Here is a 224,170-nt window from a genome sequence, read left to right on the forward strand (position 1 = left end):
TGACGTTGCCCCCTCGGCCTAATCCAGTTTGAGGTAGACTCTGGCCCAACCGAGAGGACCAGAGATGAAGCGTAGCAGGTTCACCGAAGATCAGATCATCGGCATTCTGAAGGAGCATGAGGCTGGGGTTTCGGTCGCCGATCTGTGCCGCAAGCACGGCGTCAGCGATGCGACCGTCTACAAGTGGAAGGCCAAGTATGGCGGGATGGATGTCAGTGAGGCGAAGCGGCTGAAGGGGCTCGAGGACGAGAACGCCCGTCTGAAGCGGTTGCTGGCCGATGCGATGCTCGACAACGCCGCGCTGAAGGATCTTCTGGGAAAAAAGTGGTGACGCCCGCCGCGAAGCGGCAAGCGGTCGCGCATCTGGTGGCGGGCCACGGGATGAGCGAGCGGCGGGCGTGCCGGGTGATCGGCTGTTGCCGGATGACCATGCGCTATGAGGCGATCCGGCAAGAGGACCCTGTGCTGCGCGAGCGGCTGAAGGAGCTGGCGCGTGTCCGTCGCCGGTTCGGCTACCGGCGGCTGCATGTCTTCCTGCGCCGCGAGGGGCTTGAGGTGAATCACAAGCGCCTGTTCCGGATCTATCGCGAGGAGCGGCTGCACGTGCGCCGTCGCGATGGACGCAAGCGGGCCATCGGCACGCGGGCCCCGATGGCGCTGCCGCTGATGCCGAACCAGCGCTGGTCATTGGACTTCGTGTCTGACCAGTTGACCGATGGCCGCCGCTTCCGGATCATGACCGTGGTCGACGACTGCACGCGGGAATGCCTCGCCCTCATCGCCGACACGTCCCTGTCCGGCGCACGGGTGGCGCGGGAACTGGCGGCCCTGTTCGAGGTCCGCGGCAAGCCAATGACGGTGGTCAGCGACAACGGGACCGAGTTCACCTCGAACGCTATCCTGACCTTTGCCGATGATCGCAAGATCGACTGGCACTACATCGCGCCCGGCAAGCCGACCCAGAACGCCTTCATCGAGAGCTTCAACGGTCGCCTGCGCGACGAGCTTCTGAACGAAACGCTGTTTGCGTCCCTGAACCACGCCCGCGCCACGCTCGCGGCCTGGCGCACAGACTACAACACCGAACGCCCGCACTCCCGCCTCGGCTGGCAGACACCCGCCGCCTTCGCCCAGACCTTCGCCCTGCAACGGGGCCTGACGCTGCGCAACCCGCAAAGCTCCGCGCCAGCCCCCGTTGCCCAAACCGCCCAAGCAGGCAAAACTCAAATCCAGAGTCTCGCTCACGCTGGATAAAAGTTGGGGGCAACGTCAAGCGCACAAGGAGGAAATCGATTCAGCCAAGTTGGCGATTGCGTTCGAGAGCGAGCACCCTTCCCGTTTTGAGAAGTTCACGGATGGGATCTATCTCAGCGATACAGAAGGACGCCCCACCTACAGCGTCACCTTCAAGTTCAACGCAAGGGCACATGTCTCGTCCCCGTTCACCGAACGCGCCGCGACGCAGGCTTCTCGCAGATATCTACTTGTGAGCGGACACGGGGAACTCCGTTCGGTCTGCCGTCTCTACGCGCAAATGGCGGAGAACGAAAACGAGCCCCTTAAGGCCTTCCTGTTTGGCTGGTCTGCAGTTGAGATCCTTGTGTCAAAAGTGTTTGTCGCATTCGAAAATGAGTTCATGTCACCCCTGCTTGACGGAGCACAGGCCCGACTTCGCCAGAGGTTTCTGAGCCGTGTTCAGGAGGTAATGAAGGATAAGTATCGTCTTGTCGAGAAATTCACCTGCGTGACCGTCGCGCTGTTTCCCCACTCAGCTGATACGGATGTCGATAGCTATCTCGAACAGTTTAAGAGACTTAAGGGGCTGCGGGACAAGTTATTGCACGGTCAAGACGTCCCTGAAGATACCCTGCCAGTCCATGAGCTTGCTGGCCTCCTGCGCCGCTATGTTCTGGCCTTTCTCGAGAGGACGGCACGATCGTCCGAAGCCTCAGACTAACCCCAGCCATGTCGACCAGTTTATGTGGGTGATAGAGGTAGCGTCTGGATGGGTGGTGCGGCCTGCGCTGGCTGTTGATGTTAACGGGAAGGGCCTGGACGAGATGCAGGCATCGCCAGAGCTCAGCGTTGAATTCGAAACATGGGGTAAGACGCCTAGTGGTGCCGGGTAGCTTCCAGGATGAAGCAGTGGGCAGTGCCATCCGTTCCGCCCGTTGGGGCATCCCGTGGGGCACTGTCGACGATGCCTCCAGAATTCGGATCCAGGGAAGGTTTATGCCACGAACGAAGAGAGAGTTTGGCTGGGGCGCTAGGATTCGAACCTAGGTATGTCGGTACCAAAAACCGATGCCTTACCACTTGGCGACGCCCCAACCGTGCCGGGGTGTTTAGCGAAGCGGGTGGGGGCGTGCAAGGGGCGAAAGCCGAAAATTTCGACTGCCGGACACGCCTTGCAGGGGTGGGCGCGGGCGGCTAGGACGGGGCATGATCTGGGACGCACTCATTCTTGGGGCCGGGGCCGCCGGCATGATGGCTGCGATCGAGGCGGGCCGCCGAGGTCGCAGGGTTCTGGTCATTGACCACGCCAAGGCGCCGGGCGAGAAGATCCGCATCTCGGGCGGCGGGCGCTGCAATTTCACTAATCTCGGCATTTCGCCTGAACGATTTCTGTCGCAAAATCCGCGCTTTGCGGTGTCGGCATTGAAGCGGTTCACCCAATGGGATTTCATCGCCCGTATGGATGCGGCAGGGATCGCCTGGCACGAAAAGACGCTTGGCCAGCTTTTCTGCGACGGATCGGCCACGCAGGTGGTCCAGATGCTGGTCCGGGACATGGAGCGGGCCGGGGTGACGCTGTGGCTGGATTGCGCCCTGGGTGACGTCCGGCGGGTGGGCGACAGGTTCGAGGTCGACACTGCGCAAGGGGCGCAGCGGGCGCGGTCCGTCGTGGTGGCGACGGGGGGGAAGTCGATCCCCAAGATGGGGGCGACGGGCTACGGCTACCGGGTGGCCGAAGCCTTTGGTCTGCCCCTGGTCGAGACCCGACCCGCGCTGGTTCCGTTGACCTTTGCCGATCACGAACTGGCCTGGATGCGGCCTCTGGCGGGGGTCGCGCTGCCGGCACGGGTCGCGTGCGGTCGCACCGGGTTTGACGAGGCGGTGCTATTCACCCACCGGGGGCTGTCCGGGCCGGCGGTGCTGCAGGTCTCTTCCTACTGGCGCGAGGGGGAAGCGATCCATGTCGATCTGCTTCCCGATCGGGAGGTGGCGGCCGAGCTGCGGGCGGCGCGGGGCAAGGTGGCGCTGCGGACCGTCCTGGGGCGATGGCTGCCCGAGCGGCTGGCGCGGCACCTGGAAGAGGCGGCGGGGGTGACCGGGACGATGGCGGAGCTGTCGGGCGCGGTGCTGGACCGGGTGGCGGCGGGCATCCGCAACTGGCGGTTGGTACCGGTCGGGTCCGAGGGCTACCGGACCGCCGAGGTGACGCTGGGGGGCGTCGATACGGCTGCGCTGGACGGCCGGACAATGGCCGCCAAGGCGGTGCCGGGGCTGTATTTCGTCGGCGAGGTCGTGGATGTGACGGGCTGGCTTGGGGGGTACAACTTCCAGTGGGCCTGGTCTTCGGGGTGGGCTGCCGGTCAGGACCTGTGATCGGGGGGTGGGCGGATCGCCCACCCTACGCCTGCGCGTCCACGCTGGACGGATTACTCGCGGCCAATGGAATCAAAGGTTTGGCTGTGGGCGTCAGGACTTTGTTGTCCTTGTTTTGACGGAGATCCGTCGGAGTCCTATCAGGCTGCGCGTCAACTGAGCCTGCCGGGCAGACGGCTCCGGTCATTCACACAGAACGTGGTGCTGCGGACGGAAGATCAGACCTGGCGCACTCAAAGGGGAGCAGCTGACAGACCGGCATGCCAAACAGCGCAGCGTAGACGGACGCTTGGGCAGGTCGGGTCGGACTGGCCGGACAGGTCATCGACGTCTCGGGCGGCTGAACCTGCTCGCGGCCCAGCACCACGGTAGCGAGCCGAGACCTGATACATCAGTTTCGACCTTCAGGGGCATCGGCGCGATTTGCGAGACCAAGTGTCTGGGTGCGTGCCACAGGGCGAACCCCGAAGTGTGGCCTCAGACCCGCAGGGGGTCGGCTTTGGCGAGCCGGTCGAAGGCCATCAGGCTTGCGACCAGCGCGGGCATCTGTGCCAGCGGGATCATGTTCGGCCCGTCCGAGGGCGCGCGGTCGGGGTCCTCGTGCGTCTCGATGAAGACCCCCGCAATTCCCAGGCTGACAGCGGCGCGGGCCATGACCGGTGCGAATTCGCGCTGGCCGCCCGAGGAATTCCCCTGACCGCCGGGCTGTTGAACCGAATGTGTGGCGTCCATGATCACCGGATAGCCGGTGCGCGCCATGATCGGCAGTGCGCGCATGTCGGCCACAAGGGTGTTGTAGCCGAAGCTGACCCCTCGCTCGGTCAAAAGGATGCGCTGGTTTCCGGTCGACGCAACCTTGGCGGCGACGTTTGCCATGTCCCAGGGGGCCAAGAACTGCCCCTTCTTCACATTGACCACGGCGCCGGTTTGCCCGGCGACCAGCAGAAGGTCGGTCTGGCGGCAGAGGAAGGCCGGGATCTGGATCACGTCCACAATCGTTGCGGCCTCGCGAGCCTGGCCCGCATCATGGACATCGGTGAGAACTGGCAGCCCCATCGCACGGACGGCCGCGAGGACCTTGAGGCCAGCCTCCATCCCGAGACCGCGCTTGCCCGTGAGCGAGGTGCGGTTGGCCTTGTCATAGCTGGCCTTGAATACGAACTGCGCGCCCGCAGCATCGCACGCTTCGGCCATCGCGCCTGCGATCATCTGAGCGTGATCCAGGCTTTCCAGCTGGCATGGCCCGGCGATGACCAGAAGTGGCTGGTCATTGCCGACGGTCAGCGCTCCGATTTTCACATCCGTCATTTACGCGTCCCTACGACGAGACCTGTTCCCGCAGGATCGCGGCGGTCATCGAGACCATGAGGTAAATTCCCAGCATGATCAACAACGTCACCATCGTGTTTTCGAAGGCGCGGGGGAAGGCAGGCTCATCCGGGGGGATCGGACTGACGGAAAGCGAAAGGTAGCGCACCTGCCGGTTGGCCTCGACGCGGGCGGTCTCCATCGATTGCAGCGCCTGGGCCAGCAGCATCTGGCGGGTCTGCAGATCGGCTTGGGCGACAAGCAGCTGACCCTGGATCTCGGCCAGGCTGGTCGAGCCAGCCGAAGTATCGGTCATCCGGGCGCGCAGGTCGGCGACCTCGCTTTCCAGCGTTGCGATGCGCCGTTTTATGGGGTCCATCCGTGCCTGGTTCGGCTCGGCGTTGGATTCCATCTGTGCCAAGGCCAGTCGTTCCTGGGTAAGCTGGTTCTCAAGCCCGGAAATCTGTCCGACGATCAGCCCGACCTCGGTTTCCGAGGACAGGATCTTGAACTTTTCCTGCAGCTCGATGAGCTTCTTCTGCGAGTTGGTCAGCGCGGCCTGCGCGGCCTCGTAGCCCGCCTGGGCATCGGTCATCTGGTCGGCGCGCAGCCGCTGGGTCAGATGGTCGACCTGTTCTTCGGCATAGGCGATCAGCTGTCTCGACCAGGCCGATGCAACCTGTGGGTCGGCGGCGATCACATCCATGCGGATCACGCCTTCCGTCGTATCGAACGAGATCTTCAGGAACTTCTTGTAGACCTTGTAGGCCGCTTCCAGGCCGGCATCGGGGGCCATCCGCTGCAACTGGTCGATCTGCGCGTCCTGGAAGTGGCTCCGAAAGCCCAGGTCTTCGTCCAGCCGCCCCATCGCCTCACGCGACTGCAGATAGCCCTGCACGGCAATCGAATCCTGCGATGTTGCGAAAGCAGTGCCGGAAAAGAGCCCGCCCATCGACCCGCCGCCACCGCTGGGGCCGGCCTGCTGGATCACGAACTCCGAGCGCACCGAATACATCGGTGTCGCCATCATGTAGAAATACCAGCCTGCCAGAATCGTGGGCAGAAGGACGAAGGCAAAAAGCCGCGCTCCCAGAAGGGCGAGGCGGCGACGGCGGCGGCGCGCGATGTCCTGCTGCATGCGCAGGATTTCGGCGGCCTGGTTCACTTCGGCGCGCTGCTCGGTCGAGGGCAGTGCTATGGGCTTGGCCTTCTTTGGCAGTTGCACAACGTCGCCGGGCAGGCGGGCGATCTCGCGCCCTGGCTCGCGCCCTGGCTCACGTCCCGGCTCGCGGGGTTCGGCCTGTGGGAAACCCGGCTGCGGCTGCGGATGCACGCCCGGCGTCACTACGTCGGGGGATGGGGTGACCACGCGCAGGATCGACGCGCGCGAAAAGGGATCGACCCCGGCTTCGCGCAGCAGGCGGACGGCATCAGCCTCTGACGTCGGGGAAAGGTGGCTGCGCTGCGCCACAAGCATGGCCCGGCGCAACTGTCGTTCGGTCAGGCCTTCGGTCAGGATCGCGGCATTGACGCGGGTGATCTCTTCGGGCGTGACAGCGCGGGCGACGGGTTCGGCCGAAGCGACGCCGGCGGGAGGCGCAGGCTCTGGTTCAGGGGTCTGGGTGCGGCTGGCGGCCTGATCCTCGGGCCGGCGGAAGTCCATGTTGCCAAAGCCGTCATCCTGGTTGTCGAACAGCTGGCCGCTGCTTCCTGCGTCCGGCGGGACGGCGGAACGGTCCACCGGGCGGGTGTTGTAGCGCGGAACCTTAGGCGTCGTAGTCATAAAGGCGTTTCGCTTCTTCCAGGGTCTCGAACTGATAGAGCTTGCCATTCCGCAACACGGCGGCCGTGCGGCAAAATTTCTCAAGCGTCTTCGGTGAGTGCGAGACGATGACGACGGTCGAGCGTTTCAGCCGCTCTTGCAGGATGTTGCCAGCCTTGCGGTTGAACTCGACATCAGCGGTAGCGGGCATGCCTTCGTCGATCAGGTAGATGTCAAATTCGATCGAAAGAAGCAGCGCAAAGGAGAACCGCCCGCGCATGCCCGAGGAATAGGTAGCGAGCGGCATTTCGAAATATTCGCCAAGTCCGCAGACCCAGCGGCAGAAGCTTTCGACATAGTCGGGGTCCAGGCCGTAGAGCCGGGCAATGTAGCGGCAGTTTTCCTTGGCCGAATGCTTGTTGTTGACGCCCCCCATGAACCCAAGGGGAAAGGACACGCGCGAGGTCTTGCGGATCGTGCCTTCGTCGGGCTTCTCCAGGCCTGCCATCATGTTGATGATCGTGGTCTTGCCGGTGCCGTTTCCGGCGAGGATGCCCAGCGAATTGCCCAACTCGACGCGAAACGAGGCGCGGTCAAGGATCACCTTGCGCTGCGTTCCCGTCCAGAAAGATTTCGATACGTCCCGGAACTCGATCATCATGGCCTCGGCGCCCGTAGATCGGGCGTCTTTCTCTTGCTACGGCCATATCGTTAACATTGGGTTTGTGGCCTTTAAAGGGCCGAGAACGGAAAGACGGCCATCTGTGCCGGTTGCGCCGGGTCAGAGGCGCCGGGTCAGAGGCGCCGGCTGGCCAGAAGAAGTGCGGCAGGACCGGCAAGAAGACTTAGGGCAAGGCCCAGACGCGCGGCCTCCTGCATCGCGCCGCCGGGAAGGGCGGTGGCCAGGCTTAGGACGGGAACAGTGAAGCCCATAGCCATGATCAGCGTGATCCGCAGGACATCGCGCAAGGTGACACCTGCCGGCAGGCGCAGGCCAAGTGCGGCGGCTAGGCCAAGGCCGATCAGGATCATCCCAAGCGGCCGACCCAGCCAAAGCGCGGCGAGCGTGGTCAGGGTGGTGGGCGCGAAGGCCGAAAGATCGACGCCGCCGCGCGTCAGGCCGAAAAGGAAAAGGACCCCCGTCAGCGGCCAGGCAAGCGCGTGGGCCAGCCGGTTGAGTGGGTCGTGCAGCAGTTCTTCCGCTTCGGCGAAAAGCCCGAAGCTGCGGTCGGCATGGGCGATGGCCGGGATCACCGGCAACAGCCCCAGCACTGGCGGCAGGCCAGAGGCCGCGACACCGATCCAGGACAGAAGGCATGCAATCACATAAGGCAAGAGCCGCCGACTGGACTGTCGCCGGGTCTCGGGCGCAGTGGGATCGGGCGTCCGGCCAAAGAGCGTCCAGGTCGCAAGTGCTGCGACAAGCGGCAAGAGAAGCCAGACCAGCCGCAGCGAAACCGCGGGCTGGGTGAGGCCGGAAATGAGAAGCGCCAGGATATCGGTGGCGATCGATAGCAAGAGCAGCAGATGCAGCGCCGGATGCCCCGGCCCGAAGACCGCGCGCCCGATCAGGAAGCACAAGACGACATCACTGCCCAGGGGAACCTGCCAGCCGGTCGCGAATCCGGCCTCCTCGGCCGTCTCGATCAGGCTGCCGACCAGGATCCACATCAGCGCCGCCCCGGCGATCCCGCCAAGGGTCAATCCGGCTGGAAGCAGCGCCTGGCGGCCCTTGAGCGCGCCATGTTCCAGCCTCAGCGCCTCCCACAGTTCCTTGCCGATGAAGAACAGGAATAGCGACATGGCGGCATCGGCCACCAGGTTCAACGGCGTCAGGCTGACGGGCAGGGGGACGATCCAGCCGGGAAGGGGCAGGTCAACAAGCCGCCATTCGATGCTGTCGTAATAGCTGGCCGGGGCAAGATTGACCCAGAGCGTTGCCAGCGCCGCGCCGCCGATAAGCGCCTTGGCGAAACGGGGCACGAAGGAAGAGACGCGATACATCAGGCGGACTCGGGACCAGGGCCAGGGCGCAGGGTTCCATTTGACCCGGATTTGCGCGCACCGCAATGGGCGGCCCTGCCTTGGAACGGGGAGCCGTCGCAGGGGGCATCGAGCCCCCCGCAACGGCGCTGCCGCAGACCGATTGGACCGGCCACCGCGCGGGTGGACGGTGGGAACGTCCGGCGGGAGTTTCCGGCGATCTTCCGGCGGAGATGGTCACGGATCGATCCGGCCCTCAGGTCCGTCAAGCCGACGCGGTCGCCAGTCGAAACGGTTGTGCGGACGGGGGATCGGGGTCAAGGCACGGGCGGACGCATTGCGCCATCATTGGGGCCATCATCGGGGATGGGGGGCTTTGGGTCTGCCTTCGGATCGTTTTCAGGATATGGGGCAGGACATGGGGGCGTTCGCACGCAAAGAAGCGCCGGGGCGCGCGGCGAATGACTTTGAGCATCGGGCGGCCGGATTTGCGACTGCGAAGCACAGACGCTGGCTTGGTCTGCATTGCCACCAGAGCCGCAAGATCGATCCGGGAAAGGCGGTCCTTTTGATAGGCTTTCGGGAAGGGAGGGGGGCCGCACGGCCTGCTGTCCGTGACTGGTGCGGCGTCCAGGCTTGGGCGGCGGGTCTGGTGTCAGAACTATCATGGCCAGGCTGCGGCAGAGGGGCGGGGCAGCGGCGTGGCCGGGGTTGCGGGTCGCGGCGGCTCAGGTCAGGCTTGGGACATGCAGTTGAGCGTGGAGATCCGCGCCTGTCGCCTCTGTGCCGCGCGCTTTGTGGCCACGGCGACGGCGCACGCGCCGCGGCCGGTGGTCTGGTTCCGGCCCGGGGCGCGGATAATGGTGGCAGGGCAGGCTCCCGGTCTGCGGGTGCATGACAGCGGGCGGCCCTTCACCGACCGCTCCGGTGACCGCTTGCGCGACTGGATGGGGCTGAGCGAGGCCGAGTTCTACGACCTCGACCGTGTGGCCGTGGTGCCAATGGCGTTCTGCTTTCCCGGCTATGACGCGACCGGCAGCGACCTGCCCCCGCCGCCCATCTGCGCGGCAATGTGGAGAGGGCGGGTGCTGGACGCTTTGGGTGACATGCCGCTGACCCTTCTGGTCGGCGGTGCCGCGATCCGCTGGCACACGGGCCTGCGCGACGTCACCAAAGCCGTGGCCGATTGGCGCGCCTTTGCCGCGCGGGGCGTCTTTCCCTTGCCGCATCCGTCGTGGCGGAATACGGGGTGGCTGAAACGCCATCCCTGGTTCGAGGCCGAGCTTCTTCCGGCCTTGCGCGCCCGGGTCCGGGAGGTTCTTTGATGTCAGAGCTAGTGACCCTGCTTGACGCGGCCCATGCCGCCGTTTCGGCCGACCCCGAGAACGAGGTCCTGCGCCTGCGTTTCTTCGAGCGGCTGGCCGACGGCGAAATGGTGCTGCTTCTGGAACGCGAGGCGGAGGGCCAAAGCCTGGAGCCGAAGGTGTTCGCGCTGGAGGACGGGCCTGTGGTCCTGGTCTTCGACCGCGAGGAACGGCTGGCCAGCTTTACTGGCGGGATCGCGCCCTATGCCGCGCTGCCGGGGCGGGTGATTGCGGGGCTTCTGAAGGGGCAGGGGATCGGGATGGGCGTGAACCTGGGCGTGGCACCCTCGTCCATGCTGCTGCCGCCCGAGGCGATGGACTGGCTGGCCGAGACGCTGGAGGAGGCGCCCGAGGAGGTCGAGGCGCGGCCCGAGGCGTTTGTCGCGCCGACCGTCCCCGAAGCGGTGATCGCGGCGCTGGACGGCAAGCTTGCCCGGGCCGGAGGGCTGGCGGCGGCGGCGGTGCTGGCGGGTGTGGTCTATGCGGGTGGGCGGCGCGGCCACCTCCTTGCGGTGCTGGATGCGGTGGACGGGGCGCAAGCGGCCCTGGCCCGCGCGATGAACGAGGCGCTGGTCTTTTCTGGCGTCGAGGCGGGCGAGCTGGACGTGGTCTTTCTGGCAAGTGGCGATCCGGCGGCAGCGGCGCTGGCCAAGGTCGGCTTGCGGTTCGACCTTCCAGCCCCAGAAAGGCCAGCGGCCGCCGCAGCCCCCGGCATGGACCCGTCGCGGCCGCCGAAGCTTCGGTGACGCCTCCGGCGGGGATATTTTGGCAAAGATGAAAGGCTTAAGTTGGGGTATCTTGATACCGTTGTTGTAAGTGTTTGTTTTTTATGTGATAAATATTGATCCACGCGCTTGACGCAGCGCGGACCTTCGGCGATAAGCCCGCATCCGAGTTTCCGGGGGCGCCTCAGGCCCCCTTCTTCTTTGGGAAAACCATGAAAACCTTCACCGCTACTCCGGCGGACATCGAGAAGAAGTGGATCCTGATCGACGCCGAGGGCGTCGTTCTGGGCCGCCTTGCCACGATCGTCGCCAATATCCTGCGCGGCAAGAACAAGCCGACCTTCACCCCCCACATGGACATGGGTGACAACGTCATCATCATCAACGCCGACAAGGTGCAGATGACTGGCAACAAGCGCAACGACAAGATCTACTACTGGCACACCGGCCACCCCGGCGGCATCAAGCAGCGCACCGCGCGGCAGGTGCTGGAAGGCAAGCACCCCGAGCGCGTGGTGGAAAAGGCCGTCGAGCGCATGATCACCCGCAACCGTCTGGGCCGTCAGCAGATGACGAACCTGCGCGTCTACGCCGGGGCCGAGCATCCGCATGAAGCACAGCAGCCCACCGTTCTGGACGTGAAAGTCCTGAACCCGAAGAACACCCGGAGCGCGTGATCATGGCCGATATCAAATCTCTTGATGACCTGAAGTCGGCTGTCGGTTCCGCCCCCGCTGCGGTGGAAGCCGCGCCGCGTGTGGCCGTCCGTGACAAGCTGGGCCGCTCGTATGCGACCGGCAAGCGCAAGGACGCGGTCGCCCGTGTCTGGGTCAAGCCCGGTTCCGGCAAGGTTGTGGTCAATGGCAAGGAAATGGCGGTCTACTTCGCCCGTCCCGTGCTGCAGATGATCCTGAAGCAGCCGTTCACCGTGGCCAACGTGGAAGGCCAGTTCGATGTCTACGCGACCGTCGCCGGCGGGGGCCTCTCGGGCCAGGCTGGCGCTGTGAAGCACGGCATCTCGAAGGCGCTGCAGCTGTACGAGCCCACGCTGCGCGGTGCCCTGAAGGCCGCCGGCTTCCTGACCCGCGACAGCCGCGTCGTCGAACGGAAGAAGTACGGCAAGCCGAAGGCCCGCCGCTCGTTCCAGTTCTCGAAGCGCTAATTGCCATCGTAGGATGCGCTACAGCGCACCTTGCCTTGCGAAGGCCCGCCCTTGTGGCGGGCCTTTTGCTTTGCGGTTGCCAAAAAAAGGGCCGGGAAAACCCGGCCCAGTCAGGGGTAAGAGCGTCAGGACGCCCGGGGACTCTGGCCTCAGGGTTGCCAGAAGGGTTTGGTGTATTCGCGGCGCACTTCCTGCGGATCAAGGCCGATGTCGCGCAGAAGATGCGCATCCAGGTGGGCCAGGCGCTGACGCTCGCGGCGGCGGGTCAAAGCGGTGAGAAATGCACTGCGGACGCGCGAGAAGGTCCCGGAACGGGTGCGCAGCGGCAAATTCGCGATATGGGTCTGGGGCATTTGAGCCTCCTTCGATTTTTGTATTGATACAATAAGCCTGCTTTGGTACACACAATGTAGTATCTCCGCCGAATGAGTCGCCAGAGGATTATTGTGACTGATACAAATTGGGCGCCCGACCTGACTCAATTCCCCGGGCCGAAGTATCTCGCCTTGTCGCGCGCCCTGCGGGATGCGATCCGTGCGGGGGATCTGCCGGCCAACTCCCAGCTGCCGACTGTGCGTGATCTGGCCTGGCGCCTGCATCTGACACCCGGAACCGTGGCCCGTGCCTACCAGCTTGCGACGCAAGAGGGGCTTCTGGCGGCCACCGTCGGACGCGGGACCTTTGTGGCGGCGCAATCGCCGCGCCTTGGCCCGACCCAGGCATTGTATACGGAGCGGGTGACCGGCGGCACGACCGGGCTGGTTGACCTCCGCCCGCCGCAGGTGCCGGAAGTCGGCCAGGCCGAGGCCTTCCGCGCCGCCCTTCTGGAGATGGCAGGGACGACGGGGCAGGGCTGGCTCGATTATACCAGCCAGATGGGCGAGGCCAGCTTGCGGGCCGAGATCGTGACCTGGATGGGCGACCGCATCCTTGGTCCCATCGGACCCGAGGATGTGGCGCTGACCCACGGCGGGCAGAACGCGATTTCCCTGATCTTCGATTGCTGCCTGCGTGGCGAACGCCCCGTGGTCCTGATCGAGGAACTTGCCTATCCCGGCTTTCGCTATGCCGCCCGCGCCGCGCGGGCCGAGGTTGTACCTGTCGAGATCGACGAACACGGCATCGTCCCCGGCGCGCTGGAGGCGGCCTGTCGCCGTCACGGCGCGCAGGTCCTGTGCCTGACGACCGAGGCGCAGAACCCCTCGACCGGCCGGATGCCGGTCAAGCGGCGTCAGGAGATCGCCGAGATCGCCCGCCGCTATGACCTGCAGATTCTCGAAGACGACTGCTATTCTGTCGCCGAAAGCGACATCCCGTCCTTGCGTGCGCTGGCGCCAGAGCGGGTCTGGCTGGTCGGATCGGTCTCGAAGACGATCTCGGCGGCGCTGCGGTTCGGCTATGTGATCTGCCCGGCGGGTATGGGCGAGGCGGGGCGGCTGACTGCGCAGCACGGATTCTTCGCGCTGTCGCGCCCGGTGGCCGACCTGATGCTGCACCTTTTCCGTTCCGGCGAAGCGCAGCGGATCAAGGTGGAGGTGCAGGCCGAATTCGCGACCCGGTTGCAGACCCTGGTCAACCGGCTGGGCGCCTATGATCTTGGCTGGCAGCCTGGTGTGCCCTTCGTCTGGCTGCGTCTGCCAATCGGCTGGCGGGCTTCGGCCTTCGTGCGTGCCGCCGAGGCCCGCGGGGTTCTGGTCCGGTCGGCCGACGAATATGCCCTGGTCCACGGCCGTGCGCCGAATGCGATCCGCCTGGCGATTGCTGGCAACCTGCCGCGCGATGCGTTCGAGGCCGCCGTGCAGACCCTTTCCGACCTTCTTGGCCGGCCGCCTTCGGACCTGTCCGTATAGGAAAAACCCGACCTGTTGCATTTGGGACTCGCTCACAGGGAATGGCCAATCCGTGAGTTGACCGAAGGGCAAGCTCTGCCTCACAGTCCGGGCACGAGCAGAACAAAAAAAGAGAGCCCGAAAAATGGGACTTCAACATGCATTCCACGCGCCGCACGGCGGCGCGGATTTTCTGGGTTGGCGCAAGACCCGTCAGGGTGCCACCGAGATCGTCTACGATGACGGCGTCGCCCGCCGCATGATCTGGCGCGTGGCCACCGACGACCCGTCCGAAGCCCGCATCGCCGAAGCGTTGCGCGTCGCCGTGGGCTCGATCCGCGTCGTCCCCACGCTTTATGACGAGCTGAAGAAACGGGCGATCGCCATCGAGCGCGTCGCGGGTTGACCGGGCCGGGGCCCCAGCGCCCCGGTTCGCGCCGCCACAGCTTGATTTCCCACCGTTTTGATGGCCCTCTTGCCTAAAGCCATGCGTTCGGTCTAATTTGATCAAATGACAAGGCTGCCGGAGTGCAGTCGGACAGGGGGAATGATGGCGCAAACGCCGGGATCCGAGGCCAGGACGGGCCTCAAGCTGATCTCTCCGACAGCAATCTACGTGATTCTCCTGCTCGCCGTGCCGTTGGCGACCGTGCTGATCTATTCCGTGATGACCGGGGGGCGGGGGATCGTGGCTTTCCCGCTGACCTTCGAGAACTACGCCCAACTCTGGTCGAAGTCGGTTTACGGCTACATCATGTTCAAGTCGCTGATGGTGGCGCTGGCCGTGACCTTCATCACCGTGATGCTCGCATATCCGGTCGCCTATTTTGTCAGCTTCCACGTCAAGCCCGAACGCAAAAGCCTGTGGCTGTTCCTGATTACCATCCCGTTCTGGACCAGCTACATCATCCGCGTCAGCCTGTGGTTCGTGATCCTCGGCTACGACGGGCTGCTGGATAAGGCGTTGATGGCGCTGGGAATCATGGACTCGCAGCTGAACTTTGCCAGCTATGGAATCCCGGCGATCATTTTCGTGCTGGCCCATGCCTACGCCCCCTTCGCCGTCCTGCCGATCTTTGTCAGTCTCGAGAAAGTCGATCGCTCGCTCCTTGAGGCCGGACAGGACCTCGGGGAAAGCCGCTGGGTTACGTTCCTGCGCGTGACCTTGCCATTGTCGATGCCCGGCGTGATAGCAGCTGCGTTGATCGTCTTCATCCCGACCGTCGGCGACTATGTCACTCCGAAACTAGTCGGCGACGGCAAGGAGCCGATGATTGCCAACTTCATCGAGACCCAGCTTCTGCGCCTGCAGAACATGCCGCAAGGCTCGGCCTTCGCGGTGGCCTCGATGCTTATGGTGGGGATCGTCAGCGTGATCTTCGTGCTCTTGAACCGACGCTTCCTTGGGGGATCGAAATGAAGAGGGCCCCCATCCTGCGCGGTTTCACACTGTTCTACCTGCTGTTCCTCTACAGCCCGATCCTGCTGCTGCCGATCTTCGCTTTCAACGAAAGCAAGGTCATGGCATTCCCGCTCCAGGGCTTCACCCTGACCTGGTTCGTCGAGATGGCCTCGGACCAGAACCTGCGCAATGCCGCGAAGAACAGCCTGATCATCGCGCTTTCGGTCGCAACCTTGTCTACCGTTCTTGGCATCTTTGCGGCTCGGGCGAGCGTGCGATATCGGTTTCCTGGCAAGGCCCCGCTGATGTCAATGATCATGCTGCCCCTTGTCCTGCCCGAAATGATCGTGGCGATGGCGCTTCTGGTCGTGCTGTTGTCGCTGAACATTCCGCTGTCGCTTTTCACCGTGATCCTGGGACAGGTGCTGATCTGCACGCCTTTCGCCGTGGCGATCCTGACCTCGGCCTTCCAGTCGCTTGACCGCTCACTGGAAGAGGCGGCGCTGGACCTTGGCGAAACCCCCTGGTCGACCTTCCGCCTGATCATCCTGCCATTGGTCATGCCGGGGATCATGGCCAGCTTCCTGATCTGCTTCACCATCTCGTTCGACGAATTCATCATCGCGAACTTCCTTGGCTCGGGCCAGCCGATCCTGTCGGTCTACATCTTTGGCCAGTTCCGCTTTCCCGCCAAGGTGCCCTCGATGCTGGCGCTGGGGACGGTATTGGTCTGTTTCTCGATCATCCTGCTTGGCTTTGCCGAGTACATGCGCCGCCGTGGCATCGCCAAGGCCGGCGGTAAAGATTCCGGAGGCTTCCTGTGACCTTTTCCGATGACCGTCCGACGATGATCGAGTTCAAGGACGTCCACAAGTATTACGGCGACTACCACGCGTTGCGGGGGATCAACGGCTCGATCAGGGCCGGTGAGTTCTTCTCCTTGCTGGGGCCATCCGGCTGCGGCAAGACCACGCTTCTGCGCACCATCGCCGGGTTCGAGGACATCTCCTCGGGCGTGATCATGATCGACGGCAAGGACATGGTCGGCGTGGCCGCCAACGTGCGTCCGACCAACATGGTGTTCCAAAGCTACGCGATCTTCCCGCACATGACCGTCGAGGAAAACGTCGGCTTCGGCCTGCGCAAGGACCCCCGGTCGAAGGAAGACAAGGCCAGGGCCGTCGCCGAGGCGCTGGAGATGGTCGGCCTCAAGGGCTTTGGCAAGCGGGCCGCCCATGCGCTGTCAGGCGGCCAGCGGCAACGCGTGGCGCTGGCCCGCGCGCTGATCCTGAAGCCCAAGGTGCTGCTCCTCGATGAACCGCTCAGCGCGCTCGACAAGAAGATGCGCGAACACATGCAGGTCGAACTCATCAAGCTCCAGCGTCAGGTCGGGATCACCTTCATCCTGGTCACCCATGACCAGGAAGAGGCGCTGGTCATGTCCGACCGAATCGCGGTGATGTTCGAGGGCGAGATCGCCCAGCTTGCCGACCCCGAGACGCTGTATCGCCGCCCGGCGACCCGGAAGGTCGCGGATTTCATCGGCACAATGAACTTCATCCCCGCCGAGATCCTGTCGGAATCCGGCGATGCTGTCGAAGTCGAGGCCAAGGGCCTTGGCCGCGTGGCCCTGGACATCGCCCAGGCCCCCGCCAAGACCGGCGAGACTCCGGTTGTCGGCCTCCGTCCCGAAACGCTCACGCTCCTCTACGACGACCAGAAGGCACCCGAGCGGGAGACCGACGGCGTGATCGACGAAGTCATCTACTTCGGCGACATGACCTATTACGACGTCTACCTCGGCGGCACCGATGTCGAAGTGCGGCTGTCGATGCGCAATGTTCCGGGTCGCCCGGTCCTTGATGTCGGCACCAAGGTCCGCGTCGCCTGGAGCCCCTCTGCTCTGGTCCTCTTCCGCTAGCCAAGCCCGCCCCGGCCTCCGAGCCGGGGCCTCCACCGATCAGAACCGCATGTCTTCTTGCTGCGACGGCGGCTCTGGCTGTGTCGCGGGGAAGACCTAGTGGGTCTCGTCTTCCTCGCAGGCCATGTAGTCGTCAAAGACCCAGCCGACGACATTGTCGCCAGCCCACTTTTCGACATAGATCCATTGCTTGCCCTGATGCGACCTTTGCGCGATGGCCCGCACCACCGTTCCGTTGCGCAGGGTGGCAAAGATCTCGCCGCCGGGGTCGGCGCGGGCGTTCAGGGGCGTGCCGGTCGGATCGGCAACCGTGCAGGCGACAGTGGTCGCCGTGCCGTTTGCAAAGGGCACCTCGGGCAGCGCCCGCGTCGTGCCTGCGCAATCAAGGTAGCTGCCAAAGACCCAGGCCCCGTCGAAGTCGGTCGCCAGCTCTCCGTCGTGAAAGCGTTCCACCAGCGCCCAAAGCTTGCCGTCGACCTCGCGATGCTCGACGAACATCAGTTTCGTCCCGTTCCTGGTCGAACCGACGACGGGGCCGTTTGGCGATAGCCGGATGTTCAGGGGCGTGCCGGTCGGATCGGCCACCGTGCAGACCGGTGCCCCGCCGCAGGCCAGCGCCACCCCTGCCGTCGCCAGCAGGAAAAGGGGGAAGCCAAGATACCGAAGGCGCATGTCCAGATCCTTTCAAGGGCGACGTCAGGTCCGCACTCTGCCTGTCCGCAGGGCGTCTGTCACCTCAGGACTCCCTGACCGGAGGTGTCAGCCGGTCGGGCCAAGCGAGTGTCTTGGGTGTCCGCTTCGACCGCTGGGGAAGGCGGCCGGAAATGGCGAGAAACCCGGCCAGAACACATCTTAACAATTCCTGAACGCCCGCGGCCAACCCATTGATTTCAGGGCGTTGATCGGCTTTGTCCACCGTGGACACCTGCCGTCACCGATCCGGCGACAGAAGGCCCAGACCCCGCAGGTAGATCCCGATCCCGGTCTCCAGCAAGTCCTCCGCCGGCCAGGGCTGCGGCCCGCCGTTCCCCCGAAGGAACAGTTCGACAACCCCGTGAGAGACCGCCCAGACATGGGCCGAGATCATGCTCGCCGGTGGCCGCCGCCCCTCTGGCAGCCCCTTCACCAGCGTCTCAGCCGCCCGGTCCATCGTCGCCCGCGCCTTGCCCGCGACCGAGGCAAGATCCGGGTGTTTCCCTGGTTGCAGCCCGCTTTCGAACATCGCCTGGTAGTGGCCCGGATATTTCCGGGCAAAGGCCAGATAGGCCCGTCCCGTCGCCTCGAAGGCTGCCAGCGGGGACGGCCGCCCCTCGTCGTAGGCATATTCAAGAAGGGCCGCGAAGATGTCGAACCCCTGCCGCGCGACCTCGGCCAGAAGCTCGTCCCGCCCCGCGAAGTGCCGGTAGACCGCCGCCGGGGTCACGTCGGCTGCCTTCGCCGCCTCGGACAGGGTAAAGCCCTGCGGCCCCTTCTCGGCGATCAGCGTCAAAGCCGCCTCGACCAGTGCCTGCCTCAGGTTGCCGTGATGATAGCCGCGCTTCATCAGCCCTTCCGAAGCTTCGGTCCGCCGCAGATATTGCCGTCGATCTTGCCGATGGCCGCCGCATCCTTCCCGGGATAGTCCACCGACCCCAGAATCGTCTGGATCGCGGCAATCCGCGCGCGCTTCTTGTCGTCGGACAGGATCACCGTCCAGGGAGCATGTCTGAAGTGGGTCTTTTCCATCGTCTCGTCGATAGCCGCGCAGTAGTCGTCCCACTTTGCCAGCCCGTCGACGTCGATCTGGGACAGTTTCCACTGCTTCAGAAGGTCTCCCTCGCGGTCGAGAAAGCGCTTCAACTGCTCGGCCCGACCGACCTCCAGCCAGATCTTCAGAAAGATGATCCCTTCATCGGCGATCATCTGCTCGAATTCGGGGAGTTGCTTGAAAAACTTCGCTCGCTCCTCGGGTTTGCAGAAGCCGAAAACGTGCTCGATCATCGCGCGGTTGTACCAGCTGCGGTCATAGAGGGCGACTTCGCCCTTGGCTGGGAACCAGTCGACGTAACGCTGGAAATACCATTGCTGGCTTTCCCGCTCGGTCGGCTTCGACAGGGCGACGACATAGGCCTGCCGGGGGTTCATGTTTTCCGTCACCGCCTTGATCGTCCCGCCCTTGCCGGCAGCATCGCGGCCCTCGAAGACGACGATCAGCCGTTTTCCGCTGGCTTTCAGACCCGCTTGCATCTTGGCAAGTTCGATCTGCAGCGCCTCCATCTGACGCTCGTACTCCTTGCCCTTCATCTCCTCCCGGTAGGGGTAGGAGGCGGTCATGATCTCGTCCTTGCCTGCGGTCTCGATCGCCTTGCGCACTTCGTTCGGTGCGCCTTCGCGGAAGTAGCGGCTGATCGCGCCGTCGAAGGGTAGGGTCATCTGAATCCTCCTTACATCGCGGCCAGTATGGCGATTGGCCAGGTCAGCGCAATGCAGCGCGAAGGGTCGCTGCGATGACCTCGTCGGCGTGAGCGTGATGCGGCATGTGGCCCGCGCCGGGGATCACGGTCAGTCTGGAGTTGGGGAGGAGCTTCGAGACCGGCTGCGAGTGGATGTGCAGGGGCACGATGGTGTCCTCGGTGCCGTGGATCATCTCGACCGGCAGGGTCAGCGTGGGATAGCGCGGCTCCATCGTCATCAGCTCGGCGCGCAGGGCGTTCACCTGCGCGACATTGGCGGCCAGGGTCTCGCGCCGCAGGGTGAGCGGGGTGCCGATGAAGTTGTCATAGCCGGGCGGGACCGGGTCCGGGGCAAAGACGGCGTCGATCGCCTTGCGGACGTAACTGTCAGGCACGAAGGCCGAGGCAAGCGGGATCGCCACCGCCCGACCGACCGCGTTGTCGGTGGCGCGGTACCAGATGTCCAGCTTGCCCGGCCAGGGCATCGAGGGGCTTGCGACCAGAACCAACGCCTTTGGCCCACCGTCCAGCGCCCAGGCAAGTGCGACGGCCCCGCCGTAGCTTTGGCCCAGCACAATGGGCTCCGTAACGCCCAGCTGTGCGACGCCCGACTTGATGAAACGGGCCTGGGCCAGAAGACTGGTTTCGTCCAGTGCATCAGAGTGGCCAAGGCCTGGGCGGTCCACCACGGTCACACGGAAGCGGTCGGCCAATCGGTCACGCAAGCCGAACGTCAGGTCGCGCAAGGACCCGCTGGCACCGTGGATCATAATCAGATCGGGGCCCTGGCCTGTCATCTCATAATGCAGGCGCTTGCCGTCCACGGTCACGAACGACCCCGAGGGAGGATGGGCCGCCTCAGCCGTTGCCTCGCGCGCGGCGGCCCGCCAGTGGGTGACACCGGCCAGGGCCGCGACGGCGATGAGGAAGCTAGCGGCCAATCTCTTCAATGTCATAGGGCGTGGACTGATAGATCTCGTTGATCCAGTTGCCATATAGCAGGTGGGCGTGGCTTCGCCAGCGATTGAGCGGCGGCATCGCGGGGTTGTCATCGGGGTAGTAGTTCAAGGGCACGTTGATCGGCGTGCCGTTGGCGACGTCGCGGTCGTACTCCTGCTTCAGCGTATCGCTGTCATATTCGAAGTGGTTGAAGATATAGAGCGCGCGGTGGGCCGTATCTTCGACCAGACAGGGGCCGACCTCATCGCTGCCAAGCAGGGTCTTCAGGCCGGGGGCGGCGTCGATTTCGGCCTGTTTCATCTCGGTCCAGCGGCTGACGGGGATCACGAAATCGTCCGAGAACCCGCGCAGGTAGGGCGAGGTCGGGCACAGGTTCTGGTGGCGGAAGCAGCCGAAGGCCTTGGCGGGCAGCATGTGCTTCTTCACGCCGTGGAAATGGTTGATCATCGCCATCCCGCCCCAGCAGACGCCGAAGGTGGACTGCACGTTGGTCTGGGTCCAGTCCATGACCTCGCACAGCTCGTCCCAGTAGGTGACGTCCTCGAAGTCCAGATGCTCGATGGGAGCGCCGGTGATGATCAGACCGTCGAACTTCTCGGCCTTCACCTCCTGGAACGGACGGTAGAAGGTCGCCATGTGTTCGGCTGCGGTGTTCTTTGTCGTGTGTTCGGACATGCGGATCAGCTGCAGGTCGATCTGCAGCGGCGTGGCCCCGATCAGCCGGGCGAACTGGTTTTCCGTCTGGATCTTCTTCGGCATCAGGTTGAGAAGCCCGATCCGCAGGGGCCGGATGTCCTGATGCGCGGCGCGGGTGGGCGACATGACCATGACGCCCTCGGACCGCAGCACGTCATAGGCGGGCAGGGTTTCGGGAAGCGTGATGGGCATGGTCAGGGTCCTTGGGGCCAGAGGGCCAAGAGCTAGGGGTTTCGTGTCAGGGTTGCAAGGTTACGCCCGGTCAATGGCGCGGGTCATGAGGGCGTCGAAATCATGCGCACTGGCGACCTCTGCAACCTCCTCGGCCGTTACGGTCACGCCCCAGCGCGCCATGGCGGCATATCGCGGCTGGCGGTGGGCAAGGGCGCGGGCATAGGTCCAGCGGACGAAGTGGTCGGGATCGCAGCTTTCTTCGGTCACGGAATGGGTTGCACGGTATTCTTCCCACGCCGCATGAAGAAAGTGCGGCTGGTAGTACATCGGCTTTGGCGCGCGGTCGAAGCGGCGGACAAGCTCGGCCGTGTGGGCGTCCGAGCCCTTGATCCAGACCAGCAGCAGGGTTTCCGATAGCTGCTTCATCACCGGATCGGCGGGGTCCTCGGCCTCTACCACCTCGCAAATCGACCCAGAAGTGTCGCAGACGAAATTCGGGTAGCCGTAGATTTCCTCCGCACGCTCCATGAAGCGGGCGGTGTCCAGCGTCGCGGCCACTTCGGCAGCGCGATGCTGGTCTTGCCGCTTCATGTATTCGGCGAACGGCACGCCACCCTTGGCCGGGTCGCCGGGCTTGCCAAGGTAGGTGGAGAGGGGGGCCAGATTGTCGAAGGTGATGTTCGACGCGATGTAGACGCTGTCGGTCATCAGCAGTTCGCGCAAGAGCGGGACCTTCATCGCCTCGCGCTTGAAGTTGTCGGCGATGTATTCGCCCATGTAGCGCGTGCCGATCCGGTAATCGACCGAGTAATGGAACCAGTCGCCGTGGTCGCGCAGCAGGTTCGACAGGTAGGTCTTGCCCAGGCCGGACATGCCGAACAGCATGACCCGCTTTCGGGGGGCCTTAAGATAGTCTGCACCGGACTGGTAGAGCATCGCGTCACCTCTCGCGGCCCGTGTTAGCCGCGCGTCAGAGGTTCCACAACGAAAAACCCCGCCACACTGGGCGGGGTTGAACGGGGCGATGTGGCTGGGATCAGAATGTGTAGCCGATCCGGATGCCGACGCCGACGCCGGAGTTACCGGTGAAGTTGCCGCTGATCACGTTGGTGGTCGCATCGCCGATGTCGACGTAGCGGATACCGCCGGTGACCTTCAGGTTGTCGCGGGTGTAGGTCGCGGCAAGGCCTATGCTGCGGAAGCCGTCGGTCGGGCCAAGGTTGCCGGTGATCTGGCCGTCGGACGGCTCGTATCCCAAGGTCACGGCCCCCGACCAGGTTTCGTTGAAGCGGCGACCAATTCCGAGGTTATAGGTGATCCGGTCCTCGGGGTAGCTGACCAGCGGGATCGGGAGGGGATAGTTTGGCGGGTCGATGACGAACGCGCTCCAATCGACCCAGCGGATTGAGCCAAACAGCAGCGTGTCCTTGGCGATGCCGGTCTGGAACTCAAGGTTCACCGACTGCGGGACCTCGGTTTCGAAACCTGCCGTGGGGGTGCCGTTCTCAACCGATTCAAGGCTGTGAGTGATGGCAGAGTTGTAGGTCAGTGCCACGCGCGCAGCGATCTCGGGTTTCTCCCAGGCCAAGCCTACTAGGTAACCCAGCTCGGAATCGTAGTTGGTGCTCATCACGTAGCCGGTGCCAAGTGCCACGTCGCCCTTGACCGTCTGGTAGCGCAGGCCACCGTAGATCGACACGTTGTTTTCGAACTTGTAGCGCAGCATGCCGGTCAGGGCCGAGGACCGAAGATCGGCGGTTGACCCGGCCAGAAGAGGATAGCCGGTACCGGAAGGATAGGCGATGTTCGCCCCGATCGGCTCATCCAGAACCATCGCGAAGTCGAGCTTGTCGCCGATGTCCATCTTGTAGCCAAGGCTCCAGCTGTTGAAGCTAGGCGACATGTCGCCCGACGACAGCGCCCCTCCACCAACGGTTCCACTGACGTCCGGCGAGAAGTGTCCGAAGCTGAGTTCGACGTAGCGGCCCTGTTCGAACAGGATCGCCACAGACTGCGCCGAGCGTTCAACACCACCTGCATATGCGCCGCTGGTGGCGGCAAGCATGGCTGCGGTGACCAATGCATAATGTTTCATGGTCCTCATCCCTGAATTGAATTCCCGACCCGGGAACTCCCCCTTAAATGCAGGCTAAGACCTGCGACATTTTGGGTCAATCAATGACGCCACGTCACGGTTTTGTGACGTGGGGTGCCTGTGGCCGGGATGCCCCACCTCGCAGCGTGATCCAGATTCCTGCGAAGATCAGCGCCGCCCCAAGGAACAGCGTCGCCTCCACCGTCTCGTTGTAGAAGACGGCGCCGACGACGGCGATGATCGGCAGGCGGGCGAAGTCTACGGGGACGACAGTGCTGGCCGGGGCAAGAGACAGCGCCGTCGTCAAGGAGAAATGCGCGGTGATTCCGGCGATGCCGATCAGGACCAGCCAGGGCAGGGTGGCCAGCGTCGGCAGGGTGACGGTGCCGAAGACGGTCATCGCCACGGTGCCGAAGACCGCCTGCATCAGCGTCAGCCAGAACAGGATCGACAGGATCGGCTCGCCCCGGGTCAGCAGCTTGGTCATCAGCGTTGTCGAGGCAAAGAAGAAGGCAGCGGCGGCGGCGGCAAGGACCCCGGGCTCGATCCGGCCGAAGTCCGGGCGCGCGACGATCAGGACGCCGGCAAAGCCCAGGGCGGCAGCGGCCAGCTTGCGGCGGGTCAGGCGTTCGCCAAGGAAGATCGGGGACAGCAGGATCACCCAGATCGGCGAGGTGAACTCCAGCGCGAAGACCTGGGCCAGCGGGATCATGGTGATCGCCCAGAACCACAGCGACTGGCCGGTGAAGTGGAAGACATTGCGGACCACATGGCTGGGCAGCCGGTCGGTGCGGACGTCCGAAAGCTTGCGGAACACAGCGGCCAGGGCCACGACCAGCACCCAGCCGATCATGGAGCGGTAGGCGAGGATCTCGAACGTGTCATGGACGCCGTTGATCTGCCGGGTCGCGATGGCCATCGCCGTGAAGGCGGCAATCGCTCCGATCATCCAGAGCGCGGCGGCAAGGGGGCGGTGCGTCATGGGCGAAACCCTTGCCGGGCCGGCCCGGAATGTCCAGACCAGTCAGCGCGGTTCGACCCTGGGTGCCTCTCGCCCCCGGCAGAGGGAAACTAGCCGGGGACAACCAGAACCTTGACCTCGCCTGGCGCGGCGGGGTTGGCGATGACCTCTGCGGCCTCGGCCAGCGGGATGATCCGCGAAATCAGCGGGGCGACCTGAACCTGACCCGCCATCAGCATCGCGGCGGCGCGGGTTTGGGTGAAGGGGTTGATGAAGCTGTGCAGCAACTGGATTTCCCGGAACAGAAGGTCGAAGGGCTCGATCCCGACCTTCTGACCTTGCGGCATGACGCCCAGGATCACCACCCGCCCTCCCGACCGGGTCAGGCGTGGGGCCATCTCGACCGTCTCGGCCACCCCGGCACATTCCAGGACCAGGTCTGCCCCTTGCGGCAGAAGCGCCCGCGCCTCGGCCTCGGTCGCGGCGGTGCGCGTCGCGCCGACAGTCAGCGCCAGCTGGCGTTTGGCCGGATGGCGGGTGACAAGAGTGACCTCGGCCCCGGCATTGCGGGCCAGTTGCACCGCAAGAAGGCCGATGACCCCGCCGCCAAGGACGATCACCCGCTCGCCGGGGACGGGCGCACCAAGGTCGACACCGTGCAGGGTGCACGCCAAGGGCTCGGCAAATGCCGCGTGAAGCGGGTCGAGATCGGGGACCGGGACGGCACGGTGTGCGGGGATCACCGCCATTTCGGCAAAGCCGCCGTCGCGGTGGATGCCGATGGCGACGTTGCGGATGCAAAGGTTTGTTCGGCCACGCAGGCATTGATCGCAGGCTCCGCAGGCGATGTTGGGGTCGCAGGTGATCCGGGTCCCGTGGGGCAGGGTGACACCCTCGCCGGTGCCAATGACCTCGCCCGAAAACTCATGGCCCAGGGTGACGGGCGGGGCGCAGGGAAACTCGCCTTTGTAGAGATGCCGGTCCGTTCCGCAGATCCCGGCGGCGAGGACGCGCACCAGCACCTCGCCGGGACCAAGAGAGGGGACGGGAACATCCACCGCCTCGATTCGACCTTGCGCCTGCAACCGCACTGCCCGCATCTTCACCCTCCCTTGGCCGTGCTGGATCATGGCATGGGCACTGACCTCTGTCTCCGGGGTTCTGTGCGCGGACAAACACAGGGTGGGCGGGCAGGGCGGTTGCCGGGGGCCTGGTGGCGACCTATCTCACTGGATCAGCAGAAGGATGACGCCATGAGCCTTGATCAACCCGCCGGTCGCCAGCCCGACCACCCGGTCGCCCCGCAATTCCCGGCCCGCTGGTCGCCTCGGTCCTTCACCGACCGCACGGTGACCGAGGTCGAGGTGATGTCGCTTCTGGAAGCAGTCCGCTGGGCTCCTTCGGCCTCGAACCACCAACCCTGGCGCCTGGTCTGGGCGCGGCGGGGGGAGGATGGCTTTGCCACGATCCATTCGGCGCTGGCTTCTGGCAACCAGGTCTGGGCCAGACAGGCCGCAGTGCTGTTTGCCGTTGCGTCGAAGGATACCGTGACCAACCGCGAGGGGGCAGAGGTGGCGAACCGCACGGCCGGGTTCGACACCGGAGCCGCCTGGATGAGCCTGGCGCTGCAGGCGCGGGCGATGGGCCTGGCCGCGCACGCAATGGGCGGGTTCGACAAGGACAAGCTGGCGGCAGCGGTGGGTCTGCCCGACGGCCACACGCTGCACTGTGTCGTGGCGGTGGGCGAACAGGGGTCGGCAGAGGCGCTGCCGGAGGATCTGCGTGCACGGGAAAAACCCAGCGGGCGCAAGCCAATGGCAGAGATCGCGGTGCACGGGCGGTTCTGACGCGACGCGACCACTTTATCCGCGTCTGATGGGCTTCAGCCGCCGCACCCCAAGTCCCAGGCGGACTGTCAGCCCGCCGCAGTGGCGATCAGACGGCAAAGCTCGTCCCGGACAACGCGATTGCCTGCGATCTGGCCCTGCTGGACCGTGAAGATCGCCTCGATGGTCGTCTTGCCGGACCGTCCCGAGACGATGAAGCGCAACTCTTGCGGTCGACCTGAGCCGGAGGTTTCCTGCCAGGCAGTCACGACTCCGCCGTTCCGTTTCACGCGAGAGTAGCCCTCGGATTTCAGCCGCGACGCAAGGCGTTTGGCGGCGATCGTCTGGTCAAGCCCTTTGTAGGTTTCCTGCGTCCGATACTCGATCTGGCTCAAGAGTGGCAGTCCGAGGGTTGTGAAGTTCTTCGTGCAGTTTGCCGAGGCTGACGACGCCGCGAGGGCAATGCAGAGAATGACGAGGGGAAGGCGCATCTGTTGGCTCCTGTAAGAATGAGCGCAACGGTAGGTCGGGCGCAGGGCGCGCCGCTAGTCAGCTATTCCTTCCCAGTCTGCGGAAGGGCCGGAGACTCTTCCACGCGGAAATCGCGCTTCAGATCTGCGGTGGCCTGAGACCAGAGACTGCTGCGGGTGCGTGTCTGGTGGGCGTCAAACGCCTTCCGATCCGCAAAGACCTCATCCAGCCGCCAGACAAGCGGATCGTCGGTTGGATCGACGTTGAACTTCTGGCAGCCCGGTTCGGCCCGGCTTAGACGGATATGCTCTGGCAGGCAGGTGCGGACGATGGCAGCCTCGTCCGGGGTAGAGCAGGTCAGGGTTCCGGTGACGGTGATCATTCCAGCTCGATCGTTCCCGGCGGCTTCGAGGTGCAGTCGTAGAACACGCGGTTGACGCCCTTGACCTCGTTGATGATCCGGGTGGCGGTTTCTCCAAGGAAATCATGGGTGAAGGGATAGTAGTCGGCGGTCATGCCATCGACCGAGGTCACCGCCCGCAGCGCCAAAGCGTAGTCGTATGTCCGCCCGTCGCCCATCACGCCGACGGTCTTCATCGGCAGGATCGCGGCGAAGGCCTGCCAGATCTCGTCGTAAAGCCCATGTTTGCGGATCTGATCGATGTAGACCGCATCGGCGCGACGCAGGATGTCCAGTTTCTCGGCCGTGATCTCGCCGGGGCAGCGGATCGCAAGGCCTGGGCCGGGGAAGGGGTGGCGGCCGATGAAGCTGGCGGGAAGCCCCAATTCGCGGCCCAGGGCGCGGACCTCGTCCTTGAACAGCTCGCGCAGGGGTTCGACCAGCTTCAACCCCATCTTTTCCGGCAAGCCGCCGACGTTGTGGTGGCTCTTGATGGTCACGGAAGGACCACCCGAGAAGGAGACGCTTTCGATCACGTCGGGGTAAAGGGTCCCTTGCGCCAGAAACTCGGCGCCCTCGATCTGGGCCGCGTATTTCTGGAAGACGTCGATGAACAGCTTGCCAATTGTCTTGCGCTTGACCTCTGGGTCCGAGACCCCCTCCAGCGCGCCGAGGAAAAGGTCTCGTTCATCGGCGTGGATCAGGTTGAGGTTGTAGTTCTCGCGGAACATCTGCACGACCTGCTCGGCTTCGCCCAGGCGCAGAAGGCCGTGGTCTACGAAAACGCAGGTCAGCTGGTCGCCGATAGCCTCGTGCAGCAGGATTCCGGTGACCGAACTGTCGACCCCGCCGGACAGCGCACAGATGACCTTCTTGTCGCCGACCTGAGCGCGGATCTTTTCGATCATCTCGGCGCGGTAGGCCCCCATCGTCCAGTCGCCCTTGAAGCCCGCCAGCTTGACGAAGTTCTCGTACAACTGCGCGCCCTTCGGGGTGTGGTGCACCTCGGGGTGGAACTGGACGGCGTAGAAGTGACGGGCGGCGTCGGCGGTGATCGCAAAGGGCGCGTTGGGCGATGTGCCGTAGACCTGGAAGCCCGGCGCGATCTTCGAGACGTGGTCGCCGTGCGACATCCAGACCTGTTCCTGCGCCAGCGGACCGGCCTCGGGCGGGAACCAGCCCGCCAGGAAGGGATGCGTCAGGTCGGTCGGGGTGACGAAGGCCTTGCCGAACTCGGCCGTGCCATGCCCGCCTTCGACGTGCCCGCCCAGACAATGCATCATAACCTGCTGTCCGTAGCAGATCCCCAGGATCGGCACGCCCATCTCGAACACGCCCGCCGGGGGCATCGGGGCATTTTCCCAGTAGACGCTGGCAGGCCCCCCCGAGAAGATCACCGCCTTCGGGGCGAAGGCCTTCAGGAAGGCATCGTCCACGCGGTTGTAGGGGTGGATTTCGCAATACACGTTCAGCTCACGCAGGCGGCGCGCGATCAGCTGCGTCACCTGGGAACCGAAGTCGATGATGAGAAGGCGATCATGCGTCTGGGTCATGCGCCCGATTAGGCTGGGACGGGGCGAAGCGCAAGATGGGCGATGTCGTTTGCGACTGGGTGCCATGTCGGTTTTGGCAGACATGCGGCGGTTTCGGGGGGCGATGCCGCAAGGTTTGGCGGCATAAGGGCGCAAACATCTCCCGGAGGCTGACATGAACGAAGTTGCAGGGCGCAGGTCGCGCAGTGGTGGGGGCGCCAGCCGTCGGGCAGAGCGGACCGCGGTCAGCTTCGAGACCGCGCGCTTCATCCAGCGCAACATCCCGAACTTCGAGATCCTGAACGAGGAAGCCCTTCAGATCATCGAGCACAACGCCGAGACGGTGCTGGAAGAGATCGGCGTCAACTTCGTCGAAAACCCCGCCGCTTTGGCCCGCTGGCGCAATGCCGGGGCCGACGTGCAGGGCGAGCGGGTGCATATTCCCCGGGGCCTTGCCCGCAAGCTGATCTCGACCGCGCCCAAGACCTTCACCCAGCACGCCCGCAACCCCGAGCGCAATGTCGACATCGGTGGGCGGAACCTGGTGCTGGCGCCGGTTTACGGCCCGCCCTTCGTGCGCGACATGGAAGGTGGGCGCCGCTATGCCACGCTGGAGGATTTCCAGAACTTCGTGAAACTGGGCTACATGTCCAAGTGGCTGCACCATTCGGGCGGCACGGTTTGCGAGCCGACCGACGTGCCGGTGAACAAGCGCCACCTCGACATGCTGCTTGCCCACATGACGCTGTCGGACAAGCCCTTCATGGGCTCGGTCACCGAACCCAGCCGCGCGCAGGATTCCGTGGACATGGCGAAGATCCTGTTCGGGGACGCTTTCGTCGACCAGAACACGGTGATGACCTCGCTCATCAACATCAACTCGCCGATGGTCTTCGACGGGATCATGATGGGCGCGCTGGAGGTTTATGCCGCGAACAACCAGGCAAGCATCGTCTCGCCCTTCATCGTCGGCGGCGCGATGGCCCCGGTGACGGTGGCTGGGACGCTGACCCAGGTTCTGGCGGAAATCCTGGCCGGGGTGTCCTACAGCCAGCTGATCCGTCCCGGCTCGCCCGTCATCGCCGGGGCCTTCGTGACCTCGATCGACATGAACTCCGGCGCGCCGACCTTCGGAACGCCGGAAGCGGCGCACATCACCTATGGCGCGGGCCAACTGGTGCGGCGTCTGGGGCTGCCCTACCGTTCCGGCGGGTCCTTCTGCGGGTCCAAGCTGCCGGACGCGCAGGCGGCTTATGAGACGGCGAACTCGCTGAACATGGCGCTGCTTGCGGGCGTGAACTTCATGCTTCACGCCTGCGGCTGGCTGGAAGGGGGCCTTGTCAGTTCCTATGAGAAGTTCGTCATGGACGCCGACCAGCTTGGCACCTTGCACCACCTGGCACAGGGCATCCAGGTCGACACCAACGGACAGGCGATGGACGCGATCCGCGAGGTTGGGCCCGGCGGCCACTACCTTGGTTGCAGCCACACTCAGGCCAACTTCAAGTCGGCCTTCTGGCGCTCGGACCTCTTTGACTACAAGCCCTTCGAGACCTGGGCCGAGGAAGGCGCGCGCGACACGCAAAGCCTTGCCAATGAAAAGGTCAAGAAGCAGCTGGCCGACTACGTGGCCCCCGACATGGACCCTGGCACCCGCGAGGCGCTGGAGGCTTTCGTCGCAACCCGCAAGGCCGCGATGCCGGACGCCTTCATCTGAACAGGGAAGGGGCGGGAGAGCCGCCCCTTTTCTTTGATTTCAGGCCATTCCGCCCCGGCGCAACAGCTGCGCCTCGGCCAGAAGCGCGATCAGCACCTCGATGTGCCGCGCCACGGAATAGCTTGCTTCCCCCGCCACGCGGGTCGCTTCCAGCTTTGCCTCGACCGAAATCAGCGACGTGACCGTGTCCTCGGGCGAGGCGGCGCTTGCCACATAGCGCCGCAGGTCGCGTTCGCGCCGGTATTCGCCCAGTCCGAAGCGGGCCGCCCGCATCAAAAGCCTGGGACGGCGCAGGGTGGCAAGCAGGGTGCGGCAGTCGGTCATGGGATCCTCCGTTACTGGATGGGAGCATCCTTAGCTGACACAACCTGGCGTTGCGCAACCCAAGGTTGCAGCGCGCGCTGGTTACCGAAGAGTTTAAGATTTCAGTCGAATTGTAAGGGCTGAGCGAAAGCTTAACCTACAGGTAACCAATTCGACCCAAGGTTGCAGATGTCCAAAGCTGGACGTATTGCAGCCCAGGGTGGACAAGGACAGGACGACTGAATTGCCCGAATTGATCGTTGCCAGCCTGCCAGACTGGCTTCCTGCAGCTGTGCGTCATTACCTCGACCATACCGAAGACGGCACATCGCTAAGGGAGCTGGCACGGCGCGAAGGGCTCCATGCCTCGACCATCCTGCGGCAGGTGCGGCGGTTCGAGAACCGTCGTGAAGACCCGCTGATGGACGAGGCGCTTTCAGCCCTGTCCCGCACTGCCTTGCGTCGTTCCGATGATCCAGCCCGAAAGGATGACCCGCCCATGTCGGTCCATACGCATCTACCTGCCCCGGGCGAACAGCCCGCGATCTGCGACGAGCAGGCCCTGGTTCGCGAGGGAATGCGCGTCCTGCGCCGCCTGGCAGAACCCAATGCTGTCATGGCCATCGCCCCTGACCTGGACAAGGCGGTGGTGATCCGCGACTTGCCCGACGGCAAAAGCCTGCGGACGGCGGTGCTGGAACGGTCCGTCGCCCACGCCTTCGCGCTGAAGGACTGGGTCACCTGCCGCAAGCCGGGCCGCGTCTCGACCTACGAGATCACCTCGGCCGGCCGCGCCGCGCTGAAGCGGATGGTGGACGAGGAAGACCGCCGCCGTCAGGGCCTTGCCGAGGCGGCGACGCCCTTCGGCGACCAGCACCGCAGCTGGGACGAGCGCGAGGTGATGGACGACGGCGGCCCGCGCCGGGTGCGCTATAACCTGGCGGAAAGCCCGGTGGCTCTGCTGGGTCGCCGCCGCGACCGCGACGGCAAGCCGTTCCTGGAACCCGAACTGGTCGCCGCCGCCGAACGCCTGCGCGAGGATTTCGAGCTGGCCCAGATGGGGCCGCGCGTGGCGCAGAATTGGGACCGCTTCCTGACCGGCGGCGACCGGGGGGCGTTTCAGGCGGACAGCGGGTTGGCGGAAGGCCCGTCCTCGGCGCGGTCCCGCGTCGCGGCTGCACTGCGCGACCTGGGGCCGGGTCTTGGCGACGTGGCGCTGCGCTGCTGCTGCTTCCTGGAAGGGCTGGAGGTCGCCGAAAAGCGCATGGGCTGGGCGGCCCGGTCGGGCAAGATCGTCCTGCGCATCGCACTCATGCGGCTGCGGCGGCACTACGAGGAAACCTATGGCAAGTCCGGCCCGCTGATCGGCTAGTGCTCAGGCGCCAATGCCCCGCGCGATCAGCATGACCGAGATCGCCGCCAGCCAGACCGAGGCCAGCCGCCGCAGCACGAAAAGCGCGCGCGGCTGGCCAACCCCGCGGCGGCGCAGCACTGCGCCGCCTGCGGCCCAGATCGCGGCGACCAGCACCACCAGCGCGGCGAAGAGCACAAGGTTCAGCCCCAGCCGGTCAGACGAGGGCAAGAGGACCAGCCCGAAGATCAGCGCCTTGGGGTTCAGTGCTGTGGTAACAAACAGGGTCCGCGCCCCGACCGACTTCACGCCCGCAACCGCCGCAAGCGGCTGCCACAGCTTCGCCGCAAGGACCGCCACCCACAGCGCCGCCGCCAAAGTCACCGACCGTTGCAGCCACGCGTGATCGACCAGCAGGGCCGCGCCCACCAGGCTTAGCGGCAGGACCGAAAGGAAATACCCCGCAAGCTCCGCCGGAACCAGCCGCATCGCCCCCGCCCAGCCGCGCTCGGCCGCAGCTACCAGCACCAGCGAATTCGTCGGCCCCGGAGTCAGAAGCAGAAGCAGGATCGCAAGGGAAAGCTCGGGCACGGTCATCATGGGCTCCTGTCTTAGTCTGCAGATGCCCGGTCGGGAAGGGGGATGCCTTGATCCGCATCAACCGCGCAATGCAACCGGGGCCGGCGGTCGCGCCCCGCGCTGCCCCCATCTCCGGGGCTTCCCCGCCCCCGGAAGCGCGCCGCGACAAGACCAGAGGCGCGCGTGTCCTGCATTTCGCACAAGGGCCTGCGGCGGCCCAAGCAGACCTCGCTGCGTTGCCTTGGACGCAAAACCGGCTTATCTGGAAGAAGACCAAGCCGTCAGGGGGAATTTCCGTGCGCGACCTCAAGCTTCCCGAAGAGCGTCACCCCGAAAAGGCGCATCGCCCGGACAATGCCCAGCCAAAGAAGCCCGCGTGGATCAGGGTCAAGGCCCCCACCTCCGAGGGCTACAAGAAGACCCGCGACATCCTGCGTGAAAAGAAGCTGGTGACAGTGTGTGAGGAAGCGGGCTGCCCCAACGTCGGCGAATGTTGGAGCCAGGGTCACGCCACCATGATGATCATGGGCGAGATCTGCACCCGCGGCTGCACCTTCTGCAACGTGGCGACGGGCAAGCCGCAGACCCTTGACGCCTTCGAACCGGGCCGCGTTGCGCACGCCGTCGCGGAACTCGGGCTGGCCCATGTCGTCGTAACCTCAGTCGACCGCGATGACCTCGACGACGGCGGGGCCGAACACTTCGCCCAGACCATCCGCGCGATCCGGCATCGGTCTCCTGCCACCACGATCGAGGTCCTGACCCCCGACTTCCTGAAGTGTCCGCCGTCGGCGCTGGAGAAGGTGGTCGAGGCGCGGCCCGATGTCTTCAACCACAACCTTGAAACCGTGCCCGGCCTTTACCACGAGGTCCGCCCCGGCGCGCGCTACTTCCACAGCTTGCGCCTTTTGCAGCGGGTGAAAGAGCTGGACCCGATGATGTTCACCAAGTCCGGCATCATGGTCGGCCTTGGCGAAACCCGGCAGGCAGTCCTTCAGGTGATGGACGACATGCGGTCGGCGGACGTCGATTTCCTGACCATTGGCCAGTATCTGCAACCGACCCCGAAGCATCACCGTGTCGACTGTTTTGTCACGCCTGACGAATTCAAGGCCTATGAGACGGCGGCCTGGGGCAAGGGTTTCCTGATGGTTTCGGCCACGCCGCTGACCCGGTCAAGCTATCACGCGGGTGACGATTTTGCCCGGATGCGGGACGCCCGGCAGGCCGGACGCGGCTGATCCTGAACACAAAAAGGGCCGCACGTCGGCGGCCCTTTCATGAGAGCTCAGGCCTTGGACTTCAGAACTTGTAGCCGACGCCTATGTCGAAAAGCTCGTCCGAGCCCGTAACCTTGGTGCCGCCGCCTTCGACGAACAGACCGTTGTCCAGGCTGTAGGTTGCCGAGATCGAGTAGATGTCGCTGGCGTCCTGCACCATCAGCATGTCGCCGCGCAGGGTCAGCGCCGTCATGACGTCAACGCTGCCATAAAGCCGCACCGTATGGCGGGTGTCCGCAGCATCGTATTGCGCCAGCGCGGCTCCGATGTCGAAGCGGTCGGCATCGTGGAACGCGCCGATCTGCATCAGGGAAAGATCAGGGCCGGGGGCTGTTGCGAACTCGCCGGTGATGAAGAACGTCGTTGCGCCCGCCGCATAATGCATGAAGCCTTCGGCGACGTCGGCGTTCCGGTCGTTCATGTGGTGATACCCGGCCCCGAAGCTTAGACTGCCCGCGTCCTGCTTCCAGGTGATGCCCGGTGTCATGCCACGATCGAAGGAACTGGCCAGGCTGGCGATCGAACCGCGCAGGAAACTCGACTCGAGGTCAAGCAGGCGCGAGGACGAAAAGCGCGGCATCACGCGCTCGGTCTCCGACAGCGGGCGCGGGGCACCCACAGCAAACTCGCCAGCGCCGGTCGACAGCACAAGTGCAGCCCAGATATTCGTGAAGTCCGACCCGTCGTCTAGTCGGGTCGTATCCAGCGCGGCATCAAAGCCCAGAAGACCGCCAGACCGCCAGCTCATGCCGATGTCGCCGTCCAGCGCCAGCACCTCGTCCGAGCCGCCGTCCAGATATTCCAGCTTGATCTCGCCGCCGAAGGACAGGCCCGTGTCCTGGGCGGTGGCGGGAAGCGCGAAAGCCGCGACAAGCGCGGGAAGAAGAAGCCTGCTCATTGGTTTTTTTCCGTTCTGCTCGGGTTATTTTTTTGCCAGTATGCCGCAAAACCCTGCGAAGGGAAAGTCCTCGTGATCAATATCTTGTGGCTTTGTCCACCGGTAGCGGTTCCGCCATAACGGATTTCGGTCAATCCGCGTTGGGCACGGCCAGCAGATACTCTGCCACCGCTTGCCGGTCGCTTTCGGGCAGCCACGCCATGTTCTCGACCACATGCGCCATGTGGCCGCCAACGCTGTCATAGTCCGGCGTGAAGCCTGTCGTCAGGTACTGAACGATGTCGGGCGCGCTCCAGCCCAGCTTTCCCGGCGTGATGTTCGGAATACGCCCCTCGCCAGACGGGTTCGGCGCGCCCCCCAGCCAACGCGCGGTATCCATGCCGCCCAGCATGTTGCGGGGCGTGTGACATTCGCCGCAATGCGCCATCGCTTCGGCGATGTAACGGCCGCGCGCGGCAGTGGGTGTCAGGTTCCCCGGCAGCGCCCAGTCGTCCGTCAGGAACATCAGCTTCCAGGCCCCGATCGTCTCTCGCCGCGAAAAGGGGAACCCCAGTTCGTGCGGCTGGCTGGGGGTCGCATCGGCCGGCAGCGTCTTCATGAAGGCGTAAAGGTCCGCCACATCCTGCATCTTCATTTTGGCATAAGACGCATAGGGCAGGGCAGGATAGTAATGCTCGCCTTCCGGGCTGACCCCTCGGGTGATGGCATTGGCCAGGTCCAGCAGCGTCCAGTCGCCGATCCCGTGCTGTATGTCCTGGCTGATGTTCGGCGCGATGAAGGTGCCGAAGTCCGACGTAAACCGCTGCCCGCCCGACAGGACCAGCTCGGCCTCGCCTTCGGCCTTGTCGGCGGCGTGGCACGAGGCGCAGCCGGTGGCCCAGAAAATCGACTCGCCCCGCGCGGCATCGCCGGTCAGGTCCGACACGGCGGCGGCGGCCAGCGGATTTGGCCGGGCCAACACGTAAAGCCCCCCCGCGCCGACCAGACCAAGGACGACCAGCCAGCGAATGATCCGCATCTTGTGTCCTCCGATACACCTGCGCGGCGACCCTAACCGACCCGCCGCGCGCGTCCAATCACGGTTTCGGGCGTAGGCTGTCCACCGTCATCCAGTCGGGCCAACCGATGAAATACTCGATCCCGACCAGAACCAGGCACAGCGCGACCACCCCGAACACCAGTTTCACCCGACCCTCGGAGGGCGGGTTCTGCGCCCAGCGTTTGGCGCGCAGCAGCCAGGTCAGGGCGTTCATGCTTCCTCGGTGAACCGCACCTTGCCGATGTAGGGCAGGTTGCGGTTGCGTTGCGCGAAGTCGATGCCGTAACCCACCACGAACTCGTCGGGGATCTCGAACCCGGTCCAGTCGGCCTTGACTGGCACTTCCCGGCGCGAGGGCTTGTCGAGAAGCGCGCAGACCCTAAGCCGCTTCGGCTCGCGCGCCTGCAAAAGGTGGATGACATGGTGCAGCGTAAAGCCGGTGTCGACGATATCCTCGACCAGCAGGACATCCCGGCCGGCGATCTCGCCCCGCAAGTCCTTCAGGATGCGCACTTCGCGGCTGGAGTGCATCGCGTCGCCATAGCTGGAGGCCTCCAGGAAATCGACCTCGACTGGCAGCTCGATCTCACGCACCAAGTCCGCGATGAAGACGAAGGACCCGCGCAAAAGGCCCACGACGACCAGCTTGTCGGTGCCGTGGAAGTGCTGGGTGATCTCGCGCGCCAAGGCCTCGACCCGGGCCGCGATGGATTTGGCGCTGATCATCTGGTCGATCACGTAGGGGCGGTCGGGCATCGTGTCATCCGGGTTGTTCGTCCCTTCCTAGCCGCCAAAGCCACAGTTGCCTAGGCCGTGACACGACGCCCGCTTGATCTTGGCCGCGCCTCGGGCCACATCTCTGGCCGAAAGAGACGCCGATGCCCACCCATTCCGAAACCAAACGCCTGCCCTATACCGCCCAGCAGATGTACGATCTGGTGGCCGATGTCGCATCATACCCGAAGTTCCTGCCCTGGAACTCGGCAGCCCGCATCCGCTCATGCACTCCCATCGCGGGCGGAGGCGAGGTGATGGAGGCGGACCTCGTGATCAGCTTCAAGGTCTTCCGTGAACGCTTCGGCAGCCGGGTCACCCTCTGGCCCGAGGCGATGAGGATCGACACCGAATACCTCGATGGCCCCTTCCGCCACATGCGGTCGAACTGGGCCTTCCGCGACATTTCAGGTGGCTGCGAGGTCGACTTTCATGTCGATTTCGAATTCAAGAACGCGATCCTGCAAGGGATCATCGGCGTCGTGTTCAACGACGCCATGCTGCGCGTGGTCCGCGCCTTCGAACGCCGTGCGGCGGAATTGTATGGGCCGGGGCCGATTTGACGCGACGGAAATTCCTCGTGGCGGCGTGACACCCGCATGACCTGACCGGAGGAATTCCATGCGAGTCATTGCCCTGCTGATTGCCATCTTCCTGTCCCAGCCGCTTGCCGCCGAGACCGTCCGGCTTGGCGACCGCTGGTACAGGATCGATCTGCCCGCCGATCCAAGGGGCGCGCCGCTGATCCTTGCGTTGCATGGCGGGGGCGGGGACCCCGGCCAGTTCGCCCGCGCTTCGGGTCTGGCCCGTGCCGCGACGCGGGCAGGCTTCGCCGTGGCCTTCCCCGCGGGGACGGGTCGGCGCGAGGATCGGCTACTGACCTGGAACGGTGGCTACTGCTGCGGCTGGGCCGCGCGTCGGGACGTCGATGACATCGGCTTTCTGAAACATGTGATCGCCGATGCCGCCCAGCGGTTCGGCGTGGACGGGCAGGGGGTCTATCTGACCGGCATGTCCAACGGCTCGATCCTGGCCGAGACCTTTGCGGCGAAACATCCCGATCTCGTGCGCGCTGTTGCGGGCGTGGCCGGCACGATGGACACCCGCCGCAACCGGGTTCAGGGCCAAGTGCCCGCACTGATCATTCACGGCACCGCCGACACGATGGTTCCTTTCGCGGGCGGTCTGGGCGATACCAGCCTGACGCGGACCAAGTTCGCCTCGGTTCCTTCCGTGGTGCAGGCCTTTCTGGCACCCTGGGGCGGCGGGCTGGTCCAGACCAGCCGCGCCATCGATACCCGCGATGATGGCACTTCGGTCACCGTCACCGACTACCGGACGCGCGGCCGTGTGGTCCTGCGGCTGATGACGGTCGAGGGCGGAGCGCACCACTGGCCGGGCGGGCGCAAGGCCCGGCTTACCGAGGGCAAGACAGAAGAGATCGACGCGACGACCGAGATACTGCGCTTCTTTGCGGCCAATCCATGAAGACCAAAATTCCTTAAGCAAGGAATTTGACAAATCCTTTACTTAAAGGATTTGGCCCTACTCCAGCGCCGCTGCCAGCAGTGTCAGCGCGTGCTCGGTCGCGGCCTTGCGCACCTTCACCCGACCAAGTGCCCCGAATTCCACTGTCTCGACCCGGGTTTCCCGCCCCCTTTGCGCCAGACCGAAGCAGACCCGGCCTTCGGGCTTGAACTCGGACCCGCCAGGCCCCGCGATGCCGGTGATCGACACCGCGAGGTCCGCCCCCGAATGGGCCACGGCCCCATCGGCCATCTCGCGCGCGACCGCCTCGGACACGGCGCCATAAGCGGCAAGCGTCGCCGCCGACACCCCCAGCATCTCGACCTTGGCCGCGTTGGAATAGGTGACGAAGCCGCGCTCGAACACGTCGGACGAGCCAGCCACATCGGTCAGCCCGGCCGCAACCAGGCCCCCGGTGCAGCTTTCCGCCGTGGCGATCCGAAATCCCCAGTAGCGCGCCCGCGCCAGGAGATCGGGAACACTTACCCCAGCCACGGCTGCACCAGCCCGTGATACACCCCCGCCAGCGCGACCGACGCGACCCCGGCGAAAAGCCCAGCCCAAAGGTCATCCAGCATCACGCCCTTCGCCCCCTCCATCCGGTCGGCCCGGCCCACCAGCCAGGGTTTCCAGATGTCGAATAGCCGGAACAAGAGGAACGGCGCGACCCAGCCCGGCCAGGCGCCGAACAAAAGGTCCGGGACATCGTGCCGCCACAGGGGAATCACCGTGAAGGACAGGGCAAGCAGCTGCCCCGCGACCTCGTCGATCACCACCTCCGAGGGGTCCTCGCCGCCGGTTGCGCGAAGGTATTGCGGCACGGCCCAGAACCCCAGCATCGTCGCCACCACGAACCCGACCGGCACCGCCAGCGCCCAGCCGGCCTGATAGGCCGCGACCGCCAGAGCCACCGTGACCGCCGACGCCCAGGTCCCCGGTGCCGGTTTCAGGAAACCAGCGCCAAGGAAGGTGGCGACCATGCGGCTCATGCCTGCACCAGCACGGCCGTCGCCAGCGCGGCGATGCCCTCTTCGCGCCCCGTGAAGCCCAGCCTTTCGGACGTGGTGGCCTTGACCGAGACGCGCCCCGCATCCACCCCCATGATCCGGGCCAATTCCGCTTGCATCGCAAGGGCATGCGGACCGATCTTCGGCCTTTCGCAGACCAACGTGACGTCACAGTTCCCAAGCTCGTAGCCGCGCGACCGGGCCAGCCCGATGGCATGGGCCAGGAAGATGTGGCTCGCGGCCCCCTTCCACTGCGGGTCGCTCGGCGGGAAGTGCCGTCCGATGTCCCCTTCGGCCAGCGCGCCATAGATCGCATCGGTCAGCGCGTGCATCCCGACGTCCGCGTCGGAATGGCCCAGCAGGCCTTTGCCGTGCGGCAGGCTGACGCCGCACAGCCAGACATGGTCGCCGTCGCAGAAAGCATGCACGTCGTAGCCATTGCCCAGCCGAATCTCTGGCCGCACATCCATGTCACGCCCCTTCAGGATCGCCTCGGCCCGGGCGAAATCGCCGGGGTAGGTCAGCTTCAGATTGGTTTCCTCGCCCTCGACGATGGCCACGTCAAGCCCAGCATCCCGGGCGACCTGAACATCGTCCAGCGCGCCCCCCGGATGGCTGCGATGTGCCGCAAGAATCGGCGCAAGGCGGAAGGCCTGCGGCGTCTGTGCGCGCCAAAGGCCCGTTCGGTCCACCGTGCCCGAGACGCGGCCCCCATCCCCACGCCACAGGGCATCCGTGACCGGCAACGCGGGGGCCGCGCCGTCATGCGTCGCCAGCGCGTCCAGCAGACGTCCGATCAGCGCGCGCGAAACCAATGGCCGCGCCCCGTCATGGATCAGCACGGCCTCGACGCCCGACCCCTCAAGTGCCCGAAGTCCCGCCAGGACCGAGGCACCCCGCGTCGCCCCGCCCTCTACCAACTGGACGCCCAGGTCCTCGGCGCGCGGCCGGTCGTCGGGATGGATCACCAGCACAACCCGCATCCCCGCAAAGGCCGCCAGCGTGTGCGACAGCGCGGGCCTGCCCGCCAGGATCTGCCACTGCTTCGGCACCTCGCCGCCCATGCGGCTGCCTCGACCGGCGGCGACGATGATGACGGCTGTCTGCATGGCACCTTCCTTTGTCTCCTGCCTAATCCAGCCGGACCTGCATGACAATCTGGCGCTTTGCACCCGCCAATGCACAAAATTTGTGCATCGCATGTTTTTCAGTCATAATGGCCGCTTGGCGCCTTGGTCCCGTCACCCTCCGGCGCTAGCACCATAAGCAACTGCACAAGGATAAGGCTTTGCCCCTGCCTCTTGGCCCACTGTCATTGACCCCCCCGGTTTTCCTGGCCCCGCTGGCCGGGATCACCGACCTGCCGTTCCGCCGCCTTGTCGCGCGCTTCGGGGCGGGGCTAGTGGTCAGCGAGATGGTCGCCAGCGCCGAAATCGTCCGCGCCCAACCCGAGGCCCGCGCCCGCGCCGAGCTTGGCCTGGGGGAGCAGGCGACCAGCGTCCAGCTTGCAGGGCGTGAGCCTTACTGGATGGCCGAAGGGGCCAAGCTCGTCGAAGGGCAGGGTGCCAAGGTCATCGACATCAACATGGGCTGCCCCTCGAAACGGGTGACCACGGGCCTCTGCGGCTCGGCCCTCCTGCGCGACCTCGACCTGGCGCTCACGCTGATCGACGCCGTGGTGAAGGCGGTGAAGGTTCCGGTGACCCTGAAAACCCGGCTTGGCTGGGACGATACCCTGCACAACGCGGCCGAACTTGCGAAGCGCGCGGAAGGCGCGGGGGTGCAGATGATCACCATCCACGGCCGCACCCGCTGCCAGTTCTACAAGGGCCAAGCCAACTGGGCCGCGATCCGCGCGGTCAAGGAGGCCGTCCGCATCCCCGTCATCGCCAATGGCGACATTACCGACACCGCCACCGCCCGCGAAGCCCTGCGTCTGTCCGGCGCGGATGGCGTGATGATCGGTCGCGGGGCGCAAGGTGCCCCCTGGAAACTGGCGCAGGTGGCCCACGACCTTTACGGCACGCCCGCCCCGAAGGTCCCCGAAGGCGCCGCGCGCGGTCGGATGATCCTGGACCATTATGAGGACATGCTCACCTTCTACGGCCGCGAGCTTGGTCTGCGCATGGCCCGCAAGCACCTGGGCTGGTATCTGGATGAGGCGGGCCTTCCCCATGCGCGCGAGGCGATCCTGACCTCGACCGACCCCGCCGAAGTCATCGTCCTTCTGGAACAGGCGTTCGCCGAACTGGAGCTAGCCGCATGACGCCCTACCGCGCGCCTTACCCGGTGCCTGGCGTCATCTGGGCCTCGCTGCCGCTGCCGACGCTGCTGATCGACCAGGGCGCGATGATCCTGGAGGCGAACCCTGCCGCCGAGACTTTCCTCAACACCTCGCAGAAAAGCCTGATCGGCCAGCCCGTCTTTGATCGTCTGTCGATCGAGGCCCCGATGGAAGAGGCCCTGATCCGCGTCCGCGCCAACCAGTCGCCGCTGAACATCAACGATGTCGACGTGACGACCGGCGAACGCCCCCCGGTCCAGTGCACGATCCACCTCGCGCCCATGCACGACAACCCCGGCATCGTGATGCTGATCCTGTCGCCGCGCGAACTGGCCGACCGTCTGGGTCGTTCGATGGGTGCCAAGACCGCCGCGCGGTCTGCCATCGGCATGGCCGAGATGCTGGCGCACGAGATCAAGAACCCGCTCGCTGGCATATCGGGGGCGGCGCAGCTTCTGTCGATGAACCTTGCCCCCGAAGACCAGGAGATGACCGACCTGATCGTCGAGGAAACCCGCCGCATCGTGAAGCTTCTGGAACAGGTGGAGCAATTCGGCAACCTGCGGCCCCCGGACCGCAAGCCGGTGAACCTGCACGACGCGCTGGACCGCGCCCGGAAATCGGCGCTGGTGGGTTTTGCCGCCCACATGACCATCACCGAGGATTACGACCCCTCGCTCCCGCCCACTTTCGCCGACAGCGACCAGCTGATGCAGGTCTTCCTGAACCTGATCAAGAACGCCGCCGAGGCCTGCCGCAATGGCGGCACGATCCGGCTGCACACCTTCTACGACCTGTCGCTGCGCCTGCGCCGCAAGGACGGCCCCTCCGCCGCTTTGCCGCTAAACATCGAAATCATCGACGACGGCCCCGGCATCAAGCCCGAAATCGCCGCAAGCATATTCGAGCCCTTCGTCTCGGGCCGCGAGAACGGCACAGGCCTGGGCCTGGCGCTTGTTTCCAAGATCATCACCGACCACGAGGGCTGGATCACCGTCGATTCCACCCCTGGCCGCACCGTATTCCGCGTCTCGCTGCCAATGGCGCCGCGCGAGAAGAAGAAGGAGTCCCGCTGAAATGGATGGCACCATTCTCGTCGCCGACGACGACCGCACGATCCGCACGGTCCTGACCCAGGCGCTGACGCGCGCTGGCTGCAAGGTCCACGCGACCTCCAGCCTCATGACGCTGATGCGCTGGGTCGAGGAAGGGAAGGGCGACCTGGTGATCAGCGACGTGATCATGCCTGACGGCAACGGGCTGGACGCGCTGCCCCGGATTTCCAAGATGCGCCCCGGCCTTCCGGTGATCGTGATCTCGGCCCAGAACACCATCATGACCGCGATCCAGGCCGCCGAGGCCGAAGCCTTCGACTACCTGCCGAAACCCTTCGACCTGCCCGACCTGATGAAGCGCTCTGCCAAGGCGCTGGACCAGAAGCGCCGCGCGCCCAAGGTCGTGGTGCCTGCGCGCGAGGCCGGGGATGACCTGCCTCTTGTCGGCCGAACCCCTGCGATGCAGGCGCTTTACCGCCTTGTCGCCCGGGTGATGAACACCGAACTTGCCGTCCTTGTCACCGGCGAATCGGGTACGGGGAAATCGCTCATCGCCCGCGCCATCCACGACTTCTCCGACCGCCGGACACTGCCTTTCGTCGTCGCACAAGCCGCCGACCTTGCGGGCATCGACGGACCGGCGACGCTTTTGTCCAAAGCCCGCGGCGGGTCGATCGTGTTCGACGAGGTCGCCGACTACGATGCCGACACCCAGGCCCGCGTCGTCCGCATGCTGGACATGCTGGGTGACAAGGCCCCCCGTGTCATGGCCACCAGCCAGACCGATCTGGCCGGTCGCATGGAAGCGGGCCTGTTCCGCCAGGACCTGTATTACCGCCTTGGCGGCGTCACCCTGCATGTCCCCAGTCTGCGCGAACGGGTCGAGGACATCCCGCTTCTGGCCGAACATTTCCTGACCAAGGGCGAGCGCGACCTCGGCACCGTGCGCCGCCTCTCGCAGGGGGCCAGCGACCTTGTGCGTGCCTATTCGTGGCCCGGCAACGTCCGTCAGCTGGAAAACACCATCCGCCGCCTTCTTGTTACCGCATCCGAGACCGAAATCGCCCGGACCGAGGTTGAACAGGTGCTTGGCCAGCAGCCCAGTCCCGAACCGATGGCGGGCGTGGGGGCGGGCGACAAGCTTTCCGCCTCGGTCGCGCGGCATCTGAAGCGCTACTTCGATCTGCATGGCGGGCAACTGCCGCCCGCGGGCGTCTACCAGCGCATCCTGCGCGAAGTCGAGCTTCCGTTGATCGAGATCGCACTGGATGCCACCGCCGGGAACCAGGCGAAATGCGCCGACCTTCTGGGCATCAACCGCAACACCCTGCGCAAGAAGATCACCGATCTCGACATCCGCGTGACCCGTCGCCGCAAGTTGATGTAGATCAGCCACATTGAATGTGTCTTTCCGGTTTCACCCGGCTTGGCATCAAGATATAGTGGTGGGGGGTGGTAGAACCCCCGGCTGACGTGCGGGACAGGGTGGATCGGGCAGTTCACAGGGATGTCTGGCTAAGGTTTTCCCGGCTGCGGCGGCAGCGCCGGGTGCAGACGGCCGTCACCCTTGGCCTGGTCTTCCTTGGTCCGGTCCTTGCTGTTGCAACGTTTCTGGCGCTTGGCCCCTTCAATCAGGACGCAGGCTCTCCGGCGCTGCGGCTGATCCTTCTGGCCGACCTGATCTACGTCCTGGTCATCGCCGCCCTTGTCCTGGCCCGTGTCGCCCGCTTGATCACCGACCGGCGCTCGAAGTCCGCAGGCTCGCGGCTGCATATGCGGCTGTCGGGCGTCTTCATGCTGATTGCGCTGATCCCCACGGTTCTCGTCGCCGTTTTCGCGGTTCTGTCGATCAACATCGGGCTTGAGGGCTGGTTTTCCGACCGCGTGCGGTCCGTCGTCGGATCGTCTCTCTCTGCCGCCCAGGCATATGAGGCCGTGCAGCGCGACGACCTTGCCGCTGATGTCGTCACACTGGCCGGCTACCTGAACGACGCCAAGCGCCGCACGCCCTTCCTGCGCGACGACCAGTTGCGCCCGCTTCTGTCCCAGGCTCAGCAGGTGATCCAGCGCGGGCTGAAAGAGGCCTACCTTGTCGATGGCACCGGCGCGCTGAAGACCCGCGGCGAACGGTCCTATCTCTTTGACTTCGAATCGCTGACCGAGGAACACCTGACCCTCGCGCGTGAGGGCAACACCGTCCTGATCCCGGACTGGTCGAACAACGAGTTCCGCGCCCTCATCTTCCTTGAAGCCTACACCGACCGCTACCTCTACGTCACCCGCACCGTGGACGGCTCGATCCTGACCCTGCTCGACGAGACGCAGGAAACCGTGCAGCTCTACAACCAGCTTGAATCCGAACGCGGGCGGCTGCTTTTCAACTTCGGCCTCATCTACCTCGGCTTTGCGTTGATCCTGATCCTGGCCGCGATCTGGCTGGGCCTGTGGTTCGCCGAACGCCTCTCGCGCCCCGTGGGTCGGTTGGCAGGGGCGGCGGAAAGGGTCGGCGGCGGCGATCTTGACGTGCAGGTCACGGAAGAGGACGGTGACGACGAAATCGCCTCCCTGGGCCGCCTCTTCAACCAGATGACCCGCCAGTTGAAAGGCCAGCGCGAAGCATTGGTCGAAAGCCACGCCCAAACCGAAACCCGGCGGCGGCTTTTCGATTCCGTGCTGTCGAACGTGACTGCCGGGGTGATCGGCCTTGATAGCGACGGCAACATCGACTTCGTAAACCGTGCTGCCGAAAAGCTTCTGGACTTCGCCGACCGACCCGACATGCCCCTTGCAGCCGCCGTCCCGGAATTCGCGCCGCTCTTTGACCGTCTTCGCGACGGCGCGGGCCTGGCGGTGCAGGAAGAGGTTCGCCTGACCCGGCGCGGCAAGCTGGAAAGCCTGCTTGTCCGCATGTCCACCCGGCGCAGCGAAGCGGGCGATCTGGAAGGCTATGTCGTCGCCTTCGACGACGTGACCGACCTTGTCAGCGCGCAGCGCATGGCCGCCTGGGGCGACGTCGCCCGCCGCATCGCGCACGAGATCAAGAATCCGCTCACCCCGATCCAGCTGTCCGCCGAACGCATCAAGCGCAAGTTCGCCACCCAGGTCCGCGACCATGAGGACCTGGAGCAATACACCGACGTGATCATCCGCCAGACAGGCGACCTGCGCCGGATCGTCGACGAGTTCTCCAAGTTCGCCCGGATGCCCGAACCCGACCGCCGCGATTGCGACCTGGCCGCTCTCCTGAAAGGTGCTGTGCTGCTGCAAGAGAACGGCCAGCCCGGTGTCCGCTTCGTCAAGGACATCCCTCCGGGTGAGCTGCACCTGGACCTCGACGCCACGATGATCGGACAGGCCTTCACGAACTTGATCAAGAACGCCGGGGAGGCGATTGAATCGCTTCAGGAAAAGTCCAAGCCCGCAAACTTCGCACCCGAAATCCGCGTCACGCTTTCCGCTGACGATACCGAGGCCGTGATCCGCATCATGGATAACGGCACCGGCCTTCCCCCCGACCGAGCCCGCCTGTTCGAACCCTACGTCACCACCCGCGAAAAGGGCACCGGCCTTGGCCTGCCCATCGTCAAGAAGATCATCGAGGAACACGGCGGCACCCTTACCCTCCTTGATGCGCCCGTCTTCGACGGCAATGACCATCCCGGCGCGATGGCCGAAATCCGCTTGCCCCGCGCCCTGCGCAAGCGGTCCCGCACACAGATTCCGTTGGGTGCCGCGCCCCCCGACAAGTCTCACGACACGCCTCACGACAAGGAAGCCCACGCATGAGTATTCTCATCGTCGACGACGAACAGGACATCCGCGAACTGATCGGCGACATCCTGCGGGACGAGGGCTACACCACACGCCTCGCCGCCAATTCCGACGACTGCATGGCTGAGATCAACGCCGATCCCCCCGCGCTGATGATCCTCGACATCTGGCTCAAGGACAGCCGGATGGACGGGATCGACATCCTCAAGACCGTAAAGCGCGACAATCCCGATATTCCGGTGGTGATTATCTCGGGTCACGGAAACATCGAGATTGCTGTCGCCGCGATCAAGCAGGGCGCCTACGACTTCATCGAGAAGCCCTTCAACATTGATCAGCTTATGGTCGTCGTCGCCCGGGCGATGGAAACCAGCCGCCTGCGCCGCGAAAATCAGGAACTGCGCCGCCGCGACGTCACCTCGGCCGAGATGGTCGGCTCGTCGCTTGCCTTCAAGACGCTGAAGGGCAACCTCGACAAGGTGACGAAGTCCAACGCCCGCGTCATGCTGACCGGCGAGCCCGGCACCGGCAAGGAAATGGCCGCGCGCTATATCCACATGCAGTCCAGCCGGGCGAGTGCGCCCTTCATCACCGTCTCCTCGGCCTCGATCGAGCCCGAGCGGATGGAAGAGGTTCTCTTCGGCCGCGAAACCCCGGAACGCGGCGTCGAACCCGGCCTTCTGGAACAGGCGCATGGCGGGATCGTCTATTTCGACGAGGTCGCTGACATGCCTCTTGGCACCCAGTCCAAGATCCTCCGGGTGCTGACCGAACAGCAGTTCACCCGCGCCGGTGGCACCGACAAGGTCCGCGTCGACCTTCGCGTCATCTCCTCCACCTGCCGGGACCTGAGAACGGAAATCGGCATCGGCCGGTTTCGACAGGAACTTTATGATCGCCTGAACGTCGTCCCCATCGCTGTCCCCTCGCTCTCAGCCAGACGCGAGGACGTGCCGGAACTCACCCGTCACTTCATCGACTGGTTCCACCGGACCCAGGGCCTGCCGAACCGCAGCCTGTCGGATGAGGCGACCACGGTCCTGCAGACTCTTCCCTGGCCCGGCAATATCCGGCAGCTCAGGAATGTGATCGAGCGTATCCTGATCCTCGGTGACGGTACGGGTCCGATCGAGGCGGCCGAGATCCCCGGCAACGAACCCAAGGCCGAAACGGAAAGCGCGCTTTCGCTCTCCGGTACCGTAGCGACACTGCCATTGCGCGAGGCACGCGAGCTTTTCGAACGGGAATACCTGCTGACCCAGATCAACAGGTTCGGCGGCAACATCAGCCGTACGGCAAGCTTCGTCGGCATGGAGCGCTCGGCGCTGCATCGGAAGCTCAAGTCGCTAGGGGTCGTTGGGTCCACGCGCGGGGGCAGGGGGTTCTCCGACTTCGAGGAGTAGTCGGACGGCTCCCCCTCACGCGCCCTCTGCCCCCGCGGGAAGAGGGGACCTGTAGCGCCTGTGCGTCGCCGCTTCCCGTCCTTTCTGCCGGGTCCGGCGCGGACACCGCCTTCAGGCTGCACTTGTCCGCACATCCGCCGGGTGAGAGGGTCAGGGTAAAGGGTTGCGCTTTCCCGCCCCTTACCAGATTGCGCGACGGTTCCCCCAGGCGTCCCCTCTCCCCGCGGGGGAGAGGGCCAGGGTGAGGAGCCATAGATGCAGCAGAGCGACCCGTCCAAGGCTCGTGCCAGACGCATGCCGAGGAACTGACCCCCGCCGATCGCGCCCTGTGGTGCGCAATTCGCAACCGCCGCTTCATGGGTCTCAAGCTCCGCCGCCAAGGTCCCATCGGCCCCGACATCGCCGACTTTTACTGCGCGGATCACCGCCTGGTCATCGAAGCCGACGGATCACGGCTTCTTCCGGGACGCAGCGCGGGACGCATGGCTGGCGCAAGGCGTCTGCGTCCTTCGCCTGTGGAACCACGAGGTCCTGACCAACCTTCCGGCTGCCTCGACACCATTGCTGCCAAAGTTCCGCAACATTGACCCTTCCGCTGTGATCTGACATGCAGTCCGAGACGACGGATCGCGGGGAATCTGATGAAGGTGATCATCTGCGGCGCGGGTCAGGTCGGCTGGCAGATCGCCCGCCACCTCTCCGGCGAAAAGAACGACGTCACCCTTGTCGACACGAATGCCGACCTCGTCCGCCGCGCAACGGATACGCTGGACGTCCAGGGCGTCGTTGGCTTTGCCAGCCACCCGGACACTCTGGCCAAGGCGGGCGCGCGTGACGCCGACATGCTGATCGCCGCCACCCATTCCGACGAAGTCAACATGGTCACCTGCCAGGTGGCCCATGTCGTGTTCAACGTCACCCGCAAGATCGCCCGCATCCGGGCGCAGAACTACCTTGATCCGCTTTACGGCACCCTGACGAACCAGGAAGGCCTGGCCATCGACGTGGTGATCTCCCCGGAACGCGAAGTGGCAGAGGCGGCCCTGCAACGTCTGGCCGCGCCCGCGACCTTCGACACCGAAAGCTTCATGAATGGCCGGGCGCAGCTTCTGGGCATCCAGCTGACCGAGGATTGCCCGGTCCTGAACACGCCCCTGCGTCAGCTGAACGAGCTCTTCTCGACCCTCCGCGCCATCGTCGTCGGCATCCGCCGCGAGGACCGGCTTTTCGCGCCCGACCCAGGCGACCAGCTATATGCCGAGGATCAGATCTACGTCTTCACCCATTTCGAGGACGTGAATCGGGCCCTGGAAATCTTCGGCAAGAAGACGAAAAAGCAGGAACGCGTGGTGATCGTCGGTGGGGGCAACGTGGGCCTTGCCGTGGCCCGTGCCCTGGAAGCCCGGACCGACCGCATCCGCGCCAAGATCATCGAAAAGGACCGAGCCACCGCCGAAGCCGCGGCCGACGCGCTGGAACGCACGATCGTGCTGAACGGCGACGGGATGGACATCGATCTGCTGATGGAGGCATCGATCGACCGGGCGGATGCGATCCTTGCCGTGACCGACGACGACAAGACCAACCTCCTCGTCGCCGTGCGTGCCAAGCAGGCGGGCTGCCAGATGACCATTGCGCTGGTCAACGATCCCACACTCGCCCCCCTGATGGCGCCTCTGGACATCGACGCCTACATCAACCCGCGGGCTACCACCGTCTCGTCGATCCTGCGCCACATCCGTCACGGTCGGGTCCGCGCGGTCTACTCCATCGGCGACGCCGAGGCCGAGATGATCGAGGCGCAGGTCCTGTCCACCTCGCCGCTGGCCGGTCGCCTCGTGCGCGACATCGAATTCCCCGAAGGTGTGCTGGTCGGCGCGGTGATGAAGGGCGACAAGGTCCTGAAGCCCACCGGCGACCTCAGGATCGAGGCCGGCGATGTGATTGCGCTCTTTGCAATGGCCAAGGACGTGCCCGAGGTCGAGCGCCTCCTGCAAGTCTCCATCGACTTCTTCTGATGCTGGCGCGGCTGGCAGAACTGCCGCTTCTGGTGGTGCTCCTCGGCCTTTCGGGGGCCATAGCGCTGGTACCGGCGATCTATGCCTTCGGTGTGAACGACAACGAACACGCCCGCGACTTTCTCTATTCCGCGCTGATCCTTCTGGTCATCACGGTGATGCTTGGCATCGCCACCGCTGCCTATCTGCCGCGCGATCCCGCGCGCAGCCACCTGGCGGCACTGGTGCTCGCCTATGCCTTTCTGCCCTTCGCCCTCGCGCTCCCCTTGCGTGAGGCCTTGCCCGACACCTCGATGGTCAACGCATGGTTCGAGATGGTCTCGGCCTTCACCACCACGGGCGCCACTGTCTACCCGCCGGACCGGCTGGCCGATGCGATCCACCTCTGGCGCGCGACCGTGGGGTGGTTCGGCGGCTTCCTCATCATCCTTGCCGCCTACGCGATCCTCGCTCCGCTGAACCTTGGCGGGACCGAGGTGTCGTCCGGCCGCGTCCCCGGTCGCGGGGCCGTGGGCACCGCCCAGGTCGCCCGCACCGCCGACCCCGCTTTCCGGCTGACCCGCTTTGCGCTGATGCTCTTTCCGGTCTACGGCTCGATCACCTTCCTGTTGTGGTGCGGTCTCCTGCTGCTGGGTGAAAGCGGGATTTCGGCGCTGATCCACGCGATGGGCACGCTTTCCACCTCGGGCATCACCGGCCGCACTGCCTTTCAGGAAGCCGGCGCCGGCGTGCTGGGAGAGCTTCTGATCTTTCTCTGTCTTGCCTTCGCAGTCACCCGCCGCGCGCTGCCCGGTGTCCGCCTGGCCGAGAACCGCCGCCCGCTTCTGCAGGACCCCGAACTGCGTCTTGCCGCACTTCTGGTCCTGACCGTGACGCTGATCCTCTTTCTGCGCCACTGGTTCGTCGCGACCGAAACCGATGGCGACGCCGCTGAAGTCCTGCCCTCGTTCTGGGGCATCCTCTTCACCGCCGCCTCTTTCCTGACAACCACCGGCTATGTCTCCTCCCACTGGCAGACCGCCGCCAACTGGTCCGGCATCGGCACCCCTGGCCTTGTCCTCCTCGGTCTTGCCATCATCGGTGGCGGTACCGCCACGGCAGCCGGTGGCGTCAAGCTTCTCCGGGTCTACGCACTCTTTCGCCACGGCGAGCGTGAACTGGAAAAGATCATCCATCCGAACTCCATCGGTCGCGGCGGCACCGAGGCCCGTCGCCTCCGGCGAGAGGGCGCACAATTCGCCTGGGTCTTCTTCATGCTCTTCGCCACCTCCGTCGCGGTGGTTTCCGCCCTTCTTCTGCTGAACGGGGTTGGTTTCGAGCAGACGATGGTCCTTGCCATCGCCGCCCTGACCACGACAGGCCAGCTGGCGCAACTGGGCGCGGCCCAGCCCATCGTCTATCAGGATCTCGGCGAGCCGGTTAAGATCATCCTCGGGGTGGCGATGGTCGTCGGACGGCTCGAGACGCTGGCCCTTCTCGCCCTGATCCTGCCCAGTCGCGGCCGCCGCTAGTCCCGCACGGCTAAGAGCCTGATTTTTTGCGCTGGAAACTCCTGCGCGCCCGCTTCATACTTGGCCTAGCCGTGACAAGCGGCACGAACAGGGCAACGAAGAACGACCACGACGCGACAGTGAAGCGCTAGAAAAACAAGGCACAAGAACGATGGCCGCTGACAAGCAAAACCTGCAAGACGCCTTTCTCAATCATGTCCGCAAAGCCAAGGTCCCGGTGACGATCTTCCTGATCAACGGCGTCAAGCTGCAGGGCGTGATCACCTGGTTTGACAATTTCTGCGTGCTTCTGCGCCGCGACGGTCAATCGCAACTGGTCTACAAGCATGCGATCTCCACCATCATGCCGGGCGCGCCGATCAGCCTCTATGAAGGGGAAGACTGATCTCCAGACCGCCCCAGGATGACGACGATCTGCTCGCCAAGCGCGAGGGTCAGCGCCTGCGCGACACTGCCGCGCAGCCGACGCGGACCTTCGTCCTGCATCCGGCGCTGAAGTCGTCCAACGCCCGCCGCCTGCCCGAACACGGACTGGCCGAGGCGGTCTCGCTTGCCGCGGCTCTGCCAGAGCTGGAAGTGCGCGGCGCTGAAGTCATCCGCCTCGCCCGTGTTGCCCCCGGCACGCTCCTTGGCTCTGGCAAGGTGGCCGAGCTGAAGGACCGCTTCCACGACGACCACATCGACCTTGTCATCGTCGATGGGACCGTCTCGCCGGTCCAGCAGCGCAACCTGGAAAAGGAATGGGGCGTCAAGCTGCTTGACCGGACCTCGCTGATCCTGGAAATCTTCGCCGACCGCGCCCGCACCCGCGAAGGCGTCCTGCAGGTCGAACTCGCCGCCCTCAGCTACCAGCGCACCCGCCTTGTCCGCGCCTGGACCCACCTCGAACGCCAGCGCGGCGGCTTCGGCTTTGTCGGCGGTCCGGGCGAAACCCAGATCGAATCCGACCGCCGCGCCATCGACGACCAGGTGATCCGGCTCAAGCGCCAGCTGGAACAGGTGGTGAAGACGCGTGAGTTGCACCGCGCCGCCCGCGCCAAGGTTCCGTTCCCGATCGTGGCCCTTGTCGGCTACACCAACGCCGGCAAGTCGACGCTCTTCAACCGGATCACCGGGGCCGAGGTTCTGGCCAAGGACATGCTCTTTGCGACCCTCGACCCCACGATGCGCGGCGTGACCCTGCCCACGGGGGCCAAGATCATCCTTTCCGACACCGTGGGCTTCATATCGGACCTGCCCACCCAGCTCGTCGCCGCCTTCCGCGCGACGCTGGAAGAGGTGCTTTCCGCCGATCTCATCCTCCACGTCCGCGACATCTCGCATCCCGAGACGGGGGAACAGGCCGCCGACGTGGCCGACATCCTCACCTCCCTCGGCGTCGGTGAGGATACGCCCCAGATCGAGGTCTGGAACAAGCTCGACCTCGTCGACGCCTCCCAACGCGAGGCGCTCAGCGCGCAGGCCGCCCTACGCCCCCGCGTCCTGCCCGTGTCGGCCCTGACCGGCGAGGGCGTCGAGAAACTCCTGACCCTGATCTCTGCGACTCTGGACGCCGACAGGACGGAGGCCGCACTCACCATCGCGTTCGACCAGGGCCGCAAACGGGCCTGGCTCCACGAGCAGAACATCGTCCAGCACGAAACCGAGGCCGAGGAGGGCTGGCATCTTACCGTACGCTGGACCGCCCGCCAGCAGAACCGCTTCCGCCGCCTGTGACCGGACCTGCCCCAGGACCCGGCGCCCCGGTCCGCCCCGGTCCGCCCCGGCCGCTTTCACGGTCCCCACTCCTGCCGCCCGATCCGCTTTTCAGACTGGCCGAAATACCCGCGCCGGAGGCTCCTCCCGCCAAACCCACCACGACCAGCGCCTTTCATCTTTGCCCAAGTATCCCCGCCGGAGGCATCCCCCGCAGCCATAGGAACCGTCCCAGGGCAGGGGGAGCGATGATCCTCCGTCTCGCCGCACTCTGGGCCACGGCGGCCGGGACGCTCTGGGTCCACGCCCTTCTCGGCATCCCCGGCGACTACCTCGGCCAGGGCTTCCCGCTTTATCCCGGCCTCAAGGTCACCCTCGGCGACCTCGCCCTGACCGCCGTCCTGGCAACCTTGCCGATCCCGCTGGCCGCCGCGCTCGCCCGCCGTCTCCGCCCCTCGTATTTCTTTGGCTCCTGGCCGCCGACTCGATGATTCAACCTTTCACCATCGACTTCGGCACCACTTGGGCGGGGACCGAACCGCTGCGCGCGCTTTTCCTCCACCCGCTCCATTCGCCCCTGGCCCTGACCCTCACCGCCGTCGCTGCGGCCTGGGCGCTCGCACAGCGCCGCGCGACCTAAGACCGCATTTCCTGTGCGGAAATATCTCCGCCGGAGGCAATCCCGAGCGCTTTTGCGTCCTTCACGCAAAAGCGCGAGACAAAAGACTTGCGGCGCAAGCCGCTCTGTTTGAAAGCCGCCGTTACCCGCGCGGTGCCTCAGGTCCGGGCGCGCGCCAGATAGATGCTGTCACACCATTCGTCGCGCCAAAGCAGGGTCCGCTCTGCCCGATGCGTCTCGCGGAAGCCCAACCGGCCCAGAAGCCGCAGCGAGGCCGCATTGCGCGGATCGACCTCGGCGGTCAGCGCGGGCAGGGCAGGGAACTCCGCCTCCAGCGCGGCGATGACCGCCACCATCGCCTCCTGCGCCAGACCTTGCCCCCAATGATCGGGATGCAGCAGGAACCCCACCTCCGGCAAGACCCAGGCCCCTGCCTTGCCGATCACCGCGCCGTCCTTCTCGATCAGCCAGTCCCGGCTGTCCGGTGCCTGGTCGACCAGAAAGCCCAGCCAGGCCCGCGTCTCCTCCAGCGTCTCATGCTCGGGCCGTGACCAGTAACGCATGATACGCGGGTCCGACATCAGCCGGTGCACCGCTTCCAGATCCTCCCAGACCGCCTGCCGCAAGATCAGCCGCGCGGTCCGCAAGGTCAGGACCCCGGTCATGGCCCCTCTGGTGTCAGCACCATGATGCCCGCCGCCGCCGCCCGCGCCAGTTCGGGGTCCAGCGACATCGGGATATACTCGCCCCGCCGCCAAAGTTCGCCCAGGTCGTCGTAGTGGCGCGAGAGGGGGTGCCCCGACTGCCCCGTGGCCGTGATGAAGACCGAGCTGTCGGGGTCGGCGAAATCATAGACCCCCCGATAGCCTGCCGAATGGACGTTCTGGTAAGGCTCGGACCCGTCGCCACGGGTGACCCCCCGCATCAGCGTGTCGTCCCCGCCGCTGGTCGATTGCCGGATGTTGACGAAATACTTGACGAACGCCACCTCACCCAGCACCGGGTGGTCATGCGTCGCCAGGTGCGCGTCGCCCCAGCGCCAGCTCTCCAGGTTGTTCCCGTAGCGCTCGGTCAACTGCAACAGCGCCTCGTCCAGTGCGATCCGGGAAATGTCGGTGCAGCTTTCCACTGCCGCCGACTGGATCACGTCGCACCACACGCTCGCCCCGCCCACGTTGCGATAGACCCGCTCGATGAAGACAGGGGAGATATGGGTAAAGCTGTCCGCCATCGCCCCCAGGTCGTCCTGGATCAGCCGCTTCATCAGTGCCCGCATCCAGGCCTCTGCGATCAGCGGTTCCGGCAGATGCTCGTTCATCTCGCCGTTCCATTCCGCCAAGAGGATCAGCGCCCGCTGCCGCAGACGTTCCGGCGTGCCCTCCGGTGCCGCTTCGCCAGTGAACCACAGGTCCGCCCCGATCAGCGGCAGCAGCGACCGCGCCGTCGGGTTCACCGTATCCAGCTGCGCCTCGATGAAGCTTTCCCGCGTGTGGACTTCGCGCGCCTTCATCAGCGTCAGCCACCGCTGGATGCGCTGCGTGTCGCCCCAGTCGAAGCTCACGTGATTGGGGAAGGGCCGGTCCACCGTCTTGTTGTTGGTGTTGCCCAGCAGGCCCGAAGCCGGACTTACCACCCGCGGGTTCTCCTCATAGCGCAGCACTCCCTTGAAGCCGACCCGCGCGTCCGACCCCAGCGCCGGCAGCCGCCCCTGCGACGGATGCCCCGCATCGCGCGCCGGCAGCGCCCCCATCACCTGCAGCGCAATCCCCGTCCCGTCCGCCAGCATCACATTCTGCGCCGGGGCCAGCACCAGCCGCCCCGCTTCCAGCGCCTCGGGGATGTCTTGCGCCTTCATCAGTGCCATCGCGCCGCTGATCGAAGTGTCGGCCCCGGACAGCGCCGTCCAGCTGACCGCTGCCACATGTCCGCCGGGGGTGATCGAGCCCAGATCATAGTGCCCGCCCGGCAGGATCGGCCCGTTCCGCGACCAGCGCAGCGTCACCGTCACCGGCTCGGCACCCTTGACCCGGATGATCGACTGCCGACCCTCGAAACCCGCCCAGCCTTCGGGCGTCTGGTATTCCTCCGGGTTCTCCGGGTTCAGCGCCTCGATCACCACGTCCTGATCATCGACGTAGGCCGTCGTCAGCCCCCAGCCCAAGGTCTCGGACCGCCCGACCAGCACCAGTGGCACCCCCGGGATCGTCCCGCCGATCACCGCTCCCGATCTCAGCTCCAGCCGCGCCAGATACCAGATCGTCGGCGCCGTCAGCCCCAGGTGCGGATCGTTGGCCAGAAGGCTTCCTCCCGCCGCGGATCGTTCCGGCATCGCCGCCCAGGAATTCGACGCCCCCGCCATCCCCGGTGCCGCCACTGGCGAGAACGGTCCTTCGGCGAAGTCCAGCGGCGCGACAAGGGGCGGCACCCCCGGCACCAGGCTGGCATAGTCCGGCAGCGCCATGACGCCCTGTCTGGGATCGTCCGGCAGAATGTCGGCCAGCCGCGCGTTCGGCAACAGAAGCGAGACGCGGGCCCGCAACACCTCGGTCTGCAAGGCGCTGGACAGCTGCAGCGCCATCAGCTTCAGGATCGCGATGGAATCCGCCGGGGCCCAGACCGAGATCTCCGGCTCAAAGAGGAAGAACTCCGGCGCGCCACGCCCGCGCGCGCCCTTGTTGACCTCGCCGATCCAGGCGTTCACCCCGGCCGCATAGGCCTTCAGCGCGCGGGTGGTGGCCTCGTCCTGCACCTCGGTCGATTGCAGCGCCAACCCGTAAAGGTCATAGCGCCGCATCAGCTCGTCGACCTTGACCGTCGCTGGCCCGAAGATTTCCGACAGCCGCCCCTGCGCCGTCCGCCGCAGCATGGTCATCTGCCACAGCCGGTCCTGCGCATGGGCAAATCCCAGCGCATAGAACACGTCTTCATCGGTCTGGCCGAAGATATGGGGCACGTTGTCGTTGTTGCGCACGATCTCGACCGGCGCGGTGATCCCCGAAACGGTGAAATCCTCGTCATAGTCGACCAGCGACCGCGACAGGATGTAATAGGCCAGAAACGCCACGACGAGGCCAAGAGCGATCAAGCCCGAGACGATCCTTATCAGCCAGCGAAAGGCGGTCAGCATTTGGCCCAGTCCATTCAGGCCTCTCCTTGACGGCGGGAACCGGATCGGTACCTAGTCGAAGCGCCGGTCAAGGGCAACAGCAGGGGGGCGCACATGGCGAAGGTTGCATTTCTGGGGCTCGGAGTCATGGGGTTCCCGATGGCCGGACATCTGGCCGCCAAGGGGCATGCGGTGACGGTCTACAACCGCACCCCTGCAAAGGCACAGGCCTGGACCGAAAGGCACCGGGGAACCGCCGCCGCCACCCCGCGCGAGGCGGCGACGGGGGCCGAGTTCGTCATGGCCTGCGTCGGCAACGACGATGACCTGGCCCAGGTCTGCACCGGGCCGGGCGGCGCGTTTTCGGGCATGTCGAAGGGCGCGGTCTTCGTGGACCACACGACGGTTTCGGCCCGGATCACCCGTGAACTCGCCACCAGGGCAGTGGATCTTGGCCTGCACTACGTCGACGCGCCTGTTTCGGGCGGGCAGGCGGGGGCTGAAAATGGCCAGCTTTCCATCATGTGCGGCGGCGCCCCTGCCGACTATGCGCGGGCCGAGCCGGTGATGGCGTCCTATGCCCGGATCTGCCGCCTGATCGGCGACAGCGGGGCCGGGCAGCTGGCCAAGATGATGAACCAGATCTGCATCGCCGGCCTGATGCAGGGCCTGTCCGAGGCGCTGGCCTTCGGGCAGAAGGCGGGCCTTGACGGCGAAAAGGTGGTCGAGGTGATCTCCCAGGGTGCTGCAGGGTCGTGGCAGATGGTCAACCGCCACAAGACGATGCTGGCCGACACATTCGACTTCGGTTTCGCTGTCGACTGGATGCGCAAGGACCTTGGCATCTGCCTCGACACCGCCGACCAGATCGGCGCGCGCCTTCCGGTGACCGCGCTGGTGGACCAGTTCTACAAGGACGTGCAACTGATGGGCGGAGGCCGGAACGACACCTCCAGCCTGATCCGGCGCCTGAAATAGGGCGCAAGCGTAGGGTGGGCGATATCGCCCACCCTACGACCCTCACAGCACCGGAAAGCTTGCCTGCGCCACGGCATAGAGGTTGTCCAGGTCCACCCAGCCCTTCAGCCGCGCCTTGTTGCCGAACTCGCCGGTGATCACCCCGTCCTCCTGGAACTGGCGTCTGACCATGCCCGACTGCCAGCCATTCCCCTGGCCGCCGTCGCCGGTGGTCCACTCGCTGCCCGTGGCATCCAGGATCACGCCGACATGCTGGAACTGCCCCGGTTTGTCGTATTGCGCCAAGAGATAGATGTCGCCCGGCAAGGGACGATTGCCGCCCGCGAAGGGCCCCCAGCATTTCTTCACCGGGCCGTATTGCGTGTCGACGGACTGTGCTAGCTGCTCCCACCAGGTCGTGGGCGAGGTCAGGTACAAGGTCCCGGCACCGGCCACCTGCACCTTGAAGGCGCCCGGCTGGCCTGGCGGGATCACCGGAAGCCGGTTGAAGACCCGCCCCGGAAACTCGCCGCATCCCGTGGCCCCCTTGGGACCGCTGCCGCCGACTGTCAGGCCGGTCGGCGGCACCAGGGACTTCGCCGTCTGCACATACCGCCGCCTGACCGGAGAGTTCGGACCAGCCTGCGTCGGTCCGGCAGGCAGCTGCGGGGCGGGGGCCGGCCCGGTCATCCCGCCCAGCAGCGCCGCAAGCTTGCCAAGCTGGTCCAGCAGCAGCAACAGCGTCCGTTCGGTCTTGCCCGCCACGTCGATCCGGCTGTCGGCCAGGCACTGGTTGGCTGACTGGAAGCGCCGGATCGCTCCGGCGGTCATCGGCCCGCAAAGCCCGTCGGTGGCCAGCGCCGGAAACGCACCGCCGCGCGCAGCCGGGACTGCGTTCAACAGAGTCTGGACAAGCTGCACGTCGGCACGCTGGTTCTGGCCGCCAAAGCCGACCGACCCCCTGAGCACGGATGACGGAATAGCCATCGCAAGGATCCTTTCTGAAAATGGGTTTGCTCCGCAAGAATACTCCCGCGTGCCACCCTGCGTCCAGCGCAGGATACCCAACCCGAAGGCCGCCGACGCTTCTGTCAGCGGTGGACCAGGCCGGTTAAGAAAGTGTGAACGTCCTCGGACAAGCTATTGAAAGTATTTACGCTTGTCCGATTGTCCACCGTGGACACTTCTCAAGGAATGATCCGCGTATACTTGATCCCGGCCAAAGAGGCCCCAGCAATCAGCCCCTGCTGCCCGAAGACCATCGCGATGACCTCGTCCAACTCGGTCGTCTGCTTGCCGATCGAGGCCCCTTCCTCGGGGCTCGCATAGCGGATGTCCGCCCCCGCCGCCCAGCCCGATGACCGCCGGAAGCTTTCCAGCGCCGCGGGGGTCATGAAGAACAGCGCGTGGGCATACTGCTGGGCCCCGATCTGCAATCCAAACGAGCCCTTCGCCGCCGAATAGTAGTCGACCGTCACCCCCTGGATCCGCAGCGCGCCGCGCCCGAAGGCCCCGCCGAAGCCGGCACCGACCTCGGTCATCAGGGGCATGTAGAGCACCCCGGCGGCCCGGCTGGCCAGGTCCCGCGTGCCGGGGAACTGGGCGAACAGGAACTCCTCGGTCGCGGCAACCCGCGCCTCGATCTGGCTCGCCCCGTTCGACCCGATCCCGTTGTTGCACCCTGCAAGCGCACCCGTCGCAACCACGGCCCCGGCACCCAGCAACAGCCCGCGCCGCGTCATCATCCTGTCGGTCATAATACCGCCCTTTCATGCCTCATGGGGTCTAGTCACCCTTTTCGGGCGCCCCTTGCCGCGCAAGTTATCTGCTTTCCCCGCACCTGTCATGCCCCGATGCCCCGACCGGCAACCAGACGCCTAAGCGGAAAGGGTCGCATATAGCCCAAAGTCCTCGGCCGCGACCTCCTGCAACCTGGCAGCGGTTTCCGCAGTGATCTCGGTGGCCCCGGGCGGAGAGACGTTCAGCCGGGGCAGGATGACCTCGCAATTCAGGCGCTCTTCCAGGAACTGGACGAAGCTGCCGATCTCTTCATAGCGGAACAGGCGGTCGACACCGACGCCCTGCCTTGGCCGTAGGAACTTCCCCTGGCTGCCGACATCGGCAAAATCTGGTCGCGGGTCCTGGCACCAGGCCCGCACGAAGTCGTCGAACGACATTCCCTTTGTCGACTTCCCGACATCGGTCTCGTCCCGCTGGCGGAAGCGGTACCATGACCCAAGCCAATCCGTCGGCTCGCGCATCAGGGCGACCAGGGTGAAATTGTCCTTCGACGCGGCCTCGAGAAACGGGCCGATGAAGCGCCGATAGCGATGGACCGTGGTGTGCTTCAAAAGGGGAGGCCGCTGGATCGACACCGCCGCCAGCGATTCGAGCGCAGCCGCAATTGCCGTCGACCCGGTCTTCGGCGTCGCGAGAAACGCAAGCCTCTGCTCCCAGAACACCAGCATCTTGGCCTCTTTTCCCCGAATAATCCTTGCAGTGCCCGGATGCACCTGACTTCCGTCAACACTCCCTTAACCAAAGCCGTGAAAAACTGCCACCACGAGATTTGAGTTGAATTGTTCCCTTTTTGTGCTCATAAGGTCAGGAACACTTGGGGAACACGGGCAAGGATTGCCGCCTGCGGGTGGCTGTGAAATAAGGAGCGTGACATGGCGACGGCAAACCTTCTCGACCTCGGGAGCAAGCGGGATATGGACAAGTCGAAGGCGCTGGAAAGCGCGCTCGCGCAGATCGAACGGCAGTTCGGCAAGGGCTCGATCATGCGTCTGGGCGCCGACAGCCCGGCGATGGACATCGAGGCGACTTCGACCGGCTCGCTGGGCCTCGACATCGCGCTCGGGATCGGCGGTCTGCCCAAGGGGCGGATCATCGAGATCTACGGGCCGGAATCATCGGGCAAGACGACCCTGACCCTGCATGCCGTTGCAGAAGAACAGAAAAAAGGCGGCGTCTGCGCCTTTGTCGACGCCGAACACGCACTTGACCCGCAATACGCCAAGAAACTCGGCGTCAACCTGGATGAGCTTCTGATCTCCCAGCCCGATACCGGCGAACAGGCGCTTGAGATCGTGGATACTCTGGTCCGCTCCGGTGCGGTCAGCATGGTTGTGGTCGACTCGGTCGCGGCTCTGGTGCCCAAGGCCGAGATCGAAGGTGACATGGGCGACATGCAGATGGGCAGCCAGGCCCGCCTGATGAGCCAGGCGATGCGCAAGCTGACCGCCTCGATCGGGCGCAGCAACTGCATGGTGATCTTCATCAACCAGATCCGCATGAAGATCGGCGTGATGTTCGGCTCGCCCGAAACCACCACGGGCGGCAACGCGCTGAAATTCTACGCCTCGGTCCGCCTCGACATCCGCCGCATCGGCGCGATCAAGGACCGGGAAGAGGTTGTGGGCAACACCACCCGCGTCAAGGTGGTGAAGAACAAGGTGGCCCCGCCCTTCAAGCAGGTCGAATTCGACATCATGTATGGCGAAGGCATCTCGAAGATGGGCGAACTGGTCGACATCGGCGTCAAGGCCGGCGTGGTCGAGAAGTCGGGCGCCTGGTATTCCTACGGGGACGAACGCATCGGCCAGGGCCGCGAGAACGCGAAGGCCTTCCTCAAGCAGAACCCCTCTGTCGCGCTGGCAATCGAAGACAAGATCCGCGCTGCCAACGGGCTCGACTTCACGATTTCCGGTGGAGAAGAGAGCGCGGACGTCCTTGACGAGTGAGCAACCACGTCACCAGCGATGAACTGATGGCCGCGCTGCCGGGGGTGCTTTGCGCACCCAAGACCGGCAGCGCGGTCGAGCTTTTGTGCCTCCGACCCGGCTACGGCGAGCGCCGTTTCGTCGATCAGCTGACCGTCACCAGGGCGCAAGGCATCCCCGGCGAACGCTGGGGCACCGCGCCCTGGCTCAAACTGCCCGACGGTTCGGGTCACCCCGGTATCCAGGTCTCGATCCTGCCGCGCCGGGTGCTCGACCTTGTCTGGCGGGACCGAGACGCCGTGGTCCATCCCGGCGATACCTTCGTCTGCGACCTGGACATGACCGAGGCAAACCTGCCAGCCGGTCAGCTTCTTGCGGTAGGGTCAGCGGTTCTTCGTGTCTCCGATGTCTGGAACGACGCCTGCGCCAAGTGGAAAGTACGCCACGGCGAGGCGGCCTTCGACTGGGTCCGCGCACACCCGGACCTTCGCCTGCGCGGGGTCCTTTGTTCGATCGAACAGGACGGGATGATCCGCAACGGCGACGCCGTCGAAGTGCTGCGCTAGCTGCCTTTTTCCCTTGCGCGCAAGGCCGACTGTGGACAGCCCCTTTGCAGGGGGCTACATGGGGTCCGAACCCACGAATTCGCCCCCGATCTGGCTAAGGACCGCCCCCACATGGCCTCGCTGAACGACATCCGCTCCACATATCTCGACTTCTTCCGTCGCAACGATCACCGGGTCGTCGACAGCTCGCCCCTGGTGCCGCGGAACGATCCGACGCTGATGTTCACCAACTCGGGCATGGTCCAGTTCAAGAACCTGTTCACCGGGGTCGAGACGCGGGACTACAAGCGCGCGACGACGGCGCAGAAATGCGTGCGGGCCGGGGGCAAGCACAACGATCTCGACAATGTGGGCTACACAGCGCGGCATCATACCTTCTTCGAAATGCTGGGGAATTTCAGCTTCGGCGACTATTTCAAGGACCAGGCCATCGCCTTCGCCTGGGAGCTCTTGACCAAGGACTTCGGTCTGGCCAAGGACAAGCTTCTCGTCACGATCTACCATACCGACGATGAGGCCGCGACGATCTGGAAGAAGGTCTCGGGCCTGACCGACGACCGGATCATCCGCATCGCCTCGGACGACAACTTCTGGCGGATGGGTCCCACCGGCCCCTGCGGCCCCTGCACGGAAATCTTCTACGACCACGGTGACCACATCTGGGGCGGCCCGCCGGGCAGCGCACAGGAAGACGGCGACCGCTTCATCGAGATCTGGAACAACGTCTTCATGCAGAACGAGCAGTTCGCCGACGGGCGACTGATCCCGCTGGAGATGCAGTCGATCGACACCGGCATGGGGCTGGAACGGATCGGGGCGCTTCTGCAGGGCAAGCACGACAACTACGACACCGACCTGATGCGCAGCCTGATCGAGGCCAGCGCGAACGTCACCTCGCAAGACCCTGATGGACCAGGAAAAATCCATCACCGCGTCATCGCCGATCACTTGCGATCCACCTCCTTCCTGATTGCCGACGGGGTGATGCCGTCGAACGAGGGGCGCGGCTATGTCCTCCGCCGGATCATGCGCCGCGCGATGCGTCACGCCCACATGCTTGGCGCGCAGGATCCGGTGATGCACCGTCTGGTGCCTGCGCTGGTCCGGCAGATGGGTGGGGCCTATCCCGAACTCAGCCGCGCCCAGTCGATGATCGAAGAGACGCTGCGCAGCGAAGAAACCAAATTTAAACAGACGCTTGACCGTGGTCTGCGGCTTCTGGACGACGAACTGTCCGGCCTCGCCGAAGGCGCGGCGTTGCCCGGCGCGGCGGCTTTCAAGCTGTACGACACCTACGGCTTTCCGCTTGACCTCACCCAAGATGCACTGCGGGAGAAGGGGCGTGAGGTGGACGTGCAGGGCTTCGATGCCGCGATGGCCGAGCAGAAGGCCAAGGCCCGCGCCGCATGGTCGGGCACGGGTGCCGCAGGCGACGCGAAGATCTGGTTCGAGATCGCCGAAGACCATGGCGTGACCGAATTCCTTGGCTACGACACCGAAACCGCCGAGGGCGTGATCACCGCGCTGTTGCGTGACGGTGCGCCCGTGGGGCAGGCCGCTGCGGGCGAAACGGTGCAGATCGTCGTCAACCAGACCCCGTTCTACGCCGAATCCGGTGGCCAGGTTGGGGATTCCGGCCTGATCCGCACCCAGACCGGCACCGCCGAAGTGACGGACGTGAAGAAGGCCGCCGGGGTCTTCATCCATATTGGCCGCGTCACGAAAGGCACTGTTATCAAAGGACAACCTGCCAAGCTGGAGGTGTCCCACACCCGCCGTTCGGCGATCCGCGCGAACCACTCTGCCACGCACCTTCTGCACGAGGCGTTGCGGCGCACCCTTGGCGACCATGTCGCTCAGCGCGGCAGCTTGAACGCCGCCGACCGGCTGCGTTTCGACTTCAGCCATTCCACCGCCATCGCGGCCCCGGATCTGGCCACCATCGAAGCCGAGGTCAACACCTACATCCGCCAGAATTCACCCGTGGAAACCCGGATCATGACCCCCGACGACGCCCGCGCCATCGGTGCCCAGGCGCTGTTTGGCGAAAAGTACGGCGAGGAGGTTCGCGTCGTCTCGATGGGCACCCTCGAAGGCTCGGGCAAGGGGAGCGATGGCAAGACCTATTCCCTGGAACTTTGCGGCGGCACCCATGTCCAGCGGACCGGCGATATCGGCGCGATGGTCCTCCTCTCTGAAAGCGCGTCCAGCGCTGGTGTTCGCCGGATCGAGGCGCTGACCGGACAGGCGGCGCTGGATCACCTGCGGCAGCAGGACGCGCGGCTGAACGACATCGCGGCGATCATCAAGGCCCCGGCTGGTGAACTTGCCGACCGGATCCGCGCGCTTTTCGACGAGCGCAAGGCGCTGGCGAACGAGGTCGCACAACTGCGCCGCGAAGTCGCGATGGGCGGCAAGGCGGCAGGCCCGGAAGCCAAGGAAATCAACGGGGTGAAGTTCATTGCTCAGGTTCTGTCCGGCGTCTCGGGCAAGGACCTTCCGGCCTTGATCGACGAGATGAAGGCCCGGCTTGGGTCGGGTGCGGTGCTGCTGATCGCCGACACCGGTGCCAAGCCCGCTGTCGCTGCGGGCGTGACCGCCGACCTTACGGCCAAGCTTTCCGCCGTGACCCTCGTCAAGGCCGCAGCCGAAGCCCTTGGCGGCAAGGGCGGCGGCGGACGTCCCGACCTGGCCCAGGCCGGGGGCGCCGACATCGCCCAGGCCGACGCAGCCATCAAGGCGGCCGAAGCCGCAATTGGAGGATAGGATGCCGACCGCACTCTGGATTGCCCACGTGCACGTCACCGACGCCGACGCCTACGGCCGCTACGCCAAGGAGGCCGGTCCCGCCATCGCGGCGCATGGCGGGGTGTTCCTCGCCCGGGGTGGCCGCTATGTGCAGCTTGAGGGCAACGACCGCGCCCGCAACGTGGTTGCCCGCTTCCCCAGCCTGGAAAAAGCGGTGGAGTGCTACAATTCGCCCGCCTACCAGGCCGCGCTGGCCCACGCCAAGGGGGCCAGCATCCGCGACTTGATGGTGGTCGAAGAGGTCGAGTAGGGTTTTCCCTCCACTTTGCCTTGAATTCACTGGAGGAGCTTCCCCGGCTAATCGGCTTTCTGCTAGACTTCAGCGGAAAAGAAGGGCCGGGCAGATGATCCTTTCCATACACGGGGAAAGCTGATGTGCCGCTAGGCCGCCTATACCGGCGCACCGATCATTTCGCGATGGTCGAGGATTTCCTGCATAGCTGCCTGACGGCTGCTGCTTGATCCTCAGCCCCGACCCAGGCGTCCGCTTTCGATTAGGTCGGCAAGTGTTCGGTCGATTTGATTGCAGGGTGCGTCGTAACTGCGAAAATACTCCATATCTCTAACGTGGTCCGTACGAGCAGAATTCGCGTCTCCGCGTGTCATCTTAACCTTCTGAAAGAATTCTAAGCTCTGAATCGGATAGTGGAAGAGGCTAAAACCCTCATTGTCAGACACGGTGCGAGCTGAATCAGCACCGACTATCTTGTGAATCTCCATATTCCGTCGCGAATTGAGTACGGATGTTCGGCATAAGTACTTTGTATTCTGGTGTGTTCCGAGCTGTGGGCTTCTATGGAGCAATGACAGGCGGATGCTGCTTGGATGAGAGTGCAGTCCACTGCTACCGAATATTGTCCAGTTAGCGTAGACGACATCTATACCAAGGTACTGAGGATCGGAAAGCTTGGCAGGAATTGATCTGCCATCAGGACAAAACCAGAATTCATCGAGGTCTGCGACTAACAGCCACTCGTAGTTCTGCAAGATATACAACTTCGCAGCTTCCCAGTAGTGGTCCACCTGTCGATGTTTTGCGGGTCGGGAGATCAGATCAACGTGACCATGCGCAACCCAGGATTGAGCCTTTTCAATCGTTGCGTCGCTGCTGCCATTATCAATCAGAACAATCCGATCAGCACCCACTTGCAGGTAATGAGACACTCACTCGTCAATGTTCATGGCCTCATTCTTCATGATGGCCAGTACTGCAAGCGAGCCGCGGAATTTCGCACGCTTTCGCTCGCGGTACTTTGTCAATCGATCCCGGTTCTTTCGCCGCAGGTACGCAACAAGACCTGACATACTTGCCATCGCCTATGGCCCCCCGATTCATTCCTTCCGCGACTGCCGCTTCCGCTCGTTCGGGTCCAGAAGGCGCTTCCTCAGCCGGATGATCTTGGGCGTGACCTCGACCAGTTCGTCATCGTCGATATAGGCGATGGCTTCTTCCAGCGACATCTTGATGTGCGGAGTCAGGCGGACGGCCTCATCCGTGCCCGAGGCGCGGACGTTGGTCAGCTTCTTGCCCTTCAGCGGGTTGACCTCAAGGTCGTTCTCCCGGCTGTGCTCGCCGATCAGCATGCCGACATAGACCTGCTCTTGCGGGCCGATGAACATGCGGCCGCGTTCTTCCAGGTTCCACAGGGCATAGGCGACCGAGACACCAGATTCGGTCGAAATCAGCACGCCCTGGCGACGGCCCTGGATTGGGCCCTTGTGCGGGGTCCAGCCGTGGAAGATGCGGTTCAGCACGCCGGTGCCGCGCGTGTCGGTCAGGAACTGGCCCTGATAGCCGATGAGGCCCCGCGACGGGACATGGGCGATGATCCGGGTCTTGCCCACACCTGCGGGCTTCATCTCGACCAGGTCGCCCTTCCGCTCGCCAGTCAGCTTGTCGATGACCGCGCCGGAGTATTCGTCATCGACGTCGATGGTGACTTCCTCGATGGGCTCGTTGCGGACGCCGTCGATGTCCTGGAAGATCACCCGGGGGCGCGAAATCGACAGCTCGAAGCCTTCGCGCCGCATGTTCTCGATCAGAACGCCCATCTGAAGTTCGCCGCGCCCCGAGACCTCGAACGCGTCGCCGCCGGGGGTGTCGGCGATCTTGATCGCGACGTTGACCTCGGCTTCCTTCATCAGGCGGTCGCGGATCACGCGGGACTGGACCTTGCTGCCATCACGCCCCGCCAAGGGCGAGTCGTTGATGCCGAAGGTCACGGTGATGGTCGGCGGGTCGATCGGCTGCGACGGCAGGGCGGTATCGACCTCGGGCGCGCAGAGGGTGTCGGCGACGGTGGCCTTGGTCATTCCGGCCAGGGTCACGATATCACCCGCGACGGCTTCATCGATGGCGGTCTGGTTCAGACCGCGGAAGGCGAGGATCTTGGTCACGCGGAATTGCTCCAGCCGGTCGCCGGTGCGCGACAGGGCCTTCAGCGTGGTGCCGGTGCCGATGCGGCCGGATTCAACGCGGCCGGTCAGGATGCGACCCAGGTAGGGGTCGGCGGAGAGGGTGGTCGCCAGCATCGAGAACGGCTCGTCGACGCGGGCCAGCACCTTCGGGGCCGGGACGTGACGGACGATCAGGTCGAACAGCGCCGACAGGTCCTTGCGCGGCCCGTCCAGCTCCATGTCGGCCCAGCCCGAACGGCCCGAGGCGTAGACATGCGGGAAGTCCAGCTGGTCGTCATCGGCGCCGAGGTTGGCGAAAAGATCAAAGACCTCATTCAGCGCGCGGTCGGGTTCGGCGTCAGGCTTGTCGACCTTGTTCAGGACGACGATCGGGCGCAGGCCCAGGGCCAGCGCCTTCGCGAGCACGAACTTGGTCTGCGGCATCGGGCCTTCGGCGGCGTCGACCAACAGGCACACGCCGTCCACCATCGACAGGATCCGCTCCACCTCGCCGCCAAAGTCGGCGTGGCCGGGGGTGTCGACGATGTTGATCCGGGTCTCGTGCCATTCAACGCTGGTACACTTGGCCAGGATCGTGATCCCGCGTTCGCGTTCGATGTCGTTGCTGTCCATCGCGCGTTCGGAAACGGACTCGTTGGCGCGGAACGCCCCCGACTGTTTCAGAAGCTCGTCCACCAGCGTGGTCTTGCCGTGGTCGACGTGGGCGATGATCGCGATGTTGCGCAGTTCCATTGGGTCCGGGTCCTATAGGGTTGGCGGGGCCTTACAGGGTTTTCTTCCACGCCGCCAGAGGGCGCAAAGTGTCCACGGTGGACAAACCCGCAGATGGAAGGAAAATCAATGGCTTGATCTTTTCTGTTCAGGAAATCTTAACTTCCGACCACTCTGCTCAGGCCGCAATATAGCGGTCGCGGCGGTGGTTGACGGCTAGAAACAGCGAGAACACCGCAGCGCCAAGGAAGCTGTAGCCCAGCGTTTCGACCGGCATGACCAGGGCGGCAAGGCCGAAGATCACCACGTCCGACAAGAGCTGCGCATGGCCTGCGGGAAAGCCGGTGCGGTCCTGCAGCTCGATCCACAGGACCGAAAGCCCGCCGAAACTGCCGCCGTGCCGGATGGCCGCAAGGGCCGCGATGCCGAAGAGGAGGCCGAACATGACGGCGGCCACGGCGGGTTCGATCCGGCCAAGCTCGATCCAGTGCGGCAGGACCGCGACCAGACCCGACAGTGCGGCGGTGGTCGCCAAAGTCTTGAGCGCGAATTTCGCGCCCATCCGCCGCCAGGCGAGGCCAAGGAAGGGCAGGGTGACGCCGAAGTAGACCGCCGGGAAGGGCAGGCCGGTCGCGTGGGCGATCAGCACGGCGATGCCGGTGGTCTGTCCCGTGACAAAGCCCATGTGGGTCAGGATATGCATCCCGAAGGCCGCCATGATGACGCCAAAGCCAATGCCCTGTGCGTCGTCTACTGCGCTGTGGCGCGGGCGGTCGCTGATCTGGTCGTGACGGTCGGGCATGGGTGGCTCCGCAGCTACTATAAAGGTCATACAGATTGACCTATATAAAGTCAATGCTTCTGTCCCAATCCCTTGCGGTGTTCCCGTAAGGTTCTTGACGCTTGCGGATGGCCGCGGTAGACCGCCGCCCTTTCGCAAGCGATCATTGGAGGACGACATGACCGGGCATCTTCCATCGGCCGAAGTGTTCATCGCAACGAGTATGGACGCCTACATCGCGCGCCTCGACGGGGATATCGACTGGCTCACCAGCCGCCCGGTGCCGGATGGCGAGGACTTCGGTTACGCCGCTTTCCTCGACGGGGTGGGCGCGATGGTGATGGGGCGCGAAAGCTTTGAGAAGGTGCTGACCTTCCCGGACTGGCCTTACAAGACCCCGGTGGTGGTGCTGAGCCGCACGCCCGGGCGGGTGGTGGTTCCCGAGGCGCTGCGGGACAGGGTCCGCGTCAGCGGCAAGGACCCGGCAGCGGTGCTGGCAGAGCTGGGGGCCGAGGGCGTGACCCGCGTCTACCTCGACGGCGGGCAGACCATCCGCAGCTTCCTTGCCGAGGGGCTGGTGCGCCGCATGATCGTCACTCTGATCCCTGTGCTTCTGGGGCAGGGCCGTCCACTCTGGGGCCACGGGGCAAGGGATGTCGACCTGACGCTGGTCGCGGCGCGGTCGTGGGACAACGGCTTTGTGCAGGTGGAATATCGCGCGTGAAACGGAAAAGGGCCGGAAGTCTTCCTCCGGCCCCTTGTCCCAAGAAAGGTGCGCTGTAGCGCACCCTACGCCGGTTACCCCTTCAGCGCCTTGTTCAGGTATTCGTCCACCTTCTCCAGATAACCCATCGTGGTCAGCCACTTCTGGTCCGGCCCCACCAGGAGTGCGAGGTCCTTGGTCATGTGGCCGTCTTCCACGGCGTCCACGGTGACCTTCTCCAGCGTGGTGGCAAAGCGCATCAGCGCGTCGTTCCCATCCAGCGTCGCGCGGTGCTTGAGGCCGCCGGTCCAGGCGTAGATCGACGCGATGGAGTTGGTCGAGGTCGCCTTACCCTTCTGATGCTCGCGGTAGTGGCGGGTGACGGTGCCGTGGGCGGCTTCCGCCTCGACGATCTTGCCATCGGGCGTCATCAGGACGCTGGTCATCAGGCCCAGCGAGCCGAAGCCCTGCGCCACGATGTCGGACTGCACGTCGCCGTCATAGTTCTTGCAGGCCCAGACATAGCCGCCCGACCATTTCAGCGCCGAGGCGACCATGTCGTCGATCAGGCGGTGTTCGTAAGTGATGCCCTTGGCCTTGAACTTGTCGGCGAATTCGGCGTCGAAGACCTGCTGGAAGATGTCCTTGAAGCGGCCGTCATAGGCTTTCAGGATGGTGTTCTTGGTCGAGAGATACACCGGCACCCCGCGCTGGAGGCCATAGTTCAGCGAAGCGCGGGCGAAGTCGGTGATGCTGTCGTCAAGGTTGTACATGCCCATGTAGACGCCGGCCGAGGGGGCGGAATAGACGTCACGCTCGATCACCGTGCCGTCGTCGCCGACGAACTTCATCGTCAGCTTGCCCGCGCCGGGGAAGCGGAAGTCGGTCGCGCGGTACTGGTCGCCAAAGGCGTGGCGGCCGACGACGATGGGCTTGGTCCAGTGCGGGACAAGGCGCGGGACGTTCTTGCAGATGATCGGCTCGCGGAAGATCACGCCGCCCAGGATGTTGCGGATCGTGCCGTTGGGCGATTTCCACATCTGCTTCAGGCCGAATTCCTCGACCCGCTGTTCATCCGGGGTGATCGTCGCGCATTTGACGCCGACGCCGTATTGCTTGATCGCATTGGCCGCGTCGATGGTGATCTGGTCGTCGGTGCGGTCCCGCTCCTCGATCCCGAGGTCGTAATATTTCAGGTCGATGTCGAGGTAGGGCAGGATCAGTTTCTGCTTGATGAAGTCCCAGATGATCCGGGTCATCTCGTCGCCGTCGAGCTCGACGACGGGGTTGGCTACCTTGATCTTCGACATCTGTCTCTCCGGCTAATGGGATTCGGTTGGCGGGGTCATACCGGAAAAGCGGCGGCTTGGGAAGTGCGGTATGCGATTGTATACCGAAAATGCCTTTGCGCCTGCAGGACCGCTCGTCGTGGACTTCGTCACTCCTCGCTGGGGTGGGTCTCCGACGAGAAGCCGAAGGCGCACGAGGAGGCTAGCCGAACCAGGGCCGGGCCTTGATCTTCACCCACTCCCACAGCCCGGGCGCGCCCTTGGCGATCTTGGACCCCACGCGGCTTTCCAACTGGTCGAAGGTGACATCGTAGGTCGCCCAGGTCCCGCCGCCCGACATCAGGTTCGCCATCACCGGCTGGACGCGGTCCAAGGACTTGGCAAAGCGGGCGTCGGGGGTTTCCGCGGCCTCGAACTCCTCCCAAAGCGTGCGCAGGCTTGTGGCAAGGTCGGGGGGCAGAAGGCCGAAAATCCGGTCGGCGGCTTTGGCTTCGGCAGCCTGTGTTGCGGCGCTGGCATGGGCCTGTCCATTCTGCGAATGGATCGGCACGTCGCCGACGTCGATCTCCACCAGGTCGTGAATCAGCAGCATGCGGATCACCCGGCTGATGTCCACGCCCGGTTCGGCCTGGTCGGCCAGAACCAGCGCGTAAAGCGCCAGGTGCCAGGAATGTTCGCCGGAGTTCTCGGGCCGCGAGCCATCGACCAGGGTCGTCGCCCGCATCACGTGTTTCAGCCGGTCCGCCTCGTTCAGGAAGGCAAACTGCGCTTCCAGCCGGTCCGTCAATGGCCGAAGCCTGCAAGGTCGATCGGGGTGTCATCCCCGGCCTCGGCCTCGGAGATCAACCCGCGCTTGGCGGCCAGCGCGCGCTCCAGGAACGCGCGGCCCCGGCGTTCGGCCAGGCGGACGCGGATCGAGGTGATGTAGGCCTCCTGGAAGGTGGGCGAGGCTGCCGCCAGCACCTGTGCGACCTTTTCGTAGAAGCGGTCGTCGCCCAGTTCGATTTCGGCAGCAAGCACATCGTCGGCCAGTTTGTCGGCCATATCCTGAATAACAGACATTACCGTGTCGCCTCCGTCATCCTCCGGCGGACATAGTCCGAGACCGTCTGGATCATCGGCTTCATATGCGCCTCTTCGTCCTTGAAGAAGTGGTCCGCACCCTCGATCTCGGTGTGGGTGATGGTGATCCCCTTCTGCTCGTGCAGCTTGCCGACCAGGGTCTTGGTGTCCTTCGGCGGGGCGACCTTGTCGGCGGTGCCGTTGATGATCAGGCCCGAAGACGGGCAGGGGGCGAGGAACGAGAAGTCATAGAGGTTCGCGGGCGGGGCGACCGAGACGAAGCCGGTGATCTCGGGCCGCCGCATCAGAAGCTGCATGCCGATCCAGGCGCCGAAGGAAAAGCCCGCGACCCAGCACTGCTTGGAGTTCTGGTTCATCGCCTGCAGGTAATCCAGCGCGCTGGCGGCATCCGAAAGTTCGCCGATGCCCTGGTCATATTCGCCCTGGCTGCGGCCCACGCCGCGGAAGTTGAAGCGCAGGACGGTGAAGCCCAGGTTGTAGAAGGCGTAGTGCAGGTTGTAGACGACCTTGTTGTTCATCGTCCCGCCGTAAGCGGGGTGTGGATGCAGCACGATGGCGATCGGCGCGTCGCGGTCCTTTTGCGGGTGATAGCGGCCCTCAAGGCGTCCGTCGGGGCCGGCAAAGATAACCTCGGGCATTGCACTCTTCTCATGCGGGAGCGATTTCTTGACGCTTTCGCTCGGATAAACTAGAACCGTTCTAAAGCGGGCCGGGCAAGGCCGGGACCGACTTTTCGGGGCTTGACTGAGGTAATGCCGCACAGGCGCGGCGTCAATGCGATTGCGATTCCCGGTGTGCCGGGACAGGGGGCGGAATGAAGCTTTCGACCAAGGGGCGATACGCGATGGTGGCGCTGGCTGACCTTGCGCTGGCTGAAGGGCAGAAGGGCGGCGACGATCTGGTGTCGCTGGCCGCAATCTCGAAGCGGCAGGACATCAGCCTGCCTTATCTCGAGCAGCTTTTCGTCAAGCTCCGCCGCGCGGGCCTGGTCGAAGCGGTGCGCGGTCCGGGCGGCGGCTACAAGCTGGCGCGCAGCCCGAACGAGATCCGCATTTCCGAGGTGATGGAAGCCGTCGAAGAGACGGTGGATGCCATGCACACAGGCGCTGGCGCTTCCGGCGGGTTGTCGGGCAGCCGCGCGCAATCTCTGACCAACCGGCTCTGGGAAAGCCTGTCGGCCAACGTCTATGTCTTTCTGCACCAGGTGCGGCTGTCGGATGTGGTGAAGAACGACCTGACCCCGTGCCCGGCGGTGCCGCATCTGTTCCGCGTGGTGGATGAGGAATGAACCGCAGCTACCTCGACTGGAACGCGACGGCCCCCCTGCGCCCCGAGGCGAAGGCGGCGATGGTCGCGGCGATGGAGGTGGTGGGTAACCCGTCCTCGGTCCATGCCGAGGGGCGGGCGGCGAAGTCGCTTCTGGAAAGATCGCGCGCCGGGATCGCTGCGGCGCTTGGGGCGGACGGGGCGGACATCATCTTCACCTCTGGCGCGACCGAGTCGGCGGCACTGGCCTGCGCCGGTCGGGGGCTGGTCTGCGCGCCTTTGGAGCATGACGCGGTCGCTGCCTGGTGTGAGGCGTCGTTGACGGTGGACGGACAGGGCAGGGTCGCGGTCGCTGATCCCGCCCGGACCGCCTTGCAACTGGCGAACTCCGAAACCGGCATCCTGCAGGACCTGCCGCAGAGCCTTGCTGTCAGCGACCTCACGCAGGCTTTCGGCAAGGTGCCGTTGGCTTTCAACTGGCTTGGTTGCGATATGGGACTGGTCTCGGCGCACAAGCTGGGTGGCCCGAAGGGCATTGGCGCTCTGGTCGTGCGCCAGGGCATCGAGGTCCCGCCGCAAATGAAGGGCGGGGGGCAAGAGATGGGTCGCCGCGCCGGGACCGAGAACCTGATCGGCATCGCCGGATTTGCCGCCGCCTGCGAGGCTGCCGCGCGGGATCTGGCCAACGGAGTCTGGGACGAGGTTGCCGAACTTAGAAATATTCTAGAATCGGAGTTGTCGGCTGCGGCAAAAGAAACTATTTCGGTCGGGAATGGTTTGCCACGGCTGCCGAACACGCTGTGCCTGATTGCTCCCGGCTGGAAAGGGGAGACGCAGGTGATGGCGATGGACCTTGCGGGGTTCGCGATCTCTGCGGGCTCGGCCTGTTCCTCGGGCAAGGTCCGGGCCAGCCGCGTGCTGGTCGCGATGGGCTTTGACGCGGCGCTTGCGGGCCAGGCAATCCGGGTCTCGCTTGGGCCCGGCGTGACAAAAGACGACGTGCTGCGGTTCGCCCAAGTCTGGACCGCCACCTATGCCAAGGCCCGCGCGCGGGCTGCCTGAAAGGAAACGCCGATGACCATGCTGGAAACTGTCGATGGAACCGAGGTGCGCGAAGGCGTGGACCGCGAGACAATCGAAACCGTGCAGGCGATGGCGGGCAAATACAAGTACGGCTGGGAAACCGACATCGAGATGGACTACGCCCCGAAGGGGCTGAACGAGGATATCGTTCGTCTTATCTCTCAGAAAAACGGCGAGCCGGAGTGGCTGCTGGACTGGCGGCTGGCGGCTTACCGGCGCTGGGTCAAGCTGGAAGAGCCGCGTTGGGCGATGCTGACCTATCCCGAGATCGACTATCAGGACCAGTTCTACTACGCGACGCCGAAAAGCATGGCGAAGAAGCCGAAGTCCTTGGATGAGGTCGATCCGAAGCTGCTGGCGACCTACGCCAAGCTTGGAATTCCGTTGAAGGAACAGATGCTTCTGGCCGGAGTTGAAGGTGAAGCGGAACCGCGCCAGGTGGCGGTCGATGCGGTTTTCGATTCGGTCTCGGTCGGCACGACCTTCAAGGCGGAACTGGCCAAGGCGGGGGTGATCTTCTGCTCCATCTCCGAGGCCGTGCGCGAACACCCCGAGCTGGTGAAGCAATACCTTGGGTCGGTCGTGCCGCCTTCGGACAACTTCTTCGCCACGCTGAATTCGGCCGTCTTTTCGGACGGCTCCTTCGTCTACATCCCCAAGGGCACCCGCTGCCCGATGGAGCTGTCGACCTATTTCCGCATCAATGCGGAAAACACCGGCCAGTTCGAACGCACCCTGATCATCTGCGACGAGGGTGCCTATGTCAGCTACCTGGAAGGCTGCACCGCGCCCAAGCGCGACACCAACCAGTTGCATGCGGCCGTGGTGGAAATCGTGATCCTGAAGGACGCCGAGGTGAAGTATTCAACCGTCCAGAACTGGTATCCCGGTGACGAGAACGGGGTCGGCGGCATCTACAACTTCGTCACCAAGCGCGCCGATTGCCGGGGCGACCGTGCGAAGGTGATGTGGACGCAGGTGGAAACCGGGTCGGCGATCACCTGGAAATACCCCTCCTGCATCCTGCGGGGGGATGATTCACAGGGCGAGTTCTATTCCATCGCCATCGCCAACAACGCCCAGCAGGCCGATACCGGGACCAAGATGATCCACCTTGGCAAGCGCACCAAGTCGCGGATCGTGTCCAAGGGCATCAGCGCGGGCCGGGCGCAGAACACCTACCGGGGGCTGGTGTCGATGCACCCGAAAGCCAAGGACAGCCGCAACTACACCCAGTGCGATAGTCTTCTGATTGGCGACAAATGCGGGGCGCACACCGTGCCTTACATCGAAGTGCGCAACAATTCCTCGCGCGTGGAACATGAGGCGACCACCTCAAAGGTGGACGACGACCAGCTGTTCTATTGCCGTTCGCGCGGGATGGACGAAGAGGAAGCTGTCGCGCTGGTGGTCAACGGCTTCTGCAAGGAGGTCCTGCAGGCCCTGCCGATGGAATTCGCGATGGAGGCGCAAAGCCTGGTCGCGATCAGCCTGGAAGGCTCGGTCGGCTGACCCTACGATGGCCCACGTGCGTGCATATGCGGAACCGGATGCGGAACGAACCACGGTCGTTCTGGTCTCGGCCATGCGCAACGAGGGGCCGTTCGTGCTGGAATGGCTGGCCTATCACCGGGTGATCGGGGTGGACCGGGTGGTTGTTGTTTCCAATGGCTCAACGGATGGATCGGATGATCTGCTGACGGCCCTCGCTCAATCGGGCGAGATCACCTTCCTGCGGACCACACCCGGCTATGGAGTCGCGCCGCAAGAGGCCGCGGTGCAGGCCTTTGAAGCTGAGGTCGGCTATCGGCCAGGCGCCTGGTATCTGTGGCTGGATGCAGATGAATTCCTGAATGTTCACGTCGGCGACCGGACGGTGCAGGCCCTCTTGGACCGGCTGGGCAGCGCCGGGGCGCTGATGCTGAACTGGCGGCTCTTCGGCTCGGGCGGGAATGACAGCTTTACCGGCCGCCATATCTCGGACGATTTCACTGGGGCCTCCAAGCTTGGGTTTGTTGCAAATCTGGAAACGAAGCCGATGTTCCGCGCAGATCATCGGTATGCCGGGTTCTCTGCCAATTCCGCCGGGCTGCCGCGCCTAGTGGATGGGGCGGCGGTCACGGCGGAGGACTGCCTTGGCGGCAATGGCAAACCCTTGGACCCGAAGAACCCCCGCACCGCACCCTGGCTGGCGCGGGAACCGTACACCGGGCGCACCAACCTGGCCTCGCGGCGGGAATTCGGCTGGGACTTGGCGCAGATCAACCACTATTCGGTGCGCACGCCCGACCATTTCCGCCTGAAAGCCGCGCGGGGGCGGGGCATGGTCTCGACCGGACCGCGCCGCCCGAATGTCCGCCACACGCCGGAATACTTCGACCGTTTCGACCGGAACGAGGCCGAAGACCGCAGCATCCTGCACTGGGAAGCCGCGGTTACAGCCGAGATTGCCCGCCTTGCGGCTTTGCCCGGCGTGGCCGAGGCGCAGGCCCGCGTCGATACGCTGGTGGCCGAGGCGCTTGCTGCGCTGGATCAGGCTCCCGACCGTCTGATCGACGACATCGCGACACCGAAAAGGAAGGTCATTCGCGGAATGGATGCAGAGATGGAGCAGGAGGCCGACGCCCCAAGCTTTGAGCTGACCTTTGCCCCAAGGGAACGCCGGTTCCTGGTCAGCAAATACGAGGCGGCGACCACGATCCTGGAGTATGGCAGCGGCGGGTCGACCGTACTTGCGGCCGAGCTGGGCAAGACCGTGTTCAGTGTCGAAAGTGATCAGGACTGGGCCGACCGAATGGCCTCGCATGTCGCCACGATTTCGGACCGGGCGCATGTCCACTGGGCCGATGTCGGCCCCACCGGCCCCTGGGGCGTGCCGATGAAACCCCGGGAGTTCCGCAAATTCCACGAATACGCGCTGTCGGTCTGGGACCGGCCCGATTTCGTGCAGCCTGACCTGGTGCTGATCGACGGCCGGTTCCGCGCGGCCTGCCTCGTCGCCGTGATGATGCGGACGGCAAGGCCGGTGACCGTGCTGTTCGACGATTACATCAGGCGGCGCTACTACCACGGTGTCGAAGGTCTGGCCCAGAAGGAAGAAATGGTCGGCCGCATGGCCCGCTTTACTGTCACCCCCGGCGCGATCCCGCCCGATATGGTCACCCAGGCCGTCGGCTGGTTCACCGATCCGCGCTGACGTCACAAGGAAAGAAAAATGCTGGAAATCAATAACCTGCACGTCAAACTTGAAGAAGAGGACAAGGTGATCCTCCGCGGCGTCGATCTGAAGATCGGACCGGGCGAGGTCCATGCAATCATGGGCCCCAACGGCTCGGGCAAGTCGACGCTGTCCTACGTCCTGTCGGGCCGCGACGGCTATGAGGTGACCGAGGGTTCGGCGACGCTGGACGGCCAGGAACTGCTGGAGATGGAGCCGGAAGAGCGCGCGGCGGCGGGCCTCTTCCTGGCCTTCCAGTACCCGGTCGAGATCCCCGGCGTCGGCAACATGACCTTCCTGCGGACGGCGGTAAACGCGCAGCGGAAAGCCCGCGGCGAGGATGAACTCAGCGCCGGCGACTTCCTGAAGATCGTGCGCGAAAAGGCCAAGACCCTGAAGATCGACGCCGAGATGCTGAAGCGCCCGGTCAACGTCGGCTTCTCGGGCGGCGAGAAAAAGCGCAACGAAATCTTGCAGATGGCCATGCTGGAACCCCGCATGTGCATCCTGGACGAGACCGACTCGGGCCTTGACGTCGATGCGATGAAGCTGGTCGCGGATGGGGTGAACGCCCTGCGCAGCGCCGGCCGGTCCTTCCTGGTCATCACGCACTACCAGCGGCTTCTGGACCACATCAAGCCGGACGTCGTTCACATCATGGCGGCGGGTCGCATCATCAAGACCGGCGGCCCGGAACTGGCCCTTGAGGTCGAGAGCAACGGCTATGCCGACATCCTGAACGAGGTGGGCTGATGGCACTGCCGAAGGCAAAGGAAGACGCGCTCGCCGCCCGGCTGGCGGCACTGACCCTTCCTGCGGGCAAGGGCTGGCTTGCGGCTTTGCGGAGCGAGGCTCTGGCCCGGCTGACCGCGATGGGCCTTCCCGCCCGGCGCGACGAATACTGGCGCTACACCGACCCGACCAGCCTGAATGTCCCGGAAGCCCCCGTGGCCGTCCGCTTCGAGCCGGGTGACGAGGCGGAACCCTTTGACGGCATGGACCGGCTGAAGATCGTCTTCGTGGACGGGGTCTTCGACGCCGCCGCTTCGGACGACCTGACCCTGTCCGGCGTGACGATCGAGCGGTTGTCGCAGACCGGGGGCAAGGACATCCATTGGGCGCAGGGCCTGTATGGCCAGTTGGAAACGCGCGGCCAGACGCCCGTCGCGCGGCCGCTGGCTGCGCTGAACTCGGCTTTTGCCACGGATGGGGTGCTGATCCATGTCACTGGCAGGGCGGCGAAACCGGTCTCTTTGATTTATGTCCATCAATCAGATACTTCGGACGCGATCCTCCACCATTGCGTGAAGCTGGAGGCGGGTGCCAGCCTGACACTTCTGGAAAACGGCCCCGCCGCTGCGCGCTTTTCCAATGTGCTTGAGGTCGACATCGCCGAGGGGGCGCAGTTCCATCACATCCGGCTGCAAGGCCGCGACCACCAGCGCCGCGCGGTGACGCATCTTTTCGCCCGCCTGGGGGCCAGATCCGAAATGCGGTCCTTCACGCTGACTGCGAACGGTCGGCTGACCCGCAACGAGGCGGTGGTCGAGTTGACCGGCGACGAAGGTCGGGCGCATCTGGCCGGGGCAACGGTGGGGGACGGCGACTTTCACCACGACGACACAGTCTTCGTCACCCATGCGGCTGTGGCCTGCGAAAGCCGTCAGGTGTTCAAGAAGGTCCTGATGAACGGCGCCGTGGGTGTCTTCCAGGGCAAGATCCTGGTGAAACCCGGCGCACAGAAGACCGACGGCTACCAGATCAGCCAGTCGCTGCTTCTGGACGAGGACAGCCAGTTTCTTGCGAAACCCGAGCTGGAGATCTACGCCGACGACGTCAAGTGCAGCCACGGCTCGACCTCTGGCGCCATCGACGAGACCGCGCTGTTCTACCTGCAATCGCGCGGCATACCTCGCCGAAGGGCGCAGGCGCTTCTGGTCCTGGCCTTCCTTGCCGAAGCCATCCAGGAGATCGCCGACGAAGACATCGCCGAGGACATCCGCGGCCGCCTGGAACGCTGGCTCGCCCGGCACGGCTCGAACGGGTAGGGCGGTAGGATGACGGTTTCGGCCGATATGGTGGCCACCTGGAGGCGGCCGCGACAGATCCTGCGGCAGCACCTTGCGCGCGGTCAGTCCGAACCTTTTGCCTTCTCGCTTCTGCTTGTCTTCCTGGCGCTGACCTTCATCGGTCAATGGCCCGTCGCGGCGCGTGAGGCCTTTCTGGCCGAGGAAGCGTCCCCCGTGCCGCGCATCCTGGCCCGCGCCTTTGCCGTGCTTGCGACGATCCCGCTCTGGTATCTTCTGGCCGCGCTCAGCCGACTGGTCGCCAGGGCGCTTGGCGGGCAGGGGAACTGGTACGGGGCGCGGATCGCGCTCTTTTGGGCGTTGGCCGCGGTGGGACCGCTCATGCTGCTGCAAGGCATGGTCGGCGGGATGATCGGTCCAGGCTCTGCGCTTTCGGCCGTGACGCTGGCGGTGGGCCTGGCCTTCCTGTGGCTTTGGGCCACACTTTTGCACGAGGCGGAACGCGGATGACCCTGGGTGCGCGACTTGCCTCTCTGGCGCGGCTGACGCTGCAGGATCCGCAACAGGCGGCGCGGGTGCTTCTGGCCGAAGGCGTGCCGCTGAAGGCGCGCAGTGCCGGTCTTCTTCTGGTGGCGATCCTGTCGGCGCTGCTTGCCAGCCTGCAGGTCGGCGGGCGGGAGGGTCTTGATCCGTTCAGCGCGCTCATGCTGGCCAGCCCGATCCGCGCGGCGGTGTTCCAGTGGCTGTTCCTGGCGGTGACCGTTGTCCTGGTCCACCGGGTCGGCCGGGCCTTCGGGGGTCACGGGCGCTTTGCCGACGCGCTGCTTGTCGTCGTCTGGTTGCAGCTGGTCATGCTGGGCTTCCAGGTCCTGCAGATGGTCATCCTGCCCTTGTCGCCGAACTTTGCCGGGTTGATTGGCCTTGTCATCTTCGGGCTCTATCTCTGGCTTCTGACCGTGTTCATCGCGGAACTGCACGGCTTCGCGTCGCGCGGGATTGTCTTCCTGGTCATGGTGCTGACCGCCATTGCCGCGGGGTTTCTCCTGGCGGTGGTGCTGATCCTCTTCCTCGGGCCGGAGGCCCTGATGCCGAATGTATGACGTCCGACAAGTCCGCGCCGACTTCCCGATCCTGTCCCGGCAGGTGAATGGCAAGCCATTGGTCTACCTTGACAACGGCGCGTCGGCGCAGAAGCCGCAGGTGGTGATCGACGCTGTGACGCGGGCCTATTCCGAGGAATACGCCAATGTTCACCGGGGGTTGCACTACCTGTCGAACCTTGCGACCGAAAAGTACGAATCCACCCGCGGGATCATCGCGCGCTTCCTGAACGCCGCCTCCGAGAGCGAGATCGTCTTCACCACCGGCACGACCGAGGCGATCAACCTTGTCTCCTACGCCTGGGCTGCGCCAAGGTTGCAAGCCGGCGACGAGATCGTGCTGTCGGTGATGGAGCATCACGCCAACATCGTCCCCTGGCACTTCCTGCGCGAACGGCAGGGCGTGGTGCTGAAATGGGTCGATGTGGACGCGAACGGCGACCTTGACCCGCAGGCGGTGATCGACGCGATCGGGCCGAAGACCCGGCTTGTGGCCGTGACGCATATGTCCAACGTCCTTGGCACCGTGGTCGATGTGGCCTCGATCTGCCGGGGCGCGCAGGAAAAGGGCGTGCCGGTGCTGGTCGACGGCAGCCAGGCCGCCGTCCATATGCCGGTCGACGTGCAGGCACTTGGTTGCGACTTCTACGCCATCACCGGACACAAGCTCTACGGACCTTCGGGGTCGGGCGGAATTTACATCCGCCGCGAGCGTCAGGCCGAGATGCGCCCGTTCCTTGGCGGCGGCGACATGATCCGCGAGGTCACGCGCGACACCGTCACCTGGAACGATCCGCCGATGAAGTTCGAGGCCGGGACCCCCGGCATCGTGCAGCAGATCGGCCTTGGCGTGGCGCTGGACTACATGATGTCGCTTGGTATGGCCAACGTGGCCGCCCACGAACGCACGCTTCGCGATTATGCCCGCGACAGGCTTGCGGGCCTTAACTGGCTGAACGTGCAAGGCACTTCGGCGGGGAAGGGGGCGATCTTCTCGTTCACGCTGGACGGGGCGGCCCATGCCCACGACATCTCGACCATCCTGGACAAGCGCGGCATCGCCGTCCGCGCCGGCACCCATTGCGCCATGCCGCTGATGGAACACCTTGGCATCACCGCCTCGTGCCGCGCTTCGTTCGGGCTTTACAACACGGTCGAAGAGGTCGACGCCCTGGTCAGCGCGCTGGACCTGGCGCACGAGCTTTTCGCCTGAGGCCGGGTGGGTTCAGAACCTGAAGGCAAAGGCCAGGGCGCCGCTGGTGTCCTGTTCACCTGTCCGGTTGCCGAAGTTCTCGGACTGGATCAGCGAAAGCTTGAACTCCAGCCCATCGCCAAGTTCTGCCTGATAGGTAAGATCCAGATCGATCTGCCGTTCGTCGGGGGCCAAGTCCAGCGCGACCCGGTCAAATGCCGAAGCCCCCTCACGAACCACCGGAAGATCCAGGACTGTCTGGCCCGAGGCAATCGCGACGGGCAGGCCGATCCCGAGCGAAATCCGGTCGCCCTTGGCAAGAAAGTCGCTGCGCCCGACGGTCAGCTTCACGGCGTCAAAGCGCGCCGAGCCGGTATCACCGAACGCAGTCGCTCCACCCAGATCGGTCACCCCAACTTCGCCGGACATCGCCACAAATGCGTTGTTCCCCAAGTGCTGTGTCACCCCAAGGGTGACCGAAGCCATCAGAGCTGCGTTGTCCCGGTCAAGACTGGTGAGCTGACCGTCGTCGCGCGCAACCTTGACGCCCAGATCCACGCGCACCGGCCCGTCGGTCAGGGCCTGGCTGACCGTCACGCCCGCGCTTCCTTTTGAACCTTCAGGAAAAAGCACGGCGGCCGCCGTACCTCGGTCATTCGCAGTCATTGCAAGGACTGGGCCGGTGAACGCCGCGAAGGGATCGGACAAGGCAGACGGAGTGGCCAGCCGTTCCGCCGACAGATTGCCGCGAAGACTTCTTGCCAGCAACTTGGCCGCCTGCGGACCAGGGAAAGCGCCCGCGGTAAGGGCATCTGCCGACATCGAGAACCCGGCCGAAAGCGCATCCTGGACCGCAACGTCGGTGCCCGAAAGGCCAGTCTCCAGGGCGTTTCCGAACGCCGACCCGGTGCGCAGAACCGGCGCATCCGTCGAGACGGTTCTGCCCTCCGACAACGCCATCACTGTGCCGCCGATGGGCCTTAGGGCAGCCTCGATGTCCAGGAACCCGTGGCCGTAGATGACCGAGTAGCCTTTGCTGAATCCGTCGGCGAGTTCGATCGTGTCATCCGCACTGAAGAAGTCATCCGCGGCCGAGGCCAAGAGCCGGACCCGCAGATCATGCGGTGAAAGCGTCGGGAAAGCCTGTGCAAGAAGCGCCAGTGCTCCCGAGACTTGTGGTGCGGCAAACGACGACCCTGTCGTCGGAGCGTAATCCGCCCCGCCGCCGGTGGCCGCGAACCAGGTGCCATCGGCCACCAGACACCAGCGCGCCGCCTGCCAGCACGAATTCGACAAGAGATGGACGTCGGTAATGCTTCCGCCCGTGAAGGTGGGGACTCCGTTGGCTGTAGCGATCCATCCGGCCTCAAGCGACGGCCGGAGATACGGCAGGGCGTCCATCAAGGTGGCATCCCGCAGATTGTCGTTCGACACCGAAAAGACAACAACGCCTTCCGAGGCATATTCGTCCAGCGAGGCAAGATAGGCCGCGCTTTGCGGCGCGCCGTTGTTGAACGCGGCATCAAAGCCGGCCTGGTCCGCCCCAAGTCCCAGGTAACCCCACGAGTTGTTCCAGGCCACTGCGCCGTTGGCTCGCGCATATAATCCCAGGTTTGCAAGGTCCTGATCGCCCCAGGTTCCAAACAGAATTGTTGCCTCGGGTGCGATGCCGACAAAGCTGGAAGAGTTTCCAGCGGCGACCGAGGCAACCGCCGTTCCGTGCTCGTTCGGGATGCCTTGCGAGTCCGACGGATCGCCGTTCGACAGCAGAAGGACGCGTCCGCTGATCGTTTCGTGCGACCCGGAAATATGCTCATCGGAAACCGCGATATACTGCCTCGCTCCCGAAAGTCCCGCCGCATGGGCAAAAGCTGCACCGGACGTCCGAATGGGGTCCTGGGTCGCCACGTCCGGTATGTCGGCATCAAAGTTCTGCTGCAGCCACGCGATCGTCACGTTGGTGTTGCGGTATCTCGTCGTCGCGAGAAGAACGGCCGTGTCCGCGATGATCGAGGCCGAGAAGTCCAGTCCCCGGGTCAGGACCGATATCGAGACCGGCGCAGGTGGCGCAAAGGGCGAGAGGTAATCGAAAGGATTGAACCCCGCCTCCTCGCCGCCACCGCAGGCTGCAAGCAGGGCAAAACTGGACAGGGACAGCAGAAGGGATGTCCGACGCACGGGAAGACTCTCTCGCGGAAGACGATTGATTACAACTTCAGCGATAGTCTGCGATTTGGGCTTTTTTTTGCCATCAGAGGTGCGGATTTCGGTTGCCCGCAGACAGAGTTGCCCTTGCGCCCGCAGCGCCATTTGCCATTGAATCCCCTTGCTCCTTCCGTTAAGGACACGCTTAGGCACCCATAGCTCAGCTGGATAGAGCGTTGCCCTCCGAAGGCAAAGGTCGCACGTTCGAATCGTGCTGGGTGCACCAAAAAATCCATCCTGCGTCCGCTTTGTGCCTTTCGCGGCGGCCTTTCTGGACGCCTTGTGAACGCATCGGATCGGCTGTGCCGACATTGGCCCGAATAGCTGCGGGATTGGCGCTTGGAACTGTCGGAGGCATGGTCTTCCATGCCCTTGCATTACCTTTGCCCTGGATGCTTGGCGCGCTTTTCGTCACCATGACCGCCTCGGTCGCGGGCCTGCCGGTTCAGGGACCCGCGCGGCTGCGGTCGGCGATTGTGGCGATCATCGGGGTGCTCCTTGGCTCGCGCTTCACGCCCGAGGTGATGGGGCAGGTGGGCGAGACGCTGGTGACGCTGGCAATCCTCTTGGTCTATCTTGTGGTCGTCGCCCTGGTCGTCGTGCCCTTTTACCGCTACGTCGGTCGGCAGGACTGGACCACGGCCTATTTCGCCGGCATGCCCGGCGGACTGTCCGAGATGATCGAGTTCGGCGAGGCGCGGGGCGCCAATGTTCCGGCGATCGTGCTGGCCCATTCGCTGCGCATCGTCGTCACCATCGCGCTGATGGCCTTTCTGTTCCGCGTTGTGCTGGGCCATGACGTAGGTGCCGCCGCGATGGCTCCGGGGCCTGCGTTGGGGCTTGTTGATGCCGCGATCCTGACCGCCTCGGCGGTGCTGGGGGCGTTTGCGGGCACCCGGCTGAAGTTACCCGCGCCGACCTTCCTTGGGCCCTTGATCCTGTCGGCGGCGGTGCATCTGGCGGGCTTCACCGAAAGCGCGCCGCCGACGCTGCTGGTCAATGCGGCCCAGGTGGTGCTGGGCACGATCCTGGGCTGCCGCTTCCTGGGCATCGCCCCGGTGATGCTGGCCCGCGCGGGGCTTCTCAGCCTTGGCTCGACGATCCTGACCTTGGCGCTTGCCGGGGTGGCGGGGCTGGCGATGGGCCGGGCAGTGGGCGTCGGGCTTGATCAGGCACTTCTTGCGCTGGCCCCCGGAGGTCTGACCGAGATGGGCCTCATCGCGCTGGCCATCCATGCCGACGTGGCCTTCGTGGCGCTGCACCACGTCGCCCGCATCCTTGTCGTCCTGGTCCTGGCTCCGCTTGCGGTGCGGCTCTTGCCCGGGGACGACTGAATTCCTGCGGCCCTGGGGCAGAGGGCCTTGTCTTCTTGCAAATGCTTCTCATTTACATTCTACTATGATCAAAGCTGATTGGAGCCTCCATGCCGCTTTCCTGCCGTTTCCTGCTTGCGATCCTGACCGCCGCGCTGCCCGTCACTGCCTGGGCGCAAGAGCCGCTCAAGGTCGTCACCACCTTCACCGTGATCGCCGACATGGCCCGTAACGTCGCGGGTGACGGGGTCGAGGTCGTCTCGATCACCAAGCCCGGGGCCGAAATCCACGGCTATGAACCCACCCCGCAGGATATCGTCGGGGCCGCGGATGCCGACCTGATCCTCTGGAACGGGCTGAACCTGGAACGCTGGTTCGAGCAGTTCCTGACCAACCTTGGCGACGTGCCCGCAGCCACTCTGAGCGACGGGATTCAGCCGATCTCGATTTCCGGCGGGGATTATGAGGGAAAGCCCAACCCCCACGCCTGGATGAGCATCGACAATGCGCTGATCTACGTCGACAACATCGCAGCGGCATTGTCCGAAGCCGATCCCGACAGCGCTGCGACCTACGCGGCCAATGCGGACGCCTACAAGGCCGAACTTCGTGCAGCCCTCGACCCGCTGAAGGCACAGATCGCCGCATTGCCCGAGGACCGTCGCTGGCTCGTCTCCTGCGAGGGCGCGTTCAGCTACCTTGCGCGTGACCTTGGGCTGCAAGAGCTTTACCTCTGGCCGATCAACGCCGATCAGCAGGGTACGCCCCGCCAGGTGAGGGCCGTGATCGACGGCGTGCGCGACCACCAGATCCCGGCGGTCTTCTGCGAAAGCACCGTTTCGTCCGACCCCGCAGAACAGGTCGCCCGCGAGACTGGCGCAGCCTTCGGTGGCGTGCTCTACGTCGACAGTCTCAGCGCTGGCGACGGGCCGGTGCCGACCTATCTCGACCTCTTGAAGGTCACCACCGAAACCATCGCCAAGGGCCTTGCGCCGACGAACTGAGGGTTGAATGAGCGTTACCGCTGGCAATCAGGGGGCAGGGGGCGAGGGCATCTTTGCGGAAGGCGTCACCGTCACCTACCGAAACGGGCTCACCGCCCTGACCGATGCCAGCTTCCAGATCCCCCAGGGCACGATCACCGCGCTCGTGGGGGTGAACGGGGCGGGCAAGTCGACGCTCTTCAAGGCGATCATGGGCTTTGTCCCCGTCGCCCGCGGCACGATCCGGCTTCTGGGCCTGCCGGTCCGCGACGCGCTGCGGCAGAACCTCGTGGCCTATGTCCCCCAGGCCGAGGAGGTGGACTGGTCCTTCCCGGTCCTGGTCGAGGATGTCGTCATGATGGGCCGCTACGGCCACATGGGTTTCCTCCGCCGCCCCTCGGCCACCGACCGCGCCAAGGTGGACGAGGCGCTGTCCCGCGTCGGCCTTCTCGACCTCCGCCACCGCCAGATCGGCGAGCTTTCCGGCGGCCAGAAGAAGCGTGTCTTCCTGGCGCGCGCCCTGGCGCAAGAGGGGCGGATCATCCTCCTCGACGAACCCTTCACCGGCGTCGACGTGAAGACCGAGGAGCAGATCATCGCCCTTCTCCGCACGCTGCGCGACGAAGGCCACGTGATGCTGGTCTCGACCCACAACCTCGGCTCGGTCCCCGATTTCTGCGACCGGACCGTGCTGGTCAAGGGCACCGTCCTCGCCTACGGCCCCACGGAAACCACCTTCACCCGCGACAACCTGGAACACGCCTTCGGCGGCGTCCTGCGCCGCTTCACCATTGGCGGCACCGACCTGCACGAGGATGACGACAGCCGCGAGATCAGCATCCTCACCGACGACGAACGCCCCTTCGTCCAGTACGGCCGCAAGGGCGACACATGACCCGCTCCGCCTCGCACAGCCCCGCCTTTCATCTTTGCCCAAATATCCCCACCGGAGGTGCGACAGGGTTTGCGCCAATGGTTCGAGCAAACCATGTCGCGGCCGAGCCGTTTTGCGTCCTTCACGCAAAACGGCGAGACAAAAGTCTCGCGCCGCAAGGCGCTCGATCTGAAAACCGCCCCAACCCGCGCGCCCGTCACCATGCTTGAGCCCTTCGCCTACAACTACATGACCAACGCGATGTGGGTCTCGGCCCTGGTCGGCGGCGTCTGCGGGTTCCTGTCGGCCTACCTGATGCTCAAGGGCTGGTCGCTGATCGGCGACGCGCTTTCGCACTCGGTCGTGCCGGGGGTGGCGGGGGCCTACATCCTTGGCCTTCCCTTCGCGCTCGGGGCCTTCCTGTCGGGCGGCCTTGCCGCCGCGGCCATGCTGTTTCTCACCAACCGCACCGGGCTCAAGACCGACACCATCATCGGCCTGATCTTCACCTCGTTCTTCGGCCTTGGCCTGTTCCTGATCTCGATCTACCCGACCTCCGTCTCGATCCAGACCATCACGATGGGCAACATCCTTGCCATCTCGCCCGAGGACACTCTGCAACTTGTCCTGATCGGAGGCATCTCGGCGGCCGTCCTGCTACTTCTCTGGAAAGACCTGATGGTCACCTTCTTCGACGAGGCCCATGCCCGCACCATCGGCCTCAAGCCCGACCTTCTCAAGATCGTCTTCTTCACTCTCCTCTCCGCCAGCACGGTGGCCGCGATGCAGACCGTCGGTGCCTTCCTTGTCGTCGCGATGGTCGTCACCCCCGGCGCCACCGCCTATCTCCTGACCGACCGCTTCCCGCGCCTTCTGACCCTTGCCGCGACAATCGGGGCCGCCACGGGCTTCACCGGCGCCTACCTCAGCTACTTCCTCGACGGGGCCACGGGGGGCGTGATCGTCCTTCTGCAAACCGCCTGCTTTGCGCTGACCTTCCTTTTCGCCCCGAAACACGGCCTGCTTGCCGCGAAGCGCAGGGCCAAAGCATGATCGAGAGCCTGTTCCAGCCCTTCCAGTTCCCCTTCATGCAGAACGCCTTCCTGATCGCGCTGATCGTGGCCCCACCCACGGCGCTTCTGTCCTGTTTTCTGGTCCTGAAAGGCTGGGCGCTGATGGGGGATGCCGTCAGCCACGCGGTCCTGCCCGGCATCGTGCTGGCCTACATGGCGGGCTGGCCGCTTCTCCTTGGAGCCTTCATCGCAGGTTTGGGCTCGTCGCTTCTGACCGGCTGGCTGGCCGACAACAGCCGCATCAAACGCGATACGGTGATGGGGGTCGTCTTCTCGGCCATGTTCGCGCTTGGCATCGTGCTGCACACCGCCTTCCCCTCGGACGTCCACCTTGACCACATCCTCTTTGGCAACATGCTGGGGGTCGGGAAGGGCGACCTTCTTACCGCCGCCCTCATCGCGGCACCTGTCACTCTTGTCCTCAGCCTGAAATGGCGCGATCTGATGCTGCACGCCTTCGACCCGGCTCAGGCCCAGGTCTCTGGCCTGCCGGTCAGGCTCCTGCATTACGGTCTCCTCGCCATCCTTGCGCTCACCATCGTCGCCACGCTGTCCTCGGTCGGCCTCATCCTTGCCATCGGCCTTCTGATCGCCCCTGGTGCCATTGCCTTCCTCGTCACCCGCAGCTTTGGTGCCATGCTGATCGCCGCGACCCTGGTCTGCCTTTTCGCCATGACCGCCGGGGTCTACGCCAGCTTCCACCTTGATGCGGCCCCGGCCCCCACGGTCATCCTGATCCTGACCGCTCTCTTCCTTCTGGCCTTCCTGCGCCGCGTGATCCTGACCCGCACAGCCTGACCCGCACAGCCTGACCGGCACAGCCTGACCTGCACAGCCTGATCCCCCCAGCTGATCCCCCCAGCTGATCCCCTTGCGGGACCCAGGTCCAGCCTCTACCCATAGGGCGACAGTCTGGGAAAGCCCGCATGCCCGCCACCAATGCCGCCATCTGGTTCTCGTCGGACGGGTATGACCCGAAGACCAGAGGCATCAACGGCCGCCGTGTCGCGGGGGAAAGTTTCCTGCGCGGCTTTTTCGCCCATGCCGACGTGACCGAGTTCGTCTCCCTCGCCCATGCCCAGGCCGACCACGCCGCCTTCGCCCGGATCGCCGCCGACCAGGGCGTGACGCGGCCCCTGCGGGCGGTCCGCCTTGACGCGCCTGCCGCGCTTGCCCCGGTCGAGGTCGTCTCCTACCCCGCGCCGATCCCGTCGGTCGAATGTTGGCGTCGCGCCCCGCACGGAGCGGCCGCCTGGGCCTTGTGCGGCATAACCCACACGACGGCCACCCGCGCTGTGATGCAGACCGTCTTCGACCTCCGTTCGGCCCCCCAGATGCCCTGGGACGCCGTGATCTGCACGTCGCGCGCGGTCCAGTCCTCGGTCCGCCGACTGATGGAACTGGCCGAGGTCCACCTGACCCAGCGCTTCCCCGGCGCGCCGCTTCCCGCGCGCCCCCTGCTGCCGGTGATCCCCCTTGGCATCACCTGTGCCGATTTCCGGCCCGACCCGGCCCTTGGGCAGGGCCTGCGCGACCGGATCGGCGCAGGTCCGCGCGACGTCCTGGCCGTGACCATCGCCCGCCTGACCCCGGACGAGAAATTCGACCCGCTCCCGCTGTTTCTGGCGCTGGAGTCCGCCGCGGCCGAGATCGCGGGTCAGCTCGCAAGGGTGGGCGGCGGCAAGCTGCACCTCGTCCTTTGCGGCCAGTTCAAGGAACCGGGCTGGGAGGAGATCTTTGCCAGGGCCGCCGCTCGGCTGATGCCCTCCTGCGGCTATCACCTTCTGGACGGAGGCAACGCGGACGACCGCAAGGCAACCCTGTCCGGCGGCGACATCTTCGTTTTCCCGATCGACAATCTGCAAGAGACCTTCGGCCTCGCGCCGATCGAGGCGATGGCGGCGGGCCTGCCGGTGATCGTCTCGGACTGGGACGGGATGAAGGATACGGTGACGCCCGAAGTGGGCTTCCGCATCCCCAGCGAACTGCCGCGTCCGGGCCTGTCCACCTACATCAGCCAGCGCCACCTTGGCGGAACCGACAGCTACATCCAATACCTCAGCCAGGTCTCGGCGCTGACCTCGCTGGACCTTGGCGCGCTGACGCGGGCGCTGGTCGCACTCGCCCTTGATGCCGATCTGCGGACCCGGATGGGCGCAGCGGGCCAGGCGCGGGCGCGCGCGCTTTACGACTGGTCGGCAGTGATCCCGCAGATGCAGGCGCTCTGGGGCGAACAGGCGGCGATGCTGGCCCACGCCCGGACCCGGGGCGGTCCCGTCCTCGCGCCGGTTCCGGCCGGCCTCATCCCGGTCGGCCCCGCGGTGGATGAGATGTTTGCGGCCTATCCCACCGCCTTCGCCGCCCAAGACCGTCGCCTTGCCGCGACGCCCGGCCCCCATCCGACCCCGGACGAGATCTTCGCCCTGCGCAACTACGCGGCCCTGCGCCGCCTGATCGAGGACCCGGCCCGGATCCAGGCGATCCGCGCCGCCTACGCCAGCGCCGGCCCTGCGGGCGCGACCGAAGCCGACATCGCCACCGCCACCGGCGCGGCTCCCGCCGTCGTGGCGCGTGCATCGCTCTGGCTGCTCAAATACGGTTACCTGATGGAGGCCCAATGATCCGCTCGATTCTCATCACCGGCGCCGGCGCCGGCATCGGCCGCGCCACCGCGCGCCTGTTCCTGGCGGAAGGCTGGGAGGTCACGCTTCTTGGCCGCCGCCGCGAGACTTTGGAAGAAACCGCCCTGGGCCAGCCCGCCCGCATCCTGACTGCCGACGTCGGTGACCCAAGCGAGGTCGAGGCCGCCTTCGACCAGATCGCGCGCCTCGACGTCCTTTTCAACAATGCAGGCATCTCGGCCCCTGCAGCGCCTATCGACGAAATCCCGGTGGACAAGTGGCTTGAGGTCAGTCGAACCAACATCACCGGCATGTTCCTCTGCGCCCGCGCGGCCTTTGGCCTCATGCGCCGCCAAAGCCCCCGCGGCGGTCGCATCATCAACAACGGCTCGATCTCGGCGCATGTCCCGCGGCCCGGCAGCGCGCCCTACACCATGTCCAAACACGCCGTCACCGGACTGACGCGGACCCTCGGCCTGGACGGCCGCGCCTTCGACATCGCCTGCGCGCAAGTGGACATCGGCAACGCGCTGACCGACATGGCGGCAAAGTTCACCCAGGGCGTGCCCCAGGCGAACGGAGACATCCGTGTCGAGCCGGTAATGGACGTGGATCACGTCGCCCGGTTGGTCCTGCACATGGCCAGCCTGCCGTTGGAGGTCAACACGCCGTTCGTGACGATCATGGCCCGCGACATGCCCTATATCGGGCGCGGGTGACGATCAGGATCCTACGCCGCCCGGGCGAACAGCTCTGGCAAAAGCCGCAGCAGCGCCTGCACCCGGCCATCCTGGATCGCATAGTAGATCGCCTTGCCGTCGCGCCGGGTCGAGACCAGCCCCTCCAGCCGCAGCCGCGCGAGTTGCTGGCTGACGGCAGCCTGTCGCTGGCCCAGCAGAGCCTCCAGTTCGGTCACCGACTTCTCGCCACTGGAAAGGTGACACAGGATCATCAACCGACCCTCATGGCTCAGTGCCTTCAGAAGCGCCGCCGCTGCAGGGGCACTCCCGGCCATCCGCGCCGCAAGATCCCGCGGCCCGGCCTTTCCGACCTCGATTGCAGACCCGCCTGACGGGAACTGATCCAATGACATGCCAACCCTCACACAACCAGACATTGCAGAACGATAGCATGTACACCTGGCCGCCACGACTGTCCCTTGCTCAGTTTCTCAGGCCCGGGCAAGGTTCCGCCGACATCCCCCTGGAAGGACCATCATGCTTCGCCCCTCTGCCTTCACCGCCCCCGGCCGCTTCTGGCGCGGGAACCTGCACACCCATTGCACAAACTCCGACGGGGTGCTGTCGGCCGAGGAAGTCTGCCGCCGCTACAAGGCCGAGGGCTATGATTTCCTGGCAATCACCGACCACTTCATCGGCATCTACGGCTATCCGATGACCGACACGCGCCCCTTCCGCGACGCGGGCTTCACCACGCTGATCGGGGCGGAACTGCACTCCGGCGCACAATCGAACGGTGAGCTTTGGCACATTCTTGCCGTGGGCCTGCCCGATGACTTCGCGCCCCCCACCACGACCAGCTTCATCGCCGAACCGGGGCAGGAGACCGGGCCCGAGATCGCCGCCCGCGCCGTCGCTGCCGGGGCTTTCGTCGCCATCGCCCATCCGCAATGGTCAGGCCTGACCCTCGCCGACGCCCGCACGATCACGGCCGCCCACGCCGTCGAGATCTACAACCACGGCTGTGCCACTGGTTGCGACCGTCCCGACGGTGCCGGGATCGCCGACCTACTTCTGACGGAAGGCCGCCACCTGACCCTGATCGCGACCGACGACGCGCATTTTCACGAACCTGACCATTTCGGCGGCTGGGTCATGGTCAAGGCCACCGAAAACACGCCCGAGGCGCTGCTGGCCGCGCTGAAACGCGGGGATTTCTACGCCTCTCAAGGCCCGCAGATCCACGATGTCCGGGTCGAGGGTGACACGGCCTATGTCGAATGTTCTGCCGCTGTCTCGGTGGTGGCCCTGGGCTGGGGCACCGGCGCGCGCAGCGTACACGGCCATTCGATGACCCGCGCCGAGGTTCCGCTGGACCGCCTTCTTGGCAGCCCCTGGGTCCGCATCTCGGTCATCGACGCCGCCGGCAGACGCGCCTGGTCAAACCCGATCTGGCGCGAGGCCGGCAAGAACCCCCGCATCCTGTAAACCGGGGCCGAACGTTGACCCAAGGTGTCCCCTCTGCCCACCGGGGGAGAGGGCCAGGGTGAGGGGGGCTGCCACCCCCGCACCGCCTTGGGTCGCGGCACCCCTGGTCAGTTCAGGCTGGCCTTGCGCGCGAAGAACACCGGCACAGCCGTCACCGGACGCTCGGCCCCGCAGCCTTTCAGCATGCCGATCCGCCGCAGGGCAGGGTCCTCGCGGTGCATCGTCCGCAGCCACCAGCCCAGTATTGCTTTCGATCCGGTCATCGCGCTTCTCCCTTCTGCGGCTTCGTTAATCAATTACTCACCCGGAAGTTGTGTGTCCGATGGCCGATCCAAGGAGTTTTCCCGAGAAGATCGTGGCAGCACCGTGGAATGCGGCCTGCAACGCGACGATCATCGATATTCGCTCTGGTTGTTGAACCCACAGGGGCAAAACCTGTGGATGTTTCTTGCGGCCGGAAAGCCAGTCTTGCGCCGTTTTGCCGAAAGACCGACACTGACACCCCAGAGGTCCCGATGCCCGACCGTGCGATGATCACCGATCCTGACGCCTACTTCGCAGATGGCTGCGGCCGCTGCGACCGCTTCGCCACACCCGACTGCTCCACCCGGCTTTGGCTGCCGGGCCTCCTGACGCTCCGCCGCATTGCGCGTGAGGCTGGCCTGACCGAGACTGCCAAATGGGGCCACCCCTGTTACATGCACTCGGGCCGCAACATCTGCCTGATGGGGGCCTTCCGTGGCGATTTTCGCCTGACCTTCATGAATGCCGCCCTGCTGAAGGACCCCGAGGGCCTGCTGGAGCGGCAGGGCCAGAACACCCGCCACCCTGACTGCCTGCGCTTCACCGACACCACAACCCCCGCCCGTCTGGAGCCGGTGATCCGCGCCTATCTCGCGGAAGCGATGGCCTATGCCGACCAGGGCCTGCTGCCGCCGAAAGAGCCGACCGAGGTGACCCTCCCGGACGAGTTGGTCCAGGCGCTCGACGCCGACCCCGAACTGGCCGAGGCTTTCGCGGCCCTGACCCCTGGTCGGCAGAAAAGCTGGGCGCTGCATCTGAACTCTGCCAGGACCAGCGCGACCCGACTTTCCCGGATCGAGAAATCCCGTCCGAAGATCCTGGCGGGCAAGGGGGCCACCGAACGCTGACTTCCCTGACTGCCACCCAGCCGTCAGGTCGATCCGTATCCTGCAAGCAGCCGGATCACCGACGCGGCGCACCCGGTTTGCCGGCCCACCAAGCCTCGGCTTCCGTCATCAGCAACTCCGAGCAGCGCGCGGCAAGGTCTTCTGGTGGCTGGATAGCGCCGCGATAGGGCGTATCGCTCGGGCTGGCGTAGACGAACCAGTGGTCGCCCCCGGTTACTGCGCCAAGCCGGACCCAATCCCGGGTCTGGCTGACCCGCAGCTTTGCCGGTTCGGTCTTCGGCTTGAGGAAGAGGTTCGTCCAGCCTCGGGCGGAATAGCCCAGGTTCACGCAGAAGCTTCCCCCGGCCGAAGCGAACTGGAAGTTCACCAGTGCGACGAAGCCCCCCGTTTCCCGAAAGAAGTGGGGAAATGCACCGTGGAACCCGGCAGCCCGCAACTCCGGGACACAGACCTGTTTCAGCACCGCGACCATCGCCTTCCGGTCGGTCATCACCTGCCGCCCCTCGCACCACCCGGACCACAGTTAACACCACCTGAACGCCCACCGACAAGCCCTTGATGTTGCTCAGGGTCCCAAGCCCGCCCAGCGTGGACAGGTCAGTTCCCCAGGATGCCCGGCAGCCGCAACCCATGCTCCTTCGCGCAGGTAATCGCCGTCTCGTACCCCGCATCCGCGTGCCGCCAGACGCCCGAGGCAGGATCGTTCCACAGGACGCGCTCCAGCCGTTTCGCCGCCTCCGGCGTCCCGTCCGCGAGGATCACCACCCCGGCGTGCTGCGAGAACCCCATCCCCACACCGCCTCCGTGGTGCAGACTGACCCAGGTCGCCCCCGAGGCCGTGTTGACCAGCGCGTTCAGAAGCGGCCAGTCGGAAACTGCGTCCGAGCCGTCCCGCATCGCTTCCGTCTCGCGGTTCGGGGACGCCACCGAGCCCGAGTCCAGATGGTCCCGCCCGATCACGATGGGGGCCTTGAGTTCCCCGGACGCCACCATCTCGTTGAACATCAGCCCCGCCCGGTGCCGGTCGCCAAGGCCGATCCAGCAGATGCGCGCCGGCAGCCCCTGGAACGCGATCCGCTCTCCCGCCATGTCCAGCCAGCGGTGCAGGTGGGCGTTGTCGGGGAACAGCCGCTTCATCGCCGCGTCGGTCTTGGCGATATCTTCGGGGTCGCCCGACAGGGCCACCCAGCGGAACGGGCCGATCCCCTTGCAGAAGAGGGGCCGGATATAGGCGGGCACGAAACCGGGGAAGGCGAAGGCGTTCTCGAACCCTTCGTCCTTCGCGACCTGCCGGATGTTGTTGCCATAGTCCAGCGTCGGGACGCCCGCGTTCCAGAAGCCGACCATCGCCTCGACATGGGTCCGCATCGAGTGGCGCGCCGCCGCCTCGACCGCCGCCGGGTCCGTCTCCTGCTTTGCCCGCCACTCGGCCACGGTCCAGCCCACCGGGCAATAGCCGTGCAGCGGGTCATGGGCGCTGGTCTGGTCGGTGACGATGTCCGGCCGCACCCCGCCCGCCTTCATCCGGGCCAGCAGCTCGGGAAACACCTCTGCCGCGTTACCAAGCAGACCCACCGACTTCGCCTCACCCTTCGCGGTCCAGTCGGCGATCATCGCCAGCGCCTCGTCCAGCGTCCGGGCCTTGGCGTCGACATAGCGGGTGCGCAGGCGAAAATCGATGCGGGTCTCGTCCACCTCGACCGCAAGACAGCAGGCCCCGGCCATCACGGCGGCCAGCGGTTGCGCCCCGCCCATGCCGCCAAGCCCCCCGGTCAGGATCCACTTTCCGGTCAGATCGCCGTCGTAATGCTGCCGCCCCGCCTCGGCGAAAGTCTCGTAGGTTCCCTGCACAATGCCTTGAGTTCCAATGTAAATCCAGGACCCGGCGGTCATCTGGCCGTACATCATCAGGCCCTTGCGATCCAATTCATTGAAATGCGCCCAGGTCGCCCAGTGCGGGACGAGGTTTGAATTGGCGATCAGCACGCGCGGTGCATCGGTGTGGGTCCGCACGATGGCGATGGGCTTGCCGGACTGGACGACCAGCGTCTCGTCCGCCTCCAGGTCCTTCAGCCCCGCGACGATGCGGTCGAAATCCTCCCAGGTCCGCGCGGCGCGACCGATGCCGCCGTAGACGACCAGCTCATGCGGGTTTTCCGCGACATCGGGATGCAGGTTGTTCATCAGCATCCGCATCGCGGCCTCTCCGGCCCAGGTCTTTGCGGTCTTTTCCGGCCCGGTCGGCGGGTAGACGTCGCGGAGGTTGTGGCGAGGATTCGTCATGGTCAGGCTCCTGTGCGGGTGGAGACCCCGGGGGCGCTTCGCCCCCCGGACCCCCAGAGGATATTTCGGGACAGATGAAATCAGGTAAGGGAAGGCATGGGGATGGTGGTGGCTTTCGACATTGCACCCTCGGCGACCAGAGCAGCGGCTTTGGCGAGGTCAGGAGCGAGGTAGCGGTCTTCTTCCAGTGCATGGACGTGGCTGCGCAGAGCACGGACGGCAGCCTGCAGGGGGGCCGAAGTGCGCAGGGGGGCGCGGAATTCCACCCCTTGCACGGCGCACATCGCCTCGACGCCGAGGATGACGTTCAGGTTCTTCACCATCCGCCGCAGCCGGCGCGCGCCGTGGGCGGCCATGCTGACGTGGTCCTCCTGGTTGGCGGAGGTGGGGGTGCTGTCAATCACCGTCGGGTGGGCGAGGTGCTTGTTCTCGCTCATCAATGCGGCCGTCGTGACCTCGGCGATCATCAGGCCGGAGTTCAGGCCCGGCTTCGGCGTCAGGAAGGCGGGCAGGTCGAAGCTGAGGGTCGGGTCCACCATCAGCGCAACCCGGCGCTGTGCGATCGCGCCGATCTCGGCCAGGGCCATCGCGATCATGTCGGCCGCAAAGCCAACGGGTTCGGCGTGAAAGTTGCCGCCGCTGACGATCTGGCCGTTCGACAGGACAAGCGGGTTGTCGGTGGCCGCGTTGGCCTCGATCTCCAGCGTGCGCCCGGCCATGCGCAGGACATCCATCGCAGCACCCGTGACCTGCGGCTGGCAGCGGATGCAATAGGGGTCCTGCACGCGGGTGTCGCCCTCGCGGTGGCTTTCGCGAATCTCGGAGCCTTGCAGCAGGGCGCGCATCGTGGCGGCGGCCGCGATCTGCCCGGGTTGGCCGCGAAGCGCGTGGATTTCGGCCTCAAGCGGCGCGGTGGAGCCCATGATCGCGTCGGTGGAAAGCGCCGAGATCACCAGCGCCTCCTGCGCGGCGCGCCAGCCCTGAAACAGTCCGGCAAGGGCGTAAGCGGTCGAGAACTGGGTGCCGTTGATCAGCGCGAGACCTTCCTTCGCGCCAAGAGTGATCGGCGAAAGCCCTTTCATCGCAAGAGCTTCGGCGCCGGTTTTCACCTTGCCGTCCACCACCGCCTCGCCATGACCGATCATCACGGCGGTCATGTGGGCCAAGGGTGCAAGGTCGCCGGACGCACCGACCGAGCCCTGGTCGGGGATCACCGGGGTCACGTCTTGCGCGAGCATCCCTTCGATCAGGTCCACGACCTCCAGCCGCACGCCCGAGGCCCCGCGCCCCAGCGACAGAAGCTTCAGCACCATCATCAGCCGCGCCACATCCTCGGGCATCGGGGCACCCACGCCGCAGCAATGGCTGAGGATCAGGTTTTTCTGCAAGGTTTCCGTATCTTCCGGGGCGATCTTCACGCTGGCGAGTTTACCGAAGCCGGTGTTCACGCCATAGACCGCCGCCGAGCCCCGAGCCGCCGCCGCGATGTGGCTTGCGGCGCGCAGGATGCCAGGGCGGGCACTGTCGACAAGGCGCGCGGGTCGCCTGTCGCGGAAGATCCGCTCCAGTTGCGCAAGAGTGACCTCGCCGGGGATGAGGGTTTCAAGCGTCAAGACTGCCTCCGAAAATGCGGGAGTGAAGCGGGGTCGCGCCGATCCGGTAGGACAGTTCGGCTGGGTGGTCGGCGTCCCAGATCGCCAGATCGGCGCGCAAGGACGGCGCGATCCGGCCGCGGTCGGCCAGACCAAGCGCGCGGGCCGCATGGACAGTGGTGCCCAGCAGCGCCTCTTCCGGCGTCAGGCGAAAGAGCGTGCAGGCCATGTTCATCGCCAGCGTCAGCGAGGCCAGCGGCGAGGAGCCGGGGTTGAGGTCGGTCGCCACCGCCATCGCCACGCCCGCCTCGCGCAGCGCGGCGATGGGGGGCAGCTGGCTTTCGCGCAGGGTGTAGAAGGCACCGGGCAGGATCACCGCCACCGTCCCGGCGGCTGCCATCGCGGCGACGCCTTCGGGCGAGAGGTATTCCAGGTGGTCCGCCGACAGCGCACCGTGCCGCGCCGCGAAGGCGGCGCCGCCCTGGTCGGTCAGCTGTTCGGCATGGAGCTTGACCGGCAGGCCAAGGGCGCGCGCCTCGGCAAAAAGGGGGGCGAGGTCGTCGGTTGAAAAGGCGATGGTCTCGCAGAAGGCGTCGACGGCATCGACCAGCCCCTCGGCATGGGCGGCGCGCAAGGACGAGATGGCGACTTCGGCGATGTAAGCCGTTGCGCGGCCCTTGAATTCCGGCGGTATCGCATGGGCGGCCAGATGCGTGGTCCTCACCGTCACCGGGCGCGAACGGCCGATACGGCGCGCGGCGCGCAGCATCTTCAATTCGTCCTCGACGGTCAGCCCGTAGCCGGACTTCACCTCGATCGTGGTCGCACCGCTGGCGATCAGCTGGTCGACGCGCGGCAGGGCGCGGGCCAGCAGGTCATCCTCGGACGCCGCGCGTGTGGCGGTGACGGTCGACAGGATCCCGCCCCCGGCCCGGGCGATTTCCTCGTAGCTTGCCCCCTGCAGGCGCAGCTCGAACTCCACCGCCCGGTGGCCGGCGAAGACCGCGTGGGTGTGGCAGTCGATCAGGCCGGGGGTGACAAGACGGCCCGCGACATCATGCTCGGGAAGCGAGCGAAAGGCGGTGGGCAGCTCTGCCATCGGGCCAGCCCAGGCGATCCGGTCGCCTTCGATCACCACGGCGGCGTCGGGGATCAGGCCGTAGCCTTCGGTCCCCATCGGTCCGTTCATCGTCGCAAGGGTGGCATGGGTCAGGAGCATCGGCTTGCCTTATGGGTGATCTATTGGCTAATATGTCTAGACATAATGCAAGTCAAGTGAGTCGCCATGATCCTGCACGCCGCAACTGCGCTTCTGCCCGAGGGCTGGGCGACCGATGTCCGCCTTCGCATCGAGAACGGTCGGATCGCCGAGATCGCGACCGGGGTGAAAGGGGAGGGCCAAGGCGCGATCCTGCCGGCGCCGGTCAATCTCCACTCCCACACCTTCCAGCGCGCGATGGCCGGGCTGACCGAGGGTCGGACAGCGGGGCAGGACAGTTTCTGGACCTGGCGCGCGCTGATGTACCGCTTTCTTGACCGCCTTGGCCCCGAGGACGTGCAGGCGATCGCGGCGCAGGCGATGGTCGAGATGGCCGAGGCCGGGTTCGGGGGGCTGGCCGAATTCCATTACCTGCATCACCCTGTCGGCGGTGGCACCTATGCCAACCCGGCCGAGATGTCGGCGCGGATCGCCGAGGCCGCGCGGGAAACCGGGCTTGGTCTCACGCATCTGCCGGTGATTTATGAACAGGGCGGGGTGGACGGGCGCGCGCTGGCGGGCGGGCAGTTGCGGTTCGGCTCTGCGCCCGAGGTCTATGCGACCGTGCTGGACGGGGCCGGGCGCGCAGTTGCGGGGATGCCGGATGCCGTGCTGGGCGTCGCGCCCCATTCGCTGCGGGCGGTCAGCCGCGCGACGCTGGACCAGGTGGCGGGGATGACCTCTGGCCCGATCCATATCCACATCGCCGAACAGGTCGCCGAAGTGGCCGAGGTCCAGGCGGTCTGGGGTGCCCGCCCGGTGGAATGGGCGGTGGCGAACCTGGCACTTGATCGCCGCTGGTGCATGATCCATGCCACGCAGATGACAGCGGGCGAGACTGCAAACCTGGCGTTTACCGGCGCCGCCGCGGGGTTGTGCCCGATCACCGAGGCGAACCTTGGCGACGGCATCTTCGACGCGCCCGGCTGGCTGGCGGCAGGGGGGTCGTTCGGGGTGGGAACCGACAGCAATGTCCGCATTTCCCTGGCCGAGGAACTTCGGCTTCTGGAATATTCGCAACGCCTGAACGGCAAGGCACGCTCGGTGATGGCGGATCATCGTTCCACAGGACGGCTGTTGTGGGAGGGGGCTGCGGCGGGCGGCGCGCAGGCGGCGGGTCGTGGCCGCGGCGTGATCGCGGTCGGCGAATGGGCCGACCTTCTGGCGCTGGACACGGACGATCTGCGGCTCGACGGGCTTTCCGGCGACCATTTGCTTGATGCCTTTGTGTTTGCCGGGCGTGACGGGCTGGTCTCCGACCTCTGGTCCGCTGGGCGCCACATCGTCAAGGACGGCCGCCACATTTCCCGCGATACCATCGCCACCCGTTTCCGCGCCACGATGCGCCGCCTGCGGGACAGGCTGTGACCCTGGGTTGGGAGGATATCAGGGCCGAGGTCCTGCGCCGCATCCGGGCGCGGGACTGGCCGCCCGGCGCGCTGATCCCGGGCGAAGAGGCGCTGGCCGAGGAATTCGGCGTCGCCCGCGCCACGGTCAACCGGGCGCTGACCGCGCTGGCCGAAGCGGGGGTCGTCGAACGGAAGAAACGCGCCGGAACCCGGGTCGCCGAACTTCCGGTGCGGCGGGCCAGGCTTGAGATTCCGGTGATCCGGCTGGATGTGCTGGGGCGGGGGCTGGGGTACGACTTCAAGCTTCTGGCCGACCGGATGGCCCCGGCGCCGGTGCCGGTGACGGCGCGGCTTGGTCTGCCGGAGGGCCAGCCGATGCGCTATCTGGAGACGCTGCACCTTGCCGGGGGGCGGCCCTACGTGCTGGAGACGCGCTGGCTGAACGATGCGGTCCTTCCCTTGCCCGCGCCGGACTTCGCGGCGGTCAGCGCGAATGAATGGCTGGTGACCCACGTCAGCCTGGTCTCGGGCGACATCGCCTTCACCGCCGACCCGGCCTCGCTCCGTGAAGCGGAAGTGATGGGTGTCCCCCTCGGCACGGCACTTCTTGTGGCGGAACGCACGACCCACGGCACGGGCGGTCCGGTGACCTGGGTTCGCCTCGCCCACGCGCCGGGGCATCGGGTGCAGATGGTGTTCTGAACCGTAGGGTGGGCGGTATCGCCCACCCTACCTGCCGCTGCGAAAATGCCGCGCCACCAACTGCGTCAGCTTGCGGTGCAGGGGCAGGGTCCGGTGCCGGATGTGGATCGCGGCGAAGACGGGCTGGCGAAGGTCGGGGGCATCCTCGACCACCATGAAACGGCCGGACGCGATCAGGTCCTGCGCGGTCTTCTCCAACACGTAGCCCGACCCACCCATCGCGGTCAGGAGCGAGACCACCGACCCCGACTGGCCGACCGAGACCGGCGAGGCGGCAAGTTCGGGCGTCAGTTGCCGGTGCATCTCCTCGAAGGCGGGGGAGAAATGGGCGAAGACAAAGCGGTTCGCGCGGACCTCGGCCAGGTGTGGCGTGTCGGTCGAGATCATGCGGTATGTGACGTCACCCACGCTGTCGAAATGCAGGTCAGGGTGGGGTTTGGGGCTGAACATCACCGCGAAGTCCAGGATGCCGGTCAGTAGGTCCGCACACATCTGGTTGGAATAGTCGGGTTCGATGTAGAAGGCGGTCTCGGGGAAGGCGGCGCGGAACTCGGCCACCCAGTCGCCAAGATAGACCGCCGCAAGGTCGTTCTGGATGCCGAGGCGGAGGAGCTGCGCCGCCCCCTGCGGGATCTGGATGCGGCGCTTGGCCTCGTTCCATTCGTGGCGCAGCGCGCGGGCGTGCGGCTCGAACCGCTTGCCTTCCGGGGTCAGGTCGGTGCCCGCGCGGGATCGGTCGAACAGGCGCTGGCCAACGGCCTGCTCCAGCGCCGTGACGCGGGCCGAGACGGTGGACTGGGTGATGCGCAGCCGGTCCGCGGTGCGGTGAAAACTGCGGGTCTCGGCCAGGTCGAGGAAGGTGTCGAGAAGGTCGATCTGCATCGTGGTGCCTTGTGGCTGGAAGCCGGGGGTTTTCCACCCCCCGAGCCAGTGGTTTCTCGAACCGATGGCGGCTCCACTGGCTCACCCCGAGGATATTTGTGCAAAGATGAAAGGCGTGATCGGATTTGTCGATCAATACCGCGCATCCGGTCGAATTGAAAGCGGGCGCATTGCGGCGGATAGTGACGCGCGGAATGGGGAGGCGGCGATGGCGGAATTTGCATCGGCTCGGGTGGTGATCATTGGCGGCGGGGCGGTTGGAGCCTCGGCCTTGTATCACCTGGCGAAAGCGGGGTGGACGGATGCGCTTTTGCTGGAGAAGAACGAACTGACCGCCGGGTCGACCTGGCATGCGGCGGGGAACGTGCCGACCTTCTCCTCCAGCTGGTCGATCATGAACATGCAGCGTTATTCGGCCGGGCTTTACCGCGGACTGGGCGAGGCGGTCGGCTATCCGATGAACTACCATGTGACGGGGTCGGTCCGGCTGGGCCATTCGAAGGAACGGTTGCAGGAGTTCAAGCGCGTCGTCGGCATGGGGCGGTATCAGGGGATGGACCTGACGATCCTTTCGCCCGACGAGATCACCTCGCGCTATCCGTTCCTGGAGACACATGACCTGGAGGGCGCGCTTTACGACCCCTATGACGGCGACATCGATCCCGCACAGCTGACCCAGGCGCTTGCCACGGGCGCGCGGAAGCTGGGCGCGCGGATCGAGCGGTTCTGCCCGGTAACTGCGGCCGAGTGGACCGGCAGCGAGTGGATCCTGACCACGCCGAAGGGCACGGTGCGGGCGGAATATGTGGTGAACGCGGGCGGCTACTATGCGGCCCAGGTCGGCGCAATGTTCGGTCGCCGGGTGCCGATGATGGTGATGAGCCATCAGTACATGCTGTTCGACACCATTCCCGAGCTTGAGGCCTGGTCGAAGGAGGTTGGCCACAAGCTGCCCTTGCTGCGGGATGTCGACAGCTCCTACTACCTGCGGCAGGAAAAGATGGGCTTCAACCTTGGCCCCTACGAGAACCCCTGCCGCGCGCATTGGGCGACGCCGGACGATCCGATGCCCGAGGACTTCAGCTTCCAGCTTTTCCCCGACGATCTGGAGCGGCTGGAGTGGCACATCAACGACGCGATGGCCCGGGTGCCCCTGCTGGCTCAGGCGAACCTGACCAAGGTGATCAACGGCCCGATCCCCTATACCCCCGACGGCAACCCCTTGATCGGCCCGATGCCGGGGGTGCCGAACGCGTTCGAGGCTTGCGTCTTCACCTTCGGCATCTGCCAGGCGGGGGGCGCGGGCAAGGTGCTGGCGGAATGGGTCACCGAAGGCGCGACGGAATGGGACATGTGGTCCTGCGACCCGCGCCGCTTTACCGGCTGGGAGGATCACGACTACCTCGTCGAGAAGGGGAAAGAGGTCTACGGCCACGAATACGGGATGCATTTCCCGATGGCGCGCTGGCCTGCGGGGGCGGACCGCAAGCTGTCGCCGGTGCACGACCGGCTGAAGGCGCTGGGTGCGCAGTTCGCGCCCTACAACGGCTGGGAGCGGGCGGAATGGTATGCGCAAGCTGGAGACGATACGTCCTGGGAGGCGACCCAGACCTGGGGCAGGGCCGGCCCGTGGGAGGCCCGGATCAAAGCGGAAGCTGAGGCGGTACGGGATGGGGTCGGCGTTCTGGACCTGCCGGGCTTCACGCGGCTGCGACTGACGGGACCGGGCGCACGGGCGCATCTGGCCTCGCTCACCGCGTCAAAGCTGCCGCAACCGGGTCGGATGGGGCTGATCTATTTCGCCGACGACCGGGGCCGGATTGTCACCGAGATGACCTGCCTGCCCTACAATGACGACGATGTGGGCGTCATCACCGCCGCCGTCGCGCAAAGCCACGACGCCGACATCCTGCGCAAGGGGCTGCCGCAGGGCGTGGTGCTGGAGGATTGGACCGACAAGATCCATTGCTTCATCGTCACCGGCCCCAAGGCGCGCGACCTTCTGGCGGGGATTGCCGAAGCGGACCTGACACTGCCCTGGCTCTCGGTCCAGTTCACCCCAAAGGTGGCGGGCAAGGACGTGGCGCTGGTCCGGGTGTCCTTTGCCGGAGAGCTTGGCTGGGAAGTGCATTGCGACCGGGAGGATGCCCCGGCGATCTATGACGCGCTGCTGGCCGGGGGGGCAAAACCCTTTGGCATGAAGGCGCTGAACGCTTTGCGCATCGAAAAGGGCTATCGCGCCTGGAAGGGCGACCTTTCCACTGATTATTCGCTGCTGGAAGGGGGCCTCGAGCGGTTCATCGACTGGGGCCATGAGTTCCCCGGCAAGGCGGCCCTGGCGGCGGAAAAGCAGCGCGGGGTGAAGAAACGCTTCGTCTCGCTGAAGGTCGATGCGGGCGAGTGTGATGCGCCCTACATGTCGACGCTTTGGCACGGGGGCCAAGTGGTCGGAGAGACGACCTCGGGCGCCTGGGGCTACCGGGTGGGCCATTCGATGGCGCTGGGGATGCTGCGGGCAGACCTGGCGGTGGCCGGGACCGAGGTCGAGGTGGAAATCTTCGGCGACCGCGTGAAAGCGGTGGTGCTGGCCGACGGCCCGGCCTGGGACGCGAAGAACGAGCGCATCCGCGCGTGACATCTGGCGGACCGGGGGCCAGCCCCCGGACCCCCGGGATACTTGTGCAAAGATGAAAGACCTGAAGAATGGCTGGGATTCCGACGAAAGCGCGGGCGGTGGTGATCGGGGGCGGGGTGTCCGGCTGTTCGGTGGCCTATCACCTGGCCAAGGCAGGCTGGACCGATGTGGTGCTGCTTGAGCGGCGCAAGCTGACCTCGGGCACCACCTGGCATGCGGCGGGGCTGATCGGGCAGTTGCGCGGCAGCGCGAACATGACGCGGTTGGCGAAGTACTCGGCAGATTTGTACCGGGGGCTGGAAGCGGAAACCGGCGTCGCCACGGGGATGAAGCAGGTCGGCTCCATCTCGGTCGCGCTGACGGCGGAACGGCACGAGGAATTGCTGCGGCAGGCGACCGTCGCGCGGATCTTCGACGTCGAGGTGCACGAGATTTCGCCCGGCGAGGTGAAGGCCCGTTATCCGCATCTGAACATCGACGGCGTCGTCGGCGCGGTGGCCCTGCCGCTGGACGGCCAGTGCGACCCGGCAAACATCGCGATGGCGCTGGCCAAGGGCGCGCGGATGCGGGGGGCGAAGATCTTTGAAGGGGCGCTGGTGACGCGGGTCACCACATCGGGCGGCCGGGTGACCGGGGTGGACTACGAGACCGGCGAGGGGCAAGGCCATATCGAGGCCGATGTCATCGTCAACTGCGGCGGCATGTGGGGCCGCGATCTGGCGGCGCAGAGCGGGGTGACGCTGCCTCTGCATGCCTGCGAACATTTCTATCTTGTCACCGAACCCGTCGCCGGACTGGGCGACCTGCCGGTGCTGCGCGTCCCCGACGAATGTGCCTATTACAAGCAGGATGCCGGCAAGATGATGCTGGGTGCCTTCGAGCCGAAGGCGAAGCCCTGGGGGATGGACGGCATCCGCCCCGATTTCGAGTTCGACACGCTGCCCGAGGACTGGGAGCATTTCATGCCCATCCTGGAAATGGCGACCAACCGGATGCCACTGTTCGAAACGGCGGGCATCCACACCTTCTTCAACGGGCCGGAAAGCTTTACCCCCGACGACCGTTACTACCTGGGCGAGGCGCCCGAGGTGAAGGGCTATTGGATCGCCGCCGGATACAATTCCATCGGGATCGTCAGTTCGGGCGGGGCCGGGCAGGCGCTGGCGCATTGGATCACGGAAGGTGAGCCGCCCTTCGACCTTTGGGAGGTCGACATCCGCCGCGCGCAGCCCTTCCAGAAGAACCGCCGCTATCTGAAAGAGCGGGTGTCCGAGACGCTGGGCCTGCTTTACGCCGATCATTTCCCCTATCGGCAGATGGAAACCTCACGCGGGGTGCGCCGCAGCCCGATTCACGAGCATCTGAAGGCGCGCGGCGCCGTCTTTGGCGAGGTGGCGGGTTGGGAGCGCGCCAACTGGTTCGCCACCGAGGGGCAGGAGCGGGAGTATCGCTATAGCTGGAAGCGGCAGAACTGGTTCGACAACCAGCGCGCCGAGCACATGGCGGTGCGGCAGTCGGCGGGTCTGTTCGACATGACCAGCTTCGGCAAGATCCGTATCGAGGGGCGCGATGCCTGCGCCTTTCTGAACCGCATCTCGTCGGCGCAGATGGATGTGGCGCCGGGCCGGATCGTCTATACGATGTTCCTGAATGAAAACGGGGGGATCGAGGCCGATCTTACCGTGACGCGGCTGTCCGAGACGGCTTTCCTTGCCGTTGTTCCCGGCGCCACCCTGCAACGCAACCTCGCCTGGATGCGGGCGCATCTGGCCGACGACTTTGCCGTCATCACCGACGTCACCGCCGCCGAGTCTGTGTTGTGCCTGATGGGGCCGCAGTCGCGCGATGTGCTTGCCAAGGTCTCGCCAAACGACTTCAGCAATCACGCGCATCCCTTTGGCCAGGCGCAGGAAATCGAGATCGGCATGGGTCTCGCCCGCGCGCACCGGGTGACTTATGTGGGTGAGTTGGGGTGGGAGTTGTATATACCGACCGACCAGACCGCCCATGTCTTCGAGGCGCTTATGGAGGCTGCGCCCGAGGTGAAGCTGTGCGGGTTGCACACGCTGGACTCCTGCCGGATCGAAAAGGCCTATCGGCACTGGGGTCATGACATCACGGATGAGGATCATGTGTTGGAAGCGGGCCTTGGCTTTACCGTCAGCCGGAAGAAGCCAGCCTTCATCGGGCGCGAGGCGGTGTTGCGGAAGGAGGACGAGGGGCTGGATCGCAGGCTTCTGCAATTCCACCTGCAAGACCCCGAACCGCTTCTTTTCCACAACGAAGCCATTGTCCGCGATGGGAAAATCGTCGGTCCCGTCACCAGCGGCAACTACGGCCACCATCTCGGCGGGGCGATTGGTCTTGGCTATGTCCCGGCCCGCGGCCAGAGCGACGCCGAGATCCTTGGCTCGACCTACGAGATCGAGGTCGCGGGCCAACGCCATGCGGCCATCGCCTCACTTGCCCCGATGCACGACCCGAAGTCGGAAAGGATCAGGGCATGACACTCAGCCAGCGCCACCAGGCCTTTCACGACCTGCACCAGCGGGGCTGTTTCGTCATCCCGAACCCCTGGGACCTGGGGTCCGCCCGGATGATGGCCGCGCTTGGCGCGCAGGCGCTTGCCACCAGTTCCGCCGCCCATGCTTTCACGATGGGCCGCCCGGACATGGGCGGTGTGACGCGGGACGAGGCGCTTGGCCATGCGCAGGACCTGATTGCCGCCACCGACCTGCCCGTCTCGGGGGATTTCGAGAATGGCTTCGGTGACAGCCCGGACGCGGTTGCCGAAACCGTCCGGCTTTCGGGCGCGGCGGGCCTGTCGGGCATCAGCATCGAAGACACGCAGATGACGCCAGGCAATCCGGCCTATGCCTTTGATCTGGCTGTGGAACGCATCCGGGCCGGGGCCTCGGCCGCCCGCGCCTTGAACCGCCCCTTCATCTTCTGCGCCCGCGCCGACGGGGTGATGAACGGTGTCTATGATCTGGCTGAGGGTATCCGTCGCCTGCAAGCCTTCGAAACCGCGGGAGCCGACCTGCTGTATATTCCGGTTCCGCCGGGACCGAAGGAACTGAAGCAGATCCTTGCTTCGGTGGCAAAGCCTGTGAACGCCCTTGCCGCGGGGCCGCTCAAGCAGCTTACCGTTGCCGAACTTGCGACAATGGGCGTCCGCCGCATTTCCACCGGCAGCCAGATCGCCCGGCTGACCCATGCCGCGATCCGCGACGCGACTGTCGCCATGCTGGACCACGGCTCCTTCGCCCCGCTGGCCGGAACGGCCAGTGGCGACGACATCGACGCTCTTCTCCTCAAGGGATCACCCCAATGACCGACGACACCACGCTTCTGGGCGAGATTTGCGAACCCGCCCGCAACCGCCGCAGTGGAGGCCGCCAGGCCCGGGTGGCCATGCGCGCAGCACCTCTGGCCGATGACGTGAAGCCGGTCCGCCCCGGCCTGCCCGGCGGCCAGTACAAGCCGCTGACCGAAGCGGGCGTCCAGCAGATCCACGCCGCCGCACTGGATGCTCTGGAACAGATCGGCCTTTCCCAGGCCCCGCCGTCGGGCGTGAAACTTCTGACCGAGGCGGGCGCGATCCTGGGCGATGACGGCCGCATCCGCTTTCCCCGCGCGCTGGTCGAGGACATGCTGGCCATTGCCGCGCGCAACATCACGCTGCACGCCCGCGACCCGAAGTACGACCTGCATCTCAGTGGCAGCAACGTCCACTACGGCACCGCCGGGGCTGCGGTGCATATCGTCGACCCGATCACGCTTGAATATCGCGAATCCACCGCGCAGGATCTCTATGACGCGGCCCGGCTGGTCGACAATCTGGACAACATCCACTTCTATCAGCGGACGATGGTCTGCCGCGACGTCGTCGACAACAAGGAGATGGACCTCAACACCCTTTACGGCAGCCTGGCCGGGACGGTGAAGCACGTCGGCACGTCTTTCTCGGACCCCAGCCACGTGGCCGATTGCTTCGATCTGATCCACATGGTCGCGGGCGGCGAAGAAAAGTGGCTGGAGCGGCCTTTCGTCAGCAATTCCAACTGCTTCGTCGTCCCGCCGATGAAGTTCGCCGAAGAAAGCTGCATCACGATGGAGGATTGCATCCGCCGCGGGATGCCGATGCTTCTTCTCTCGGCCGGGCAGGCCGGGGCCACCGCGCCCGCACCGATCGCCCTGACGATCGTGCAGGCGGTCGCCGAATGTCTGGCGGGCGTGGTCTACGTCAACGCGATCAAGCCGGGCGCTCCGGCGATCTTCGGGACATGGCCCTTTGTTTCCGATCTGAGAACAGGAGCCATGTCGGGCGGCAGCGCGGAACAGGCGCTGTTGACGGCGGGTTGCGCCCAGATGCACCGGTTCTATGACCTGCCGGGCGGGGCGGCCTCGGGGATTTCCGACAGCAAGCTGCCCGACATGCAGGCGGGCTGGGAGCAGGGGATCACCAACGCGCTGGCGGGCCTGGCGGGGCTCAACATGTGCTATGAGGCCGTTGGGATGCATGCGTCGCTGCTTGGGTTCTGCCTGGAATCGCTCGTCCTGGGCGATGACCTTCTGGGCCAGACCATGCGCCTGGTGCGCGGCATCGACGTGACGCCGGATTCCACCAGCCTCGACGCGATGAAAGAGGTCTGCCTGGGCGGGCCGGGCCACTACCTCGGCTCGGACCAGACGCTGAAGCTGATGCAGACCGAATACATCTATCCGAACGTTGGCAACCGCATGTCGCCGAAGGAATGGAACGAGGCCGGCAAGCCCTTGCTGCTGGACACCGCCATTGCCCGCAAGAACGCCATCCTGGCCAAGGCTGGCTGTCGGGTTGACGCAGACATCGATGCGGCCATTCGCAAGCGGTACAACATCTACTTCAAGTAATCGCGCCAAGTCACGGGGAAGAGAGACAAATGCACTACGGATACATCGGGCTTGGCAATCTTGGCGCCGCCTGTGCGGGCTGTCTCCTGAAGGGCGGTTTCCAGGCCACCGTCTTTGACCTGAACGCGAAACTGGCCGAACCCTTGGTGGCGCAGGGGGCCGTGCTTGCCGCAACCGCCGAGGATCTGGCCGCCTCGGTCGATCACGTCATCACCTGCCTGCCGTCGCCCGCGGTGTCCGAACGCGTCCTGCGCAACATCCTGCCGCACATGCGCAAGGGGGCGTCCTGGGTCGAGATGTCCACCCTTGGCCGGGACGAGGTCCTGCGACTTGCCGCCGTGGCCGCAGAAAGCGGCGTCAGGATGATGGAACTTCCGGTCACCGGCGGCGTCCACCTGGCCTACCAGGGCAAGATCACCATGCTGGCCGGGGGCGACCGCGACCTTTACGACCTGCACCACGGCGCGATGCAGGCGATGGGCGACCGGATCTTCCACATGGGGCCGCTGGGGTCGTCCTCGATCATCAAGGTCATCACCAACATGCTGGCCTTCATCCATCTGAAAGCCACCTCCGAGGCGCTGATGCTGGCCAAGCGGGGCGGGCTGGACCTGGGGCAGGCGTGGCACGCGATTGCCGCCAGTTCTGGAAACAGTTTCGTGCACGAGACCGAGGGCGCGCTGATCCTGAACGGCAGCTACGACATCGCCTTCAACATCGACCTCGCGCTCAAGGACCTGGGATTTGCGCTGGGGTTCGGCAAGGAGTTCGGCGTGCCGCTGGACCTCGCATCCATGACCAACCAGACCTACATCGCCGCCAAGGCAGCCTATGGCGGCGAGGCGCAGTCGCCGATGATCGCCAAGCTTCTGGAGGACCTGCTGGGCACCGATCTGCGCGCCGAAGGCTTCCCCGCGCGGCTGGAATGACGGCTTGAGGGGCCTTCGGCAACCCGTTAAGTTTCGGTAAACGCCCGCTGCCAAGTTCTTGATTTTCCTGCGGGTCCCGTGATTGTCCACCGTGGACACCGAAGGAGCTGCCATGACCGCCGAGACCGAAGCCCGCGTCGCCCGCCTTCTCCACCATCGGAAGGCAGCCCTCTCCCTGGGCGAACCCGTCGTGCCCCCGATCTCGGTCGCCACCACCTTCCATCTGCCGCAGGCGCAGGGTGCAGACCACTATTACGGTCGATCCGGCCAGCCGACCTGGGACGCCGTCGAGGCGCAGCTGGCGATCCTTGAGGCCGCAGAGGTCGTCTCCTTTCCCTCCGGCATGGCCGCGATCACGGCGGCGCTCGTCTCTTGCCTGAAGGCAGGGGCAAAGGTGATGATCCCGTCCGACGGCTATTATGTAACCCGGCTCCTGGGCAGGGACCTCTTGCGGGTCTACGGTGTCGAGGTTGTCCAGGTCCCGACCCTGGAGATGGAGGCCGAGGACTTCAGCGGTTTTCAGGTGATCTACATCGAGACACCTTCCAACCCCGGCCTCGACGTGGTGGACATCGCAGCACTTGCCCGCAAGGCCCACGACGCCGGGGCCTTGTTGATCGCCGACAACACGACCATGACCCCGATACTGCAGCGCCCGCTGGATCTGGGGGCCGATCTGGTGGTCGCCGCCGACACCAAGGCTCCGGCGGGCCATTCCGACGCGCTGTTCGGCCATGTGGCGGGGCGGGATACCAATCTGATGGCCCGTATCCGCGAATGGCGGCGGCAGTCGGGTTCGGTGCCGGGACCGTTCGAGGCCTACCTCGTACACCGGGGGCTGGAGACGCTGGAGGTCCGCCTTTCCCGAATGTGCGTCTCGGCAGCGGTGATCGCCGAACGGCTCGCAGCGCATCCAAAGGTCCGGGGGCTGCGCTATCCGGGGCTGCCGGGTGATCCTTCGCGAAAGGCGGTGGGCAGACAGATGGAGAACGGGGGCTTCCTGATCGGCTTCGAACTGGCGGACGAGGCCGAGGCGGAGGGTTTTCTGGCGCGCTGCCCGCTGATCGAACAGGCGACCAGTTTCGGCGGCGTCCACACCGCCGCCGAACGTCGCGCGCGTTGGGGGGATGCCGTGGCGGATGGCTTCATCCGGCTCTCTGTCGGCGTGGAACCAGTGGAAGTACTCTGGTCGGCCATCGACACGGCGCTGGCGGGGTAGGGGCCAAATTTCTGTTCAGAGCATATCGAGAATTCGCGCCGCTTCTGTCTGAACATCGGCCAGTTTCGTCCGGTCCTCGCCAGGGAAGAACCGTGCACGGGTGGCGGTGGGCAGGCCCTGGGGTTCGGCGATGACCACGCGGGGGCCGTGCTTGGCGGACTCGGCTTGCCAACTGCGCGCAAGCGCCATCTGGGTGGCCTTGGTGGCTCCGTATGAGCCGAAGAACGGCTGACCCGCGCGAGGGTCGTCCAGGAACAGAGCGGTGCCCTGGTGCGCCTTCAAGAGAGGCTCGACCATCGGGATCAGCATCCCCGTGGCGCGGGCGTTGGTGGCGAGCGACTTCTCCCAATCCTTCTGGTCGATGTGCCCTGCGGGGGCAAGCGGGGCGGCATGGATCGCGGCATGGACCCAGAGACCAAGTCCGCCCCAACGGTCATGGATGCTGCGGCACAGGTGCCGCATGGCGTCGTCGTTCGTGACGTCCATCGGGGCGAGTGTCAGGCTTCCCGCACCCGGCAGGCCCGCGCTCTTGACCCGGTCGTCCAGCTCTTCCAGCCCGCCGACGGTGCGGGCGACGGCAACCACGTTCCAGCCACGCAGAGCAAGCTGTTCTGCAAGGGCGGCACCAAGGCCACGCGAGGCTCCGGTGACGAGGGCGATTTTGTCGGTCATGCGTCTGTCCTTGTGGTGGCGTCAGAGCCTCCGGCGGGGATATTTGTCCAAAGATGAAAGGGCAAGGGGGCGCGGGTGTCAGGGATTGCGACCATATCCCGCGGCGATCTCGGCCTGGCGGGTTTCGATGATCTGGCGGAGGAGCGGGTCGGGGAGGGGGTGATCCGGGGTGAAGAGGACGCCGGACTTCGACGTCTGGAACGGGGCGCAGTCGATCCGGGGGATCACACTGCCGGAATGGGGGTAGAGGCCGAGGTGGCGCGTGAAGGCCGCGTAGCCTGCGACCATCTTCCCCGTCGGCCCTGGCTGGCGGAAGCCGGGCATTGCGTAGGACATGACTTCCAGGTGGTCGGGGAGGAGGGCTTTCAGGCGGGCGCGGAGGGTGGTCAGGGCGTTCCGCTGGTCGGCGGGGAGGGCGGCGATATAGGTGTCGATTTCGGCAGACATTCAGGCCACACCGAGATGCGGGCGAAGATCGTGGGCGAAGCTCGCGTAGATGTCGACGCTGAATGCGTCCTGCTGGGCCACGCCGAGGGCTGAGGGATCGGCGACGGTGAATTGCGGGCGCTCCGCCGCGTCCAGGAACCTGCTGGTCGGTGTCAGTCCGGCGCTGCCGGGAAAGCCGGACAAGGTGTTTGCAAGGCGGGCAGGACGCGTGCCGAGTGCAGTCTCTGCCGGCGTTCCAACGACGGCGCGATTGGCGTGGGAGGGTTCGGTCGGGACTTCAGCCCAAGCGCCAAAAGCCAAGGCCGCATCGGTGCCGCGGATCGGCAAGCTCTGCAGCCCGCGCAGGTAGAACAGGTCCGCGACCGAGCAGAAGTCGGCGGTCAACTTGTCTTGTCCGACCGTGACGGTGCCGCCGTTCATCCGATGGGACAGATGCGGCCAGGTGTCGGAATGATCGTAGCCGAGGTCCAGGACGCCCTGCACCGGTTTGCCGCAGCAGGGGCACCGGCACTTCGTATCGGTGAACGGTTGCCAGCGCCGGTCAGGGGCCAGCGCCACGGCTCACTCCGCCGCCTTCATCTGAAAGCCTTCCTCGATCTTGTCCGAGGGGGCCACCGGGTAATCGCCCGAGAAGCACGCGTCGCAAAAGCGCGGGCTTTCCGGGTCGCGGCCTGCGGCCTCACCGGCGGCGCGGTAGAGGCCGTCGAGGGAGATGAACTTCAGGCTGTCGACGCCGATCCAGTCGCGCATCTCGTCTTCCGACATCGTCGCGGCAAGGAGTTTTGACCGTTCGGGGGTGTCGACGCCGTAAAAGCACGGCCAGGCGGTGGGGGGCGAGGCGATGCGGAAGTGGACCTCGGCGGCGCCGGCCTCGAGGATCATGTCCTTGATCTTGCGGCTGGTGGTGCCGCGCACGACCGAGTCGTCCACGAGGATCACCCGCTTGCCCTTGATGAGGGCGCGGTTGACGTTCAGCTTCAGACGAACGCCCATGTTGCGGATATGGTCCGTGGGTTCGATGAAGGTGCGGCCCATGTACTGGTTGCGGATGATTCCCATCGCGTAGGGGATGCCGGACTGCTGGCTGTAGCCGATGGCGGCGGGTGTGCCGCTGTCAGGAACGGGGCAGACGAGGTCAGCATCGACCGGCGCTTCGATGGCCAGTTCAACGCCGATCTGGCGACGGGTCTCATAGACCGACCGGCCGCCGATGATGCTGTCGGGGCGGGAGAAGTAGACATTTTCGAAAATGCAGAAGCGGGATTTGGCGGGGGTGAAGGGGCGGGTGGATTCGACCTTGTTACCTTCGATCACCACCATTTCGCCGGGCTCGATCTCGCGCACGAAATCCGCGCCGATGATGTCCAGCGCGCAGGTTTCCGACGATAGCGCCCAGCCGTGGTCGCCGATCCGGCCCAGGACCAGCGGGCGGACGCCCAAGGGATCACGGACGCCGATCAGCTTGGTGCGGGTCATGGCGACGACGGAGAAAGCGCCCTCGACCCGGCGAAGTGCATCCTTGATGCGTTCGGCCAGCGTCTTCTGGATCGATCGCGCCATCAGGTGAATGATACATTCGCTGTCCGACGAGGACTGGAAGATCGATCCGCGCTCGATCAGCTCGCGGCGCAGGGCAGAGGCGTTGGTCAGGTTGCCGTTGTGCGCGATGGCGCAACCGCCCATCGAGAATTCGCCGAAGAAGGGCTGCACGTCGCGGATCGCGGTGGCACCCTTGGACCCGGCGGTGGAATAGCGCACGTGGCCGATCGCCAGCGACCCCGGCAGGGTGTCCATCACGTCGGCTTTGGTGAAGTTGTCGCGGACATAGCCGAAGCGGCGGGCCGAGTTGAAGCCTTGTTCGGGGTCGTAGCAGACGATCCCGCCCGCCTCTTGCCCGCGGTGCTGGAGGGCGTGCAGTCCAAGCGCCACGAAGTTGGACGCATCGGCGACGCCGACCACGCCGAAAATCCCGCACTCCTCTTTCAGCTTGTCATCATCGAAGGGGTGCGAGCGGAAGGGAGCCATGCGTCCGAATCCTACCTTGAGCTTAGGCCCGCTGTTTAAGGCAGCGGGTCGGGGCTGTCACGCCCCGAAACGCCCTTGGGGATCACGGATTGGTGGCAGGTGCCGCTGGTGCAGGGGCCCCTGTCGAAGGCGCAATCGTCGGGGCACCGCCCGGGGCGCAGACGTTGGTCAGGTCGTTGTAGCGGTCGACGATCCAGCCCGGCGCGTCCGAGGGGATGTTCTGGTCGATCTGGGCCTGGAAGTTGGCGAAGACCAGAGCGGTGCGGGACTCGTCGATCATCGCGATCTGCTGGCCGGAAAGGACGCGGTCGTAGACGATGAAGGCGATGGCGATCAGCAGCACGCCGCGCGCCGCCCCGAACAGGAAGCCGAGCGCCTGGTCAATCCCGCCCAGGGCCGAGCGCTGGACAGCTCCGGCGAAGAGCGGCGTAAAGAGAGCGGCGACAATCAGCCCCACCACGAAGACGCCCGCAAAGGCCGCGACCACGGAAAGCTCGCAGCTGTCGGACAGGAACTCGCCCACGACCGGCAACTCCTTGACCAGTGGCTGCACGCCGGGGGCGAAGTAATAGGCAGCGATGGCGGCACCGATCCAGCCAAGGATCGCCATCAGCTCACGCACCAGCCCGCGCGAGAAGGCGAGAATGGCCGAAATGATGATGATAAGCGCCGCACCACCGTCGACTGCGGTCAGGTTTTCCATCGTTTACGTCCCCGTTCCCATTCTTTGCAAGGGCTTATCCCGCCCCGAACATTTCGCCTACAAACGTCGTCAGGTCGGGCATTTGCCGAACCATCAGGCCTGCGGCCCCCTCGATCTTCGAATGGGACGGCACAGTCGCTTGTGAGAAACCAAGTTTCGACGCTTCTTTCAACCTGTTTTCCGTTTGGCCCACCGGACGCAAGGCCCCGGAAAGGCTGATCTCTCCGAAAAGCACCATGTCGGGCGGTATTGCCACATCCTCGCGCGCCGACAGAAGCGCCCCTGCCACGGCAAGGTCGGCGGCGGGTTCGCTGACCCGAAAGCCGCCCGCGACGTTCAGGAACACGTCCAGGCCGGCGAAGGGGATGCCGCAGCGGGCCTCCAGAACGGCAAGGATGGTGGAGACCCGTCCGCTATCGAGGCCGACAACCGTTCGGCGCGGACTGGCAAGGGTGGAGGGCGCGACAAGGGCCTGGATTTCGGTCAGGACCGGACGCGTTCCCTCGATCCCGGAAAAGACGGCAGAGCCGGGGGCGGGCTGATCGCGGTTGGCCAGGAACAGGGCCGATGGGTTCGGCACCTCGGCCAGACCGCCACCGGTCATCTCGAAGACGCCAATCTCGTCGGCAGGGCCGAAGCGGTTCTTTACCGCGCGCAGGATGCGGAACTGGTGGCCACGCTCGCCCTCGAAGTAAAGCACTGTGTCGACCATATGCTCGACCACGCGGGGGCCGGCAATCTGGCCATCCTTGGTGACATGGCCGACAAGGATGATCGCCACCCCGCGCCGCTTGGCAAAAGTAACAAGTTCATGCGCCGAGGCACGGACCTGGGACACACTTCCCGGAGCCGCCTCGATACTGTCCAGCCACATGGTCTGGATCGAATCGATGACCGCCAGCGCGGGGCGTTCGGCATCCAGCGTCGTCAGGATGTCGCGCAGGTTGGTCTCTGCGCCAAGCTGGACGGCGGCATCGGTCAGGCCAAGGCGCTGCGCCCGCATCCGCACCTGGGCGCTGGCCTCCTCGCCCGAGATATAAAGGCATTTCAAGCCCTTGCGGGCGAAACTTGCAGCGGCTTGCAGCAGAAGCGTGGATTTCCCGATCCCCGGATCGCCGCCCACCAGTATGGCCGAGGCGGGAACGAGGCCTCCCCCCAGCACCCGATCCAACTCGTCAATGCCAGAGGATGCGCGGGGCGGAGCGGCTTCCTCGGTCGCCAGGTCCGATAGCGGGATCGGCCGGCCCTTGGCCCCCAGGGATTTTGGGCCGGTGGACAGAGGCGCCTCTTCCGCGATGGTGTTCCACCCGCCACAGGCATCGCATTTGCCGGCCCATTTCCGATAGGCGGCACCGCATACAGTGCAGGTGAATGAGGCGGTCTGTTTCATGATGCGGGACAGTGACCGGTGTTTTGGGCAGTATCAAGGCGATGAGGCAACACAGAAGCTTATGCGACAGGCTTCGATTTCCAGGAAATCAGGACCTGCGTCAGGATGCAGCCGGTGAAAAGGTAAAGGCCCCAGGCGGTCTCGATGGTGACGTGGCCTGCGCCCTTTGCGATGACGATGTACAACGCGATCAGGAAGACGTCGGCCATCGCCAGCTTGCCCAGGATTTCCAGGACTGGCAGCGTCTTCGGGCTGAGCAGGTTCCAGTGCAGTAGCGCCAGCCCGATTGTCTTGGAATAAGGCGCGAAGATCGCAAGGAAGGTGACCAGCAAAGCCAGGCCCGCATCCGTGTCCCACAGCGACTGAAGGCCGGTGATGACGCTGATCTCGTCCATTCCGAAGATCGGCAGAAGGGCGGCGCGCAGCAGGGGCGCGAACCAGGCGATCGGGAAGAGGATCAAGAGAGCGAGGTTGGCAATCCTCAATCCCAAAAGCGTTCTGTTCATCTCACGCTCTCGATCGGCCCCTCGGCCCTGCCGTGGATGAATTGTTGCACGTAAGGGTCTGGCGTGGCGTCCAATTCCGAAACCGGCCCGGTCCAGCGGATCACGCCGCCGTGCAGCATGGCGACGTTGTCCGCAATCGCGCGGACCGACGACATGTCGTGCGTGATGGTCATCGCCGTCGCCCCCATTTCGGTCACGATCTCGCGGATCAGGTCGTTGATGACGCCGGCCATGATCGGGTCAAGCCCGGTGGTGGGTTCGTCGAAGAAGATGATCTCGGGCTCGGCCGCGATGGCGCGCGCAAGGCCCACGCGTTTCTGCATGCCGCCTGACAGCTCGGCGGGGAAGAGGTCGGCGGTTGCAGGCTTCAACCCGACCCGGCGCAACTTCTCGATGGCGATCTCGCGGGCCTGGGCCTTCGGCAGCGCATTGGCGCCGCGGACCAGGCGAAACGCGACGTTTTCCCAGACGCGCAGGCTGTCGAAAAGCGCGCCGCCCTGGAACAGCATCCCGAACCGCGCCAGAAACGCATCGCGGTCGGCCTTGGTCACGTCCTGCCCGTCCAGCGTGATCGTGCCGCTATCGGGGTGCACAAGGCCAAGGATGCATTTCAGAAGCACCGATTTGCCTGTCCCCGACCCGCCGATGATCACCATCGACGTCCCCGAGCCGATGGTCAGGTTCACCCCTTGCAGCACCCGGTTCTCGCCGAACCGTTTTTGCACCTGGCTGAGTTCGATCATGACGAGAAGAACACTTCGGTCAGGATGTAGTTCGCCGCCAGGATCAGCACGCTCGCGGACACCACGGCGGCCTTGGTCGCGGCCCCCACGCCCTGCGCGCCGCGCGCCGAATTCATCCCGTGGTAGCAACCCATCAGCGCCACGATGAAGCCGAAGACCGCGCCCTTCACCAGGCCAGAACCGATGTCCCAGGCCTCCAGGAAATCAACGGTGTTCTTCAGGTAGGCGGCAGAGTTGAAGTCCAGTCGAGTGATCCCGACCAGCCAGCCGCCCATGATCCCGATGGCGTCGCCGACGGCCACGAGAACCGGCATCGAAAGAGTTGCAGCCAGGACTCGCGGCACGGCAAGGTATTTCAACGGGTTGGTCGACAAGGTGACCAAGGCATCGATCTGCTCGGTGACCTTCATCGTTCCGATCTCGGCGGCGATGGACGAGGCCACCCGAGCCGCAACCATCAGGCCCCCCAGCACGGGCCCAAGCTCGCGCGTCATGCCGATGGCAACGATCGAGGGCACGACCGATTCGGCATTGAAGCGCGACCCGCCGGCATAGATCTGCAAGGCCAGCGCGCCCCCGGTGAAGATCGCGGTCAGGCCGACCACGGGCAGCGAATACCAGCCGATCTGCAAAAGCGATGACCCAAGCTCGCGAAAATAGAAAGGCGGGCGCAGGATGTGGCTCAGGATTGCCGTCGCAAACAGCGCCACCCGCCCGACGGCCGCGATGGCCTGCAGGACCGGACGGCCCAGCGACCCAAGGGTCGCCTCGATCATGCGGACCGCTCCTGGTAGCGACGGGTGTAGCGGGAGCCAAGCGCCGTCAAAAGTTCGTAGCCGATGGTTCCGGCGATCTCGGCCAGGGCGTCGACGGGCTGGTTCGGACCCAGGATGTCCAGGCTGCGCGGCACTTCGGGCAGGTCGGTGATGTCCACCGTGATCATGTCCATCGAAACGCGGCCGACCAGAGGGCAGGGCGTGTCACGGTCCCAAAGCTGCGCCTTGTTGGACAGCGTCCGGGGCAAGCCGTCGGCATAGCCCGCCGCGACGGTGGCGATGACCGAAGGCCGGTCGGCGACCCAAGTGCAGCCGTAACCCACCGCCTCCCCGACTGCGACTTCACGGGTCTGGATCACGGGCAGCGTCAGGGTCAGGACGGAGAGCGCGGCCTGATAGGGCAAGCCGCCATAGAGGCCGACGCCCGGGCGGGTCAGGTCGAAATGGTAACGCGGACCCAGAAGGATGCCGCCAGTTGCTGCCAGGCTGCGCGGCAGGCCGGTGCCGTCGGTCATCTCAAGGAAGGTCCGAAGCTGGGCCTCGTTCAGCGGATCGTCGGGCTCATCGGCGCAGGCGAGATGGCTCATCAACAGTTCCGGCCCCGCATCGACCAGGATCGGTGCGACGGCCTGCCATTCCAGCATCTCGACGCCAAGGCGGTTCATGCCCGTATCAAGCTGCACGCCGAACGGGTGGCCCGGAAGAGATTCCAGGTGGCGGGTGATCTGCTCCAGGCTGTTCAGCATCGGCGTCAGATCCAGATCGTGGATCATCTCGGTATCGCCTGACATGTGCCCGGACAGGACCGCGATTTGCGGGCCCGGACCCAAAGCCTGACGGACCGCAGCGCCTTCCTCTGACTGGGCCACGAAGAAGCGCCGCGCCCCAGCAGCGGCGAGGCAGCGGGCAACCCGCGTCACGCCCAGCCCGTAGGCATCGGCTTTTACCACCGCTGCTGTTTGCACGCCTGCACCGGACATCCGGTCCAGCGCGCGCCAGTTTGCGGCGATCGCATCAAGGTCAATCGTCAGGGTTCCAGTCGCCATGCGGCTGTTTCGACCGGGGCGGGGTCGGGGTCAAGGGAAAACCTCGGACCGGGCAGGAGCTTGCCCTTTCCGGTGCGCTACGCGACGGTGGGCAGGATTAGGAGATCTCTGGTGTCCCAAGAACGCGCTGATCATGACGAGGATGCGGACCTCTATCTGACCATCCTGTGCTGGATCGGTCTTGGCATCGCGACGCTGGATGCCTTCCTGCAACCCTTGCCTGCGGGCCTGGTCTGGGGTGCGCTGGGGGTGTCCTTCCTGACCGGCGGCCTGCCGCCCCTGCGCACGGCGCTGGCCGAGCTTTGGCAGGATTACCGGCTGGACATCGATCTTCTGATGGTCGTGGCGGCCCTTGCGGCGGCGGCGGTGGGGGCAGCACTCGAGGGCGCGGTGCTGCTGGCACTGTTTTCGCTTTCGCAGACGCTGGAGCATCGGGCGATGGGCAAGGCCCGCCGCGCGGTCGAGGCGCTGATGCAGCTTCGCCCAGAGACCGCACTGCTGAAGGGGCCGGAAGGTGTGGTCGAGGTTCCGGTGGAAAACCTCGTTCCCGGTGACCGGGTGATCCTGCGCCCCGGCGCGCGGGTGCCGGTCGATGGGCGGGTTGCCGAAGGCTCGGGTCATCTGGACGAAAGCACGGTCACGGGGGAATCGGCCCCGGTGCGAAAGGCGGCTGGCGACCCGGTGCATGAGGCGACGGTGAACCTGGACGGCATCCTGACGGTCGAGGTGACCCGGGGGCTTGCCACCAGCACCGTCGCGCAGATGATCCGGCTGGTGACCGAGGCGCAGGCGATGAAGTCGCCGTCCGAGCGGTTTTCGGACTGGTTCGGCCAGCGCTATACCATCGCCGTGCTGGTGGGCTCGGTCCTGTCGTGGTTCGGTTTCCGCGCCGTGGGCTATGACGAGGGCGATGCGCTGTACAGATCGGCGACGCTACTTGTCGCGGCCAGCCCTTGCGCCGTGGTGATCTCGGTTCCCGCCGCGATCCTGTCAGCACTGTCGGCGGCAGCGCGGGGCGGGGTGCTGTTCAAGGGCGGGGCCGCGCTCGAGGGGCTGGCCGAGGTGAAGACCTTCGCCTTCGACAAGACCGGCACGCTGACCACTGGCCTTGCCTCGGTGACGAACGTCCTGACTCTGGAGGGTTCACAGGATGATTTTCTTGCCCTGACCGCCGGGCTTGAGGCCCAGTCTGAACACCCCATCGCCGGCGCCATCCGCCGCGAGGTGGCCGAGCGTGGGCTGATCCCGACCCCGGTCCAGGATGTCCGCTCCTATCCCAGCGAAGGGATCACCGGAACGGACGCGGAGGGTCTGCTCTGGGCCGGCAACGCGCGGATGCTGGCGCGGATGGGGGCGACGCTGCCGACCGAGATCGCGCAGCTGGCCGATGGGGCCGAGACGCTGATCCTGCTGGGTCGGGGGTCGCACATCCTTGGCGCTGTAACCGTGGCCGACGAACCCCGCACCACTGCGGCCGAGGCGCTGCGGGCCCTGAAGGCCGGAGGCAAGACGGACATCCTGATGATGACTGGCGACCGTGCGCCGGTTGCGACCCGGATCGGGGACCGGCTGGGCCTTGCCCCGGACGAAATCCACGCGGGTCTGCTGCCGGGCGACAAGGTCACGCTGGTCGATGCGGCAGCCAAGCGCGGCAAGGTCGCCTTTATCGGCGACGGGGTTAACGACGCCGCAGCTCTGGCCCGCGCCGATGTCGGCGTGGCGATGGGGGTCGCCGGCAGCGAGGTCGCGCTGCAGGCCGCCGATGTGGCGTTGATGGCCGATGACCTGCGCAAGCTTGCCGCCGCCCGTCGCCTGGCCCGCCGCACCATGCGGGTGATCCGGCAGAACCTGACCCTGGCCCTGGGCGCGATGGCCGTGCTGGTGACCGGGAGCCTGTTCTTCGAACTGCCACTGCCGCTGGCCGTTCTGGGCCACGAAGGCGGGACGCTTCTGGTCGTGCTGAACGGGCTCAGGCTCTTGGCCGACCCGATCCGCGCAAAAGGCTAAAAGCCTACATCCGGCCCGCCCGATCCCTGCCACGGCTTTGCAAGGTTGCCAAACCTGGTGAAGCGACCCTCGAACGACAGCTCCACCGAGCCGATCGGCCCGTGGCGCTGCTTGCCGATGATGACTTCGGCCTTGCCATGCACCGATTCCATGATCGCCTGCCATTGGGCCATCTTTTCCAGCTCGTGATCGCCGGGCTTTTCGCGTTCCTTGTAGTATTCGTCGCGGTAGACGAACATCACGACGTCGGCGTCCTGCTCGATCGACCCCGATTCCCGCAGGTCGGAAAGCTGCGGGCGCTTGTCTTCGCGGCTTTCCACGGCGCGGCTCAGCTGCGACAGGGCGATGACCGGGATGTTCAGCTCTTTCGCGATGGCCTTCAGGCCCTGGGTGATTTCGGAAACCTCCTGCACCCGGTTTTCCTTGGAGGAGCCCTTCAGAAGCTGCAGGTAGTCGATGATGAGGACATCCAGCCCATGCGTCCGTTTCAACCGCCGCGCCCGGGCCGCGACCTGGCTGATCGGCAGAGCCGGGGTGTCGTCAATGTAGAGGGGGCAAGCTTCAAGCGCCTTCGCGGCCTCGACGAAACGGCGGAACTCCTGCTCCGTCATGTCACCGCGGCGGATCTGTTCCGATGGCACCTCGGCCGCCTCGGACAGGATACGCGCCGCCAGCTGCTCGGCGCTCATTTCCAGAGAGAAAAACCCGACAACGCCCCCCTCGACCGAGCCTTCGCCGCCATCAGGCAGCCGACCGCGCTTGTGCGCCTTGGCGATGTTGAAGGCGATGTTGGTCGCCAGCGAGGTCTTGCCCATCGACGGACGCCCCGCAAGGATCAGCAAGTCCGAGGGGTGCAGCCCCCCCAGCTTCTTGTCCATGTCGATCAGGCCGGTGGAAATGCCCGCAAGGCCTCCGTCCCGCTGATAGGCCGCGTTCGCAACATTGACCGCGTCTGTTACCGCCTTGAGAAAGCTTTGAAATCCCCGCTCGGCGACGCCCTGCTCGCCCAGCTTGTAGAGCCGCTGTTCGGCTTCGATGATCTGGTCCTTGGGTTCAGAGGCCACCTCGACCTTGGCCGCCTGCGCCGCAATGTCCCGGCCCAGCTGGATCAACTCGCGCCGCACCGCCAGGTCATAGACCATCTGCGCATAGTCCCGCGCCGCATAGGCCGAGATAGCGGCCCCCGCCAGACGCACCAGGTAGGACGGCCCGCCCAGTTCCTTCAGGCCCTGGTCATCCTCCAGAAACGCCTTCAGCGTCACGGGCGAAGCAAGGGCGTTCTTCAGGATGCGCGCCGCCGCGACCTCGAAGATGCGCTGGTGGACCGGGTCGAAGAAATGCTCGGCCTTCACCAGCGATGAAATCCGGTCGAAGATCTCGTTGTTGGTCAGGATCGCGCCAAGAAGCTGCTGCTCGGCCTCGATGTTGTGCGGCAGCGCCTCGGTTTCGGACCCGGCTTGGGCTGCGCCCGGCATCAGCGGGCCAGGCCCCATCGCCCTGAGTGCGGTGATCTCTGTCATGTCTGCCCCTGCCGTCTTTTCTGCTTTTTGGTGTCCATCGCCTAGCATGTCCAGCGGTGGATTGGGTTGGGGGAAAGCTGTGCATAAGCCGCTTATCCACAAGATTGATCCTACCACATCTTGCCCCGCCGATGAAGCACGAACCTAGCCCTTGCTGTTCCAGCAGGCTTTAGTGGGCGGCTTTTGTGCGGGCGCGACGCGGGACGGCGGGAATCAGGCCTTGCGGGCGTCCTGCCAGGCGCGGGGGGCTTTCAGGAAGCTTTCCACCTCGGCCAGCGTGGCCGCATCGAAGGCCCCTTGCGCGCGCGCCTCGGCCAGCACGTCCCACCAGGTGCACAGGTGATGCAGCTTGACGCCATGCGCGCCAAGCTTGGCTTCGGTGTCGGGGAAGATGCCATAGTAGAAGATCACTGCCGTGTGGCCGCAGACAGCACCTGTCTCGCGGATCGCATCGACGAAGCTGAGTTTCGATCCCCCGTCTGTCGTCAGGTCCTCGACCAGAAGAACGCGCTGGCCTTCGGTCATCGCGCCCTCGATCCGGGCGTTGCGGCCGTAACCCTTGGGCTTCTTGCGGACGTAAGTCATTGGCAAGGCAAGCCGTTCGGCCACCAGCGCGGCAAAGGGAATGCCAGCAGTTTCGCCGCCCGCGATGTTGTCGAAGGCTTCGAACCCCGCTTCGCGCATCACGGTGACGGACAGAAAATCCATCAGCGTGGACCGGATGCGCGGGTAGCTGATCAGCTTGCGGCAGTCGATGTAGGTGGGACTGGGCAGGCCGGAGGCCAGCGTGAAGGGCGTCTCGGCGTTGAAATGCACCGCCTTGATCTCCAGAAGCGCGCGAGCCGTCAGGCGGGCGATTTCGTCCTTGGGGGGATAGGTCGAGGGGATCATGCGCGGGGTCCTTTCAGGCAAGGCTCGTCGTGCAACTTCGTCTTCTCCTCGCGGGTGCTACCCCACGAGTGACGCAGTCATCGAGGAGGCGGTTCAGGTCACGACGTGCCAGTGCACGGGAAAGCCAGGGTTGAAGACGGTGACGGGGCCGGGGTCGGCCTGGATCTTCTCGGGCCAGATGCAAGGCTCGGTCCGCTTCTCCAGGGTAAGGGTGCGTTCGTTCACCGGCAGGCCGTAGAAGGTCGGACCGTGGCGCGAGGCGAAGCCTTCCAGCCGGTCCAGCGCGCCCTCTTCCTCGAAGACATGCGCCAGAAGGGACATCGTGTTGGTCGCCGTGAAGCAGCCCGCACAGCCGCAGGCATGTTCCTTCAGCGCATCGACATGGGGTGCGCTGTCGGTCCCCAGGAAATACCGGGGTGAGCCGGAGGTTGCAGCGCGGCGCAGCGCCAGCCGGTGCTTTTCGCGCTTGGCCACGGGCAGGCAGTAGTAGTGCGGCTTGATCCCGCCAGCGAGGATATGGTTGCGGTTGATGATCAGGTGATGCGTCGTGATCGTCGCGGCCAGAGTGTCACTGCCCTCGGCCGCGTAGGCGACGCCTTCCTCGGTCGTGATGTGCTCCATGACGACGCGCAACTCGGGCAGGCTGCGGCGGAGGGGATCAAGAACCGTGTCGATGAAGACGGCCTCACGGTCGAAGATGTCGACCTCGGGGGTCGTGACCTCGCCGTGGGTGCAAAGCGGCAGGCCGATCCGCGCCATCGTCTCCAGAACCGGCATGACCATATTCAGGTCGCGCACCCCGCCGTGGGAATTCGTGGTGGCCCCCGCAGGATAAAGCTTCACCGCCTTCACAAGGCCGGAGGCGGCGGCGCGTTCAACATCCGTCGGGTCCGTGCTCTCGGTCAGGTACAGCGTCATCAGGGGCTCAAAGTCCATGCCTTGCGGCAGGGCGGCCATGATCTGCTGGTGATAAGCCTGGGCATCGTCCAGCGTCACCACGGGCGGCACCAGGTTGGGCATGATGATCGCGCGGGCGAAATGGCGGGCGGATTCCGGCAAGACGGCCCGCAGCATCGCGCCGTCGCGCAGGTGCAGGTGCCAGTCGTCGGGGCGGGGCAGGGTGATCGTTTGCATGGCCGCGCAGGTAACGTAATCCCGACCGCGTTTCCAGTGGCATCGCATGGCAGACTGCGACAGGATCGCACCAAAGATGGAGTTGCCGATGTTCCGCCCGTTTCTTGTCGCCGCCTGCCTGGCGCTTCCCGCCGTCGCGCAGGACGTCGATTGCGCCAATGCCATCACCCAGATGGAGTTGAACCAGTGTGCCTACGCGGATTGGGAAGCGGCCGATGCAGAGCTGAACTCGGCCTACAAACGGGCGATGACCCTCTTGCGGGGCTGGGACGACAATCTGCCGGAAGATGAACGGGGCGGGGCGGTCTTGCTGACGGAAGCGCAGCGGGCCTGGATCACGTTCCGCGACAATGCTTGCGCCGCGGAAGGCTACGGCATGAAGGGTGGCAGCGCCGAGCCGCTGGTCACCTACGGTTGCATGCGCCAATTGACCCAGGAACGTACCGCGCACCTGACCGCGCTCTTCGACGCCTATGCCGAGTGATCAGGGCTTCTCGCCGGTCAGTTCTTCCAGACGCCGGGCAAAGCGCGGTGCGTTGAGGCGCGAGGTCACCGACCGGCAGATCTTGATCTCGCGTTCCGGGTGGCCCGACAGCCGCGCCGCCGCCAGAACCGCGCGCAGGTAGCTGCTGTTCGACCGCCTCCCGCGCCAGAGCCACGAGAATCGCTCCGCCGACATCTTGCCTTCCATCGCCGCTTCCAGGATCCGGTCCAGAACCTTCATCTCGCGCAAGGTGTCCTCGGTCCCCTCGCCGGTATAGCGCGCGTGCAAGGGCTGGACCCAAGGCCGCTGGAAAAGCGCGGCATGCATCGCGTCCGGCTGGTGCAATGGATCATGGATCAGCCAGACCTTCGACGCACTTTCCGTCATGTCCGGCGCATATCCATACCGGCCGCGGAAGTTGATCCGCCGCGCAATCCGGTGGCGCTCATCCCAGCCCGCCAGACTTGGGTCCAGCGTCGCGCGGGGGGCAACAAGCACCAGTTCCGCCTGCGGCGCGGTGATCGAATAGGCCGCCGCCGCATAGCCCGCCGGTCCCGCACCATAGAAGACCACGCGGTCGAAATCCTCCAGGAACCCGTCATCGGCCAGCCGGTCGAAATATCGGAACACCGCCGGGTCGCGCCACCAGGTCTCGCCTTCGGCCAGGATGGTCAGCATCGACCAGCCGCGGTTCTGCGCCAGTGCGAAGTGTTCCGGCAGATGATCCTCGCGGTCGCGCAGGGACGCGGCGTCCTCGAAGGTCACCAGCAACTGCGGGCGTTCCTCGGCGAAGAAGGCGTAATGCTTGTCCCCCAACGGCAGGAAGTCGCCGTCGCCCTCGGCGATCTCCAGCATGGGGCGCTGCCAGTCGGGCGGCTGGACTTCGGTGGTCATCGGAAAACTATCGGTGCGTTGCATTTCGGGACTGCGGGTCTCGGACTCTGGCGACAGAATACGGCCACCACAAGGCCCTGCGGTGGAAACATTTGCCCCAGATACAGCCCAGACGCGCAAGGTGCGGCAACGATCCTGTGAGGCAACAACTTTGGGTTGCAAGCCAGCCTCAATCCACGCCCCAGAGCTATCCCAGATGCGGCTTCCAGATCGACTCGGCTTCGGCTTGCGCCAGAACACGCGTCGGCCCGGCCATCAGGACCTGCCCATAGAAGCTGCGCCAGGCATCTTCCCGCATCAGCGTGCGAAACCGCGCGTGCCGCCAGGCGACGGCTGCCTGATGCAGGGGTCCCAGCACCGGGTCTGCATGGAGCGCCTCCCGCAAGGTGTGGCTTTTCAGCCCCAGGATCGACCGGTCCTCGGTTTCGCAGAAGTTCCGCTCAACCCAGTAGCCCACGTCCAGTCCGCCGTCGGCATGGACCGCCCGGCCCCTGTCGCGCTTCAAGAGGAAGCTTTCCACCGCACCCAACGGGTAGTGGTTCAGCTGCACCAGTCCGTAATGATCGCGCCCGACGTCAGAAAAGATCCGCCCGCGGTGGAAGACCGCCGGCAAGACCCGGCCCGAGCCGTCAAACCACCGCTGCCCGGCCAGCCGCGCGGCCATCGGCGCACCTGGACGATGCACGCCAAGCTTTCCGTAGCTGCCGTCGTTCTTCACCAGGGTCTTGAACAGCAGGCCCCGCCAGGGCCAGTGCAGGACCGACGGCGCCGCGCGGGTGAAGGTCTCGGTCACCGGCGCGTCCCGATATTCGACGACGCCCGCATTGCCGAACAGCCGCCAGGTCAACGTGATCGCCGTTGCTTCGGGCAGGGCCGACAGCAGGCCCGGAATTGTCCGGTCGCCGACATGCACATTGACAAACTCGTCAATGTCCAAAGGCAGCAGCCAGTCCGACCCCAAGGCCAGCGGATGCCGGTCAGCTTGCTTCAGCGCCGCCCACTGCGGCCCCACGTCATGCGGGCCCGGATTGTGGACATGGGTCAGCCAGCCCAGGCCCTCCAGCCGGTCCAGCAGTGCATCGGTGCCATCGTCGCACTCGTTGGAGAAGACCAGAAAATCCGTGACGCCACAGGCCCGGTGATGCGCCAGCCACTCCAGAAGGTACGCGCCCTCGTTGCGCACGCAAAGGATGGCCGTGATCTTCACCCCGCCCGTCCTTTCATCTTTGCAAGAAATATCCCCGCCGGAGGCATCCGACCTCTCCACCCGTGCTGCGCCAGAAGGCCTAGCACGGACAGCAAAGCCCGGCCAACCTCAGAAGAACGCCTGCAGCCCGGTGATCGCACGGCCCAGGATCAGCGCGTGAACGTCATGCGTGCCCTCGTAGGTGTTCACCGTCTCCAGGTTCACCATATGGCGCATGACCTGGAAGTCCTCCGATATCCCGTTCCCGCCATGCATGTCGCGGGCCCAGCGGGCCGCGTCCAGCGCCTTGCCGCAGTTGTTGCGCTTGACGATGGAAATCATCTCCGGCGCGGCGTTCGCCTCGTCCAGCAGTCGTCCCACGCGCAAGCTGGCCTGCAGGCCCAGCGAAATCTCGGTCATCATGTTGGCCAGCTTCAGCTGGAACAGCTGCGTCCCGGCGATGGGTTTGCCGAACTGCTTGCGGTCCAATCCGTACTGGCGTGCCGCGTGCATGCAGAACTCGGCCGAGCCCAGGACGCCCCAGCTGATCCCGTAGCGCGCGCGGTTCAGGCAGCCGAACGGCCCTTTCAGCCCTTCCACGAACGGAAGCAGCGCGTCCTCACCCACCTCGACGTCCTTCATCACGATCTCGCCGGTGATCGACGCCCGCAGCGACAGCTTGCCGCCGACCTTGGGTGCCGACAGGCCCTTCATGCCCCTTTCCAGCACAAAGCCCTTGATCTTGCCGCCATGCGCCTCGGACTTGGCCCAGACCACGAAGACATCGGCGATAGGAGCGTTCGAAATCCACATCTTCGCGCCGTTCAGCACGTAGCCATTCGCGGTCTTCTTCGCGGTGGTCTTCATCCCCGCCGGGTCCGACCCCGCATCGGGTTCGGTCAGCCCGAAACAGCCGATCCACTCGCCCGAGGCGAGCTTCGGCAGATACTTCTGCCGCTGGTCCTCGGTCCCGTAGGCATAGATCGGATACATCACCAGGCTGGATTGCACCGACATCATCGAGCGGTACCCGGAATCAACCCGCTCGACCTCGCGCGCAACCAGACCATAGGCCACATAGGACGCCCCAAGCCCGCCGTATTCCTCGGGCACCGTCACACCCAGAAGGCCCATCTCGCCCATCTCGCGGAAGATCGACGGGTCGGTCGTCTCGTCCCGATAGGCCGCGATGACCCGCGGCTGCAACTTTGCTTGCGCATAGTCCCGCGCCGCATCGCGCAGCATCCGTTCTTCCTCGGTCAGTTGGTCGTCCAGACGGAACGGGTCTTCCCAATCGAACCGGCCCAGATCGGGCGCGTCCTTGGCTTTCAGCTTCGGCTGGGTGTGCAGGGTGTCGGGCATGGGAACCTCCATCTTTGTGCACATCATTGCAGAAAAGGGCAGGGCAGGCTATCGAAAGCCCTGCACGGGTTCATGAGGGAAACTCATAATGCTGCCGCGCCGCTACCTGCCGCCGATCCCGGCCCTGATGGCCTTGGAGGCGGTTGACCGCCTCGGGACCGCCTCTGCGGCGGCCGAGGAACTCAGCTTGACGCAGGGCGCCGTCAGCCGCGCCCTGCAGGGTCTTGAGGCGCAGCTTGGCGTCCAGCTTCTTGTCCGTGAACGTCAGCGCCTGCGCTTGACGTCGGCTGGCCGCGACTATGTGGCCGAGGTCCGCAGGGCCCTGAACCTGCTCGCCTCAGCCTCGTTGACACTCCGCGCGAACCCGACCGGAGGCGCGCTCAACCTGGCGATCCTGCCCGCCTTCGGGATGCACTGGCTCGCCCCCCGGCTAGCCCGCTTTGCGCATAGCCACCCCGAGGTCACCGTCAACCTCTCCACCCGCCTTCGCCCCTTCGACTTCACCGGCTCCACTTTCGATGCCGCAATCCACTACGGTCGACTGGATGGAGGCCGCCAGGACTGGCCTGGTGTCGCCTCCCTGAAACTCATGGACGAAGAGGTCATCGCCGTCGCTGCTCCTGGCTTCCCGGCGTTGGAAAGAGCTGCCGACATCCTGCGCCATCCGCTCCTGCAGCTTGAATCCCGCACCGGCGACTGGGGCCGCTGGCTGGCTCACCACGGCGACCCCGGCCAAAGGCCACCTGGCATGATGTTCGACCAGTTCGCCACCCTGACCCAGGGCGCGATCCACGGCATGGGGCTGGCCCTGATCCCCACCTTCCTTATCCAGCGCGAGCTGTCCGAGGGCCGCCTGATCCCCGTCTTCGGCCCGGCCATTCCCGCCCTTGGCTCCTATTACCTGGTCTGGCCCGGAAGCCTACCCGACCGCGCGCCGCTGCGCTCCCTACGACTATGGTTGCAGGCCGAAGCCGCCGATCCCGCCTTGACCCCCACCGGCCCTCCCGCCACTCTGCCGCCAAGACCGGAGGCCCCGTGACCACCATCCCGAAAGACATCGACGGCGTGGAAACCCTTTTGGCAGGCCAGGGCTACGTCGCCTCCCGCGCGCTTGCCACGGTGGTCTTCCTCTCCCTCAAACTCGGCCGCCCGCTGTTTCTGGAAGGCGAGGCCGGCACCGGCAAGACCGAGATCGCCAAGACCCTCGCCACCGCCCTGGGCCGCCGCCTGATCCGGCTCCAGTGTTACGAAGGCCTCGACGCCGCTTCCGCTGTCGCCGAATGGAACTTCGCCGCCCAGATGATCGCCATCCGCACGGCCGAGGGCACCTCGGACCGCGACCAGCTGAAGACCGAGCTCTTCACCGAAGAGTATCTCATCGAACGCCCGCTCCTCGCCGCCATGCGCCCGCAGCCAGGCGGCGCGCCCGTGCTGCTCATCGACGAGCTTGACCGCGCCGACGAACCCTTCGAGGCCTTCCTCCTCGAAGCCCTCTCCGATTTCCAGGTCACCATCCCGGAACTCGGCACGATCAAGGCCCCCGAGCCCCCCATCGTCATCCTCACCTCCAACCGCACGCGCGAGGTTCATGACGCCCTGAAACGCCGCTGCCTCTACCACTGGGTCGACTACCCCAGCTTTGAGCGCGAACTGGCGATCCTGAATTCCCGCGCCCCCGAGGCCCAGGCCAGCCTCAGCCGCGAAGTGGTCGCCTTCGTCCAGAAGCTGCGGCGCGAGGACCTGTTCAAACGCCCCGGCGTGGCCGAAACGATCGATTGGGCCAAATGCCTCCTCGCCCTCGACGTCATCGCGCTTTCCCCCGAAGTCATCTCCGACACCCTCGGCGCGATCCTGAAATACCAGGACGACATCCAGAAACTGCAGGGCTCCGAAGCCAAGCGCCTCCTCGACGAGGTCAAGCGCGAACTGGTTCCGGCATGACCTTTCATCTTTGCCCAAATATCCCACAGGGGGTCCGGGGGATGTGAAATCCCCCGGGATAAGCCACCCCATGCCGACCTATCCCGATCTCGACATCCCCGAAGACGGCAAACTTGCCCACAACATCGCCCATTTCGCCCGGGCGCTCAGGAAGGCGGGCCTTCCCGTCGGTCCCGGTCGCACACTGGACGCCGTGAACGCGGTGGCCGCCGCCGGTTTCGACCGGCGCGAGGATTTCTACTTCACCCTGCAAGCTGTCTTCGTGTCCCGCCCCGAAGAACGCGCGACCTTCGGCCAGGTCTTCAGGCTCTTCTGGCGCGACCCGCGGTACCTGGACCATATGATGTCGCTCCTGCTGCCCCAGGTCCACGGCGTACAAGAGGACCGCGCCGCCCAGGCCGCCGAGAAGCGTGCCGCCGAAGCCCTTCTCGACGGCCAGCTTCCTCCGCCGCCCGGGACCGACACCCCGGAAGGTGACCAGATCGAGATCGACGCCACCGCCACGATGTCCGCCGAAGAACGGCTGAAGACGCTCGACTTTGAACAGATGTCCGCCGCAGAAGTCATTGAGGCAAAGCGGATGCTGGCAAAGCTCTCGCTGCCGGTCCAGCCGCTCATGACCCGCCGCTCCGCCCCCTCCACCCTGACTGCCCGGATCGATGCCCGCCGTACGCTCCGCGAAGCGATGCGCCACGGCGGAGAAATCACCGCGCTCGCCCACAAGGCCCCCGTCACCCGCTGGCCGAACCTTGTCGTCCTGTGCGACATCTCCGGCTCGATGGCGGACTATTCCCGCATGGTCCTGCATTTCGTCCACGCCGTTGCCAACCGGAAAGGGCAGGGCTGGGCGCGCGTCCACGCCTTCACCTTCGGCACGCGCCTGACCAATATCACCCGCCACCTACGCGCCCGCGACGTGGATGCAGCCCTCAAGGCCGCCGGGTCCGAAGCGCAGGACTGGTCCGGCGGCACCCGTATCGGCCAGTCGCTGCACGCCTTCAACCGCGACTGGTCGCGCCGGGTGCTGGGGCAGGGGGCGGTTGTGCTTCTGATCACCGACGGCCTCGACCGCGACGACACGGCGCTGCTCACAAAGGAAACCGAACGCCTGCACCTGTCCTGCCGCCGCCTGATCTGGCTGAATCCGCTCTTGCGCTGGACCGGCTTTGCCCCCAAGGCTCAGGGGGTTCGAGCCATCCTGCCCCACGTCGACAGCTTTCGCGCCGGCCATTCCATCGCCTCCCTGGAAGCGCTTGGCCGCGCGATCTCGGAACCCTCGGACCACGGCGAACGCGACCGGCTCTTGGCAATGATCCGCACCTAGGCGGGTCCCCGCCGAAGGTTATGCCTTGGCAAGTCCGTGATATCGCATATCAGCAACCCATGCCCTTTGTTATGCGTATCAGGGCCATCGGGAACCGGATGAATTCATATCCGTTATTCCTGTGCCCATCAGAATGAGGACTGGTTCATGAGAAGACTTCTGGTATCCACGACGGCCCTTTCGGTGGCGATCAGCCCCCTGGGCACCATGCCTGGCTTTGCCCAGGTTCTGAACGAGGACGGCTCGGTCACCGGCAACGACGGCGCAGTGCTCTGCGTGCCGACCGCGGACATTGCCTGCGACCTCGACGCGATCATTGCGCAGATGGAGGCTGATGCCGCCGCCGCCGCCGCGGTAGAAGCCGAGGCTGCCGCCGCACTGGCCGCCGAAGAAGCTGCAGCCGCCGAGGCCGCCGCCCAGGCCGAGGCCGAGGCAACGGCGCAGGCCGATGCGGAAGCCGCCGCCGCCGCCGAGGCCGCCGCCGCAGCGGATTCTGAAGCACAGGTTCAGGCTCAGGCTGAAGCCGACGCTGCGGCTGCGGCCGCTGCCGCTCAGGCGGAAGTCGAAGCGCAAGCCCAGGCGGAAGCCGATGCTGCCGCCGCGCGCGCCGCCGAGGAACAAGCTGCCGCCGAAGCTGCCACCCAGGCCGCCGCCGAAGCGGAAGCCGCGGCTCAAGCTGCCGCCCAAGCCGCCGAGGAAGCCGCTGCTGCCGCGGCCGCCGCCGAGGAACCCGCGACCGTGGAAACGCCTGCGGAAGACCCGGTGATCGAGGAAGTGCCTGCCGTAGAACCGCCCGTTGAAGAACCACCCGTCGAAGAAACCGCTCCAGTCGAGGAAGTGGCACCGGCTGATGAGGCCGTAATCGAGGAAGCTCCCGCCGAGGAGGTTCCGGTCGAGGAAGTTCCGGTCGAGGAAGCCCCGGTCGTAGATCCGACCCTCGAAGAAGCCACGCCCGCTGAAGAACCCGCTGTCGAGGAAGCCACCGCCGAAGAGCCGGTGATCGAGGAAGTGCCCGCCGAAGACGCTGCCGACGAAGCGGCTGCTGCTGCTGCGGCACTGCAAGCAGCCGAGGCGGAACTGTCCATCACCGAGGGCGGCGAAATTGTGGACCCCGCCGCTGGCTTGAGGGTCGCCGAAACCGATCCGGCTGTCGAAGTCGAGCCGGTTGAAGCACCGCAGGTCACCGAATCCGAGGTTGAAAGTCTGACCAACCTGCTGACGGGTGACCCGACGGCCATCGACCCCTCGACACTTGCGGCTGCCGCACTGGTGACCGCTCCGACCGATGACGCCGCGACCGTCGACGCGACTGCGGTCGTCGAAGCGGACCCGGCCAATCTGGTGGCCGCGACGACCCAGACCATCACCGAGGAAACTGCCCGGACCTCGTCGGAAGAATTCGCTGCGGCCCCTACGGCTCTTGCCGACGGCAGGAAGAGCGGCTTTTCGGACCTGGAAAAGGCCGGTCTCCTGGTGCTTGGTGCTCTCGCCGTCGGCGCGATCATCAAGAACAACCGCGAGGCGGCTGCCAACACCGCTGTCTCGACGATGGGGCAGGGGGACAGCCGCGTCGTGTCGAACACCGGCGACCGGGTCATCGTGCTCCAGCCCGACGGGACCTACCGCGTGCTGAAGGACGACGACACCGTGATCCGTCGCCCCGGTTCGACCGTGCGGACCGAAACCTTCCGTGACGGCTCGACCCGGACCATCGTGCAACGCGCTGATGGCACGCAGGTGGTCACCATTCGCGACGCGACCGGCCGTGTCCTGCGCCGGGCGACCTATGACGACCTTGGCCGCGAAGTCATCCTGTTCGACGACTTGGCTGCAGAGGAAGTCGTGATCGTCCGCGACCTGCCGCGCCCGGAACGGCGGATCGTCATTTCGTCGAAAGACAACAACGCCGCACTGAAGCGCGAGCTTGCGGCGCTGGAAGCGGAGAAGGCCGGTCGGAAGTTCTCGCTCCGCCAGATCCGCGAGATCCCGGAAGTGCGGGCGCTGGCCGCGACGATCGACGTCGAACCGGTGACCTTCGCCTCCGGTTCGGCCGCGATCCCGGCGAGCGAGGCCCGTGACCTGGCCGACCTTGGGCGGGTGATGCAGCAGCTTCTGGACGAAAACCCGCGCGAGGTCTTCCTGATCGAAGGCCACACCGACGCGACCGGCAAGGCGGCGATGAACCTCGCCCTCTCTGACCGCCGCGCGGAATCGGTGGCGCTGGCCCTGACCGAATACTTCGACATCCCGCCGGAGAACATGGTCGTCCAGGGCTACGGCGAAACGGAACTCCTGATCGACACCCAGGCCAGCGAATCCCGCAACCGCCGGGTCGAGGTCCGGGTGATCACCCCGCTCCTGCGCACCGCCACCCGCGGCTAATCGCAGACCCATACCAAAGTCGCGCCGCGGGCACCCCCCGCGGCGCTTCATTTTGGTGGCATCCCCCGACGCGCGGACGCATACTTGCCCCATGAAGCGCGCAGACCACGACCTTATCCCCGAAGCCGCCCTTGCCTGGCACCGCGCGGGCACAGGTGCGGCCCTTGCCACCGTCATCGAGACCTGGGGCTCTGCCCCGCGCCAGGCCGGCAGCCAGCTGGCCATCTCGGGCGAGGGCGAGATGCTTGGCTCTGTCTCCGGGGGCTGCGTCGAAGGCGCGGTGATCACCGAGGCGCTGGACTCGCTTGCCGACCGCAAGTCCCGCGTCCTGACCTTCGGGGTCAGCGACGAGACCGCCTTTGCCGCGGGCCTGGCCTGTGGCGGTACCATCCGCGTTCTGGTCGAGCCGGTGGGCGACGGTCCCGAGGCGCTGCCGGAAGGCTTGCTCGCCGAACTTGCCGAAGCCCGTGCCGCCCCCCGTGCGGCGGCCATCGTCACCACCCCCGCGACCTGGGAACGACGCCTTCTTACCCCCGGCGCAGACCCCGCCACCGACGCCCGCTTCAGGTCCGACCGCTCTGGCATGGAAGAGGATGGCCGCTTCATCGCCATTCACAACCCACCCCTGCGGCTCATTGTCGTCGGCGCGGTCCACATCGCCCAGCCGCTGCTGCAGATCGCCCGAACCTGCGGCTATGCCCCAACTCTGATCGACCCCCGCGCCGCTTTCGGTTCGGCCGAGCGCTTCCCCGGCGAGACGATCCTGGACGACTGGCCCGACGAAGCCCTTGCGCAGTTGCACCCCGATGCCCGCACGGCCATCGTCACGCTGACCCACGACCCCAAACTCGATGACCCCGCCATCCGATTTGCCCTGAACTCCAAGGCTTTCTACCTTGGCTGCCTGGGGTCCACCCGCACCCATGCCAAGCGTGTCGAGCGGCTGCTGGCCGAAGGCTTTTCCCCCGAACAGATCGCGAAGATCCATGCCCCCGTCGGGCTGGATATCGGGGCCAAGACGCCTGCCGAGATCGCCGTCAGCGTCATGGCTCAGGTCACCGAAACCCTGCGAAAGTAATGCAGTTCGGCCCGGTTCCCCTTTCCGAAGCCGAAGGCGCGATCCTCGCCCATTCCGTCGCCCTGCCTGAAGGCCGGCTGCGCAAGGGCTGCATTCTGGGGCGAAAGGAAATCGCTCAACTGCAGGCCACTGGCCGGACCGAGGTCATCGCGGCGCGCCTCGGTGCCGATGACATGCACGAGGACGAAGCCGCCCTGGCCATCGCCCGGGCGCTTGTCCCCGACCCGCAGGCGGCCGGCCTTGACCTGCGGCCGGTCGGCACAGGGCGCGTCAACCTTCACGCCCGCGCTGCCGGAGTGGTCGAGGTCCGGTCTGATCAGGTGAACGCCCTCAACGCCGTCGATCCGATGATCACGCTTGCCACCGTCCCCCGTTGCCAGCGCGTCGGCGCGGGCGAGATGGTCGCCACCGTGAAGATCATTGCCTACGGGGTCGCCGCACCGGACGTAGCGGCTGCCTGCAGGGCTGGGACGCAGGCGCTTCGCCTCTGTCCGGCACGTATAGGTCGGATCACCCTGGTCGAAACCCATACGGACAGCAACTCCAAGGTGCTTGGCGTTGACGCGATCACCAACCGGCTGGCAGCCCTGGGCGCGAACCTTGCCACCCATCTGCACAGCCCGCACCGCGAAGCCGACCTTGCCGCAACACTGGCGACGGTCACCGATGCGGAACTGATCCTGATCCTGACCGCCTCGGCCACCTCGGACCTCCACGACGTTGCCCCTGCGGCAGTGCGCAAGGCAGGGGGAACGGTCGACCGCTTCGGAATGCCGGTGGACCCCGGCAATCTTCTCTTTCTTGGAAGCCTGAATGGCATCCCGGTCATCGGCCTGCCGGGTTGCGTGCGCAGCCCGGCGCTGAACGGGGCGGACTGGGTGATGGAGCGGCTGATCTGCGGCATGGCCGTCACCGCAGCCGACATCGCCGCAATGGGGGTTGGCGGGCTGCTGAAGGAAATTCCCACGCGCGGGCGCCTGCGCGAGGCCAAGCCGGAATGAAAAAGCGGGGGCAAATTGCCCCCGCACAGGACGCCCTTGCGCCCCCTCCCCTTGCGTCCCCTCGTCGTGCGACTTCGTTCGCGTCGCAGGGCTTTCCCAGCGATGAGCGCCGAAGGCGACGACGAGCGGCCGCTACTTTGGCGCGACCATCATCACCATCTGGCGACCTTCCAGCCGCGGGAAGGATTCGATCTTGCCGATCTCGGCCACGTCGGCCTCGACCCGCTTCAGAAGCTCAAGGCCAAGGTCCTGGTGAGCCATTTCCCGGCCCCGGAAGCGCAGGGTGACCTTCACCTTGTCGCCTTCCTCCAGGAACTTCACCACCGACCGCATCTTGACTTCATAGTCATGGATGTCGGTGCCCGGGCGGAACTTGATTTCCTTGATCTCGATGATCTTCTGCTTCTTGCGGGCCTCGGCCTCGCGCTTCTGCGTCTCGTACTTGAACTTGCCGAAGTCCATGATCTTGCAGACGGGCGGGACCGCCGTCGGCGAGATTTCCACCAGGTCAAGTCCGGCTTCCTCGGCCATCTGCATCGCGCGGGCCGGGGTCACGACCCCGACATTCTCGCCGTCCGCGCCGATCAGGCGTATCTCCGGAGCGCGGATGCGGTCATTGATGCGGGGACCGGTTTCGCGTTGCGGCGGGGCATTGTGCGGTCTGCGGGCTATGGTAGTCGTCCTTTGATGGTTGTTAGTGCGGCGGCAATCTAGACCCCGGCGGGCATATCTGCAACCCGGCTGGCCTGTGAGAGTTCCTGTTTTCCACGGAATTCGGGCGTTTTTCCCCGTGCTGCACTGCGGCACCCTTTTCATTTCCCGACCAAGGTGCCATATGACCGCCATCCGGGCGCTAGCTCCGGTCATGGGAGTATTTGACATGAACAGAACCGTTATCATCGGCGCCATCGTCGTCCTGCTGGCCGCTGGCGGCTACTACCAGTTCAGCTACAAGCCGGCTCAGGAAGCAGCTCAGGCTGCCGCCGCCGCCGCCGCTCAGGCTGAAGCTGACGCCAAGGCTGCCGAAGAAGCCGCAGCCAAAGCCGCCGAGGAAGCTGCCGCCGCCGCTCAGAAGGCTGCTGACGAGGCTGCCGCTGCCGCCGCCGCCACCACCGAAGCCGCGACCGACGCAGCCACCGCTGTGACGGATGCCGCCGCTGCTCTGGACCCGGCCAACTTCAACGCCGACACCGTCGTGGCCCTGATCGATGGCTCGACCCTCGATGACGCGACCAAGGCTACGCTGAAGACCGCTGTCGAAGCTGCCCGTGCCAACCCGGCGCTGGTTGCGGACACGATCGCTCAGGTCAAGACCGCGCTTGGCATGTAATCTCCGGCTTTCGCCGAACCTGAAGGCCGCGAGCACCCCTCGCGGCCTTTTGCTTTGCGCGGTCTCCGTGGGCATGAAAAAGGGCCGCAGAATCGCCCTGCAGCCCGGATTTCCAGAGGTTAAGGCCACCTTAACGAGAAAAGGCAAACCATTGATTTTACGGGATGATCGGATTTTGTCCACCGTGGACAGATCAGATCCCGTCGCCCACGAAGGCCTTTTCCACCACAAATTCCTGCGGCTCCGAGTTGGCCCCCTCACGCAGCCCGAACCCTTCCAGGATTGCCTTCACATCGACGTTGAAGGCAAGGCTCCCGCAGACCATTGCCCGGTCTTCCTCGGGGTTCATCTTCGGCAGGCCGAGGTCCGCGAAGACCTTGCCGGAAGCCAGGTTGTCGGTGACCCGCCCCATGTGGTGAAACTCTTCCCGCGTGGTCGTCGGATAGTAGCGGAGCTTGCCTTGCACCGTCTCGCCAATCAGAGGATCGGCCTCCAACCCCTCGACCAGCTGCCGCCCATACTCCAGTTCGGCCACCTCGCGGCAGGTGTGCATCATGATGACCTGGTCGAACTTCTCATAGACCTCCGGGTCCCGCATCAGGCTGGCGAAGGGGGCAAGGCCGGTCCCCGTCGCAAGGAACCATAGCCGCTTGCCGGGAAGCAGCGCATCCACCACCAGCGTCCCCACCGGCTTTGGCCGCAGGATGATCTCATCCCCCGGCTGGATATGCTGGAGCCGGCTGGTCAGCGGGCCGTCCGGCACCTTGATCGAGTAGAACTCCAGCTCCTCGTCCCAAGACGGCGAAGCGATGGAGTAGGCCCGAAGAAGTGGCTTTCCGTTGTCGCCCATCAAGCCGATCATCACGAACTCACCGGACCGGAAGCGCAGGCTGGCGGGGCGCGACACCCGGAACGAAAACAGCCGGTCGGTCCAGTGCTTCACACTGGTCACGACCTGCGCGTCGGGCAAGTGCGGCTTGGTGCGGGCGGCGTCCATCGTCAGAGCCTCATTCATCGTTTCGCCCTCCATAGGCGAGCGGGCCTGCCAAGGGAAGCCCTTGGGGGCCGCGGCAAAGTGGGGGGAATCAGGCGCGCAGGCGCGCCTGATAGTGATGCTCGCGCCAGTCGGCACGGAACTGCCACTGGTCGGCCGGCTGGCGGGCCGCGAGGTCGTCGGGGATCTCTGCCCCATCAAAGCCCACGCGGCGGAGCATCGCGTACTGGTCGGCAATCACCGGACCCTTGGCCAGCAACTGGCCCTTGTAGCCCATCTCGCGCAGGCGGCGGGCGATGGTGAAGGCCCGGCCGTCGTTGAAAGCCGGGAAAGTGACGCGGATGAGGCGGATCAGCTCCAGCCGCCCGGCCAGTGTCGTGGGGTCGTCGGTATTGGCAAGGTCCACCGCAGTCTGGTCGGTGAAATCCGCCAGGGCCACGATCTCGGCTTGGGTGCCGGGTAGGAAGCCTGCGTCGGTTACGATGACGGTCATGCCGCGTTCTCCTTCGGGACTTTCACGGCCTTGCCGTCAATGAAATGGATGCCACATTCGGTCTTGGCCTGGCCCCGCCAACGGCCAGCGCGCGGATCTTCCCCCGGCTTCACCGGGCTGGTGCAGGGGGCGCAACCGATCGAGGGGTATCCCTTGGCAACCAGCGGGTGCCGAGGCAGGCGGTTCTCGACCATGTATTCTTCAAGATCTTCACGGCCCCAGTGGGCCAGCGGATTGACCTTGATCCGAAAGTCGCCCTCGTTCTCGAAAAAGTCTATGGTTCCGCGATCCGAGTTCTGGAACCGCTTTCGCCCGGTGATCCAGCCGTCGAAGGGGGCCAGCGCGCGTTCCAGCGGCTCGACCTTGCGGACGTTGCAGCAGCTGTCGGTCGAGAACTGGTGCAGCGTGCCGTCGGGATCTTCGAAGCTGACGCGAGCCGGGTTGGCGCGGATGGTGCGCACGTCGCAGAGGTTCAGCTTTTCGGCCAGCTCGCGCTGGTAGTCGAGCGTTTCGGCAAACAGCATCCGGGTGTCGATGAAGAGAACCGGCGTCTCAGGCGCGATGACCGAGACGAGGTGCAGAAGCACCACGGATTCCGCCCCGAAGGACGACACCAGCGCCACGCGACCCAGATCGTCGTCCTTCAGCGCGTGCTCCAGCACCGCCGTGGCCGAATGGTGCTTGTAGCGCGCATTAAGCGTGGCCACCCGTTCGGCGACGGGGCCTTCATGCCGTCCGATCTGACCAGCGTCACGCGGCATCTTGTGCCGCTTCCGTGTCGTAGAGGGCTGCCTTGAACGGCTCCATCCCGACGCGCTTGAAGGCTTGCAGGAAGGTCTCGGACGGCTCGACCCGCAGGCCCAGGTAGGCGCGCAGGATGCGTTCGATGGCGGGCACGATTTCCGTATAAGCAAAGCCGGGGCCGGTCTTTTCGCCGATCACCGCGTCTTCGGTGCCGTCACCGCCCAGGGTGATCTGGTAGTTTTCGACCCCTGCTCGGTCGAGGCCCAAGATGCCGATATGGCCCACGTGGTGATGCCCGCAGGCGTTGATGCAGCCCGAGATCTTGATCTTCAAAGGGCCGATCTCGTGTTCCAGCTTCAGCGCCTCGAAGTGCGTCGCCAACTCTTGTGCCACGGGGATCGAGCGGGCGGTGGCCAGCGCGCAGTAGTCCATGCCGGGGCAGGCGATGATGTCGCTCAGAAGCCCGACGTTGGCGGTACCAAGGCCGGCCTGCGTCAGGGCGGCGTGCAGCGTTGGCAGGTCCGACTTGTGGACATGCGGCAGGATAACGTTCTGCTCGTGGCTGATGCGCAGGTCGGAATGGCCGTAGCGTTCTGCCAGATCGGCCATAAGGCGCATCTGGTCGGAGGAGGCATCGCCCGGCGTTTGCCCATGCGCTTTCAGGCTGATTGTGACGATGGCGTACTGCGCGTTGCGGTGTGCGCTAAGATTGGTGTCGGCCCATGCGCGGAACACCGGGTCGGCCTGGTAGAAGGCATTGTAAGCGTCGGTCGGTGCGTTGCGGAAGGCGGGCGGCGCGAAGGCTTCGCGGATCTCGGCAAGAAGCTTCTGGTCGTTACCGCCAAAGAGAGGGCGAAGCTCGGCAAAGCGGGCTTCGATCATCCGGGTGATTTCCTCGGCCCCGGTCTCATGCACGGTGATCTTGATCCGCGCCTTGTACTTGTTGTCGCGTCGGCCGAGCGTGTTGTAGACGCTGAGGACAGCCTCGACGTAGGGCAGGAGGTCGGCCTCGGGCAGAAAGTCGCGGACGGTTACGCCGATCATCGGAGTCCGGCCAAGGCCGCCGCCGACGATGACCTCGAAGCCGGGTTCGCCTGCGCCATTGCGGACCATGCGCAGGCCGATGTCATGGGCTCGGGTCACGGCGCGGTCGTTCGGGCTGCCGGTGATGGCGATCTTGAACTTGCGCGGCAGGAACTGGAATTCCGGGTGGTCGGTGGACCATTGACGAAGAAGCTCCGCGTAAGGCCGCGGGTCGGCGATCTCATCAGCTGCGGCACCGGCGAAATGGTCGGCGGTGACGTTGCGGACGCAGTTGCCCGAGGTCTGGATCGCGTGCATCTCGACGTCCGCCAGCGCAGACAGGATCGCGGGCACGTCGGGCAGTTTCGGCCAGTTGAACTGGATGTTCTGCCGGGTGGTGAAGTGGCCGTAGCCCTTGTCCCAGGTGTCGGCAATGTAGGCAAGCTGCCGCATCTGGCGCGGGCTGACCGTGCCATAGGGGATTGCCACGCGCAGCATGTAGGCATGCAGCTGCAGGTAAAGGCCGTTCATCAGGCGCAGGGGCCGGAATTCATCCTCGGTGAGCGAGCCGTCGAGGCGGCGTTCCACCTGGTTGGTGAACTGGGCGACGCGGGTGCGGACGAAGGCTTCATCGAAGTCGGAGTAGGAATACATGCGCGCTCTCAGCTGGCCAGGTCGGCTTGCTTGCCGTGGTGATAGTTCGAGGGACCGCGGGTGCGGAATTCCTCGCGGAAGTGGGTCGGTTCCGGGCCGAGCAAACCGGGGCGGGCATCTGCGAGATAGGCACCCACGATGGTCAACTTCTGGGCATTTGCGTGCAGCAGACGCATCTGGGCATGGGCTTCGTCCTCGATCAGTTCCGCCTTGTGGTGGAAGGGCGACCATTGGTCATCGGCAGTCAAGTAGACCACGTCGCCTTCGCGCAGACGGTTGGCAGTTACGATCTTCGGTGTGAAGCGGCGGCTCATCGAGGGCCCTCGGGGTGATGGGGTTGCCTCATGAATATAGGATATTTTCCCAATTGTGGGCCAGTGGGGCTTGCAGATAAGGACGAACGTTCCGATAATGAGCAGATGTGGAACGGGGTTCTGCGAAACGCGGGAGGACGGGAATGGCTGCCCAACTGGACGATCTGGATCGGAAAATCCTGTCCGAGTTGCAGTCGGACGCGGAGCAGTCGCTGGACGAGATCGCCCGCAGGGTGGGCTCGTCGAAGACGCCGGTGTGGAACCGGATCCGCCGGATGCGGGAGCAGGGTGTGATCAGCCGGACGACTGCGATCCTGGACCCCGAAGCTCTGGGGCTGGAGGCCTGCTTTTTCGTGCTGATCCGCACCAGCGAACATGAGGCAGAGTGGCAGCGGAAGTTCCTGAAGGCCCTGCGCGAACGACCGGAGGTGCTGGAGGCGCACCGACTGGCCGGGGACATCGACTATATCCTGAAGGTGCGGGTGAAGAACGCGCGGGCCTATGACACCTTCTATCAGGCGCTGATTTCCGAAGTGCGGATCTACAACGTGACGGCGCTTCTCAGCATGGAAGAGATCAAGTCGACGACCGTCCTGCCCCTGTGACCGGCGGTTTCGATGTGGAGCGCTGACGCGCAAGTTTCTTGTCTCGTCGTCGGGGCTTACGCCCTCCTCCTTGTGCGGCCTCCTGCGGGGATATTTGTTGCCAGGTGAAAGGGTTATCCGGTGACGCGCAATTCGCGCAGGCCGTGAAAGTGGTAGACGTCGCCGTACCGTGGCTTGGTGGCGAGAGCGAGGCGGGGATGGTGCTGGAACAGGATCGGCAGGGCTATCTGCAGCTCCAGCCGGGCCAGGGGGGCGCCGACGCAGAAGTGCAGGCCTGCGCCGAAGCTGGCGTGGGGCTTCACCGGGCGTGATGGGTTGAAGCGGGCGGGGTCTGCCCAGGTGCCGGGATCGCGGTTTGCAGCGGCAAGGAGGAGCGCCACCTGGTCCCCGCGCTGGAAGCGGTGGCCCATGACCTCGATCTCCTCATGGGCCCATCGGGTGAACATGTGCAGGGCGGGGTCGTAACGCAGGATTTCCTCGACCGTGGACTCCACGTTTTCGGGGGCCAGGGCGGACAGGGGCGTGCGGGTTTCCAGAAGCGTCTTCACGCCGTTGCCGATGGTGTGGACAGTCGCTTCGTGGCCCGCATTCAGCAGCAGGATGCAGGTCGAGATCAGTTCGTCGGTGGAAAGCTTGTCGCCCTGCATCTCGGCGGCAACGAGATGGGTGATCAGGTCGTCGGCGGGACGGGCGCGGCGTTCGTCGATATAGGCGCGAAGGAAGGCGACAAAGGCTTCGGTCGCGGTGACGGCCTTGTCTTCCATCTCACGCGTGCGGCCTGCCATGTACATGCCGACCATCGCGTTGGACCAGCGGAGAAGGTCCGGGGCCATGTCCTCGGGCACGCCCAGCAGGCGGGCGATGATACGGACGGGGAGGGGCTGGGCGAAAGCGGTCAGGAGGTCGAATTCGCCTTCGGGGCAGGCTTCGGCCAGTTCTGTCGCAAGCGCCTTGATGTCGGGTGCAAGGGCCGCGATGCGGCGCGAAGTGAAGGCGCGCAGGACGAGGTTGCGCAGGCGGGTGTGGCGGGGTGGTTCCAGTTCCAGCATGGAATGGGCTTCGACCGCGTAGAACGGGGCGAGATGGGACGGGATCGGCAGGGGGTCCACCGGCTCGCGCCCGAAGCGGCGGTCCCGGAAGATGGCGTTCACGGCGGCGGCGTTGCCGGTGCAGGTGAGATTGTAGTCGGTCCAGCGGAAGAAGGGACCGGCGGCGCGGGCGCGTTCGTAGAACTGATAGGGGTCCTGGACGAAAGCGGGATCAGTGGGGGATTGCTGCAGTTCGATCACGTGCGCTTTCCCCCGATCAGGCCCTGGGCGATAGCCGCTCCGGTCACGACGATGGCGGCTCCGACGGTCTGCGCCCAATTCCAGGGGCCGCCCATCAGGAAGACCATCAGCATGACATAGAATGGCACGGCGTTCATATGCATCGAGGCCGCCCCGATGCCGATCCGGCCGACCGAGACGATCCAGAGGAGCTGCGCGATGGCCATTGAGCCGATGGAGAAGGCGGCCAGCCCGCCGAACTCGACCCAGCCGATCGCGGCCCAGTCGGGCCACTCGTCGCGGAGCACGCCGTCGGCCAGCGCGGCGATGGTGGCGACGATGGCCCCGCCAGCAATCGTGATCGTGCTGCGACCCAGGGGGGTGAGGTCGGGGAAGGCCTTCACCGTCTCGCGCGAGCCCCAGGTGTAGAAGGTGACTGAGGCGAGCGCGGCAAGGACACCGATACCAAAGCTGACCTCGCCGTCGGCCCCGCTGACCGCGATCAACCCGCCAGCCACCGACAGGATCAGGCCGACAGCAAGCGCCCGGGTGAAGGGGCGGTGGTCGGCAAGACATTCCAGCAGGATGCCGATCACCGGCATGATCGCGCTGACGATGGCGACGGTCACCGGGTCATTGTACTGCAGCGCAATGATCACGAAGAACGAGGCAAGCCCCAGGGTCACGAAGCCAACCCAGGTGCCCCGCAGCCAGTTTGCACTTAGCACGACCTTGCCGCCCTCCACGACCCACCAGATTGGCAGCAGGACCGCCGCCGCCAAAAGCGCGCGGCAGGCGGTCAGGGCGATGGGCGGCATGTGCGGGATGATCAGGTCGGCAGCCGGCAGTCCGGCAGCCCAGGTCACCATCGAGGCGAGACAGATCAGGTTCGAGACGACAAGAGAGCGCCGCGCCGTAGGGTCAAGTGTGGTCATTCGCGCAGCCTAGGGGGGCGTCGCGGGCAGGGCTGGCCTGTCCGCGACAGGGCAAGGTCGTCAGGCGGCGGAAAGGGCTGCGACGATGGCACCGAAATCCGCGGCCTTGAGGCTGGCCCCGCCGACCAGTGCGCCGTCGACATGCGGCACGGCGAAGATGTCGGTTGCGTTCGAAGGCTTGACCGAGCCGCCATAAAGCAGGCGAACCCCGTTCGCCTCTTCTCCGATCAGCCCGCGCAGACGGCCGCGCAGAAAGCTGTGCACCTCGGCGATTTCGGCCAGGGTGGGGGTGCGGCCGGTGCCGATGGCCCAGACGGGTTCATAGGCCACCACGAGGTTCGCCGCCGTCGCGCCCAGCGGGATCGAGCCGTCGATCTGCGTCCCGATCACGGCCAGGGTCTGTCCGGCATCACGCTCGGCCTCGGTCTCGCCGATGCAGACGATGGCGATCAGGCCCGAATCCACTACGGCCTGCGCCTTGGAGCGGACAAGGTCGTCGGTCTCACCGTGGTCGGTGCGACGCTCGGAGTGGCCCAGGATCACATGTGTCGCGCCGGCCTCCTTCAGCATGGCGGCTGACAGATCACCTGTATGCGCCCCTTGCGGCTTGGCATGACAGTCTTGCGCGCCGACCAGGAGGGCAGATCCCTTGGCTGCCTCGGCCATCCGGTCGATCAGTGTGGCGGGCGGGCACAGAAGCATTTCGCAGGCCGGGGTGGGATGGGCGGCAAGCAGGGCTGAAACCTCGGCCAGAGCGGCCTTGGTGCCATTCATCTTCCAGTTTCCGGCGGCGAGCTTCTTCATGTCTGCAATTCCTTTTTGGCGTGTCACACGCCTAGCGTGTCAGCGCGCAAAGGAAAAGACGGCAGATCGAGAACAATGTGTCCGGCGGGCCGTTCACGCAGCGGGGGCGTCGCGGAACTTGATCGACTCGCCACACCCGCAGGCCTCGACCACGTTGGGGTTGCGGAACTTGAAGCCGCTTTCGACCAAGCCGACTTCGTAGTCGATCTCGGTGCCGATCAGGAACATCTGGGCCATCGGCGCGATCATCACGCGCGCGCCATCTTGTTCGACCACCTCGTCCAGCGGATTGACCGAGGTGACATAGTCCATCGTGTATTCCATGCCCGCGCAGCCGCCCTTCTTGACGCCGATGCGCAGGCCCTGGCTGCCCTCACGCGACATCAGCCGCGCAATCTGGCGCGTGGCGGCAGGGGTCAGGGATACAGCGGCCTTGCCGGGGATGCCAAACATTGGATGGTCTCCTTTGACGTCAATCTAAGGTGCTGCGGGCAAAATTCCAAGCGGTGCTGTCAGCGCAAGGGCGTGAAGCGTGGCAAAGGCCACGATCAGCGCCCAGCCGAACGAGGCCAGCGTGCCGATGATCACGTATTCCGAGAGCCTGCGGTCGTCCTTGACGGCCCCGAAGCGCAGGATGGATTTGGCAGCGATCAAGAGGCCGACGCCTTGCGCCTGGCCGAAAAGGACAAGTGCAAAGATGAGCCCACGCTCAAGATAGCCGATGACCCGGCCTGCGCCAGGCAGGCTCTTGCTGGCGTCACCTTTTCCAAGGTGGGGGGCAAAGGGTTCCATCAGCAAGCCGATTGCAAAGCCGCCGGCGCGGGTGGCCAGGATCAGGCCAGTCATCAGGACCATCATTGCAGGCAGGTGGCTGACGGGCAGTGCCACCTCGTCCGCCCAGAACCCGGTTCCCAGGATGCCGCTGTCGGCGACTGTTACGGCCGCGCCCGGCGACCAGAGACCATGCGCCCAGAGATCGGGTAACCAGAGTGTGAGGGCCATCAGACTGGCCAGATGCAGGGCCTGGTCAAGCATGAAGGGGCCGAACCCGGCTGAGCTTTTCCAGAGCTGCGAGAGGACCAGCTTGCCGACGTCAATACAGACGTGGACCAGGGCAAGGGCCAGAAGCGCAGAGTGCAACGTTCCGGTGGTGGCCACTGCGGTCAGCCAAACGATCACGGCGTGCAGGCCCAGGGCCAGCGGGTTGCGCTTGTTCCGAACGATCCAGTCGTTCTGGAAGACGAAATCGGCCAGGGTATGCGCGAACAGAAGGGCGATGAAGGTCTCGGTCATGGCGCGGGGTCCCGGGTGTCGCGGCGCTTGAGAACTTCCCACCGACGCAGCACCGAGGCAATGGTAGCGCATCCTGCTCCCCGTACCCGGTCGTTGACGGCCTGCGGGCTGATGCCAAGGATTTTGCCGATCTGGTTCAGGGTGATGATCCTTTCGGGCGACGCAAGCTGCAGGGCGGCAGCTTCGGCCTGTGCTGCGGTCCAGCGCCCCATGCGCTCGCCCAGAAGATCGGCGATCATCGCATCGGCTTCGGTCACCGAGGGGCCCGCGATGGCGATGCGATAGGTGTCGGCCATCTTGTCGAGCCCCTGTCCCGAGAGTTCGAAGGCCTTGCCTGCGGCATCAGACAGGTCTGTGGTGCCGAGGGTTTCGGCAGGCGCGATTCCTATCGAGATGCGGCTTTCGAGTCCTAACGCCCCGAGCCGTCCCTGAAGCACGACGGCAGCGCGAAGCGCAAGGCCGGGGTCCGCAAGCAAGAGTTGCCAGCCATCACCACGAAACCGGGTGAAACGGGTATCGTGTGGCGGTGAGTGCCATGTGGCGATCTGGTCCGCCACCTGGCGCAGAATCTGCATCGCCTCGTCTACCCGGTCAGTGGTCTGCCGGGTAGAGGCGACCAGGTCGCCGGTCAGGACTGCGATCTGCGACCGGATCATGAGGTCTCACGACTAGAAATGCGTTCAATCAAGTCATGGGACTTTAAAATCGGAAAATCAAGTCATAAGACTTGATGCTACATGAAGCCGAGTTCCAGCCGAGCTTCGTCGGACATCATGTCCATGCCCCACGGCGGGTCGAATGTCATCTGAACGTCGACCTGCTTTACGCCAGGCAGGGGTTCCACCGCATTGGCGACCCAGCCGGGCATCTCTCCGGCGACAGGGCAGCCGGGGGCGGTGAGGGTCATGGTGATCTCGACTTCGTTTTCCTGGCCGATCTCGATCGTGTAGACGAGGCCAAGGTCGAAGATATTGACCGGGATTTCCGGGTCATAGACCGTCCGGCAGGCCTCGACGATCTGCGGATAGAGCGGATGGTCAGTTGTCGAGGGCTTGATGAGGGGCTGGCCCTCAGTCTGGTCCTGCATGGGTGTGTTCCGGCGGCAAAGGTTGTTGACCGATTATATAGGGAATGCCCCGGTCAAGGTCCAGTGCCACCGGCGGGATCGGGTTCAGGATCAGAACGGGATCTCGTCGTCCATGTCGGAGCGCGCCCCGCCGCCCGATGATGCGCCGCCGCGCCCGCCGCCAGACGCAGAGCCGCCGCCGTAGCCGCCACCTTGGCCACCGCCCTGGCCGCCCTCGTCATAGCCGCTGCGGTCCTCATAGCTGCCGCCACCGCCGCCGCCTTCGCCACGACCGCCGAGGAGGGTCAGGTTGCCATTGTAGGGGCGAAGCACGATTTCGGTCGTGTACTTGTCCTGCCCCGACTGGTCCTGCCATTTGCGGGTCTCCAGCGAGCCTTCAATATAGACCGTGCTGCCCTTCTTCAGGTACTGTTCGGCGATCTTGGCCAGCCCTTCGTTGAAGATTGCGACCGAATGCCATTCGGTCCGCTCCTTGCGTTCGCCCGATTGCTTGTCGCGCCAGGTTTCCGACGTGGCGATGCGCAGGTTCACCACCTTGCCGCCATTCTGGAAACTGCGCACCTCGGGATCGCGGCCGAGGTTGCCGATGATGATGACCTTGTTGACCGACCCCGCCATGCGATTCTCCCTTGCAGATGTCCCGGGCAGGTTCGCCGCGGATGGTTAACAAACCTATACCGTCCTTCCGGGCGGCTGCAACCAGAGCGTCGGCAGGGTCTGGCAGCAAGGACTGGCGGCAAGGTCTGGATTGCCGCCGAACTGCGGTCTGGAAAATCCGGGCGGAGAGGCTATAGTCACCGCCGATGCATCATAGGTGCGTGGGACAGGTGAAGGTCGGCATGAGGATCGCAAGACGGCTGGCGGTGTCGGCCCTGATTGTCTGCGGCGCGTTGCCGGCGGGCGCCGAAGGGCTGAACCTCAGCGGCTCGACAAAGTCTCGCTCGGCGCTCTTCGAGTCTCAGGCCGACCTGATCGACCGGAAGCTGAAGAAGCAGTACTCGGGCTCGGTCAAGCACACACCGAAATACAAGAAGGGCGAAGAGACGGCGGCGGCTGAAGGCATCCCGGCCTATCGCGGCAGCTACAAGGGCGCCTATCTTGAGGTCGCCAAGGCGGCGGCGCGCAAGCATGGCGTGCCCGAGGACCTGTTCCTGCGGCTTGTGCAGCAAGAAAGCGGCTGGAATGTCGTGGCGGTGTCGTCCAAGGGTGCGACCGGACTGGCCCAACTGATGCCCGGAACGGCCGAGATCCTTGGCGTGGACATCTCGGACCCGGAGGCAAACCTGGAAGGCGGCGCGCGCTACCTGCGGATGATGTTCGACAAGTTCGGCACCTGGGAACTGGCCCTGGCGGCCTATAATGCCGGACCCGGAGCGGTCGAGGCCTACAACGGTATCCCGCCCTATGCCGAAACCGAGAATTACGTGAAAGCCATCCTCGGCTGACGGAAGGTGGGCGGATCGCCCACCCTACGCCTGCGCATCCCTTATTCGGCGGCGACCTTGATCACCGGCTCCATCTGGGCCAGCACATCACGGCTGAGGTGGCACTTGACCTGATGCCCACCCTCCAGCACCTGCACCGGCGGAACCTCGGTTTCGCAAAGGTTGCCCGGCACCTGGGACTTCCAGCGGCACCGGGTCTGGAACGGGCAACCCGGCGGCGGATTCATCGCGCTGGGGATATCGCCTTCCAGCACGATCCGTTTGCGGATGATCTTGGTGTCGGCAATGGGCACGGCCGATAGCAGCGCTTCGGTGTAGGGGTGGTAGGGGGGCGCAAAGACCTGATCGGTCGTCCCCATTTCCACGACGTGCCCGAGGTACATGACCATGACCCGATCCGACAGGTAGCGGACGATGGAAAGGTCGTGGCTGATGAACAGGAGCGTCGTCCTGTTCTCGCGCTGGATGTCCATCAGAAGATCGGTCACCGCCGCCTGGACACTGACGTCAAGCGCCGAGACAGGTTCGTCCGCCACCACCACCTTCGCGCCCCCGGCAAAGGCCCGTGCAATGCCGACGCGCTGCTTCTGGCCGCCCGAAAGTTGACGCGGCATCCGCTCGGCGAAGGCGCGGGGCAGTTTCACCAGGTCCAGAAGCTCCAGCATCCGGTCATGCCGTTCTGCGTCGGACTTACCATACTTGAAGATCTCGAGCGCGCGGATGATCTGGCGACCCACAGTCATCGACGGGTTCAGGGTATCGAAGGGGTTCTGGAAGACCATCTGCACCTGAGACACGGTGTCGGTGTTGCGCTTCTGGATCGGGGTGGATTGGACGTTTTCGTCAAAGAGCATGATCGAGCCCGAGGTCGCTGTCTCGAGCCCCATCAGAACCTTGGCGAAGGTCGACTTGCCGCAACCGGATTCACCAACGATGGCCAGTGTTTCGCCTTCACGGGCCTCGAAGCTGAGCGTCTCGTTCGCCTTGACGACTTTCTTGGCACCACCGCCGAAGGCCCCGCCCGAAACAGAGTAGTACTTCCGCAAGTCCTCCATCTTCAGGACGACCTTGCCGATCTCGGCCTTCTGCTTCACTTCACGCTTGGCGGGGGGCGCGGTCCAGTCGATCTCGCTCCAGCGCAAGCAGCGGGTCTCATGCCGGTCGCTGTCCGGGACCGGGTACATCGGCACGTCAGAGGCGTCGCACCGGCCTTTCTGGAAATAGTCGCAGCGCGGGCCGAAGTTGCAGCCGGGTGGGCGTTCGTGGGGCAGGGGGAAGTTGCCGGGGATCGAGATCAGGGGCCTTGCGTTCTTGTCGGCGCCGGGCAACGGGATCGAGCGGAAGAGCGCCTGGGTATAGGGGTGCCGCATCTCGTCAAAGACCTCGACGACGTTCCCGGTCTCCACCGCCTCGCCGGAATACATGACGCAGATCCGGTCGCAGACATCCATCACCAGGCCAAGGTTGTGGCTGATGAACAGCATCGAGGTCCCGTATTTCTGCCCAAGTTCCTTGACCAGGTCGACAATCCCCGCTTCCACCGTCACGTCCAGCGCCGTGGTGGGTTCGTCCAGGATAAGGAGCGCAGGCTTGGCCATCAGCGCCATCGCAATGACGATGCGCTGCTGCTGGCCGCCGGACAGCTGGTGCGGGTAGGCATTGATGATTCGGTCAGGGTCTGGCAGCCGCACATCCGCGACGATTTCGCGCGCAAGTTTCCAGGCGGCGTCCTTCGACATGCCGGAATGAAGCATCGGCACTTCGGCAAGCTGCGCGCCGACCTTCATCGCCGGGTTCAGCGAGGCCATCGGCTCTTGGTAGATCATCGCGATTTCCGATCCGCGGATATGGCGCAGCTCTTCGTCGCTCATCCTTGCCAGGTCGCGGCCCTTGAACTTGATCGACCCCGAGACAATCCGGCCGTTCTTGCCCAGCTCGCGCATCACGCCCAGCGCGACCGTGGATTTGCCACAGCCGGACTCTCCGACCAGCCCCATCGCCTCGCCGGCCATCACGGTGCAGGAAAAGTCCATCACCGCCGGGATCTCCCGCAGGCGGGTGAAGAACGAGATCGAGAGATGTTCGATTTCCAGGATCGGCTGCGACGGATCCCAGGCGATGTCGGGGGCGACGGCTGTCATGGCATCAATCCTTCAGGCTTTCTTCGCGCAGGCCGTCGGCAAGGAGATTCAGGCCGAGGACCAGGCTCATGAGGGCAAGGGCTGGCGCAAGCGCCGGATGCGGGAAGAGGTTCAGAAGCTTCCGCCCGTCGTCGATGGTCGAGCCCCAGTCGGGGCTGTCGGGCGACACGCCAAGGCCGAAGAAGCCAAGCGTCCCGAGCAGGATCGTGGTGTAGCCGATGCGCAGGCAGAAGTCCACGATCAGCGGGCCGCGGGCATTGGGCAGGATCTCCCACAGCATGATGTACCAGGGGCCCTCGCCGCGGGTCTGGCCCGCCGCCACGTAGTCGCGCGCCTTGATGTCCATGACCAGGCCGCGGACGATACGGAAGACGCCGGGCGAGTTCACGAACACGACCGAGACGAAGACGTTCAGCATGTTCGGCTCCATCGACCAGACGCCGAGGGGGTCCATGTTGAAAGCAAGGCCGGAATAGGCCCAGAGGCCGAGGACGAGCGTGATCCCGACGTAGAGGTTCCGTTGCGGCGGGTTGGTGTAGTAACGGCTGTTCCACAGGACGGTCAGAAAGATGATCGGGAACAGGAAGAGAAGCCCAGCCAGGACGATCGGGATGCCGGTGTCGCGGATCTCGGGGGTGACGAGCAGATAGAAGAGCAGGATCACCGGGAAGGCCAGAACCAGGTTCGCCAGGAACGAGATGAAGGTATCCAGCTTGCCGCCAAAATAGCCTGCCGGCAGGCCAAGGGTAATGCCGACCATGAAGGCGAACAGGGTTGCGGCGGGGGCGATCTTCAGGACCTCGCGCGCGCCCATCACCATGCGGCTGAAGACGTCGCGAGCCAGGTGGTCCCCGCCTAGAAGATACCAGCCATAGGCGCTTTCGGGCGCAGCGATACCTGGGACCTTGTTCTTCAGGCCGGAAAGCTGTGCGAAGGGGTCCTGAGTAATGATCATATCGGCGAAGATCGCGGTAAAAACCCAGAACATGACGATGGCAAAGCCGATCATCCCCACGGTCGAATCGAAAAGCTTGCCGTAAAGCCCAAGCCTGCGGCGGAAGCGAAGCGACAGCACGAAGGTTGCAGCCAAGGCCAGCCACACGGGCCAGAACCGCACTGCCATTGATCCCAGGATTCCGGCCTCGACCTGCGAGGGCATCACCGCGCCTGCCGCAAGGGTCAGTAGGACCGCGCCCAGGGCGGCAAGAAAACTGTAGCGGATGGCCAAGCTTGCAAACAGCCCGGGCGTGCGTGCTGCGATGGTGCCGTCAGGCCCCGGCAGGCGGGGCACATCGAGGCCCGCAAGGACGAAAAGCAGCTTGGCAACCAATGCCAGCATCAGCACCAGCACCGCGATTTGCATGACGGGCAGAAGCACCGTGCCCGCCGATCCCGTCCAGGTCAGTTGGTCCATGACGCGCCCTCCCTCAGGCCAGCCGGATGCGGGGGTTCAGGAAGACATAGCCGATGTCCGAAATCAGCTGGGTCAGCAGGACGACGACCACGGCCACGACCGAACAGGCCAGGAGAAGCGGGATGTCGTTGTTCGAGGCCGCCTGAACCAGCGTCCAGCCAAAGCCCTTGTAGTTGAAAAGGCTCTCCACGATCACCACACCGTTCAAAAGCCAGGGGAACTGCAGCATGATCACGGTAAAGGGTGCAATCAGTGCGTTCCGCAGCGCATGGCGCATGACCACGGTGCGGAAAGGCACGCCTTTCAGCCGAGCGGTGCGGATGTATTGCTGGGTCATCACCTCGGTCATCGAGGCGCGGGTCATCCGGGCAATGTAGCCGATACCGTAAAGCGCGATTGTCATCACCGGCAGGGTGAAGTTCCAGAAGGTGATGTCGTCCATCGCCGAAGTGGCCGATGCAAGGAATAGGGTCTTCTTCGGCTCGATCAGCCCGTATTCGGCCAGGATCGGCGAGATGCCGGTGGCCGCCGTGGCAAACAGCGCCACAAGGACGACGCCCGAAACATATTCCGGCGTGGCGGTCGAGGCGATGGAGAAGGTCGAAAGCGTCCGGTCCGTCGCCGAACCTTCGCGCATCCCCGACAGCACGCCCAAGATCAGCGAGGTCGGGACCATGACCAGCATCACCGCAAGCATCAGCCAGCCGGTCGCGGCAAGCTTGTCGCCCAGCGAAGCCATCACGGGCGTCTTGAAGAACGTCGAAAAGCCCCAGTTGCCTTGCAGCAGCCCGCAGTAATCGGGCGCAGCAGCAGCGTCCTGACCTATTGCGAAGCAGCGACCGCGCATCTGGCCCTTCTCATCGGTGTAGGTCCAGCCAGGGACCACGCCAAGCCATTGACCGTAGCGCAGGAAGACCGAACCGGAGTGGCCGTTCTGGGCGATCCAGTCTTGGACTGCCTCTTCGGTCATGCGCACGGACCCTTCGGTCCGGGCCAGCTTTTCCAGGTTGGGCTGCAGGTTTGTCAGGTAGAAGACCACAAAGGTCAGGGCGATGGCGGTCAACAGCATGACCCCAAGACGCCGCAGCACGAACAATCCCATGCCGGTCCCCTCGATTTCGGTAAATGCCCCCGGTAAGGGGCGCGACGGGCGCGCCCCTTGTTAGTTCTTAGCCGGTCTCGGCGATCAGGCCATCGACCACTTGTAGTGGTGGTGCTCGAACGCGGGATGATGCTCGAGGCCGGCGTAGCCGTCCTTGTGGTGGCTGAACAACGACCGCGAGAACGGGTTGATGATATAGCCTTCATCCTGAAGGATCGTGCACATCTGCACCATCAGCTCACGCCGCTGGTCGGCATCGGCCAGCGACAGGGCCTTGGCCATCAGCGCATCGAACTCGGGGTTGGCCATCGCGGTTTCGTTCCACGAGCCGGTCGAGGTGTAGGCGAGGCTCATGTTCTGAACGGCGAGCGGACGGTGGTTCCAGGTCGTGGACGAGAACGGATACTTCTGCCAGTCGTTCCAGAACGTCGAGCCCGGCATGACCGTGTGCTTGATGTTCATGCCCGCGTCCTTCAGCTGGGCCTGAACCGCAGCCGTGGTCGCCGCTTCCCAGCCGTCGTCCAGCGAGATCACTTCGAACTGGGCGTCCTTCAGGCCAGCGGCTTCCAGCGCCGGCATCAGACCCGCCGGGTTGATGGTCTGCGCGGGCAGCGTCGGGTATTCCGGGTGGATCGGGAACGCGTGGTGGTTCTCGCCGGTCTTGCCCAGGTTGTTGTAGCCCAGTTCCAGCACGACATTCGGGTCGACCGCCAACTGAACCGCCGAGCGCACGGCCTTGTCCTTGTAGAGGTCCGAGGACGAGTTCATCCGCACCACGATGGTCGAGGCGGTAGTAAGCTCTTCCTTCACCAATTCCATGCCATCAAGGATGTCGATGAATTCACCGACTGATTCATAGTTTGCGTCCACCTCGTCCGAGGAGAAGAGCGCAACCATTGCGGCCGGGTCGGTTCCGAAGTCGACATAGGTGATCTCGTCCAGTGGTGCCGTGCCACCCCACCAGGTGTGGTTCGGCGCGCGGACCAGAACCGCCTTCTGGCCAACCGAGACTTCCTGCGGGATGTATGGGCCGGTGCCGATCGGGTTCGACGCCGGGTCCTGGCCGTCCTGGAAGGATGAGTGCACGACGGCGGCCGGATAGTCCGAGAGGTTCGCCACGATCGCGATGTCCGACGCGGTCAGGTTCAGTTGCACGGTCGAGTCGTCAAGCTTGACGACGGCGCCTTCGCGCATCGTCTTTGTCGCTTCGTCCACCAGGCCGGTGAAGCGCGATGCCATCGCGTTGCCCTCGACGTTGCCGTCGGTCCAGCGGGCAAAGTTGCGCACCACGTCGTCAGCGGTGAAGGGCTCGCCGTTGTTCCAGGTCACGCCCTGGCGGACCTTCAGCGTGTATTGTGTCGCGTCGGCGTTGGCTTCCCAGCTTTCCAGCAACCGGCCTTCGAACGAGCCGTCATTGTTGTACTGGATCAGATATTCCAGCCATCCCCGGTAGATGTTGGCGATCTGCGGCCAGTCGGCCAGCCGCGGGTCCTTGGTGCCCTTCACTTCCATCGCGACGCGGATCTTGCCGCCGACCTTGGCCTCCTGGGCCTGGGCCGGAGCGGGCAGACCGATCAGGCCATAGGCCGCTGCGGCCGAAACCCCAAGCGCGGTCGTGCGGGTCAGGAATTCGCGACGGCTGAGTTTGCCTTCAGCGTATTCAGCAACGTACATCTTCGCGGCCGAGTGGACCTCGGCCTCGTGGATCATGTCTTTCATTCTGGTCTCCCTGGTCAGATTCTTTTTCATTGGTTGTGGTGACGCGAGACCTCTTGCTGACTGAGCGGTGATACCGGTCCAGACAGCACGCTCTACCCGCGCACCCCCATATCCATTGCGCATTTTTTTCAATCAGGCGTCAACGACTGGTTTCGACTGATGGCATCCAAAAGCGACATCTTCAGGTCGATTTTTTTACCCGCAGGACAAATATTCGTCAGCCGGCGCGGCGGAAGGCTGACGGCGATTTCCCGGTCAGATGCTGGAAGGCGCGGGTGAAGTAGGCCGGGGAATTGAAGCCCAGTTGTTCTGCGATCTTGCCGACCGGGACCTTCGTCTCGGCCAGAAGCTTGCGGGCTTCGAAAATCCGGCGGTCCTGCAGCAGCGCCGACGCCGACCGACCGCAGGCGGCATTGCAGCAGCGCGTCAGATGCGTGGGGGTAACTCCCAGTGCGGCGGCAAAGTCAGCCACGTTCATTCCGGTGCGAAAGTTCCGTTCCAAAAGCGCGGTGTAGCGGGCCACAAGCCGTCGAGTCGCATCCTGGCGCGGGCTTTCCAGGGGGTCGGCCTTCCGCGCCTGCCTTTCCAGCCAGACACCCAGCAGCCCAACATAGGCCTCGGTCGCGCGTTCATGGGCGGGCGTGTCGCTTTCCAGTTCGCGCAGGATCGAATCAAGCAGGACGTTGACCTCTTGCTGGGCATGGACCTCGCGGATGCGCAGATGCAGCGGGGATTTCGGCAGCACGACCTTCGGATCGCGCCCAAAAAAGACTGCCGTGCCGAAAACCTGCGGCCCGGCCTCGAAGCCATGCATGACGCCGGCGGGGATGAAGACCGCATTATGTGCTGTGTATCCGCGGGTCACCCCCGAGATCGTGATCCGTCCCTGGCCCTTTGTGAACCACAGCAGGCAAGGCTCGGACAGGGAACGCATGGCTTCGACACGCCATCGACCGCCAGCGGCAAGACGCGGGATCGCAACAAGACGAAGCTGCGAGGCAGGGGCGGACTTCAACATGACGGAGCGGATCCTGTGGCAGAGGCGCTGGCCTGTCCAGTAAAGCAGGGGCAAGGGGGCAACCCAAGCAAAATTCGCCGGTGCCGGACCGAGTTGTCCACCGATGTTCCATTATCTTGTGTAAAAGCCTGTGGATAAGCGGAAAGCCGCCACAACTACGGCGTGCAAGCCTTTGTCAGGGAAGCAAAACCTGCTGCCACGGCTTCATGTTCGATCTGAACCAGGTCCGCTGCCGCTTGGCATATTGCCGACTGCCCAGCGTCGCCGCAGCGGTAGCGTCGAACAGGGTCATCTCCCCCCGGAGATGCGCGATCAGTTCCGGCCCGCCAATGGCCTTCGATGAGGGTCGCCTTGGATCCCAGCCGATCAGGTTTCCCCGTGCTTCATCCACTGCCCCTTCGGTCAGCATCTGGGTGAAGCGGCGATCGATCCGGGCGTTCAGCCAGTCTACATCGGGCACCAGAACCAGCGCCTCGGCCTGCGACACTGGCAGGATAGGCGATGGCGTGTCGTCTTGCCACGAGGCAAGACCGCGTCCCGTCGCGCGCCAGACTTCCCAGGCGCGCTGAATACGAACTGGGTTCATCTGGTCGATCCGGGCGATGGTGGCGGGATCGAGTTCTGTCAGAAGGGCAGCGTGGCCTTCAACGGCCAGGCGGGCGTCCGCTTCGCTGCGGACCGCGGGCGGGATCTCGGGCACCTGGGCCAGGCCCCGGGTCAAAGCGTTGAAATACAAGCCGGTTCCACCGACGATCACGACAGGACGGTCAAGAAGCGGACCCACATCGCGCAACCAGTGCCCGACAGAGTAGGCCGTATCGCGCGCAACGTGGCCATACAAGGCATGGGGCAGGGCCACCTCGTCTTCACGGGAAGGTCGGGCGGTCAGAATACGCCAGTTCTCATAAACCTGCAGCGCGTCCGCATTGACGATCAGGCGGCCATCCCGTGCGGCAAGCTCCATCGCAAGAGCCGATTTGCCGCTGGCCGTGGGGCCTGCCAGCAGCACCGGTGCGTCACGCGATATGGTGTCGATCCGCATCCGAACTCCGGTTGAACCTCCCGCGGTTTTGCGACATTTTGCGGCCCAGTCCAAACAAGAAAACGATATGCAGGGGTCCCATGTCCGAGCCGGCCACCAAATACAGCCGAGTGATGCTGAAGATTTCGGGCGAGGCGCTGATGGGCGACCAGGGCTATGGCCTGCATCCGCCAACAGTCGCGCGGATCGCGCAAGAGGTGAAGTCGGTCCGCGACCTGGGGGTCGAGATCTGCATGGTGATCGGCGGCGGCAACATCTTCCGCGGCCTGCAAGGCAGCGCCCAGGGGATGGAGCGGACGACGGCTGATTACATGGGGATGCTGGCCACGGTGATGAACGCGCTGGCGATGCAGTCGGCGCTGGAGGCGATTGGCGTCTTCACCCGCGTCATCAGCGCGATCCCGATGGACCAGGTCTGCGAGCCCTACATCCGCCGCCGCGCCGTGCGGCACCTGGAAAAGAAGCGGGTCTGCATCTTTGCGGCCGGAACAGGCAACCCTTATTTCACCACTGACACGGCTGCGACCCTGCGGGCGTCCGAAATGGCCTGTCAGGCGATCTTCAAGGGCACCAAGGTCGATGGGGTCTATGACAAGGACCCAAAGAAGCATGCGGACGCCAGGCGCTACGACAACGTGACCTATGACGAGGTGCTGGAAAAGCATCTTGGCGTTATGGATGCCACCGCGATTGCGCTGGCCCGCGACAACAACCTGCCGATCATCGTCTTCAGCCTGGATGAACCGGGCGGTTTCCGGGGGATCCTTGCGGGTGAGGGGACCTATACTCGGGTCCAGGACTAACCCGAGTTGCCCGTTCCCCCGCGACAGACGCTCTCCGGCAGGTCAGGAGCTTGGGCCTATACCGGGCGCGCGACGCTCTGCTATAGAGCGCGAAATCGCGGGGTGAGGCCCGCACTCGAAGTGAAGGACCTGTCGCATGGCACATGAAGATCTCGAGATCGACACCGATGCAATCCAGCGCCGGATGGATGGCGCAATGGCGGCGCTGAAGACGGAATTCTCGTCGCTGCGAACCGGCCGCGCCTCGGCCGCGCTGGTCGAGCCGATCCAGGTTGAAGCCTATGGCCAGATGACGCCGATCAACCAGCTTGGCACGGTGAACGTCCCCGAGCCGCGGATGGTGGTGATCAACATTTGGGACAAGGGAATGATCTCGAAGGTGGAAAAGGCGATCCGTGAAAGCGGCATCGGGATCAATCCGATCGCCGACGGGCCGCTGATCCGCCTGCCGATCCCCGAGTTGAACGAAGAGCGTCGCCGCGAATTGACCAAAGTTGCTGCGCAATATGCCGAGAGCGCCAAGGTTGCGATTCGCAACGTGCGGCGTGATGGAATGGACCAGATCAAGAAGGCGAAGGCGCAAGGCATGGGCGAGGACGACCAGAAGTTCTGGTCCGACGCGGTGCAGGAGCTGACCGACGCGGCGATTGCCGCCGTCGACCGGGCGCTGGAGGCCAAGCAGGCAGAGATCATGCAGGTCTGACCTGCTGGCGGAGGGGCGGCGATTGTCGAAGGACTTGCAGGTGGGTGTCGCGATGCGACCCGTGAACCACCTGGCGATCATCATGGACGGCAACGGGCGATGGGCAACCAACCGGGGCTGGGCGCGGCTGGTGGGTCACCGCAAGGGCGCCGAACGGGTCCGCGAAATCGTCAAGGCCGCCCCCGACCTGGGGATCAGCTGGCTGACGCTTTACGCCTTCTCGACCGAGAACTGGAAGCGGTCCACGGAAGAAGTTCTGGGCCTGATGGCGATCTTTGCCCGCTACATCGAGCGCGAGGCGGACCGGCTGGCCAAGGCCGGGGTGCGGATGCGCTTTATCGGGGATCGCAGCCGCCTGGACCCCAAGTTGCAGCGGATGATGGCCGGGATCGAGGCGCGGACCGCGGGCCTTGACCGCTTGAACCTGACGGTTGCGATCAACTACGGCGGCCGGGACGAGATCCTGCGGGCCGTGCGCAAGATCGCCGAAGCGGCGGCGCAAGGCATCCTGGACCCCCGCCATGTGACCGAGGCGGCCTTTGCCGAGCGGCTGGATACCGGCGGTTTGCCCGACCCCGACCTTGTGATCCGCACCAGCGGCGAGACGCGGACCTCGAATTTCCTGCCCTGGCAAGCGGCCTACTCCGAATACGAATTCACCGAGACGCTCTGGCCCGACTTCGGTCCTGACGAGTTGGCGTCCATCGTTCAGCGATTCTCCAACCGCGAGCGTCGCTTTGGCGGGGTGCTGCGGTGATGGACCCGGTGCCCGCCCCGTCGGGCAAGTGGTCCGACCTGCGCACGCGGATCCTGTCGGCCATCGTGATGGTCGCAGTAGGGGCGGTCGAGATCTGGCTGGGCGGATCGGCCTTCGCGGCGCTGGTCGTGGCGCTGACCGGGGTGATGATCTGGGAGCTGGCAACGATGACGGCACCGCATCGACAGCGGTCCCCGGTCATGCTTGCGGTGGCGGCATCGGTGGCACTGGTGGCGGCGCTGGTGCTTAGGACGGATGTCGCGGCTCTGTTTCTTGCAGGGCCGTCGGTGGCGCTGCTCATGACGCCCCGGCGCGACAGGCGGTTGGCTGCGGCCTACGCCTTGGCAATCATGCTTGCGGGATACGGCCTGATCGACCTGCGCGAGACCGGCGGAACAACGGTTATACTCTGGCTGGTGGCGGTGGTCGTGGCCTCGGATGTCCTGGGCTATTTTGCGGGCCGGATGTTGGGTGGCCCGAAGTTCTGGGAAAGGGTCAGTCCCAAAAAGACCTGGTCGGGCACCGTCGCGGGCTGGATCGGCGCGGCGCTGGTCGGCCTGGTGATGGTGATGGTGATGGGCGCGGGCGCAAGCTGGCTGCTGGTGCCGCTGTCGGCACTGGTGGCCTTTGCCGGGCAGTTGGGCGACATCGCGGAGAGCTGGGTCAAGCGGCGGGCGGGAGTGAAGGATGCCTCGAACCTGATCCCTGGGCATGGCGGAGTGCTGGACCGCTTCGACGCTCTGATCGGCGCGGTGGTTGCAGTGCTGGCGCTGGGGCTTCTGGCCCCGGTGCACGGGCTCTTCGGGGGCTAAGAGGGTGCGCAGTCTGTCGATCTTCGGGGCGACCGGGTCTATCGGTGAGCAGACCGTGGACCTTCTGCTGCGTGCCGGCGGCGCCAAGACACACCGCATCGTCGCCCTGACCGGGGGCCGGAACATCGCCAGGCTGGCTGACATGGCGCGTGACCTTCGGGCAGAGATTGCGGTCTGCGCCGATCCGTCGGGCCTGGCGGACCTGCGGGAACGACTGGCGGGCTCGGGTGTCGAGGCGGCGGCGGGCACTTCGGCCATCATCGAGGCGGCCGAGCGTCCCGCCGATTGGGTGATGAGTGCGATCGTCGGCGCAGCGGGCCTGGAGCCGGGCTTCAGGGCCCTGCGGCACGGGGCAACATTGGCGTTGGCGAATAAGGAAAGTCTGGTTACGGCGGGCCCTCTGCTGTTGGCCGAAGCTGAACGGCACAAGGCGCGAATCCTTCCCGTCGACAGCGAACATTCGGCGATATTTCAGGCGCTGGTGGGCGAGGATATCGCTGCGGTCGAGCGGATCATCCTGACGGCAAGTGGTGGCGCACTGCGCGACTGGCCGCTGGAGGCGCTTGCGCGGGCCACGGTCAAAGAGGCGCTGGCGCATCCGAACTGGGCGATGGGGCAGCGGATCACCATCGATTCGGCCAGCATGTTCAACAAGGCGCTGGAAGTGATTGAAACGCGTGAGTTCTTCGGGGTCGATCCTGACCAGATCGAGGTGATCATCCATCCCGAATCCCTGATCCATTCGATGGTCGGATACCGCGACGGGGCGATCATGGCGCATATGGGTGCGCCGGACATGCGCCATTCCATCGGCTATGCGCTGAACTGGCCGGATCGCTCATATCTGCCAGTTGCGCGTTTGGATCTGGCTCAAGTCGGGCAGATGACCTTCCGGGCACCGGACCTCGCACGGTATCCGGCGCTGCGGCTTGCACGCTCTGTCATGGCGCGGCGCGGGCTGGCGGGTGCAGCCTTCAACGCGGCGAAGGAGGTGGCGCTGGACCATTTCCTGGCCGGCGGCATCGGCTTCATGCAGATGGCGGGCCTTGTCGAAGAGACTCTTGCCACGCTGGATGGCGAACTTGGCCACGAAAATGACGCCATGACCCTTGAGGATGTGCAGGCCGTGGACCATCTGGCACGGATACGGGCAAACGAACGGGCGGACGCAATCGCCCGCCGGCAGGCAGGAGAGCGGTGATGGAAGCGATTGTGGCAGCGCTAGGCGGCACTGCGTGGACGGTGGTGTTCTTCGTGATCGCGCTTTCGGTGATCGTCTTCGTCCATGAATACGGCCACTACATCGTAGGTCGATGGTCGGGCATCCACTCCGAGGTCTTTTCGGTGGGCTTCGGTCCTGTTCTGTTCAGCCGCACCGACAAGCGCGGCACCCGCTGGCAGTTCGCGGCGATCCCGTTCGGCGGCTACGTGAAGTTCCTTGGCGATGCCGACGCAAGCTCGGTCCGGCAAGGCGATGTGTCGGGGATGACCGGAGAAGAGCGTCGGCACACGATGGCCGGGGCACCCTTGTGGGCGCGCTCTGCGACCGTGGCTGCCGGCCCGGTCTTCAACTTCATCCTGACGTTCTTTCTGCTGGTCGGGCTGGCTCTGGCCCTTGGTGCCCCACGGGAAGAGCCTGCGGTCGGTAGCCTGCGCGCCTTTCCTTTCGAGGGCCCGACGCTGCAGCCCGGCGACGTGATTCTTTCGGTTGAGGGGCAGGCAACAGCGGATTGGGAAGCTTTCCGCACTGTTACCGAGGGGCTTAAGGGTCAGGGCATCCTGGCCTATACGGTGCGTCGCGGTGACCAGGAGCTGACGGTCAATGGACCGCATCCATTGGCCGCCGTTGTGGGCGAAGTTCAGATCCGCTCGGCCGCGATGGACGCTGGTATCCAGGAGGGAGACATCATCCTGAAGGCAGGCGGTCAGGATGTGCGGTTCTTCGACCAGCTGCCCGAAATCGTGGGTGCCAGCAAGGGCCAGCCCGTCACACTGACTGTCTGGCGCGCCGGCGAAAGCTTCGAAGTCTCGCTTGCCCCACGGATCCGCACAGTCGACGACGGCAACGGCGGCTTCACCGAACGCTATCTTCTGGGGCTCTACTCCGGCATGTTCTTCGAACCTGCCGTGCGCAGCATTGGCCCCTGGGAGGCGGCAACGGGTGCGGCCAGCAGCATGTGGCTGATGACGACCACCACCTTCTCGGGCCTGTCGCACATGATCCAGGGCGCAATTTCCAGCTGCAACCTGTCTGGCGCGATCGGCATGGCCGAAACTGCGGGCGATGCGGCACGGAACGGCCTTGAAAGCTTTATCGGTATGCTGGCGATCCTGTCCTTCGGGGTTGGGCTGCTGAACCTGTTCCCGATTCCGGTGCTGGACGGCGGCCACCTGGTCTTCCACGCCTACGAGGCAGTGACCGGGAAGTCGCCATCGGACCGCGCGTTGCGGATTCTTACGACCGTTGGCCTCAGCCTGGTGCTGACCATCATGCTTTTCGGTCTTAGTCGCGATCTGCTTTGCGTCTGACGGGTCTGGGCGGGCTGTCTGGGAAGGGTAAACCTTACCCAGCGTCTGATTGCCTGAAGCCACAACATCTTGCAAAGTTATCCACAGTGACCGCAGGCTTTTGACAAAGCTTGGCTTTGTCGGTAGCTATCCGGAAACAGAAAATTGCGGCGAGGATGCAAAATGCGGATGACCCAAAGCACGGCCACAGGGCGGTCGTTCAGGGCCACGTCTAGGGCGCGTCTGCTTGCAACGGCGGTTTTCCTCGGTGCGGCAACGGCTTCGGCACCCTTCCTCAGCCCGGCCTTTGCGCAGGTCTTTTCGTTTTCGAACGTGGCCATCGAAGGCAACGAGCGTGTCGATGCGGCGACCATCCTGAACTACGCCGGAATCAGCCGTGGTGAAGAGGTGTCGGCCGGGGGGCTGAACGACGCCTATCAGCGCATCCTGAACTCGGGCCTGTTCGAGACCGTGGAAATGGTGCCGCAGGGCTCGACCCTGGTGATCCGGGTCGTGGAATACCCGATTGTCAACGTCATCAGCATCGAGGGCAACAAGCGGCTCAAGGATGAGCGTCTTGCCGAACTGATCCAGTCGCAGCCGCGCAGGATCTATTCGCCAAGCCAGGCCGAGTCCGATGCCGCAGCCATCGCCGAGGCCTACCGCGTCTCGGGCCGACTGGCCGCGTCTGTCACCCCGAAGATCATTCGCCGCAGCAACAACCGCGTCGACCTGGTGTTCGAGATCGCTGAAGGCCGGGTCGTCGAGAACGAACGCATCTCGTTCACCGGCAACAAGGCCTTCACCGACCGCCGCTTGCGTCAGGTGCTTGAGACGAAGCAGGCGGGTTTCCTGCGCAACCTGATCCAGCGCGATACCTATGTCGCCGAGCGTCTGGAACTGGACAAGAAGGTCCTGACCGACTTCTACCTGTCGCGCGGCTTCATCGACTTTCAGGTGCTGGACGCCAGCGCCGAGCTCAGCCGCGAACGTGACGCCACCTTTGTGACCTTCACTGTGCGCGAAGGCGTGGCCTATGACATCGGAAAGGTGACCACGGTCTCGGAAGTCGAGGGCCTGGATGCGGCCGAATTCCAGGCGGTGCAGAAGATCCGGGCGGGCCAGACCTACAGCCCGCTTCTGATCGACAACAACATCACGCGGATGGAGACGCTTGCCCTGAAGAAGGGCCTGAACTTCGTCCGGGTCGAGCCGCGCATCACCCGCAATCCCGCCGGTCAGGTTGTGGATGTCGAATTCGCCATCGTCCGCGGCGAGCGGATCTTCGTCGAACGCATCGACATCGAGGGCAACACGACGACGCTGGACCAGGTGATCCGGCGTCAGTTCCGCACCGTGGAAGGCGACCCCTTCAACCCGCGCGAAATCCGTCAGGCCGCGGAACGCATCCGGGCGCTTGGCTTCTTTGCCGATGCGCAAGTCAACGCCGACCAGGGATCGGCCCCCGACCAGGTTGTGGTCAACGTCGATGTCGAGGAACAGCCGACCGGGTCACTGAGCTTCGGCCTGAGCTATTCGGTGGCCTCGGGCACCGGGATCAACGTGGGCTTCACCGAGACGAACTTCCTTGGTCGCGGCCAGCGGCTTTCCTTGTCGGTCTCGACTGTGGCCGACAACCAGAATTCCAGCTTCAGTTTCACCGAGCCCGCGCTTCTGGGCCGTGACCTCAGCTTCACCATAGGTGGGTTCTACCGGACGTCCGAGTCGGACTTCTCTCTGTACGACACCCGCAATATCGGATTCAGCACCGGAATCGGCTTCCCGCTTGGTGAACAGTCGACCCTCGACCTGCGGATCGGCGTGTCCGAGGACCGGCTGAACAACTACACCGGTACTTCGGCAATCATCACCGAAGAAGCAGCGCGCGGCGCGCTCAGCACCGTTTCGTTGGGCTACACCTATCAGTATGACAACCGCATTACCGGCCTTAACCCCAAGGGCGGCGTGCTGCTCCGGTTCGGTCAGGACTTCGCGGGCCTTGGCGGCGATACCGAATACATCAAGACCACGGCACTTGCCCTGGCCGAGACCCGCGTGATGAATGAGGAAGTGACCTTGCGCGCAGTTTTCGAAGGAGGCGCGATCAGCTCGCTGGGGGACAACACGACCCGTGTGACCGACCGCTTCTTCGGCAATGGCAAGATCCGGGGCTTTGAACCGAACGGAATCGGGCCGCGTGACGGCGCCGGCCTGGAAGAAGCGCTTGGCGGCAACTTTTTCGCCGTCGCGCGGTTCGAGGCCGATTTCCCCCTGGGCCTTCCCGAAGAATACGGCATCACCGGCGGTGCCTTCTTCGACGTCGGCTCGGTCTGGAGTCTGGACAACGACGGTGGCGGTGCTGTGGATGACAGCTTCACCCCGCGTGCAGCGATTGGTGTGTCGGTCTTCTGGAACACTCCCATCGGTCCCTTGCGCTTCAACTTCAGCCGCGCGGTGAAGAAGGAAGACTTTGACAAGGAGCAGGCCTTCGATCTGACGGTTTCGACTCGGTTCTGACGATGACGGGATGGCGCAAAGCGATGCGCCCAGGACCTTGGCGTCTTGCGGTCGCGGGGCTAGTGCTCTTGGCCGCAACCAGCCAGGCGCAAGAGGGACCGGCTCCGCTCCTGACGCTGGATCAGGACCGGTTCTTTGTCGAATCCGATTTCGGTCGCGCCGCAGTCGAAAGAGAGCGGGGCGAAACAGCCGCGCTCGAGCAGGAAAACAAGCGGATCGAAGCGGAACTCGTCGCCGAAGAACAGGCGTTGACAGACCAGCGCGGCTCGCTTTCGCCGGAAGAGTTCACCGAAAGGGCCACGGCATTCGATGAAAAAGTCGAACGCATCCGGGCAGAACAGGATGCCAAGGCGCAGGCCCTGGTCGCCAGGCGCGACGCAGAGCGCAAGGAATTTCTGCAATTGGCCGGTCCCATCCTGGGCGAGCTCTTGGGGGAACGGAAGGCGACTGCAATCCTCGAAAAGGGGTTGGTGATCGTTGCGCTTTCGGCCATCGACATCACCGACGAAGCCATCGCCAAGCTGAATGCAACTCTGGCCAAGCCGCCAACCGACTTGCCGGTCGAACGTCCGGCAGGCCCGCCGATTGACGCGCCGACCGACCCGCCTGCCGGGCCCTGACACCCGGCAACTTGTCTGCGGCGGTCCGACTTGGTAGTCAGGCCCAAGGGCCTTGGGCCAGAGGGACGTGAAGGAACGACGACATGGATGCAAGCGCAGTGACCACCGCCGATCTGGACCTGATCCAGCGCATCATCCCGCACCGCTATCCTTTCCTTCTGATCGACAAGGTTCGCGACATCGTGGTGGGCGAGTCCTGCGTCGGCATCAAGTGCATCACCTTGAACGAGCCGCAGTTTCAAGGGCACTTCCCCGGCATGCCGATCTTCCCCGGCGTGATGATCATCGAAGCGATGGCGCAGACCAGCGGAGTGCTGGTCGGCCTGTCGATGGACCTGGTGGACAAGCAGGCCAAGGTATTCTTCATGGGCGTCGACGGGGTCAAGTTCCGCCGCAAGGTGGTGCCGGGCGACGTGATGGAGCTGCACGTCAAGGCACTGCGGGGGGGTGGTCGGGTCTGGAAGTTCGAGGGCCGCGCCTTCGTTGAGGGTGAACTGGCCTGCGAGGCCACGTTCATGGCGATGTTCGACGTGCCGAAGGCATGAGCATCCATCCCACAGCGCGCATTCACAGCTCTGCCGTAGTCGAGCCCGGAGCGGTTGTCGGTGCGGGCTGCCAGATTGGTCCGTTCTGTCATGTTGGGCCTGAAGCGGTGCTTGGCGCGAACGTGGTGCTGAAATCCCATGCCGTCGTCACCGGCTGGACCGAGATCGGTGACGACAGCGTGATCTTCCCCTTTGCCACAGTGGGCGAGGTGCCGCAGGACCTGAAGTATCACGGAGAACGGACGCAGCTGGTGGTCGGCCGACGGTGCCGTATCCGTGAAGCTGCGACTCTGAATACCGGCACCGAAGGGGGCGGCGGGGTGACACGGGTGGGTGACGACTGTCTGATCATGACGGGCGCCCATGTCGGACACGATGCGCAGATCGGCAACCGGGTGATCCTGGTCAATCACGTCGCCATCGCCGGTCACTGCGTGCTTGGTGATGACGTGATTGTCGGCGGGCTTTCCGGCGTCCATCAGTGGGTGCGTATCGGACAGGGTGCGATCATCGGCGCTGTCACGATGGTGGCGAACGATGTGATCCCGTATGGTCTGGTGCAGGCGCCGCGCGGCGAGCTGGACGGGCTGAACCTGGTGGGCCTCAAGCGCCGGGGCGTCGACCGGGCCGAAATCACCGCACTGCGCGCAGCCTATCAGACGTTGGCACAGGAGGACGGTAGTTTTCTCGACCGCGCGCGCAAGCTGGCCGAGGAAAGCGATAGCCCCCTTGTCCGCGAGATTGCCGATTTCATCCTTTCGAAGTCCGACCGTAGCTTCCTGACCCCGCAGGGTGGGCGGTGACGTCCATGCGCACTGCCATCATCGCCGGGCACGGTTGCTTGCCGGTCGCGCTGGCGGCGGCGATGCCGGACGCGCCGCTGGTCGCAGCTCTGGACGGGTTCACGCCAGACGGTCTGACGGTGGACCTGCGCTTTCGGGTCGAGCGGTTGGTCCCCTTCCTGCGCGCGCTGGAACGCGACGGCGTCGGCCAGGTGATCTTCGCCGGTGCCGTGACGCGGCCAAAACTGGACCCGGCGCTTCTGGACGAAGCCACGGCGGGCCTCCTTCCGCGCCTGATGCAGGCAATGGCGGCCGGTGACGATGCCACGCTGCGGGTGGTGATCGAGCTGTTCGAAGAGTTCGGCTTTTCCGTTGTCGGGGTTGAGGAACTGGCTCCGGCACTACTGCCCACGGCAGGGGTTCTGGCCGGGACCATCACCCCCCGGGATGAGGCCGATGTCGCACGGGCGGCCAAGATCGTCATGGCGCTGGGGGCCGTCGACGTGGGGCAGGGGGCCGTGGTGGTCCAGGGGCTTTGTCTGGGGGTCGAGGCGCTTCCGGGCACCGATGCGCTTCTGACCCAAGTCGCGGGGATCGGTGGTTTGCGCCCCGACCCGGCGCGAGGGCGGGGGGTCTTCTACAAGGCAGCCAAGCCCGGCCAGGACCGCCGGATCGATCTGCCGACCATAGGCCCACAGACCCTGCGGGGGGTCGCGGCGGCGGGGCTTGGTGGCCTTGCGTTCCAGGCCGGCTCGGTGATCTGCCTCGACCTGGCGGAAATGAAGCGACTGGCCGGGGAACTCGACCTGTATCTGTGGGCGCGGGGATGACCCGTCACGCCACATCGCTTGTTTCGCGGCGCTCTTCGCGGGGCGCGCTGGCGCAGCGAAGAGGGGACGCAGTCCACCGATGAGCGGTCCTCTGAAGCTCTTCCTCATCGCGGGCGAACCTTCGGGCGACCGGCTGGGGGCGGCGTTGATGGCAGGGCTCAAGACCTTGGCCGATGTTACCTTCGCAGGAATCGCCGGCCCGCTGATGCAGGCCGAGGGGATGGAGAGTCTCTTCCCGATGGAAGATCTGTCTGTGATGGGCATCGCCGAAGTTCTGCCGAAGTATTTTCACCTGAAGCGCCGCATCCGCGAGGCGGCGGAGGCGACGCTCGCCTCTGGCGCTGACGCCCTGGTGACCATCGACTCGCCGGATTTCGGATTGCGGGTGGCCACGCTGGTCAAGGCGGCGCGGCCTGATTTCCGCACCATCCACTACGTCGCGCCTTCGGTCTGGGCCTGGCGACCGGGTCGGGCGGCGAAGATGGCAAAGGTGGTGGACCATGTGCTTGCGCTGCTTCCGTTCGAGCCGCCCTACATGACCGCCGTCGGCATGACCTGTGATTTCGTTGGTCATCCGGTCGTGGCCGAGCCCCTGGCAAGCGCGGCAGAAAGGGCGGTCTTCGCCGGAGACGGGCCGCTTCTGCTGGCGCTGCCCGGATCGCGCAGGTCCGAAGTCACCCGCCTTGCGCCCGTCTTCGGCGAGGTTGTCGCTCGGCTGAAATCCAGGCACCCCGACCTGCGCGTCGCACTTCCCACGGTGCACGGCGTAGCCGAGCTGGTCCGGGACCTGACGGCAGGCTGGGTGGCCCGGCCGCAGATCATCGAGGAGCCATCCGCCAAGCGCGGGGCGTTTGCGGCCGCCGACATGGCCCTTGCGGCCTCCGGCACGGTATCGCTCGAACTGGCGGCGAACTCGTGCCCAATGGTCATCGCCTATGACATGCACCCGTTAAGCCTGTGGCTCATGCGCCGGGCCGCGCTAATCGACACGGTGACTCTGGTCAACCTGGTCAGCGAAACCCGTGTGGTGCCTGAGTTCATCGGGCCGGACTGCCGTGCCGAGAAGATCGCCCCCGCCGTGGATGCCGTACTTGCCGATCCCACTGCGCAACGGGCAGCAATGGCAGTGACAATGGCACGGCTGGGGCAGGGTGGCGAGCCACCCGGTCTCAGGGCTGCGCGGTCGGTGCTGGCGGCGCTTCACCGTTGATGATGCCCAGGACCTGCGGCATCAGGGATTCCATGTTATCGTTGATCAGCGCGATGATCCCCGGCTGCTGTGCCGCCGTGAGCTGCGGAAGCTTTGCCATCACCGATTTGCCCTCGGGCGTCGCGTAGAAATCGCGGAGTGCCGTGATCTCGGCCAGGGTCATCATGTCTGCCATGATCCCGGCCTGGTCACGCATCAAGGTAGTTAAGGGGTCCGTGAAGGTATCAAGGTAAAGCAGCCGGATCTGCGCAACCTGGTCGTCAGTCAGACTTTGGCCGCCAGCGGCGACCTGTTGCAGGATCGGCTGGTACATCGTCTCGATCATCGCGGTCATGTTGAAGCCGTCCAGCGCCAGGTCGATATATTCAGCGGCGGCAGCCACCCTTTCGTCGCGGTTTTCGGCAAGGGCGGGCAAGGGCAGGGTCAGTAGCACCGCTAGAACGATGGGTTTCACGACGCGGGTCCTTTCCAGATCCAGCCGCCGCCAAAAATGCGGCTGCCTTCGGGGGCGTAGAAGACGCAGGCTTGACCCGCGCTGACCCCGTCTTCGGGCGACAGCAGCTCCACCTCGGCGGTGGTGGGTCCGGTCGGGCGGAGGATCGCCTCGCGCGGAGGGCGGGTCGAGCGGACCTTGACCTTCAAGTGCCACTCGGGCTGCGAATCGAAGGCGGAATCGCCCAGCCAGTTGATCTCGCGCACCGGGATGATCCGGGTCGACAGCGCAGCCTTAGGCCCGACGATGACGCGGCGCGCCGCCGGATCCAGCTTCACGACGTAAAGTGGCTCGCCCAGGCCCCCGATCCCCAAGCCCTTGCGTTGGCCGATTGTGTAATGGATCACACCTCGGTGCTGACCCAGCACATTGCCGTCCAGGTCCACGATTTCTCCCGGATCGGCGGCCCCTGGGCGCAGCTTTTCGATCACCGCGGCATAGTCGCCGTTCGGGACAAAGCAGATGTCCTGACTGTCCGGCTTGTCGGCAACCGGCAGTCCATACTTCGCCGCCAGCGCCCGGGTTTCGGCCTTTGAGGCCAGATGACCCAGGGGGAAACGCAAGTAGGACAGCTGTTCGGATGTGGTCGAGAACAGGAAATACGACTGGTCACGTGCGGGATCGGCAGCCTGATGCAGTTCCGGCCCGTGCTTCCCGTCTTTGCGCTGGATGTAGTGGCCCGTCGCCATGCAATCGGCTTCAAGGTCCTTGGCTGTCGCCAGAAGGTCCTTGAACTTCACCCGCTCGTTGCAGCGGATGCAGGGGACCGGGGTCGCGCCCGCCAGATAGGCATCGGCGAATTCCTCGATCACCGCCTCGCGGAAGGTGTTCTCGTAGTCCAGCACGTAATGCGGAAAGCCCATCGTCTCGGCCACGCGGCGGGCGTCGTGGATGTCGCGGCCCGCGCAGCAGGCCCCCTTCTTGGCAAGCGCCGCCCCGTGGTCGTAAAGCTGCAGCGTGACGCCGACGACGTCATAGCCTTCCTCGGCCAGCATCGCGGCCACGACCGAACTGTCGACTCCGCCCGACATGGCGACGACGACCCGCGTTTCGGACGGGGGCTTGGGAAACCCAAGCGAGTTGAGGGCCAGGTCGCGCGGCATGATCATTGTCCGGGTTCAGGGAATGATGGGGAATATATGAAAATGCTGTGCACTCTCAATCCCCAGTTTCAGGATTGATTAAGTCTGATCCCGCATCTTGCGTCAAACCAACGAGGGAACGGCCATGTTTCTCAAGCGTGTCGACGGGCCAAGGCAGGTCACTCTGCCAGACGGCAGCATCCTTACGCGGGCTGACCTGCCGCCTGCGGAAACCCGGCGCTGGGTCGCCAGCCGCAAGGCCGTGGTGGTCCGCGCCGTGGTCTATGGACTGATATCCGAGAAGGAGGCGATGGAACGCTATGCCTTGTCCGAAGAAGAATTCAGCCTCTGGCGCACGGCCGTGGCGAAGCATGGTGATGACGGCCTGAAAGTCACAGCGATCCAGAAATACCGACAACTTTAAATGGATTATCGCTCTCCCTCTGGCATAGTAACTTTACGTTAACCATTGACGGGCAAAGTCGTTAACGATGAACCACCGGAGCGGAGATTTAACGAATGCGGATTCTGCTTGTTGAGGATGACCCCACCACCTCGCGCAGCATCGAATTGATGCTGACCCACGCCAACCTGAACGTCTATTGCACCGACATGGGCGAAGACGGGATCGATCTGGCAAAACTTTACGATTACGATCTGATCCTGCTGGACCTGAACCTGCCTGACATGAGCGGGCATGAAGTCCTCCGCCAGGTGCGCCAGGCGCGGGTGGAAACGCCGATTCTGATCCTGTCGGGCGCGGATGATACGGAAAACAAGCTGAAAGGCTTCGGTTTCGGTGCCGACGACTACCTGACCAAGCCGTTCCATCGCGAAGAACTGGTGGCCCGCATCCACGCTATCATCCGCCGCTCCAAGGGCCACAGCCAATCGGTCATCAAGACCGGGCGCGTGGCCGTCAATCTGGATGCAAAGACCGTGGATGTCGACGGCAAGGCCGTGCATCTGACCGGCAAGGAATATCAGATGCTGGAACTGCTGTCTCTGCGCAAGGGAACGACGCTGACCAAGGAGATGTTCCTGAACCATCTTTATGGCGGCATGGATGAGCCGGAATTGAAAATTATCGACGTCTTCATCTGCAAGCTTCGCAAGAAACTGGCCGAGGCGACGGGCGGCGACAATTACATCGAAACCGTCTGGGGCCGCGGCTATGTCTTGCGCGATCCGGTTGGTGGTCAGGCCCGGCTCGCCGCCACCGCCTGATCTTTACCTTGGCGGGCCCGCCGCCTAACCTCTGCACGGAAGTATCTGGGGGGCGGGCATGGTGGAGAAGGCGGTCGATCTCCTGACCGAGGCCGAAGCGCGCGAAGAACTTTCGCGTCTGGCGAAGGCGATTTCTGCCGCCAACACCGCCTATCACACGCTTGACGCGCCCGAGATTTCGGATGCCGACTACGACGCTCTGAAACAGCGCAATGCCGCGATCGAGGCGCAGTTTCCGGGGCTGAAGCGCCCCGATTCGCCATCTGACCGGGTGGGCGGCGCCGTGGCCGAGGGTTTTGGCAAGGTGCCGCACCGGCAGCGGATGCTGTCGCTGGAGAACGCCTTCGCCGCCGAAGACGTCACGGACTTCGACGAACGCGTGCGCAAGTTCCTGGGTTACCTCGGCATACTGGACTATACCGCCGAGCCGAAGATCGACGGGCTATCCCTGTCTCTGCGCTATGAAGGCGGGGTGCTGGTCCAGGCCGCGACCCGGGGCGACGGCGAGGTGGGCGAAAACGTCACAGAAAACGCCCGCACCATCGCGGATATCCCGCAGCGCATGACGGGCGCCCCTGCTGTGCTGGAGGTGCGGGGCGAGGTCTACATGTCACACGCCGACTTTGCCGCGCTGAACGCCCGCCAGGCAGCCAGCGGCGACAAGACCTTCGCCAACCCCCGCAACGCCGCTGCCGGATCGCTCCGCCAGCTTGACGCCCGCATTACCGCGGCCCGGCCTCTGCGTTTCTTCGCCTATTCCTGGGGTGAGCTTTCCGATCCCCTGGCCCCAACCCAGTTCGAGGCGATCCGCCGCCTTGACGCTATGGGCTTCCAGACCAATCCCCTGACCGTCCGGTGCTCCGGCCCTGGGGAAATGCTTGCTCACTATCGCCACATCGAGGCACAGCGTGCGACTTTGGGTTACGACATCGATGGGGTGGTCTACAAGGTGAACGACCTTGCCCTGCAAACCCGGCTTGGCTTCCGCTCCTCGACCCCCCGCTGGGCCATTGCGCACAAGTTTCCGGCTGAGCTTGCCTGGACCGAGCTTCTGGGCATCGACATCCAGGTCGGCCGCACCGGGGCACTCTCTCCGGTGGCGCGGCTGAGGCCGGTCACGGTCGGCGGGGTGGTGGTCTCGAACGCGACCCTTCACAACGAGGATTACATCGCCGGTCGCGATCGCCGTGGTCAGCCGATCCGCGGCGGCAAGGACATTCGTGTCGGCGACTTGGTCCAGGTCTACCGCGCCGGGGACGTGATTCCCAAGGTCGCAGACGTCGACCTCTCTCGTCGCAAGGAAGGCGCACAAGTCTATGTTTTTCCATCGGAATGTCCAGAATGTGGCAGTCCCGCCCACCGCGAGGAGGGCGACTCGGTGCGCCGCTGCACCGGCGGCCTGATCTGCCCGGCACAGGCGGTGGAACGGCTGAAGCACTTCGTTTCTCGCGCGGCCTTCGACATAGAAGGCCTGGGCGCCAAGCAAGTGGAGATGTTCTTCAACGACCCGGCTCTCCCGATCCGTACTCCCGCCGAAATTTTCACTCTCGCCGCAAGAGACGCCACCAACCCCTTGCAGAAGCTGAAAAATCGAGAGGGCTTCGGCGACACCTCCGCCGCCAAGCTTTTCACCGCGATCGAAGCCCGCCGGACAATCCAGCTTGACCGGCTGATCTTCTCGCTGGGAATCCGCCACGTCGGCGAGGTCGCGGCAAGCCTTCTCGCCCGCCACTACACCAGCTGGGACGCCTTCGAGTCCGCAATCACGCACGCCAGCCCCGGCACGCCGGAGTGGGCAGAACTCAATTCGATCAGTGGCGTGGGTGAAGTCATGGCGCAAAGCCTGGTCGATGCCTTCCAGAATCCGGCAGAGCGCCAGGCAATCGATGCGCTGGTCGCCCAGCTGACGGTGCAGCCGGTGCAGGCGCGCGGAAGGGTCGACTCGCCCGTGGCGGGCTTGACTGTCGTATTCACCGGCACGCTGGAGAAGATGACCCGCGCCGAGGCCAAGGCGCGGGCCGAGGCTTTGGGGGCAAAAGTCGCGGGCAGCGTCAGCGCGAAGACGGACCTGCTGGTCGCAGGGCCCGGGGCCGGCTCGAAGGCCAAGGATGCCGAACGCCTGGGGGTCCGCATGATCGACGAGGATGCCTGGCTGCAGCTGATTGGCGCCGCATGAGCCGGCCCGAGGCGCTTTTTCCGCTTTTTGCCGCGCTGGAAACCCTTCCCGGCATCGGCCCGAAGGCAGCAAAAGCCTTTGAAAGCCTTGGTGTTACGCGACCCAAAGATCTCCTTTACCTCCTGCCTCATTCCGGTGTGGACCGCGCCCTGCGCACGACGATCCGCGAGGTCGTCCCGCCCGCTACTCTGACGGTTGAGGTCGATATTGGCCAACACGTTCCGCCGCGCCGCAAGGGTGGGCCCTACCGGGTGCATGTCCGCGACGCCCGGGTCGAGTTCTTGCTGGTCTATTTCCACGCCAGGGCCGAGGCCTTGGCCAAGCTTTTGCCGACGGGCCAGCGGCGATTGGTTTCGGGAAAGGTCGAGCTTTTTGACGGCATCGCCCAGATGGTGCACCCCGACCACGTACTGAGGGTCGAGGAAGCACGCGAGATTCCAGCCTACGAGCCGGTCTACCCGCTTGCCGCCGGGCTTACGCAGCGGGTGGTTGGAAAGGCGGCTCAGGCCGCACTGACCCGGTTGCCGTTGCTGGCTGAATGGATAGATCCCGCCCTCTTGGCCCGTGAGGGCTGGCCCGACTGGCCCTCGGCGCTGCATGCAGGGCATGGGCCGACCGGCGCGGCGGGTTTGGCATTCACCCATCCGTCGCGGTTGCGACTGGCTTATGACGAGCTTTTTGCCCATCAGCTTACCCTCTCTATCGCCCGCGCGCGGCTTCGGCGCTCCAAGGGGTTGGTCACCGAAGGAACTGGAACTTTACGCAACAAGGTGCTGGAAAGCCTGCCCTATGCCCCCACTACAGCCCAGATCCGCGCGGTCCGCGAGATCGCTGCCGACATGGCTCAGCCCCTGCGAATGAATCGCCTTCTGCAAGGCGATGTGGGGGCCGGGAAAACACTGGTCGCCTTCCAGGCCCTGCTCACCGCTGTCGAGGCCGGTGGCCAAGGCGTCATGATGGCGCCGACCGAAATCCTCGCGCGCCAGCATTTTGAAGGTCTGGCTCCCTTGGCCCGTGCTGCGGGCGTGCGGCTGGAACTGCTGACTGGCCGTGATCGTGGCGCGGACCGGGCGATGAAGTTGGAGGACCTTGCCATGGGGCGCATCCCGATCCTTGTCGGGACCCATGCGGTCTTCCAGAAGGATGTCGAATTCAAGGATCTGCGCCTTGCAGTCGTGGACGAACAGCACCGATTCGGCGTGGCGCAACGGATGGAGCTGGGCGCCAAGGGCGAGGCTGTCGATGTCCTGGTGATGACCGCGACGCCCATTCCGCGCAGCCTGGCGTTGGCGACGCATGGCGATATGGATGTCTCGGTGCTGGACGAGAAACCGGCTGGCCGCAAACCGATCCGAACCGCGATGGTCTCGGCCGAAAGGCTGGATGAAGTGGTGGACCATCTGCGAAGGGCCGTGGCTGAAGGGCGGCAGGCCTATTGGGTCTGTCCGTTGGTCGAAGAGTCGGAAGTCGTCGACTATGCCAGTGCCGAGGAACGCTTTCGCACGCTGCGTGCAGGCTTGGGCGACCGCGTGGGGCTGGTGCATGGCCAGATGCCGCCTGCCGAAAAGGACGCAGCAATGGCACGCTTCGTCGCGGGTGAGACCTCGGTGCTTGTGGCGACGACGGTGATCGAAGTCGGCGTCAACGTACCGAATGCGACGATCATGGTGATCGAGCAGGCAGAAAGTTTCGGCCTGGCGCAGCTTCATCAGCTCCGGGGTCGGGTCGGGCGGGGCGAGGCGGCCTCGACCTGCCTGCTGATCTATCAACCGCCGCTGAACGAGACCGGGAGACGGCGGCTGACAACGATCCGCGACACCGAGGACGGCTTCCGCATCGCCGAGGAGGACCTGGCCATGCGTGGAGCCGGCGACTTGATCGGTACGGCACAGTCCGGCCTGCCGCGGTTTCGGGTGGCAGATCTGGAGCGGCAGGCCGGCCTTATGGCTCTGGCGCAGACCGACGCGCGCAAGCTCCTTCTGGACGACCCTGAGCTTTCTGGCCCAAGGGGAACCGCAGCACGGGCGCTGTTGTGGCTGATGGACCAGGACCGCGCGCTGCGGCTGATAAGTGTCGGCTGAAACTTCCGGGTTCCGATCTGTTCGCGAATGTTCTTAAAAAGTTCTTTACAGCGTTGCGGCATTATGAGAACAATATGGCAACCAATCATGGAGGACACAATGAAAGACGCCATGAAGACCCTGCTCAGCCACACACCCAAGGGTGCGGTCGAGGACATGATCGGGCTGGCCGCGCTTTTCGTGATCCTGTTCGCCGTCCTTTCGCTGCCCGGTCTAACCTAAGGTTTCTGCCCCGCGCTCTGTCCCCCAAGGATGACGGTCCGCCTCGCCTGGCCCACCGTCCGCCGTTTCCAGACGCGCCACTGCCGCCGCCATCCCTTTGGATGTGCGGCGGTTTTTTTCTATGCGGCGGCCTGTGCAGCCTCCATCGCCTCGCAGGCCGCCTCCAGCGCCAGCAGGATCGAGGCGTGCCGGTTCTTGTAGTCGCGGGCGGGAAGAAGAACCTCGTAGGCGTCGAACGGGGCTGGGGGAACCGGACCGCCTTCCTTAAGCATCGCACGGAGAGAGTCTCTTGCGGCTGTCAGCTCGGGCAGCGTGCGGCCAATGGCGACATTTCCCAGCACGGCGGCCGAGGCTTGCCCCAAGGCGCAGGCTTTCACGTCCTGCGCGAAATCGGCGATGCGGCCCTCCTTGACCACCACGTCGACCGTCACCGTGGACCCGCAGAGGGGCGAGCGGCGCCGGGCCGTTCCTTGGGCCGCAGGCAGGCGACCGAGATGCGGAATCTCCGCGGCCAGCCCAAGGATGCGGGCAGAGTAGAGCTTGATGAGGTCGCTGTCGCTCACTTGGAATGATCGCCTTCTCGGATGGAAATTGCCTGGCTGACCCCGTATGTAAACCCGGTGAACCCGCCTGCCAAGGAGAAGGCCATGAAGTTCGACCCGGCCACACTAAAGTATGATGCGGCGGGGTTGATCCCCTGCGTGGCGCAGGATGCTGCTTCCGGTGAGGTGCTGATGGTGGCCTGGATGACCGCTGCCTCGGTTGCGGCGACGCTGGACACGGGGAAGGTGACCTATTGGTCGCGGTCGCGGGGGGTGTTCTGGGTGAAGGGGGAAAGCTCGGGCCACCATCAGCGGCTGGTCGAGCTGCGAATCGATTGCGACCGGGATTGCCTGCTGGCCCTTGTGGAACAGGAGGGGCCGGCCTGTCATACCAACCGCAGGTCCTGCTTCTATACAGCGATCCGGGACGGCGAGGAGGTCGAGATCATCCAGCCTGTCCACGGTGGACAAAGCTGAACCCCCATTTTAAAACAAAGACTTGCTCGCGAACGTTAAGGATTTGGTAATCCGACCATGCGGCGGATATCGGACGGTTTGGCGCCCTCGGCCCGGTACTTCTGAAGGGCTCGGGAGTCGTCGCGTTTTGCAAGCCGCTTGCCCTGATCGTCCCGGATCAAGCGGTGGTGGTGGTAGGTGGGCGTCGGCAGACCGAAAAGGTGCTGCAGGATCACCTGGATCGGCGTGAAGTCGAACAGGTCCTCGCCCCGGATGACATGGGTCACGCCCTGGTCGGCATCGTCGAAGGCCGAGACGAGGAAATAGGCCACGATATCCTCGCCCTTGCGCGACAGGACAACGTCGCCGATCTGGCGTTGAGCCTGACCGGGATCGACGCGGTGCTGGCCGGCATGGGCGGGCCCGGTTTCCAAGAACGACAGATCGGTGCCCGCAAGCACCTCCAGCGCAGCCGCCAGGTTCAGACGCAGCGCGTCGCCGGGTCTTCGCGTGTGTATCCCGCGTTCGTGGCAGGTGCCGGGGTAGACGTTGAAAGCCACACCCTCCTGCGGGGCGGCCAGAGCTGCGCGGATATCGGACCGGGTGCAAGAACAGGGGTAAAGCAGGCCCTTGCGCTCAAGGGCTTCGAGGCGGGTGTTGTAGCCAGAAACATGCTGCGCCTGACGGTGGATCGGGCCATCCCAGGTCAGGCCCAGCCAGGAGAGGTCCTCCTGGATCAACGCGTCATACTCGGGCCTGCATCGTTCCAGGTCGGTATCCTCCATGCGCAGAAGGAAGCGGCCCCCGACAGCGCGGGCCATGTCATGCGCAAGGATGGCAGAATAGGCATGACCCAGATGCAGGGGGCCGGTTGGCGAAGGTGCGAAGCGGGTTACGAAAGCCATGCCGTGAACGCGACCTTGGCGCGGTCGGTATAGGCTTTGTAGCGGTCCTTCCGGCCCTTCCGACCACCCTTGGCGTCGATGGGGGGGAAGAGACCGAAGTTGACGTTCATCGGCTGGAAGGTCTTCGCGTCGGCCCCGCCGGTGATGTGGGTAACAAGTGCCCCCATTGCCGTTTCCGGGGGGGGCGGAGAAATCTCGTGCCCGAGAAGATCGTGCGCGGCCATTCGTCCTGCCAAGAGGCCCATCGCGGCAGATTCGACATAACCCTCGACCCCGGTGATCTGACCGGCAAAGCGTATATACGGACGGGATTTCAGCCGCATCTGTGCGTCAAGCAGCGTGGGGGAGTTGATGAAGGTGTTGCGGTGGATGCCGCCAAGACGGGCAAAGCTGGCGTTCTCCAGGCCCGGAATCATCTTGAAAACAGCGGTTTGCGCGCTGTATTTCATCTTGGTCTGAAAGCCGACAATGTTGTGCAGGGTGCCCAGCTTGTTGTCCCGACGCAACTGGACCACGGCATAGGCCTTTTCATCCGGCTTGTGCGCATTGGTCAGGCCGACTGGCTTCATCGGGCCGTGGCGCAGCGTCTCGCGTCCACGTTCGGCCATGACCTCGATCGGCAGGCAGCCGTCGAAATAGCCCGCGGTTTCGCCTTCGTGAAACTCGGTCTTCTCGGCCGCCAGCAGAGCGTCGATGAAGGCGTCGTACTGGTCGCGCGACATCGGGCAGTTGATATAGGCCTTCTGCTCATCCTCGGTCTCGCCCTTGTCGTAGCGGCTTTGCAGCCAGGCCACGGACATGTCGATGGTCTCTGTATATACAATCGGCGCGATGGCATCGAAGAAGGCCAAAGCGTCGGCCCCGGTGGCTGCGCGGATGCTTTCGGCCAGGGAGGCGCTGGTCAGGGGGCCGGTGGCAATGATCCAGTGGCCGGATGAGGGAAGTTCGGTAACTTCTTCATAAGAAGTGGAAATCAGCGGATGTGATTTCAGCTTTTTCGTCACGGCGGCGGCGAAGGGATCGCGGTCCACGGCCAGTGCGCCACCCGCAGGCAGGCGGTGATTGTGGGCCATTTCCATGACCAGACTGCCGGCCGCGCGCATCTCCCAATGGATCAGCCCGACGGCGTTCTGTTCATGGTCGTCCGAGCGGAAGGAGTTCGAGCAGACCATCTCGGCAAAGTCGCCGGTGCGGTGCGCGAAGGTGGCGACCTTGGGCCGCATCTCGTGCAGGACGACGGGGACGCCAAGGTTGGCCGCAGCCCAGGCGGCTTCTGAGCCTGCCATGCCGCCGCCGATGATGTGAAGAGGTTCGGTCATGGCCGGGATTTAGGCCGAATTGACGGAAAAGGAAAGCCGGGGGCAGCACCCGCCCCCGGCGGATGTTCAGGCCTTGTCCACGGCAAGCTTGCCGGGGCCGTGGGCGAAGATCATCAGGAAGGCACCGGCGATCCCGAGGTTCTTGAAGAACATGATCATCTGCATCTGGTCAGCGGGCGCAAAGTGATACAGCAGCCCGGCCAGCACGCAGAAGCCTGCGCCAAGCAGAGCCATCCAGCGGGCCTGGAAGCCGATCAGCATCGAGACGCCCAGAAGGATTTCGAAGATGATCGAGGGCCAGGCCAGAAAGCCGGGCAGGCCGCCCGAGGTCAGATAGCCGGCAAAGCCGGCGACATCGCCAAGCTTGCCCAGGCCAGCCGGAATGAAAACGGCGGCGAGGAAGATGCGCGTGACGAGCGGCGCGTAGGTCTTGAGCTGTTCCATGAGTATTCCTTGAACGCTTGTTCCGGTCTTGTGCCGGGTCCAGGCGTTCTTGCATGGGGGCGGAACTGTTCAAATTCCGTGCCGGGGCAGGGGCTTTGTGCGCTGACGCGCAATTAACCCACAAGGCGACGGCGTTGATCTGCAGTGAAGGCGGCGGGATCAGAGACATCAGCCCCCAGTTCGGCGGCCTTCTGGAAGAACCCCGGGGCGGGCAGGTGGTCTTGCGACAGCCGTTGGCGCAAGACTGCGGCGCGGAAGGGACGGCCCCGTGCGGCGTCTTCCTCCATCAGGATCTCAAGTGCCGCCGTGAGTTCGCCCATGCGCAGGCCCATGTCCCGCGCAAGGGCGCCGTAGGGCAGGGTTTCGCCCGCAGCCGCGAGGGCTGCGAGCCTGGCCTCAAGCCTCATCGCCCTGGTCGGCGACGCGGGCGACCGAGACGACCTCCTCATCGGCGGCCACGGAGAAGACCTTGACGCCTCCAGCACTGCGCGAGCGGAAGCTGACCTGGTCGACCGGCACGCGGATCGACTGGCCGGTCGAGGTGGCAAGCATGATCTGGTCGGAAGTTTCGACCGGGAACGAGGCTATGATACGGCCGCCACGGGGCCCGGGCGAGATCGCCTTGACGCCCATGCCGCCACGACCGCGGACCGGGTAATCGTGGGAGGAGGAGAGCTTGCCCGAGCCGCCCTTGGTGATGGTCAGGATCAGATCCTCGGCCGCCGACATCTCGGCGTAGCGGTCGGGGGACAACTGGCCGGCGGGAACGTGGTCTTCCTCGTCGTCGGTGTCCTCTTCGGTGATCCCGGCCATCAGGCGGCGCTGCTTGAGGTAGGCTTCGCGTTCCTCGGGCGTGGCCTCGAAGTGGCGGATGATGGACATGGAGACGACGTGGTCGCCCTCGGCCAGGCGGATGCCGCGGACGCCGGTGGAACCGCGGGATTTGAAGACGCGGATCTCGGTGGTCGAGAAGCGGATTGCGCGGCCAGCCTCGGTGACCAGCATGATGTCGTCCTGGTCGTCGGCGATGGCGGCGTTCACCAGGGTGATGCCTTCGGGCAGGTTCATCGCGATCTTGCCGTTCCGCTTGACGTTGGTGAAGTCTGAGAGGTCGTTCTGCCGGACGTCGCCGTCCGAGGTGGCAAAGACGATCTGCAGGTTGCCCCAGTCTTCCTCGGGCACGTCGACGGGCATCAGAGCGGCGATGGAGATGCCGGGATCGATCGGCAGGATGTTGACCAGTGCCTTGCCTTTGGCGGTGCGTCCCGCCAGCGGCAGGCGCCAGGTCTTCAGCTTGTAGACCATGCCGTCGGTGGTGAAGAACAAGAGCCAAGTATGCGTATTCGCGACGAAAAGTGTCGTCACGACATCGTCGTCCTTGGTCTGCATCGACGACAGGCCCTTGCCACCCCGGTTCTGGGCGCGGAACTCGGCCAGGGGGGTGCGCTTGATGTAGCCGCCCGAGGTGATGGTCACGACCATATCCTCGCGCTCGATCAGGTCCTCGTCTTCCATGTCACCGGACCAGTCGGTGATCTCGGTGCGGCGGGGCACGGCAAACAGGGCTTTGACCTCGCGGAGTTCGTCCGAGATGATCGCCATGATCCGGTCTCGGGAGCCAAGGATGTCGAGGTAGTCCTTGATCTTGGCGGCCAGCTGTTCCAGCTCGTCGGTGATCGTCTTCACGCCAAGCTGCGTAAGACGTTGCAGTTGCAGGTCCAGGATCGCGCGGGCCTGGACTTCGGAAAGGTTGTAGGTCCCGTCCTCGTTGATAGGGTGCGAAGGGTCGTCGATCAGGCGTATATACGGCACGATCTCGTGCGCCGGCCAGCGCCGGGTCATCAACTGCTCGCGCGCATCGGCAGGGGTTGCCGAGGCGCGGATCGTGGCGACGACTTCATCAACGTTCGACACGGCGACGGCAAGACCGCAAAGAACATGGCTGCGTTCGCGGGCCTTGCGGAGTTCATAGGCCGTGCGGCGCGCTACAACTTCTTCGCGGAAAGTAATGAAATAGCTAAGGAAATCTCGCAGCGTCAACTGCTCGGGGCGGCCGCCATTCAGGGCCAGCATGTTGCAGCCGAACGAGACCTGCATCGCCGAAAAGCGGAACAACTGGTTCAGCACCACGTCCGGCGTCGCATCGCGCTTGAGCTCGATCACCACGCGGACGCCGATCCGGTCGGATTCGTCGGCGATGTTCGAGATCCCCTCGACCCGCTTTTCGCGGACCAGTTCGGCGATCTTCTCGATCATCGTGGCCTTGTTGACCTGATAGGGGATCTCGTCGATGACGATGGCCCAGCGGTCCTTGCGCAATTCCTCGATGTGGGTCTTGGAGCGGATGATGACCGAACCACGCCCCTCCAGATAGGCCTTCCGCGCGCCAGAGCGTCCCAGGATCTGGCCGCCGGTCGGGAAGTCGGGTGCAGGGATGATTTCCATCAGCTGTTCCATGCTGATGTCCGGGTTCTCGATCAGCGCCAGTGTGCCGTCGATCACTTCGCCCAGATTGTGCGGCGGAATGTTCGTGGCCATGCCGACGGCGATGCCGCCCGCACCGTTGACCAGCATGTTCGGGAAGCGGGCGGGAAGGACGGTGGGTTCCTTGTCCTTGCCGTCGTAGTTGTCCTGGAAATCGACCGTTTCCTTGTCGATGTCGGCAAGAAGGAAAGCGGCGGGCTTGTCCATCCTGACTTCGGTGTAGCGCATGGCCGCCGCATTATCGCCGTCCATCGAACCAAAGTTGCCCTGGCCGTCCAGAAGCGGCAGCGACATCGAGAAGGGCTGCGCCATCCGCACCAACGCGTCATAGATCGCACTGTCGCCGTGAGGGTGGTATTTTCCCATCGTGTCGCCAACCGGGCGGGCTGACTTGCGGTAGGCCTTGTCATGGGTGTTGCCCGATTCCTGCATCGCAAAGAGGATGCGGCGGTGGACGGGTTTCAGCCCGTCGCGCAGGTCAGGGATCGCGCGGGAGACGATCACGCTCATCGCGTAGTCAAGGTAGGCGGTCTTCATCTCGGCGGCGATGTCGACCTGAGGGCCGTGCCAAGTGGGACGCTCCGGGCTTTCTTCTTTTTTATCAGTGTCTTCCGGGGTATCGGCCATGAGGGCGCGCGCCTTCCTTGCAAGATCAAGATTTAGCAGGTGGGAAGATACACCATCCTAGCTATGGGGTGCAATGGCAGGGTGCACGCAAGTGGCAGCCATTGAGGGTGAGTGACAACATACTGTTTTCATTGATTTTTAAGGGAGGCCTGTCATGATTTCGTCATGGGCCACCAGAAAGGACGGTTGCAATGGTCGGACGCGAGACGGAACTGATGCTGAAGGGCTACGGGCTTACCACGGCAGAACTGTATTACCGGATGCCGGATTATCGCAGTGTTCTGAATAGCTTCATCTGGCAGGAGTATGATCTGGCGCCGGACTATCCGAAGATGTTCCAGTTCATCGAGTTCTGGCAGGAAAAGATCGAAGGGCCGCTTCATTCGGTGCGTTTCACCCATCGCAAATTGATTGCGCCAGGAGAATGGCGGAATGTAGTGGGTGAGTTCAACTTGCACTGACTGGAAACAGTCGTGACGCCAAAGGCAATTTGTTTCCGGTTGTGGAGTTGGGGAGCGGAAACAATCGCAGGATACTGGCGCTGTTTGTCGCCAGCGTAGCTACAGCGTATATACATATTGTATATACGTGATAATATTTTCCACGCGATCAATGACTTGCAGCTGACCTTATCACTTCGACCGTGTCGGACGGTCGAATACCTTTTTTCCCATCAGGGACCCGACGAGGTCGACCATCAGTCGGGCAGTCATCCCGCGATCATCGAGGAACGGGTTCAACTCGACCAGATCCAACGAGGTGACAAGGCCGCTTTCGTGCAGCAACTCCATCACCAGATGCGCCTCGCGGAAGGTGGCTCCACCCGGAACCGTGGTGCCGACGGCAGGGGCGATGGCGGGGTCGAGGAAGTCGACGTCCAGGCTGACATGCAGCATGCCGCCTTCGTGCCGGACAAGGTCCAGGAACTCGCGCAACGGGGCCACAAGGCCGCGTTCGTCGATGACCCGCATGTCATTGATGAAGATGTCCCGCTCCAGCATTGCGGCCTGTTCGGCCGGATCGACCGAGCGGATGCCGAACATGCAGATCCGGTGGGCGGGCACAGGGGCCGGGAAGGGAGGGAAGGCGTCAAACCCGTCGCGCCCGGCGATATAGGCCAAAGGTGTGCCGTGCAGGTTGCCCGAAGTGGTGGTCAATGGGGTGTGGAAGTCGGAATGGGCGTCGAGCCAAAGGAGGAACAGCGGTCGGCCCTGCCGTGCGGCAAAGGCGGCGGCCCCGGCGGCGGACCCAAGCGCCAGCGAATGATCGCCGCCCATGATGATCGGGAAACCGCCCTGCGATAGCGCATCATCGACGCGGTCCATCAGGATCTCGGCCCAGCCGACGGTTTCCGGTAGATCGTGCACGACAGGGTTGGCGCAGGTGACCGGCTTCAGCTCAGGCAGGACAAGGTCGCCCCAATCTTCGACCCCGTGGCCCTCGGCGCTGACCTCGCGGGCGATCCCGGCGACACGGTAGGCGGCGGGGCCCATCAGGCAGCCGGGGCGCTTCTGGCCCGAGTCGATGGGGGCGCCGATCAGGATGGTCTTGGGCATGGCGGTCTCCACTGGTCGGGCGCTTTGGTCCGGTGTAGCGGGGCCGGACTGCCGGTGGCAACGGACAATTCGGCGGGATCGGCGGGGATGCGCGGGCACAGTGCAGCCTTGGCGCGGCGGAAGGGCGCAGGGCTTTCCCCCGGAGGCCGCAGCGCCTATCATTGGAGACAACCACGGGAGAGGCTGATGATCGTCGAACTTGGGCATTTCGCGCTGATCCTGGCGCTGATGGTGGCGCTGGTGCAGTCCACGCTGCCCTTGTGGGGCGCGCACCGGGGCGACGCGCGGCTGATGGCGCTGGCGGGTCCGGCGGCGCTCCTGCAGATGGGGCTGGTTGCGGGGTCATTCGCGGCGTTGACCTGGGCCTTCGTCGTCTCGGACTTTTCCTTGGCGGTGGTGGTGTCCAACTCGCACACGCTGAAGCCGATGCTGTACAAGGTTTCGGGGGTCTGGGGAAACCATGAGGGGTCCTTGCTGCTGTGGGTGCTGATCCTGGCGGTCTACGGGGCGGCGGTGGCGGGGTTCGGCGGCAACCTGCCGTCGCGGCTGAAGGCGCGGGTGCTGGCGGTGCAGGGAATGATCGGGGTGGCGTTCCTGTTGTTCCTGCTTCTGACCTCGAACCCGTTCTGGCGGCTCGCGATGCCGCCTTTGGACGGGCAGGACCTGAACCCGCTGCTGCAGGACCCCGGATTGGCCTTTCATCCGCCGTTCCTTTATCTTGGTTATGTCGGCCTGAGCATGGCCTTCAGCTTTGCCGTGGCCGCGCTGATCGAGGGTCGCGTTGATGCCGCCTGGGGCCGCTGGGTGCGGCCCTGGACGCTGGCGGCCTGGGTCTTCCTGACCATCGGCATCGCGCTGGGGTCGTGGTGGGCCTATTACGAGCTTGGCTGGGGTGGCTTCTGGTTCTGGGACCCGGTCGAGAACGCAAGCTTCATGCCCTGGCTTCTGGCGGCAGCGCTGCTCCATTCTTCCATCGTCGTGGAAAAGCGAGAAAGCCTGAAGGCCTGGACAATCCTGCTGGCGATCATGGCCTTCGGGTTCAGCCTGATCGGGACCTTTATCGTGCGGTCGGGGGTCATCACGTCGGTACATGCCTTCGCCAACGACCCCGAGCGGGGGGTGTTCATCCTGATGATCCTGGCCTTTTTCACCGGGGGCGCGCTGATCCTGTTTGCGTTGCGGGCGGGGTCGATGGAGGCGCGGGGGGTGTTCAGCCTGGTCAGCCGCGAAAGCGCGTTGGTGGCGAACAACATCTTGCTGACTGTCGCAGCGTTTGTCGTGTTCATCGGGACAATCTGGCCGCTTGTGGGATCAATGTTGCTAGGGCGCGACCTTTCAGTGGGTGAGCCCTTCTTCAACGCCGCCTTCTCGCCCTTCATGATTGGGCTGGCATTGATCCTGCCACCGGGGGCGATGCTGGCCTGGAAGCGGGGCGACATCGGGCGCAGCTTGCGCGGGCTTATTCCCGTGATGGTGCTGGCACTGGCGCTGGGGGCTCTGGCCTTTGCCATGCAGACCGGGCGCACGGCGTTGGGGCCGGTGGGCCTGATGCTGGGGGCCTGGGTCGGCTTCGGCGCGATGGCCGACATCTGGGCCCGGACCGGGCGCGAGGGTCTGGCCGCGCGCTTTGCCCGGCTGGGACGGCTCCCGCGGGCGGACTGGGGCAAGGCTACGGCGCATTTCGGGCTGGGGATCACGATCTTCGCCGTCTCGGCGATGATGTCCTGGAAGATCGAGGATATCCGCGTCGTGCAGGAGGGTGAGACCTTCCCCCTTGGTCGGTACGAGGTGAGGCTGGACAAGGTCGAGGAGGTGCAGGGGCCGAACTACACCTCCACGATGGGCTGGATGACCGTGACGCGAGGCGGGGCGGTCGTGGCGGTCCTGAACCCCGAAAAGCGGATCTATCCGGTGGCGCAGATGCCGACGACCGAAGCCGCGATCGACTATGGCTTCCTGCGCGACATCTACCTGGTTCTCGGCGACCGGCAGACCAGCGGCGGCTGGGCGGTGCGCAGCTATATCGAGCCCTTCGCCAACTGGCTGTGGGGCGGCTGCATCCTGATGGCGCTTGGCGGGCTTCTCAGCCTGTCGGACCGGCGGTACCGGGTGGCAGCGGGGGCGCGCAAGGTTCCAGCCGGGGTGCCGGCGGAATGAGCGCCTTTCTGAAGCGGTGGTGGGCAGATTGCCCACCCTACGCCCTTGTCCTGTTCCTGGCGGTGACCCCCGCCTGGGCGGTGCAGCCGGACGAGATGCTGACCGACCCGGTCCTGGAGTCCCGCGCCCGCGAGATCAGTCGCGACATCCGCTGCCCGGTCTGCCAGGGCGAGACCATCGACGACAGCAATGCGCCGATCAGCCGGGATCTGCGGCTGATCATCCGCGAACGGCTGGTCGCGGGCGATACCGATGCCGAGGTCGTCGACTACATCGTCGCGCGCTATGGCGAGGGGGTGCTGTTCAACCCGTCGGCCGAGGGGGCGAATCTGGTCCTATGGCTGGCCGGGCCTGCGCTCTTGCTGGCCGGGATCGCCGTGGCGCTGGCAGCGGGTCGCAGGCGCGTCGCATCCGAGGTGGAGATGTCAGCCGAGGAAGAGACGCGGCTGAAAGAAATCCTCAAAGAGTAGGTGGGGCGATATCGCCCACCCTACGCCTGGCCTTAGGCCCGTGACGCGGCGTTCGGCTTGGCCTTGCGCGCGGTCTCGCTACTCTGGCCGCAGATGAGGGAGGGGCGGATGACGGAACTGGTGACGGTAAAGGTCGAAGGCGGGGTGCATCGCATCACGCTGAACCGGCCCGAGGTGATGAATGCCCTGAACCGAGAGATGCGGCTTCAGCTTCTGGCGGCTTTGCGCGCGGGCCACGGCGCGCGGGTCATCGTGCTGACCGGGTCCGGGCGCGGCTTCTGCTCGGGTCAGGACCTCACCGATGCCGAGGGGTTGGAGGCAGCCGGGTTCGAGGCGATCCTGAACGACGAATACGTGCCGATGATCCGCGCGATCACCGAGGCTCCGGTCCCGGTCATTGCGGCGGTCAATGGGGCGGCGGTGGGGGCAGGGGCGAATCTGGCGCTGGCCTGCGATCTGGTCATAGCCTGCGAAAGCGCGGTCTTTCTGCAGGCATTCACCCGGATCGGCCTGATCCCCGATGCCGGGGGCACCAGTTTCCTGCCGCGGCGGGTCGGGCTGCAACGGGCGATGGGAGCGGCGCTGTTGGCCGAGCCGGTCACCGCGCGGCAGGCCGAGGGCTGGGGGATGATCTGGGAGGCGGTGCCAGACGACCGCTTCGCCGACGTTGTTGCGGCCCGCGCTGCGAAGCTGGCCCAGGGTCCGACAGGCGCCTATGCCGCCTTGAAGCAGGCGTTGCGCGGGGCGTTCGATCAGAGCCTGGACCAGCAACTTGCGATCGAGGCCCGCCTGCAGGGCCAGTGCGGCGCCAGCGCCGACTTCCGCGAAGGTGTCGCCGCCTTCCTGGGAAAGCGCCCTGCGGTCTTTCAGGGACGCTAGCAGGCACACTGGGAACCGTTTTCCACCCTTTGCGTTAGGCTCTTCGGGTTTCTGCAACGGGGGTGGGCGGACATGTGGAACCAGACATTGGCGGCGCTGCTGCGCCTTGGCGTGCGGACGGGTCGGATGGAACTGACTTTTGCCGATGGCTCGACCCGGGTCTTCGGGCCGGGCGGACCGCCCGAAACCAGCGTCACCCTGCACGACCCCGACCTGCCGCGAAAGTTGCTGCTGCGCCCCGACCTTGCGATGGGCGAGGCCTATATGGACGGTCGTCTGACCCTGCGCGGCGACGATGTGCGCAGCTTTCTGACCTTTGCCTTGCGCAATGCACGTGGCCGCAAGCTGCCGCCGCCCCTGCCACAGGCCCTGGCGGCCTGGAAGCAGGCGAAGTCCTGGGCGATCTGGAACCACATCGGCGTCGCACGGCGGAACGTGGCGCATCACTACGACATCTCGCCCCGGCTTTACGACCTGTTTCTTGGCGAGACCAAGCAATACACCTGCGCCTATTTCCGGCGTCCCGAGATGACGCTGGAGGAGGCGCAGGCCGCCAAGATGGCACATATCGGCGGCAAGCTTCTGCTGCGTCCGGGGATGCGGGTTCTGGACATCGGCTGCGGCTTCGGGACGCTGGCGCTGGACTTGGCCCGCGACCACGGCGTCGAGGTGACGGGGATCACGCTGTCCGAAGTTCAACTGCAGGAGGCGCGACGCCGGGCCCGGGACGCGGGTCTGGAGGGCCAGGTCCAGTTCCGTCTGCAGGACTACCGAAGCGTGACCGAAACCTATGACCGTGTCGTGTCGGTGGGCATGATGGAGCATGTGGGCCTGCCGCATCTGCGGACCTATTTCCAGAAAGTCGCCGACCTGATGCCGCAGGAGGGGGTGGCACTGATCCACTACATCGGGCGCTGGTCTCCGCCCGACACGATCTCGCCGTGGTTCAACAAATACATCTTCCCGGGCGCCTATTGCCCGACGATCTCCGAGGCGATGCGGGCGGTTGAAAGGACCGGGATGATCCTGTCGGATCTGGAGGTGTGGCGTGGGCACTATGAGCGCACGCTGCAGGAATGGCTGAAGCGGTTCGATGCCAATCTGGACCGCGTCCTGCAGCTTCAGGACGACCGTTTTGTGCGGATGTGGCGCTATTATCTCCAGTCGGCCGAGATGGGCTTTGCCGAAGGGCGTCTGGTAATCCACCAGCTGCAACTGGCCAAGGCGCGCGGCACCGTGCCGATGACGCGCGACTACCTTTACCCGGCGCGGAACAGCTAGGGGTTCTACACTCCGCGCTTCAACCCCGCGACGCCGGTGCGGGCGATCTCGACCAGGCCCAGGGGGCGCATCAGGTCGGCGAAGGCGTCGATCTTCTCGGGCGTGCCGGTCATCTCGAAGACAAAGCTTTCCAGCGTGGAGTCAACGACATTGGCGCGGAAGATCTCGGCCAGGCGCAGGGCCTCGATCCGGTGGTCGCCGTGGCCCTTGACCTTGACCAGTGCCAGTTCGCGCTGGACGGACGGGCCTTCGGCGGTCAGGTCCTGGACCTCGTGGACCGGAACCATGCGCTTCAGCTGCGCCTCGATCTGATCGATGACCGCCGGGGTGCCACGGGTGACGATGGTGATGCGGCTGCGGTGGCCGGTGTGGTCGACCTCGGCCACAGTCAGGCTGTCGATGTTGTAGCCGCGCCCCGAGAACAGGCCGATGACCCGGGCCAGGACGCCGGGTTCGTTCTCGACGATGACAGCAAGGGTGTGGCTCTCCTCGACCTCGGACAGGGCCGAGCGGAGGTCATAGGCGGAATGGCTGGTCGAGCCCTTCTTGATGTTCAATGCGGACATGGGGTCCTACCTTCTGCTGTGTGGCACGGCGTCAGAATCCGATCCAGGACGGGCGACCGACGCGGCGGATGACGACGTAGATGATCAGGGGGCCGATGATTCCGGCAAGAGTGCCAAGGATCATGTGGGCGGTGAGGTCGGGGGTGAAGCGGCCCAGCACGGCGCGGGTGCCGGCGGAAAAGATCGTGTGGGCCAGGTAGATGCCCATCGACGAGACGCCAAGGAAAGCCAGCAGGCGCAGCGGCGACGTCTGGCGCGCGCTGGTCAGCAGGTAGACCATAGCCAATGCGGCAAGGGACAGCCCAATGCCGAGGATTTGGCTGGCAAGCAGCGACTGCGGCACCTGGAAACTGGCCGCCTGCAAGCCGACAAAGACCGCAGCGGCGATCAGGAAAGCGACAGCACCCTGGGGTCGCCAGGTCGTCTGACCCAGCGCCAGGCCAGTCAGGAAGGCCCCGGCATAGGTCGCGGCCCCGACTGTCCAGGCGTTCAGACCGACCGGCGTGAAGCTGGAGGCAAGCACCACCAGTGCAGCCAGCATCGCCCAGACAGGGGCCGACAGCGGGCCGGTGATGAGGCGGATCAGCGCCAGCACGGCAATATGCTGCAGGAACAAGGCCCAAAGGAACCAGAAGTGGTCGCGCGGGGGCAGGGGGAAGAACAGCAGGCTCTCCAGGCCCGACACCTGCGTATTGGCCGCATCCCCCGCCGCCAGCCGCGCGGCGGTGAAAAGATAGGTCCACAGCACCAGCGGCCACAACAGCCGCGTGACCCGACTGAACGCAGCCTCTGCCACTGGACGGCTCAGCGCCCAGGCCTGGAAGGTCATGCCGGACAGAAGGAAGAACAGCGGCATGTGGAAATTGTAGATCAGCCGATCAACCAGCTGGAACGCCCAAGGATTGCCGATCAGCCCCGCGGTTTCCAGCCCGCGCCAGGCATGGCCGATCACCACAAGGATGATGCCGACGCCCTTGGCGACATCCATCCACAGGTCGCGGGTCTTAGGGCTGGCCTCGGCGGTGAGGGTCATGGGGTTCCTGACTTATGGTCCTGGGGTGGCTGGCTTGCCGGACCGGGCCCGGCAAGCCGCATCACATCACACCAGCACCGCGCCCTTGGCGCCGATCACGCCCTGGGTATCCGCATCGCCAAGCAGCATCTCGTTGTGCGGCTTGCCCGAGGGGATCATCGGGAAGCAGTTCTCGTGCTTTTCCACCAGACAGTCAAAGATCACCGGGCCGTCGTAACGGATCATTTCCATGATCGCGTCGTCCAGGTCCTTGGGGTCGTCGCACTTGATGCCCTTGCAGCCGAAAGCCTCGGCCAGCTTGACGAAATCGGGCAGGCTTTCCGACCAGGACGAGGAATACCGCTCGCCATGCAGCAGTTCCTGCCACTGGCGGACCATGCCAAGGCGTTCGTTGTTCAGGATGAACTGCTTCACGGGCGCACGGAACTGCATCGCGGTGCCCATTTCCTGCATGTTCATCAGCCAGGACGCCTCACCGGCGACGTTGATGACCAAGGCCTCGGGGTGGGCGATCTGCACGCCGATGCTGGCAGGCAGGCCATAGCCCATGGTGCCCAGACCGCCAGAAGTCATCCAGCGGTTCGGGTCCTCGAAACCAAGGAACTGGGCAGCCCACATCTGGTGCTGGCCGACTTCCGTGGTGATGTAGCGGTCCATGCCCTTGGTCAGGGCCTCAAGCCGCTCCAGCGCGTATTGCGGTTTGATCGTGGTGGTGGAGTTCTTGTAGGACAGACACTTCACGCTGCGCCATTCGTCGATCTGCTTCCACCACTGCGACAACCCGCGCTGGTCGGTCTTCGATCCCCGCGCGCGCCACTGGCGCAGGACTTCCTCAAGCACCTTGGTCACGTCGCCGACGATCGGCACGTCCACCCGGATGACCTTGTTGATCGAGGACGGGTCGATGTCGATGTGCGCCTTCTTCGACTTCGGGCTGAAGTCCTTGATCCGCCCGGTGATGCGGTCGTCGAACCGCGCGCCGATGTTGATCATCAGGTCGCAGCCGTGCATGGCGAGATTCGCCTCGTACAGCCCGTGCATCCCCAGCATGCCGACCCAATTCTTGCCGCTTGCCGGGTATGAGCCCAGGCCCATCAGGGTCGAGGTGATGGGGAAATTGGTCTCGGCCACCAGTTCGCGCAAAAGCGCGCTGGCGCGGGGGCCAGAGTTGATGACGCCGCCGCCGGTGTAGAAGATCGGGCGCTCGGCCTGCTCCATCATCTCGACCAGGCGGGCGATCTGGTCCGGGTCGCCTTCGGTGCGCGGCTGATAGTGGCTGACCTTCGCCTTATCGGCGGGAACATAATCGGCAGTGGCGAATTGCACGTCCTTCGGGATGTCGATCAGCACCGGGCCGGGGCGGCCGTGGGTGGCGACGTGGAAGGCCTGGTGGATGGTGTCCGACAGTTTCGCCGTATCCTTCACCAGCCAGTTCATCTTGGTGCAGGGCCGGGTGATGCCCACGGTGTCAGCTTCCTGGAACCCGTCGGTGCCGATCATGAAGGTCGGGACCTGGCCGGTCAGCACGACGATCGGGATCGAATCCATCAGCGCATCGGTCAGGCCGGTCACCGCGTTCGTGGCCCCCGGGCCCGAGGTCACCAGCGCCACGCCGGGTTTTCCGGTGGATCGGGCATAGCCCTCGGCCATGTGGACCGCGCCCTGTTCGTGGCGGACAAGGATGTGGCGGATGTCGTTCTGCAGGAAAAGTTCGTCATAGATCGGAAGCACGGCGCCGCCGGGATAGCCAAAGACGACCTCGACGCCCTGATCCTTCAGCGCCTGGACCACCATCTTCGCTCCGGTCATCTGCTTCGACATTTCCGTCTCTCCTTAGCGCAACAAAAAGCCCCCGGAAGTTTCCTTCGGGGGCGCATGGGAACCACTATGGTCAACCGTCACCGGCCCATGCGCGTCCTTCCTACGATGACAAGAAGTCTGGCCATTGGCCCATCCCCTTCACGTTCGGTCGGAACAGTAGGCGGGGATATGCCGGGCGTCAACGGGATTTGCAATACGAAAATGTCGCATTACGCCAGTAGTTTTGAACTTTTGTTGCGACGTGATGCCGCGCTGCGCAACTTTCACTCATCTTGCCGAGTGTCCATCGCAAGGGCGCGAAGGTCGGAAGGTGAATCCCGTGGCCACAGCGGTCGATAGAGATGCACAAGCTAAGGGCGACGGTGATTTCAGGGATGACCAGATGGCGCGCATGGAAAGCGCGCGTGCCGGTGGCAGCAGAGCTGCCTGGCCAGCCGCACAAGGCTGTCGCGGTATGCCTGCACCCCCGAGACGCCGATTTTGTCACGGTGGGCAACTCGTCGGCCTTCGCGGGCCATGACCTTTCCCAGCATCACCGCGCTGCGGGCGAGGGTCGCGGCACGCCTCCCGTTTGTCAGCCGATGAACCACAAATAGGCGCCGTAGGCAGCCAGAAGGCCGGCCCCTGCGATCCGGGGCAGCCCGCCGACAACGAAAGCCACGATGGCAAGGCCAACGGATGAGGCCGCGACCCACCACATGTCGATGGCGGCGAAGCGGGCCTCGGCCGGGATCGGCGCGATAAGGGCGGTGATACCGAGGATGCCGAACAGGTTGAAGATGTTCGAGCCGATGATATTGCCGACCGAAATCTCGGTATGCTTGCGGAAGGCGGCAATCACGCTGGTCGCCATTTCCGGCAGCGAGGTGCCAACGGCGACGATGGTCAGGCCGATCACCGCTTCCGAAATGCCGAAGTCGCGGGCGATGGTGGTGGCGCTGTCGACCAGGAACCGCGCTCCGATCACCAGCCCGACAAGGCCCGCTCCGGTCATGACCCAGGGCTTCCAGTTCGGGCCGAAGGTCTCGGTATCGCCCTCGGGCGGGTGACCGCTGCCCGCGATGAAGGCCGTGGTCAGGAAGGCCACAAGCCCCACCAGCAGGATCGCCCCGTCCAGCCGCGTGACCTGTCCGTCCAGCAGCATGACCCAGATCGCCGCCGTGGCGGCAATCATGAAGGCAAGGTCGCGCCAGAGCTTGCGGCCGGGGATGATCAATGGCGCGATCAGGGCCGAGACGCCCAGGATGAGCAGCACGTTCGAGATGTTAGAGCCAATGACGTTGCCAATGGCGATGCCGGGTGCGGGTGGTGTGGCCAGGGCGGCCTGGACCGACACGATCAGCTCGGGCGCAGAGGTGCCGAAGCCGACGATGGTCAGGCCGATCAGCAGTGGCGACAGGTGGAAGGCCCGCGCGATCGAGGACGCGCCGCGCACCAGGAACTCTCCCCCCGCCACCAGGATGACGAGGCCGACAAGAAACAGAAAATAGGTCAAGGCGAACCCCCACTTGGTTAGTGGGCAAGGTTGGGTGGCGGCAGCGGAATGCAAGGTCGATCCCGCCGATTTCCTACGTTTTCCGTTCGATTGCCTGGGGTTGTGCAGGTTCCGTGTCGGCCCGGTAACAGACGGCGTTCAGTTTGTTGCCGTCCGGGTCGCGGACATAGGCCGCATAGAACTGCGTGCCATACTGCGGGCGCAGGCCGGGGCCACCCTCATCGGTGCCGCCCTGAGCAAGGGCTGCGGCGTGGAAGGCGTCCACCGCCGCCCGGCTTTGCGCCAGAAAACTGACCATCGTTCCATTCCCAGGCGTTGCGGGCGCCCCGTCGAAGGGCTGGGTCACCCACAGATGCGGTCCGGGATCATCCAGACCCCAGGCGGCCGAACGGTCTTCGGGGTCGTAATCCTCGATCCGGCTGTGTCCAAGGGGGGCAAGCACGGCGTCATAGAAGGGCAGGGCGCGCACAAGGTCGCGGGTGCCAAGCGAGACGTAGCTGAACATCGAAACCTCCATCTTCGTTAAGCGCAGTCTTTCCTGCGCCGCCCGGAAATCCAAGCGCACTCTGCCGCAAGGCGCGCGCTTCGCGACGTCTTCTCGCCTGACGCGAGGAAATGGCTTCCTATCTTGCGCGACGGGAAATAGGGTCTATGTCACCCAAACTCCCGTCCGCTTTTGCAGGGCGTGAACGGGTCAACCATATGGGAGGAGTACTGCATGGATAGACGTTCATTCTTGACCAAGGCCTCGGTGGGCGGTGTCGCTGCCGCGGGCGCGGCTACGCTGGCGACCCCGGCGATCGCGCAGGAAAGCCCGACCGTCACCTGGCGGGTCACCTCGTCGTTCCCGAAATCGCTGGACACGATCTATGGCGCCGCCGAGACGATGTCGAAATACGTGGCCGAGGCGACGGACGGAAAGTTCCAGTTGCAGATCTTCCCCGCGGGCGAACTGGTTCCGGGCCTGGAAGCGGCGGACGCCGTGTCGGCCGGCACGGTCGAGGCCTGCCATACCGCCAGCTACTACTACTGGGGCAAGGACCCGACCTATGCGCTGGGAACCACGGTGCCCTTTGGTCTGAACTACCGTCAGATGAACGCCTGGCTGTACTACGGCGGTGGCATCGACCTGATGAACGAGTTCTTCAATACCCAGAACCTGCACTATCTGCCCTGCGGCAATACCGGGGTGCAGATGGGCGGCTGGTACCGCAAGGAAATCAACAGCCTCGCCGACATGCAGGGCCTGAAGATGCGGATCGGCGGCTTTGCCGGCAAGGTGATCGAGAAGCTGGGCGTCGTGCCGCAGCAGATCGCGGGCGGCGACATCTATCCGTCGCTGGAAAAGGGCACCATCGATGCGGCCGAATGGGTCGGACCCTATGATGACGAAAAGCTTGGCTTCCAGAAGGTTGCCCCCTACTACTACTACCCCGGCTGGTGGGAAGGTGGTCCGACGCTGTCCACGATGGTCAACCTGGCCAAATGGAACGAGCTGCCGAAGTTCTACCAGGGGGTCCTGTCGACCGCTTGCGAGGCTTCGAACTCGAACATGATGGCAAGCTACGACTACAAGAACCCGACCGCGCTGAAGAACCTGGTGGCGAATGGCGCGCAGCTGCGGCCCTTCCCGCAGGATGTTCTGGACGCTGCCTATGAGGCTGCAATGGCCACCTACGCCGAAATCAGCGCCACAAACGCTGCGTTCAAGAAGATCCACGACAGCCAGACCGCGTTCAAGAAGGACGCCTATCTCTGGGCGCAGATCGCGGAATACAACTACGACGTCTTCATGATGACGCAGCAGCAGGCCGGCAAGCTGTAAGCTTTCAGCCATCGACAGAAAGGAAAGGCCCCGGATCGCTCCGGGGCCTTTTCGTTTCAGAGGTGTGCCTTCTTAGGGATTGATCACTGGCGCACCAAGCTTCGGCAGGCCACCGGGGGCAGGGGCCGCGCCCTCGGCCGGTGGGGTGCCGCCCAGGTTCGGCGCCCCCAGCTTGGGCGCTCCGGGCAGACCGGGCAAACCGCCAGGTGCAGGGGTCGCCCCACCATTTGTTCCCGGTGCCAGTGGCGTCAGCGTGGGCACCCTGATCTCGATGGTCGAAGGATCGATCACCGGCCCCTTGTAGTGCATCACCATCTGCGGGAAGAACACGACCGCGAAGATCATCACCACCTGGATGATGATGAAGGGAATGGCGCCCTTGTAGATCTCGCCGGTCTTGATCCCGTCCATCTTCTTGCCGGTGACCTTGTCCAGATACGGCACCTTGGCCGCGACCGAGCGCAGGTAGAACAGCGCAAAGCCGAAGGGCGGCGTCAGGAACGAGGTCTGCAGGTTGACCCCGACGATGACCCCCAGCCAGATCAGGTCGATGCCCAAAGTCTGTGCGGGCGCGATCAAGAGCGGGATCAGGACGAAGGCGATCTCGAAGAAATCCAGGAAGAAGCCCAGGACGAAGATGATCAGGTTCACGACCAGCAGGAAACCGTACTGGCCCCCTGGCACGGCCGTCAGCAGCTCTTCGACCCAGATGTGGCCGTTCACGCCGTAGAAGGTCAGGCTGAACATCCGCGCGCCGATCAGCACGAACATGACGAAGGCCGACAGCCGCGTGGTGGCGATCAGGGCCGATTGCAGGACCGGGAACTTGAAGCGCCCCTTGGCCCAGGCCAGGATCATCGCGCCGACGGCCCCCATCGCGCCGCCCTCGGTCGGGGTGGCAAGGCCGATGAAGATCGTGCCGAGCACCAGGAAGATCAGCGCCAGCGGCGGGATCAGCACCATGATCACCTGCTGCGCCAGGCGTGACAGCAGGTTGATGGCCATGAAGCGATCCGCCAGCGCATAGAAGTAGACGACCAGGGTGCCGATGGTGGCACCCAGCACATCGGCGTTTGCGCCCCAGGCGTCATACCAGAAGTAATGCGCGGCGTAGCCGATGCCGACACCCGCAGCCAGCGCCACCAGAAGCGAGGTGACACCTCCGCCCAGCGTCCGCGCCTCGGGCGGGAGCGCCGGGACCTTGTGCGGCTGGAAGATCGCGACCATGCAGACGTAACCCAGATAGGCACCCGTCAGGATCAGTCCCGGGATCAGCGCGCCCCGGTACATGTCGCCCACCGACCGGCCCAGCTGGTCGGCCAGCACGATCAGGACAAGCGACGGCGGAATGATCTGCGCCAGCGTTCCGCTTGCCGCGATGACCCCCGTTGCCGTCCTGCGGTCATAGCCATAGCGCAGCATGATCGGCAGCGAGATCAACCCCATCGCGATGACCGATGCCGCGACGACGCCCGTGGTGGCCGCCAGCAGCGCGCCGACCAGGACCACGGCGAAGGCAAGACCGCCGCGGATCGGGCCGAAAAGCTGGCCGATCGTGTCCAGGAGGTCCTCGGCCATTCCGCTTCGCTCCAGGATGATGCCCATGAAGGTGAAGAAGGGGATCGCGAGCAACGTCTCGTTCGACAGGACCCCCCACAACCGTTGCGGCATGGTGCCGAGGAGGGGCCAGTCCAGCGTGATCTCGCCGTTGGAATAGGGGGCGAGCCAGACGCCAATGACGAAGAAGATCAATCCGTTCGCAGCCAGCGCGAAGCTGACCGGATAGCCGTACAGAAGGAAGACGACGAGGCTCAAGAAGATGATCGGAGCCATGTTGTGCGCGATGATCTCGATCATTTCTTCGCCTCGGCTTCGGCTTTGGCCTTTACTGCGGCCGCAAGGTCCTCGGCGTCTTTCAGGGCCTGCTCCTTGGGCGAGATGAAGGGATGGGGGTCCTCCATCAACCCGCGCATCACGGCGATCTTCTTGATGATTTCGGCCAGGGCCTGAAAGGTCAGCATCACGAAGCCGGCCAGCAGGATTGCGCGCGCCGGCCAGATGACCAGCCCGCCCGCGTTGGTCGAGACCTGGCCCGAGTAGAACGCCTGGATCGTATAGGGCCAAAGGAACCATGCCATCAGCGCGACGAAGGGCAGGAGGAAGAAGATGTGGCCCAGAAGGTCGATCCAGTGCTGTGTTCTGCGACTGCGAGCGCCGTAGAAGACGTCGATGCGGATGTGTTCGTTCTGTTGCAGCGTATAAGCGGCCGCGCCCATGAAGGCGGCCCCGAAGAGATACCACTGCAGTTCGAGCCAGGCGTTCGACGACAGGTTGAACAGCTTGCGGCTGACGGCATTTGCGGCGCTGACCAGCACGGCAAAAAGGATCAACCAGACAACGGATTTACCGATGAACGCATTCACGCGGTCAATGCCGCGTGAGATGGCAAGCAAAGCCTGCATCCCCAAACCCTCCCGATGACGGCCGCCCTTGGTTCGGCGTGCCCAGTACCTTCCTAGGCGATCTAGCGGTATCCGCCAAGAACTCAACCGGCGGGTGGGTCGGAATTGCCGTAGCGTCAAGCCGCTTTCGACTTGTCCTTCAACCGCTGCCCCACTGCGGCGATGGCCTGGATTGCCGGCATGAATTCCAGCCCAAGCTCGGTCAGCGCATATTCCACCGATGGCGGGGAGGTGTCCATGACCGCGCGCGACAGAATCCCGCGTTCTTCCAGCTCGCGCAGGCGCTGGGTCAGCACCTTGGCCGAAACAAGCGGGATGTCGGCACGCAACTCCGAAAAGCGCCGGGGGCCTGACGACAGATACCAGATGATGTTCGGCGTCCAGGCCCCGCCGATGAAGGCCATGCAGTCCGACAGGGGACACATCGGATGCGGTGTGCGGTTCTTGCGGCGCTTTAGCGTCATCGCGGGCCTCTGATCCAGTTACCCGGCAGATACCGCATTCAGCCCGTTACCGCAAGTTACCCCGTTACCAAAGGTGATCGGCTGCGCTAGCCATGCAGCATTCGCAACCAAGGAGAGACAGATGAAACTCTACATCAAGCCCGGCGCCTGCTCGATGGCCTCGCATATCATCCTGGCCGAGATCGGCGGGGACTATGCCGTGGAGGTGGTCGACACCGCGAACGGGGAAACCGCCAGCGGCGCGAATTACCTTGAGATCAACCCGAAGGGCAAGGTCCCGGCGCTGGAAGTCAAGGGCGAGGTGCTGACCGAGGGTCCGGCGATCCTGCAGTTCCTTGGCGACAAGGCGGTGATGGACGGGGCCGCGAACCTTGGCCTGGCCCCCGCCGGGGGCACGATGGCGCGGGCGCGCGTGAACGAGGTGCTGAATTTCACCGGGACCGAACTGCACGTGGCCTTCGGACCGCTCTTCAACCCCGCCTCGACCGACGCGCAGAGAGAGGCCGCGCGGCAGGCGGTGGCAGGCAAGTTCGACTGGCTCGAGGCGCAGCTGGCCGACGGTCGCGCGCATCTGACGGGCGAGGCGTTCACCATCGCCGACGCCTACGCGTTCGTTGTGACGAACTGGGCCAACTTCAAGGGCATCGCGCTGTCCCGCTGGCCGCACCTGAGCGCCTTTCTGGCCCGCGTCGCCGCCCGCCCGGCGGTTCAGCGCGTGCTGAAGGCCGAGGGGCTGGCGGCATGAGCGCGCGGGACTTCACCGGGGTGGCGGGGGTTCTCGCCACCTATTTCGACGGGCTTTACCATAGCGATACCCAACGCCTGGCCCAGGTGTTCCACCCCAGGGCGCAGTATGTCTGCGTCACGGACGGGACGCTCTTGCACCGCGACATGGCCGGGTATTTCCCGATCGTCGATGCCCGTCCATCCCCCGCCTCGCGCGGCGAGGTGCGGCGCGACGAGATCGTCTCGATCGACTTCGCCGGCCCGGTCACGGCCCGCGCCGTCGTCCGCTGCACCATCGGCCCCCGGCATTTCACCGACTTCCTGACGCTGATCCGGCTGGACGGGCGCTGGCAGGTGATGTCCAAGGTGTTCCACTATCAGGAGGAAAGCTGATGCCCTACGTCAACATCAAGATCACCCGTGAGGGGGCCACGCCTGCGCAGAAGGCCGAACTCATCGCCGGGGTCACCGACCTTTTGCAGCGGGTCCTGAACAAGTCCCCCGCCACGACCTTCGTCGTGATCGACGAGGTCGCGCTGGAGGACTGGGGCATTGGCGGCCTTCCGGTCGAAGTCTACCGCGCCAGCCTGAAAGCGCAGAGCGGGACCAATGGGTGACGGCATCCGCTATGCGACCCTGATGTTCGCGGCGGGGATGGGCGTGCCGCTTCTCGCCGCGCTGAATTCGGCGCTCGGGCAGCGGATCGGCTCGCCCATCGCTGCCGGGGCGGTCATGTTCGCGCTCGCTTTCGTGGTGGCGCTGGTGGTTCTGGCGGTCTCGGGGCAGGGGTCTGCACTTGCCAAGGCACCCGGCCAGCCTCCCGTCCTGTTCCTGGCCGGTGGGCTGATGGTGTTCTATCTTCTGTCCATCACCTTCGTAGCGCCGCACTTCGGGCTTGGGAACGCGATCCTGTTCGTGCTTCTGGGGCAGATTGTCAGCTCGACCGTGATCGACGCTACCGGACTGATGGGACTGGCCGCGCGGCCGGTCAGCGGAACGCGGTTGCTGGGACTTGCGGTAATGGCTGTGGGCATCGTCCTGAGCCAACGGGGGTAGCCGATGTCTGCAAGGAAATCGGACCGGAGCCTTTCGACCTTCACCCCGCGCGCGGCCCGATCAGGTCCCAGCGGTTGCCGAACGGATCACGCCAGACGGCCACCGAACCATAGGGTTCGTGCCGGGGCGCTTCCTCGAACTCCACCCCTGCGGCCAACATGGCGGCATGGTCTCGGGCGAAGTCGTCGGTTTCAAGGAACAGAAACACCCTGCCCCCGGCCTGATTGCCGATGGCAGCCTGCTGCACCTTTCCTTCGGCCCGCGCCAGCAGCAGCCGCACGCCGCCACCCGAAGGCTCGACCGTGACCCAGCGTTTGCGGCCCTGATCGATGTCCTCGACCAGACGGAAGCCCAGCTTGCCCACGTAGAACGTGAGCGCTTCGTCATAATCCGGCACGACCAGTGCCAGGGCCGAAACCCGAACGGTCACAGCCGGGTGTCGGGCAGGCTGATCCGCGCCACCTGTTCGGCGATCGGGTCGACCGACAGGGGGTGCAGGTCCGAGGCATGCGAACCCGGGTCGCCCATCGGCACCCATTCGCCGCCCTTGTAGATTTCAAGCGCCGAGAAGCCCGCCTTGTAGCCCATCTTGCGGCTCCCCGGCACCCAGTAGCCCAGGTAGACGTAAGGCAGCCCCGCCTCGCGCGCGATGGCGATGTGGTCAAGGATGACATAGGTTCCAAGGCTATAGGCGGTCAGGTCCGGGTCGTAGAAACTGTAGACCATCGAAAGGCCGTCGTCGAAGACATCGGTCAGGCAGACGGCCGTCAGGGGGCGTCCCCGCTCGCCCTCAATGGCGGGGCGGGAGTATTCGATGACGCGGCTCTTGATCGGTGTCTCCTCGATCATCGCGGCGAATTCGAAGATGTCCATGTCGGCCATGCCCCCGTCGGCATGGCGCTGGTCAAGATAACGGCGAAAGAGCGCGAACTGGTCTTCCGTGGCCCAGGGCGAGGTCGCATTGCGCCGCAGCGCCGCGGCCTTCTTCATCACCCGCTTCTGGGTCCGCGAGGGTTCGAAATCCGCGACCCGGATGCGCGCGGACAGGCAGGCGGAACACTCCGCGCAGGACGGGCGATAAAGTACGTTCTGGCTGCGACGGAAGCCCTGCTTCGACAGGGTGTCGTTCAGCTTCTGCGCATGCTCCCCCTGAAGCGCAGTGAACAATTTGCGCTCCATCCGCCCCGGAAGATAGGGGCAGGGCTGCGGCGCCGTCACGTAGAACTGGGGCGTCAGGGGCAGGGAATGGCGCATCTGTTTCAGGTCAGGATTAGATTGGCGCAGAGCCTAGCAAGCGAAATGCCATCCGCCAAGCGTCCCCGTGCGGCAAATGAAGACCCCGCCCGTGCGGGGACACGGGCGGGGCAGGGGTCATGCCGTCAGACGATCAGTATTCGCCAGACCGTGCCCCCGTTTCCGGCTTTGCCTCGGTCGCGGCGGCGTCCTGGGCCGAAGTCGCCCGGGCGCGTTCGTCCATGAAGCTGTCGAACTCGGACTTGTCCTTCGAGGTCCGAAGGCGCTGCAGGAAAGCCTCGAACGCCTCTTGCTCTTCTTCCAGTCGACGCAGGGCCTGAGCCTTGTAGTCATCGAAAGCGTGGTTGCCGGTGTGCTGGCCCGCGCGCATCGCGTGACGGCCCCAGGAGTGGTCGTGGTTGTGATGGCGGCGCTGGCCGCAGGACCGTGCGAACATCTGTTTTCCCCAGATCATGTAGGCCAGAAGGGCAAGCCCCACGGGCCAGAAAAAGACAAAGCCCAGAACCATCGCGGCGATCCAGGCCCATTTGCCGCGCTGGTCTAGCCAGTCTTCGCCGCGGCGGAAGGCATTGCGGATCCCGCCAGGCCGGGCGGTGTCGGTGGTGGTGTACATCGGCGGGTCTCCATTTGATGTGAAGTCTTTTCACATGAGGCAAGATGGCCCCAGTCTGGCAGGTCCGCAAGAGCGTATGTGAAGATTCTTTACATTCCGGGGCAACCGGCACCTTTCCGCCTATCCGGTGAAGTCCGCAACAGTCGCAGCCGTGGCCCGGACCAGCGATTGCGGGTCGACCCCAAACATGTGGCGCGGTGTGCCGGCAGCAGCCCAGACCTCGGCGAAATCCAGCAGTCTCGGGTCAAGGAAGGTGGGCGATGGCGTCAGGTGCCCCAGCGGCGCGACACCGCCGATGGCAAAGCCGGTCACGCTGCGCACGACCTCCACCCCGGCGCGGGACAGGGGTTCCCCGGCCAGCGCCGCCGCCTTGCCCAGGTCCACCCGGTTGCCACCCGCCGTCAGGAACAGGACCAGCCGGCCGCTGTCGCCCTGAAACAGGATCGACTTGACGATCTGGTCGACCGCCACCCCCGCCTCTGCCGCGGCGGCCTCGGCCGTGCGGATCTCGCCCCGCGCCGCGACGGGGACCGAGGGAAGGCCTGCGGCCTCCAGCGCCGCTGTCACCCGTGCCAGGGATTTCGACATGATGCCTCCGGTTTCCACGAGCTAACCGCGCCCGCAGGCGCCGGTCAACCGGCTGAGGAGGTTGACCCTTCCGCCCCGCCACAGCAAGGTCGCGCCATGACCCTTGCCGCCCGCATCACCCGACTGCCGATCCCGTTCGATCCCGCCGCCGCAGCCGACCTGCGCGCCGATCTGCAGGGCTTTGCGCCCGAGGTTCTGGACCTGTTGGCCGCCACCGCCGCCTGCAGCCCCTATCTGCGCGGCCTGATGCAGCGCGAGGCCGACTGGCTGCGCGTCGCGGTCGAAGACCCCGAGGCAGCCCTTGAGGGAACCCTGGCAGCGGCCGATGGCCTGACCGCCGAGGCCCTGCCGCTTGCGCTGCGCGAAGCCAAGCGCCGCGTGGCGCTTCTGGCGGCGCTGTGCGACGTCGGCGGTGCCTGGCCGCTGGAACAGGTCACCGGCGCGCTGACTGGGCTTGCCGACCGCGCGGTCCACCTGTCGCTCACCGCCCTTGTCGCCGAGGAAATCCGCCGCGGCAAGCTGCCCGGCGCCACCCCCGACGACGCGGCCACCGCAGGCGGCATGGTGGCGCTTGCGATGGGCAAGATGGGGGCGGGAGAGCTGAACTATTCCTCCGACATCGACCTGATCTGCCTTTTCGACGAAACCCGCTACCCAGGCGAGGAACAGGAGGCCCGCGCGAGCTTCATCAAGGTCACCCGCCGGATGACCGCGATCCTGTCGGACGCGACCGACGGCTATGTCTTCCGTTCCGACCTGCGCCTGCGGCCCGATGCCTCGGTCACGCCCGTCTGCCTGTCGATGGCCGCCGCCGAGGCCTATTACGAGGCCGAAGGCCGCACCTGGGAACGCGCCGCCTATATCAAGGCCCGTCCCTGCGGCGGGGACCTTGCGGCCGGGGACCGCTTCCTGAGGACCCTCACCCCCTTCGTCTGGCGCAAGCATCTGGATTTCGTCGCGATCCAGGACGCCCACGACATGCGCCTGCGCATCCGGGACCACCGGGGCCTGCACGGCCCGATCACGGTCGAAGGCCACAACATGAAACTCGGTGCCGGGGGCATCCGCGAGATCGAGTTCTTCACCCAGACCCGCCAGTTGATCGCCGGCGGACGCGACCCCGACCTGCGCGACCGGACCACCGTGGGCGGGCTTGCCACGCTGGCCGCGAAAGGCTGGGTCCCGCCCGAGGTGGCCGAGGACCTCACCACCCTCTACCGCGCCCACCGCGAGGTCGAACACCGGCTCCAGATGGTCAATGACGCCCAGACCCATTCGATGCCCGCCACCGCAGAGGGTGTCGCCCGCATCGCCGCCTTCTGCGGTCAGACCGAAGCCGACTTCCGCCGTGACCTTCTTGACCGCCTGAACCGCACCGACCGGCTGACCGAGGGCTTCTTTTCGCCCGGTGAGGTCGAGGACGGGCCGGACCTGTCGGACAAGGCGCGTGAGATCACAAGGGGCTGGGAAAATTACCCCGCCTTCCGCTCTGATCGCGCACAGGCGATCTTCCGGCGCCTCAGGCCGCGCTTCCTGAAAGGCCTTGCCCGCGCTGCGAACCCGGACGAGGCACTGGCGTCACTGGACGGCTTTCTGGCGAAACTGCCCGCCGGGGTGCAGCTTTTCGCGCTGTTCGAGGCGAACCCGACGCTGATCGACCTGATCATCGACATCGCCGGATCGGCCCCCGCGCTGGCGCAATACCTTGCGCGGAATGCCGCCGTCCTGGACGGGGTGATCGGTGGCAGCTTCTGGGGCGACTGGCCGGGGACCGCCGCGCTGCGTGCCGAACTCCAGTCCCGCCTCGCCCCGGCGCCCGATTACGAAGGTCGCCTGGACATGGCCCGGCGCTGGATGAAGGAATGGCACTTCCGGGTCGGCGTCCACCACCTGCGCGGGCTGATCGACGGATTCGAGGCCGGGAAGCAGTATGCCGACCTGGCCGAGGCCGTGGTCCAGGTGATCTGGGCCGAGGTTGCCGCCAACTTCGCCCGCAAACACGGGGCGATGCCGGGGCGCGGTGCCGTGGTGATCGGCATGGGGTCGATGGGCGCGGCGCGGCTGAACGCGGGCTCGGACCTTGACCTGATCGTGATCTACGACGACCAGGGGGTCGAAGGCTCGGACGGCCCGCGCCCGCTGGCCACCCGGCCCTACTACGCCCGCCTGACCCAGGCGATTGTCACCGCGCTGACCGCCCAGATGCCCGAGGGGCGGCTTTACGAGGTCGACATGCGCCTGCGCCCATCGGGCCGGGCCGGGCCGGTGGCGACCAGCCTGCACAGCTTCACCACCTATCAGGAAACCGAGGCCTGGACCTGGGAACACCTGGCGCTGACCCGCGCCCGCGTCCTGGCGGGCGACCCCACGCTGGCCGGAGAGGTCGAGACCTTCCGCCGCACGCTTCTGGTGCGGAAAGGGCAGGGGGAACGGGTAAGGCCCGACGTTGCCGAAATGCGGGCCCGATTGCAGGCGGCGAAACCCGCGCAAGGGGCATGGGACGCCAAGAACGGGCCGGGCCGGATCATGGACATCGAACTGGCCGCCCAGACGATCGCATTGATCGCGGGCAGCCCGGCTCGCAGCGTCGAACGCCAGATCGCGGCAGGCCAGACGGTGACGGGCCAGCCAGTGTCGGGCCAGCCGGTGTCGGGCCAGACGGTGACGGGTCAGGAACGGATAGTGCCGGATTCCGACGCGCAGGCGCTGGGGTCTGCCTACAGGCTGATGTGGCGGCTGCACGCTGCGGCGCGTCTGCTCAGTGAGCGCGCGCTGGATTGGGAAAGCTTGGGAGAGGGCGGTCGCGCTTTCATCCTGCGTGAGACCGGGGCAGAGGATGCGGATGCGCTTGCGCGTGATCTTGCGCGGGCGGTAACCGGGGCGGAAGCCGCTGTGACGCGACTGGTGGGGACGGCGGATGGGGAGACGGGCGATGGACCTGACTGAGGCGGACCCGAAAGGGTTGGTGCGGGAAAGCTACCGGATCGAGGGGATCACCCCCGGCGAGTGCCGATCGATCTTCATGGACTGGGCGCTGTCGATCCCGGTCGGGGCGCCGGTGGCCGATGCGGTCCGCACGCTGCTTGCGACCTATGCCCTGGCCGAGCCCGACCACCCGATGTCCACGGTCCTGCACCAGGCCCTGACCGCACCCGAAGCCCCGCGCCGCCGGGGTGGCCGCACCGGGCGGCAAGGCCTGGACGCCTAGGCGCTGCGGGGCAGGGCAGCGGCTTCCCGCGCGAGGGTGGTGATCGCCGCCCAGTCGCCTTTCGCCATCGCCTCTTTCGGAGCGACCCAGCTGCCGCCGACGCACAGAATGTTCTTCAGGCTCAGGTAGTCCGGCGCAATCTTCAAGCTGATCCCGCCCGTGGGACAGAACTTGACCTGCGGCAACGGCGAGCCGATCGACTTGAGGTAGGCCGCCCCCCCGGCCTGTTCCGCCGGGAAGAACTTCTGCACGGTGTAGCCCTTTTCCAGCAAAGCCATGATTTCGCTGGCCGTGGCCGCGCCGGGCAGAAGCGGCAGCCCCTCGTCCTCGCAAGCCGCGATGATCCGGTCCGTGGCACCGGGCGACACACCGAACATCGCTCCGGCCGCCTTTGCGGCCTTGACGTCCGCCGGGGTCAGCAGCGTGCCCGCCCCGACGACGCCGCCCGGCACCTCGGCCATCGCCCGGATCGCATCCAGTGCGACGGGCGTGCGCAAGGTCACTTCCAGCGCGGGCAGGCCACCGGCCACCAGCGCCTCGGCCAGCGGGCGGGCATGGGCGAGGTCGTCGATCACCAGGACCGGGACAACGGGCGCAAGGCGACAGATCTCGGCGGCTTTCAGCGATTGCTGGGAGGGGGTCATGGGTCGGCTCCTTCAGGCCCCGGCTTCGGGGAGGTGGATGGTGCGGGAGCCTCCGGCGGGGATATTTTAGCAAAGATGAAACCGCAAGGGCAGGAGGTGCGGGCCCCCCGTCTCGGGCCGGTGGAACCGGGGGAGACGAGGGGCCTTTCACCTTTGGCGGTCATCGGCGTCCCCGCCTGTACCGCCTGGACACCCTACCCGCCGATTCCTTTCATCTTTGCTAAAATATCCCCGCCGGAGGCAGCGACAGTGAAACCGGGCGCGCCCGTTACAGAACCAATGCAGCGCCAGTATCGGCAGAGCCCGCGTGGCGGCGGAACGCGGCGAAGAGTTCGCGACCGATGCCGAATTCGTTGGCGGAGAGGTCCACCATCATCGGAGTACGGGCATCGAAGTCGGCGGCAAGGACGGTCAGCGTTCCCGCCACTGCGTCGAGCCGCACGATGTCGCCATCTTGCAGCTTCGCCAGCGGCCCGCCCGCTGCGGCTTCGGGGGCGACATGGATCGCCGCCGGGACCTTGCCAGAGGCTCCCGACATCCGTCCATCCGTCACCAGAGCTACACGTAGCCCGCGATCCTGCAGCACCGACAGCGTCGGCGTCAGCGAATGAAGTTCGGGCATGCCGTTCGCCTGCGGCCCCTGGAAGCGGACCACAACGACCGTATCGCCGGTGAATTCCCCGGCCTTGAACGCGGCCTTTACCGCGTCCTGGCTGTGAAACACCCGCGCCGGGGCCTCGATCACATGCCGCTCTGGTGCCACGGCTGAAACCTTGATCACCCCGCGCCCAAGGTTGCCGGTCAATTGCTTCAGCCCACCCTGTGGCGCGAAGGGATTGGCCGCCGGGCGCACCACCTTTTCGTTCAGGCTTGTCTTCGGTCCGTCGCGCCAGCCAAGGCGGCCATCACAGAGCACAGGCTCTTGCCGATAGGCGCCCAGTCCTTCACCGGCCACGGTCTTTGCATCGGGATGCAGCAAGCCCGCGTCGAGAAGCTCGCCGATCAGGAACTGGAGGCCACCGGCGGCGTGGAAATGGTTCACGTCTGCCAGACCGTTCGGGTAGACCTTTGCCATCAGCGGCACGGCCTCCGAGAGGTCGGCGAAATCCTGCAGGTCCAGGATGACCCCCGACGCCCGCGCCATCGCCGGCAGATGCAGCACCAGGTTCGTCGAGCCGCCCGTCGCCATCAGCCCGACGATGCCGTTCACATAGGCCCGTTCGTCCAGGATCTCGCCCGCCGGGCGGAAATCGTTCCCCAGCGCCGTGATCGCCGCCGCCCGCTCGACCGCCGCCGTGGTCAGCGCGTCCCGCAAGGGGGTGCCGGGGTTCACGAAACTGGCGCCGGGCAGGTGGAGGCCCATGACCTCCATCAGCATCTGGTTGGTGTTCGCCGTACCGTAGAAGGTGCAGGTCCCCGGCCCGTGATAGCTGGCCATCTCGGCGGCCATCAGCTCTTCGCGGCTGGCCTTGCCCTCGGCATAGGCGTTCCTGACCCGCGATTTCTCGTCATTGGCGATGCCCGAGGTCATCGGGCCGGCCGGGACGAAGACCGCAGGGATATGGCCGAAGGTTGCGGCCGCCATGATCAGGCCCGGCACGATCTTGTCGCAGACGCCCAGGTACAGCGCCGCGTCAAAGCAGTTGTGGCTCATCGCCACCCCCGCCGCCAGTGCGATCACGTCACGCGAAAAGAGCGACAGTTCCATCCCTGGCTGGCCCTGCGTGACGCCGTCGCACATCGCCGGGACCCCGCCTGCCACTTGCACCGTCGCCCCCACCTTGGTGGCCGCCGCCCGGATCAGGTCGGGGTAACGCTCGAAAGGCTGGTGCGCCGACAGCATGTCGTTGTAGGCCGTCACGACGCCGATATTCGGCACCTTGGCCGCGGCCAGTGCATCTTTTGCCGGACCCATCGCCGCATAGGCATGGGCCTGATTGCCGCAGCTGAGGTGCGCACGCACCGGACCGTTCGACACGGCCTGCGCCATCCGCTCAAGATAGGTCCCACGGCTGGTTTCCGAGCGGGCGCGGATGCGGTCGGTGACGGAGGCGATCTTGGGATGCAGTGTCATTGTAAGGTCCTGCGGAGTTCGGGTCTCCAGGGATATACCATCACCTGTTAGCGCTAACAACCGACATTTGCCGCTCTCTTGTCGCAATCTTCCCGATGGTCGCTGGGGGTGATCGTCGAAGCTGACAGACGCGCACTGGAAAGCTTGGATGGTGGCCACATCTTACCGCTCCCGGTCGAAAAGCCAACACCGCGATCACTGCCGCCCCGGGGCGCGGCGAAGGCGCCTGCCGGATCGCAGTCCGGCAGCGACAGTTCGGGCGTCACCCAGGCACCCGACCGCGCAGCCGTCCGGCTGCTTCTGCGTCGGTCGCCCTGCGAGCGGACCCTTCATCCGCAAAGTTCTGGACCGGCTCACTTGAACCGGAGAAGCGTCCACTTCAGTCCGGCTGCTGTCGCAGCCTGTGTGGCCTGCGTGGTCGCTTCGGCGGTTGCTCTCACGCGAGGCTTCAAGCAACCTTCCGGGCGCCAAAGAAAGCAGCTATGCGGGCGCAAGCAGCGTCCGTCCGAAGGGGAGAACCATGTCGGAAGATGAAGGTCAGGGTCGGGCGTATCCGATCGTGCGGCTGAAGCCCAAGGCCGAGGCGCGGGCGATCCGGCACGGCTTTCCCTGGGTCTATGCCGACGAGTTGGTGACTGACCGGCGGACGCAGGGCCTGGAGCCGGGCGCGCTGGCGGTGCTCGAAGATAGCGAACGGCGGCCCCTGGGGCTTGTTACCGTCAACGTGAAGTCGAAGATCATCGCCCGGATGCTGGACCGCGACTGCGAGGCGGTGCTTGACCGGGCCTGGTTCGAAGCCCGCTTGTCGCGGGCGCTGGCGCACCGGGCGCGGCTTTACCCTGACCCCTACTACCGCCTTGTCCATGCCGAATCTGACGGGTTGCCAGGCGTGGTCATCGACCGCTTCGGCGATGTTGCCGTGGTCCAGCCCAACGCGGCCTGGGCCGAGGGCCACCTCTCCGACCTTGTTGCTGCCCTGGTATCCCTGACGGGCGTTGCCACGGTCATCAAGAACGGGTCGGGAAGGTCGCGCGGGCTGGAGGGTCTTGCCGAAGAGGTCGTGGTGATCCACGGCCACGCGCCCAACGGCCCGATCCCGGTCCCGATGAACGGGGCGACCTACATGGCCGACCTGATGGGGGGGCAGAAAACCGGCCTCTTTTTCGACCAACGCGACAACCATGCCTTCGCTGCGCGACTTGCCCAAGGGGCTTCGGTGCTGGATGTCTTCTCTCATGTCGGTGGGTTTGCGCTTGCCGCCCTGGCCGGAGGGGCGGCACGTGCGCTTGCCGTCGACGCCTCGGCGGCAGCACTTGGATTGGCGGGGCAGGGGGCAACAGCATCAGGGTTCGACAGCCGCTTCGCAACGCGGCAGGGGGACGCCTTCGACGTGCTTGAGGCCTTGGGCACAGAAGGCCTGCGCTTCGATCTGGTGATCTGCGACCCGCCGGCCTTTGCGCCCGCGAAGCCGGCGCTGGAGGCGGGTCTGCGCGCCTATGAACGGATCGCCCGGCTGGCAGCGCCACTGGTGGCGCCGGGCGGCTATCTCGTCCTTTGTTCCTGCAGCCATGCAGCCGACCTGCACGCCTTCCGCAACGCCTCCGCGCGTGGTGTCGGTCGTGGCGGGCGGCGCGGGCAGATCATCCATACCGGCTTTGCCGGCCCCGATCACCCGGTCCTGCCGCAACTCGCCGAGTCGTCCTACCTCAAGGCGCTGACCTTCCGGCTGGATGGGTAAGGTGGGCATTGCTGCCCACCCTACGCCTGCGCGGGGCGCGCCAAAGGCCGTCCTCGACGCTTGCGTCCTGTACCCGACGATCCTGCGCGAGATCCTGCAGGGCGCTGCCGAAGCCGGGCTCTACCAGCCCGTCTTCTCTGACCGCATCCTGCGCGAATGGGTGCTGGCCACTGCAAAGCTTGGTCCCACCGCGCCGGTTGTTGCGGAAGGCGAGGCTGCCGCTCTGCGCGCATCCTTTCCCCGTGCCCTTGTCCGGCCACATCCCGAGGTCGAAGCGCGCCTGATCCTCCCGGACCCGAATGACCGCCACGTCCTGGCCACCGCCATTGTCAGCGCGGCCGATGTCATCGTCACCTTCAACGCCCAGGATTTCCCCGGCCACATCCTTGCCGCCGAGGGCGTCACCCGCCGCGATCCCGACGGCTTTCTGTGGGAGCTGCAGTCGCGCCACCCCGACGTCATGGCCCGGATCGTGGAGACCGTGCGCGCGAAGGCCGAAGCGATTTCAGGCCAGCCGCAGCCCCTGAAGCCGATCCTGAAACGCGCGCGGCTCTATCGTCTGGGAAAGGCGCTGGGAGTCTAGGACCCAAATTCCTTTAGCAAGGAATTTGTCAAATTTCTTCCTCAAGAAATTTGCCCCTCACCCGACCCAGCGCGCCTCGTTGGCCTCGATCGCCGCGATCCGCTCCCGGGTCTTCGGATGGCTCATCAGCCAGGCCGGGATGCCTTGGCCCCGGTTCTGCGTCAGCGCCTCCAGCTTGCGGAACAGCGACTTCTGCGGCCCGGTCCCGATCCCGGCCTTGATCAGCAAGGCGCTGGCGTAAGCATCCGCCTCGAACTCATCGCGGCGTGACAGCCGCGCCATCAGGGCCGTGGAGATCAGGTTCGCAATCCAGATCCCGATGATCGGCAGGAAGCGGTTGAGCAGCGCCGACAGCATCACGAAGACCGCGTTCTGCCCCGTAAAGTCGATCATCCGCCGCCGCATGTGCCCCATCGCCACATGGCCCAACTCATGCGCGATGACCGAGGCAAGTTCTTCATCCGTGACCTCGCCCGTCGCCCTCCGGTCGAGGAAGCCGCGCGTCAGGTAGATGCGTCCGTCGGGCGAGGCAAGACCATTCACCGGCTCGACCTCGAACACCCGCACCTCGATCTCGGGCACGCCCAACGCCTCGGCCATCCGGTCGGCCAGCCGTGCCAGCTGTGGGTCGCGCAGCGGCACCGACTGTTCGTCCAGCATCTTTCGCGTGCGCCAGACCGAGACCTGCATCATCAAGACGGCATAGGCGACGGCCACCAACAGGGAGAGAACAAGAGCGCTCATGCTGCAGATATATGCCTGGTCCGGCCCGCTTCAAACCCCATCCCGCGCACCCCCGAACAGCCAGTAGCCCAACGCGACCACGGCCCCAAGTCCCCCGACCATCCCCAGGACCGAACCCAGCATGTCGCTCGCCGCCTGGATGTTCCCGGCAAAGCCGTAGCCCGTGCCGACATACAGCCCGGCCCAGACCGCTTCGCCCGCGACCCCGGCCGATGTGAAACGAACCCAGCCATAGCCCGTGCTGCCGGCCAGCAGGTTCACCCAAGGCCCCAGCGGGCTGACCAGCCAGCGCGAGAAGAACACCGCCAGCACTCCGCGCCGGTCCATCAGCCCATCCGCCCGCGCCAGAAGCCGGTCCCGTCCGGGATCACGCCGAAGCCGGTCCAGAAACGACATCCCCAGACCCCGCCCGGCCCAGTAGCCCAACTGATCCCCTGCCACCGCTCCCGTCACCGCGGCCAGAAAGGCCTGCCACAGGTCCAGGTCACCAGCCGCCGCGAACCCGCCCGCGGTCAGCATCAGGATCGACGCCGGGAAGGGCAGGGCCAGGCAGGACAGGAACGTCGTCGCCGCCAGCAGCCAAAGCCCGTACTGCGGCACCAGGGCCAGAAGCCAGTCGGTCATTCCGACGCCTCACCAGCCCGCAATTCCAGCAAAGCCGCTTCGACATCCGCGATGACCTCGGCCACTGGAACCCCGCGATCCCGGGCGATCTCGGCCAGGGGTTGCGGGCGGCCCTTCACCTCTGGCTGGGGCAGTCCCGCCGCCGCGTCCAGCGCGCGCGGGTCCAGCCCCCAGGATCGCGCGACATAGCCCACCGTCATCCAGGGCTCGACCGGCATTTCGCGGTGCGTGGCCCAGTAGGCCGTGAAGAAGACCAGCCGCCCGGCGAAGAACAGCGTGACCGCGCAAGACAGCACGAAGGCCGAGGTCAGCCAGGGTCGTGCCTTCCATGCCGTGAAAAGTCTTTTCATCTTAGATCCCGCACCCCCCGCGCCAACCCGTCCAATGTCATCGGCACCATGCGGTCCTCGAATATCTCGCGGATCAGGGCGGTCGAGCGGGCATGGCCCCAGGCCCGCTCCTCGACCGGGTTGATCCAGACATGATGCGGCCATTGCGACCGCAACCGTCGCAGCCAGACCTCGCCGGCCTCGGGGTTCCAATGTTCGTTGGCTCCGCCTGGATGGGTGACCTCGTAGGTCGACATCGCCGCATCACCGACCATGATCAGTCGCCAGTCCGGCCCATAGGTGCGGATCACCTCCCAGGTCGGCGTCTGGTGATCCCAGCGCCGCCGGTTGTCGCGCCAGAGACCTTCGTAGACACAGTTGTGGAAATAGAAGACTTCCAGATGACGGAACTCGGCCTTAGCGGCGGTGAAAAGCTCTTCCATCACGCTGACATGCGGATCCATCGACCCGCCGATGTCCAGCAGCAGCAGCACTTTGACCGCATTGCGCCGCTCGGGTCGGGTCTGCACGTCCAGCCAGCCCTGCGCCGCTGTGGCCCGGATCGTGCCGTCCAGGTCCAGTTCTTCCGCCGCGCCCTCGCGCGCCCAGCGGCGCAAGCGTCGCAGCGCAAGCTTCATCGTGCGCGTGCCGATTTCCGCATCGCCGTCCAGGTTGCGAAACTCGCGCCGGTCCCAGACCTTGACCGCGCGCTGGTGGCGGCTTTGATCCTGGCCGATCCGCACGCCCTCGGGATTATAGCCATAGGCCCCGAACGGAGAGGTCCCGGCCGTCCCGATCCATTTCGACCCGCCCTGGTGCCGCCCCTTCTGTTCTGCCAGGCGCTGCCGCAGTGTCTCCATCAGCTTGTCAAAGCCGCCAAGAGCCTGGATTGCAGCACGTTCCTCGGCCGAAAGGTGCCGTTCGGCCAGCTTCTCCAGCCAGTCGCGCGGCAGGTTCAGGGCGTCCAGCACCTGATCCACCGTCACGCCGTCCAGACCCGAGAAGGCCCGAGCGAAGGCCCGGTCGAAGCGGTCGATGTGGCGTTCGTCCTTGACCAGCGTCAGTCGGGCAAGGTTATAGAATCCCTCGGGGTCGTAAATCACGAGGTCTGCCGCCATCGCTTCCAGAAAGCTCAGGAATTCGCGCAGGGAAACCGGCACCCCTTCTTCCCGCAGCGTCTGGAAGAACGGCAGGAACACGCTAACCGCCTATTTTCTCGAACAATTCGGACCGGAGCCTTCGAAGGCTCCGCAGCGGAACTATCGAATATTCCGCGTCCGGCATCAGACCCTCAACATCCGGTCAAGGCCGATGGTGACGAAAAGGCCAAGAATCGCGAAGATCAAACCGTGGACAAAGGCATATTGCAGCATGTCCGCAACCTTGCCGCCCCGTGCCTTGGCCCGGTAGCCCCCGGCGAGTGCGCCCAACAGAAATCCGCCGATCACGAACATGCCGCCCCATTTCCGGGACGCAGGCACGTCCCTCAGCCGTTGTCTGCGCGGTCCGCCACGGCAGCGATATCGCGCATCCGGGCCTGGACCACCTTGTCAGGGCCGAAGCCATAGCGTGCGGGACCCGCGCTGTCCATGCGCAGCGCCGCCGCAGCCCCAGGGTTGCCCAAAGCCTCCAGCGCCTCGGCCTTGATCAAGAGCAGCGTCGCCTGAAGCGCCGCGTTCTGGTGCCGCTCGACCACCGGGATCGCCCTGTCGGTCAGTCGGACGGCTTCCTCGGCCAGCCCTCCGGCCAGGGCCATCGCGGCCATCTGCATGTCGATATGGGCCAGGTGCAGATCGCCCCCCGGCAGACCGGCATAGACCGCACCCGCCCGGTCGAAAGCCTCAAGTGCGCGGGTGGGGTTGCTGCCCGCCATCAGGCGCCCGACGGCAAAATAACTGAAGCCCAACCGGCTGTCGCGCCACCCCGAGGCCAGCGCGATGTCCAGCGCCTGTTCCGCTGCGGCCCGCCGCGCCGCGACCGAACCGTTGCGCCCCAGCGAGGTCTCGATCGCGCGCGTCCAATCGACCGGATTGCCGGCGCGGGCGCCCGGTCCGGCCCCCAGGCGCGCGGCCACCTCGTCGCGGCTCATCCCGCTGGACAGGGCAGGGGAATAGGTCAGCCGCAGAATTTCCATGTCGAAGCCGGTCAGTACCGAATGGAAGTTGTCGTCGTTGAAGACGCTGTCGGCCAGCCGGTAAAGGTCGTTCAGCGGGCCAAGCGCCTGGGCCAGTTCTTCATGCAGGCAGTCACGGATTTCCTGCGGACTGGTGTCGGAGGGGATGAAGATCGCGGCGCGCTCCCGCCGGGTGACAAGTGCCCAGTCCACCACGTCCTGCCCCCGCTTGCGGCGATAATCGGCCAGCGAACCCACATTCGGCACGACGAAACAGGCAGCTGTCGGCGCCAGGCGGCGCAGTTCGGCGCGCGTGGCGAATTCCACCGTGATCGTGGCCGCACCCGATGCCTGACGGATGTCGATCCCCGCTTCCGTCTGCAACCGCCCGATCAGCACACCGAGGTCACGGGGCGCGCTTGCCGGGACGTCACCCGCCATCGCCACGGTCACGGGCCCCTCGAACCGGCTGAACACCTCAAGCCCGCGCCCGCTTTCCATCGCGAATGTCAGGTCCATGAAATCCCGCACCAGCGATCCCCCCGCCACCGGCGCCGCCGCAAGTCGCAGCGCACCGGGCGCGCCGAAGCCCACGCCCACCTCGACCGGAGGGCGGTTCTTCGACACTTGCGCCGGAGGGGCACAGGCCGAAATCACGCAAAGCGCAACGATCATCATGGGCAGGCGCATCAAAGGGTCCGTCAGGCAACCGACCCCGGACAGCAGGGGTGGCCGAAGTGTCCGGGTGATGACCCCATTGAGTCAATTCGCGAAAAAGCACGAATTTTCCAGCCACTACCCCTCGCGGTTGAAGTTGGACAGAGGCGCAGGATGTGTCCTGATCGATCACGGATTGTTACAATTCCGACGGTCCCTCAGCGCGCCAAAGGACGGGCCAAGACCCGATTCGCCGCCGTGGCGCTATCGCTGGCCCCGCGCCATGAAGGCCAGCCGCTCGAACAGCTGCACATCCTGCTCGTTCTTCAGCAGCGCCCCATGCAGCTTCGGCAGCGCCGACTTGGCATCCCGACGCAGATCCTCCGGCGCCAGATCCTCGGCCAGCAACAGCCGCAGCCAGTCCAGCACCTCGGACGTCGAGGGCTTCTTCTTCAGCCCCGGCACGTCCCTGATCTCATAGAACTGGGTCAGCGCCGCCGTCAGCATCCGGTCCTTGATGTCGGGAAAATGCACCCGCACGATCGCCGCCAGCACCTCGGCGTCGGGAAACCGGATGTAATGGAAGAAGCAGCGCCGCAGGAAGGCATCCGGCAGCTCCTTCTCGTTGTTCGACGTGATGATGACCACCGGTCGGTGCCGCGCCACGACCATTTCCCCCGTCTCGTAGACGTGGAACTCCATCCGGTCCAGTTCCTGCAACAGGTCGTTGGGAAACTCGATGTCCGCCTTGTCGATCTCGTCGATCAGCAGCACCACCCGGCCCTCGGCCTCGAACGCCTGCCAGAGCTTGCCCTTGCGGATATAGTTGCGCACGTCATGCACCCGCTCGCCCCCAAGTCCGGGACCCAGTTGGCTGTCGCGCAACCGGCTGACCGCGTCGTATTCATACAGGCCCTGCTGCGCCTTCGTCGTCGACTTCACGTGCCACTCGATCAACGGCAAGCCAAGCGAGTGCGCCACCTGCCGCGCCAGTTCGGTCTTGCCGGTCCCCGGCTCGCCCTTGACCAGCAGCGGGCGCTGCAACGTGACCGCAGCATTCACCGCCAGAGCCAGATCGTCGGACGCGACGTAAGCGGGTGTCGTGGTGAATTTCATGGGGATTACAACATCCTGACGGGCGCAGTTTCACAAACCCTACCTGTGCCCAGAAAATGTCGCAACCGGTAGTGACAATCCTTGGCGCTTGCGATACATGCCCGCCCAACAGGAGCGCGTCGATGACAGAAGCCCACCTGTCGGAGGCATCCGGCGCCAAGGAGAGTGTTTCGATGAAGGCCGAGGTTTTCCTCCCCGATGATTATCGTCCCGCCGAGGACGAGCCGTTCATGAACGACCGGCAGCTGGAGTACTTCCGCCGGAAGCTCTTGATCTGGAAGCAGGAACTTCTTGACCAGTCGGCCGAGACCATCGACAGCCTGCAAGACAGCGCCCGCAATGTGCCCGACATCGCAGACCGTGCGTCGGAAGAAACCGACCGGGCCCTGGAACTGCGCACCCGCGACCGCCAACGCAAGCTGGTAGCCAAGATCGACGCCGCGCTGCGCCGGATCGACAATGGCGAATTCGGCTACTGCGAAGTGACCGGCGAGCCGATCAGCCTCAAGCGTCTTGACGCGCGGCCCATCGCGACAATGACGCTGGAAGCGCAGGAAAAGCATGAACGCCGCGAAAAGGTTCATCGCGACGACTAAGCAGGAAGGGGGCCGGCGATGTCCAGCCCATCCGCCAGACGGCTGACCGGGGGCTGCTATTGCGGCGCGGTCGGCTACACGGTTGCCGACAGCTTCGATTACGCGCTGAACTGCCACTGTGGCAACTGCCGCCGGACAACGGGGGCGGCATGCAAGCCTTTCGCCGGTATCCCGCGCGACCGTCTGGCCCTGACGCAGGGCGCTGACCGGCTTTTGGTCAATGGCGACGACCGGACCAACAACACGCATTGCGCCACCTGCGGCTCGCTTCTCTATTCCGTGGTCCGGGACGGCGAATGGGTCCATGTTACGATGGGCACCCTGATCGACGTGCCCAGCATCCGGCCCTCGGCGCATATCTTTGTCGGGTCCAAGGCGTCATGGCACGACATCACCGATGACCTGCCGCAATATCAGGAGTTCCCCGAATGACCCTGATCGGGCAGCCAGTCACCATTATCGGCGCAGGCGTGGCCGGCCTTGCTGCCGCGCGGGCGCTTGCCATGCGGGGGGCGAAGGTCACCGTCCTGGAACAGGCCGACGCGATCCGCGAGGTTGGGGCGGGTCTGCAGATCTCTCCCAATGGGGCCTGCGTGCTGCGCGCTTTGGGACTGCAATCCGCGCTTGATGCCGCCTCGATGCGGGCCGAGGCGGTTCATCTGATCGACGGCCCTGACGGAGAGCTGGTCACCCGCCTTGATCTTGCCCGGCTGCGCCCCGACAAAGGCTACCATTTCCTGCACCGCGCCGACCTTATCGACCTGCTCCTCAGGGGCGCGACCGAGGCGGGCGTCACCCTCCGCCTTTTGTCGCGCATCGCTTCGGTCGACCTGTCCGGCCCGCACCCGGCCGTGGTGCTGGAGACAGAAGAGCGGATCGAAATGCCGCTTCTTGTCGGTGCCGACGGACTGCACTCGAAAACCCGCGCGGCTCTGAACGGGGCCGAGCAGCCCTTCTTTACCCACCAGGTTGCCTGGCGGTCCGTGATCCCCTGCGAACCCGGCGCGGCGCCGATTGCCGAAGTCCACATGGGCCCCGGCCGTCATCTCGTCAGCTACCCCTTGCGTGGCGGCACCTTGCGCAACATCGTCGCCGTAGAGGAACGTGCGAAATGGGCCGAGGAAAGCTGGACGCTTCGCGATGACAGCATGGACCTGCGGCTGGCCTTCGCAGGCTTCTCGCCGCGGGTGCGTGGCTGGCTTGACCGCGTCGAAGACCCCTGGCTCTGGGGCCTTTTCCGACACACGGTCGCGCCGACCTGGGTAAGACCAATGGGGCAGGGCGGCGTGGCTCTTCTTGGCGACGCGGCCCACCCGACGCTTCCGTTCCTCGCACAAGGCGCGTCGATGGGCCTGGAAGACGCCTGGGTCCTTGCCCATGCGCTTGCCACCCACGAAAGTCCGGCCGTCGCGCTTGCCGCCTACCAGACGCTCCGCAAACCGCGCACTGCCCGCATCGTGGCCGCCGCAAGCGCCAATGCGCGGGGCTACCACCTTTCGGGCTTGCCCAGGATGATCGGCCACACCGGGCTGCGCCTGCTGGGACGCCTCTCACCCGGCGCAATGCTCAGCCGCTTCGACTGGCTCTACGGGCACGACGTCACGCAGGGGTAGACCTGCCTGGCGGACACAGGCGCGGCCGGGATCAATCCAGGCCGAAGATCTGGTAGTCCCGCTTGATCCCTGCCGTCGCCGCTGCACAGGCCGAACCGTGTGTCCGGCCTTGATGATGGGCAAATGCGGCTTTGGTCCGAAAATGCTCTGATACCAACCAGATCAGCGGATCCGGCGAGGGTCGACCGCGAAGGACAGGCAACCCGGCTCTGCCCTGGTCAGCCGAACGTGCTCGGGAAGATGCGTCCGCAGGGTCTCCACGTCCTCCTGGAAGGCGCAGACAAGATGCCCCGTCAACCGAACTTCCCCGTCGCGCATCCTCATTCCTTTAAGGGATTCCGCAGGTGACACTCCCTTCCAGAGAGTTAACGCCCACGGGTAAGGCTTTGATTTAGCATCCAACTGCACGATGCCCAGCGTGGACACCTAGGCGGCGATTGCGACCCAGACCGGGACGTGGTCGCTTGGCTTGTCCCCGCCCCTGACCGCCTTGTCGATGCCCGCCGACTCCAGCCGGTCCGCCGCCTGGGGACTGCACATCACATGGTCGATCCGTATCCCGTTGTTCCGCTCCCACGCCCCGGCCTGATAATCCCAGAACGTGTAGACCCCAGGGGAGGTGTCCCGCACCCGCACCGCATCCGTGAGCCCCAGGTTCGCCAGCCGCCGGAACGCCGCCCGGCTTTCGGGCAGGAACAGCGCATCGTTGACCCAGACCTCCGGCTTCGCCGCATCCACTGGCTGCGGGATGACGTTGTAGTCGCCGAGGCAGATGAACGGTTCCTCCGCGGCCAGCAGCTCCCGCACCCGCACCTCCATCCGCGCCATCCAGGCCAGCTTGTAATCATACTTCGGTCCCGGAGCCGGGTTCCCGTTCGGCAGGTACAGCCCGCAGACCCTGACCGGCCGCCCCGCATCCACCACCGCCTCGATCCAGCGCGCCTGTTCGTCCTCCGGGTCCCCTGGCAAGCCCCGCCGCACATCGCTCAACGGCAGCTTCGACAGGATCGCCACCCCGTTGAACCCCTTCTGGCCATGCGTCTCGACCCGGTAGCCCATCGCCTCGATTTCGGCGCGGGGAAAGCCCTCGTCCACCGACTTGATCTCCTGCAAGCAGACGACGTCCGGCGCCGCCTGCTCCAGCCAGGCCTTCAAGGCCTCGATCCGCGCCTTGATCCCGTTGATGTTGAACGTCGCCAGCTTCATGCTCAGGTCCTCCGTCCCCCGACCCTAGGACGACCGACGCACAGGCTCAACCCGTCTGGCGCATCGGCAGCTTTGCCGCCGCCAGCCACATCGCATCCAGCCGGTCCAGAGCCGCGACATCGAACCGCCCCGGCTCCTCCCAGTAACGGCCCGAGGGCACGAGATACCCAAGCTCCGCCTCAAGCCGCAGCGCCGCCTCGACCGCCGCCCGGTTCCCCACGAAGGGCACCGCACCCGCAACCTCGCTTTGCTTTTGCCTTGGAAAGACCAGCCGCGACGGCCCGGTGGACAGGTTCACCATCGCGCAACCCTGGCGCGCTGCAAGCAGCATAAGACGCGCCGACTTCGCCTCAAGGCAGCGCAAGGTCACATCCGGGCGCAAGGGATCAGGAGTGCCGGTCCCGTAGAAATGGGTTGGACCCGCTTTGGGATAGTGCATGTCGCAGCCATAGGCCGCAATCACACTGGGTTTCAGCGCGCACAGCGCCCAATAAGCCGCCGTAAATGCCATTGTTGCGCCAGCGTAAACAAATCCCCCGTAATCATTTTGCGCCGAAACAAAGTCCGCCTCGGTCACAACCCGTTGGCCCGGACCGGCAACCGCTTGTCGCTCGGCAGGAAAATCATAGGGATGGATCGCCAAGTCCCAATCCGGCCGGACCCGCCAGGCATTGTTGATCGCCAGCACCAGATCGAACGGCTCGCGCGGCCAGTTTGCCGCCTCCGCCGCCATCGGAGCCGAGCCCAGCATCAGAACCCGCATGGATTGTCCCTCAATCATCCGTTGCCCCGCAAGCTAGTCCGCCCGGGCAGCGCGGCGAGGGGTCACATCGAAAAACTGGTGCCGCAGCCGCAGCTTGTCTTTGCGTTCGGGTTCTCGACGACAAAGCGCGCACCGATCAGCTCGTCGGTGAAATCGATCACGGCGTTCGACAGGAAGGGCAGGCTGACCTGATCGACCACAACCCGCTGGCCGTCCTTCTCCAGCACCAGATCATCTGCTGCCGGCGCATCCAGCGTGATCGAATACTGAAAGCCCGAGCAGCCGCCGCCATCCACGGCGACACGCAGCGGCTTCACCTCGCCCATAGCTTCGGCGATTTCGGCCAGCCTTGCAAAGGCCCGGTCCGTGACTTTCGGCGGCAGCGTCAGTTCCATGACTGTTCCCGTATCCTTCGGCGTCCCGGACAAATATATGGACTCGGACCGCGCCTCACAAGGACAAGCCCCGCATGCTCGCCCCTTATGCCTGCCAACCCGATGCCAGCCGTGGCAGGCTGTGGCCCGAACGGCTGTCTTCGTTCCGCTCGCCCTACCAGCGCGACCGGGACCGGATCATCCATTCCAGCGCATTCCGGCGGCTGAAACACAAGACGCAGGTCTTTGTCGAACACGAGGGCGACTACTATCGCACCCGCCTGACCCACACGATCGAGGTGGCGCAGGTCGCCCGCACCATCGCCGGGGTGCTTGGCCTGAACACCGACCTTGCCGAGGCCGTGGCCCTGGCCCACGATCTTGGACACACCCCCTTCGGCCACACCGGCGAGGACGCGATGGAGCGGCTGATGGCCCCCTATGGCGGCTTTGACCACAACGCGCAGGCGCTGCGGATCGTGACCCGCCTTGAACGCCACTACGCCGACTTCGACGGGTTGAACCTCACTTGGGAAACCCTTGAAGGCATTGCGAAACACAACGGACCCGTCACCGGACCGAACGCCGATGCAAAGCATGAGGGCGTGTTGCCCTATGCGCTGGCGGAAGTGAACGCCCAGTGGGACCTCGACCTGCACACCCATGCCAGCGCCGAGGCGCAAGTGGCCGCCATCGCGGATGACGTCGCCTATTCGCACCACGACCTGCACGACGGCCTGCGCTCGGGCCTGTTCTCAGAAGACGACCTTATGCAACTTCCCGTCACCGGCCCGGCGTTCGAGGAGGTCGACCGCACCTATCCCGGTCTGGACAAGATGCGCCGCCGCCATG

Annotated in this window: 226 protein-coding genes and 2 tRNA genes (1 of these 228 cut by a window edge); 111 read left to right on the forward strand and 117 right to left on the reverse strand. The window is 65.2% G+C overall.

Going from position 1 to position 224,170, the window contains the following annotated elements:
• Positions 1–64: 64 nt before the first annotated feature.
• Together Q8M85_RS13580 and Q8M85_RS13585 are read left to right on the forward strand one after the other, a co-directional pair.
• Positions 65–1,254, forward strand: a protein-coding gene (locus tag Q8M85_RS13580) for an IS3 family transposase (protein ID WP_305545531.1) whose coding sequence is annotated in 2 segments (ribosomal slippage) — positions 65–323 and positions 323–1,254 — 1,191 coding nt in all. Because the reading frame shifts where the segments join, the coding sequence is not laid out codon by codon here.
• Positions 1,196–1,957 (forward strand): hypothetical protein, encoded by a 762-nt coding sequence (locus tag Q8M85_RS13585; protein WP_305545534.1) that lies wholly within the window; start codon positions 1,196–1,198, stop codon positions 1,955–1,957. The genes Q8M85_RS13580 and Q8M85_RS13585 overlap by 59 nt, the downstream gene beginning before the upstream one ends.
• Before the next feature lie 298 nt (positions 1,958–2,255).
• Here the strand turns inward: Q8M85_RS13585 and Q8M85_RS13590 are convergent.
• Positions 2,256–2,330: transfer RNA gene (locus Q8M85_RS13590), tRNA-Gln, on the reverse strand.
• A 112-nt stretch (positions 2,331–2,442) separates the two neighbouring features.
• Here Q8M85_RS13590 and Q8M85_RS13595 point away from each other — a divergent pair.
• Entirely contained in the window at positions 2,443–3,609 is a 1,167-nt protein-coding gene (locus Q8M85_RS13595) for an NAD(P)/FAD-dependent oxidoreductase (RefSeq protein WP_305545537.1), read from the forward strand.
• A gap of 477 nt (positions 3,610–4,086) precedes the next feature.
• Here Q8M85_RS13595 and kdsA read toward each other — a convergent pair whose 3' ends face one another.
• The 4 genes from kdsA to Q8M85_RS13615 all read right to left on the reverse strand — a co-directional run bounded on the left by kdsA (position 4,087) and on the right by Q8M85_RS13615 (position 8,683).
• Positions 4,087–4,917 carry a 3-deoxy-8-phosphooctulonate synthase gene (gene kdsA, locus Q8M85_RS13600; protein ID WP_305545538.1) on the reverse strand — a complete coding sequence of 277 codons (831 nt, stop codon included), beginning with the start codon at positions 4,915–4,917 and terminating at the stop codon, positions 4,087–4,089.
• A 10-nt stretch (positions 4,918–4,927) separates the two neighbouring features.
• Positions 4,928–6,700 carry a capsule biosynthesis protein gene (locus Q8M85_RS13605; protein ID WP_305545540.1) on the reverse strand — a complete coding sequence of 591 codons (1,773 nt, stop codon included), beginning with the start codon at positions 6,698–6,700 and terminating at the stop codon, positions 4,928–4,930.
• Positions 6,684–7,337 (reverse strand): ABC transporter ATP-binding protein, encoded by a 654-nt coding sequence (locus tag Q8M85_RS13610; RefSeq protein WP_305545542.1) that lies wholly within the window; start codon positions 7,335–7,337, stop codon positions 6,684–6,686. The genes Q8M85_RS13605 and Q8M85_RS13610 overlap by 17 nt, the downstream gene beginning before the upstream one ends.
• A 137-nt stretch (positions 7,338–7,474) precedes the next feature.
• Entirely contained in the window at positions 7,475–8,683 is a 1,209-nt protein-coding gene (locus Q8M85_RS13615) for a Na+/H+ antiporter NhaA (RefSeq protein ID WP_305545545.1), read from the reverse strand.
• A gap of 725 nt (positions 8,684–9,408) precedes the next feature.
• Here Q8M85_RS13615 and Q8M85_RS13620 point away from each other — a divergent pair.
• From Q8M85_RS13620 to rpsI, 4 genes are all read left to right on the forward strand, one after another.
• Positions 9,409–9,987, forward strand: a complete 579-nt coding sequence (locus Q8M85_RS13620; RefSeq protein ID WP_305545548.1) for a uracil-DNA glycosylase family protein — start codon at positions 9,409–9,411, stop codon at positions 9,985–9,987.
• An 11-nt stretch (positions 9,988–9,998) separates the two neighbouring features.
• Positions 9,999–10,772: an SseB family protein gene (locus Q8M85_RS13625; protein WP_371135260.1), complete on the forward strand. Its 774-nt coding sequence runs from the start codon at positions 9,999–10,001 to the stop codon at positions 10,770–10,772.
• 191 nt (positions 10,773–10,963) lie between these two features.
• Entirely contained in the window at positions 10,964–11,428 is a 465-nt protein-coding gene (gene rplM, locus Q8M85_RS13630) for a 50S ribosomal protein L13 (protein ID WP_305545554.1), read from the forward strand.
• A 2-nt stretch (positions 11,429–11,430) separates the two neighbouring features.
• Complete coding sequence (gene rpsI / locus Q8M85_RS13635; protein ID WP_305545556.1) at positions 11,431–11,913, forward strand: 30S ribosomal protein S9; 483 nt, start codon at positions 11,431–11,433, stop codon at positions 11,911–11,913.
• A 149-nt stretch (positions 11,914–12,062) separates the two neighbouring features.
• On the opposite strand, the gene Q8M85_RS13640 is transcribed toward rpsI, so the two are convergent.
• Entirely contained in the window at positions 12,063–12,266 is a 204-nt protein-coding gene (locus Q8M85_RS13640; RefSeq protein ID WP_305545558.1) for a DUF1127 domain-containing protein, read from the reverse strand.
• Between the two features lie 93 nt (positions 12,267–12,359).
• On the opposite strand from Q8M85_RS13640, the gene Q8M85_RS13645 reads away from it, so the two are divergent.
• From Q8M85_RS13645 to Q8M85_RS13665, 5 genes are all read left to right on the forward strand, one after another.
• Positions 12,360–13,763 (forward strand): PLP-dependent aminotransferase family protein, encoded by a 1,404-nt coding sequence (locus Q8M85_RS13645; protein WP_305545561.1) that lies wholly within the window; start codon positions 12,360–12,362, stop codon positions 13,761–13,763.
• Between the two features lie 124 nt (positions 13,764–13,887).
• Positions 13,888–14,148 carry a hypothetical protein gene (locus tag Q8M85_RS13650; protein WP_305545563.1) on the forward strand — a complete coding sequence of 87 codons (261 nt, stop codon included), beginning with the start codon at positions 13,888–13,890 and terminating at the stop codon, positions 14,146–14,148.
• A gap of 144 nt (positions 14,149–14,292) precedes the next feature.
• On the forward strand, positions 14,293–15,162 hold the full coding sequence (locus Q8M85_RS13655) for an ABC transporter permease (RefSeq protein WP_371135261.1): 870 nt from the start codon (positions 14,293–14,295) through the stop codon (positions 15,160–15,162).
• Positions 15,159–15,968: an ABC transporter permease gene (locus tag Q8M85_RS13660; RefSeq protein WP_305545567.1), complete on the forward strand. Its 810-nt coding sequence runs from the start codon at positions 15,159–15,161 to the stop codon at positions 15,966–15,968. Before Q8M85_RS13655 ends, Q8M85_RS13660 begins: the two co-directional genes overlap by 4 nt.
• A 23-nt stretch (positions 15,969–15,991) precedes the next feature.
• Positions 15,992–17,065: an ABC transporter ATP-binding protein gene (locus Q8M85_RS13665; protein ID WP_305546027.1), complete on the forward strand. Its 1,074-nt coding sequence runs from the start codon at positions 15,992–15,994 to the stop codon at positions 17,063–17,065.
• Between the two features lie 96 nt (positions 17,066–17,161).
• On the opposite strand, the gene Q8M85_RS13670 is transcribed toward Q8M85_RS13665, so the two are convergent.
• From Q8M85_RS13670 to Q8M85_RS13710, 9 genes are all read right to left on the reverse strand, one after another.
• The gene (locus Q8M85_RS13670) at positions 17,162–17,737 is read right to left on the reverse strand and encodes an SH3 domain-containing protein (protein ID WP_305545569.1); all 576 of its coding nucleotides are present in this window, start codon (positions 17,735–17,737) and stop codon (positions 17,162–17,164) included.
• A gap of 259 nt (positions 17,738–17,996) precedes the next feature.
• Positions 17,997–18,611 carry a TetR/AcrR family transcriptional regulator gene (locus Q8M85_RS13675; RefSeq protein WP_305546029.1) on the reverse strand — a complete coding sequence of 205 codons (615 nt, stop codon included), beginning with the start codon at positions 18,609–18,611 and terminating at the stop codon, positions 17,997–17,999.
• Entirely contained in the window at positions 18,608–19,477 is an 870-nt protein-coding gene (gene ppk2, locus Q8M85_RS13680; protein WP_305545571.1) for a polyphosphate kinase 2, read from the reverse strand. The genes Q8M85_RS13675 and ppk2 overlap by 4 nt, the downstream gene beginning before the upstream one ends.
• 43 nt (positions 19,478–19,520) lie before the next feature.
• Positions 19,521–20,438, reverse strand: coding sequence for an alpha/beta fold hydrolase (locus Q8M85_RS13685; protein WP_305545573.1), 918 nt, complete (start codon positions 20,436–20,438; stop codon positions 19,521–19,523).
• Entirely contained in the window at positions 20,428–21,345 is a 918-nt protein-coding gene (gene metA / locus Q8M85_RS13690) for a homoserine O-succinyltransferase (RefSeq protein WP_305545575.1), read from the reverse strand. Before metA ends, Q8M85_RS13685 begins: the two co-directional genes overlap by 11 nt.
• A gap of 60 nt (positions 21,346–21,405) precedes the next feature.
• A complete protein-coding gene (locus tag Q8M85_RS13695) occupies positions 21,406–22,263 on the reverse strand; it encodes an ATPase (RefSeq protein WP_305545577.1) in 858 nt (285 codons plus the stop codon).
• Positions 22,264–22,363: 100 nt separating this feature from the next.
• Complete coding sequence (locus tag Q8M85_RS13700; RefSeq protein ID WP_305545579.1) at positions 22,364–23,422, reverse strand: hypothetical protein; 1,059 nt, start codon at positions 23,420–23,422, stop codon at positions 22,364–22,366.
• 94 nt (positions 23,423–23,516) lie between these two features.
• Entirely contained in the window at positions 23,517–24,404 is an 888-nt protein-coding gene (locus Q8M85_RS13705) for a DMT family transporter (RefSeq protein WP_305545581.1), read from the reverse strand.
• An 89-nt stretch (positions 24,405–24,493) separates the two neighbouring features.
• Positions 24,494–25,483, reverse strand: coding sequence for a zinc-dependent alcohol dehydrogenase family protein (locus Q8M85_RS13710; protein WP_305545583.1), 990 nt, complete (start codon positions 25,481–25,483; stop codon positions 24,494–24,496).
• A 153-nt stretch (positions 25,484–25,636) separates the two neighbouring features.
• Between Q8M85_RS13710 and Q8M85_RS13715 the strand changes: the two genes are divergently transcribed.
• Positions 25,637–26,230 (forward strand): nitroreductase family protein, encoded by a 594-nt coding sequence (locus Q8M85_RS13715; protein ID WP_305545585.1) that lies wholly within the window; start codon positions 25,637–25,639, stop codon positions 26,228–26,230.
• 68 nt (positions 26,231–26,298) lie between these two features.
• Here the strand turns inward: Q8M85_RS13715 and Q8M85_RS13720 are convergent, their stop codons facing one another.
• The 3 genes from Q8M85_RS13720 to guaA form a co-directional block, all read right to left on the reverse strand.
• Positions 26,299–26,700 carry a hypothetical protein gene (locus Q8M85_RS13720; RefSeq protein ID WP_305545587.1) on the reverse strand — a complete coding sequence of 134 codons (402 nt, stop codon included), beginning with the start codon at positions 26,698–26,700 and terminating at the stop codon, positions 26,299–26,301.
• Positions 26,701–26,762: 62 nt separating this feature from the next.
• A complete protein-coding gene (locus Q8M85_RS13725; protein ID WP_305545589.1) occupies positions 26,763–27,062 on the reverse strand; it encodes a putative quinol monooxygenase in 300 nt (99 codons plus the stop codon).
• Positions 27,059–28,633 carry a glutamine-hydrolyzing GMP synthase gene (gene guaA, locus Q8M85_RS13730; protein ID WP_305545591.1) on the reverse strand — a complete coding sequence of 525 codons (1,575 nt, stop codon included), beginning with the start codon at positions 28,631–28,633 and terminating at the stop codon, positions 27,059–27,061. The genes Q8M85_RS13725 and guaA overlap by 4 nt, the downstream gene beginning before the upstream one ends.
• A gap of 154 nt (positions 28,634–28,787) precedes the next feature.
• Between guaA and Q8M85_RS13735 the strand changes: the two genes are divergently transcribed.
• Positions 28,788–30,329: a trimethylamine methyltransferase family protein gene (locus Q8M85_RS13735; RefSeq protein ID WP_305545593.1), complete on the forward strand. Its 1,542-nt coding sequence runs from the start codon at positions 28,788–28,790 to the stop codon at positions 30,327–30,329.
• A 39-nt stretch (positions 30,330–30,368) separates the two neighbouring features.
• Here the strand turns inward: Q8M85_RS13735 and Q8M85_RS13740 are convergent, their stop codons facing one another.
• Complete coding sequence (locus Q8M85_RS13740) at positions 30,369–30,653, reverse strand: DUF6477 family protein (RefSeq protein WP_305545596.1); 285 nt, start codon at positions 30,651–30,653, stop codon at positions 30,369–30,371.
• Between the two features lie 223 nt (positions 30,654–30,876).
• On the opposite strand from Q8M85_RS13740, the gene Q8M85_RS13745 reads away from it, so the two are divergent.
• Positions 30,877–32,004, forward strand: coding sequence for a DUF6456 domain-containing protein (locus tag Q8M85_RS13745; RefSeq protein WP_305545598.1), 1,128 nt, complete (start codon positions 30,877–30,879; stop codon positions 32,002–32,004).
• A gap of 3 nt (positions 32,005–32,007) precedes the next feature.
• On the opposite strand, the gene Q8M85_RS13750 is transcribed toward Q8M85_RS13745, so the two are convergent.
• Positions 32,008–32,580, reverse strand: coding sequence for a hypothetical protein (locus Q8M85_RS13750; protein ID WP_305545600.1), 573 nt, complete (start codon positions 32,578–32,580; stop codon positions 32,008–32,010).
• A 242-nt stretch (positions 32,581–32,822) separates the two neighbouring features.
• On the opposite strand from Q8M85_RS13750, the gene lipA reads away from it, so the two are divergent.
• Positions 32,823–33,803, forward strand: coding sequence for a lipoyl synthase (gene lipA, locus Q8M85_RS13755; protein WP_371135262.1), 981 nt, complete (start codon positions 32,823–32,825; stop codon positions 33,801–33,803).
• A 61-nt stretch (positions 33,804–33,864) separates the two neighbouring features.
• Here the strand turns inward: lipA and Q8M85_RS13760 are convergent, their stop codons facing one another.
• From Q8M85_RS13760 to hpt, 4 genes are all read right to left on the reverse strand, one after another.
• Positions 33,865–34,740: a hypothetical protein gene (locus tag Q8M85_RS13760; RefSeq protein WP_305545604.1), complete on the reverse strand. Its 876-nt coding sequence runs from the start codon at positions 34,738–34,740 to the stop codon at positions 33,865–33,867.
• Positions 34,741–34,870: 130 nt separating this feature from the next.
• Complete coding sequence (locus Q8M85_RS13765) at positions 34,871–35,758, reverse strand: c-type cytochrome (RefSeq protein WP_305545606.1); 888 nt, start codon at positions 35,756–35,758, stop codon at positions 34,871–34,873.
• 58 nt (positions 35,759–35,816) lie between these two features.
• On the reverse strand, positions 35,817–35,993 hold the full coding sequence (locus Q8M85_RS13770; protein ID WP_305545608.1) for a hypothetical protein: 177 nt from the start codon (positions 35,991–35,993) through the stop codon (positions 35,817–35,819).
• Positions 35,990–36,535 (reverse strand): hypoxanthine phosphoribosyltransferase, encoded by a 546-nt coding sequence (gene hpt / locus Q8M85_RS13775; RefSeq protein WP_305545610.1) that lies wholly within the window; start codon positions 36,533–36,535, stop codon positions 35,990–35,992. The genes Q8M85_RS13770 and hpt overlap by 4 nt, the downstream gene beginning before the upstream one ends.
• A 122-nt stretch (positions 36,536–36,657) precedes the next feature.
• On the opposite strand from hpt, the gene Q8M85_RS13780 reads away from it, so the two are divergent.
• Together Q8M85_RS13780 and Q8M85_RS13785 are read left to right on the forward strand one after the other, a co-directional pair.
• Positions 36,658–37,116, forward strand: a complete 459-nt coding sequence (locus Q8M85_RS13780; protein WP_305545612.1) for a type II toxin-antitoxin system RatA family toxin — start codon at positions 36,658–36,660, stop codon at positions 37,114–37,116.
• Positions 37,117–37,174: 58 nt separating this feature from the next.
• Positions 37,175–38,041, forward strand: coding sequence for a PHB depolymerase family esterase (locus Q8M85_RS13785; protein ID WP_305545614.1), 867 nt, complete (start codon positions 37,175–37,177; stop codon positions 38,039–38,041).
• Positions 38,042–38,098: 57 nt separating this feature from the next.
• Here the strand turns inward: Q8M85_RS13785 and Q8M85_RS13790 are convergent, their stop codons facing one another.
• The 3 genes from Q8M85_RS13790 to Q8M85_RS13800 are packed head-to-tail and all read right to left on the reverse strand — an operon-like array spanning position 38,099 to position 40,196.
• Positions 38,099–38,575: a CinA family protein gene (locus Q8M85_RS13790; protein WP_305545616.1), complete on the reverse strand. Its 477-nt coding sequence runs from the start codon at positions 38,573–38,575 to the stop codon at positions 38,099–38,101.
• Positions 38,563–39,069 (reverse strand): phosphatidylglycerophosphatase A, encoded by a 507-nt coding sequence (locus Q8M85_RS13795; protein ID WP_305545619.1) that lies wholly within the window; start codon positions 39,067–39,069, stop codon positions 38,563–38,565. Before Q8M85_RS13795 ends, Q8M85_RS13790 begins: the two co-directional genes overlap by 13 nt.
• Complete coding sequence (locus Q8M85_RS13800; RefSeq protein ID WP_305545621.1) at positions 39,066–40,196, reverse strand: bifunctional 2-C-methyl-D-erythritol 4-phosphate cytidylyltransferase/2-C-methyl-D-erythritol 2,4-cyclodiphosphate synthase; 1,131 nt, start codon at positions 40,194–40,196, stop codon at positions 39,066–39,068. Before Q8M85_RS13800 ends, Q8M85_RS13795 begins: the two co-directional genes overlap by 4 nt.
• 179 nt (positions 40,197–40,375) lie before the next feature.
• Between Q8M85_RS13800 and dusB the strand changes: the two genes are divergently transcribed.
• The 12 genes from dusB (at position 40,376) to Q8M85_RS13855 (ending at position 53,464) form a co-directional block, all read left to right on the forward strand.
• Positions 40,376–41,353, forward strand: coding sequence for a tRNA dihydrouridine synthase DusB (dusB, locus tag Q8M85_RS13805; RefSeq protein WP_305545623.1), 978 nt, complete (start codon positions 40,376–40,378; stop codon positions 41,351–41,353).
• Entirely contained in the window at positions 41,350–42,447 is a 1,098-nt protein-coding gene (locus Q8M85_RS13810; protein WP_305545625.1) for a nitrogen regulation protein NR(II), read from the forward strand. Before dusB ends, Q8M85_RS13810 begins: the two co-directional genes overlap by 4 nt.
• A gap of 1 nt (position 42,448) precedes the next feature.
• Positions 42,449–43,813, forward strand: a complete 1,365-nt coding sequence (locus Q8M85_RS13815; protein WP_305545627.1) for a response regulator — start codon at positions 42,449–42,451, stop codon at positions 43,811–43,813.
• A gap of 98 nt (positions 43,814–43,911) precedes the next feature.
• Entirely contained in the window at positions 43,912–46,212 is a 2,301-nt protein-coding gene (locus Q8M85_RS13820; RefSeq protein ID WP_305546030.1) for a PAS domain-containing sensor histidine kinase, read from the forward strand.
• On the forward strand, positions 46,209–47,600 hold the full coding sequence (locus tag Q8M85_RS13825; RefSeq protein ID WP_305545629.1) for a sigma-54 dependent transcriptional regulator: 1,392 nt from the start codon (positions 46,209–46,211) through the stop codon (positions 47,598–47,600). Before Q8M85_RS13820 ends, Q8M85_RS13825 begins: the two co-directional genes overlap by 4 nt.
• Before the next feature lie 305 nt (positions 47,601–47,905).
• Positions 47,906–48,187 (forward strand): DUF559 domain-containing protein, encoded by a 282-nt coding sequence (locus Q8M85_RS23390; RefSeq protein ID WP_371135263.1) that lies wholly within the window; start codon positions 47,906–47,908, stop codon positions 48,185–48,187.
• 54 nt (positions 48,188–48,241) lie between these two features.
• Entirely contained in the window at positions 48,242–49,618 is a 1,377-nt protein-coding gene (gene trkA, locus Q8M85_RS13830; protein WP_305545631.1) for a Trk system potassium transporter TrkA, read from the forward strand.
• The gene (locus Q8M85_RS13835; protein WP_305545633.1) at positions 49,618–51,129 is read left to right on the forward strand and encodes a potassium transporter TrkG; all 1,512 of its coding nucleotides are present in this window, start codon (positions 49,618–49,620) and stop codon (positions 51,127–51,129) included. Before trkA ends, Q8M85_RS13835 begins: the two co-directional genes overlap by 1 nt.
• Positions 51,130–51,280: 151 nt before the next feature.
• Entirely contained in the window at positions 51,281–51,514 is a 234-nt protein-coding gene (gene hfq, locus Q8M85_RS13840) for an RNA chaperone Hfq (protein WP_008028786.1), read from the forward strand.
• Between the two features lie 56 nt (positions 51,515–51,570).
• Positions 51,571–52,845: a GTPase HflX gene (gene hflX / locus Q8M85_RS13845; RefSeq protein WP_305546031.1), complete on the forward strand. Its 1,275-nt coding sequence runs from the start codon at positions 51,571–51,573 to the stop codon at positions 52,843–52,845.
• 227 nt (positions 52,846–53,072) lie between these two features.
• Positions 53,073–53,315 carry a hypothetical protein gene (locus Q8M85_RS13850; RefSeq protein WP_305545637.1) on the forward strand — a complete coding sequence of 81 codons (243 nt, stop codon included), beginning with the start codon at positions 53,073–53,075 and terminating at the stop codon, positions 53,313–53,315.
• Positions 53,312–53,464: a hypothetical protein gene (locus Q8M85_RS13855; protein WP_305545639.1), complete on the forward strand. Its 153-nt coding sequence runs from the start codon at positions 53,312–53,314 to the stop codon at positions 53,462–53,464. Before Q8M85_RS13850 ends, Q8M85_RS13855 begins: the two co-directional genes overlap by 4 nt.
• A gap of 137 nt (positions 53,465–53,601) precedes the next feature.
• Here the strand turns inward: Q8M85_RS13855 and Q8M85_RS13860 are convergent, their stop codons facing one another.
• Positions 53,602–54,108, reverse strand: a complete 507-nt coding sequence (locus Q8M85_RS13860; RefSeq protein ID WP_305545641.1) for a GNAT family N-acetyltransferase — start codon at positions 54,106–54,108, stop codon at positions 53,602–53,604.
• Positions 54,105–56,570 (reverse strand): penicillin acylase family protein, encoded by a 2,466-nt coding sequence (locus Q8M85_RS13865; RefSeq protein WP_305545643.1) that lies wholly within the window; start codon positions 56,568–56,570, stop codon positions 54,105–54,107. Before Q8M85_RS13865 ends, Q8M85_RS13860 begins: the two co-directional genes overlap by 4 nt.
• A gap of 93 nt (positions 56,571–56,663) precedes the next feature.
• Between Q8M85_RS13865 and Q8M85_RS13870 the strand changes: the two genes are divergently transcribed.
• The gene (locus Q8M85_RS13870; protein ID WP_305545644.1) at positions 56,664–57,527 is read left to right on the forward strand and encodes an NAD(P)-dependent oxidoreductase; all 864 of its coding nucleotides are present in this window, start codon (positions 56,664–56,666) and stop codon (positions 57,525–57,527) included.
• Positions 57,528–57,569: 42 nt separating this feature from the next.
• On the opposite strand, the gene Q8M85_RS13875 is transcribed toward Q8M85_RS13870, so the two are convergent.
• The 3 genes from Q8M85_RS13875 to Q8M85_RS13885 all read right to left on the reverse strand — a co-directional run bounded on the left by Q8M85_RS13875 (position 57,570) and on the right by Q8M85_RS13885 (position 59,974).
• Positions 57,570–58,493 (reverse strand): peptidoglycan-binding protein, encoded by a 924-nt coding sequence (locus Q8M85_RS13875; protein ID WP_305545645.1) that lies wholly within the window; start codon positions 58,491–58,493, stop codon positions 57,570–57,572.
• A gap of 200 nt (positions 58,494–58,693) precedes the next feature.
• On the reverse strand, positions 58,694–59,263 hold the full coding sequence (locus tag Q8M85_RS13880; protein ID WP_371135254.1) for a YSC84-related protein: 570 nt from the start codon (positions 59,261–59,263) through the stop codon (positions 58,694–58,696).
• Between the two features lie 120 nt (positions 59,264–59,383).
• Positions 59,384–59,974, reverse strand: a complete 591-nt coding sequence (locus tag Q8M85_RS13885; protein WP_305545646.1) for a sulfotransferase family 2 domain-containing protein — start codon at positions 59,972–59,974, stop codon at positions 59,384–59,386.
• A gap of 204 nt (positions 59,975–60,178) precedes the next feature.
• On the opposite strand from Q8M85_RS13885, the gene recA reads away from it, so the two are divergent.
• The 4 genes from recA to Q8M85_RS13905 all read left to right on the forward strand — a co-directional run bounded on the left by recA (position 60,179) and on the right by Q8M85_RS13905 (position 64,855).
• Complete coding sequence (gene recA, locus Q8M85_RS13890; RefSeq protein ID WP_305545647.1) at positions 60,179–61,252, forward strand: recombinase RecA; 1,074 nt, start codon at positions 60,179–60,181, stop codon at positions 61,250–61,252.
• A 26-nt stretch (positions 61,253–61,278) separates the two neighbouring features.
• A complete protein-coding gene (locus Q8M85_RS13895) occupies positions 61,279–61,797 on the forward strand; it encodes an MOSC domain-containing protein (RefSeq protein ID WP_305546033.1) in 519 nt (172 codons plus the stop codon).
• A 111-nt stretch (positions 61,798–61,908) separates the two neighbouring features.
• Positions 61,909–64,563, forward strand: coding sequence for an alanine--tRNA ligase (alaS, locus tag Q8M85_RS13900; RefSeq protein WP_305545648.1), 2,655 nt, complete (start codon positions 61,909–61,911; stop codon positions 64,561–64,563).
• A gap of 1 nt (position 64,564) precedes the next feature.
• A complete protein-coding gene (locus Q8M85_RS13905) occupies positions 64,565–64,855 on the forward strand; it encodes a DUF1330 domain-containing protein (RefSeq protein ID WP_305545650.1) in 291 nt (96 codons plus the stop codon).
• Positions 64,856–65,070: 215 nt separating this feature from the next.
• On the opposite strand, the gene Q8M85_RS23395 is transcribed toward Q8M85_RS13905, so the two are convergent.
• Entirely contained in the window at positions 65,071–65,769 is a 699-nt protein-coding gene (locus Q8M85_RS23395) for a glycosyltransferase family 2 protein (RefSeq protein ID WP_371135255.1), read from the reverse strand.
• Here Q8M85_RS23395 and Q8M85_RS13910 point away from each other — a divergent pair.
• Complete coding sequence (locus Q8M85_RS13910; RefSeq protein ID WP_305545652.1) at positions 65,665–65,907, forward strand: hypothetical protein; 243 nt, start codon at positions 65,665–65,667, stop codon at positions 65,905–65,907. The two genes, Q8M85_RS23395 and Q8M85_RS13910, sit on opposite strands and share 105 nt — an antisense overlap.
• Positions 65,908–65,937: 30 nt before the next feature.
• Here Q8M85_RS13910 and typA read toward each other — a convergent pair whose 3' ends face one another.
• Positions 65,938–67,755 (reverse strand): translational GTPase TypA, encoded by a 1,818-nt coding sequence (gene typA, locus Q8M85_RS13915; protein ID WP_305545654.1) that lies wholly within the window; start codon positions 67,753–67,755, stop codon positions 65,938–65,940.
• Positions 67,756–67,912: 157 nt separating this feature from the next.
• Positions 67,913–68,536, reverse strand: coding sequence for a YitT family protein (locus tag Q8M85_RS13920; RefSeq protein WP_305545656.1), 624 nt, complete (start codon positions 68,534–68,536; stop codon positions 67,913–67,915).
• Positions 68,537–68,693: 157 nt separating this feature from the next.
• Between Q8M85_RS13920 and Q8M85_RS13925 the strand changes: the two genes are divergently transcribed.
• On the forward strand, positions 68,694–69,239 hold the full coding sequence (locus Q8M85_RS13925; RefSeq protein WP_305545658.1) for a dihydrofolate reductase family protein: 546 nt from the start codon (positions 68,694–68,696) through the stop codon (positions 69,237–69,239).
• A 74-nt stretch (positions 69,240–69,313) separates the two neighbouring features.
• Here the strand turns inward: Q8M85_RS13925 and Q8M85_RS13930 are convergent, their stop codons facing one another.
• From Q8M85_RS13930 to Q8M85_RS13945, 4 genes are all read right to left on the reverse strand, one after another.
• The gene (locus Q8M85_RS13930; protein WP_305545660.1) at positions 69,314–70,528 is read right to left on the reverse strand and encodes an NADP-dependent isocitrate dehydrogenase; all 1,215 of its coding nucleotides are present in this window, start codon (positions 70,526–70,528) and stop codon (positions 69,314–69,316) included.
• A 181-nt stretch (positions 70,529–70,709) separates the two neighbouring features.
• On the reverse strand, positions 70,710–71,294 hold the full coding sequence (locus tag Q8M85_RS13935; protein ID WP_305545662.1) for an HD family hydrolase: 585 nt from the start codon (positions 71,292–71,294) through the stop codon (positions 70,710–70,712).
• A complete protein-coding gene (locus tag Q8M85_RS13940; protein WP_305545664.1) occupies positions 71,291–71,569 on the reverse strand; it encodes a hypothetical protein in 279 nt (92 codons plus the stop codon). The genes Q8M85_RS13935 and Q8M85_RS13940 overlap by 4 nt, the downstream gene beginning before the upstream one ends.
• On the reverse strand, positions 71,569–72,228 hold the full coding sequence (locus tag Q8M85_RS13945; protein WP_305545666.1) for an alpha/beta hydrolase: 660 nt from the start codon (positions 72,226–72,228) through the stop codon (positions 71,569–71,571). The genes Q8M85_RS13940 and Q8M85_RS13945 overlap by 1 nt, the downstream gene beginning before the upstream one ends.
• Positions 72,229–72,404: 176 nt before the next feature.
• Here Q8M85_RS13945 and Q8M85_RS13950 point away from each other — a divergent pair, with 176 nt between their 5' ends.
• From Q8M85_RS13950 to Q8M85_RS13990, 9 genes are read left to right on the forward strand one after another with little or no spacing between them, the layout of a single operon-like run.
• The gene (locus Q8M85_RS13950; protein WP_305545668.1) at positions 72,405–72,878 is read left to right on the forward strand and encodes an Rrf2 family transcriptional regulator; all 474 of its coding nucleotides are present in this window, start codon (positions 72,405–72,407) and stop codon (positions 72,876–72,878) included.
• Complete coding sequence (locus Q8M85_RS13955; protein ID WP_305545670.1) at positions 72,875–73,918, forward strand: cysteine desulfurase family protein; 1,044 nt, start codon at positions 72,875–72,877, stop codon at positions 73,916–73,918. Before Q8M85_RS13950 ends, Q8M85_RS13955 begins: the two co-directional genes overlap by 4 nt.
• 18 nt (positions 73,919–73,936) lie before the next feature.
• Positions 73,937–75,451 carry a Fe-S cluster assembly protein SufB gene (gene sufB / locus Q8M85_RS13960; protein WP_371135264.1) on the forward strand — a complete coding sequence of 505 codons (1,515 nt, stop codon included), beginning with the start codon at positions 73,937–73,939 and terminating at the stop codon, positions 75,449–75,451.
• A 7-nt stretch (positions 75,452–75,458) separates the two neighbouring features.
• On the forward strand, positions 75,459–77,135 hold the full coding sequence (locus Q8M85_RS13965; protein WP_305545672.1) for a glycosyltransferase family 2 protein: 1,677 nt from the start codon (positions 75,459–75,461) through the stop codon (positions 77,133–77,135).
• A gap of 18 nt (positions 77,136–77,153) precedes the next feature.
• Positions 77,154–77,909 (forward strand): Fe-S cluster assembly ATPase SufC, encoded by a 756-nt coding sequence (sufC, locus tag Q8M85_RS13970; protein ID WP_305545674.1) that lies wholly within the window; start codon positions 77,154–77,156, stop codon positions 77,907–77,909.
• Positions 77,909–79,204, forward strand: coding sequence for a Fe-S cluster assembly protein SufD (sufD, locus tag Q8M85_RS13975; protein WP_305545676.1), 1,296 nt, complete (start codon positions 77,909–77,911; stop codon positions 79,202–79,204). Before sufC ends, sufD begins: the two co-directional genes overlap by 1 nt.
• 9 nt (positions 79,205–79,213) lie before the next feature.
• Positions 79,214–79,693 carry a YIP1 family protein gene (locus Q8M85_RS13980; RefSeq protein ID WP_305545678.1) on the forward strand — a complete coding sequence of 160 codons (480 nt, stop codon included), beginning with the start codon at positions 79,214–79,216 and terminating at the stop codon, positions 79,691–79,693.
• Entirely contained in the window at positions 79,690–80,283 is a 594-nt protein-coding gene (locus tag Q8M85_RS13985) for a YIP1 family protein (RefSeq protein ID WP_305545680.1), read from the forward strand. Before Q8M85_RS13980 ends, Q8M85_RS13985 begins: the two co-directional genes overlap by 4 nt.
• Positions 80,276–81,496 carry a cysteine desulfurase gene (locus tag Q8M85_RS13990; RefSeq protein ID WP_305545682.1) on the forward strand — a complete coding sequence of 407 codons (1,221 nt, stop codon included), beginning with the start codon at positions 80,276–80,278 and terminating at the stop codon, positions 81,494–81,496. Before Q8M85_RS13985 ends, Q8M85_RS13990 begins: the two co-directional genes overlap by 8 nt.
• A 12-nt stretch (positions 81,497–81,508) precedes the next feature.
• Here Q8M85_RS13990 and Q8M85_RS13995 read toward each other — a convergent pair whose 3' ends face one another.
• Positions 81,509–83,653, reverse strand: coding sequence for a S8 family peptidase (locus Q8M85_RS13995; protein WP_305545684.1), 2,145 nt, complete (start codon positions 83,651–83,653; stop codon positions 81,509–81,511).
• 176 nt (positions 83,654–83,829) lie between these two features.
• On the opposite strand from Q8M85_RS13995, the gene Q8M85_RS14000 reads away from it, so the two are divergent.
• From Q8M85_RS14000 to Q8M85_RS14035, 8 genes are all read left to right on the forward strand, one after another.
• Positions 83,830–83,906 (forward strand) — tRNA-Arg (locus Q8M85_RS14000).
• A gap of 76 nt (positions 83,907–83,982) precedes the next feature.
• Entirely contained in the window at positions 83,983–85,014 is a 1,032-nt protein-coding gene (locus tag Q8M85_RS14005; RefSeq protein WP_305545686.1) for an AbrB family transcriptional regulator, read from the forward strand.
• An 89-nt stretch (positions 85,015–85,103) separates the two neighbouring features.
• Positions 85,104–85,997 carry a metal ABC transporter substrate-binding protein gene (locus Q8M85_RS14010; RefSeq protein WP_305545688.1) on the forward strand — a complete coding sequence of 298 codons (894 nt, stop codon included), beginning with the start codon at positions 85,104–85,106 and terminating at the stop codon, positions 85,995–85,997.
• A gap of 7 nt (positions 85,998–86,004) precedes the next feature.
• The gene (locus Q8M85_RS14015) at positions 86,005–86,871 is read left to right on the forward strand and encodes a manganese/iron ABC transporter ATP-binding protein (protein WP_305545690.1); all 867 of its coding nucleotides are present in this window, start codon (positions 86,005–86,007) and stop codon (positions 86,869–86,871) included.
• A 201-nt stretch (positions 86,872–87,072) separates the two neighbouring features.
• Positions 87,073–87,903, forward strand: a complete 831-nt coding sequence (locus tag Q8M85_RS14020) for a metal ABC transporter permease (RefSeq protein ID WP_305546037.1) — start codon at positions 87,073–87,075, stop codon at positions 87,901–87,903.
• Positions 87,900–88,721 (forward strand): metal ABC transporter permease, encoded by an 822-nt coding sequence (locus Q8M85_RS14025; protein WP_305545692.1) that lies wholly within the window; start codon positions 87,900–87,902, stop codon positions 88,719–88,721. Before Q8M85_RS14020 ends, Q8M85_RS14025 begins: the two co-directional genes overlap by 4 nt.
• 128 nt (positions 88,722–88,849) lie before the next feature.
• On the forward strand, positions 88,850–90,544 hold the full coding sequence (locus Q8M85_RS14030) for a glycosyltransferase family 4 protein (RefSeq protein ID WP_305545694.1): 1,695 nt from the start codon (positions 88,850–88,852) through the stop codon (positions 90,542–90,544).
• Positions 90,541–91,263 (forward strand): SDR family oxidoreductase, encoded by a 723-nt coding sequence (locus Q8M85_RS14035; protein WP_305545696.1) that lies wholly within the window; start codon positions 90,541–90,543, stop codon positions 91,261–91,263. Before Q8M85_RS14030 ends, Q8M85_RS14035 begins: the two co-directional genes overlap by 4 nt.
• A gap of 11 nt (positions 91,264–91,274) precedes the next feature.
• Here Q8M85_RS14035 and Q8M85_RS14040 read toward each other — a convergent pair whose 3' ends face one another.
• Positions 91,275–91,559 carry a helix-turn-helix transcriptional regulator gene (locus Q8M85_RS14040; protein WP_305546039.1) on the reverse strand — a complete coding sequence of 95 codons (285 nt, stop codon included), beginning with the start codon at positions 91,557–91,559 and terminating at the stop codon, positions 91,275–91,277.
• Positions 91,560–91,761: 202 nt separating this feature from the next.
• Here Q8M85_RS14040 and Q8M85_RS14045 point away from each other — a divergent pair, with 202 nt between their 5' ends.
• The gene (locus Q8M85_RS14045; protein ID WP_305545698.1) at positions 91,762–92,712 is read left to right on the forward strand and encodes a PHP domain-containing protein; all 951 of its coding nucleotides are present in this window, start codon (positions 91,762–91,764) and stop codon (positions 92,710–92,712) included.
• 107 nt (positions 92,713–92,819) lie between these two features.
• Here the strand turns inward: Q8M85_RS14045 and Q8M85_RS14050 are convergent, their stop codons facing one another.
• The gene (locus Q8M85_RS14050) at positions 92,820–92,975 is read right to left on the reverse strand and encodes a hypothetical protein (RefSeq protein WP_305545700.1); all 156 of its coding nucleotides are present in this window, start codon (positions 92,973–92,975) and stop codon (positions 92,820–92,822) included.
• A gap of 252 nt (positions 92,976–93,227) precedes the next feature.
• Here Q8M85_RS14050 and Q8M85_RS14055 point away from each other — a divergent pair, with 252 nt between their 5' ends.
• Positions 93,228–93,863, forward strand: coding sequence for a YdeI family protein (locus Q8M85_RS14055; RefSeq protein WP_305545703.1), 636 nt, complete (start codon positions 93,228–93,230; stop codon positions 93,861–93,863).
• A gap of 55 nt (positions 93,864–93,918) precedes the next feature.
• Here Q8M85_RS14055 and Q8M85_RS14060 read toward each other — a convergent pair whose 3' ends face one another.
• The 4 genes from Q8M85_RS14060 to hutI all read right to left on the reverse strand — a co-directional run bounded on the left by Q8M85_RS14060 (position 93,919) and on the right by hutI (position 98,957).
• Positions 93,919–94,353 (reverse strand): DUF4304 domain-containing protein, encoded by a 435-nt coding sequence (locus tag Q8M85_RS14060; protein WP_305545705.1) that lies wholly within the window; start codon positions 94,351–94,353, stop codon positions 93,919–93,921.
• A 107-nt stretch (positions 94,354–94,460) separates the two neighbouring features.
• Positions 94,461–96,146: a urocanate hydratase gene (gene hutU, locus Q8M85_RS14065; RefSeq protein ID WP_305545707.1), complete on the reverse strand. Its 1,686-nt coding sequence runs from the start codon at positions 96,144–96,146 to the stop codon at positions 94,461–94,463.
• An 80-nt stretch (positions 96,147–96,226) separates the two neighbouring features.
• Positions 96,227–97,759, reverse strand: a complete 1,533-nt coding sequence (gene hutH / locus Q8M85_RS14070; protein WP_305545709.1) for a histidine ammonia-lyase — start codon at positions 97,757–97,759, stop codon at positions 96,227–96,229.
• Positions 97,749–98,957 (reverse strand): imidazolonepropionase, encoded by a 1,209-nt coding sequence (hutI, locus tag Q8M85_RS14075; RefSeq protein WP_305545711.1) that lies wholly within the window; start codon positions 98,955–98,957, stop codon positions 97,749–97,751. Before hutI ends, hutH begins: the two co-directional genes overlap by 11 nt.
• Before the next feature lie 66 nt (positions 98,958–99,023).
• Between hutI and Q8M85_RS14080 the strand changes: the two genes are divergently transcribed.
• Together Q8M85_RS14080 and Q8M85_RS14085 are read left to right on the forward strand one after the other, a co-directional pair.
• Positions 99,024–100,364 (forward strand): formimidoylglutamate deiminase, encoded by a 1,341-nt coding sequence (locus Q8M85_RS14080; RefSeq protein WP_305545713.1) that lies wholly within the window; start codon positions 99,024–99,026, stop codon positions 100,362–100,364.
• Positions 100,361–101,047 (forward strand): GntR family transcriptional regulator, encoded by a 687-nt coding sequence (locus Q8M85_RS14085; protein WP_305545715.1) that lies wholly within the window; start codon positions 100,361–100,363, stop codon positions 101,045–101,047. Before Q8M85_RS14080 ends, Q8M85_RS14085 begins: the two co-directional genes overlap by 4 nt.
• Before the next feature lie 27 nt (positions 101,048–101,074).
• Here the strand turns inward: Q8M85_RS14085 and Q8M85_RS14090 are convergent, their stop codons facing one another.
• The gene (locus Q8M85_RS14090; protein ID WP_305545717.1) at positions 101,075–101,929 is read right to left on the reverse strand and encodes a LysR family transcriptional regulator; all 855 of its coding nucleotides are present in this window, start codon (positions 101,927–101,929) and stop codon (positions 101,075–101,077) included.
• Positions 101,930–102,137: 208 nt separating this feature from the next.
• Here Q8M85_RS14090 and Q8M85_RS14095 point away from each other — a divergent pair, with 208 nt between their 5' ends.
• From Q8M85_RS14095 to Q8M85_RS14120, 6 genes are all read left to right on the forward strand, one after another.
• Positions 102,138–104,564, forward strand: coding sequence for an FAD-dependent oxidoreductase (locus Q8M85_RS14095; RefSeq protein ID WP_305545719.1), 2,427 nt, complete (start codon positions 102,138–102,140; stop codon positions 104,562–104,564).
• A 68-nt stretch (positions 104,565–104,632) separates the two neighbouring features.
• Entirely contained in the window at positions 104,633–107,071 is a 2,439-nt protein-coding gene (locus Q8M85_RS14100; protein WP_305545721.1) for an FAD-dependent oxidoreductase, read from the forward strand.
• Positions 107,068–107,898 carry an oxaloacetate decarboxylase gene (locus Q8M85_RS14105; protein WP_305545723.1) on the forward strand — a complete coding sequence of 277 codons (831 nt, stop codon included), beginning with the start codon at positions 107,068–107,070 and terminating at the stop codon, positions 107,896–107,898. Before Q8M85_RS14100 ends, Q8M85_RS14105 begins: the two co-directional genes overlap by 4 nt.
• Positions 107,895–109,460 (forward strand): trimethylamine methyltransferase family protein, encoded by a 1,566-nt coding sequence (locus tag Q8M85_RS14110; RefSeq protein ID WP_305545725.1) that lies wholly within the window; start codon positions 107,895–107,897, stop codon positions 109,458–109,460. Before Q8M85_RS14105 ends, Q8M85_RS14110 begins: the two co-directional genes overlap by 4 nt.
• A 29-nt stretch (positions 109,461–109,489) precedes the next feature.
• Positions 109,490–110,389, forward strand: coding sequence for an NAD(P)-dependent oxidoreductase (locus tag Q8M85_RS14115; RefSeq protein WP_305545727.1), 900 nt, complete (start codon positions 109,490–109,492; stop codon positions 110,387–110,389).
• Between the two features lie 112 nt (positions 110,390–110,501).
• The gene (locus tag Q8M85_RS14120) at positions 110,502–111,608 is read left to right on the forward strand and encodes a cystathionine gamma-lyase (protein ID WP_305545729.1); all 1,107 of its coding nucleotides are present in this window, start codon (positions 110,502–110,504) and stop codon (positions 111,606–111,608) included.
• A 15-nt stretch (positions 111,609–111,623) separates the two neighbouring features.
• Here the strand turns inward: Q8M85_RS14120 and Q8M85_RS14125 are convergent, their stop codons facing one another.
• The 10 genes from Q8M85_RS14125 to alr form a co-directional block, all read right to left on the reverse strand.
• On the reverse strand, positions 111,624–112,280 hold the full coding sequence (locus tag Q8M85_RS14125; protein WP_305545731.1) for an SDR family oxidoreductase: 657 nt from the start codon (positions 112,278–112,280) through the stop codon (positions 111,624–111,626).
• A gap of 78 nt (positions 112,281–112,358) precedes the next feature.
• Positions 112,359–112,727: an iron chaperone gene (locus tag Q8M85_RS14130; RefSeq protein WP_305545733.1), complete on the reverse strand. Its 369-nt coding sequence runs from the start codon at positions 112,725–112,727 to the stop codon at positions 112,359–112,361.
• Positions 112,728–113,285 carry a DUF2199 domain-containing protein gene (locus Q8M85_RS14135; RefSeq protein WP_305545735.1) on the reverse strand — a complete coding sequence of 186 codons (558 nt, stop codon included), beginning with the start codon at positions 113,283–113,285 and terminating at the stop codon, positions 112,728–112,730.
• Positions 113,286–113,288: 3 nt separating this feature from the next.
• Entirely contained in the window at positions 113,289–114,752 is a 1,464-nt protein-coding gene (gene purF / locus Q8M85_RS14140; RefSeq protein ID WP_305545737.1) for an amidophosphoribosyltransferase, read from the reverse strand.
• A gap of 82 nt (positions 114,753–114,834) precedes the next feature.
• On the reverse strand, positions 114,835–115,455 hold the full coding sequence (locus Q8M85_RS14145) for a CvpA family protein (protein WP_305545739.1): 621 nt from the start codon (positions 115,453–115,455) through the stop codon (positions 114,835–114,837).
• Positions 115,456–115,489: 34 nt separating this feature from the next.
• Complete coding sequence (gene radA, locus Q8M85_RS14150; RefSeq protein WP_305545741.1) at positions 115,490–116,845, reverse strand: DNA repair protein RadA; 1,356 nt, start codon at positions 116,843–116,845, stop codon at positions 115,490–115,492.
• A 59-nt stretch (positions 116,846–116,904) separates the two neighbouring features.
• Entirely contained in the window at positions 116,905–117,351 is a 447-nt protein-coding gene (locus Q8M85_RS14155) for a paraquat-inducible protein A (protein WP_305545743.1), read from the reverse strand.
• A complete protein-coding gene (locus Q8M85_RS14160; RefSeq protein WP_305545745.1) occupies positions 117,348–118,094 on the reverse strand; it encodes an ABC transporter ATP-binding protein in 747 nt (248 codons plus the stop codon). Before Q8M85_RS14160 ends, Q8M85_RS14155 begins: the two co-directional genes overlap by 4 nt.
• Entirely contained in the window at positions 118,091–118,870 is a 780-nt protein-coding gene (locus tag Q8M85_RS14165) for an ABC transporter permease (RefSeq protein ID WP_305545747.1), read from the reverse strand. Before Q8M85_RS14165 ends, Q8M85_RS14160 begins: the two co-directional genes overlap by 4 nt.
• A complete protein-coding gene (alr, locus tag Q8M85_RS14170) occupies positions 118,867–119,916 on the reverse strand; it encodes an alanine racemase (RefSeq protein WP_305545749.1) in 1,050 nt (349 codons plus the stop codon). The genes Q8M85_RS14165 and alr overlap by 4 nt, the downstream gene beginning before the upstream one ends.
• A gap of 111 nt (positions 119,917–120,027) precedes the next feature.
• Here alr and Q8M85_RS14175 point away from each other — a divergent pair, with 111 nt between their 5' ends.
• On the forward strand, positions 120,028–121,923 hold the full coding sequence (locus Q8M85_RS14175) for a cation-translocating P-type ATPase (RefSeq protein ID WP_305545751.1): 1,896 nt from the start codon (positions 120,028–120,030) through the stop codon (positions 121,921–121,923).
• Here Q8M85_RS14175 and Q8M85_RS14180 read toward each other — a convergent pair.
• From Q8M85_RS14180 to pyrC, 3 genes are all read right to left on the reverse strand, one after another.
• A complete protein-coding gene (locus Q8M85_RS14180) occupies positions 121,920–123,443 on the reverse strand; it encodes a replicative DNA helicase (protein WP_371135256.1) in 1,524 nt (507 codons plus the stop codon). The two genes, Q8M85_RS14175 and Q8M85_RS14180, sit on opposite strands and share 4 nt — an antisense overlap.
• Before the next feature lie 213 nt (positions 123,444–123,656).
• Positions 123,657–124,334, reverse strand: coding sequence for an orotate phosphoribosyltransferase (locus Q8M85_RS14185; RefSeq protein ID WP_305545753.1), 678 nt, complete (start codon positions 124,332–124,334; stop codon positions 123,657–123,659).
• A gap of 93 nt (positions 124,335–124,427) precedes the next feature.
• The gene (gene pyrC / locus Q8M85_RS14190; RefSeq protein ID WP_305545755.1) at positions 124,428–125,468 is read right to left on the reverse strand and encodes a dihydroorotase; all 1,041 of its coding nucleotides are present in this window, start codon (positions 125,466–125,468) and stop codon (positions 124,428–124,430) included.
• Positions 125,469–125,556: 88 nt separating this feature from the next.
• On the opposite strand from pyrC, the gene Q8M85_RS14195 reads away from it, so the two are divergent.
• On the forward strand, positions 125,557–125,952 hold the full coding sequence (locus Q8M85_RS14195; RefSeq protein ID WP_305545757.1) for a lysozyme inhibitor LprI family protein: 396 nt from the start codon (positions 125,557–125,559) through the stop codon (positions 125,950–125,952).
• On the opposite strand, the gene Q8M85_RS14200 is transcribed toward Q8M85_RS14195, so the two are convergent.
• The 3 genes from Q8M85_RS14200 to Q8M85_RS14210 all read right to left on the reverse strand — a co-directional run bounded on the left by Q8M85_RS14200 (position 125,953) and on the right by Q8M85_RS14210 (position 129,394).
• Positions 125,953–126,870, reverse strand: coding sequence for a phosphoadenosine phosphosulfate reductase (locus Q8M85_RS14200; RefSeq protein ID WP_305545759.1), 918 nt, complete (start codon positions 126,868–126,870; stop codon positions 125,953–125,955).
• 163 nt (positions 126,871–127,033) lie between these two features.
• Positions 127,034–128,053, reverse strand: a complete 1,020-nt coding sequence (locus tag Q8M85_RS14205; protein ID WP_305545761.1) for a glycosyltransferase family 2 protein — start codon at positions 128,051–128,053, stop codon at positions 127,034–127,036.
• A 108-nt stretch (positions 128,054–128,161) separates the two neighbouring features.
• The gene (locus Q8M85_RS14210) at positions 128,162–129,394 is read right to left on the reverse strand and encodes an acyl-CoA dehydrogenase (RefSeq protein ID WP_305545763.1); all 1,233 of its coding nucleotides are present in this window, start codon (positions 129,392–129,394) and stop codon (positions 128,162–128,164) included.
• A gap of 88 nt (positions 129,395–129,482) precedes the next feature.
• On the opposite strand from Q8M85_RS14210, the gene Q8M85_RS14215 reads away from it, so the two are divergent.
• The 6 genes from Q8M85_RS14215 to Q8M85_RS14240 all read left to right on the forward strand — a co-directional run bounded on the left by Q8M85_RS14215 (position 129,483) and on the right by Q8M85_RS14240 (position 137,120).
• On the forward strand, positions 129,483–130,433 hold the full coding sequence (locus tag Q8M85_RS14215) for a LysR substrate-binding domain-containing protein (protein ID WP_371135257.1): 951 nt from the start codon (positions 129,483–129,485) through the stop codon (positions 130,431–130,433).
• Entirely contained in the window at positions 130,430–131,335 is a 906-nt protein-coding gene (locus tag Q8M85_RS14220; protein WP_305545765.1) for a MoxR family ATPase, read from the forward strand. Before Q8M85_RS14215 ends, Q8M85_RS14220 begins: the two co-directional genes overlap by 4 nt.
• 70 nt (positions 131,336–131,405) lie before the next feature.
• Entirely contained in the window at positions 131,406–132,659 is a 1,254-nt protein-coding gene (locus Q8M85_RS14225; RefSeq protein ID WP_305545767.1) for a VWA domain-containing protein, read from the forward strand.
• Positions 132,660–132,806: 147 nt separating this feature from the next.
• On the forward strand, positions 132,807–135,041 hold the full coding sequence (locus Q8M85_RS14230; RefSeq protein WP_305545769.1) for an OmpA family protein: 2,235 nt from the start codon (positions 132,807–132,809) through the stop codon (positions 135,039–135,041).
• 91 nt (positions 135,042–135,132) lie between these two features.
• Entirely contained in the window at positions 135,133–136,119 is a 987-nt protein-coding gene (locus Q8M85_RS14235; protein WP_305545770.1) for an XdhC family protein, read from the forward strand.
• Positions 136,119–137,120 carry a molybdopterin-binding protein gene (locus Q8M85_RS14240; protein WP_305545771.1) on the forward strand — a complete coding sequence of 334 codons (1,002 nt, stop codon included), beginning with the start codon at positions 136,119–136,121 and terminating at the stop codon, positions 137,118–137,120. The genes Q8M85_RS14235 and Q8M85_RS14240 overlap by 1 nt, the downstream gene beginning before the upstream one ends.
• Positions 137,121–137,252: 132 nt before the next feature.
• Here the strand turns inward: Q8M85_RS14240 and infC are convergent, their stop codons facing one another.
• Complete coding sequence (infC, locus tag Q8M85_RS14245) at positions 137,253–137,792, reverse strand: translation initiation factor IF-3 (protein WP_371135265.1); 540 nt, start codon at positions 137,790–137,792, stop codon at positions 137,253–137,255.
• A gap of 208 nt (positions 137,793–138,000) precedes the next feature.
• On the opposite strand from infC, the gene Q8M85_RS14250 reads away from it, so the two are divergent.
• A complete protein-coding gene (locus Q8M85_RS14250; RefSeq protein WP_305545772.1) occupies positions 138,001–138,450 on the forward strand; it encodes a hypothetical protein in 450 nt (149 codons plus the stop codon).
• A 193-nt stretch (positions 138,451–138,643) separates the two neighbouring features.
• Here Q8M85_RS14250 and Q8M85_RS14255 read toward each other — a convergent pair whose 3' ends face one another.
• The 5 genes from Q8M85_RS14255 to Q8M85_RS14275 form a co-directional block, all read right to left on the reverse strand.
• Positions 138,644–139,465 (reverse strand): ferredoxin--NADP reductase, encoded by an 822-nt coding sequence (locus tag Q8M85_RS14255; RefSeq protein WP_305545773.1) that lies wholly within the window; start codon positions 139,463–139,465, stop codon positions 138,644–138,646.
• Positions 139,466–139,535: 70 nt separating this feature from the next.
• Positions 139,536–139,937, reverse strand: coding sequence for a DUF934 domain-containing protein (locus Q8M85_RS14260; RefSeq protein WP_305545774.1), 402 nt, complete (start codon positions 139,935–139,937; stop codon positions 139,536–139,538).
• Positions 139,934–140,698 (reverse strand): phosphoadenylyl-sulfate reductase, encoded by a 765-nt coding sequence (locus Q8M85_RS14265; protein ID WP_305545775.1) that lies wholly within the window; start codon positions 140,696–140,698, stop codon positions 139,934–139,936. Before Q8M85_RS14265 ends, Q8M85_RS14260 begins: the two co-directional genes overlap by 4 nt.
• Entirely contained in the window at positions 140,688–142,358 is a 1,671-nt protein-coding gene (locus Q8M85_RS14270) for a nitrite/sulfite reductase (RefSeq protein ID WP_305545776.1), read from the reverse strand. Before Q8M85_RS14270 ends, Q8M85_RS14265 begins: the two co-directional genes overlap by 11 nt.
• Before the next feature lie 8 nt (positions 142,359–142,366).
• Entirely contained in the window at positions 142,367–142,672 is a 306-nt protein-coding gene (locus tag Q8M85_RS14275; RefSeq protein ID WP_305545777.1) for a DUF2849 domain-containing protein, read from the reverse strand.
• Between the two features lie 143 nt (positions 142,673–142,815).
• Here Q8M85_RS14275 and Q8M85_RS14280 point away from each other — a divergent pair, with 143 nt between their 5' ends.
• Positions 142,816–143,277, forward strand: coding sequence for an Lrp/AsnC family transcriptional regulator (locus Q8M85_RS14280; protein WP_305545778.1), 462 nt, complete (start codon positions 142,816–142,818; stop codon positions 143,275–143,277).
• A 113-nt stretch (positions 143,278–143,390) separates the two neighbouring features.
• Here Q8M85_RS14280 and Q8M85_RS14285 read toward each other — a convergent pair whose 3' ends face one another.
• From Q8M85_RS14285 to ssb, 8 genes are all read right to left on the reverse strand, one after another.
• On the reverse strand, positions 143,391–144,566 hold the full coding sequence (locus tag Q8M85_RS14285) for a cytochrome P450 (RefSeq protein ID WP_305545781.1): 1,176 nt from the start codon (positions 144,564–144,566) through the stop codon (positions 143,391–143,393).
• Complete coding sequence (locus tag Q8M85_RS14290; protein ID WP_305545782.1) at positions 144,563–145,480, reverse strand: DMT family transporter; 918 nt, start codon at positions 145,478–145,480, stop codon at positions 144,563–144,565. The genes Q8M85_RS14285 and Q8M85_RS14290 overlap by 4 nt, the downstream gene beginning before the upstream one ends.
• A gap of 60 nt (positions 145,481–145,540) precedes the next feature.
• Positions 145,541–146,284 carry a triose-phosphate isomerase gene (gene tpiA, locus Q8M85_RS14295; protein ID WP_305545784.1) on the reverse strand — a complete coding sequence of 248 codons (744 nt, stop codon included), beginning with the start codon at positions 146,282–146,284 and terminating at the stop codon, positions 145,541–145,543.
• Between the two features lie 93 nt (positions 146,285–146,377).
• The gene (locus Q8M85_RS14300) at positions 146,378–146,737 is read right to left on the reverse strand and encodes an iron-sulfur cluster assembly accessory protein (protein ID WP_305545786.1); all 360 of its coding nucleotides are present in this window, start codon (positions 146,735–146,737) and stop codon (positions 146,378–146,380) included.
• Positions 146,738–146,761: 24 nt separating this feature from the next.
• Complete coding sequence (locus tag Q8M85_RS14305; protein WP_305545788.1) at positions 146,762–147,577, reverse strand: DUF3307 domain-containing protein; 816 nt, start codon at positions 147,575–147,577, stop codon at positions 146,762–146,764.
• The gene (locus Q8M85_RS14310) at positions 147,574–148,233 is read right to left on the reverse strand and encodes a hypothetical protein (RefSeq protein ID WP_305545790.1); all 660 of its coding nucleotides are present in this window, start codon (positions 148,231–148,233) and stop codon (positions 147,574–147,576) included. Before Q8M85_RS14310 ends, Q8M85_RS14305 begins: the two co-directional genes overlap by 4 nt.
• A gap of 77 nt (positions 148,234–148,310) precedes the next feature.
• Complete coding sequence (locus Q8M85_RS14315; RefSeq protein WP_305545791.1) at positions 148,311–148,664, reverse strand: SUF system Fe-S cluster assembly protein; 354 nt, start codon at positions 148,662–148,664, stop codon at positions 148,311–148,313.
• A 90-nt stretch (positions 148,665–148,754) separates the two neighbouring features.
• Positions 148,755–149,282, reverse strand: a complete 528-nt coding sequence (gene ssb, locus Q8M85_RS14320) for a single-stranded DNA-binding protein (protein ID WP_305545792.1) — start codon at positions 149,280–149,282, stop codon at positions 148,755–148,757.
• A gap of 221 nt (positions 149,283–149,503) precedes the next feature.
• Here ssb and Q8M85_RS14325 point away from each other — a divergent pair, with 221 nt between their 5' ends.
• Complete coding sequence (locus Q8M85_RS14325; protein WP_305545794.1) at positions 149,504–150,109, forward strand: lytic transglycosylase domain-containing protein; 606 nt, start codon at positions 149,504–149,506, stop codon at positions 150,107–150,109.
• 41 nt (positions 150,110–150,150) lie between these two features.
• Here Q8M85_RS14325 and Q8M85_RS14330 read toward each other — a convergent pair whose 3' ends face one another.
• From Q8M85_RS14330 to miaA, 6 genes are all read right to left on the reverse strand, one after another.
• Complete coding sequence (locus Q8M85_RS14330; RefSeq protein ID WP_305545796.1) at positions 150,151–152,250, reverse strand: ABC transporter ATP-binding protein; 2,100 nt, start codon at positions 152,248–152,250, stop codon at positions 150,151–150,153.
• A 4-nt stretch (positions 152,251–152,254) separates the two neighbouring features.
• Positions 152,255–153,664, reverse strand: coding sequence for an ABC transporter permease (locus Q8M85_RS14335; protein ID WP_305545799.1), 1,410 nt, complete (start codon positions 153,662–153,664; stop codon positions 152,255–152,257).
• Between the two features lie 13 nt (positions 153,665–153,677).
• The gene (locus Q8M85_RS14340; protein WP_305545801.1) at positions 153,678–154,766 is read right to left on the reverse strand and encodes an ABC transporter permease; all 1,089 of its coding nucleotides are present in this window, start codon (positions 154,764–154,766) and stop codon (positions 153,678–153,680) included.
• Positions 154,767–154,850: 84 nt separating this feature from the next.
• Entirely contained in the window at positions 154,851–156,485 is a 1,635-nt protein-coding gene (locus Q8M85_RS14345) for an ABC transporter substrate-binding protein (RefSeq protein ID WP_305545803.1), read from the reverse strand.
• A gap of 217 nt (positions 156,486–156,702) precedes the next feature.
• Positions 156,703–157,503 carry an AraC family transcriptional regulator gene (locus tag Q8M85_RS14350; protein WP_305545805.1) on the reverse strand — a complete coding sequence of 267 codons (801 nt, stop codon included), beginning with the start codon at positions 157,501–157,503 and terminating at the stop codon, positions 156,703–156,705.
• A 175-nt stretch (positions 157,504–157,678) separates the two neighbouring features.
• A complete protein-coding gene (gene miaA / locus Q8M85_RS14355) occupies positions 157,679–158,545 on the reverse strand; it encodes a tRNA (adenosine(37)-N6)-dimethylallyltransferase MiaA (protein WP_305545807.1) in 867 nt (288 codons plus the stop codon).
• Between the two features lie 80 nt (positions 158,546–158,625).
• On the opposite strand from miaA, the gene pyrH reads away from it, so the two are divergent.
• The 12 genes from pyrH (at position 158,626) to lpxB (ending at position 170,632) form a co-directional block, all read left to right on the forward strand.
• Positions 158,626–159,348 (forward strand): UMP kinase, encoded by a 723-nt coding sequence (gene pyrH, locus Q8M85_RS14360; RefSeq protein WP_305545809.1) that lies wholly within the window; start codon positions 158,626–158,628, stop codon positions 159,346–159,348.
• 136 nt (positions 159,349–159,484) lie between these two features.
• Positions 159,485–160,051, forward strand: a complete 567-nt coding sequence (frr, locus tag Q8M85_RS14365) for a ribosome recycling factor (protein ID WP_305545811.1) — start codon at positions 159,485–159,487, stop codon at positions 160,049–160,051.
• 52 nt (positions 160,052–160,103) lie between these two features.
• The gene (gene uppS / locus Q8M85_RS14370) at positions 160,104–160,808 is read left to right on the forward strand and encodes a polyprenyl diphosphate synthase (RefSeq protein WP_305546048.1); all 705 of its coding nucleotides are present in this window, start codon (positions 160,104–160,106) and stop codon (positions 160,806–160,808) included.
• Positions 160,808–161,620 carry a phosphatidate cytidylyltransferase gene (locus Q8M85_RS14375; RefSeq protein WP_305545813.1) on the forward strand — a complete coding sequence of 271 codons (813 nt, stop codon included), beginning with the start codon at positions 160,808–160,810 and terminating at the stop codon, positions 161,618–161,620. Before uppS ends, Q8M85_RS14375 begins: the two co-directional genes overlap by 1 nt.
• 4 nt (positions 161,621–161,624) lie before the next feature.
• The gene (gene dxr, locus Q8M85_RS14380) at positions 161,625–162,821 is read left to right on the forward strand and encodes a 1-deoxy-D-xylulose-5-phosphate reductoisomerase (RefSeq protein WP_305545815.1); all 1,197 of its coding nucleotides are present in this window, start codon (positions 161,625–161,627) and stop codon (positions 162,819–162,821) included.
• Positions 162,821–164,149 carry an RIP metalloprotease RseP gene (gene rseP / locus Q8M85_RS14385; RefSeq protein WP_305545817.1) on the forward strand — a complete coding sequence of 443 codons (1,329 nt, stop codon included), beginning with the start codon at positions 162,821–162,823 and terminating at the stop codon, positions 164,147–164,149. Before dxr ends, rseP begins: the two co-directional genes overlap by 1 nt.
• A 168-nt stretch (positions 164,150–164,317) precedes the next feature.
• Entirely contained in the window at positions 164,318–166,645 is a 2,328-nt protein-coding gene (gene bamA, locus Q8M85_RS14390) for an outer membrane protein assembly factor BamA (protein ID WP_305545819.1), read from the forward strand.
• A 23-nt stretch (positions 166,646–166,668) separates the two neighbouring features.
• A complete protein-coding gene (locus tag Q8M85_RS14395) occupies positions 166,669–167,265 on the forward strand; it encodes an OmpH family outer membrane protein (RefSeq protein WP_305545821.1) in 597 nt (198 codons plus the stop codon).
• An 83-nt stretch (positions 167,266–167,348) separates the two neighbouring features.
• Positions 167,349–167,810, forward strand: coding sequence for a 3-hydroxyacyl-ACP dehydratase FabZ (gene fabZ, locus Q8M85_RS14400; RefSeq protein ID WP_305545823.1), 462 nt, complete (start codon positions 167,349–167,351; stop codon positions 167,808–167,810).
• Positions 167,807–168,613, forward strand: a complete 807-nt coding sequence (lpxA, locus tag Q8M85_RS14405) for an acyl-ACP--UDP-N-acetylglucosamine O-acyltransferase (protein WP_305545825.1) — start codon at positions 167,807–167,809, stop codon at positions 168,611–168,613. The genes fabZ and lpxA overlap by 4 nt, the downstream gene beginning before the upstream one ends.
• Positions 168,610–169,422 carry an LpxI family protein gene (locus Q8M85_RS14410; RefSeq protein ID WP_305545827.1) on the forward strand — a complete coding sequence of 271 codons (813 nt, stop codon included), beginning with the start codon at positions 168,610–168,612 and terminating at the stop codon, positions 169,420–169,422. The genes lpxA and Q8M85_RS14410 overlap by 4 nt, the downstream gene beginning before the upstream one ends.
• Positions 169,423–169,513: 91 nt before the next feature.
• Positions 169,514–170,632, forward strand: a complete 1,119-nt coding sequence (gene lpxB / locus Q8M85_RS14415) for a lipid-A-disaccharide synthase (protein ID WP_305546050.1) — start codon at positions 169,514–169,516, stop codon at positions 170,630–170,632.
• On the opposite strand, the gene Q8M85_RS14420 is transcribed toward lpxB, so the two are convergent.
• Both Q8M85_RS14420 and mnmA read right to left on the reverse strand, forming a co-directional pair.
• Positions 170,592–171,086, reverse strand: coding sequence for a DUF2059 domain-containing protein (locus Q8M85_RS14420; RefSeq protein ID WP_305545829.1), 495 nt, complete (start codon positions 171,084–171,086; stop codon positions 170,592–170,594). The genes lpxB and Q8M85_RS14420 overlap by 41 nt on opposite strands.
• Positions 171,083–172,228, reverse strand: a complete 1,146-nt coding sequence (gene mnmA, locus Q8M85_RS14425) for a tRNA 2-thiouridine(34) synthase MnmA (RefSeq protein ID WP_305545831.1) — start codon at positions 172,226–172,228, stop codon at positions 171,083–171,085. Before mnmA ends, Q8M85_RS14420 begins: the two co-directional genes overlap by 4 nt.
• Positions 172,229–172,352: 124 nt before the next feature.
• On the opposite strand from mnmA, the gene Q8M85_RS14430 reads away from it, so the two are divergent.
• The 5 genes from Q8M85_RS14430 (at position 172,353) to Q8M85_RS14450 (ending at position 177,913) form a co-directional block, all read left to right on the forward strand.
• Positions 172,353–172,631: a DUF1153 domain-containing protein gene (locus tag Q8M85_RS14430; protein WP_305545833.1), complete on the forward strand. Its 279-nt coding sequence runs from the start codon at positions 172,353–172,355 to the stop codon at positions 172,629–172,631.
• Between the two features lie 95 nt (positions 172,632–172,726).
• Complete coding sequence (gene ctrA, locus Q8M85_RS14435; RefSeq protein WP_305545835.1) at positions 172,727–173,434, forward strand: response regulator transcription factor CtrA; 708 nt, start codon at positions 172,727–172,729, stop codon at positions 173,432–173,434.
• Positions 173,435–173,492: 58 nt separating this feature from the next.
• Positions 173,493–175,610, forward strand: coding sequence for an NAD-dependent DNA ligase LigA (ligA, locus tag Q8M85_RS14440; protein ID WP_305545837.1), 2,118 nt, complete (start codon positions 173,493–173,495; stop codon positions 175,608–175,610).
• Entirely contained in the window at positions 175,607–177,691 is a 2,085-nt protein-coding gene (gene recG / locus Q8M85_RS14445; RefSeq protein ID WP_305545838.1) for an ATP-dependent DNA helicase RecG, read from the forward strand. Before ligA ends, recG begins: the two co-directional genes overlap by 4 nt.
• Before the next feature lie 99 nt (positions 177,692–177,790).
• Complete coding sequence (locus Q8M85_RS14450) at positions 177,791–177,913, forward strand: hypothetical protein (protein ID WP_305545839.1); 123 nt, start codon at positions 177,791–177,793, stop codon at positions 177,911–177,913.
• A 119-nt stretch (positions 177,914–178,032) separates the two neighbouring features.
• On the opposite strand, the gene Q8M85_RS14455 is transcribed toward Q8M85_RS14450, so the two are convergent.
• Positions 178,033–178,476, reverse strand: a complete 444-nt coding sequence (locus Q8M85_RS14455) for an iron-sulfur cluster assembly scaffold protein (RefSeq protein WP_305545840.1) — start codon at positions 178,474–178,476, stop codon at positions 178,033–178,035.
• Positions 178,477–178,560: 84 nt separating this feature from the next.
• On the opposite strand from Q8M85_RS14455, the gene hisI reads away from it, so the two are divergent.
• Entirely contained in the window at positions 178,561–178,932 is a 372-nt protein-coding gene (gene hisI / locus Q8M85_RS14460) for a phosphoribosyl-AMP cyclohydrolase (RefSeq protein ID WP_305545842.1), read from the forward strand.
• Positions 178,933–178,967: 35 nt separating this feature from the next.
• Here the strand turns inward: hisI and gluQRS are convergent, their stop codons facing one another.
• From gluQRS to gyrA, 5 genes are all read right to left on the reverse strand, one after another.
• Complete coding sequence (gluQRS, locus tag Q8M85_RS14465; protein WP_305545844.1) at positions 178,968–179,816, reverse strand: tRNA glutamyl-Q(34) synthetase GluQRS; 849 nt, start codon at positions 179,814–179,816, stop codon at positions 178,968–178,970.
• Positions 179,804–181,135, reverse strand: coding sequence for a methylenetetrahydrofolate--tRNA-(uracil(54)-C(5))-methyltransferase (FADH(2)-oxidizing) TrmFO (trmFO, locus tag Q8M85_RS14470; protein WP_305545846.1), 1,332 nt, complete (start codon positions 181,133–181,135; stop codon positions 179,804–179,806). The genes gluQRS and trmFO overlap by 13 nt, the downstream gene beginning before the upstream one ends.
• Positions 181,136–181,201: 66 nt before the next feature.
• Entirely contained in the window at positions 181,202–181,579 is a 378-nt protein-coding gene (locus tag Q8M85_RS14475; protein ID WP_305545848.1) for a DoxX family protein, read from the reverse strand.
• 113 nt (positions 181,580–181,692) lie between these two features.
• Positions 181,693–181,986, reverse strand: coding sequence for a hypothetical protein (locus Q8M85_RS14480; RefSeq protein WP_305545850.1), 294 nt, complete (start codon positions 181,984–181,986; stop codon positions 181,693–181,695).
• On the reverse strand, positions 181,976–184,690 hold the full coding sequence (gyrA, locus tag Q8M85_RS14485) for a DNA gyrase subunit A (RefSeq protein ID WP_305545852.1): 2,715 nt from the start codon (positions 184,688–184,690) through the stop codon (positions 181,976–181,978). The genes Q8M85_RS14480 and gyrA overlap by 11 nt, the downstream gene beginning before the upstream one ends.
• A gap of 191 nt (positions 184,691–184,881) precedes the next feature.
• On the opposite strand from gyrA, the gene Q8M85_RS14490 reads away from it, so the two are divergent.
• Positions 184,882–185,151 carry an usg protein gene (locus Q8M85_RS14490; RefSeq protein ID WP_305545855.1) on the forward strand — a complete coding sequence of 90 codons (270 nt, stop codon included), beginning with the start codon at positions 184,882–184,884 and terminating at the stop codon, positions 185,149–185,151.
• Between the two features lie 171 nt (positions 185,152–185,322).
• On the opposite strand, the gene rocF is transcribed toward Q8M85_RS14490, so the two are convergent.
• Positions 185,323–186,246 carry an arginase gene (gene rocF, locus Q8M85_RS14495; RefSeq protein ID WP_305545857.1) on the reverse strand — a complete coding sequence of 308 codons (924 nt, stop codon included), beginning with the start codon at positions 186,244–186,246 and terminating at the stop codon, positions 185,323–185,325.
• A 186-nt stretch (positions 186,247–186,432) separates the two neighbouring features.
• Here rocF and Q8M85_RS14500 point away from each other — a divergent pair, with 186 nt between their 5' ends.
• From Q8M85_RS14500 to Q8M85_RS14515, 4 genes are all read left to right on the forward strand, one after another.
• A complete protein-coding gene (locus tag Q8M85_RS14500) occupies positions 186,433–188,403 on the forward strand; it encodes a heme lyase CcmF/NrfE family subunit (protein WP_305545859.1) in 1,971 nt (656 codons plus the stop codon).
• Entirely contained in the window at positions 188,400–188,873 is a 474-nt protein-coding gene (locus tag Q8M85_RS14505) for a cytochrome c-type biogenesis protein (protein ID WP_305545861.1), read from the forward strand. Before Q8M85_RS14500 ends, Q8M85_RS14505 begins: the two co-directional genes overlap by 4 nt.
• A 108-nt stretch (positions 188,874–188,981) precedes the next feature.
• Positions 188,982–189,752 carry an enoyl-CoA hydratase-related protein gene (locus Q8M85_RS14510; RefSeq protein ID WP_305545863.1) on the forward strand — a complete coding sequence of 257 codons (771 nt, stop codon included), beginning with the start codon at positions 188,982–188,984 and terminating at the stop codon, positions 189,750–189,752.
• A gap of 72 nt (positions 189,753–189,824) precedes the next feature.
• Positions 189,825–191,033 (forward strand): cyclopropane-fatty-acyl-phospholipid synthase family protein, encoded by a 1,209-nt coding sequence (locus tag Q8M85_RS14515; RefSeq protein ID WP_305545865.1) that lies wholly within the window; start codon positions 189,825–189,827, stop codon positions 191,031–191,033.
• A 5-nt stretch (positions 191,034–191,038) separates the two neighbouring features.
• On the opposite strand, the gene ilvN is transcribed toward Q8M85_RS14515, so the two are convergent.
• The 5 genes from ilvN to Q8M85_RS14540 form a co-directional block, all read right to left on the reverse strand.
• On the reverse strand, positions 191,039–191,599 hold the full coding sequence (gene ilvN, locus Q8M85_RS14520) for an acetolactate synthase small subunit (protein ID WP_305545867.1): 561 nt from the start codon (positions 191,597–191,599) through the stop codon (positions 191,039–191,041).
• A gap of 31 nt (positions 191,600–191,630) precedes the next feature.
• Positions 191,631–192,632 carry an acyltransferase family protein gene (locus tag Q8M85_RS14525; RefSeq protein ID WP_305545869.1) on the reverse strand — a complete coding sequence of 334 codons (1,002 nt, stop codon included), beginning with the start codon at positions 192,630–192,632 and terminating at the stop codon, positions 191,631–191,633.
• A 66-nt stretch (positions 192,633–192,698) separates the two neighbouring features.
• Positions 192,699–194,453, reverse strand: a complete 1,755-nt coding sequence (locus Q8M85_RS14530) for an acetolactate synthase 3 large subunit (RefSeq protein WP_305545871.1) — start codon at positions 194,451–194,453, stop codon at positions 192,699–192,701.
• A gap of 574 nt (positions 194,454–195,027) precedes the next feature.
• The gene (locus tag Q8M85_RS14535) at positions 195,028–195,948 is read right to left on the reverse strand and encodes a sodium:calcium antiporter (protein ID WP_305545873.1); all 921 of its coding nucleotides are present in this window, start codon (positions 195,946–195,948) and stop codon (positions 195,028–195,030) included.
• 73 nt (positions 195,949–196,021) lie between these two features.
• The gene (locus Q8M85_RS14540) at positions 196,022–196,453 is read right to left on the reverse strand and encodes a VOC family protein (protein WP_305545875.1); all 432 of its coding nucleotides are present in this window, start codon (positions 196,451–196,453) and stop codon (positions 196,022–196,024) included.
• 213 nt (positions 196,454–196,666) lie between these two features.
• On the opposite strand from Q8M85_RS14540, the gene Q8M85_RS14545 reads away from it, so the two are divergent.
• Positions 196,667–197,773, forward strand: a complete 1,107-nt coding sequence (locus tag Q8M85_RS14545; RefSeq protein WP_305545877.1) for a TRAP transporter substrate-binding protein — start codon at positions 196,667–196,669, stop codon at positions 197,771–197,773.
• A gap of 72 nt (positions 197,774–197,845) precedes the next feature.
• Here Q8M85_RS14545 and Q8M85_RS14550 read toward each other — a convergent pair whose 3' ends face one another.
• The 3 genes from Q8M85_RS14550 to Q8M85_RS14560 all read right to left on the reverse strand — a co-directional run bounded on the left by Q8M85_RS14550 (position 197,846) and on the right by Q8M85_RS14560 (position 200,699).
• Positions 197,846–199,630 (reverse strand): TRAP transporter large permease subunit, encoded by a 1,785-nt coding sequence (locus tag Q8M85_RS14550; RefSeq protein ID WP_305545879.1) that lies wholly within the window; start codon positions 199,628–199,630, stop codon positions 197,846–197,848.
• Entirely contained in the window at positions 199,627–200,235 is a 609-nt protein-coding gene (locus Q8M85_RS14555) for a TRAP transporter small permease subunit (protein ID WP_305545881.1), read from the reverse strand. The genes Q8M85_RS14550 and Q8M85_RS14555 overlap by 4 nt, the downstream gene beginning before the upstream one ends.
• 116 nt (positions 200,236–200,351) lie before the next feature.
• A complete protein-coding gene (locus tag Q8M85_RS14560) occupies positions 200,352–200,699 on the reverse strand; it encodes a helix-turn-helix domain-containing protein (RefSeq protein ID WP_305545883.1) in 348 nt (115 codons plus the stop codon).
• A 121-nt stretch (positions 200,700–200,820) separates the two neighbouring features.
• Between Q8M85_RS14560 and Q8M85_RS14565 the strand changes: the two genes are divergently transcribed.
• Genes Q8M85_RS14565 through Q8M85_RS14580 form a run of 4 tightly spaced genes read left to right on the forward strand, consistent with a single transcriptional unit; the run spans position 200,821 to position 202,481 of the window.
• Positions 200,821–201,444 (forward strand): glutathione binding-like protein, encoded by a 624-nt coding sequence (locus Q8M85_RS14565; RefSeq protein ID WP_305545885.1) that lies wholly within the window; start codon positions 200,821–200,823, stop codon positions 201,442–201,444.
• Complete coding sequence (locus tag Q8M85_RS14570; protein ID WP_305545887.1) at positions 201,441–201,818, forward strand: nuclear transport factor 2 family protein; 378 nt, start codon at positions 201,441–201,443, stop codon at positions 201,816–201,818. The genes Q8M85_RS14565 and Q8M85_RS14570 overlap by 4 nt, the downstream gene beginning before the upstream one ends.
• Entirely contained in the window at positions 201,818–202,042 is a 225-nt protein-coding gene (locus Q8M85_RS14575; RefSeq protein WP_305545889.1) for a 4-oxalocrotonate tautomerase family protein, read from the forward strand. Before Q8M85_RS14570 ends, Q8M85_RS14575 begins: the two co-directional genes overlap by 1 nt.
• On the forward strand, positions 202,035–202,481 hold the full coding sequence (locus Q8M85_RS14580) for a DMT family transporter (protein WP_305545891.1): 447 nt from the start codon (positions 202,035–202,037) through the stop codon (positions 202,479–202,481). Before Q8M85_RS14575 ends, Q8M85_RS14580 begins: the two co-directional genes overlap by 8 nt.
• Positions 202,482–202,521: 40 nt before the next feature.
• Here the strand turns inward: Q8M85_RS14580 and Q8M85_RS14585 are convergent, their stop codons facing one another.
• From Q8M85_RS14585 to Q8M85_RS14600, 4 genes are all read right to left on the reverse strand, one after another.
• Positions 202,522–202,911, reverse strand: a complete 390-nt coding sequence (locus tag Q8M85_RS14585; RefSeq protein WP_305545893.1) for a VOC family protein — start codon at positions 202,909–202,911, stop codon at positions 202,522–202,524.
• A complete protein-coding gene (locus tag Q8M85_RS14590) occupies positions 202,908–203,735 on the reverse strand; it encodes an arginyltransferase (protein WP_305545895.1) in 828 nt (275 codons plus the stop codon). The genes Q8M85_RS14585 and Q8M85_RS14590 overlap by 4 nt, the downstream gene beginning before the upstream one ends.
• Positions 203,736–203,868: 133 nt before the next feature.
• Positions 203,869–204,348: a DUF2852 domain-containing protein gene (locus tag Q8M85_RS14595; RefSeq protein WP_305545897.1), complete on the reverse strand. Its 480-nt coding sequence runs from the start codon at positions 204,346–204,348 to the stop codon at positions 203,869–203,871.
• 120 nt (positions 204,349–204,468) lie between these two features.
• Complete coding sequence (locus Q8M85_RS14600; protein WP_305545899.1) at positions 204,469–204,936, reverse strand: YbaK/EbsC family protein; 468 nt, start codon at positions 204,934–204,936, stop codon at positions 204,469–204,471.
• A 96-nt stretch (positions 204,937–205,032) separates the two neighbouring features.
• Between Q8M85_RS14600 and Q8M85_RS14605 the strand changes: the two genes are divergently transcribed.
• Together Q8M85_RS14605 and Q8M85_RS14610 are read left to right on the forward strand one after the other, a co-directional pair.
• Complete coding sequence (locus Q8M85_RS14605; protein ID WP_305545901.1) at positions 205,033–207,882, forward strand: bifunctional [glutamine synthetase] adenylyltransferase/[glutamine synthetase]-adenylyl-L-tyrosine phosphorylase; 2,850 nt, start codon at positions 205,033–205,035, stop codon at positions 207,880–207,882.
• Positions 207,869–208,144 (forward strand): hypothetical protein, encoded by a 276-nt coding sequence (locus tag Q8M85_RS14610; protein ID WP_305545903.1) that lies wholly within the window; start codon positions 207,869–207,871, stop codon positions 208,142–208,144. Before Q8M85_RS14605 ends, Q8M85_RS14610 begins: the two co-directional genes overlap by 14 nt.
• Here the strand turns inward: Q8M85_RS14610 and Q8M85_RS14615 are convergent.
• A complete protein-coding gene (locus Q8M85_RS14615; protein ID WP_305545905.1) occupies positions 208,141–208,788 on the reverse strand; it encodes a bifunctional 4-hydroxy-2-oxoglutarate aldolase/2-dehydro-3-deoxy-phosphogluconate aldolase in 648 nt (215 codons plus the stop codon). The genes Q8M85_RS14610 and Q8M85_RS14615 overlap by 4 nt on opposite strands.
• A 268-nt stretch (positions 208,789–209,056) precedes the next feature.
• Positions 209,057–210,862 carry a phosphogluconate dehydratase gene (gene edd / locus Q8M85_RS14620; protein WP_305545907.1) on the reverse strand — a complete coding sequence of 602 codons (1,806 nt, stop codon included), beginning with the start codon at positions 210,860–210,862 and terminating at the stop codon, positions 209,057–209,059.
• Positions 210,863–211,382: 520 nt separating this feature from the next.
• On the opposite strand from edd, the gene Q8M85_RS14625 reads away from it, so the two are divergent.
• Positions 211,383–212,600 carry an RSP_2647 family RNA methyltransferase gene (locus Q8M85_RS14625; RefSeq protein ID WP_305545909.1) on the forward strand — a complete coding sequence of 406 codons (1,218 nt, stop codon included), beginning with the start codon at positions 211,383–211,385 and terminating at the stop codon, positions 212,598–212,600.
• Positions 212,601–212,607: 7 nt separating this feature from the next.
• Entirely contained in the window at positions 212,608–213,183 is a 576-nt protein-coding gene (locus tag Q8M85_RS14630) for an RSP_2648 family PIN domain-containing protein (RefSeq protein WP_305546052.1), read from the forward strand.
• A 57-nt stretch (positions 213,184–213,240) separates the two neighbouring features.
• On the opposite strand, the gene Q8M85_RS14635 is transcribed toward Q8M85_RS14630, so the two are convergent.
• The 7 genes from Q8M85_RS14635 to Q8M85_RS14665 all read right to left on the reverse strand — a co-directional run bounded on the left by Q8M85_RS14635 (position 213,241) and on the right by Q8M85_RS14665 (position 218,766).
• A complete protein-coding gene (locus Q8M85_RS14635; RefSeq protein WP_305545911.1) occupies positions 213,241–213,927 on the reverse strand; it encodes a M48 family metallopeptidase in 687 nt (228 codons plus the stop codon).
• A 30-nt stretch (positions 213,928–213,957) separates the two neighbouring features.
• Complete coding sequence (locus tag Q8M85_RS14640) at positions 213,958–214,551, reverse strand: DedA family protein (RefSeq protein WP_305545913.1); 594 nt, start codon at positions 214,549–214,551, stop codon at positions 213,958–213,960.
• Entirely contained in the window at positions 214,548–214,901 is a 354-nt protein-coding gene (locus Q8M85_RS14645; protein WP_305545915.1) for a hypothetical protein, read from the reverse strand. The genes Q8M85_RS14640 and Q8M85_RS14645 overlap by 4 nt, the downstream gene beginning before the upstream one ends.
• Positions 214,898–216,079, reverse strand: coding sequence for a VWA domain-containing protein (locus tag Q8M85_RS14650; RefSeq protein WP_305545917.1), 1,182 nt, complete (start codon positions 216,077–216,079; stop codon positions 214,898–214,900). The genes Q8M85_RS14645 and Q8M85_RS14650 overlap by 4 nt, the downstream gene beginning before the upstream one ends.
• Positions 216,080–216,163: 84 nt before the next feature.
• Positions 216,164–216,334 (reverse strand): hypothetical protein, encoded by a 171-nt coding sequence (locus tag Q8M85_RS14655; RefSeq protein WP_305545919.1) that lies wholly within the window; start codon positions 216,332–216,334, stop codon positions 216,164–216,166.
• Between the two features lie 32 nt (positions 216,335–216,366).
• Positions 216,367–217,683 (reverse strand): DUF2927 domain-containing protein, encoded by a 1,317-nt coding sequence (locus Q8M85_RS14660; RefSeq protein WP_305545920.1) that lies wholly within the window; start codon positions 217,681–217,683, stop codon positions 216,367–216,369.
• Between the two features lie 231 nt (positions 217,684–217,914).
• Positions 217,915–218,766, reverse strand: a complete 852-nt coding sequence (locus Q8M85_RS14665; RefSeq protein ID WP_305545922.1) for a MoxR family ATPase — start codon at positions 218,764–218,766, stop codon at positions 217,915–217,917.
• A 173-nt stretch (positions 218,767–218,939) separates the two neighbouring features.
• Between Q8M85_RS14665 and dksA the strand changes: the two genes are divergently transcribed.
• From dksA to Q8M85_RS14680, 3 genes are read left to right on the forward strand one after another with little or no spacing between them, the layout of a single operon-like run.
• Positions 218,940–219,362, forward strand: a complete 423-nt coding sequence (gene dksA, locus Q8M85_RS14670) for an RNA polymerase-binding protein DksA (RefSeq protein ID WP_305546054.1) — start codon at positions 218,940–218,942, stop codon at positions 219,360–219,362.
• 18 nt (positions 219,363–219,380) lie between these two features.
• The gene (locus tag Q8M85_RS14675) at positions 219,381–219,794 is read left to right on the forward strand and encodes a GFA family protein (protein ID WP_305545923.1); all 414 of its coding nucleotides are present in this window, start codon (positions 219,381–219,383) and stop codon (positions 219,792–219,794) included.
• Positions 219,791–220,975 carry an FAD-dependent oxidoreductase gene (locus Q8M85_RS14680; protein WP_305545924.1) on the forward strand — a complete coding sequence of 395 codons (1,185 nt, stop codon included), beginning with the start codon at positions 219,791–219,793 and terminating at the stop codon, positions 220,973–220,975. The genes Q8M85_RS14675 and Q8M85_RS14680 overlap by 4 nt, the downstream gene beginning before the upstream one ends.
• Before the next feature lie 162 nt (positions 220,976–221,137).
• On the opposite strand, the gene Q8M85_RS14685 is transcribed toward Q8M85_RS14680, so the two are convergent.
• From Q8M85_RS14685 to Q8M85_RS14700, 4 genes are all read right to left on the reverse strand, one after another.
• Entirely contained in the window at positions 221,138–221,293 is a 156-nt protein-coding gene (locus Q8M85_RS14685) for a hypothetical protein (protein WP_305545926.1), read from the reverse strand.
• Between the two features lie 108 nt (positions 221,294–221,401).
• Positions 221,402–222,181: an exodeoxyribonuclease III gene (gene xth / locus Q8M85_RS14690; RefSeq protein WP_305545927.1), complete on the reverse strand. Its 780-nt coding sequence runs from the start codon at positions 222,179–222,181 to the stop codon at positions 221,402–221,404.
• 46 nt (positions 222,182–222,227) lie between these two features.
• Positions 222,228–222,944 (reverse strand): hypothetical protein, encoded by a 717-nt coding sequence (locus Q8M85_RS14695; protein WP_305545929.1) that lies wholly within the window; start codon positions 222,942–222,944, stop codon positions 222,228–222,230.
• 62 nt (positions 222,945–223,006) lie between these two features.
• Positions 223,007–223,333, reverse strand: coding sequence for an iron-sulfur cluster assembly accessory protein (locus tag Q8M85_RS14700; RefSeq protein ID WP_305546056.1), 327 nt, complete (start codon positions 223,331–223,333; stop codon positions 223,007–223,009).
• Between the two features lie 80 nt (positions 223,334–223,413).
• Between Q8M85_RS14700 and Q8M85_RS14705 the strand changes: the two genes are divergently transcribed.
• On the forward strand, positions 223,414–224,170 hold the 5' portion of the coding sequence (locus Q8M85_RS14705; RefSeq protein WP_305545931.1) for a deoxyguanosinetriphosphate triphosphohydrolase. It continues 428 nt past the right edge of the window; the window shows 757 of its 1,185 coding nt (coding positions 1–757); the start codon lies at positions 223,414–223,416; its stop codon lies off the right edge, out of view.

This window comes from Tabrizicola sp., from assembly GCF_030694085.1.
Lineage (GTDB): Bacteria > Pseudomonadota > Alphaproteobacteria > Rhodobacterales > Rhodobacteraceae > Tabrizicola.

Coding starts and splice junctions, on each gene's coding strand:
- hfq (WP_008028786.1), top strand. CDS start 51,281: ATGGCCGCTGACAAGCAAAACCTGCAAGACGCCTTTCTCAATCATGTC.
- hutU (WP_305545707.1), bottom strand. CDS start 96,146: ATGACGAATCCTCGCCACAACCTCCGCGACGTCTACCCGCCGACCGGG.
- Q8M85_RS13780 (WP_305545612.1), top strand. CDS start 36,658: ATGCCCACCCATTCCGAAACCAAACGCCTGCCCTATACCGCCCAGCAG.
- Q8M85_RS13760 (WP_305545604.1), bottom strand. CDS start 34,740: ATGAGCAGGCTTCTTCTTCCCGCGCTTGTCGCGGCTTTCGCGCTTCCC.
- Q8M85_RS13850 (WP_305545637.1), top strand. CDS start 53,073: ATGATCCTCCGTCTCGCCGCACTCTGGGCCACGGCGGCCGGGACGCTC.
- Q8M85_RS13700 (WP_305545579.1), bottom strand. CDS start 23,422: ATGAAACATTATGCATTGGTCACCGCAGCCATGCTTGCCGCCACCAGC.
- Q8M85_RS14050 (WP_305545700.1), bottom strand. CDS start 92,975: ATGACCGGATCGAAAGCAATACTGGGCTGGTGGCTGCGGACGATGCAC.
- Q8M85_RS13740 (WP_305545596.1), bottom strand. CDS start 30,653: ATGACCGACTGCCGCACCCTGCTTGCCACCCTGCGCCGTCCCAGGCTT.
- Q8M85_RS14165 (WP_305545747.1), bottom strand. CDS start 118,870: ATGATCGAGGCGACCCTTGGGTCGCTGGGCCGTCCGGTCCTGCAGGCC.
- kdsA (WP_305545538.1), bottom strand. CDS start 4,917: ATGACGGATGTGAAAATCGGAGCGCTGACCGTCGGCAATGACCAGCCA.
- Q8M85_RS14580 (WP_305545891.1), top strand. CDS start 202,035: ATGGGTGACGGCATCCGCTATGCGACCCTGATGTTCGCGGCGGGGATG.
- Q8M85_RS13655 (WP_371135261.1), top strand. CDS start 14,293: ATGGCGCAAACGCCGGGATCCGAGGCCAGGACGGGCCTCAAGCTGATC.
- Q8M85_RS14045 (WP_305545698.1), top strand. CDS start 91,762: ATGCTTCGCCCCTCTGCCTTCACCGCCCCCGGCCGCTTCTGGCGCGGG.
- Q8M85_RS13825 (WP_305545629.1), top strand. CDS start 46,209: ATGAGTATTCTCATCGTCGACGACGAACAGGACATCCGCGAACTGATC.
- Q8M85_RS14345 (WP_305545803.1), bottom strand. CDS start 156,485: ATGAAAGACATGATCCACGAGGCCGAGGTCCACTCGGCCGCGAAGATG.
- Q8M85_RS14310 (WP_305545790.1), bottom strand. CDS start 148,233: ATGATCCGGTCGCAGATCGCAGTCCTGACCGGCGACCTGGTCGCCTCT.
- Q8M85_RS13720 (WP_305545587.1), bottom strand. CDS start 26,700: ATGCGCCTTCCCCTCGTCATTCTCTGCATTGCCCTCGCGGCGTCGTCA.
- hpt (WP_305545610.1), bottom strand. CDS start 36,535: ATGCCCGACCGCCCCTACGTGATCGACCAGATGATCAGCGCCAAATCC.
- sufC (WP_305545674.1), top strand. CDS start 77,154: ATGCTGGAAATCAATAACCTGCACGTCAAACTTGAAGAAGAGGACAAG.
- Q8M85_RS14540 (WP_305545875.1), bottom strand. CDS start 196,453: ATGTTCAGCTACGTCTCGCTTGGCACCCGCGACCTTGTGCGCGCCCTG.
- Q8M85_RS14695 (WP_305545929.1), bottom strand. CDS start 222,944: ATGCGGGTTCTGATGCTGGGCTCGGCTCCGATGGCGGCGGAGGCGGCA.
- Q8M85_RS14305 (WP_305545788.1), bottom strand. CDS start 147,577: ATGACCGAGACCTTCATCGCCCTTCTGTTCGCGCATACCCTGGCCGAT.
- Q8M85_RS14155 (WP_305545743.1), bottom strand. CDS start 117,351: ATGAACAGAACGCTTTTGGGATTGAGGATTGCCAACCTCGCTCTCTTG.
- Q8M85_RS14555 (WP_305545881.1), bottom strand. CDS start 200,235: ATGCAGGCTTTGCTTGCCATCTCACGCGGCATTGACCGCGTGAATGCG.
- Q8M85_RS14230 (WP_305545769.1), top strand. CDS start 132,807: ATGAGAAGACTTCTGGTATCCACGACGGCCCTTTCGGTGGCGATCAGC.
- Q8M85_RS14675 (WP_305545923.1), top strand. CDS start 219,381: ATGTCCAGCCCATCCGCCAGACGGCTGACCGGGGGCTGCTATTGCGGC.
- Q8M85_RS14315 (WP_305545791.1), bottom strand. CDS start 148,664: ATGCAGGACCAGACTGAGGGCCAGCCCCTCATCAAGCCCTCGACAACT.
- edd (WP_305545907.1), bottom strand. CDS start 210,862: ATGACACTGCATCCCAAGATCGCCTCCGTCACCGACCGCATCCGCGCC.
- Q8M85_RS14595 (WP_305545897.1), bottom strand. CDS start 204,348: ATGTACACCACCACCGACACCGCCCGGCCTGGCGGGATCCGCAATGCC.
- gluQRS (WP_305545844.1), bottom strand. CDS start 179,816: ATGGCTTTCGTAACCCGCTTCGCACCTTCGCCAACCGGCCCCCTGCAT.
- xth (WP_305545927.1), bottom strand. CDS start 222,181: ATGAAGCTGGCGACGTTCAACATCAACGGGATCAAGGCGCGGATCGAG.
- Q8M85_RS13835 (WP_305545633.1), top strand. CDS start 49,618: ATGCTGGCGCGGCTGGCAGAACTGCCGCTTCTGGTGGTGCTCCTCGGC.
- tpiA (WP_305545784.1), bottom strand. CDS start 146,284: ATGAAGAAGCTCGCCGCCGGAAACTGGAAGATGAATGGCACCAAGGCC.
- Q8M85_RS13950 (WP_305545668.1), top strand. CDS start 72,405: ATGAAGCTTTCGACCAAGGGGCGATACGCGATGGTGGCGCTGGCTGAC.
- Q8M85_RS13980 (WP_305545678.1), top strand. CDS start 79,214: ATGACGGTTTCGGCCGATATGGTGGCCACCTGGAGGCGGCCGCGACAG.
- Q8M85_RS13715 (WP_305545585.1), top strand. CDS start 25,637: ATGAGCCTTGATCAACCCGCCGGTCGCCAGCCCGACCACCCGGTCGCC.
- rseP (WP_305545817.1), top strand. CDS start 162,821: ATGGAAGCGATTGTGGCAGCGCTAGGCGGCACTGCGTGGACGGTGGTG.
- purF (WP_305545737.1), bottom strand. CDS start 114,752: ATGGCTCCCTTCCGCTCGCACCCCTTCGATGATGACAAGCTGAAAGAG.
- Q8M85_RS13810 (WP_305545625.1), top strand. CDS start 41,350: ATGACGCCCTACCGCGCGCCTTACCCGGTGCCTGGCGTCATCTGGGCC.
- Q8M85_RS14030 (WP_305545694.1), top strand. CDS start 88,850: ATGCCCGCCACCAATGCCGCCATCTGGTTCTCGTCGGACGGGTATGAC.
- Q8M85_RS14395 (WP_305545821.1), top strand. CDS start 166,669: ATGCGCCCAGGACCTTGGCGTCTTGCGGTCGCGGGGCTAGTGCTCTTG.
- Q8M85_RS13620 (WP_305545548.1), top strand. CDS start 9,409: ATGCAGTTGAGCGTGGAGATCCGCGCCTGTCGCCTCTGTGCCGCGCGC.
- Q8M85_RS13710 (WP_305545583.1), bottom strand. CDS start 25,483: ATGCGGGCAGTGCGGTTGCAGGCGCAAGGTCGAATCGAGGCGGTGGAT.
- dksA (WP_305546054.1), top strand. CDS start 218,940: ATGAAGGCCGAGGTTTTCCTCCCCGATGATTATCGTCCCGCCGAGGAC.
- Q8M85_RS14600 (WP_305545899.1), bottom strand. CDS start 204,936: ATGTCGAAATCCCTGGCACGGGTGACAGCGGCGCTGGAGGCCGCAGGC.
- Q8M85_RS14500 (WP_305545859.1), top strand. CDS start 186,433: ATGATCGTCGAACTTGGGCATTTCGCGCTGATCCTGGCGCTGATGGTG.
- frr (WP_305545811.1), top strand. CDS start 159,485: ATGGCACATGAAGATCTCGAGATCGACACCGATGCAATCCAGCGCCGG.
- hisI (WP_305545842.1), top strand. CDS start 178,561: ATGAAGTTCGACCCGGCCACACTAAAGTATGATGCGGCGGGGTTGATC.
- Q8M85_RS13925 (WP_305545658.1), top strand. CDS start 68,694: ATGACCGGGCATCTTCCATCGGCCGAAGTGTTCATCGCAACGAGTATG.
- Q8M85_RS14665 (WP_305545922.1), bottom strand. CDS start 218,766: ATGAAATTCACCACGACACCCGCTTACGTCGCGTCCGACGATCTGGCT.
- trmFO (WP_305545846.1), bottom strand. CDS start 181,135: ATGACCGAACCTCTTCACATCATCGGCGGCGGCATGGCAGGCTCAGAA.
- recA (WP_305545647.1), top strand. CDS start 60,179: ATGGCGACGGCAAACCTTCTCGACCTCGGGAGCAAGCGGGATATGGAC.
- Q8M85_RS14480 (WP_305545850.1), bottom strand. CDS start 181,986: ATGAGGCTTGAGGCCAGGCTCGCAGCCCTCGCGGCTGCGGGCGAAACC.
- Q8M85_RS14290 (WP_305545782.1), bottom strand. CDS start 145,480: ATGACCACACTTGACCCTACGGCGCGGCGCTCTCTTGTCGTCTCGAAC.
- Q8M85_RS14300 (WP_305545786.1), bottom strand. CDS start 146,737: ATGTTTGGCATCCCCGGCAAGGCCGCTGTATCCCTGACCCCTGCCGCC.
- Q8M85_RS14035 (WP_305545696.1), top strand. CDS start 90,541: ATGATCCGCTCGATTCTCATCACCGGCGCCGGCGCCGGCATCGGCCGC.
- Q8M85_RS13930 (WP_305545660.1), bottom strand. CDS start 70,528: ATGTCGAAGATCAAGGTAGCCAACCCCGTCGTCGAGCTCGACGGCGAC.
- Q8M85_RS14590 (WP_305545895.1), bottom strand. CDS start 203,735: ATGCGCCATTCCCTGCCCCTGACGCCCCAGTTCTACGTGACGGCGCCG.
- Q8M85_RS13695 (WP_305545577.1), bottom strand. CDS start 22,263: ATGCTCTACCAGTCCGGTGCAGACTATCTTAAGGCCCCCCGAAAGCGG.
- miaA (WP_305545807.1), bottom strand. CDS start 158,545: ATGCGGATCGACACCATATCGCGTGACGCACCGGTGCTGCTGGCAGGC.
- Q8M85_RS13795 (WP_305545619.1), bottom strand. CDS start 39,069: ATGAGCCGCATGGTCGCCACCTTCCTTGGCGCTGGTTTCCTGAAACCG.
- Q8M85_RS13885 (WP_305545646.1), bottom strand. CDS start 59,974: ATGCTGGTGTTCTGGGAGCAGAGGCTTGCGTTTCTCGCGACGCCGAAG.
- lpxA (WP_305545825.1), top strand. CDS start 167,807: ATGAGCATCCATCCCACAGCGCGCATTCACAGCTCTGCCGTAGTCGAG.
- Q8M85_RS13725 (WP_305545589.1), bottom strand. CDS start 27,062: ATGATCACCGTCACCGGAACCCTGACCTGCTCTACCCCGGACGAGGCT.
- Q8M85_RS14095 (WP_305545719.1), top strand. CDS start 102,138: ATGGCGGAATTTGCATCGGCTCGGGTGGTGATCATTGGCGGCGGGGCG.
- Q8M85_RS13965 (WP_305545672.1), top strand. CDS start 75,459: ATGGCCCACGTGCGTGCATATGCGGAACCGGATGCGGAACGAACCACG.
- Q8M85_RS14145 (WP_305545739.1), bottom strand. CDS start 115,455: ATGGAAAACCTGACCGCAGTCGACGGTGGTGCGGCGCTTATCATCATC.
- Q8M85_RS14475 (WP_305545848.1), bottom strand. CDS start 181,579: ATGGAACAGCTCAAGACCTACGCGCCGCTCGTCACGCGCATCTTCCTC.
- Q8M85_RS13665 (WP_305546027.1), top strand. CDS start 15,992: ATGATCGAGTTCAAGGACGTCCACAAGTATTACGGCGACTACCACGCG.
- Q8M85_RS13855 (WP_305545639.1), top strand. CDS start 53,312: ATGATTCAACCTTTCACCATCGACTTCGGCACCACTTGGGCGGGGACC.
- Q8M85_RS14060 (WP_305545705.1), bottom strand. CDS start 94,353: ATGACCGACCGGAAGGCGATGGTCGCGGTGCTGAAACAGGTCTGTGTC.
- pyrC (WP_305545755.1), bottom strand. CDS start 125,468: ATGCAAACGATCACCCTGCCCCGCCCCGACGACTGGCACCTGCACCTG.
- gyrA (WP_305545852.1), bottom strand. CDS start 184,690: ATGGCCGATACCCCGGAAGACACTGATAAAAAAGAAGAAAGCCCGGAG.
- Q8M85_RS14530 (WP_305545871.1), bottom strand. CDS start 194,453: ATGTCGAAGCAGATGACCGGAGCGAAGATGGTGGTCCAGGCGCTGAAG.
- fabZ (WP_305545823.1), top strand. CDS start 167,349: ATGGATGCAAGCGCAGTGACCACCGCCGATCTGGACCTGATCCAGCGC.
- Q8M85_RS13660 (WP_305545567.1), top strand. CDS start 15,159: ATGAAGAGGGCCCCCATCCTGCGCGGTTTCACACTGTTCTACCTGCTG.
- Q8M85_RS14610 (WP_305545903.1), top strand. CDS start 207,869: ATGGACCTGACTGAGGCGGACCCGAAAGGGTTGGTGCGGGAAAGCTAC.
- Q8M85_RS14655 (WP_305545919.1), bottom strand. CDS start 216,334: ATGTTCGTGATCGGCGGATTTCTGTTGGGCGCACTCGCCGGGGGCTAC.
- rocF (WP_305545857.1), bottom strand. CDS start 186,246: ATGCCCAAGACCATCCTGATCGGCGCCCCCATCGACTCGGGCCAGAAG.
- Q8M85_RS14635 (WP_305545911.1), bottom strand. CDS start 213,927: ATGAGCGCTCTTGTTCTCTCCCTGTTGGTGGCCGTCGCCTATGCCGTC.
- Q8M85_RS14565 (WP_305545885.1), top strand. CDS start 200,821: ATGAAACTCTACATCAAGCCCGGCGCCTGCTCGATGGCCTCGCATATC.
- Q8M85_RS14015 (WP_305545690.1), top strand. CDS start 86,005: ATGAGCGTTACCGCTGGCAATCAGGGGGCAGGGGGCGAGGGCATCTTT.
- Q8M85_RS14450 (WP_305545839.1), top strand. CDS start 177,791: ATGAAAGACGCCATGAAGACCCTGCTCAGCCACACACCCAAGGGTGCG.
- Q8M85_RS13610 (WP_305545542.1), bottom strand. CDS start 7,337: ATGATCGAGTTCCGGGACGTATCGAAATCTTTCTGGACGGGAACGCAG.
- Q8M85_RS14545 (WP_305545877.1), top strand. CDS start 196,667: ATGGATAGACGTTCATTCTTGACCAAGGCCTCGGTGGGCGGTGTCGCT.
- Q8M85_RS14375 (WP_305545813.1), top strand. CDS start 160,808: ATGGACCCGGTGCCCGCCCCGTCGGGCAAGTGGTCCGACCTGCGCACG.
- ctrA (WP_305545835.1), top strand. CDS start 172,727: ATGCGGATTCTGCTTGTTGAGGATGACCCCACCACCTCGCGCAGCATC.
- Q8M85_RS13955 (WP_305545670.1), top strand. CDS start 72,875: ATGAACCGCAGCTACCTCGACTGGAACGCGACGGCCCCCCTGCGCCCC.
- Q8M85_RS14020 (WP_305546037.1), top strand. CDS start 87,073: ATGCTTGAGCCCTTCGCCTACAACTACATGACCAACGCGATGTGGGTC.
- Q8M85_RS13770 (WP_305545608.1), bottom strand. CDS start 35,993: ATGAACGCCCTGACCTGGCTGCTGCGCGCCAAACGCTGGGCGCAGAAC.
- Q8M85_RS14510 (WP_305545863.1), top strand. CDS start 188,982: ATGACGGAACTGGTGACGGTAAAGGTCGAAGGCGGGGTGCATCGCATC.
- recG (WP_305545838.1), top strand. CDS start 175,607: ATGAGCCGGCCCGAGGCGCTTTTTCCGCTTTTTGCCGCGCTGGAAACC.
- sufB (WP_371135264.1), top strand. CDS start 73,937: ATGCTGGAAACTGTCGATGGAACCGAGGTGCGCGAAGGCGTGGACCGC.
- Q8M85_RS13750 (WP_305545600.1), bottom strand. CDS start 32,580: ATGACCGTGCCCGAGCTTTCCCTTGCGATCCTGCTTCTGCTTCTGACT.
- Q8M85_RS14685 (WP_305545926.1), bottom strand. CDS start 221,293: ATGCGCGACGGGGAAGTTCGGTTGACGGGGCATCTTGTCTGCGCCTTC.
- Q8M85_RS14325 (WP_305545794.1), top strand. CDS start 149,504: ATGAGGATCGCAAGACGGCTGGCGGTGTCGGCCCTGATTGTCTGCGGC.
- Q8M85_RS13865 (WP_305545643.1), bottom strand. CDS start 56,570: ATGCTGACCGCCTTTCGCTGGCTGATAAGGATCGTCTCGGGCTTGATC.
- Q8M85_RS14215 (WP_371135257.1), top strand. CDS start 129,483: ATGCTGCCGCGCCGCTACCTGCCGCCGATCCCGGCCCTGATGGCCTTG.
- uppS (WP_305546048.1), top strand. CDS start 160,104: ATGCGACCCGTGAACCACCTGGCGATCATCATGGACGGCAACGGGCGA.
- Q8M85_RS13990 (WP_305545682.1), top strand. CDS start 80,276: ATGTATGACGTCCGACAAGTCCGCGCCGACTTCCCGATCCTGTCCCGG.
- Q8M85_RS14340 (WP_305545801.1), bottom strand. CDS start 154,766: ATGGGATTGTTCGTGCTGCGGCGTCTTGGGGTCATGCTGTTGACCGCC.
- Q8M85_RS14330 (WP_305545796.1), bottom strand. CDS start 152,250: ATGACAGCCGTCGCCCCCGACATCGCCTGGGATCCGTCGCAGCCGATC.
- Q8M85_RS14515 (WP_305545865.1), top strand. CDS start 189,825: ATGTGGAACCAGACATTGGCGGCGCTGCTGCGCCTTGGCGTGCGGACG.
- Q8M85_RS13945 (WP_305545666.1), bottom strand. CDS start 72,228: ATGCCCGAGGTTATCTTTGCCGGCCCCGACGGACGCCTTGAGGGCCGC.
- Q8M85_RS14605 (WP_305545901.1), top strand. CDS start 205,033: ATGACCCTTGCCGCCCGCATCACCCGACTGCCGATCCCGTTCGATCCC.
- Q8M85_RS14645 (WP_305545915.1), bottom strand. CDS start 214,901: ATGAAAAGACTTTTCACGGCATGGAAGGCACGACCCTGGCTGACCTCG.
- Q8M85_RS14010 (WP_305545688.1), top strand. CDS start 85,104: ATGCCGCTTTCCTGCCGTTTCCTGCTTGCGATCCTGACCGCCGCGCTG.
- hutI (WP_305545711.1), bottom strand. CDS start 98,957: ATGCTCCTGACCCATGCCACCCTTGCGACGATGAACGGACCGATGGGG.
- Q8M85_RS13705 (WP_305545581.1), bottom strand. CDS start 24,404: ATGACGCACCGCCCCCTTGCCGCCGCGCTCTGGATGATCGGAGCGATT.
- Q8M85_RS14090 (WP_305545717.1), bottom strand. CDS start 101,929: ATGCAGATCGACCTTCTCGACACCTTCCTCGACCTGGCCGAGACCCGC.
- Q8M85_RS13880 (WP_371135254.1), bottom strand. CDS start 59,263: ATGACCGACAGGATGATGACGCGGCGCGGGCTGTTGCTGGGTGCCGGG.
- Q8M85_RS14055 (WP_305545703.1), top strand. CDS start 93,228: ATGCCCGACCGTGCGATGATCACCGATCCTGACGCCTACTTCGCAGAT.
- alaS (WP_305545648.1), top strand. CDS start 61,909: ATGGCCTCGCTGAACGACATCCGCTCCACATATCTCGACTTCTTCCGT.
- ilvN (WP_305545867.1), bottom strand. CDS start 191,599: ATGTCCGCATTGAACATCAAGAAGGGCTCGACCAGCCATTCCGCCTAT.
- Q8M85_RS13905 (WP_305545650.1), top strand. CDS start 64,565: ATGCCGACCGCACTCTGGATTGCCCACGTGCACGTCACCGACGCCGAC.
- Q8M85_RS14130 (WP_305545733.1), bottom strand. CDS start 112,727: ATGTCTGCCGAAATCGACACCTATATCGCCGCCCTCCCCGCCGACCAG.
- Q8M85_RS14240 (WP_305545771.1), top strand. CDS start 136,119: ATGCAGTTCGGCCCGGTTCCCCTTTCCGAAGCCGAAGGCGCGATCCTC.
- Q8M85_RS14570 (WP_305545887.1), top strand. CDS start 201,441: ATGAGCGCGCGGGACTTCACCGGGGTGGCGGGGGTTCTCGCCACCTAT.
- Q8M85_RS14615 (WP_305545905.1), bottom strand. CDS start 208,788: ATGACCCCCTCCCAGCAATCGCTGAAAGCCGCCGAGATCTGTCGCCTT.
- Q8M85_RS13875 (WP_305545645.1), bottom strand. CDS start 58,493: ATGGCTATTCCGTCATCCGTGCTCAGGGGGTCGGTCGGCTTTGGCGGC.
- Q8M85_RS14185 (WP_305545753.1), bottom strand. CDS start 124,334: ATGATCCCCTCGACCTATCCCCCCAAGGACGAAATCGCCCGCCTGACG.
- mnmA (WP_305545831.1), bottom strand. CDS start 172,228: ATGCCGCGCGACCTGGCCCTCAACTCGCTTGGGTTTCCCAAGCCCCCG.
- Q8M85_RS14080 (WP_305545713.1), top strand. CDS start 99,024: ATGATCCTGCACGCCGCAACTGCGCTTCTGCCCGAGGGCTGGGCGACC.
- Q8M85_RS14525 (WP_305545869.1), bottom strand. CDS start 192,632: ATGACCCTCACCGCCGAGGCCAGCCCTAAGACCCGCGACCTGTGGATG.
- Q8M85_RS13735 (WP_305545593.1), top strand. CDS start 28,788: ATGAACGAAGTTGCAGGGCGCAGGTCGCGCAGTGGTGGGGGCGCCAGC.
- Q8M85_RS14160 (WP_305545745.1), bottom strand. CDS start 118,094: ATGATCGAACTCAGCCAGGTGCAAAAACGGTTCGGCGAGAACCGGGTG.
- Q8M85_RS14575 (WP_305545889.1), top strand. CDS start 201,818: ATGCCCTACGTCAACATCAAGATCACCCGTGAGGGGGCCACGCCTGCG.
- Q8M85_RS13785 (WP_305545614.1), top strand. CDS start 37,175: ATGCGAGTCATTGCCCTGCTGATTGCCATCTTCCTGTCCCAGCCGCTT.
- Q8M85_RS14680 (WP_305545924.1), top strand. CDS start 219,791: ATGACCCTGATCGGGCAGCCAGTCACCATTATCGGCGCAGGCGTGGCC.
- ssb (WP_305545792.1), bottom strand. CDS start 149,282: ATGGCGGGGTCGGTCAACAAGGTCATCATCATCGGCAACCTCGGCCGC.
- Q8M85_RS13815 (WP_305545627.1), top strand. CDS start 42,449: ATGGATGGCACCATTCTCGTCGCCGACGACGACCGCACGATCCGCACG.
- Q8M85_RS13870 (WP_305545644.1), top strand. CDS start 56,664: ATGGCGAAGGTTGCATTTCTGGGGCTCGGAGTCATGGGGTTCCCGATG.
- Q8M85_RS14350 (WP_305545805.1), bottom strand. CDS start 157,503: ATGTTGAAGTCCGCCCCTGCCTCGCAGCTTCGTCTTGTTGCGATCCCG.
- sufD (WP_305545676.1), top strand. CDS start 77,909: ATGGCACTGCCGAAGGCAAAGGAAGACGCGCTCGCCGCCCGGCTGGCG.
- Q8M85_RS14255 (WP_305545773.1), bottom strand. CDS start 139,465: ATGAATGAGGCTCTGACGATGGACGCCGCCCGCACCAAGCCGCACTTG.
- Q8M85_RS13940 (WP_305545664.1), bottom strand. CDS start 71,569: ATGTCTGTTATTCAGGATATGGCCGACAAACTGGCCGACGATGTGCTT.
- Q8M85_RS14625 (WP_305545909.1), top strand. CDS start 211,383: ATGTCGGAAGATGAAGGTCAGGGTCGGGCGTATCCGATCGTGCGGCTG.
- ppk2 (WP_305545571.1), bottom strand. CDS start 19,477: ATGACCCTACCCTTCGACGGCGCGATCAGCCGCTACTTCCGCGAAGGC.
- Q8M85_RS14200 (WP_305545759.1), bottom strand. CDS start 126,870: ATGCAACGCACCGATAGTTTTCCGATGACCACCGAAGTCCAGCCGCCC.
- Q8M85_RS13615 (WP_305545545.1), bottom strand. CDS start 8,683: ATGTATCGCGTCTCTTCCTTCGTGCCCCGTTTCGCCAAGGCGCTTATC.
- rpsI (WP_305545556.1), top strand. CDS start 11,431: ATGGCCGATATCAAATCTCTTGATGACCTGAAGTCGGCTGTCGGTTCC.
- Q8M85_RS14225 (WP_305545767.1), top strand. CDS start 131,406: ATGCCGACCTATCCCGATCTCGACATCCCCGAAGACGGCAAACTTGCC.
- rplM (WP_305545554.1), top strand. CDS start 10,964: ATGAAAACCTTCACCGCTACTCCGGCGGACATCGAGAAGAAGTGGATC.
- Q8M85_RS14250 (WP_305545772.1), top strand. CDS start 138,001: ATGAACAGAACCGTTATCATCGGCGCCATCGTCGTCCTGCTGGCCGCT.
- Q8M85_RS14275 (WP_305545777.1), bottom strand. CDS start 142,672: ATGAGCCGCCGCTTCACACCGAAGATCGTAACTGCCAACCGTCTGCGC.
- bamA (WP_305545819.1), top strand. CDS start 164,318: ATGACCCAAAGCACGGCCACAGGGCGGTCGTTCAGGGCCACGTCTAGG.
- Q8M85_RS14335 (WP_305545799.1), bottom strand. CDS start 153,664: ATGGACCAACTGACCTGGACGGGATCGGCGGGCACGGTGCTTCTGCCC.
- Q8M85_RS13895 (WP_305546033.1), top strand. CDS start 61,279: ATGGCCGCGCTGCCGGGGGTGCTTTGCGCACCCAAGACCGGCAGCGCG.
- Q8M85_RS14025 (WP_305545692.1), top strand. CDS start 87,900: ATGATCGAGAGCCTGTTCCAGCCCTTCCAGTTCCCCTTCATGCAGAAC.
- Q8M85_RS13595 (WP_305545537.1), top strand. CDS start 2,443: ATGATCTGGGACGCACTCATTCTTGGGGCCGGGGCCGCCGGCATGATG.
- Q8M85_RS14430 (WP_305545833.1), top strand. CDS start 172,353: ATGTTTCTCAAGCGTGTCGACGGGCCAAGGCAGGTCACTCTGCCAGAC.
- Q8M85_RS14180 (WP_371135256.1), bottom strand. CDS start 123,443: ATGACAGAGATCACCGCACTCAGGGCGATGGGGCCTGGCCCGCTGATG.
- Q8M85_RS13800 (WP_305545621.1), bottom strand. CDS start 40,196: ATGCAGACAGCCGTCATCATCGTCGCCGCCGGTCGAGGCAGCCGCATG.
- ligA (WP_305545837.1), top strand. CDS start 173,493: ATGGTGGAGAAGGCGGTCGATCTCCTGACCGAGGCCGAAGCGCGCGAA.
- Q8M85_RS14265 (WP_305545775.1), bottom strand. CDS start 140,698: ATGCCGCGTGACGCTGGTCAGATCGGACGGCATGAAGGCCCCGTCGCC.
- Q8M85_RS14105 (WP_305545723.1), top strand. CDS start 107,068: ATGACACTCAGCCAGCGCCACCAGGCCTTTCACGACCTGCACCAGCGG.
- Q8M85_RS14110 (WP_305545725.1), top strand. CDS start 107,895: ATGACCGACGACACCACGCTTCTGGGCGAGATTTGCGAACCCGCCCGC.
- Q8M85_RS13765 (WP_305545606.1), bottom strand. CDS start 35,758: ATGCGGATCATTCGCTGGCTGGTCGTCCTTGGTCTGGTCGGCGCGGGG.
- Q8M85_RS14260 (WP_305545774.1), bottom strand. CDS start 139,937: ATGACCGTCATCGTAACCGACGCAGGCTTCCTACCCGGCACCCAAGCC.
- Q8M85_RS13650 (WP_305545563.1), top strand. CDS start 13,888: ATGGGACTTCAACATGCATTCCACGCGCCGCACGGCGGCGCGGATTTT.
- metA (WP_305545575.1), bottom strand. CDS start 21,345: ATGCCCATCACGCTTCCCGAAACCCTGCCCGCCTATGACGTGCTGCGG.
- Q8M85_RS14270 (WP_305545776.1), bottom strand. CDS start 142,358: ATGTATTCCTACTCCGACTTCGATGAAGCCTTCGTCCGCACCCGCGTC.
- typA (WP_305545654.1), bottom strand. CDS start 67,755: ATGGAACTGCGCAACATCGCGATCATCGCCCACGTCGACCACGGCAAG.
- Q8M85_RS14210 (WP_305545763.1), bottom strand. CDS start 129,394: ATGCCCGACACCCTGCACACCCAGCCGAAGCTGAAAGCCAAGGACGCG.
- Q8M85_RS14490 (WP_305545855.1), top strand. CDS start 184,882: ATGGTCGGACGCGAGACGGAACTGATGCTGAAGGGCTACGGGCTTACC.
- Q8M85_RS14235 (WP_305545770.1), top strand. CDS start 135,133: ATGAAGCGCGCAGACCACGACCTTATCCCCGAAGCCGCCCTTGCCTGG.
- radA (WP_305545741.1), bottom strand. CDS start 116,845: ATGAAACAGACCGCCTCATTCACCTGCACTGTATGCGGTGCCGCCTAT.
- guaA (WP_305545591.1), bottom strand. CDS start 28,633: ATGACCCAGACGCATGATCGCCTTCTCATCATCGACTTCGGTTCCCAG.
- pyrH (WP_305545809.1), top strand. CDS start 158,626: ATGTCCGAGCCGGCCACCAAATACAGCCGAGTGATGCTGAAGATTTCG.
- Q8M85_RS14195 (WP_305545757.1), top strand. CDS start 125,557: ATGTTCCGCCCGTTTCTTGTCGCCGCCTGCCTGGCGCTTCCCGCCGTC.
- Q8M85_RS13605 (WP_305545540.1), bottom strand. CDS start 6,700: ATGACTACGACGCCTAAGGTTCCGCGCTACAACACCCGCCCGGTGGAC.
- Q8M85_RS14125 (WP_305545731.1), bottom strand. CDS start 112,280: ATGACCGACAAAATCGCCCTCGTCACCGGAGCCTCGCGTGGCCTTGGT.
- Q8M85_RS14120 (WP_305545729.1), top strand. CDS start 110,502: ATGACCGCCGAGACCGAAGCCCGCGTCGCCCGCCTTCTCCACCATCGG.
- Q8M85_RS14640 (WP_305545913.1), bottom strand. CDS start 214,551: ATGACCGACTGGCTTCTGGCCCTGGTGCCGCAGTACGGGCTTTGGCTG.
- Q8M85_RS14280 (WP_305545778.1), top strand. CDS start 142,816: ATGGCTGCCCAACTGGACGATCTGGATCGGAAAATCCTGTCCGAGTTG.
- Q8M85_RS13670 (WP_305545569.1), bottom strand. CDS start 17,737: ATGCGCCTTCGGTATCTTGGCTTCCCCCTTTTCCTGCTGGCGACGGCA.
- Q8M85_RS14660 (WP_305545920.1), bottom strand. CDS start 217,683: ATGCGCCTGCCCATGATGATCGTTGCGCTTTGCGTGATTTCGGCCTGT.
- Q8M85_RS14560 (WP_305545883.1), bottom strand. CDS start 200,699: ATGACGCTAAAGCGCCGCAAGAACCGCACACCGCATCCGATGTGTCCC.
- Q8M85_RS14040 (WP_305546039.1), bottom strand. CDS start 91,559: ATGGCCGGGAGTGCCCCTGCAGCGGCGGCGCTTCTGAAGGCACTGAGC.
- Q8M85_RS13640 (WP_305545558.1), bottom strand. CDS start 12,266: ATGCCCCAGACCCATATCGCGAATTTGCCGCTGCGCACCCGTTCCGGG.
- Q8M85_RS14505 (WP_305545861.1), top strand. CDS start 188,400: ATGAGCGCCTTTCTGAAGCGGTGGTGGGCAGATTGCCCACCCTACGCC.
- Q8M85_RS14550 (WP_305545879.1), bottom strand. CDS start 199,630: ATGATCGAGATCATCGCGCACAACATGGCTCCGATCATCTTCTTGAGC.
- Q8M85_RS13985 (WP_305545680.1), top strand. CDS start 79,690: ATGACCCTGGGTGCGCGACTTGCCTCTCTGGCGCGGCTGACGCTGCAG.
- Q8M85_RS14115 (WP_305545727.1), top strand. CDS start 109,490: ATGCACTACGGATACATCGGGCTTGGCAATCTTGGCGCCGCCTGTGCG.
- trkA (WP_305545631.1), top strand. CDS start 48,242: ATGAAGGTGATCATCTGCGGCGCGGGTCAGGTCGGCTGGCAGATCGCC.
- Q8M85_RS14100 (WP_305545721.1), top strand. CDS start 104,633: ATGGCTGGGATTCCGACGAAAGCGCGGGCGGTGGTGATCGGGGGCGGG.
- Q8M85_RS13860 (WP_305545641.1), bottom strand. CDS start 54,108: ATGACCGGGGTCCTGACCTTGCGGACCGCGCGGCTGATCTTGCGGCAG.
- Q8M85_RS13920 (WP_305545656.1), bottom strand. CDS start 68,536: ATGCCCGACCGTCACGACCAGATCAGCGACCGCCCGCGCCACAGCGCA.
- alr (WP_305545749.1), bottom strand. CDS start 119,916: ATGGCGACTGGAACCCTGACGATTGACCTTGATGCGATCGCCGCAAAC.